Origin of the sequence: Sphingomonas sp. UNC305MFCol5.2, from assembly GCF_000712135.1 — a bacterium.
GTDB lineage: Bacteria > Pseudomonadota > Alphaproteobacteria > Sphingomonadales > Sphingomonadaceae > Sphingomonas.
The window spans coordinates 1239799-1470484 of the sequence record NZ_JOOE01000001.1 but is presented as its reverse complement, the minus strand read 5'-3'; the positions used below and the strand labels follow the sequence as shown (position 1 = coordinate 1470484).

Annotated in this window: 199 protein-coding genes and 1 riboswitch (2 of these 200 running past the window's edge); of the genes, 86 read left to right on the top strand and 113 right to left on the bottom strand. The window is 66.1% G+C overall.

The window, feature by feature from the left end; genetic code table 11:
* Positions 1 to 40: the 5' portion of an A24 family peptidase gene (locus BR78_RS22370; RefSeq protein WP_443027668.1), read on the bottom strand. 626 nt of this gene lie to the left of the window's left edge; the window shows 40 of its 666 coding nt (coding positions 1-40); its start codon is at positions 38 to 40; its stop codon lies off the left edge, out of view.
* A 58-nt stretch (positions 41 to 98) separates the two neighbouring features.
* On the opposite strand from BR78_RS22370, the gene BR78_RS0106965 reads away from it, so the two are divergent.
* From BR78_RS0106965 to BR78_RS0106950, 4 genes are all read left to right on the top strand, one after another.
* Positions 99 to 1046, top strand: a complete 948-nt coding sequence (locus tag BR78_RS0106965; RefSeq protein ID WP_029728579.1) for an alpha/beta fold hydrolase — start codon at positions 99 to 101, stop codon at positions 1044 to 1046.
* A complete protein-coding gene (locus BR78_RS0106960) occupies positions 1043 to 2125 on the top strand; it encodes an NAD(P)/FAD-dependent oxidoreductase (protein ID WP_029728580.1) in 1083 nt (360 codons plus the stop codon). Before BR78_RS0106965 ends, BR78_RS0106960 begins: the two co-directional genes overlap by 4 nt.
* 41 nt (positions 2126 to 2166) lie before the next feature.
* A complete protein-coding gene (locus tag BR78_RS21295; protein WP_081855629.1) occupies positions 2167 to 2340 on the top strand; it encodes a YegP family protein in 174 nt (57 codons plus the stop codon).
* A 122-nt stretch (positions 2341 to 2462) separates the two neighbouring features.
* Positions 2463 to 2870 carry an acyl-CoA thioesterase gene (locus BR78_RS0106950; RefSeq protein ID WP_029728581.1) on the top strand — a complete coding sequence of 136 codons (408 nt, stop codon included), beginning with the start codon at positions 2463 to 2465 and terminating at the stop codon, positions 2868 to 2870.
* 198 nt (positions 2871 to 3068) lie between these two features.
* Here the strand turns inward: BR78_RS0106950 and BR78_RS0106945 are convergent, their stop codons facing one another.
* Both BR78_RS0106945 and BR78_RS0106940 read right to left on the bottom strand, forming a co-directional pair.
* Positions 3069 to 4247, bottom strand: coding sequence for a glycoside hydrolase family 88 protein (locus BR78_RS0106945; RefSeq protein ID WP_029935794.1), 1179 nt, complete (start codon positions 4245 to 4247; stop codon positions 3069 to 3071).
* Positions 4244 to 5602, bottom strand: coding sequence for an oligosaccharide MFS transporter (locus BR78_RS0106940; protein ID WP_197021289.1), 1359 nt, complete (start codon positions 5600 to 5602; stop codon positions 4244 to 4246). Before BR78_RS0106940 ends, BR78_RS0106945 begins: the two co-directional genes overlap by 4 nt.
* A gap of 99 nt (positions 5603 to 5701) precedes the next feature.
* Here BR78_RS0106940 and BR78_RS0106935 point away from each other — a divergent pair, with 99 nt between their 5' ends.
* Positions 5702 to 6769, top strand: coding sequence for a LacI family DNA-binding transcriptional regulator (locus tag BR78_RS0106935; RefSeq protein WP_029728584.1), 1068 nt, complete (start codon positions 5702 to 5704; stop codon positions 6767 to 6769).
* Between the two features lie 190 nt (positions 6770 to 6959).
* Here the strand turns inward: BR78_RS0106935 and BR78_RS20415 are convergent, their stop codons facing one another.
* Entirely contained in the window at positions 6960 to 8906 is a 1947-nt protein-coding gene (locus BR78_RS20415; RefSeq protein ID WP_051683212.1) for a glycoside hydrolase family 97 protein, read from the bottom strand.
* A 139-nt stretch (positions 8907 to 9045) separates the two neighbouring features.
* Between BR78_RS20415 and BR78_RS0106925 the strand changes: the two genes are divergently transcribed.
* The 3 genes from BR78_RS0106925 to BR78_RS0106915 all read left to right on the top strand — a co-directional run bounded on the left by BR78_RS0106925 (position 9046) and on the right by BR78_RS0106915 (position 15353).
* Entirely contained in the window at positions 9046 to 10785 is a 1740-nt protein-coding gene (locus BR78_RS0106925) for a glycoside hydrolase family 43 protein (protein ID WP_051683211.1), read from the top strand.
* Positions 10782 to 12191, top strand: a complete 1410-nt coding sequence (locus BR78_RS0106920; RefSeq protein ID WP_025560467.1) for a glycosyl hydrolase family 28 protein — start codon at positions 10782 to 10784, stop codon at positions 12189 to 12191. Before BR78_RS0106925 ends, BR78_RS0106920 begins: the two co-directional genes overlap by 4 nt.
* 237 nt (positions 12192 to 12428) lie before the next feature.
* On the top strand, positions 12429 to 15353 hold the full coding sequence (locus BR78_RS0106915) for a TonB-dependent receptor (protein WP_029935787.1): 2925 nt from the start codon (positions 12429 to 12431) through the stop codon (positions 15351 to 15353).
* 114 nt (positions 15354 to 15467) lie between these two features.
* Here BR78_RS0106915 and BR78_RS0106910 read toward each other — a convergent pair whose 3' ends face one another.
* Genes BR78_RS0106910 through BR78_RS0106900 form a run of 3 tightly spaced genes read right to left on the bottom strand, consistent with a single transcriptional unit; the run spans position 15468 to position 20888 of the window.
* Entirely contained in the window at positions 15468 to 16721 is a 1254-nt protein-coding gene (locus BR78_RS0106910; protein ID WP_025560469.1) for a DUF2264 domain-containing protein, read from the bottom strand.
* 28 nt (positions 16722 to 16749) lie between these two features.
* The gene (locus BR78_RS0106905; RefSeq protein WP_029935785.1) at positions 16750 to 17661 is read right to left on the bottom strand and encodes a DUF4861 family protein; all 912 of its coding nucleotides are present in this window, start codon (positions 17659 to 17661) and stop codon (positions 16750 to 16752) included.
* Positions 17658 to 20888 (bottom strand): glycoside hydrolase family 2 TIM barrel-domain containing protein, encoded by a 3231-nt coding sequence (locus tag BR78_RS0106900; protein WP_025560471.1) that lies wholly within the window; start codon positions 20886 to 20888, stop codon positions 17658 to 17660. The genes BR78_RS0106905 and BR78_RS0106900 overlap by 4 nt, the downstream gene beginning before the upstream one ends.
* Positions 20889 to 20971: 83 nt before the next feature.
* Between BR78_RS0106900 and BR78_RS0106895 the strand changes: the two genes are divergently transcribed.
* The 4 genes from BR78_RS0106895 (at position 20972) to kduI (ending at position 27094) form a co-directional block, all read left to right on the top strand.
* Positions 20972 to 21772 carry a FadR/GntR family transcriptional regulator gene (locus tag BR78_RS0106895; protein ID WP_025560472.1) on the top strand — a complete coding sequence of 267 codons (801 nt, stop codon included), beginning with the start codon at positions 20972 to 20974 and terminating at the stop codon, positions 21770 to 21772.
* Positions 21773 to 22048: 276 nt separating this feature from the next.
* A complete protein-coding gene (locus BR78_RS0106890; protein ID WP_025560473.1) occupies positions 22049 to 25003 on the top strand; it encodes a TonB-dependent receptor in 2955 nt (984 codons plus the stop codon).
* Between the two features lie 85 nt (positions 25004 to 25088).
* Complete coding sequence (locus tag BR78_RS0106885) at positions 25089 to 26240, top strand: glycoside hydrolase family 88/105 protein (protein ID WP_025560474.1); 1152 nt, start codon at positions 25089 to 25091, stop codon at positions 26238 to 26240.
* 17 nt (positions 26241 to 26257) lie between these two features.
* Positions 26258 to 27094, top strand: a complete 837-nt coding sequence (gene kduI, locus BR78_RS0106880; protein ID WP_025560475.1) for a 5-dehydro-4-deoxy-D-glucuronate isomerase — start codon at positions 26258 to 26260, stop codon at positions 27092 to 27094.
* 53 nt (positions 27095 to 27147) lie between these two features.
* Here kduI and rnhA read toward each other — a convergent pair whose 3' ends face one another.
* The 3 genes from rnhA to ispH are packed head-to-tail and all read right to left on the bottom strand — an operon-like array spanning position 27148 to position 29497.
* Entirely contained in the window at positions 27148 to 27591 is a 444-nt protein-coding gene (rnhA, locus tag BR78_RS0106875) for a ribonuclease HI (RefSeq protein ID WP_025560476.1), read from the bottom strand.
* Positions 27588 to 28544: a homoserine kinase gene (gene thrB, locus BR78_RS0106870; protein ID WP_025560477.1), complete on the bottom strand. Its 957-nt coding sequence runs from the start codon at positions 28542 to 28544 to the stop codon at positions 27588 to 27590. Before thrB ends, rnhA begins: the two co-directional genes overlap by 4 nt.
* The gene (gene ispH, locus BR78_RS0106865; protein ID WP_025560478.1) at positions 28544 to 29497 is read right to left on the bottom strand and encodes a 4-hydroxy-3-methylbut-2-enyl diphosphate reductase; all 954 of its coding nucleotides are present in this window, start codon (positions 29495 to 29497) and stop codon (positions 28544 to 28546) included. The genes thrB and ispH overlap by 1 nt, the downstream gene beginning before the upstream one ends.
* A gap of 116 nt (positions 29498 to 29613) precedes the next feature.
* On the opposite strand from ispH, the gene BR78_RS0106860 reads away from it, so the two are divergent.
* The 8 genes from BR78_RS0106860 (at position 29614) to BR78_RS0106825 (ending at position 36903) form a co-directional block, all read left to right on the top strand.
* Positions 29614 to 30252, top strand: coding sequence for a hypothetical protein (locus tag BR78_RS0106860; RefSeq protein ID WP_025560479.1), 639 nt, complete (start codon positions 29614 to 29616; stop codon positions 30250 to 30252).
* Between the two features lie 116 nt (positions 30253 to 30368).
* Positions 30369 to 30464, top strand: a riboswitch (glycine riboswitch).
* A 168-nt stretch (positions 30465 to 30632) separates the two neighbouring features.
* Positions 30633 to 31784 carry a glycine cleavage system aminomethyltransferase GcvT gene (gcvT, locus tag BR78_RS0106855; RefSeq protein ID WP_025560480.1) on the top strand — a complete coding sequence of 384 codons (1152 nt, stop codon included), beginning with the start codon at positions 30633 to 30635 and terminating at the stop codon, positions 31782 to 31784.
* Positions 31785 to 31787: 3 nt separating this feature from the next.
* Positions 31788 to 32156, top strand: coding sequence for a glycine cleavage system protein GcvH (gene gcvH / locus BR78_RS0106850; protein ID WP_025560481.1), 369 nt, complete (start codon positions 31788 to 31790; stop codon positions 32154 to 32156).
* A 122-nt stretch (positions 32157 to 32278) separates the two neighbouring features.
* Positions 32279 to 33637 (top strand): aminomethyl-transferring glycine dehydrogenase subunit GcvPA, encoded by a 1359-nt coding sequence (gene gcvPA / locus BR78_RS0106845; RefSeq protein ID WP_025560482.1) that lies wholly within the window; start codon positions 32279 to 32281, stop codon positions 33635 to 33637.
* Positions 33634 to 35202, top strand: coding sequence for an aminomethyl-transferring glycine dehydrogenase subunit GcvPB (gene gcvPB / locus BR78_RS0106840; protein WP_025560483.1), 1569 nt, complete (start codon positions 33634 to 33636; stop codon positions 35200 to 35202). The genes gcvPA and gcvPB overlap by 4 nt, the downstream gene beginning before the upstream one ends.
* Positions 35203 to 35225: 23 nt before the next feature.
* On the top strand, positions 35226 to 35618 hold the full coding sequence (locus BR78_RS0106835; protein ID WP_025560484.1) for a DUF6481 family protein: 393 nt from the start codon (positions 35226 to 35228) through the stop codon (positions 35616 to 35618).
* A 185-nt stretch (positions 35619 to 35803) separates the two neighbouring features.
* A complete protein-coding gene (locus BR78_RS0106830) occupies positions 35804 to 36310 on the top strand; it encodes a CcdC protein domain-containing protein (RefSeq protein ID WP_025560485.1) in 507 nt (168 codons plus the stop codon).
* Positions 36307 to 36903 carry a DUF938 domain-containing protein gene (locus BR78_RS0106825; protein WP_029935781.1) on the top strand — a complete coding sequence of 199 codons (597 nt, stop codon included), beginning with the start codon at positions 36307 to 36309 and terminating at the stop codon, positions 36901 to 36903. Before BR78_RS0106830 ends, BR78_RS0106825 begins: the two co-directional genes overlap by 4 nt.
* On the opposite strand, the gene BR78_RS0106820 is transcribed toward BR78_RS0106825, so the two are convergent.
* Positions 36898 to 37812: a DMT family transporter gene (locus BR78_RS0106820; RefSeq protein WP_025560487.1), complete on the bottom strand. Its 915-nt coding sequence runs from the start codon at positions 37810 to 37812 to the stop codon at positions 36898 to 36900. The two genes, BR78_RS0106825 and BR78_RS0106820, sit on opposite strands and share 6 nt — an antisense overlap.
* 199 nt (positions 37813 to 38011) lie before the next feature.
* Here BR78_RS0106820 and cas5c point away from each other — a divergent pair, with 199 nt between their 5' ends.
* The 6 genes from cas5c (at position 38012) to BR78_RS0106790 (ending at position 42940) form a co-directional block, all read left to right on the top strand.
* Positions 38012 to 38812 carry a type I-C CRISPR-associated protein Cas5c gene (gene cas5c / locus BR78_RS21290; RefSeq protein WP_081855627.1) on the top strand — a complete coding sequence of 267 codons (801 nt, stop codon included), beginning with the start codon at positions 38012 to 38014 and terminating at the stop codon, positions 38810 to 38812.
* A 69-nt stretch (positions 38813 to 38881) separates the two neighbouring features.
* Positions 38882 to 40408, top strand: coding sequence for a proline--tRNA ligase (gene proS / locus BR78_RS0106810; protein ID WP_029935777.1), 1527 nt, complete (start codon positions 38882 to 38884; stop codon positions 40406 to 40408).
* Positions 40409 to 40412: 4 nt separating this feature from the next.
* Positions 40413 to 41018, top strand: a complete 606-nt coding sequence (locus BR78_RS0106805; RefSeq protein ID WP_025560490.1) for a TIGR02466 family protein — start codon at positions 40413 to 40415, stop codon at positions 41016 to 41018.
* Positions 41019 to 41029: 11 nt separating this feature from the next.
* Positions 41030 to 42052, top strand: a complete 1023-nt coding sequence (locus tag BR78_RS0106800; RefSeq protein ID WP_025560491.1) for a pectinesterase family protein — start codon at positions 41030 to 41032, stop codon at positions 42050 to 42052.
* Positions 42053 to 42100: 48 nt separating this feature from the next.
* Entirely contained in the window at positions 42101 to 42451 is a 351-nt protein-coding gene (locus BR78_RS0106795) for a DUF6152 family protein (RefSeq protein ID WP_025560492.1), read from the top strand.
* A gap of 3 nt (positions 42452 to 42454) precedes the next feature.
* On the top strand, positions 42455 to 42940 hold the full coding sequence (locus BR78_RS0106790; protein WP_029725286.1) for a DUF6644 family protein: 486 nt from the start codon (positions 42455 to 42457) through the stop codon (positions 42938 to 42940).
* Positions 42941 to 42947: 7 nt separating this feature from the next.
* Here BR78_RS0106790 and BR78_RS0106785 read toward each other — a convergent pair whose 3' ends face one another.
* The gene (locus BR78_RS0106785; RefSeq protein WP_025560494.1) at positions 42948 to 43280 is read right to left on the bottom strand and encodes a PilZ domain-containing protein; all 333 of its coding nucleotides are present in this window, start codon (positions 43278 to 43280) and stop codon (positions 42948 to 42950) included.
* 49 nt (positions 43281 to 43329) lie between these two features.
* Positions 43330 to 44787, bottom strand: a complete 1458-nt coding sequence (glpD, locus tag BR78_RS0106780) for a glycerol-3-phosphate dehydrogenase (protein WP_029725288.1) — start codon at positions 44785 to 44787, stop codon at positions 43330 to 43332.
* A 53-nt stretch (positions 44788 to 44840) separates the two neighbouring features.
* Between glpD and rnr the strand changes: the two genes are divergently transcribed.
* Entirely contained in the window at positions 44841 to 47075 is a 2235-nt protein-coding gene (gene rnr / locus BR78_RS0106775) for a ribonuclease R (protein ID WP_025560497.1), read from the top strand.
* Positions 47076 to 47134: 59 nt separating this feature from the next.
* Positions 47135 to 47458, top strand: a complete 324-nt coding sequence (locus BR78_RS0106770; RefSeq protein ID WP_025560498.1) for a hypothetical protein — start codon at positions 47135 to 47137, stop codon at positions 47456 to 47458.
* A gap of 252 nt (positions 47459 to 47710) precedes the next feature.
* On the opposite strand, the gene BR78_RS0106765 is transcribed toward BR78_RS0106770, so the two are convergent.
* Entirely contained in the window at positions 47711 to 48874 is a 1164-nt protein-coding gene (locus BR78_RS0106765; RefSeq protein WP_025560499.1) for a saccharopine dehydrogenase family protein, read from the bottom strand.
* A 196-nt stretch (positions 48875 to 49070) separates the two neighbouring features.
* The gene (locus tag BR78_RS0106760; protein ID WP_025560500.1) at positions 49071 to 50855 is read right to left on the bottom strand and encodes an ABC transporter transmembrane domain-containing protein; all 1785 of its coding nucleotides are present in this window, start codon (positions 50853 to 50855) and stop codon (positions 49071 to 49073) included.
* 192 nt (positions 50856 to 51047) lie between these two features.
* Here BR78_RS0106760 and BR78_RS0106755 point away from each other — a divergent pair, with 192 nt between their 5' ends.
* Positions 51048 to 52277 (top strand): polyhydroxyalkanoate depolymerase, encoded by a 1230-nt coding sequence (locus BR78_RS0106755; RefSeq protein ID WP_025560501.1) that lies wholly within the window; start codon positions 51048 to 51050, stop codon positions 52275 to 52277.
* 198 nt (positions 52278 to 52475) lie between these two features.
* Here BR78_RS0106755 and BR78_RS0106750 read toward each other — a convergent pair whose 3' ends face one another.
* The 6 genes from BR78_RS0106750 to BR78_RS0106725 all read right to left on the bottom strand — a co-directional run bounded on the left by BR78_RS0106750 (position 52476) and on the right by BR78_RS0106725 (position 56868).
* Positions 52476 to 52811 carry a hypothetical protein gene (locus tag BR78_RS0106750; RefSeq protein ID WP_037566008.1) on the bottom strand — a complete coding sequence of 112 codons (336 nt, stop codon included), beginning with the start codon at positions 52809 to 52811 and terminating at the stop codon, positions 52476 to 52478.
* Positions 52812 to 52886: 75 nt separating this feature from the next.
* Positions 52887 to 53255 carry a YkvA family protein gene (locus BR78_RS0106745; protein WP_029935770.1) on the bottom strand — a complete coding sequence of 123 codons (369 nt, stop codon included), beginning with the start codon at positions 53253 to 53255 and terminating at the stop codon, positions 52887 to 52889.
* Between the two features lie 165 nt (positions 53256 to 53420).
* On the bottom strand, positions 53421 to 53900 hold the full coding sequence (locus tag BR78_RS0106740; protein WP_029935768.1) for a pyridoxamine 5'-phosphate oxidase family protein: 480 nt from the start codon (positions 53898 to 53900) through the stop codon (positions 53421 to 53423).
* A gap of 45 nt (positions 53901 to 53945) precedes the next feature.
* Complete coding sequence (locus BR78_RS0106735) at positions 53946 to 54896, bottom strand: glucokinase (protein ID WP_029725437.1); 951 nt, start codon at positions 54894 to 54896, stop codon at positions 53946 to 53948.
* A 208-nt stretch (positions 54897 to 55104) separates the two neighbouring features.
* Positions 55105 to 56283 (bottom strand): acetyl-CoA C-acyltransferase, encoded by a 1179-nt coding sequence (locus BR78_RS0106730; protein WP_025560821.1) that lies wholly within the window; start codon positions 56281 to 56283, stop codon positions 55105 to 55107.
* 153 nt (positions 56284 to 56436) lie between these two features.
* Positions 56437 to 56868 (bottom strand): MaoC family dehydratase, encoded by a 432-nt coding sequence (locus BR78_RS0106725; protein WP_029725435.1) that lies wholly within the window; start codon positions 56866 to 56868, stop codon positions 56437 to 56439.
* A 322-nt stretch (positions 56869 to 57190) separates the two neighbouring features.
* Here BR78_RS0106725 and BR78_RS0106720 point away from each other — a divergent pair, with 322 nt between their 5' ends.
* A complete protein-coding gene (locus BR78_RS0106720) occupies positions 57191 to 58117 on the top strand; it encodes a DUF2167 domain-containing protein (RefSeq protein ID WP_025560819.1) in 927 nt (308 codons plus the stop codon).
* A gap of 125 nt (positions 58118 to 58242) precedes the next feature.
* Entirely contained in the window at positions 58243 to 58311 is a 69-nt protein-coding gene (locus BR78_RS22365; protein ID WP_156022260.1) for a PEP-CTERM sorting domain-containing protein, read from the top strand.
* On the opposite strand, the gene BR78_RS0106715 is transcribed toward BR78_RS22365, so the two are convergent.
* The 7 genes from BR78_RS0106715 to BR78_RS0106685 form a co-directional block, all read right to left on the bottom strand.
* Entirely contained in the window at positions 58295 to 58672 is a 378-nt protein-coding gene (locus BR78_RS0106715; protein ID WP_025560818.1) for a VOC family protein, read from the bottom strand. The two genes, BR78_RS22365 and BR78_RS0106715, sit on opposite strands and share 17 nt — an antisense overlap.
* 2 nt (positions 58673 to 58674) lie before the next feature.
* Positions 58675 to 59799, bottom strand: coding sequence for a mechanosensitive ion channel family protein (locus tag BR78_RS0106710; RefSeq protein ID WP_025560817.1), 1125 nt, complete (start codon positions 59797 to 59799; stop codon positions 58675 to 58677).
* Positions 59800 to 59806: 7 nt separating this feature from the next.
* Positions 59807 to 60823, bottom strand: coding sequence for a DNA topoisomerase IB (locus tag BR78_RS0106705; RefSeq protein ID WP_025560816.1), 1017 nt, complete (start codon positions 60821 to 60823; stop codon positions 59807 to 59809).
* A gap of 92 nt (positions 60824 to 60915) precedes the next feature.
* Positions 60916 to 62013: an acyltransferase family protein gene (locus BR78_RS0106700; protein ID WP_029725432.1), complete on the bottom strand. Its 1098-nt coding sequence runs from the start codon at positions 62011 to 62013 to the stop codon at positions 60916 to 60918.
* Positions 62010 to 63359 carry a putative O-glycosylation ligase, exosortase A system-associated gene (locus BR78_RS0106695; RefSeq protein ID WP_025560814.1) on the bottom strand — a complete coding sequence of 450 codons (1350 nt, stop codon included), beginning with the start codon at positions 63357 to 63359 and terminating at the stop codon, positions 62010 to 62012. The genes BR78_RS0106700 and BR78_RS0106695 overlap by 4 nt, the downstream gene beginning before the upstream one ends.
* The gene (locus BR78_RS21945; RefSeq protein ID WP_197021287.1) at positions 63352 to 63504 is read right to left on the bottom strand and encodes a hypothetical protein; all 153 of its coding nucleotides are present in this window, start codon (positions 63502 to 63504) and stop codon (positions 63352 to 63354) included. The genes BR78_RS0106695 and BR78_RS21945 overlap by 8 nt, the downstream gene beginning before the upstream one ends.
* Positions 63505 to 64190: 686 nt before the next feature.
* A complete protein-coding gene (locus tag BR78_RS0106685) occupies positions 64191 to 65927 on the bottom strand; it encodes a calcium-binding protein (protein ID WP_025560813.1) in 1737 nt (578 codons plus the stop codon).
* Between the two features lie 513 nt (positions 65928 to 66440).
* Here BR78_RS0106685 and BR78_RS0106680 point away from each other — a divergent pair.
* Both BR78_RS0106680 and BR78_RS0106675 read left to right on the top strand, forming a co-directional pair.
* Positions 66441 to 67682: a TIGR04063 family PEP-CTERM/XrtA system glycosyltransferase gene (locus BR78_RS0106680; RefSeq protein ID WP_025560812.1), complete on the top strand. Its 1242-nt coding sequence runs from the start codon at positions 66441 to 66443 to the stop codon at positions 67680 to 67682.
* On the top strand, positions 67679 to 68554 hold the full coding sequence (locus BR78_RS0106675; RefSeq protein WP_025560810.1) for a hypothetical protein: 876 nt from the start codon (positions 67679 to 67681) through the stop codon (positions 68552 to 68554). The genes BR78_RS0106680 and BR78_RS0106675 overlap by 4 nt, the downstream gene beginning before the upstream one ends.
* 181 nt (positions 68555 to 68735) lie before the next feature.
* Here the strand turns inward: BR78_RS0106675 and BR78_RS0106670 are convergent, their stop codons facing one another.
* Together BR78_RS0106670 and BR78_RS0106665 are read right to left on the bottom strand one after the other, a co-directional pair.
* On the bottom strand, positions 68736 to 69050 hold the full coding sequence (locus tag BR78_RS0106670; RefSeq protein WP_025560809.1) for a hypothetical protein: 315 nt from the start codon (positions 69048 to 69050) through the stop codon (positions 68736 to 68738).
* A complete protein-coding gene (locus BR78_RS0106665; RefSeq protein WP_025560807.1) occupies positions 69047 to 69229 on the bottom strand; it encodes a hypothetical protein in 183 nt (60 codons plus the stop codon). Before BR78_RS0106665 ends, BR78_RS0106670 begins: the two co-directional genes overlap by 4 nt.
* Before the next feature lie 84 nt (positions 69230 to 69313).
* Here BR78_RS0106665 and BR78_RS0106660 point away from each other — a divergent pair, with 84 nt between their 5' ends.
* From BR78_RS0106660 to BR78_RS0106650, 3 genes are read left to right on the top strand one after another with little or no spacing between them, the layout of a single operon-like run.
* Positions 69314 to 69949 (top strand): S24 family peptidase, encoded by a 636-nt coding sequence (locus tag BR78_RS0106660; protein WP_231478177.1) that lies wholly within the window; start codon positions 69314 to 69316, stop codon positions 69947 to 69949.
* 50 nt (positions 69950 to 69999) lie between these two features.
* Entirely contained in the window at positions 70000 to 70368 is a 369-nt protein-coding gene (locus BR78_RS0106655) for a reverse transcriptase-like protein (RefSeq protein WP_025560805.1), read from the top strand.
* Positions 70365 to 70898 carry a pseudouridine synthase gene (locus BR78_RS0106650; protein ID WP_025560804.1) on the top strand — a complete coding sequence of 178 codons (534 nt, stop codon included), beginning with the start codon at positions 70365 to 70367 and terminating at the stop codon, positions 70896 to 70898. The genes BR78_RS0106655 and BR78_RS0106650 overlap by 4 nt, the downstream gene beginning before the upstream one ends.
* Before the next feature lie 30 nt (positions 70899 to 70928).
* Here the strand turns inward: BR78_RS0106650 and BR78_RS21625 are convergent, their stop codons facing one another.
* A complete protein-coding gene (locus BR78_RS21625) occupies positions 70929 to 71111 on the bottom strand; it encodes a hypothetical protein (protein WP_025560803.1) in 183 nt (60 codons plus the stop codon).
* Between the two features lie 146 nt (positions 71112 to 71257).
* On the opposite strand from BR78_RS21625, the gene BR78_RS0106640 reads away from it, so the two are divergent.
* From BR78_RS0106640 to BR78_RS20410, 5 genes are all read left to right on the top strand, one after another.
* Positions 71258 to 71470, top strand: a complete 213-nt coding sequence (locus tag BR78_RS0106640; RefSeq protein ID WP_025560802.1) for a hypothetical protein — start codon at positions 71258 to 71260, stop codon at positions 71468 to 71470.
* A gap of 57 nt (positions 71471 to 71527) precedes the next feature.
* On the top strand, positions 71528 to 73297 hold the full coding sequence (locus tag BR78_RS0106635) for an SLC13 family permease (RefSeq protein WP_025587107.1): 1770 nt from the start codon (positions 71528 to 71530) through the stop codon (positions 73295 to 73297).
* A 57-nt stretch (positions 73298 to 73354) separates the two neighbouring features.
* On the top strand, positions 73355 to 73918 hold the full coding sequence (locus BR78_RS0106630) for a hypothetical protein (protein WP_156022236.1): 564 nt from the start codon (positions 73355 to 73357) through the stop codon (positions 73916 to 73918).
* A 104-nt stretch (positions 73919 to 74022) separates the two neighbouring features.
* Entirely contained in the window at positions 74023 to 74997 is a 975-nt protein-coding gene (locus BR78_RS0106625; protein WP_025560004.1) for a quinone oxidoreductase family protein, read from the top strand.
* Positions 74998 to 75374: 377 nt separating this feature from the next.
* Positions 75375 to 92000: a hypothetical protein gene (locus BR78_RS20410; protein WP_025560005.1), complete on the top strand. Its 16626-nt coding sequence runs from the start codon at positions 75375 to 75377 to the stop codon at positions 91998 to 92000.
* Between the two features lie 92 nt (positions 92001 to 92092).
* On the opposite strand, the gene BR78_RS20875 is transcribed toward BR78_RS20410, so the two are convergent.
* On the bottom strand, positions 92093 to 92701 hold the full coding sequence (locus BR78_RS20875; protein WP_025587110.1) for an invasion associated locus B family protein: 609 nt from the start codon (positions 92699 to 92701) through the stop codon (positions 92093 to 92095).
* 130 nt (positions 92702 to 92831) lie between these two features.
* On the opposite strand from BR78_RS20875, the gene BR78_RS22305 reads away from it, so the two are divergent.
* Together BR78_RS22305 and BR78_RS0106605 are read left to right on the top strand one after the other, a co-directional pair.
* Positions 92832 to 92957, top strand: coding sequence for a hypothetical protein (locus BR78_RS22305; protein WP_269320201.1), 126 nt, complete (start codon positions 92832 to 92834; stop codon positions 92955 to 92957).
* An 85-nt stretch (positions 92958 to 93042) separates the two neighbouring features.
* A complete protein-coding gene (locus BR78_RS0106605) occupies positions 93043 to 93831 on the top strand; it encodes a FadR/GntR family transcriptional regulator (RefSeq protein WP_025560007.1) in 789 nt (262 codons plus the stop codon).
* 97 nt (positions 93832 to 93928) lie between these two features.
* Here the strand turns inward: BR78_RS0106605 and BR78_RS0106600 are convergent, their stop codons facing one another.
* Both BR78_RS0106600 and BR78_RS0106595 read right to left on the bottom strand, forming a co-directional pair.
* The gene (locus tag BR78_RS0106600; protein WP_025560008.1) at positions 93929 to 95239 is read right to left on the bottom strand and encodes a sugar MFS transporter; all 1311 of its coding nucleotides are present in this window, start codon (positions 95237 to 95239) and stop codon (positions 93929 to 93931) included.
* Positions 95240 to 95270: 31 nt separating this feature from the next.
* The gene (locus BR78_RS0106595) at positions 95271 to 96155 is read right to left on the bottom strand and encodes an arabinan endo-1,5-alpha-L-arabinosidase (RefSeq protein WP_269320204.1); all 885 of its coding nucleotides are present in this window, start codon (positions 96153 to 96155) and stop codon (positions 95271 to 95273) included.
* Between the two features lie 489 nt (positions 96156 to 96644).
* On the opposite strand from BR78_RS0106595, the gene araD1 reads away from it, so the two are divergent.
* From araD1 to BR78_RS0106575, 4 genes are all read left to right on the top strand, one after another.
* A complete protein-coding gene (gene araD1, locus BR78_RS0106590; protein ID WP_025560010.1) occupies positions 96645 to 97634 on the top strand; it encodes an AraD1 family protein in 990 nt (329 codons plus the stop codon).
* Between the two features lie 70 nt (positions 97635 to 97704).
* Positions 97705 to 99243, top strand: a complete 1539-nt coding sequence (locus tag BR78_RS0106585; RefSeq protein ID WP_025560011.1) for an alpha-N-arabinofuranosidase — start codon at positions 97705 to 97707, stop codon at positions 99241 to 99243.
* Positions 99243 to 101576 carry a glycoside hydrolase family 127 protein gene (locus BR78_RS0106580; RefSeq protein ID WP_029725050.1) on the top strand — a complete coding sequence of 778 codons (2334 nt, stop codon included), beginning with the start codon at positions 99243 to 99245 and terminating at the stop codon, positions 101574 to 101576. Before BR78_RS0106585 ends, BR78_RS0106580 begins: the two co-directional genes overlap by 1 nt.
* Complete coding sequence (locus BR78_RS0106575; RefSeq protein WP_025560013.1) at positions 101573 to 102907, top strand: glycoside hydrolase family 27 protein; 1335 nt, start codon at positions 101573 to 101575, stop codon at positions 102905 to 102907. Before BR78_RS0106580 ends, BR78_RS0106575 begins: the two co-directional genes overlap by 4 nt.
* A gap of 129 nt (positions 102908 to 103036) precedes the next feature.
* Here BR78_RS0106575 and BR78_RS0106570 read toward each other — a convergent pair whose 3' ends face one another.
* The 15 genes from BR78_RS0106570 to BR78_RS0106500 all read right to left on the bottom strand — a co-directional run bounded on the left by BR78_RS0106570 (position 103037) and on the right by BR78_RS0106500 (position 123408).
* A complete protein-coding gene (locus BR78_RS0106570; protein ID WP_197021286.1) occupies positions 103037 to 104824 on the bottom strand; it encodes an IlvD/Edd family dehydratase in 1788 nt (595 codons plus the stop codon).
* A gap of 116 nt (positions 104825 to 104940) precedes the next feature.
* The gene (locus BR78_RS20870; protein WP_156022235.1) at positions 104941 to 108759 is read right to left on the bottom strand and encodes a contractile injection system tape measure protein; all 3819 of its coding nucleotides are present in this window, start codon (positions 108757 to 108759) and stop codon (positions 104941 to 104943) included.
* Positions 108760 to 108770: 11 nt separating this feature from the next.
* The gene (locus tag BR78_RS0106560; RefSeq protein ID WP_025560016.1) at positions 108771 to 110108 is read right to left on the bottom strand and encodes an ATP-binding protein; all 1338 of its coding nucleotides are present in this window, start codon (positions 110106 to 110108) and stop codon (positions 108771 to 108773) included.
* A complete protein-coding gene (locus tag BR78_RS0106555) occupies positions 110105 to 112003 on the bottom strand; it encodes a hypothetical protein (RefSeq protein WP_025560017.1) in 1899 nt (632 codons plus the stop codon). Before BR78_RS0106555 ends, BR78_RS0106560 begins: the two co-directional genes overlap by 4 nt.
* Positions 111997 to 115401, bottom strand: coding sequence for a baseplate J/gp47 family protein (locus tag BR78_RS0106550; RefSeq protein WP_025560018.1), 3405 nt, complete (start codon positions 115399 to 115401; stop codon positions 111997 to 111999). The genes BR78_RS0106555 and BR78_RS0106550 overlap by 7 nt, the downstream gene beginning before the upstream one ends.
* Complete coding sequence (locus tag BR78_RS0106545) at positions 115398 to 115820, bottom strand: GPW/gp25 family protein (protein WP_025560019.1); 423 nt, start codon at positions 115818 to 115820, stop codon at positions 115398 to 115400. The genes BR78_RS0106550 and BR78_RS0106545 overlap by 4 nt, the downstream gene beginning before the upstream one ends.
* 3 nt (positions 115821 to 115823) lie before the next feature.
* Positions 115824 to 116123 (bottom strand): PAAR domain-containing protein, encoded by a 300-nt coding sequence (locus BR78_RS0106540; RefSeq protein ID WP_025560020.1) that lies wholly within the window; start codon positions 116121 to 116123, stop codon positions 115824 to 115826.
* Entirely contained in the window at positions 116123 to 117922 is a 1800-nt protein-coding gene (locus tag BR78_RS0106535) for a phage baseplate assembly protein V (protein ID WP_025560021.1), read from the bottom strand. Before BR78_RS0106535 ends, BR78_RS0106540 begins: the two co-directional genes overlap by 1 nt.
* Complete coding sequence (locus BR78_RS0106530) at positions 117919 to 118611, bottom strand: CIS tube protein (RefSeq protein ID WP_025560022.1); 693 nt, start codon at positions 118609 to 118611, stop codon at positions 117919 to 117921. The genes BR78_RS0106535 and BR78_RS0106530 overlap by 4 nt, the downstream gene beginning before the upstream one ends.
* Before the next feature lies 1 nt (position 118612).
* Positions 118613 to 118819, bottom strand: coding sequence for a DUF5908 family protein (locus BR78_RS0106525; protein WP_025560023.1), 207 nt, complete (start codon positions 118817 to 118819; stop codon positions 118613 to 118615).
* Positions 118819 to 119349 (bottom strand): phage tail protein, encoded by a 531-nt coding sequence (locus BR78_RS0106520; RefSeq protein ID WP_049811453.1) that lies wholly within the window; start codon positions 119347 to 119349, stop codon positions 118819 to 118821. Before BR78_RS0106520 ends, BR78_RS0106525 begins: the two co-directional genes overlap by 1 nt.
* The gene (locus BR78_RS0106515; RefSeq protein WP_025560025.1) at positions 119349 to 119804 is read right to left on the bottom strand and encodes a phage tail protein; all 456 of its coding nucleotides are present in this window, start codon (positions 119802 to 119804) and stop codon (positions 119349 to 119351) included. The genes BR78_RS0106520 and BR78_RS0106515 overlap by 1 nt, the downstream gene beginning before the upstream one ends.
* 39 nt (positions 119805 to 119843) lie before the next feature.
* Entirely contained in the window at positions 119844 to 121574 is a 1731-nt protein-coding gene (locus tag BR78_RS20400; protein WP_025560026.1) for a phage tail sheath family protein, read from the bottom strand.
* Between the two features lie 24 nt (positions 121575 to 121598).
* Positions 121599 to 122816, bottom strand: coding sequence for a hypothetical protein (locus tag BR78_RS0106505; protein ID WP_025560027.1), 1218 nt, complete (start codon positions 122814 to 122816; stop codon positions 121599 to 121601).
* A 7-nt stretch (positions 122817 to 122823) separates the two neighbouring features.
* Positions 122824 to 123408 carry a Pvc16 family protein gene (locus BR78_RS0106500; RefSeq protein ID WP_197021285.1) on the bottom strand — a complete coding sequence of 195 codons (585 nt, stop codon included), beginning with the start codon at positions 123406 to 123408 and terminating at the stop codon, positions 122824 to 122826.
* A gap of 630 nt (positions 123409 to 124038) precedes the next feature.
* Here BR78_RS0106500 and BR78_RS0106490 point away from each other — a divergent pair.
* From BR78_RS0106490 to BR78_RS0106475, 4 genes are all read left to right on the top strand, one after another.
* Positions 124039 to 126954, top strand: a complete 2916-nt coding sequence (locus BR78_RS0106490; protein WP_029935758.1) for a TonB-dependent receptor — start codon at positions 124039 to 124041, stop codon at positions 126952 to 126954.
* A 274-nt stretch (positions 126955 to 127228) separates the two neighbouring features.
* Entirely contained in the window at positions 127229 to 128260 is a 1032-nt protein-coding gene (locus tag BR78_RS0106485; protein WP_025560031.1) for a substrate-binding domain-containing protein, read from the top strand.
* Between the two features lie 43 nt (positions 128261 to 128303).
* Complete coding sequence (locus BR78_RS0106480; RefSeq protein ID WP_025560032.1) at positions 128304 to 129035, top strand: copper homeostasis protein CutC; 732 nt, start codon at positions 128304 to 128306, stop codon at positions 129033 to 129035.
* Positions 129032 to 130039, top strand: a complete 1008-nt coding sequence (locus BR78_RS0106475; protein WP_029725056.1) for a N(4)-(beta-N-acetylglucosaminyl)-L-asparaginase — start codon at positions 129032 to 129034, stop codon at positions 130037 to 130039. The genes BR78_RS0106480 and BR78_RS0106475 overlap by 4 nt, the downstream gene beginning before the upstream one ends.
* Positions 130040 to 130050: 11 nt before the next feature.
* Here the strand turns inward: BR78_RS0106475 and BR78_RS0106470 are convergent, their stop codons facing one another.
* Positions 130051 to 130470, bottom strand: coding sequence for a helix-turn-helix domain-containing protein (locus tag BR78_RS0106470; RefSeq protein ID WP_025560034.1), 420 nt, complete (start codon positions 130468 to 130470; stop codon positions 130051 to 130053).
* A gap of 74 nt (positions 130471 to 130544) precedes the next feature.
* On the opposite strand from BR78_RS0106470, the gene BR78_RS0106465 reads away from it, so the two are divergent.
* Complete coding sequence (locus BR78_RS0106465; RefSeq protein ID WP_025560036.1) at positions 130545 to 131384, top strand: class I SAM-dependent methyltransferase; 840 nt, start codon at positions 130545 to 130547, stop codon at positions 131382 to 131384.
* A 5-nt stretch (positions 131385 to 131389) separates the two neighbouring features.
* On the opposite strand, the gene BR78_RS0106460 is transcribed toward BR78_RS0106465, so the two are convergent.
* Positions 131390 to 132829: a glucoamylase family protein gene (locus tag BR78_RS0106460; RefSeq protein ID WP_025560037.1), complete on the bottom strand. Its 1440-nt coding sequence runs from the start codon at positions 132827 to 132829 to the stop codon at positions 131390 to 131392.
* A 141-nt stretch (positions 132830 to 132970) separates the two neighbouring features.
* The gene (locus tag BR78_RS0106455; protein WP_029935755.1) at positions 132971 to 133978 is read right to left on the bottom strand and encodes a LacI family DNA-binding transcriptional regulator; all 1008 of its coding nucleotides are present in this window, start codon (positions 133976 to 133978) and stop codon (positions 132971 to 132973) included.
* A gap of 186 nt (positions 133979 to 134164) precedes the next feature.
* Between BR78_RS0106455 and BR78_RS0106450 the strand changes: the two genes are divergently transcribed.
* Positions 134165 to 136456, top strand: a complete 2292-nt coding sequence (locus BR78_RS0106450; RefSeq protein WP_029935753.1) for a glycoside hydrolase family 3 N-terminal domain-containing protein — start codon at positions 134165 to 134167, stop codon at positions 136454 to 136456.
* Positions 136457 to 136483: 27 nt separating this feature from the next.
* Here BR78_RS0106450 and BR78_RS0106445 read toward each other — a convergent pair whose 3' ends face one another.
* Positions 136484 to 137809 carry an MFS transporter gene (locus BR78_RS0106445; protein ID WP_025560040.1) on the bottom strand — a complete coding sequence of 442 codons (1326 nt, stop codon included), beginning with the start codon at positions 137807 to 137809 and terminating at the stop codon, positions 136484 to 136486.
* 101 nt (positions 137810 to 137910) lie between these two features.
* On the opposite strand from BR78_RS0106445, the gene BR78_RS0106440 reads away from it, so the two are divergent.
* Positions 137911 to 139296 (top strand): RNB domain-containing ribonuclease, encoded by a 1386-nt coding sequence (locus BR78_RS0106440; RefSeq protein ID WP_025560041.1) that lies wholly within the window; start codon positions 137911 to 137913, stop codon positions 139294 to 139296.
* A gap of 62 nt (positions 139297 to 139358) precedes the next feature.
* On the top strand, positions 139359 to 140570 hold the full coding sequence (locus BR78_RS0106435) for an MFS transporter (protein ID WP_025560042.1): 1212 nt from the start codon (positions 139359 to 139361) through the stop codon (positions 140568 to 140570).
* Here BR78_RS0106435 and BR78_RS0106430 read toward each other — a convergent pair.
* Positions 140554 to 141144, bottom strand: coding sequence for an alpha-ketoglutarate-dependent dioxygenase AlkB (locus BR78_RS0106430; protein WP_025560043.1), 591 nt, complete (start codon positions 141142 to 141144; stop codon positions 140554 to 140556). The genes BR78_RS0106435 and BR78_RS0106430 overlap by 17 nt on opposite strands.
* 198 nt (positions 141145 to 141342) lie before the next feature.
* On the opposite strand from BR78_RS0106430, the gene BR78_RS0106425 reads away from it, so the two are divergent.
* Positions 141343 to 141645, top strand: coding sequence for an ArsR/SmtB family transcription factor (locus tag BR78_RS0106425; protein WP_025560044.1), 303 nt, complete (start codon positions 141343 to 141345; stop codon positions 141643 to 141645).
* On the opposite strand, the gene BR78_RS0106420 is transcribed toward BR78_RS0106425, so the two are convergent.
* Both BR78_RS0106420 and BR78_RS0106415 read right to left on the bottom strand, forming a co-directional pair.
* Complete coding sequence (locus BR78_RS0106420) at positions 141600 to 142553, bottom strand: 1-phosphofructokinase family hexose kinase (RefSeq protein ID WP_025560045.1); 954 nt, start codon at positions 142551 to 142553, stop codon at positions 141600 to 141602. The two genes, BR78_RS0106425 and BR78_RS0106420, sit on opposite strands and share 46 nt — an antisense overlap.
* Before the next feature lie 3 nt (positions 142554 to 142556).
* A complete protein-coding gene (locus BR78_RS0106415) occupies positions 142557 to 143564 on the bottom strand; it encodes an AAA family ATPase (protein ID WP_025560046.1) in 1008 nt (335 codons plus the stop codon).
* Positions 143565 to 143859: 295 nt separating this feature from the next.
* Here BR78_RS0106415 and BR78_RS0106410 point away from each other — a divergent pair, with 295 nt between their 5' ends.
* Positions 143860 to 146010, top strand: a complete 2151-nt coding sequence (locus BR78_RS0106410; RefSeq protein ID WP_029935746.1) for an alpha-glucuronidase family glycosyl hydrolase — start codon at positions 143860 to 143862, stop codon at positions 146008 to 146010.
* An 8-nt stretch (positions 146011 to 146018) separates the two neighbouring features.
* On the opposite strand, the gene BR78_RS0106405 is transcribed toward BR78_RS0106410, so the two are convergent.
* Both BR78_RS0106405 and BR78_RS0106400 read right to left on the bottom strand, forming a co-directional pair.
* Complete coding sequence (locus BR78_RS0106405) at positions 146019 to 147023, bottom strand: cupin-like domain-containing protein (RefSeq protein ID WP_037565997.1); 1005 nt, start codon at positions 147021 to 147023, stop codon at positions 146019 to 146021.
* Between the two features lie 121 nt (positions 147024 to 147144).
* Positions 147145 to 150468 carry a TonB-dependent receptor gene (locus BR78_RS0106400; protein WP_051683210.1) on the bottom strand — a complete coding sequence of 1108 codons (3324 nt, stop codon included), beginning with the start codon at positions 150466 to 150468 and terminating at the stop codon, positions 147145 to 147147.
* 315 nt (positions 150469 to 150783) lie between these two features.
* Here BR78_RS0106400 and BR78_RS0106395 point away from each other — a divergent pair, with 315 nt between their 5' ends.
* The 4 genes from BR78_RS0106395 to BR78_RS0106380 are packed head-to-tail and all read left to right on the top strand — an operon-like array spanning position 150784 to position 157314.
* On the top strand, positions 150784 to 152292 hold the full coding sequence (locus tag BR78_RS0106395; RefSeq protein WP_029935739.1) for a tryptophan halogenase family protein: 1509 nt from the start codon (positions 150784 to 150786) through the stop codon (positions 152290 to 152292).
* Positions 152289 to 153791, top strand: coding sequence for a tryptophan halogenase family protein (locus BR78_RS0106390; protein ID WP_029935737.1), 1503 nt, complete (start codon positions 152289 to 152291; stop codon positions 153789 to 153791). Before BR78_RS0106395 ends, BR78_RS0106390 begins: the two co-directional genes overlap by 4 nt.
* Complete coding sequence (locus BR78_RS0106385) at positions 153788 to 155491, top strand: glycoside hydrolase family 43 protein (protein ID WP_029935735.1); 1704 nt, start codon at positions 153788 to 153790, stop codon at positions 155489 to 155491. The genes BR78_RS0106390 and BR78_RS0106385 overlap by 4 nt, the downstream gene beginning before the upstream one ends.
* Positions 155492 to 155496: 5 nt before the next feature.
* Positions 155497 to 157314, top strand: a complete 1818-nt coding sequence (locus tag BR78_RS0106380) for a glycoside hydrolase family 9 protein (protein WP_029935733.1) — start codon at positions 155497 to 155499, stop codon at positions 157312 to 157314.
* Positions 157315 to 157349: 35 nt separating this feature from the next.
* On the opposite strand, the gene BR78_RS0106375 is transcribed toward BR78_RS0106380, so the two are convergent.
* A complete protein-coding gene (locus BR78_RS0106375; protein WP_029935731.1) occupies positions 157350 to 159770 on the bottom strand; it encodes a glycoside hydrolase family 3 N-terminal domain-containing protein in 2421 nt (806 codons plus the stop codon).
* 159 nt (positions 159771 to 159929) lie between these two features.
* Between BR78_RS0106375 and BR78_RS0106370 the strand changes: the two genes are divergently transcribed.
* The 4 genes from BR78_RS0106370 to BR78_RS0106355 all read left to right on the top strand — a co-directional run bounded on the left by BR78_RS0106370 (position 159930) and on the right by BR78_RS0106355 (position 165309).
* On the top strand, positions 159930 to 161060 hold the full coding sequence (locus tag BR78_RS0106370; protein ID WP_051683209.1) for a LacI family DNA-binding transcriptional regulator: 1131 nt from the start codon (positions 159930 to 159932) through the stop codon (positions 161058 to 161060).
* A gap of 90 nt (positions 161061 to 161150) precedes the next feature.
* On the top strand, positions 161151 to 162566 hold the full coding sequence (locus BR78_RS0106365; protein WP_029935727.1) for a sugar porter family MFS transporter: 1416 nt from the start codon (positions 161151 to 161153) through the stop codon (positions 162564 to 162566).
* Positions 162567 to 162641: 75 nt separating this feature from the next.
* On the top strand, positions 162642 to 164417 hold the full coding sequence (locus BR78_RS0106360; protein ID WP_029935725.1) for an IlvD/Edd family dehydratase: 1776 nt from the start codon (positions 162642 to 162644) through the stop codon (positions 164415 to 164417).
* Positions 164418 to 164634: 217 nt separating this feature from the next.
* Positions 164635 to 165309, top strand: a complete 675-nt coding sequence (locus BR78_RS0106355; RefSeq protein ID WP_029935723.1) for a GNAT family N-acetyltransferase — start codon at positions 164635 to 164637, stop codon at positions 165307 to 165309.
* Positions 165310 to 165486: 177 nt separating this feature from the next.
* On the opposite strand, the gene BR78_RS0106350 is transcribed toward BR78_RS0106355, so the two are convergent.
* On the bottom strand, positions 165487 to 165744 hold the full coding sequence (locus BR78_RS0106350) for a hypothetical protein (RefSeq protein ID WP_029935721.1): 258 nt from the start codon (positions 165742 to 165744) through the stop codon (positions 165487 to 165489).
* A 50-nt stretch (positions 165745 to 165794) separates the two neighbouring features.
* Between BR78_RS0106350 and BR78_RS21620 the strand changes: the two genes are divergently transcribed.
* On the top strand, positions 165795 to 165938 hold the full coding sequence (locus BR78_RS21620) for a hypothetical protein (protein WP_156022234.1): 144 nt from the start codon (positions 165795 to 165797) through the stop codon (positions 165936 to 165938).
* A gap of 270 nt (positions 165939 to 166208) precedes the next feature.
* On the top strand, positions 166209 to 166667 hold the full coding sequence (locus tag BR78_RS0106340) for a MarR family winged helix-turn-helix transcriptional regulator (protein ID WP_197021283.1): 459 nt from the start codon (positions 166209 to 166211) through the stop codon (positions 166665 to 166667).
* 59 nt (positions 166668 to 166726) lie between these two features.
* Here BR78_RS0106340 and BR78_RS0106335 read toward each other — a convergent pair whose 3' ends face one another.
* From BR78_RS0106335 to BR78_RS0106280, 12 genes are all read right to left on the bottom strand, one after another.
* The gene (locus BR78_RS0106335; RefSeq protein ID WP_029935718.1) at positions 166727 to 167617 is read right to left on the bottom strand and encodes an SMP-30/gluconolactonase/LRE family protein; all 891 of its coding nucleotides are present in this window, start codon (positions 167615 to 167617) and stop codon (positions 166727 to 166729) included.
* A 1-nt stretch (position 167618) separates the two neighbouring features.
* Positions 167619 to 168416 (bottom strand): SDR family NAD(P)-dependent oxidoreductase, encoded by a 798-nt coding sequence (locus tag BR78_RS0106330; RefSeq protein ID WP_081855622.1) that lies wholly within the window; start codon positions 168414 to 168416, stop codon positions 167619 to 167621.
* An 87-nt stretch (positions 168417 to 168503) separates the two neighbouring features.
* A complete protein-coding gene (locus BR78_RS0106325; protein WP_029935714.1) occupies positions 168504 to 169634 on the bottom strand; it encodes a fumarylacetoacetate hydrolase family protein in 1131 nt (376 codons plus the stop codon).
* A gap of 261 nt (positions 169635 to 169895) precedes the next feature.
* Positions 169896 to 170549: a dTMP kinase gene (tmk, locus tag BR78_RS0106320; protein ID WP_029935712.1), complete on the bottom strand. Its 654-nt coding sequence runs from the start codon at positions 170547 to 170549 to the stop codon at positions 169896 to 169898.
* 48 nt (positions 170550 to 170597) lie between these two features.
* Complete coding sequence (locus tag BR78_RS0106315) at positions 170598 to 171716, bottom strand: helix-turn-helix domain-containing protein (protein WP_051683208.1); 1119 nt, start codon at positions 171714 to 171716, stop codon at positions 170598 to 170600.
* A gap of 122 nt (positions 171717 to 171838) precedes the next feature.
* A complete protein-coding gene (locus BR78_RS0106310; protein ID WP_231478176.1) occupies positions 171839 to 172351 on the bottom strand; it encodes a hypothetical protein in 513 nt (170 codons plus the stop codon).
* A gap of 64 nt (positions 172352 to 172415) precedes the next feature.
* Complete coding sequence (locus BR78_RS0106305) at positions 172416 to 173468, bottom strand: sigma factor-like helix-turn-helix DNA-binding protein (protein ID WP_029935704.1); 1053 nt, start codon at positions 173466 to 173468, stop codon at positions 172416 to 172418.
* Positions 173469 to 173696: 228 nt separating this feature from the next.
* Complete coding sequence (locus BR78_RS0106300; protein ID WP_029935702.1) at positions 173697 to 174743, bottom strand: hypothetical protein; 1047 nt, start codon at positions 174741 to 174743, stop codon at positions 173697 to 173699.
* Complete coding sequence (locus BR78_RS0106295) at positions 174740 to 175168, bottom strand: hypothetical protein (protein WP_029935700.1); 429 nt, start codon at positions 175166 to 175168, stop codon at positions 174740 to 174742. Before BR78_RS0106295 ends, BR78_RS0106300 begins: the two co-directional genes overlap by 4 nt.
* Positions 175165 to 176520: a flagellar protein export ATPase FliI gene (gene fliI / locus BR78_RS0106290; RefSeq protein WP_029935698.1), complete on the bottom strand. Its 1356-nt coding sequence runs from the start codon at positions 176518 to 176520 to the stop codon at positions 175165 to 175167. The genes BR78_RS0106295 and fliI overlap by 4 nt, the downstream gene beginning before the upstream one ends.
* Positions 176521 to 176532: 12 nt before the next feature.
* A complete protein-coding gene (locus tag BR78_RS0106285) occupies positions 176533 to 176925 on the bottom strand; it encodes a flagellar biosynthesis repressor FlbT (RefSeq protein WP_029935696.1) in 393 nt (130 codons plus the stop codon).
* A 100-nt stretch (positions 176926 to 177025) separates the two neighbouring features.
* Entirely contained in the window at positions 177026 to 177667 is a 642-nt protein-coding gene (locus tag BR78_RS0106280) for a TetR family transcriptional regulator (RefSeq protein ID WP_029935693.1), read from the bottom strand.
* Between the two features lie 96 nt (positions 177668 to 177763).
* On the opposite strand from BR78_RS0106280, the gene BR78_RS0106275 reads away from it, so the two are divergent.
* From BR78_RS0106275 to BR78_RS0106260, 4 genes are all read left to right on the top strand, one after another.
* Positions 177764 to 178429, top strand: a complete 666-nt coding sequence (locus BR78_RS0106275) for an O-methyltransferase (RefSeq protein ID WP_025561143.1) — start codon at positions 177764 to 177766, stop codon at positions 178427 to 178429.
* A 196-nt stretch (positions 178430 to 178625) separates the two neighbouring features.
* Complete coding sequence (locus BR78_RS0106270; RefSeq protein ID WP_269320199.1) at positions 178626 to 179927, top strand: flagellar hook protein FlgE; 1302 nt, start codon at positions 178626 to 178628, stop codon at positions 179925 to 179927.
* Between the two features lie 27 nt (positions 179928 to 179954).
* The gene (locus BR78_RS0106265) at positions 179955 to 182051 is read left to right on the top strand and encodes a flagellar hook-associated protein FlgK (RefSeq protein WP_025561141.1); all 2097 of its coding nucleotides are present in this window, start codon (positions 179955 to 179957) and stop codon (positions 182049 to 182051) included.
* 12 nt (positions 182052 to 182063) lie between these two features.
* Positions 182064 to 182972: a flagellin gene (locus BR78_RS0106260; protein ID WP_025561140.1), complete on the top strand. Its 909-nt coding sequence runs from the start codon at positions 182064 to 182066 to the stop codon at positions 182970 to 182972.
* A gap of 71 nt (positions 182973 to 183043) precedes the next feature.
* On the opposite strand, the gene BR78_RS0106255 is transcribed toward BR78_RS0106260, so the two are convergent.
* Positions 183044 to 184816 carry a hypothetical protein gene (locus BR78_RS0106255; protein WP_029935691.1) on the bottom strand — a complete coding sequence of 591 codons (1773 nt, stop codon included), beginning with the start codon at positions 184814 to 184816 and terminating at the stop codon, positions 183044 to 183046.
* Positions 184816 to 185091 carry a hypothetical protein gene (locus BR78_RS0106250; protein WP_156022233.1) on the bottom strand — a complete coding sequence of 92 codons (276 nt, stop codon included), beginning with the start codon at positions 185089 to 185091 and terminating at the stop codon, positions 184816 to 184818. Before BR78_RS0106250 ends, BR78_RS0106255 begins: the two co-directional genes overlap by 1 nt.
* Positions 185092 to 185169: 78 nt before the next feature.
* On the opposite strand from BR78_RS0106250, the gene BR78_RS0106245 reads away from it, so the two are divergent.
* A complete protein-coding gene (locus tag BR78_RS0106245; RefSeq protein ID WP_231478175.1) occupies positions 185170 to 185583 on the top strand; it encodes a hypothetical protein in 414 nt (137 codons plus the stop codon).
* Positions 185584 to 185838: 255 nt separating this feature from the next.
* On the opposite strand, the gene BR78_RS0106240 is transcribed toward BR78_RS0106245, so the two are convergent.
* The 5 genes from BR78_RS0106240 to BR78_RS0106215 form a co-directional block, all read right to left on the bottom strand.
* Positions 185839 to 186672 (bottom strand): DUF6454 family protein, encoded by an 834-nt coding sequence (locus tag BR78_RS0106240; protein WP_025561015.1) that lies wholly within the window; start codon positions 186670 to 186672, stop codon positions 185839 to 185841.
* 542 nt (positions 186673 to 187214) lie between these two features.
* Positions 187215 to 187778, bottom strand: coding sequence for a MotE family protein (locus tag BR78_RS0106230; RefSeq protein ID WP_037565994.1), 564 nt, complete (start codon positions 187776 to 187778; stop codon positions 187215 to 187217).
* Positions 187778 to 188161 carry a DUF6468 domain-containing protein gene (locus BR78_RS0106225; protein WP_025561019.1) on the bottom strand — a complete coding sequence of 128 codons (384 nt, stop codon included), beginning with the start codon at positions 188159 to 188161 and terminating at the stop codon, positions 187778 to 187780. The genes BR78_RS0106230 and BR78_RS0106225 overlap by 1 nt, the downstream gene beginning before the upstream one ends.
* The gene (gene fliM / locus BR78_RS0106220; RefSeq protein WP_025561020.1) at positions 188158 to 189183 is read right to left on the bottom strand and encodes a flagellar motor switch protein FliM; all 1026 of its coding nucleotides are present in this window, start codon (positions 189181 to 189183) and stop codon (positions 188158 to 188160) included. The genes BR78_RS0106225 and fliM overlap by 4 nt, the downstream gene beginning before the upstream one ends.
* The gene (locus BR78_RS0106215) at positions 189180 to 189725 is read right to left on the bottom strand and encodes a flagellar basal body-associated FliL family protein (protein WP_025561022.1); all 546 of its coding nucleotides are present in this window, start codon (positions 189723 to 189725) and stop codon (positions 189180 to 189182) included. Before BR78_RS0106215 ends, fliM begins: the two co-directional genes overlap by 4 nt.
* Positions 189726 to 189842: 117 nt before the next feature.
* Here BR78_RS0106215 and BR78_RS0106210 point away from each other — a divergent pair, with 117 nt between their 5' ends.
* The 7 genes from BR78_RS0106210 (at position 189843) to BR78_RS0106180 (ending at position 194766) form a co-directional block, all read left to right on the top strand.
* Positions 189843 to 190583, top strand: a complete 741-nt coding sequence (locus BR78_RS0106210; RefSeq protein ID WP_025561023.1) for a flagellar hook-basal body complex protein — start codon at positions 189843 to 189845, stop codon at positions 190581 to 190583.
* Between the two features lie 24 nt (positions 190584 to 190607).
* Positions 190608 to 191390, top strand: coding sequence for a flagellar basal-body rod protein FlgG (gene flgG / locus BR78_RS0106205; RefSeq protein ID WP_025561024.1), 783 nt, complete (start codon positions 190608 to 190610; stop codon positions 191388 to 191390).
* Positions 191390 to 191818: a flagellar basal body P-ring formation chaperone FlgA gene (flgA, locus tag BR78_RS0106200; protein WP_025561025.1), complete on the top strand. Its 429-nt coding sequence runs from the start codon at positions 191390 to 191392 to the stop codon at positions 191816 to 191818. The genes flgG and flgA overlap by 1 nt, the downstream gene beginning before the upstream one ends.
* Before the next feature lie 18 nt (positions 191819 to 191836).
* Complete coding sequence (flgH, locus tag BR78_RS0106195) at positions 191837 to 192595, top strand: flagellar basal body L-ring protein FlgH (RefSeq protein ID WP_025561026.1); 759 nt, start codon at positions 191837 to 191839, stop codon at positions 192593 to 192595.
* A gap of 275 nt (positions 192596 to 192870) precedes the next feature.
* Positions 192871 to 193716, top strand: coding sequence for a flagellin (locus BR78_RS0106190; protein WP_025561027.1), 846 nt, complete (start codon positions 192871 to 192873; stop codon positions 193714 to 193716).
* A gap of 168 nt (positions 193717 to 193884) precedes the next feature.
* A complete protein-coding gene (locus tag BR78_RS0106185; protein WP_029935686.1) occupies positions 193885 to 194286 on the top strand; it encodes a hypothetical protein in 402 nt (133 codons plus the stop codon).
* A gap of 129 nt (positions 194287 to 194415) precedes the next feature.
* Positions 194416 to 194766: a hypothetical protein gene (locus BR78_RS0106180; RefSeq protein WP_025560614.1), complete on the top strand. Its 351-nt coding sequence runs from the start codon at positions 194416 to 194418 to the stop codon at positions 194764 to 194766.
* Positions 194767 to 195140: 374 nt separating this feature from the next.
* On the opposite strand, the gene BR78_RS0106175 is transcribed toward BR78_RS0106180, so the two are convergent.
* The 8 genes from BR78_RS0106175 to BR78_RS0106140 all read right to left on the bottom strand — a co-directional run bounded on the left by BR78_RS0106175 (position 195141) and on the right by BR78_RS0106140 (position 204796).
* Positions 195141 to 195797: a flagellar hook assembly protein FlgD gene (locus BR78_RS0106175; RefSeq protein ID WP_025560615.1), complete on the bottom strand. Its 657-nt coding sequence runs from the start codon at positions 195795 to 195797 to the stop codon at positions 195141 to 195143.
* 9 nt (positions 195798 to 195806) lie between these two features.
* Positions 195807 to 197192, bottom strand: coding sequence for a flagellar hook-length control protein FliK (locus BR78_RS20395; RefSeq protein ID WP_025560616.1), 1386 nt, complete (start codon positions 197190 to 197192; stop codon positions 195807 to 195809).
* Positions 197193 to 197260: 68 nt separating this feature from the next.
* Complete coding sequence (flhA, locus tag BR78_RS0106165; RefSeq protein ID WP_029935684.1) at positions 197261 to 199342, bottom strand: flagellar biosynthesis protein FlhA; 2082 nt, start codon at positions 199340 to 199342, stop codon at positions 197261 to 197263.
* 154 nt (positions 199343 to 199496) lie between these two features.
* On the bottom strand, positions 199497 to 200831 hold the full coding sequence (locus BR78_RS0106160; protein WP_029935682.1) for a sigma-54-dependent transcriptional regulator: 1335 nt from the start codon (positions 200829 to 200831) through the stop codon (positions 199497 to 199499).
* Positions 200831 to 201181 (bottom strand): flagellar motor switch protein FliN, encoded by a 351-nt coding sequence (fliN, locus tag BR78_RS0106155; protein WP_029728548.1) that lies wholly within the window; start codon positions 201179 to 201181, stop codon positions 200831 to 200833. The genes BR78_RS0106160 and fliN overlap by 1 nt, the downstream gene beginning before the upstream one ends.
* A gap of 10 nt (positions 201182 to 201191) precedes the next feature.
* Positions 201192 to 202817, bottom strand: a complete 1626-nt coding sequence (gene fliF, locus BR78_RS0106150) for a flagellar basal-body MS-ring/collar protein FliF (protein ID WP_029728549.1) — start codon at positions 202815 to 202817, stop codon at positions 201192 to 201194.
* Positions 202818 to 203085: 268 nt separating this feature from the next.
* Positions 203086 to 203754 (bottom strand): FliH/SctL family protein, encoded by a 669-nt coding sequence (locus BR78_RS0106145; protein ID WP_037566240.1) that lies wholly within the window; start codon positions 203752 to 203754, stop codon positions 203086 to 203088.
* 7 nt (positions 203755 to 203761) lie between these two features.
* Positions 203762 to 204796: a flagellar motor switch protein FliG gene (locus BR78_RS0106140; protein WP_025560651.1), complete on the bottom strand. Its 1035-nt coding sequence runs from the start codon at positions 204794 to 204796 to the stop codon at positions 203762 to 203764.
* A gap of 122 nt (positions 204797 to 204918) precedes the next feature.
* Between BR78_RS0106140 and BR78_RS0106135 the strand changes: the two genes are divergently transcribed.
* Together BR78_RS0106135 and BR78_RS0106130 are read left to right on the top strand one after the other, a co-directional pair.
* Positions 204919 to 207660, top strand: a complete 2742-nt coding sequence (locus BR78_RS0106135) for a hypothetical protein (protein WP_331280230.1) — start codon at positions 204919 to 204921, stop codon at positions 207658 to 207660.
* Positions 207661 to 207665: 5 nt separating this feature from the next.
* Complete coding sequence (locus BR78_RS0106130) at positions 207666 to 208070, top strand: flagellar basal body protein (protein WP_025560649.1); 405 nt, start codon at positions 207666 to 207668, stop codon at positions 208068 to 208070.
* A 123-nt stretch (positions 208071 to 208193) separates the two neighbouring features.
* Here BR78_RS0106130 and BR78_RS0106125 read toward each other — a convergent pair whose 3' ends face one another.
* The 5 genes from BR78_RS0106125 to BR78_RS0106110 form a co-directional block, all read right to left on the bottom strand.
* Positions 208194 to 209069 carry a bifunctional helix-turn-helix transcriptional regulator/GNAT family N-acetyltransferase gene (locus tag BR78_RS0106125; RefSeq protein ID WP_025560648.1) on the bottom strand — a complete coding sequence of 292 codons (876 nt, stop codon included), beginning with the start codon at positions 209067 to 209069 and terminating at the stop codon, positions 208194 to 208196.
* Positions 209070 to 209177: 108 nt separating this feature from the next.
* A complete protein-coding gene (locus tag BR78_RS21615; protein ID WP_156022232.1) occupies positions 209178 to 209354 on the bottom strand; it encodes a hypothetical protein in 177 nt (58 codons plus the stop codon).
* 138 nt (positions 209355 to 209492) lie between these two features.
* The gene (locus BR78_RS0106120) at positions 209493 to 209918 is read right to left on the bottom strand and encodes a hypothetical protein (protein ID WP_025560647.1); all 426 of its coding nucleotides are present in this window, start codon (positions 209916 to 209918) and stop codon (positions 209493 to 209495) included.
* Positions 209918 to 210205 carry a rod-binding protein gene (locus tag BR78_RS0106115; protein WP_025560646.1) on the bottom strand — a complete coding sequence of 96 codons (288 nt, stop codon included), beginning with the start codon at positions 210203 to 210205 and terminating at the stop codon, positions 209918 to 209920. The genes BR78_RS0106120 and BR78_RS0106115 overlap by 1 nt, the downstream gene beginning before the upstream one ends.
* Positions 210205 to 211278: a flagellar basal body P-ring protein FlgI gene (locus BR78_RS0106110; protein WP_231478174.1), complete on the bottom strand. Its 1074-nt coding sequence runs from the start codon at positions 211276 to 211278 to the stop codon at positions 210205 to 210207. Before BR78_RS0106110 ends, BR78_RS0106115 begins: the two co-directional genes overlap by 1 nt.
* A 113-nt stretch (positions 211279 to 211391) precedes the next feature.
* On the opposite strand from BR78_RS0106110, the gene BR78_RS0106105 reads away from it, so the two are divergent.
* Positions 211392 to 211808 carry a flagellar assembly protein FliX gene (locus BR78_RS0106105; protein WP_025560643.1) on the top strand — a complete coding sequence of 139 codons (417 nt, stop codon included), beginning with the start codon at positions 211392 to 211394 and terminating at the stop codon, positions 211806 to 211808.
* Between the two features lie 45 nt (positions 211809 to 211853).
* Here BR78_RS0106105 and katG read toward each other — a convergent pair whose 3' ends face one another.
* From katG to flgC, 6 genes are all read right to left on the bottom strand, one after another.
* Positions 211854 to 214061 (bottom strand): catalase/peroxidase HPI, encoded by a 2208-nt coding sequence (gene katG, locus BR78_RS0106100; RefSeq protein WP_025560642.1) that lies wholly within the window; start codon positions 214059 to 214061, stop codon positions 211854 to 211856.
* Positions 214062 to 214343: 282 nt separating this feature from the next.
* The gene (gene flhB, locus BR78_RS0106095; RefSeq protein ID WP_025560641.1) at positions 214344 to 215414 is read right to left on the bottom strand and encodes a flagellar biosynthesis protein FlhB; all 1071 of its coding nucleotides are present in this window, start codon (positions 215412 to 215414) and stop codon (positions 214344 to 214346) included.
* A complete protein-coding gene (fliR, locus tag BR78_RS0106090) occupies positions 215414 to 216172 on the bottom strand; it encodes a flagellar biosynthetic protein FliR (RefSeq protein WP_025560640.1) in 759 nt (252 codons plus the stop codon). The genes flhB and fliR overlap by 1 nt, the downstream gene beginning before the upstream one ends.
* A complete protein-coding gene (locus tag BR78_RS0106085; protein ID WP_025560639.1) occupies positions 216169 to 216432 on the bottom strand; it encodes a flagellar biosynthetic protein FliQ in 264 nt (87 codons plus the stop codon). The genes fliR and BR78_RS0106085 overlap by 4 nt, the downstream gene beginning before the upstream one ends.
* 3 nt (positions 216433 to 216435) lie before the next feature.
* A complete protein-coding gene (locus tag BR78_RS0106080; protein WP_025560638.1) occupies positions 216436 to 216750 on the bottom strand; it encodes a flagellar hook-basal body complex protein FliE in 315 nt (104 codons plus the stop codon).
* 12 nt (positions 216751 to 216762) lie between these two features.
* Positions 216763 to 217170 (bottom strand): flagellar basal body rod protein FlgC, encoded by a 408-nt coding sequence (flgC, locus tag BR78_RS0106075; protein ID WP_025560637.1) that lies wholly within the window; start codon positions 217168 to 217170, stop codon positions 216763 to 216765.
* 405 nt (positions 217171 to 217575) lie between these two features.
* Here flgC and BR78_RS0106070 point away from each other — a divergent pair, with 405 nt between their 5' ends.
* The 3 genes from BR78_RS0106070 to fliP are packed head-to-tail and all read left to right on the top strand — an operon-like array spanning position 217576 to position 219117.
* On the top strand, positions 217576 to 217812 hold the full coding sequence (locus BR78_RS0106070; protein ID WP_025560636.1) for a FliM/FliN family flagellar motor switch protein: 237 nt from the start codon (positions 217576 to 217578) through the stop codon (positions 217810 to 217812).
* Positions 217812 to 218378, top strand: a complete 567-nt coding sequence (locus tag BR78_RS21285) for a FliO/MopB family protein (RefSeq protein ID WP_025560635.1) — start codon at positions 217812 to 217814, stop codon at positions 218376 to 218378. The genes BR78_RS0106070 and BR78_RS21285 overlap by 1 nt, the downstream gene beginning before the upstream one ends.
* On the top strand, positions 218371 to 219117 hold the full coding sequence (gene fliP / locus BR78_RS0106060; RefSeq protein WP_025560634.1) for a flagellar type III secretion system pore protein FliP: 747 nt from the start codon (positions 218371 to 218373) through the stop codon (positions 219115 to 219117). The genes BR78_RS21285 and fliP overlap by 8 nt, the downstream gene beginning before the upstream one ends.
* Before the next feature lie 23 nt (positions 219118 to 219140).
* Here fliP and BR78_RS20390 read toward each other — a convergent pair whose 3' ends face one another.
* The 14 genes from BR78_RS20390 to motA all read right to left on the bottom strand — a co-directional run bounded on the left by BR78_RS20390 (position 219141) and on the right by motA (position 229017).
* Positions 219141 to 219536, bottom strand: a complete 396-nt coding sequence (locus BR78_RS20390) for an endonuclease domain-containing protein (RefSeq protein ID WP_025560633.1) — start codon at positions 219534 to 219536, stop codon at positions 219141 to 219143.
* A gap of 77 nt (positions 219537 to 219613) precedes the next feature.
* Positions 219614 to 220237, bottom strand: coding sequence for a PilZ domain-containing protein (locus BR78_RS0106050; RefSeq protein ID WP_025560632.1), 624 nt, complete (start codon positions 220235 to 220237; stop codon positions 219614 to 219616).
* A gap of 91 nt (positions 220238 to 220328) precedes the next feature.
* On the bottom strand, positions 220329 to 220769 hold the full coding sequence (locus BR78_RS0106045; protein WP_025560631.1) for a hypothetical protein: 441 nt from the start codon (positions 220767 to 220769) through the stop codon (positions 220329 to 220331).
* 10 nt (positions 220770 to 220779) lie between these two features.
* The gene (locus tag BR78_RS0106040) at positions 220780 to 221631 is read right to left on the bottom strand and encodes a flagellar motor protein MotB (RefSeq protein WP_025560630.1); all 852 of its coding nucleotides are present in this window, start codon (positions 221629 to 221631) and stop codon (positions 220780 to 220782) included.
* Between the two features lies 1 nt (position 221632).
* Positions 221633 to 221968, bottom strand: a complete 336-nt coding sequence (locus BR78_RS0106035; protein ID WP_025560628.1) for a hypothetical protein — start codon at positions 221966 to 221968, stop codon at positions 221633 to 221635.
* The gene (locus BR78_RS0106030; RefSeq protein WP_025560627.1) at positions 221968 to 222492 is read right to left on the bottom strand and encodes a chemotaxis protein CheD; all 525 of its coding nucleotides are present in this window, start codon (positions 222490 to 222492) and stop codon (positions 221968 to 221970) included. Before BR78_RS0106030 ends, BR78_RS0106035 begins: the two co-directional genes overlap by 1 nt.
* On the bottom strand, positions 222492 to 222881 hold the full coding sequence (locus BR78_RS0106025; protein WP_025560625.1) for a response regulator: 390 nt from the start codon (positions 222879 to 222881) through the stop codon (positions 222492 to 222494). Before BR78_RS0106025 ends, BR78_RS0106030 begins: the two co-directional genes overlap by 1 nt.
* On the bottom strand, positions 222881 to 223915 hold the full coding sequence (locus tag BR78_RS0106020; protein WP_025560624.1) for a protein-glutamate methylesterase/protein-glutamine glutaminase: 1035 nt from the start codon (positions 223913 to 223915) through the stop codon (positions 222881 to 222883). The genes BR78_RS0106025 and BR78_RS0106020 overlap by 1 nt, the downstream gene beginning before the upstream one ends.
* On the bottom strand, positions 223912 to 224790 hold the full coding sequence (locus BR78_RS0106015) for a CheR family methyltransferase (protein WP_025560623.1): 879 nt from the start codon (positions 224788 to 224790) through the stop codon (positions 223912 to 223914). Before BR78_RS0106015 ends, BR78_RS0106020 begins: the two co-directional genes overlap by 4 nt.
* Positions 224787 to 225281 carry a chemotaxis protein CheW gene (locus BR78_RS0106010; RefSeq protein WP_025560622.1) on the bottom strand — a complete coding sequence of 165 codons (495 nt, stop codon included), beginning with the start codon at positions 225279 to 225281 and terminating at the stop codon, positions 224787 to 224789. Before BR78_RS0106010 ends, BR78_RS0106015 begins: the two co-directional genes overlap by 4 nt.
* Entirely contained in the window at positions 225278 to 227482 is a 2205-nt protein-coding gene (locus BR78_RS0106005; RefSeq protein WP_025560621.1) for a chemotaxis protein CheA, read from the bottom strand. Before BR78_RS0106005 ends, BR78_RS0106010 begins: the two co-directional genes overlap by 4 nt.
* Positions 227479 to 227844: a response regulator gene (locus BR78_RS0106000; protein ID WP_025560620.1), complete on the bottom strand. Its 366-nt coding sequence runs from the start codon at positions 227842 to 227844 to the stop codon at positions 227479 to 227481. The genes BR78_RS0106005 and BR78_RS0106000 overlap by 4 nt, the downstream gene beginning before the upstream one ends.
* Positions 227841 to 228158: an STAS domain-containing protein gene (locus tag BR78_RS0105995; protein ID WP_025560619.1), complete on the bottom strand. Its 318-nt coding sequence runs from the start codon at positions 228156 to 228158 to the stop codon at positions 227841 to 227843. Before BR78_RS0105995 ends, BR78_RS0106000 begins: the two co-directional genes overlap by 4 nt.
* Positions 228133 to 229017 carry a flagellar motor stator protein MotA gene (motA, locus tag BR78_RS0105990; RefSeq protein WP_025560618.1) on the bottom strand — a complete coding sequence of 295 codons (885 nt, stop codon included), beginning with the start codon at positions 229015 to 229017 and terminating at the stop codon, positions 228133 to 228135. Before motA ends, BR78_RS0105995 begins: the two co-directional genes overlap by 26 nt.
* Positions 229018 to 229299: 282 nt before the next feature.
* On the opposite strand from motA, the gene flaF reads away from it, so the two are divergent.
* Positions 229300 to 229659, top strand: coding sequence for a flagellar biosynthesis regulator FlaF (flaF, locus tag BR78_RS0105985; RefSeq protein ID WP_029728721.1), 360 nt, complete (start codon positions 229300 to 229302; stop codon positions 229657 to 229659).
* A gap of 258 nt (positions 229660 to 229917) precedes the next feature.
* On the opposite strand, the gene BR78_RS0105980 is transcribed toward flaF, so the two are convergent.
* Positions 229918 to 230686, bottom strand: the end of a protein-coding gene (locus BR78_RS0105980) for a methyl-accepting chemotaxis protein (RefSeq protein ID WP_029935678.1). The gene runs 1121 nt beyond the window's last position; only the last 769 of its 1890 coding nucleotides appear in the window; its start codon lies off the right edge, out of view; it ends in the stop codon at positions 229918 to 229920.

The window sequence follows — 230686 nt, the reverse complement described above, 5'->3', positions numbered from 1 at the left end:
GAAGCAGGCCGAGCGCGCTCAGCAGCAAGGTTAGAAACACGTCCCCCATCCCGCCTAGGGCCTAGACGACATGGCTTATCAAAACGTAACCAGCCTACATGGCAACTTCCCTTAAGGACCGCCGCGCCCTTCCTGCCGGCGCCCGCATCGATCATTGGGCCGCGCCGGACGGGTGGGAACACCGGGTGTTTGACTGGCGGGCGGAGAGGCCGACACCGCGCGGATCGATCCTGTTCCAGGGCGGCCGCGGGGATATTTTCGAGAAATATCTAGAGACCTTCGCGCACTGGCACGCGGAGGGGTGGCATGTCACTTCGTTCGACTGGCGGGGGCAGGGCGGTTCGGGCCGCCTGACGCCGGCGAAGAACTGCGGCCATATCGAGGATTATTCCGATTATGTCCGCGACCTTCGGGATTTCTGGGCGGGGTGGGCGCCGGCCAACCCTGGTCCGCAGGTGGCGATGGGGCATTCGATGGGCGGCCATCTGGTGCTGCGCGCGCTGGTGGAAGACGTGATCCGGCCCGACGCCGCGGTGCTCGTAGCGCCGATGCTCGGCTTCAAGCCCGGCATCTTCGGCCCGTTCGCCGAACGCGCCGCGCGCTTTCTGGGCGGTCTCGGCGATACTGCGCGGCCCGCCTGGAAGGGGAACGAGAAGCCCTACACCACCGAGACCCGCGCCTCGCTGCTCACGCACGACCCCGATCGCTATGCCGACGAGATCTGGTGGCAGACCGAGCATCCGGAGATCCTCACCGGTCCGCCGAGCTGGCGGTGGGTGATCGAGGGCTTCCGCTCGATACGCGAACTCGCCGCCGATCCGCGGATCGAAGCGATGCGCGTGCCGACGCTCATGCTCGTCGCGGAGAAAGACGGGCTGATCGACGGCAAGGCCGCGATCGCGCTGGCGCCGCGCCTGCCCGACATTCGCCTGGTCACGTTCGGCAAGGAGAGCGCGCACGAGATACTGCGCGAAACCGATGCGGTGCGCGATCGTGCGATCGATGAGATCGACGCCTTTCTCGCCGCGAGGGCGGCCCCGCGGTGAGCCGCTACGACATTGCCATCGTCGGCGCGGGGATCGCTGGCGCGAGTCTCGCCGCCGAGGTCGCGCAGCATGCCCGCGTGCTGTTGCTCGAAGCCGAGGATCGGCCCGGCTATCACGCCACCGGACGTTCGGCCGCATTCTGGTCCGAGACCTATGGCGGTCCGGACATCCAGCCGCTTACTACTGCCTCGGGCCCATTGCTGGCAGGGGGCGGATTTCTCGAACCCTTGGGCTCGCTGCATATCGGCCGCATCGATGAGCGCGCGGCGATCGACGCCTTCCTCGCCGAATTCGAAGGCTCAGGCGTCGAACTCCGCGCAGTCGACCCGCGCGATACGCTGCCGGGCCTGCGTTCCGAATGGACGTTCGGTGTGTACGAGCCGAGCTGCGAGTATATTGACGTCGGGGCGCTGCATGGAGCGTACCTCGCCGCCGTCCGTCGCGCGGGGGGCGAGATCATCGTGTCGGCCGCGGTCGAGAGCGCGCGCCGCGAGAATGGCTGCTGGCTGCTCGATACGCGCGCGGGCCGATTCGAGGCGGACGTCCTCGTCGACGCCGCCGGCGCCTGGGCGGACGCAGTGGCGGTGATCGCCGGTGCCCGTCCTCTCGGCATCCAGCCTTATCGCCGCACGATGCTCCAGCTCCGTACCGATCCCGCGCCGCCCAAGCATTGCCCGCATGTCGCGCATATTGGCGGCAGCTTCTACTTCAAGCCCGAGGCGGGCGGGAGGCTATGGCTCAGTCCGCACGACGAGATCGCCACCGATCCGTGCGACGCCGCGCCGGAGGAACTCGACGTGGCGATCGCGATCGATCGGTTCGAGCACGTCGTCGACTGGCGCGTCGCGGCGCTCGAGCACAAATGGGCGGGCCTCAGGAGCTTCGCGCCCGATCGGCTCCCGGTGTACGGCTTCGATCCGGCCGTCGAGGGCTTTTTCTGGTGCGCCGGGCAGGGCGGCTTCGGCATCCAGACGGCGCCCGCCGCGGCGAAGCTGGCCGCGGCGCTGCTGCTCGGCAAACCGCTGGGCGCAGAAGTCGCTCATCTGGACGCAGGGCGATACGCGCCAGGGCGGTTTTGATCCATGGTTGCGGCTCCGCAACGAAAGGTCGGAGTGACCCCATGGCGCATAAATTCGTGATCGAGCAGAACAAGGCGGGCGAGTACGTCGCCAAGTTCAAATACAATGCCGAGACGATCTTCTGGACCGAGGGTTATACGTCCAAAGCCTCAGCGAAGAATGCGATCGAGTCGATCCTCAAGAACGGCCCCGACGCGCCTGTCGAAGAGGGATGACGCGCGACACGCAGCGTGATTGCCGTTACGGAAACGGGCAGTTGATCGGAAGCTGAGGATTTCTGCGGGTTTCCGGTGAATTTCGCTCGCTGCCGATCGCGTCTGATGGTACTTTCCGGGCCATGCAAGGTACTGCGCGCCCATATCAATTTCCGATCGATGTCTCCCGCGAGGACATCGACTTCATGGGTCATGTCAACAATGCCAGCTATCTGAAATGGGTGCAGGAGGCGGTGATCAGTCACTGGCAGGGCCTCGCGCCGCCGGAAGCGGTCGCCCGGCATCTCTGGGTCGCGCTGAAGCATGAGATCACGTATCGCCGCCCGGCCTTTCTCGACGACGATGTCGTCGCGACGGTGCTGCTGGAAAAGGTCCAGGGCGCGCGCGCATTCTACGAGACGGTGATCAAGCGCGGGTCGGAAGTGCTCGCTGAGGTCAAATCGAGCTGGTGCTGCCTCGATGCCGAGACGCTGCGCCCCGCGCGGGTGGCGCAGAACGTGATCGAGCGGTTCTTCACCAGGCCGGACTGAGATACCCAAGGTTCCAAGGTAGTTGAAGCCGGCAACGGCGCGCCTTTGGCCTCGGGAAATCGCGGAATAGCGATTGTCCGGCCCGCTGGACTGCCGGCATGGGAACCGGGCGCGGAATCGCCGCTAGGTTGAGAACCTATACAAGTCGTTGATAAATTTCAGTCATCCCGGTGACGAAGAAAGATATGAGTCTTCAACCTAGCTCCAATAGGGCATCCACACGCTTCTCAGACGCATCAGCGCCTCGAGGTAGAAATAGTCGCCCCAGATGCATGCCTCGTCGACTCCGGCGCCATTCGGCATGTGATATACCGCGTGCTGCAGCAGCGCGTTCGATCCTTCGATCGGCGCCAGATATCCCTGGCCAAGGGATTGGACGATCCGCCACGCCCAGGCGGCATATGTGTCACGACGTACGTCCGAAATCGGCAGCGCCTTCACCAGTTCGAGCAGTCCGCACGCTGCGATGGCGGCCGCGGAGCTGTCACGGGATGTCTTGGTGTCGTCGGTGAAGACGAGGTCCCAGCAGCAGATCCCATCCGCGGGAAGGCGGTTCAGGAAATAGTTCGCAAGCCGCGCGGCGAGTTCGACATAGGTTCCGTCGCCGGTGTGCAATCCGCCCAGTGCGAAGCCGTAGATGCCCCAGGCCTGGCCGCGGGCCCAGCAGCTGTCGTCCGAAAACCCCTGATGCGTGCTTCCGAAGCGCGGCTGGCCGGAGGCGGTGTCGATGTAGAAGGTGTGGAAGGTCGATGCGTCCGGCCGCACCAGGTAACGCGCGGCCTGGCGGAGGTGTCGGGTGGCCGCATCTCTGAAGCTCGGATCGCCGGTCTCCCTGCCTGCCCAGAAGAGCAGCGGCAGGTTGAGGTTGCAGTCGATGATCATGCGGCCGCGCTGGGCCGGATCGCGCATGTCGCCCCACGCCTGGATGACGTTCGCGACACCGTCGAATCGCCCGAGCAACAGCTTCGCCGCCTCCAGCCCTGCGGCACGCCCGCCCTCGCTTCCGGTGAGCTGATGGGCGGCGCAGGCCGACAGGGTATAGAGGAAGCCGAGGTCGTGATGATCGACATTGATCCGCCGTTTCACCCGATCGAGGAACGAAGCAACATTCTCGTCGGCGGCCGCGCGATAGGCGGCGCGGCCGGTCATCTGCCAGGCCAGCCAGAGCATCCCGGTCCAGAAGCCGTTCGTCCATTCGACATTGTCGATCGGCGCATAGGTACCACTCTCGCTGGAAGGCGCGGGGAAATGATCCTTGAACTGCGGCATCGTCCGGTCGAGCCGGGCCAGCGCGTCCGCGATCAGCGCGTCCAGTTCGGCGGGCGCGGGGTGGCGCAGCTCCAGCATCGCGAGCGGCTCGTCTGCGATCTCGTTCATCGGCCGACCGATCCCAACGGGTGCACGTCGGCGCCACCTGGCGGATCGAGAGGTGCTACTATTGGAGGCTCAATGGACGGCGCCGCCAGGCCGGTCTCCCGTGGCGTCGGTGACAAAGCGAACCAGGATGCGATCCAGAAGACCAGCGCCAGCGCCGCAATGAGGAAATAGGTGTTCTGGAACCCGAGCAGGTCATAACCGACCCCCGCCAGCGGCGACAGGATCGCGAGCCCGAGGGAATGCCCGAAGCTGACGCCCACCATGTACACCGTCGCAGCGTGCCGCGATTCGAAGTGATGGGCGATGTATCGGAAGAGCGAGACGGCGAGGATCGGCAATTCGATCGCGTGCATCATCTTGCATGCTGAAATAGTGGCCGGGCCGATTGCCAGTCCCGACGCTGCGATGCGCAGGATCATGATCGCCGTGGCGAGCATCAGCCCTCTGGTGGCACCGATGCGCCGAACCAGGAAGGGCGCGAGGAACATGCCGCCGGCCTCGACGAATATCTGCGCGGAATTGAGGTAGCCGAACATCGCGTTCCCCTCCTCCGGGGTCGGGAACAGCGACGAGAAGTAGAAAGGAAACTGCTGATCATAGACCAAATACAGGTTGGTCACCCCGAGGACGAGCACCATGAAGCTCCAGAACTTCGGTTGCGTGAAGAGAGCCGCTGAACCCCGCGGCGTCAGACGATCCGCGAGCAATTGTTCGCCGGAGCCCGCCTCCACGCGCGCAGCTGCCAGGATCGGCAGCAATATCAGGCCGGCGGCGCTGGCCAGGAGGAAGTTGATGCCCGGATCCACATTATACAGCCGGCCGGAGAACATGGCCGCGCTCGCGAAACCGAGCGAACCCCACAGGCGCACCCGGCTATATTCGAACCCGTATTTGCGGCCCACGCGATCGACATAGCTTTCGAGCGCATAGCTCCCCGCGATGAAGGTGACGCCGAGGTAGATCCCGCCGATCGCCGCGCCGGCCACGAGGTTCCACCGCAAGAGTGGCGCGTACACGAAACTGAAGAACAGGCCCGAGAGCACGACCAGAAAGGCGATGGCGGCAGGCACAACCCTGCGAAGGCCCATGCGATCCGAGAGATAGCCATAGAGGGGTTGCGCGCACATCGCCCCAATGAAATTCGCCGAGAAAACCGTTCCCGCCTCTACACCGTTCAGCCCGAGCCCGCGCGTCAGCCAGATGGACAGCAGGGACATGGTCATCGCCTGCGCGAAGAAGAAGCAGAACAGGAATGCGCTCAGCACCGCGTAATTGCGCCTCGTGTCACTCATTTCGCGGCTTCCTCTCTTTCTGTTATCGATATCATATATGCCGCCAGCCGCGGCCCAGGGCAAGCGCGAAGCGATTGACCTCGGAGCAGTTTCTGTTATCGATATCAGATAATCGTGCGATATGGCACGTTCCGACAATAGCAGAAGGCTTGGTGCTGACCAATGGCGAAAAGGGACGAGCCGGATAACGGGAGCGGCTCGAAGCGGAGCACCGTCACTATCCACGACGTCGCTCGCCATGCCGGCGTTTCGTCGATGACTGTCTCTCGCGTGATGAATGGCGGCAAGTACGTCAGCAAAGAGATGCAGCGAAAGGTCAACGCATCGATCGAGGCGTTGAGCTATTCGCCGAACCTGACCGCGCGCAGTCTGAAGAGCGACGTCCGCATCGGCGCGCTCTACACCAATCCGAGCTCATCGAATCTGGGCGCCTTCCTGATGGGCGCATTTCGTCAGAGTGGCTCCAGCGGATGCCAGTTCATAATCGAGCCGGGCGTCACCGAGGAGGAAGCGCTGGAGGGGCTCGAACGATTGATCGAAGCCGGCATTGGCGGGATCATCCTTCCACCGCCGCTGTGCGACTCCGCTGAGATGCTCGCGAGAGTAGCCGCTGCCGGCGTGCTTCCCTTATCCTTCGCCACCGCGATCCCCCGCGAAAACATCTCCGCGATCGTCGTCGATGACTATAAAGGCGCGTTCGACATGACCCGCCATCTGATCGCCGCCGGCCATCGGGCGATAGGCTTCATTCAGGGCGACCCTCACCATTCGCCGTCCCAGAGACGGGAACAGGGCTTTCGGGCAGCGCTCGCGGGAGCGGGAATCCGCATCACGCCCGAGTGGATCGCTCCGGGCCTTTTCACCTACAAGTCCGGTCTCGACGCGGCCCAGCAGTTGCTGGGTATCTCGCCCCGTCCGACTGCGATCTTTGCGAGCAATGACGACATGGCTGCCGCCGTATCCGCCGTGGCCCAGGGAATGGGCCTGTCGGTGCCGCGGGACCTGAGCATCGCGGGTTTCGACGATGCGCCCGTCGCCTCGACCGTCTGGCCCGAGTTGACGACGATCAGGCAGCCGATTGCCGACATGGCCGCCACCGCCGTGGCGATGCTCGCCGAGCAGGTGCGACAGGCTCGCAGCGGGGGCGAGGCGAAAGCCAGCCATGTGCGGGAGATGTTGACGCTGGTGGAACGCAACTCCACCGGACCCGCGCCCGAAACCCACCGCTGAGCGCCGGGTACGGCATCGGCGATATAGCGGCATCGACGCGACCCGCCGTTTCCCGCTCATCGCCAAGCGCGCCCGGTCCCACGGCCAGGGCGCCAGGACCAATCGACATTTAGCTTCCGTCCTCTCAGTCGCGCTGTGCGCGCCACCTCCCCTGGCGGGGAGAATCAAGAAGGCTGAACGTCGATACGTCTTAAAGCGGTTCGAAGAGGATCGCCTGACCGCCGCTCGCCGCGAGGTCGAGCTTCAGCCGGTCCGAGGGGCGGACATCGCGGCTGGAGATCGCGACCGGCGTCTCCCGCGGCTGCGCCGCCCGCGCGCCGTCCGAGAACATCGTAGCACGCCATCGGCCCCGTCCGAGGAAATCGAGCGGCAGCTCGATGGTCCGTGCCGCTTCGTTGGTCATGGCTCCGAAGAACCAGCGCTTGCCATGCCGCCGCGCGACGGCGACATGCTCGCCGATCGCGCCCCCAAGCGCGACGGTCTCGTCCCAGCTCGTCGGGCATTCGTCGAACCAGCGCAGTTCGGGCCAGGCGGCGTCCGACGCATATTTGTCCGGCTCGTCATACCAATAGAGGAAGGTGAGCGGGTTGTAATAGACGACCGCCATCGCGAGTTGGTGCGCGTTGGTCGTCTGGTTCCGCTCGTGGGCGTAGCAGATCGTATAGTCGATCGGACCCGCGAGCGCGCGCGTGAAGGGCAGGGTGACGTTGTGCCGGGCGGTCGGGAACTGCTCGTTGCCACGCACCCCTTCGAGCGCGATATAGTTGGGCAGCGTGCGCTCGAGACCCGCCGGTCTCAGATTGTCATGGAGGTTCACCATCAGCCGGTGACGTCCGCAACGCTCGACCAGATCGTAGATGAAATCCACGTCTTCCTGGCGACCTTCCCAGACGAACCCGAACTTGATGCCCGCCACGCCCCAGTCGCGATAGGTGCGGACGATCGCATCGAGCTGCCGCATTGCGGGCACCCGGTCGACGTAGAGGATCATCCCGATCCCGCTGGCTTTCGCCGCAGCGATGATCCGCGCCATGTCGAGCCCCGCTATCGGCACCGTGGCGTCGCTCGGGTCGGTGCCGTCGCCATACCAGTGCGCGTCGAACTCGACGAACTCGAGCCGGCGTTTCGCCGCGAACTCGACGCAGGCGAGCGCGCGCTCGGTGGTGTAGGGCTTGCGGATGCGGAACGCGCGGCCCGGGCGCACCCAGGAAACATCCCCGAGCCGGTTGGGCGTTGCGAGCGACTGGATGAGGCCCGCCTGCTCGAGCAGCTTCACGGGGCTGCGCGACACCAGCAGCACGCGCCACGGTGTCTTGAACGACGCGTCCACGGCAAAGACCGGCGCGGCGTGCGTCTCGCCGGGGCCGGAATAGCCGGTCGCGCGCCCCGGGAAGCGCATGAGATGCGTGACGACCGTGTCCGTCCCGGCACCGCGGAACATGGTTCGCGGATAATGGAGCCGGTCCGCCTCGCACACGCTGACGGCAACGCCATCGGGCGTCGCGACATAGAGTGGCAGATCGGCCAGCGGGCCCTGATCCGTGCTCGCGGTGAGATCGGGATGCGGCACGGGAGCAATCGCCTCTGGCGCCGACACGGCATATTCGCCCTCGTCGCGGCTGCTCCATACCCGGGAACCGTTCGGGAAACGCAAATGGGTGGCTTCTCCACCCAGGCGAACGCGCTGCGCCCCGAGGAGGACGTAACGCACCGCGACGCCATGATCATGCGCGGCGAGGCGGATGGCGAATTGCATGCCCCGGCCCGGATCTTCGAACGCCACTTCCAGCTCGTTCCGCATGCCGTCGTAGATTTCGGCGATCCCGAAAGGCGGCCGCCAGTGCTCTACCTCCGCCCGCATGCGGTGATGCAGGTATCGCGCGCCGGGCCCGAGCGATTTTCCGTCATGGAGGATCAGGGCCAGCCGCGATGTTTCCAGGACCGGCATGCCGTCCAGACTGGCTGACCAGCAGGGGAAGGGCTCCCCCAGGCGCGGCAGGATGAGCGCGACGCGGATCCTTCCGTTCGGGGAGCGGATCTCCAGTGATTCCACCGGATTTGCCGCTGCCGGCGCGCCGTCCCCCGTCGCCGCAACGGCGATCGCGCCTGCAATCAGCTCCCTCCGGTCGATCAGCATTCCCGCTTCCTCTCCCGCCCGTCATTCCGGCGGCTATGAATATCGATTATCTCTTGCGTCCGCATGCCTCGCGCGGCATTCTGATATCGATAACAGATGTGCTTGCCACGACAAGACGCAAAGTAGGGAGAGTTGGAAAATGGCGGCTGGCCGGCCCGGAACGCAGAGCAGGCGGCTGTGGTGTGTTTCCCTGTCCGCCACGCTTCTCGCGACGCTGAGCCCTGCGCATGCGCAGACCGCCGACGGGCGCTGGTTCCCCGATCGCGGCGACGGTACCTATGCCAACCCCGTCCTCGCCGGCGACTATTCCGATCCAGACGTCGTGCGCGTCGGCGAGGATTTCTATCTGACCGCGTCTTCGTTCGCCAACGCCCCCGGCCTGCCGATCCTGCATTCGCGCGACCTGGTGAACTGGACGCTGATCGGTCATGCCCTGCCGGCGGTCCCGCCCATAGCGCATTTCCGCACGCCGCGGCGGGGCGGCGGGGTCTGGGCGCCGGCGATCCGCCACCACGACGGCCGCTTCCTGATCTATTATCCGGACCCGGATTTCGGGATCTTCGTGGTGACCGCCACCGATCCTCGCGGCCCCTGGTCCGCGCCTGAGCTCGTCGACGCGACCCGGGGAGCGATCGACCCCGCTCCCTTCTGGGACGATGACGGCACCGGCTGGCTTGTCCACGCCTTCGCGGGCAGCCGTGCGGGCAAGTCCAATCTGATCGTCCTGAAGCGGCTCGACGCGGGCGGCACGAGGGCGGTGGGAGAGGGGCGCACGATCATCGACGGCGCCGCGCTGCCGCCCGTCAAGACGAGTCTCGGCCTCCGCCCCTGGCAGACCACCGAAGGGCCGAAGCTCTATAAGCGCGACGGCTGGTATTATGTGTTCGCTCCCAGCGGCAGCGTGAAGGGGGGATGGCAGGGCGTGTTCCGCAGCCGCCGCATCCAGGGGCCGTATGAGGGGCGCAATGTCCTCGATCAGGGAGCGACTGCGATCAACGGGCCACACCAGGGCGCGTGGGTCACGACGCCGTCGGGCGAAGACTGGTTCCTGCATTTCCAGGACCGCGACAGTTATGGCCGCGTCGTCCATCTCCAGCCGATGCGCTGGCGTGGGGGATGGCCGGTCATCGGCGCCGATCCCGACCGGGACGGACGGGGCGAACCCGTGCTTCAACACCGGAAGCCGAATGTAAGCCCGCAGCCGCGAAGCGCGCCGGTGGCTGACGACGCGTTCGACGGGCCGCTGTCACTCGCCTGGCAGTGGAACAGCAACCCGGGCGAGGACTGGCTGTCGCCGGCGGACGGCAATCTGCGCCTGAAGTCGATCAGCGGCTCGGCCAATCTCTATGAAGCCGGCAATCTGCTGTCCCAGAAGCTGCCGGGTCCGGCGTTCACCGCGACGACGCTGGTCCGGTTCCGGCCGCTCTGCGCGGGAGAGCGTGCGGGCCTGGCGGTCCTGGGGCAGCATTACGCGTGGGTCGGTCTGGAGCGCAGCGGCGACGCGGTTCGGCTCGTCCAGGGCTGGCGCGACGGTGTCGAGCCCGCCAAGGCCGAGCAGCGCAGCTTCGGACCGACCGTCGCTGGCGGAGCGCCGATATGGCTAAGGTTGCATGCGGAACCGGTGACGGTGCAGGTCGATCCGCCCGGCTTCGCTCCCTATTGGCCGTCGATGCTGCGCGAAACGCATGCGCGCGTGCGGTTCAGCTACAGCCTCGACGGCAAGGCGTTCGTGCCGCTCGGCGCGGAGTTCGAAACCCGGCCCGGCCGGTGGGTCGGCGCGCAGATCGGCCTCTTCGCCCAGGCGCAGGACGGAACGCCCGCCAGCGTCGCGACATCGGTCGGGTTCGCCGACTTCGACTGGTTCAGGATCACGCGATGACCATTGCCCACACCTTCGCGGCGCTTCTCTGTGCCCCGCTTTCGCTGGCGTCCATTCCCGCGGCGGCGCAGACGGCCGACGTCGGACTGCGCATCCACGAACCGCCCGCGGGCAAGGCCTTCTGGTCGTACCTCAACGACGATTTCACCGTCCGTGTGCGCCGCCCCGGCGGTGAATGGCGCGACCTGTACGAATATAATGCGAAGGTCGATCTCGATCGGCCGCAGGACGCTTCGATGGTGTTCTTCGACATCGCTGGTCCGGTGGAGGTCGCGGTCAAGAAGAACAACGGCGACGTGCACCGAGTCGAGGTCCGCCCAGACTCGGCCGGCGTGCGCGCGAAGCTGGTGGGCAACACCGCCTATTTTCGTCTTGAGAAGCCCGCGAATATCTCGGTCGAGTTCGACGGCGACCGGCTGCACAATCTGCATCTCTTCGCCAATGCGCCGGAGCAGGCGCTGCCTTCGCCCGGGCCTGGCGTCGTCTATTTCGGTCCCGGTACCCATCCGCTCCCCGAAGGGCAGAAGAGCTTCCGCATCCCTTCCAACACCATCGTCGTGCTTGCCGGCGGCGCGCTCGTGCAAGGCAATATCGAAATCCGCGACGCGGAGAATGTCCGCATCGTCGGGCACGGCATCATCGATCGCCCGCAAGAGGGCATCACCATCGCCAATTCGCGCAATGTCACGGTGGACGGGCCGATCGTGCTCAATCCGAACCATTATTCGGTGTTCTGCGGCCAGTCGGTGGGCGTCACCATCCGGAACCTCAAATCGCTCAGCGCGTCGAGCTGGAGCGACGGACTGGATTTCATGAGCTGCTCCGACGTGCGCGTCGACGGCGTGTTCATGCGCAATTCGGACGACACGATCGCGATCTACGGCGGCCGCTGGGAGTATAAGGGTGACGCGCGCAATTACCGGATCGCCAATTCGACTCTCTGGGCCGACGTCGCCCATCCGATCAACATCGGCCTGCACGGCACTCCGCACGCAGCGGAAACGCTCGAGGATATCGAGTTCCGCAATATCGACATCCTCGGCCATGACGAGGACGACCGCGACTATCAGGGCGCGATGGCGATCACCGACGGCGACAACAATCTGGTGCGCGACGTCCGCTTCGAGGACATCCGGATCGATGACATCCAGGAAGGAATGCTGTTCAACTTCCGGGCGGTATTCAACGCAAAGTACAGCAACGCCCCGGGGCGCGGGATCGAAAACATCATCATCCGCAACGTCCACTTCAAAGGCGGGGACATTAATCGTCCCGTCATTGCCGGCCATTCGGCGGACCGCCGCGTTCGCGGGATCAGGATCGACAACGTCACTGTCGGCGGCAAGCGAATCAAGCGCTCCGACATCGACATAGGGCCCTTCGTGGACGATCTCGTTGTCCGGTAGCGGTTCCTGGCCGGGCTCAGGCAGGCCCAACCTCCCCGTCGACTCAAAAACGCGGTGCACCGGTCAATTCGCAAAGAACCCTGTTGACATATTCTGTTATCGATATCAGAACTTCTGCTACCGATAACAGACCGGCAGCCCAACGGCCAGCCAGGCGAGTGGGGAGAGCGGATTCTGCGGAGGCAACGACCCTCCTCTCCCGACCGGTCAGCTGAACAGGGAGATTAGGAGAGGATCATGAGAACGCTTTCTAAATTGGCCGCCGCGCTTCTGTGCACTTCGGCTGCCGTGCCTGCCTGGGCGCAGGATGTTCCACAGCCTGCGGAAACGACGTCGAGCCAGCAAACCGCAGCGGAAACCGACGCGATCGTCGTCACCGGCATCCGCGAGAGCCTCCAGTCGTCGGCCCAGCGCAAGAAGAACACCAACGAGATACTGGATACGATCAGCGCCGAGGACATCGGCAAGCTGCCCGACAACAATGTGGCGGCGACGCTCTCGCGTGTCCCGGGCGTGCAAGCCTACCGGTTCGGCGGCGAGTCGGCCTCGCCGGTCGGGCAGGGAAGCGGCCTCACGATCCGGGGCCTGTCGGGTCAGACTTCGTCGCAAGTCGACGGGCGCGCCTTCATCACGGCGGGCGGGCGCGAATTCAACGTCGAAGGCGCGAGCCCCGGCCTCGTCGCCGGCATCGACGTGTACAAGAATCCCTCCGCCGAACATATCGAGGGCGGCATCGGTGGCCTCATCAACATCCGCACGCGCCGGCCGCTCGATTTCACGGGCACGGTCGTGTCGGGCTCGGTTGGCGGCCGGTACAATGAGCTCGGCAAGAAGGTGCAGCCCGAGCTGTTCCTGCTCGGCTCGACCAGGTGGAACGTCGGCGACGGCGAGATGGGCCTGCTTCTCGCCGGTTCCTGGTCTCGCAGCTTCAATCGTGGCGACAACAATCCGGCGGGTGGCGGCACTTCGATCCGCCGGCCGATCCGCGGCGACAGCGCCGAATACGCCGCCAATGTGGGCACCGGCCTCAACCTCAACTCCGCCTATGCGGGCAGGTCGGACGTCGTCTATCTCGCGGACGTCGCCAATCCCCTGGCGCTCTCGGCCGCCGATCGCGCCAATCTCGTCTCGACCGTGACAGAGGGACACAATGTCTTCCAGGAAGACTATCTGCGCACCCGCAAAGGGCTGGCCGGATCCTTCCAGTACAAGCCGACGCCTCGCCTCGAATTCTACCTCGACGGCAACTACACTTATTACCAATACCATCAGAACTACCGGTTCCTGAACATCGCCAACTCGCGTTATGTCCAGGGTCTGACGACAATTCCGTTCACGATCGACGAGGAGCTGGCGAATCGGAACAGCAACGGCGGCACCAACGAGCTGCTGTCGGGAACGCGCCTGGCCTCGGGCACCTTCCTCGGGTCAACGGCTGCCTCGATCGGCGGCGACGAGCGGAGCAACTACATTTCCTATCTGCTCGCCGGCGGCGCGAAGTGGCAGGTGAGCGACGAGTTCGACATTCATTTCGATTATTCGTACGTCAAGGCTGACCGCTCGACCGACAATCGCTCGGTCACGGCCGCCGGGCGCGCGGGCCTCGGCTGGGATGTCACGCGCGATCTCACGACGAAGCCGGCCCAATTCACCATTTCGGGGCCGGATCTCGCCAATCCCGCCAATTGGGTCTTCAACAACTATGCCAACGGCACCAACCAGGCCTGGGACGACAATTCCGGCGCGGCCGCGCTGGATCTGCGCTACCGGCCCCGCGACTCCTTCATCAAGGCCCTGAAGGCCGGTGCCCGCTATTCGGTGCTCGAGAGCCGGTATCGCAACTATTCGTTCAGCCGTAACCTGACCACCGACGGCGCGGCGCTCGCGGCGAATCAGTCGAACGCCATCCCGATCCTCAGCTACGCCGACATGTTCGAAACCTCGCCAACCAACTTCATGAACGGCGAGATGGGCTATCGCGGCGGCTATCTGACATTCTCGCCCGACGCGCTGCTGGGTGACAATGTCCGCGCGCGCTTCCCCAATGCGGGCATCCTGCCCGAGGATAATCTCGCGGAGAACCTGCTGAATCGCCGCTATATCCGCGAGCGGACCTACGCGGTCTATGGCGCGGCGGACTTCGCGTTCCTCGACGATCGGATCCAGGGCAATATCGGCGTCCGCGCCGTCCGCGCGGAAGGCTTCGCGCGCGCCATGGTCAATTCGCAGGCGACTCCGACGTCGCCCATCGTCATCATACCCAATGAGACGAATACCTCACGCTGGGATGTGCTGCCGAGTGCGAACCTTTCGTGGCGCATAACGCCGGACACGATCCTGCGCCTTGGTTACGGCAAGGGAATCACCCGCGCGGGCACCGACGCCCTGAACCCCACGATTCTGGTAAACACCGCCACGGGCACCGGCAGCAAGGGCAACCCCGATCTCGGGCCGCAAAAGGCGGATAATTACGATATCTCGATCGAGCACTATTTCTCGCCGGTCAATTATGTCGCGCTTGCCCTGTTCTACAAGGACGTGAAGGGCTTCTTCAGCGGCATTTCGCAGTGCGAAACGGTGACGACGTATCCGGCCTATGCCGGGACCGCCGCCAATAACTGTACCGGCGGACAATATTACATCACGCAGACCGTGAATGCGCAGAGCGGATGGGCCAAGGGTTTCGAGATATCCGGCCAGACATTCTTCGATTATGATTTCGTTCCCAAGTTCCTGCGCAGTTTCGGCGTGTCGGGGTCGTTCACTTATGTGGACACCAAAAACCCGCTGATCCTGAATGGGGTGCTCGTCGATACGCCGCAGCCTTTCACTTCCAAGTATAACTGGACGGCCTCGGGCTTCTACGAAGACGATTTGGTCACTGCGCGCCTGGCCTACACCTATCGATCGGAATCGATCCTGTTCGGCGCGGCGGCAAACCCGATCGACGGACGCTATATTCGTCCGTTCGGGCTCCTCGACGCTTCGGTAAGCTTCAAGCTCCTGCCGGAGCTGACGCTATCGCTGAACGCCGAAAATCTCACCAATGCCGCGGCGGATCGCTTCGTTGGCGAGCCCGGCATGACGACGGGGATCGAGCGCCAGCACTTCTACAATGGCCGGAATTTCAGCGCGGCGGTGCGGTTCCGCTTCGGCAACTGATTCGATTGTCCCCCCGAGGTATGCGGAGCTGGTCTCTGCGGCCTCGGGTACTAAGCGGGCTGCGGTCGTCGATCGCAGCCCGTTTCTTTGGGACAGAATCGCATGCCGTGGGATCTAGTAATCGACGTAGTAGTCCTTGGGGAACGCCTCGCCGCTGAAGGCTTTCCTGGTGGTCCATGGCAGGCCGGGCGCGGTCCAATAGCCGTCCTTAGCGGATAGACCCAGCGCAATGAGGCTCTCTGCCGCGATGTACATGCTGCCGGCGTTCGAATAGATGTCGCCGAGCGTCGGCTGATGTCCGGCGAAGCCGATCGTGAGATAGCCCTTTCCGTCGAAGTTCGAAGGATTGCGGAAGATCGCGCGTTGCGCGGCGAGAGTCGCCGAACGGACCTGGCCTTCGGGCAACGATTTGGGGAGCCTCTTGCGCCAGGCGAGCAGTCCCAGCGGCTGAAAGACCGCCGTGCGATAGGTGAGCGACCGCCCGATCGGCGCATAGCTGCCGTCCGGCCCGATCAGCCGCTCGAGATGCTCGCCGAACCGCTGCATCCGTTTATACGCCTGCTCGAGCAGCTCCGGCGCGTTGAGTTTGTTGAACCTGGCCCCGGTCGCGACGAGCACCTCTAGGATCTCGACGAGCATGGGTTGGATTACATACGAGTTATAGTGATCGAAGTGGAAGCGCGGCCCATCCGCATACCAGCCGTCGCCCACATACCATTCGTTGATCTTGCGAACCGCGAGGTCGATCCGGATCGGGTCCCACTGCTCGCCGATCGAGAGCAGGAACGCCTCGTTCATCGCCGCGAACAGCAGCCAGTTGGTATAGGGAGGCGGCACGCGGCGCAGGCCCTGGATCTCCCGCACCACCCGTTGCTTGGTGGCAGCGTCGAGCGGATCCCAGAGCTGCTTCGGCGCGCGCAGAAAGGCATTGGTGAAATAGGCCGAATCGACGAGTGGCTGGCCCTCGGCTTTCCATAGCAGATAGTCGGGGCTCGCCGGATCGACCGAGTGCGCGTAGCTGGCGAGTGCCTGCCGGCGCAGTTTCGCGCGCAGATGCCCCTCGGGCGTCTCATCGTCGGGAAGGGCAAGCCAGGGTGCGATTCCGGATATCAGCCGCCCGAAACATTCGAGATATGCCACCTTGGGATTACGCCCATCCCAGGTCGGGCTGAGCTCCGGCTCGAACGCCGCGTGTAGTCGACCTTCGGACATCGGGCCCAATACCGGTTCCGCCATGCGGGCGAGGATTTCGAGCATGTAGCTCCGGTCGCCCGCCGCGGGCTTGCGCTGTGCGGCGGCGACGCCCGGAGCCGTCGCGGCAAGGGTTCCGGTGACCAAGGCAGAGGCGAGGAAGCGGCGGCGTTCCATTGGGCGTGTATCCTTGCTGGAGGCGCGGTCAGCGCGGCAACCGGAAATCGAGCCGCTCCGCGGCGGCGTAGCGGTCCCACGCTTCACGGCTGTGGAAGCCGCCCTCGCCCAGGCTCCAGGCCGAGCCGGAATAATAGACGAACGGTTTGCCCGGTGTGACTTTGAGCAGCACGAGATGATTGTCTGCGTCCTGCCGTATCTCGGCGATCATCGCCGGATCGACCCGCAGCGCGATCGCCATGCGCCCGTGATGCGGATCCCCGGGGCCCCACCAGGAGAGCAGGCCGCGCGTGCGATCGACGGTCAACTCGCCGCCGTCGCCGGTGGTGCGCTTGCCGATGCCGATCCCCACGAGTAGCGGCCTCGGCTTGTCCGACCGGATCGTCGATACCATCCGCGTAAAATGCGTGCCGAGCGGAAGGGTGAACCGCCGTTTCTCCCACACTCTCCGCGCCACATCGACGGGCCAGGGAGCATAATCGACTTCGAAATCGGCTGTGTCGGGCCCGTTCTTCAGGATCCGGTAGCTGCGATAGTTGCGCGAGGTCCACAGCTTGTTGTCGAGCCAGATGCCCAGGCCGCCGGCGCCGCGTCCGGTCCCGACATTGTAGAAGTCGAGACCCTCGCCGTGATAGGCGTGCTGGTCGCCGGTGCGCAGCTGCCGGTCCATGAACGGCCAGGCCACGTTCTTGCCCCAGCTGTCGATTCCTGACCCCGAGGGCGGCTCTGCCGCCTCCAGCGCGTGGCCGTAGATGCGATGCGCGGTGCGATCATTTTCCCAGAGAAGATCGTCGTACCGGTAGTCGGCGAGCGCCACCGCTGCGCGGGGTGACTGATCCGGCGCGGGCGGCAGGGGGCTTACGACCGGCGGCATGTCCTGGGCGAGACTTGAACCGGCGAGCAGCACGGCAGCCGCCGCGGCGCAAAGCCGGCGGTTCATTGCAGGTCCTTGGCCGTTGCGGGCTTGGCCCGATCGGGCGTGGTGCCGTCGCCCGCGAAGGGCGTCAGCGTGAAGCTGTAGCGCGTCTGCTTCAGCGGGACCCGGTATTGGGGCAATGGCCGTCCGCCGGCATCCCAGGCATTGTCTCCGCCGACGCCGGATTGAATCGCGTCGACCATCAGCGAAACCTCGCCATGCGGCACGATGTCGGTGCTCCGCCGCGTGCCGGGAGGGCGACGGGTGAGATCGTCATAGGGAAACGCAAGTGCGTTCATCGACAACGGCGCATCGCCACGGACACGCAATCCGCCAACGCCCGGCTGGAGCAATTCCATCCAGCGGACGTCCACTTTGTTGCCGGTCTCCTGGGGGCGCATGTAATCGTGATTCTGGTCGGCGATCTTGCCCCGCCAGAGGCCCAGCGGCGCGCCGGTCTTGCGGTCCTGGTAGCTTTCGTGCGGGCCCCGGCCATACCATGAAACCGTGTCGATGCGCGTAGGCATCGAGAAGAACAGCCCCACGCGTAGCGGATCGGGCAGGTCCGGCTTGAGCGGCGTGAAATCGCCTTCGACCCGGACCGATCCGTCGCCGGCCATGCGATAGCGGGAGACGAACGCCGCGGCACCGCCGCCGACCGAATAGCGGATCGTCACTTCGGCCGCGCTGTTGCCGAGCCGGCGCGCTTCAATGCTCTGGACGACACGCTCCGCCGACGCGTTCTTCCAGATTCCGTGTGATTTCTCGAGCCCCGTGCCGATATCGTTATCGGTCAGCGCCCGATAGAAATTGGGTGCGCCGCCATGGAGAAGGGGTTGTCCATTGACCGCGTAGCGCTCGATGAGGCCGGTCTTGCGGTCGAGGACCAATTCGGCGTCCCGGGCTGCGAGGCGGATTTGCCCCTGGCTGTCCGTGAGGGCGACATTGCCCGAGAGCGGTGGCGTGCTCGCCGGGGCGCGCCCAAGCACGAACTGTTCCCATCCGATTACCGCCGCCGCGTCCACGGCGGGGATTGCTCCGGCCTTGGCGCGGGCGCTTACCGTCAGGACATATTCGGCACCGGGCCTGCGGGTGAAGGCAGGCAGCGCGATCGCAACCGTCTCGTGACCGCGCGCCGGAACATGTAGCGCCGGAAGCTGTCCCGTCGCCACGGACACACCATCCTCCAGCACCTCGAAACCGAAATCGTAGTTCGACAGGTCGACGAAGTCATGGCGGTTGGTGACCGTCAGCGTCCCGGCCGTGGCGTCGAAGTTCGAGAACTGAATCGGCGAATAAACCTTCCGGATCTCGAACAGGTGCGGATTGGGCGTGCGGTCGGGCTGGTTCAGCCCGTCGCCGAATTCGATGTCGCCGCCGGGGTTGGGCCCGTATTCGCCGCCCGTGCCCCAATATCGGCGGCCATCGGCGGTGTACCGATACATCGATTGATCGACCCAGTCCCAGACGAACCCGCCCTGGAGCTTGTCGGAATGCGCGTAGATCGCGTCCCAATATTCCTTGAGGTTGCCGCCCGAATTGCCCTGCATATGCGCATATTCGCACTGGATCATCGGCTGCCGGAATGCCCAGTTTTCCGCATAGTCGATCATCTTCTCGACGCTGTCGTACATCGGCGCGTAGATGTCGGCATAGTCGTTGGGCCGGTGATCGGACACGCCGGCCCAGGTGCCCCAGCCGAGATAGCTGACGAGACGCGCCGGATCGCGCGCCTTGACCGCCGCGGCGGCCTTGTTGAAGTTCGGCCCGATCCCCGCCTCGTTGCCCAGCGACCAGAAGATGATGGACGGGTGGTTCTTGTCGCGCTCGACCATGTTGGTCACGCGGCTGACATGTGCGCCCTCCCATGCGGGATCGAAACCGATCTGGTAGCGCCCGCGCACCTCGGGGTGCTTGTTCGCCCAGTCCATGTAGCCATGGCTCTCGATATTCGCCTCATCCATCACATAGAGCCCGTATTTGTCGGCGAGCTCGTACAGGCGTGGATCGTTCGGATAGTGCGAGGTGCGCAGCGCATTGATATTCGCGCGCTTCATCAACTGGATGTCCCGTTCCATGGATTCGTACGAGATCACGTGGAAGGTCTCGGGATCGTGCTCGTGGCGGTTGACCCCGCGAATCGTGATGGGTCTCCCGTTCACGCTGACCAGGCCGTTCCTGATCTCCACCGTGCGAAAGCCGATGCGACTGTAGGTCGACTGGATGATCTGGCCCTTGGCATCGTACAACTCGACCAGCAGCATGTAGAGGTTCGGCGTCTCTGCGGTCCACGGCTTCACGTCGGCGATCGATGCGGCGAGCGTCACCGTCCGCTCGCCCGAGCCGGCGGGCACGGCTTTCGAGATTTCGGCAACGCGCCGGTCGCCGTCGAGAAGGACAGCCTTTGCGGTAGTCGCCTCACGGCCGGGCGTCACTGCCACGTCGACTGCCAGCTTCCCGTTTCGGTACTGCTCATCCAGCCCGGCATGAACGAAGAAATCGCGGACGCGGGTTTTGGGAGCGGCCATCAGGAAGACCTCGCGCTCGATCCCGGAGACGCGCCAGAAGTCCTGATCCTCGAGATAGGATCCGTCCGACCAGCGGAAGATCTGGATCGCCACCGTGTTCCTGCCGGGGCGCACGAAGCGAGTCACGTCGAACTCGGATGGAAGCTTCGAATCCTCGGAATAGCCGACCTTCTCGCCATTGACCCAGACGTAATAAGCCGAGCCGGCCGCGCCGATGTGCAGGATGACGTCCGAACCGTTCCAGTCGGCGGGCATTTCGACATCGCGGCGGTAGGAGCCGACCGGGTTGGTGGCGTGCGGGATGAGCGGTCGATTAGCGGGGAAGGGGTAAGTGATGTTGTTGTAGCGCGGCTGGTCGTATCCCTCGGTCTGCCAGTCCGCCGGGACCTTGATCTCCTTCCATCCCGAAACGTCGAAGGAAGGCTGTTCGAAGCCCTTCGGCAGCCGATCGGCATCCGGAGAAAACGAGAATTTCCACTGCCCGTTCAACGGCAGGAATCGTTCGGATTTCGTGCGGTGACCCGCCATCGCCTTCTCGCGAGTCTCAAACGGAAAGCCGGTCGCGCGCGCAGGCTGCTTGTTGGTGGCGTATACTGCCGGATTCTCCCAATCGGGCCGATCGGGGGACACCTGGGGTTGAACGGGAGATGCGGGATCCTGGGCCGGTAGCGCGAAAGGGATTCCCGCGAGGAAGAGTGCCGTAAGTGCGCGGATTGATCGCATAAAATCCTCTTCCCCGCCGGTCTGAAGCCGGATCGACTAGCATCTTCATTGATGATACGGACGCGTAGCTTCCGGAGATTAGTATGACAAGCCAAGTTGAGGGCGCGCACAAGATAGCTGGCGGCTCGACTGGGGAGGGTGGCAAGACCGGCTCGCTGACCGACGAGTTGTTTGCAAAACTCGAGACTCGCATCCGTTCGGGCGAGTTGAAGGCCGGCTCGCGGCTACCGTCGCAAAAGGAGATCGCGCTTTCGGAGAATGTGAGCCGCACCGTGGTAAGGGAAGCCGTGGCCCGGCTTTCCGCCCATGGCCTGACGGTTTCGCGCCAGGGAGCGGGGGTCTTCGTCGCGGAATCGGCGGAGTATCGCGCGTTCCAGATCACGCGCGACGAACTCCACGAGCTCGCGGACGTGATCAAGCTGCTCGAGATGCGCCTGGCGGTCGAGACGGAGATGGCGGGCCTTGCTGCCGCTCGTCGTACAACTGCCGATATCGGGGCGATCCGGGAAGCGCTGGAACGTATGATCGAAGTGGGCGACGACCCGCGCGCCTCGGCAGAAGCGGACAGCGCATTCCACCTGGCTATCGCGCATGCAACGCAGAACGAATATTATGTCCGCTTCGTTGAGTTCCTCGGTCTGCGGCTGGTGCCTTCGCGGACCCTGTACCTGGGCGACAAGCCCGACGAAGTCCACCAATCCTATGCGGCCAAAGTCTTGGCCGAGCACGAAGCGATCGTGGACGCCATCGTGAGAATGGATTCGGCCAGGGCCCGCGAGGCCGCGCGCCAGCACATGCACGAGAGCTTGACCCGGCACTCCACGTTGAGCGCGACGCTGCGAATGAAGGGACCTTTGCACGGCGACGCGATCCAGCCGGACTGAGCGACTGTCAGCGGGGCGGCCGATGCATTCGGTGTTTGCCATATCGCGAACGTGTCGGCGGCGGCGCCTTCGGGTTGTTATCATATCATTCTTGCGGTCGCGTAGTCGCGGAATCCGTCCGGTTCGTCGCCGAAATGCTCAGATTCCCTAGGGAATGGTCATCTGTCGCGCATGTGTGATGGCGGCGTAATTGCCTGCTGATTGACGCGCTTCCGACAACTTGTCATATAACTTCCAGCACGCACGGCTGACCGTGAACGTGGCGGGAGAGGTAAAATGGGGAAGAACGTTCTTACGTGCGCCGTCTCGGCTGGCGCTCTCATCGTGATGCTCGCCGGCGCGCCAGCCTTTGCTCAGGCTGCGGATCCGGCCCCCGCGACGCCGCAGGACGCCCCCGCGGCGGCGGCGCAGGAAGAGGGCGCCGCCGACGAGATCGTCGTCACCGGGTTCCGGGGCAGTCTCAACAAAGCGATCGAGCTCAAGCGCGAATCGATCGGCTTCCGCGATTCGATCGTCGCCGAAGATATCGGCAAGTTTCCCGAAGCGAACGTCGCCGACTCGCTGCAGCGCATTCCGGGCGTCATCCTGTCGCGCGACGGTGCGTCCAACGAAGGTCAGCGGATCAGCATTCGCGGTCTCGGCTCCGAGTTCACCGTCACGACGATCAACGGCGCGCCCGTCCGCACGACTTCGGCAATGAATGTCGGCGGCTCGAGCCGCGACTTCAATTACGACGTCTTCCCGTCCGAGCTGTTCGGCCGGGTCGACGTGTACAAGACGCCACAGGCCAATCTCGAGGAGGGCGGCATCGGCGGCAATGTCGATCTGCAAACCCCGCGTCCGTTCGACAGCGCGGGCCGGGTGATCCGCTACACGGCGCAGGCAAATTACAACACGCAGTCAAAGGAGTGGCGGCCGCGCGGCTCGCTGCTGCTCAGCGATACCTGGGGCAATTTCGGCGCGCTGTTCGGCGTGGCCTATGCGCAGAACGTGAACGAGCGTTCGGGCTTCCAGTCGACTGGGGGCGGCACCAGCGGCTACAATTCGTCGGCGCTCGGCCGTCGTCCCTATTATGCGACGCCGGCAAACCCGGTGCCCGCGAACACGAGCGGCCCTTTCAATTTCGAGCTCAATCTCGACAGTCCGCTCGCCAATCTGGGCGGCCTGACCCGCTCGCAGGTGGAAAATGCCTATCTGCCGCGCTTTTACCGCGTCTTCGCGTCCAACAACGAGCGCGAACGCCTCGGCTTCGTCGGATCGCTCCAGTACAAGAGCGACCGTTTCGAGGCGAGCATCGACGGTATCTATGCCGACCTGACCGATCAGACCGACGAGTTCACCTTCGGCGTTCCCGTGCGCAACTCGCGTACCGTGGCGGGCAGCACCTCGGCGCCCGGCACGGGGACCAACTCGGGCCTGATCCCGCTCGACGTGCATATCGACCAATACAACAATTTGTACGGCACGTTCGGGAATTCGAGCATCCTGACGGAGAGCTTCTACCGCGACTCCCACACCAAATTTAAATACGGCATCGTCCGGGCGGCCTATGACATCACCGACACGATGAAGCTCTCTGCGCAGGGCAACATCAGCGAGAGCACGGCCGTCTATTCCGAGAACCGCATCGTCTCGAACATCTACGGCATCACGACGACCTTCGATCCCTCGGGTAACATCACCTATCCGACGATCAGCTCGCCCGTCGACTTCACCAACACGGCGAATTACCGGGCGCCGTCCCTCGGCTTCGCGATCAACGACGAGTTCGACAAGGAGAAGACCGCCCGGGCGGTGCTCGACTGGAAACCCGTCGACAGCGAAGACCAGATGCTGTCGCTCAAGTTGGGCGGCAGCTATGTGTCGACCACCAAGCGGGTTCAGCGGCAGGACGGCAGCAGCATCGCCGCGACCCGGGCGCTTCCGCAGGGCGGCACCTTCGCCACGAACCCCACCGGCGTGTTCGCGAACATGGATCCGTTCGTCCAGTTCGGCGCATTGGCGAACGGCGGAAACTCGGGATACCCCTCGCAATTCGCGACCTTCTCACGCGAATTCGTCATGGATGTGCTGGACGCCAATAGCGCGAACCGCGCGGCCACTCCCGCTCTCAACCAGGCCTTCACTGCCGAGGAAGTCGTCAAATCGGCCTTTTTCGAGACCAGCTTCAAGATCCCGATCGCAGGCCATGCGCTGCGCGGCAACTTCGGCATCCGTTATTCGGACACCAAGACTCTCATCAACAACTATCAGTCTGCCCCTGGTGGCGGTTTCACCCCGGCAACGCGCGAGGGCGGCTACCAGAACCTGCTTCCGTCAGCGAGCCTTGCCTTCGACATCACGCCGAAGCTCGTGCTGCGGGGATCGGCGGGCCAGACGATCACGCGCGGTTCGCTGGCAACCATCGCGGCCGGCACCCGGGTGCCGAACATCTTCAATCCCGCGGTCACCGTCGGCAATCCGGACCTCCGTCCCCAGCTCGCCACGACGTTCGACGCCGCGCTCGAATGGTATTTCGCGCCCGGCGGCCTGCTGAGTGGGGGCGTGTTCCAGAAGAACATCGTCGATCGCCCGTTCCCGGTAATTGAGCGTGTCCCGTTCGGCACCCTGGGCCTGCCTTCGAACCTGTTCAACTGCGCCTCGCTGGGCGCCGGGGCCTGTCCGCCTCAGCTCGGCGGCAGCACGATCGATCCGAACTTCCTGTTCGACCGTACGATCACGGTGAACCAGAACGAGCTGAAGCTGAAGGGCCTGGAGCTGGCCTATCAGCAGAACTTCACGTTCCTGCCCAAGCCCTTCGACGGGCTGGGCATCACCAGCAGCTTCACGATCATCGATCAGGAGGGCGATGATTTCGTGCTGCGGAACGGAGACCGCATCTCGATGCAGGGCGTGCCGGACTATACCTACAGCGTCACCGCCTTCTACGAAAAGGGTCCGTTCTCGATCCGCGGTTCCTATAACTACCGCGCCAAGACGGGCCAGAACTCGACCAACACGGGCAACGACCAGGTGCCGTATCTGGCGCCGCAGGGGTTCCTCGATGGCACGGTCAGCTACAAGATCAACGATCTCTTCGAGCTCCGGATCGACGCGCTGAACATCACCAACGAGAACGTCTTCTTCTATTACGAGAACCCGACCCAGCCCGACGGCAACGGTCTGAGCCGCCGCGACAATTCGTTCTTCAATGGAACGACGATCTCCTTCGGCATTCGCGGCAGGTTCTGACATCTCCCCCTGGGGGCGCTTGAATCGGCAGGCGTCCTCATTTTTAGAAGAACCGATCTGCATTCGCGCGATCTGGAGGCGGCACATGAAGCATCTCGCACTGGCGCTGGCCCTGTCGGCCGCGATCCCCTCGGCGAGTCTGGCGCAAGGTCCGGTGGCGGTAAGGCCGGCGGCGTCGCCGCTCGCGGCTGCGGTGCGGCTCGCCGACTGGCAGCTCGGCCAGATGCACGGTGGCACCGTGTCGCGTGCTACGGGCGAGACGCGGAACCCGCGCGCATGGGAGCAGGCGGTATTCTGGGTGGGCATGACCGCGCTCGCCGACGCGGGCGCGCCGCCGCGCGTTCGCCAGGCGATTCTCGACATGGGTGCCGCCAATCGGTGGTTGCCGGGCGAAAAGCCCTATTTCGCCGACGATCACGCCATCACCCAAGCCTATCTCTGGGCCGCCCGCAACGGCGCGGGCGAAACGGCGCGGGCGCCGGCGCGGCGCGCCTTCGATCGCGTGATGAACGAGCCCGCGATCACTTCGCTCGCTTTCTACATCCCGCCCGAGGGCTATGGTGCGGCCGAATGCCTGAAGCGCTGGTGCTGGTGCGATGCTCTATTCATGGCGCCGCCGGCCTTTCTCGATATGTCGCTCCAGACCGGCGATGCGCGCTACCGTGATTTCGCGATGCGCGAATTCTGGGCGACCACGGATTTCCTCTACGATCCGGCCGAGCGCCTTTATTATCGCGACAGCCGCTTCTTCGAGCGGCGCGACGCGAAGGGCCGCAAGGAGTTCTGGAGCCGCGGCAATGGCTGGGTGTTCGCGGGCATGGCGCGCGCCATCCCATTGCTCGACAGGGGCACAGCCGACCGGCATCGGATGGAGGGGCTGTTCCTCCAGATGGCCGCGCGGCTCAAGGCGCTGCAGAAACCGGACGGCTATTGGGCGCCGTCGCTGCTCGCGCCTGAAGGCTCGCCGCCCGAGACGAGCGGCACTGCGTTCTACACCTACGGCCTCGCATGGGGGATCAACACCGGGCTGCTGCCGCGCGCCGAATATGAGCCCGCAGCGCGCCGGGGTTGGGCAGCGCTTCAACGCGCGATCCAGCCGGATGGGCGGCTCGGCTACGTGCAGCAGGTGAGCGACCGTCCCGAGAAGGTCGAGCCCGCCGATACCCAATATTACGGAGTCGGAGGCTTCCTCCTCGCCGCCACGCAAGTGGCCGCTCTCGACAAGCGCGGCCTGTGACGGCCGGGGAAGCGACATTGTTCAAGAAGATTTATCACGCGGCCCATCCGGACATGATGGTGGGTGCCTCGAATGAGGTCCTGCGCGACCGTCACCTCGTCACCGATCTCTTTCGACAAGGCGAGATCGTGCTGACCTATTCGCACGGCGAACGATTCGTGATCGGGGGCGCCGTTCCCGGCGGGGATATGCTCCGGCTCCCGGATCATACCGAACCCGAGAGCGCCGCCGGGCACCCGTTTCTGGAACGTCGCGAACTCGGGATCGTGAACATCGGCCGCGGTGACGGCATCGTCTGCATAGACGGCGAGTCCATGCAGCTTGCGAAATACGAGGCGCTGTACGTCCCAATGGGTTCGCGTGAGGTCACCTTCTCGGGGGATGGCGCCCGCTTTTACTTGCTGTCGGTGCCGGCGCACGCGGCCCTTCCGCTCCGCAAGATCACTGCGGCCGATGTCCAGCCCCTACAGCGCGGCAGCCTCGAGGCCTCGAATGCGAGAACCATCTATCAGTTGCTTTTGCCGCACACCTGTCAGAGCGCATCACTTTGCATGGGCCTCACGCGCCTCGAGCCGGGCAGCGTCTGGAACACGATGCCGCCCCACGTCCATGAGAGGCGATCGGAGATATACCTCTATTTCGACCTCGACGACGACAGCCGCATCTTCCACTATATGGGCCACCCCGACGCCCTCCGGCACATCGTAATGGGGAATGAAGAAGCCGTCATTTCGCCGCCCTGGTCCGTCCATATGGGCGCGGGAACAAGCAACTACGCCTTCATCTGGGCCATGGCGGGCGAGAATCTCGACTACAATGACATGGACGTCGTCGACATCTGCCAGTTGCAATGACGGCACCCAATCGCTGTTGACGACATGGCCGCGTTCCGCCGCCCGGTTTTCAGTCAATGCTGAGACAAAGCGGCGTCGCTGGCGAGTTTGTCGGCGCGCTCGTTGTCGGGATGGCCGGCATGGCCCTTTACCCACACCCATTCGACACGATGCGGCTTCGACGCCGCGAGCAGTTCCTGCCACAAGTCGGCATTCTTGACCGGCTTTTTGTCCGAGGTCCGCCAGCCGTTCTTGAGCCAGCCGTGGATCCATTTCGTGAGGCCGTCCATCACGTAGCGACTGTCGGTCGAGAGCGTGACGCGGCATGGGCGTTTGAGCGCCTTGAGCCCCTGGATCGCCGCCATCAGCTCCATGCGGTTGTTGGTGGTATGGGGCTCGCCGCCCGACATTTCCTTCTCGACGCCGCCCATCCGCAGCACCACGCCCCAGCCGCCGCGCCCCGGATTGCCCTTGCACGCGCCATCGGTGGCGATCTCGACGTGCTGAAGCTCGGTCACGCGAAGATCGCCGCTCCGTGTTCGGCATAGAAATCGAGCCGGCGCAGATAAGCGAGCGGATCCTTGCGCGTGACCAACGCATCGGCAGGCGTATTGAGCCAGTCCCACATGCGGGTCAGGAAGAAGCGGATCGCCGCGCCTTCGGCGAGCACGGGCAGCGCGACGCGCTCATCAGGCAGCAGTTCGAAATTTGCAGCGTAGCCTTCGACCAATGCCTGGCCGACCCCGGCGTCATATTGCGCCCCGGCGGCGTCGAACGCCCAGGCGCCGTGCATTACGGCGAGGTCGTACGCCCGCACTTCGGTGCAGGCGAAATAGAAATCGATCAGGCCGGTGATGCGATCGCCGAGCATCAGCACATTGTCGGGAAACAGATCGGCGTGGATCGCGGCGCGCGGCAGGTCGCGCGGCCAGCTTGCCAACAATCTGTCCAGAGCCTTGTCCACATGATCGTAAAGGCCGGGCCGGATCGCATCCATATCGCGACCGCACCGCTCGAACAGCGGGCGCCAATCGTCAGGGCCGAGCGAATTGGGGCGCTCGAGCGTGAAGTCGCGCAGCGCCTCGTGCATCCGGCCCATGGCGGCACCGGCGGCGCGGGCCTGTTTCGGCGTGGGGTGCGAGACCGAAACGCCGGACAGGAACTGGATCAGGCAGGCCGGGCGGCCCTCGATCTCGTGGATCGTGCGGCCCGTGCGGTCGGGCACGGCCGGCGGGACCGGCAGGCCGCGATCGGCGAGATGATCGAGCAAGGCGAGGAAGAAGGGCAGGTCGTCGGCCGAGACACGCTTCTCGTACAGCGTCAGGATGAACCGGCTTTTGGTCGTGTCGACCAGATAGTTCGAATTCTCGACGCCTTCGGCGATGCCCTTGGCCGAAACGAGTTCGCCCATGTCGAAGCGCGCGAGAAAATCCGCCAGTGCCTCGGCGGAGACTTGCGTATAGACGGCCATCAGGCGGCTTCGAGGCCGCGGGGCAGCTTGAAGGCGATGTTCTCTGCGACGGTTTCGACTTCGCGCTCGGTCACGTCGAATCGCGTTGCGATCTGTTCGACGACTTCGCGCACCAGCAATTCCGGCGCTGAAGCGCCGGCGGTGATCCCGACCTTGCGCACGCCCTCGAACCAGGCGAAGTCGATATCGTCGGCGCGCTGGATCAGCGTCGAGCGGGTGCCGTTGCGCACTGCCACTTCGACGAGCCGCATCGAATTGGACGATTGGGGCGATCCGATCACCAGCACCATATCGACCTGTTCGGCGAGCGCCTTGACCGCGCTCTGACGGTTCGAAGTCGCGTAGCAGATGTCATCGGCGCCGGGCGCGAGGATCGCGGGGAAACGCCGTTTCAACACCGCGAGCACTGCCGCCGTGTCGTCAACCGAGAGCGTCGTCTGGGTCAGGAAGGCGAGGTTCTCGGGATCGCCGACGACGACCGCTTCGGCATCCGCAACGGTCTCGACCAGGGTCATCGTGCCCGCAGGCACCTGGCCGAAGGTGCCGATCACCTCCGGATGCCCGGCATGGCCGATGAACAATATGTGCCGTCCCGCCGCGACCAGCCGCTCGGCCTGGCGATGGACTTTGGAAACCAGCGGGCAGGTGGCGTCGAGATAAGAGAGGCCGCGCTCGGCCGCCTTGGCGGGAACCGCCTTGGGCACGCCGTGCGCGGAGAATACCACCGGCACGCCGTCGGGCACCTGATCGAGTTCCTCGACGAAGATCGCGCCCTTCGCCTTGAGGCTGTCGACGACGTATTTGTTGTGGACGATCTCGTGGCGCACATAGACCGGCGCACCGTATTTCTCGATCGCCAGCTCGACGATGCGGATCGCGCGGTCGACGCCCGCGCAGAAGCCGCGCGGGGCGGCGATGAGCAGATCGAGCGGCGGTTTCCGGGTCGCGTCCATGGCGAAGCGGGCTCTACGCGATTGCTTGCGCGGGCGAAAGGCGGTTCCTATGGTGCCGGCGTTTCCGGGCCTCGCTTGCGCGCGGCCCGTTGTTCCGTCTGAAAGGTGTACCGCCCGTGTCGCTCGCCAAGCTCGCCGTTCCCATTATGATCCTGCTGGCCGCCGGCGGCTGCTCTCGCACCGGCGAGATTACCGAGGGCGGCATCTCCGCGGTGCGCTCGGCCTGCCCGCATGTCGGTGTGCCCGCCGGCACCGGTGACGTCACCTTGTTCAACCCGGCGACCAGCCGCGAGGCGAGCGCGATCGACGTGGTCGCGGTGCTCACCAACCTCCAGTCGACTTGCGACGAGGCTGGCCCGCAGATCCAGGCCAATTTGACCTTCGACGTGCTTGCGCGGCGCAACCAGCCGGGCCCGGCGCGCGACGTGACTTTGCCCTATTTCATCACTGTGGTGCGCGGTGGGACGTCGGTTACCGCCAAGCGGATCGGCCAGGTGACGGTGCGTTTCGCCGAGGGGCAGATCCGCGCGCAAACCACCGGACAGGCTACTGCCAGCATCGACCGTGCGGCGGCGACGCTGCCCGAGGAGGTGCGGAAGCGGCTGACGGAGAAACGCAAAGCGGGCGATCAGGCCGCGGCGATGGACCCGCTCGCCGATCCGGCGATCCGCTCGGCGGTGCTCTCCTCCACTTTCGAGGCGCTGGTCGGCTTCCAGCTCACCGAGGATCAGCTGAAGTACAACGTCACGCGCTGACCTGTTTCCTCTACCTTGCAGGGAAGGGAGTCAGAGAAGGGAAGGCGAGCGTTTCGCGATTGACTCGAATCACCCCCCCGGCCAAGGCTGCACGCGTCGATGGCGGGCAACCGGCATAGGCACGCGCGGGAGAGTGGCGGCCCTTTGAGGGCCGCCCGCCGAAGGAGCAACCGCCCCGGAATCTCTCAGGCACCAGGGACCGCGCGCGCTGTGACACTCTGGAAAGCGTCGCCGAAGAGGCGGCCACCGAAGGGGTAAGCGGATGCTCTCTCAAGAGAGTGGCGCGAAAGCTCTCAGGTTCCGTGACAGAGGGGGCGAGGGACTCTGCCGCGCATGTGCGTGGTTCAGTACCTCGTTCAGCCTCGCGCGGAGTATCCGGAATGAGCCACGATCCCATCGAAGACGGCGAAGAAGCGCTGGAGCTCCTGCAGTTGCCGCTCGATAGCTGGCACCGTGCGCGGGGCGGGCGGATGGTCCCGTTCGCCGGCTACGAAATGCCCGTCCAGTATGAAGGCATCATGGCCGAGCACCTTTGGACGCGCGAGCATGCCGGGCTGTTCGACGTCAGTCACATGGGCCAGCTCGTGCTTGATGGGCCTGGCCTGGACGATGCTCTGGAGGCGCTGATCCCGGCGGATATCAAGGGCCTGAAAGAGAATGCACAGTCCTATTCGCTGCTGCTGGCGGAGAATGGCGGCATTCTCGACGATCTGATGGTCACCCGCTGGGCACAGGGGTTGTACATGGTGGTCAATGGTGCCGTGAAGTATGACGACATCGCCCATCTGCGCGAGCATCTGCCTGACGAGATCACCATCAATCATCTTGATGAGCATGCCTTGCTCGCTTTGCAGGGTCCGAAAGCCGCCGAAGCGCTGGGGCGCCTGGTGCCGGGCGTGTCTAGCTTGGTCTTCATGACAGGAGCGGGTTTCGATTGGCGCTCGGACGCCGGGGAGCACGTGCCGCTCTGGATCAGCCGCTCTGGCTATACGGGTGAGGACGGCTTCGAAATTTCGCTGCCGGGAAGGGGTGTGGAGGCTTTCGCCGATGCGCTGACCGCGCAGCCCGAAGTCAAGCCGATCGGACTGGGCGCGCGCGATTCGCTGCGGCTCGAGGCCGATCTGCCGCTCTACGGTCACGATCTCGATACCGAGACCACGCCGGTTTCCGCCGCTCTCGGTTTCGCCCTCAAGAAGCGCCGGCGCGAGGAGGGCGGCTTCCCGGGCCATGCGCGCATCATGCTCGAGCGCGAGCAGGGGCCGATCGTCAAACGGGTCGGGCTGATCGTCGAGGGCCGCCAGCCGGTGCGCGAAGGGGCTGCAGTGGTCGATGCCGAGGGTAGCGAAGTCGGCAAGGTGACTTCGGGCGGGTTCGCGCCGAGCGTCCAGAAGCCGATCGCCATGGCCTATGTGCCGACTGCGCTCGCCGTGCCCGGCACACGCATCACGCTTGCCCAGCGCGGCAAAGTCCACCACGCGGAGGTCGTCCAGATGCCCTTCGTCCCCCATCGTTACGTCAGGAAGGGAAGCTGACTCATGCGTTATTTCACTGAAGATCATGAGTGGATCCAGGTCGATGGCGATGTCGCCACGGTCGGCATCACCGATTACGCGCAGGGCCAGCTGGGCGACATCGTGTTCGTCGAGACCCCCGAAGAGGGCAAGACGGTCAGCAAGGGCGACGACGCCGCGGTGGTCGAAAGCGTCAAGGCAGCGTCGGACGTTTACGCGCCGGTCGCCGGCACGGTGATCGAAGGCAATGCCGCGCTCGCCGACAATCCCGCGCTGGTGAACGAAGATCCCGAAGGCGAAGGCTGGTTCTTCAAGCTGACGCTGGCCGATGCGGGCGAGCTCGACAGCCTGATGGACGAGGCCGCCTACCAGGATTTCGTGAGCAAGCTTTAAGTCCCAGCTCCCCCTCCCTTCCAAGGGAGGGGGCCGGGGGGCGGGTGCCCTCCGCGAGCGATACGCCTGGGGCGCTCACCCACCCCCAACCCCTCCCTTGGAAGGGAGGGGGGAGATATTGAATGCGCTATCTGCCCCTTACCCAGACCGACCGTGAGGCGATGCTCGCCACGATCGGTGCCAAGTCGGTCGACGATCTGTTCGTTGACGTGCCCGCCGCGGGCCGGCTCGATGGACCGATCCACGGCCTGCCGCTCCACGCCAGCGAACTCGCGGTCGAGCGCCACATGTCGGCTCTGGCGAAGAAGAATCTCGCCGCGGGCGACGTTCCCTTCTTCCTCGGGGCAGGGGCATATCGCCATCACGTGCCGGCATCGGTCGATCACCTGATCCAGCGCGGCGAGTTTCTCACGGCATACACGCCCTACCAGCCCGAGATCGCGCAGGGCACGCTGCAGGTGATGTTCGAATTCCAGACCCAGGTCGCGCGGCTGCTCGGCTGCGACGTGGCGAACGCGTCGATGTACGACGGCTCGACGGCGTGCTGGGAAGCGATCACGATGGCGCGGCGGGTGACGAAGCGCGGCAAGGCGATCCTTTCGGGCGGACTGCACCCGCACTACGTCTCGGTCGCGAAGACGATGGCGAAGTTCACCGGCGATCAGCTCGTGACTTCGCTGCCGACGCTGTCGCCCGAGCCCGACACGCTCGACCTGATCAATGCGATCGACGACGGCACCAGCTGCGTCGTGGTCCAATACCCCGACATTCTCGGCCGGATCGAGGACATGAGCGCGCTCGCCGAAGCGTGCCATGCGAAGAAAGCGCTGCTCGTCGCGGTGGTGACCGAACCGGTGGCGCTGGGGGCGATTCGTTCGCCGGGCGAGATGGGTGCCGACATCGTCGTCGGCGAGGGCCAGTCGATCGGCGTCGGGCTGCAGTTCGGCGGGCCCTATGTCGGGCTGTTCGCCTGCTCGGAGAAGCTGGTCCGCCAGATGCCGGGGCGGCTTTGCGGCGAGACCGTCGATGCGGAAGGCAAGCGCGGCTTCGTGCTGACGCTCAGCACCCGCGAGCAGCATATCCGCCGCGAGAAGGCGACCTCGAACATCTGCACCAGCTCGGTGCTCTGCGCGCTGGCGATGTCGGCACATATGACCTTGCTGGGTGAGGCCGGGCTACGCCGTTTGGCCGAGATCAACCATGTCGCCGCCAGCGCCGCCGCCGATCGGCTGGCCGAAGTCGATGGCGTCGAACTGGTCACCGACCGCTTCTTCAACGAGTTCACGCTGAAGCTTTCGAAGGAAGCGCGTCCCGTGGTCCGCGCGCTGGCGGACAAGGGCATCCTGGCCGGCGTGTCGCTCGGCCGGCTCTATCCCGACGCCGCCGAACTGCAGAACGGGCTCGTCGTCGCGGTCACCGAAACCACCACCGAGGAGGACGTCGAGACGCTTGCCTCCGCGCTCGAGGAGGCGCTGGCATGACGATCAACCAGAGCGGCTGGCGCCCCACGACCCCGCAGGCCGGCGAGAGCGGCGGCCAGACCTTCACCGGCAACCGCGCGCTGATGCTGGAAGAGCCTTTGATCTTCGAGATCGGCTCGACCGAGACCACCGGTGTCGATTTCGCCGAGGCGCCCTCGGGCAAGTCGCGGCTGGGCGGACTGGAGCGCTCGAAGGCGATCGGCCTTCCCGGCCTGTCCGAGCCCGAGGCGGTGCGCCATTACACCCGCCTCAGCCGGCAGAATTATGCGATCGACCTGGGGCTGTTCCCGCTCGGCTCGTGCACGATGAAGCACAATCCGCGATTGAACGAGCGGATGGCACGGCTGCCCGGCTTTGCCGATCTGCACCCGTTGACGCCGGTCGATGCCTGCCAGGGCGCGTTCGAAGTGATCCATCAGCTCGCGCATTGGCTGGTGACGCTGACCGGCATGCATTCGGTGGCGATGAGCCCCAAGGCCGGCGCCCATGGCGAGCTTTGCGGCGTGCTGGCGATTCGCGCGGCACTCGACGCCAAGGGTGAGCAGGCCCGGAAAGTGCTGCTGGTGCCCGAGAGTGCGCACGGCACAAATCCCGCCACCGCGGCGTTCGCCGGCTTCTCGGTCGAGGACATTCCCGCGACCGAGGCCGGCCGCGTCAACCTCGAAGCGCTCAAGGCGCGGCTGGGGCCGGACGTGGCCGGCGTGATGATCACCAACCCCAACACCTGCGGGTTGTTCGAGCCCGACATGAAGGCGATCTCCGACGCGGTGCACGCGGCGGGCGGCTTCGTCTATTGCGACGGTGCGAACTTCAACGCGATCGTCGGCCGGGTGCGTCCGGGCGACCTCGGCATCGATGCGATGCACATCAACCTCCACAAGACCTTCTCGACTCCGCATGGCGGCGGCGGGCCGGGCTCGGGGCCGGTGGTGTTCTCCGAAGCGCTGACGCCCTACGCGCCTTTGCCCTTCGTCGAGAAGCAGGGCGATCATTTCGTTCTGGTCGAGGAAGAGACTGCGGGCGAGCATCACGCGTCGAGCTTCGGCCGGATGGTCGCGTTCCACGGCCAGATGGGGATGTTCACTCGGGCGCTGACCTATATCCTCAGTCACGGCGCGGACGGGCTGCGGCAGGTTGCCGAGGATTCGGTGCTCAATGCCAATTACATCCTGCGATCGATGGAGGATGTGCTCGACGCGCCCTTCGCCAAATCGGGTCCGTGTATGCATGAGGCGATCTTCAGCGATAAGGGACTGCCCGAAGGATTCTCGACGATCGACGTGGCCAAGGGGCTGATCGACGAGGGTTTCCACCCGATGACGGTCTATTTCCCGCTGGTCGTCCACGGGGCGATGCTGGTCGAGCCGACCGAGACTGAAAGCAAGGCTACGCTCGATCAATTCATCGGTGCCTTCCGTTCTGTGGCCGAACGGGCTAAGGGCGGCGATCTCGCGATCAAGACCGCGCCGCATTTCGCACCGCGCCGGCGACTCGACGAGACGCTCGCCGCGCGCAGGCCGGTGCTGGTATATAAGGAGCCCCAACGGGCGGAGGCGGCGGAATAGCCGCGCAGGAGTTTGAATACCGAATGACGTATAACGATACTTTCCGTGACCGCGCCGGCCGCTCGGCCGACGCCAAGAAGGCGCTGCTCGAGAAGCTCAAGGCCGCTCCCAAGCTGAGCGAGGCCGAGCTGGCCGAGCGCAAGGCGGCACGCCTTGCCCGTGAAGCCGCGGTGGAAGCGGAGCGCGCAGCGAAGCAGGCCGCGATCGACGCGCAGAAGGCTGCGATCGAACAGGCCAAGGCGGATGCCGAGGCGGCGCGCCTCGCCGAAATACGTGCGGCCGAAGAGCGGGCTGCCGCCAAGCTGGCCGAGAAGGCCGCTGCGGCCGAGGCGGCCAAGGCCAAGATGGCCGCTGCACTAACGCTTCCTCCGCGCGGCAGCGACAGCCGCTATCCGGCGCGCAAGGGCGGCAAGTAAACGACCTTCGGGCAGAGCGCCTTCCCCGGTTGCAGCGCTCCGGCGAAGGCCGGAGCCTTGGCCGAACCTGCTGCGCTTGCATCCAACACTCCGGCCTCGGCCGGAGCACGGCGTCCCTTTCTGGTCCGGCGGCGCTCGCAATGGGGCGCTTGCCAAGCGCGGCGCGCTCGCCACAACATGGCGCCATGAACGCCGCGAATCCGCAGTCCGACTGGCTCCGCCTCGCGATCCCTGTCGTCATTCTGGCCATCGTCATGGCTTTCCGGTTGCGGCGGATAGGCCGCGAGCGGCCGCTCAAGATCGAGCGGCTGTGGATCGTGCCCGCGATCTATATCGTGGTGGCGGCGGTCGCCTATTGGGCGCACCCGCCAGTGGGACTTGCCTGGCTCTGGTGCCTGATCGCGCTCGCGGTGGGTGTGGCGCTGGGCTGGCAGCGCGGCCGGATGATGCGGATCAGCGTCGATCCCGAAACGCATGAAATGTCGCAGCGCGCATCTCCCGCGGCGATGCTGCTGATCCTCGTGCTGATTCTGGTCCGAACCGGTGCGCGTGAGATTGCGCCCGGAATGGCGCTCGACGTGATGACGCTGACCGACGTGCTGGTCGCCCTCGCATTGGGGCTTTTGGCGACGCAACGGCTCGAGATGTGGCTGCGCGCGCGCAAGCTGCTCGCCGCGGCGCGTGGGGCATGAGCGCGCGGCGTCACGCGCCCGCGACCGAGCGCAACCGCGAGCCGATCGCGGCGGTGCTGGGCGAGGAATTGCCCGATCGCGGGCTGGTGCTCGAAGTGGCGAGCGGAAGCGGCGAGCATGCCGCCTTCTTCGCCGAACGCTTCCCCGATCTGACGTGGCAGCCGAGCGATCCCGATGATGACGCGCTGGCGTCGATCGCCGAATGGTGCGCGGGGATGGCCAATGTGCTGCCGCCGATCGCACTGGATGCGGCAGAGGCGGATTGGCCGGTGGCGGCGGCCGATGCGATCCTCTGCGTAAACATGGTACATATCAGCCCCTGGAAAGCGACTCTCGGGCTGATGGCAGGGGCGGGGCAGTTGCTCGCGCCGGGCGCGCCGCTGATCCTTTACGGGCCGTATCGCCAGCGCGGCGTGCCGACCGCCGAATCGAACGAGGCGTTCGATGTTTCGCTCAACACCCGCAACCCGGCCTGGGGGCTGCGCCACGTCGAGGAGGTCTCGGCTGCGGCGGCGGCACGCGGGTTGCTGCTCGACCGGATCGTGACGATGCCGGCGAACAATCTCAGTCTTGTTTTCCGCCGCGAATCATGAGGCGGCCGCGTCGCTCGCGCCCTCGGTGTTGCGGACATGGAGCACGCGCTCGCGCCAGACGATGTAGAGCCCGCTGGCGATGATGATCGGCGCGCCGAGCCACGTCCACGGCGTCGGCCAGGCGCTGAAGATCAGCCAGCCGTAGAAGGTCCCCCAGATCAGGCTCGAATAGTCCATCGGGATGACGGTCGAAACCGGTGCGAAGCGGACCGACGCAGTCAGCGCCAGCTGGGCGACGCCGCCGATGAGGCCGATCGCGATCAGATTCGCCCAGGTCAGCCAGTCGTGCGCCTGGAGCTGGAAGAGATACGCCAGGCCGAGGGGGGGTAGCGACAGGACGGAGAACCAGAAGACCGTGGTGCCGGCACTTTCGGTCCTGCCGATCTGGCGCAGCGTGATCGCGACGATCGCGACGAACAAGGCCGCCATCAGTCCGACAAAAGCGCCGAACAACGGGAATTGGCCGCTGCCCGGCTGGGCGACGACGAGCACGCCGACGAAACCGATCACCACTGCGCCCCAGCGATGCCAGCCGGTCTTTTCGCGCAGCACCAGCGCCCCGAGCAGGGTGGCGAAGATGGGGACGGTGAACTGGAGCGTGGTCGCCTCGGCGAGCGGCAGCAGCAGCACTGCCCCGAAGGTGAAGACCATGCCGGTGAGCCCGATCGCGGTGCGGGTGACGTGCGCGCCGAAACGTTTCGTGCGAATCGAGCCGAGCCCGGGGCCCATCACGATCCACGCCGTGACCATCGGAACCGCCCAGAGCTGGCGGTGGAACATCGTCTCGACGAGAGTCGCACCGCGCGTCTCGGCGAGCTTGATCAGCGCCGACATGGTCGACAGGCACAGGATTGCGAAAAGACGCAGCGCAAGGCCCTTGAAGATACTGTCGGTTCTCGCGTGCGCCACGGAGTTCGGTTAGGGGGCAGTACTGCGCCGCACAACCCTGCGCTTCACTTATCCGTGCGGGCAACTGCAACCATGCCTGGCTCGAGTGCCGCATGACCGCGGGGTTGCGACAACAGTTTCGACGAGACGCGACGGGACCGTCAACGCCAACACCAGCCTACCCACGCGGACCGTGCAGCGGACATCGGATTCTCGGGACATGAAACGCTTCCTTCGATCAGAGACCCGCACGAGCGGGCAGCGAGCATATCTTAAGCCATCCGATGGGTTGCTCTTTGGACAACTGACTCCAGAACGGAGAAAGTTCAGCGTGGATCGAACGAAGGGCGTGCTAGGAACAACACGAAGACAAAGAGGAAACGAGTTAGGAACGCGCTTGCCTTTTCGGTTGCATGTGTCTGGGCAGATGGCCTGTTTTCCTAGGCCAGAGTTCGCGAGCGATCGAGTGAGCTACGACGTGATAACGCCTATTGCCGCCCGACGAATCTTCGAGGCCGTCTATTGGCGTCGGGAGATACGATGGCAGATAGACGTCATCCGCGTGGTCGCGCCGATCCGCTTTGGATATGTCTCAGATGATGGTGTGCGATCGCTGGAACCCGTCAGCGACTTGAACCTTGCCCCCCAGTTTCAACGGGGAGACGCACAGCGGATCGTGCTTCTCGAACCGGCCTATGTGATCGATGCTCGTTTTAAAATGATGTCCGCGACGGGAAACCCGGCGCAGCATACGAAGATGTTCGGGCGCGCTCTTCGCCATGGCCGATACTTCCGCGAGCCTTATCTGGGGCTGCCGGAATATCCCGCCAAACTGACGTTGATCGAAGGCGAATCTTCGCTGGTTCCGCCGGTTTGCCGAGGCGATCTTCAGGACAAGGACTTGGGGTGGATGGTTCATGATCTCTGTCCCACGGATGGCAGATTGCGTTTTTTCCGACCGCATATGGTTCGCGGAGAGATCAGGGTACCTTTGCCCGGAAGCGCCCAGCTGCCACGCTAGCCGGCACATCAAGGGCGCTGACTCTCACCGCACCATTGACCCGGCATCGTGGGCCGCTAATCCGCAGCCATGATCAAGCATGCTCTCAACGTCACTCGCGAAGCCGATTTCGCCGCCTGGTACCAAGCCGTCATCTCGGAAGCCGATCTGGCCGAGGAGAGCGGGGTGCGCGGATGCATGGTCATCCGGCCGTGGGGATACGGTATCTGGGAGCGCATCCAGCGCCTGCTCGACGATCGCATCAAGGCGACCGGGCACGAGAATTGCTATTTTCCGCTCTTCATTCCGCTCTCCTATTTCGAGAAGGAAGCCGAGCATGTCGACGGCTTCGCCAAGGAGATGGCCGTCGTCACGCACCACCGGCTCGTCCAGAAGGATGGGAAGCTGGTTCCCGACCCCGAGGCCAAATTGGAGGAGCCGCTAGTCGTGCGGCCGACTTCGGAGACAGTGATCGGCGCAGCCTTCTCCCGTTGGGTCCAGTCGTGGCGCGATCTGCCGGTGCTGATCAACCAATGGGCCAATGTGGTGCGCTGGGAGATGCGCACGCGGATGTTCCTGCGGACCTCGGAATTCCTCTGGCAGGAAGGGCATACCGCGCACGCGAGCGAAGCCGAGGCGCGCGAGGAAACGCTCAAGATGCTCGAAGTGTACCGGTCGTTCGCCGAGGATTGCCTCGCGATGCCGGTGGTCGCGGGTGAGAAACCCGAGAATGAACGCTTCCCGGGCGCGGTATCGACCTACAGCATCGAAGCGATGATGCAGGATGGCAAGGCGCTTCAGGCAGGCACCAGCCATTTCCTAGGCACCACCTTCTCGAGCGCGCAGAATATCAAGTTCCAGAATGCCGAAGGGCAGCAGGAACTGGCGCAGACCACGAGCTGGGGCGTGTCGACCCGCATGATCGGCGGCGTGATCATGGTGCATGGCGATGATGACGGGCTGCGCGTCCCGCCGCGGATCGCGCCTTGGCAGATCGTGATCGTGCCGATGCTGCGGGATCAGCCCGAAGACGCCGAGATCGTCGATTATTGCAAGACGCTGCAGCAGGAAATGGCGGTGTTCAGCGTGTTCGGCGAGCCGGTGCGTGCGTTGCTCGATCTGCGCCCTGCCAAGGCCGCCGCCAAGCGCTGGGGCTGGGTGAAGAAGGGCGCGCCGATCGTGATCGAGGTTGGCGGGCGCGACGTCGCCGGCGGCAATGTCTCGGTAATCCGCCGCGACCGGCTCTATCGCGAGGACGGCAAGCTCGACAGCTTTGTGGTCGCGCGCGGGCAGCTGGTCGACGAGGCGACGCAGATGCTGGAGAGCATCCAGCAGGCGCTGCACGCCCAGGCGCGTGAGCGGATGGATAGCAACATCCGCCGCGACGTGAGCGACTTTGCCGCGCTGGAAAAGGCGTTCGAGGGCGCGAAGCCCGGCTGGGTCGAAGTCAATTGGTCGAAGCCGAGCGGCGCCGAGCTCGACAAGGTGGTCGAGCGGCTGAAGGCGCTGAAGCTCACCTTCCGCAATGTGCCGGGCGACGCTGCGGCGGCGGAAGGCGCGTGCATCTTCACCGGCGCGCCCGCGGTCGAGCGGATCCTGGTCGCGCGGGCCTATTGAACCCGTGGCGGTCCGGTCCCTCTTCGCCTCCCAACTCTACCAGGAGGCATTGGGCGACGATGCGCTGATCGGGGAGCTCGAAACCTCGTGCCTCCAGCTCGCCGAGGATGACAAGGCAGGGCGCGGCTGGGCGAAGGAGCATGGCTATCAAGGCTATACCTCTTATGCCTCGCTGAACGACCTGCCGATCCGCGACCCGGTCTTCGCCGATCTCAAGCGCCTGCTCGACAGGCATGTCGCGAAGTTTGCCGACGTCTGCGGGTTCGAGCTGGGCGGCAAGAAGCTCAAGCTCGACAGCCTGTGGGTAAACGTCCTGAACGGCGGGGGCGGGCATAGCGGGCACGTGCATCCGCACAGCGTGATCTCGGGCACGGTCTATGTCGCGTTGCCGGCGGGCGCGCGGGGGCTGCGGCTCGAGGATCCGCGGCTGCCGATGATGATGGCGGCGCCGCCGCGGCGGCCCGACGTGGCCGAGGCGCTGCGCAGCTTCGTCGAGGTCGTGCCCGAGCCGGGGACCGTGCTGTTGTGGGAAAGCTGGCTGCGGCACGAGGTCCCGGCCGGATCGGGCAAGGGCAAGAGGATCAGCGTGAGCTTCAACTATCGCTGGTAGCGGGGAATGACATGGTCGATCGACGGACGGTGCTTGTTGGCGCGCTGACGCTGCCCGTGGCGGCGCAAGCGCAGGAAAGCTGGGACGCTACCGTCGATCCGCGCACCGGCACGCTCGGCAAGGCGCTGGAGCGGGCCGCTGCCGCGGGTGGGCGGCCGTTCCGGATCCTCGTGCGCGAAGGCGTGCTGGTCGAGAAGCTGACGATCAGCGTGCCGAACGTCACGATCGTCGGCAGCGGGCAGGGGACGGTACTGAGCTTCGGCGCCTTTGCCGGGCTCAAGCACCCCGACGGCAACAACTGGGGCACAGGGCGCACCGGCACGTTGACCGTCTCTGCGCCGGGGACGACCTTGCGCAACCTGACCATCCGCAACAGCTTCGACTATATCGGCGCCAAACGCGACAATGCCGGCAATGGCGCGCAGGCGGTCGCGCTGGTGATCGGGCGCGAGGCGGACCGGACGCTGGTCGAGCACTGCTGGCTCGAAGGCTATCAGGACACGCTTTACGTGCAGGGGCGCTCGCGGATCGCCGATTGCCGGATCGTGGGCGGTGTCGACTTCATCTTCGGCGGCGCGGCGGCGTGGTTCGAAGGCTGCGAGATCGTTACGCGCTATGTGCCGGGAGTGACCGAGTTCGGCTTCCTCACCGCGCCGAGCACGCCGCTGGATCAGCCTTTCGGGCTGGTGCTCTCGCAATGTCGGCTGACGCATGAGCGCGGCGTGCCGCCGCGTTCGGTGTGGCTGGGGCGGCCGTGGCGCGCCGGCGGCAACATGGCCCTGACCGGCCAGTCGGTGTTCCTGAACTGCTGGATGGATACGCATATCCGCCGCGAAGGCTGGACCTGGATGGGGTATAAGGGGCCGGACGGCGAGCAGCGCAGGCTCACCCCGCAGGAAGCGCGGCTGTTCGAATATCGCAGCCGCGGCCCCGGCGCCGGCCCGGCCTCGCCGACGCGGCGGATGCTGAGCGCCGCCGATGCGGCGAAATTCACCCGCGCGAACGTGCTCGGCGACTGGGACGGGAGTGCATGAAGGCGCGCTTTGCGTTAGCTTCCGCGGCGGGGGCGATTGGAGGAAGCGATGTCTCGCATCACCTTGTTCGCCGCGGCGCTGGCGGTATCCGTCCCGGCCGCTGCATTCGCGCATCATGGCTGGAGCTCGTATGACGAGACCAAGCCGATCACCGTCACCGGCAAGCTGCAAGGCGTCGCCTGGACCAATCCGCACGGCAGCGCGACGATGCGCTGGCTGGGCAAGCAGTGGCACGTGGTGCTTGCGCCTGTCGCCCGGATGGAAGCGCGCGGGCTTACTTCGGCGATGATCGACAAGGGGCAGACGGTGACGCTGACCGGCTATGCCCGCAAGGACGGGACGGCCGAGATGCGGATCGAGCGCATCCAGGCGGGCGGCAAGACGATCGAGTTGCGCTGAGGGGTGGAAGCGACGCTGCTCGCCTTCGCCCAGTGGCTCGACGCAGTGGGCGTGGGGCCATGGGCGCGCGGCGGCGCCTGGGCCTATCCGTTCGTGAACAGCGTACATTTGCTGGGGCTGGTGATGCTCGTCGGCGGGATCGGTGTGGTCGATCTGCGGCTTGCGGGATTGTGGCGCGACGTGCCCGCCGCGGCGCTGTCCCGCGCGCTGACGCCGGTGGCGCTGGGCGGACTGGCGTTGCTGGTGCTGAGTGGAACCGTCCTGTTCGCTTCGGACGGTATGGCGCTGGCGCGCTCGGTGACTTTTCACCGCAAGCTGATGCTGATCGCGCTGGCGCTCGCCAATGCCGTGGTGTTCAGGCTGGTGTGGCAGCGGCGCGTGGAGGCGGGTGGCGCGGTACCGCCGATGATCGGGCGGACGAGCGCGCTGGTGTCGTTGCTAATGTGGCTGGGTGTCGGGACGTTGGGGCGACTGATCGCCTATAGCTGAGCCGGACTCAGCAGATCACGAGGGTGAGCGAGCGCATCAGGCTGCGATCGATCGGCGCGTCGAAGCGGCAGCCGATATGATTACCGTCGTTCCAGATCACGGTGGCGGGGACTGGCACGCTATCCTGAAGGCGCAGCCAGACGCGTTCGCCTTCGGGGTGTTCGCTGGTGCAGGCGAGACGGCAGCCATAGACGGAGAGATCGCGCAATATCGCGTCGATCGATGGGTTGCCCTGCTTGCGTACGGTGGCGCGGGTGACGGTGATGCGATGCCGCGGCTCGCTACGCTGTTCGACCAGCGCAGGTCCCACTGTCCGGAATTGCGATAGCCGCGTCGCCATAACCCTCCTGCCCCGGCAGAGTGCTAGGGGTGGAGTTATCAACAAATGATTAAGCGAATATTTCGGTCCACCATTTGGCGAAGGCGTCGCGTTCGCCGGCGGTCATGTGGAGGCCGAGCTTGGAGCGGCGGTACAGAACGTCTTCGGGCGTGCGTGCCCATTCGCAGTCGTGCATCCAGCGCGCCTCCACTTCGGTGAGGCCGGCACCGAGGGGGGCGCCCATGCCGGCTTCGTCGTGAACGTCGTGGAGCATCTCGCCGAGCTGGCTTCCATAAGCGTGCGCCATGCGCCGCGCGCGATCCTCGCCGAGGAACGGCCAGCGTGCGCGGACATGGGCCAAATGGAGATCAAATCCGGCGATCCCGCCGCCGGGGAAGACGCGGGCGCGTGTTCGGCAGCGCGGTTCGATGCCGAGCAAGGGCCCGATCTTCTCCATTGCCTCCTCGGCGAGTGCGCGGGCGGTGGTGATCTTGCCGCCGAAGACCGAGAGCAGGGGCGCACCGCTGTCGTCGAGCTCGAGGACATAATCGCGCGTGACGGCTTGCGCCTTTGCCGCTCCGTCATCGTGGAGCGGGCGGACGCCGGACCAGTTCCAGACCATATCGGCGGGGGATGTCTGGCGTGTGAAATAGCGGTTCACGGCGTCGCAGAGATACTGGACTTCCTCGGTAGAGCAGACCGCGTCTTCGGGGCGCTCGACCGGCATGTCGGTGGTGCCGATCTCGGTGAAGCCGCCTTCATAGGGAATTGCGAAGACGATGCGGCGATCGGGCTGCTGGAGGATATAGGCATGATCGCCCTCGAACAGGCGGGGGACGACGATGTGGCTGCCCTTGACCAGCCGGACCTGCGAACGAGTCTCGACGGCAAGGCTATCGAGGAGCGTTCGCACCCATGGGCCGGCGGCGTTGACGAGGGCGCGCGCTTCGACGGTGCGGTCATCGGAGAGCCGGGCCTTCCAAACGCCTCCGTCGCGGCTTGCCGAGATCAGTTCGGTCCGGGTGGCGATCTCGGTGCCGTGCGCGGCGGCGTCGCGGGCATTGGCGAGGGTGAGGCGGGCATCGTCGACCCAGGCGTCCGAATAGACGAAGCCGCTATGATCGCCGGCGAGCGGATCGGTGAAGGCAGTGTCGGCCCGGTGAAGGCTCCTGGAACGGGGCAGGGAGGATTGGCCGGCCAGTAGATCGTAGAGGTAGAGCCCGGCGCGGACCATCCACCAGGGGCGGACCGCATGGGCATGCGGCAGGACGAAGGTCATCGGCCGGATCAAATGCGGCGCGGCTTCGAGTAGGCGCTCGCGCTCGTGGAGTCCCTCGCGCACCAGCCGGAACTGCCAGTTCTCGAGATAGCGCAGCCCGCCATGGATCAGCTTGGTCGAGGCAGAACTCGTGTGGCCGGCAAGGTCGTCCTTCTCGACGAGCAAGATCGACAGGCCGGCGAGAGATGCCTCGCGGGCGATCGCGCAGCCGTTGATCCCGCCGCCAACGATGAGGAGGTCGTAGGGCACATTACCAGTTACCCGGTTGGACAAGTCGCCGCGAGTCCCTATCTTCAGGGCCAATGACAAAACAGAACAAACGAACGGGTCTGCCCACAAGGGAGCAGATCCTCGATTTCATTTCCACATCGCAGACCCCTGCTGGCAAGCGCGAGATTGCCAAGGCGTTCGGGCTGCACGCGCAGGACAAGATCGCGCTCAAATCCTTGCTCAAGGACATGGCGGACGAGGGACTGATCGACAGCGCCCCCGGCCGCGCCTTCCACAAGATGGGCGGGGTCCCCAAGGTGACCGTGCTGCGGATCACCGACGCCGATGGCGACACGGTCTGGGCAGTGCCCGAGCGCTGGGAGGCCGAGGGCGTTCCCGTGCCGCGGCTCCGGGTGCGCGAGCGCGGCAAGCGCGGCGCGCTGGGACCGGGCGACCGGATCCTCGCGCGGACCGAAGAGGCCGGCAACGGCTGGATCGCGCATCCGATGAAGAAGCTCGCGCGCAGCGAGGAGCAAGTGCTCGGCGTCGTCCACGAGGAGGGCGGACGGCTCTACCTCCAGGGCGTCGAGAAGAAGGATCGCCACAGCTATCCGATCTCCGAGCGCAACGGCGCCGAGCCCGGCGACCTCGTGCTCGCCAACAAGGCGGGCAAGCCGCCGCGCATCTTCGCGCACGTCACCGAACGGCTGGGCGATCCTTTCGCGCCGCGCAGCTTCTCGCTGATCGCGATCCACCGCCACGGCATCCCCAATGTCTTCTCCGACGAGTTGCTGGCGGAGGCCGAGCGCGTCTCGAAGCAGCCGCTCGGCGAGCGCGAGGATCTGCGCGACTTGCCGATCGTCGCGATCGATCCGGCCGATGCGCGCGACCATGACGACGCGGTATGGGCGACGCCCGACGACGATCCGAAGAACGAGGGCGGCTGGAAGGCCGTGGTCGCGATCGCCGACGTCAGCTTCTATGTCCGGCCGGGCTCCGAGCTCGACCGCGAGGCGAGAAAGCGCGGCAATTCGGTCTATTTCCCCGATCGCGTCGTGCCGATGTTGCCCGAGATCCTCTCGGCCGAAGTGTGTTCGCTCAAGGAAGGCGAAGACCGCGCGGCGCTGGCGTGTCACCTCCAGGTGGGCAAGCATGGCGAGCTCAAGAGCTGGCGCTTCACCCGCGCAGTGGTGAGCATCGCCGCGAACATCGCCTATGAGGACGCGCAGGCGGCGATCGACGGCACGATCGAGCACCCGCTGACCGAGACTGCGTTGCGTCCGCTCTGGGCTTGCTGGCGGGCGCTGTACAAGGCGCGCGAGAAGCGCGAGCCGCTCGACCTGGATCTGCCCGAGCGGCGGATCGTGCTCGACGAGATGGGCCGGATCCTTTCGGTCGCGCCGCGCGAGCGGCTCGACGCGCACAAGCTGATCGAGGAATATATGATCGCGGCCAATGTCGCCGCGGCCAAGGCGCTCGAGGCGAAGAAGGCGCCGGTGATGTACCGCATCCACGAGCCGCCGGCGCGCGAGAAGCTCGTCGCGCTCAAGGAATATCTCAAGACCTTCGACATGGAATTCGCGCTGGGCCAGGTGATCAAGCCTGCCACGTTCAACCGTATCCTCGAGCAGGTGGGCGAGGCGGATTTCCGCGACGAAGTGATGCAGCAGGTGCTGCGCAGCCAGACCCAGGCCTATTACGGCCCGCAGAATGCGGGGCATTTCGGGCTTTCGCTGGGAAGCTATGCGCACTTCACGTCGCCGATCCGGCGTTATGCCGACCTGATCGTCCATCGCTCGCTGGTCGATGCCTACAAGCTCGGGCCGGGCGGGCTCACGCCCGAGGAAGCCGCGTCGATGGAGCGGATCGGCGAGAGCATCTCGACGCTCGAGCGCCGCGCGATGGAGGCCGAGCGCGAGACGGTGGACCGCTATGTCGCCGCCTATCTCTCGGCGCATGTCGGCGAGGTGCTGGAGGCGCGGATCACCGGGGTGCAGAATTTCGGCTTCTTCGCGACGATCGAGGGCATCGGCGGCGACGGGATCGTGCCGGTCCGCGACCTCGGCACCGAATATTTCCGCTACGACGAGGCGAGCCAGCGCCTGATCGGCGACGATACCGGCACCAGCTTCGCGCTGGGCCAGCGGCTGCAGCTGCGGCTGGCCGAGGCGAACCCGATCTCGGGCGCGCTGCGCTTCGAACTGCCCGACGGCAAGGGTTCGGCGTCGAGCAATGGCGGGCGCGAGGAGCGGGGCAGGGCCCCCAAGCGCGTGATCAAGCATCGCGGCCGCCCGGCGAACATCCGGCATCAGGGGCGCAAGCGGTAGGCTGTTGAGTGTCAGCCGCGAACCTGCCAGCCTGTCTCGACAACGGGTGGAGGAGCAGCATGAGCGCGGCCAACACTATTCTGCCGGCCCTCTCGGTAGCCATTGCGCAGGCGCGCAAGCGCATCGTTGCGTACTTCCTGGCGCAGCACGCGATCAGCCCCGAAGACGCGGTCCCGTTCGTACCGGCAGCGGGGGTAGAGCACGGCCAGTTCCAGCGGATGCTCGACAAAGGCGTGGTGCACGAAGCCACGCCCGGCAGCTATTGGCTCGATCGCGCGGCCTACAGGGCCGATGACGACGCCCGACGGCGCGTTCTCGAGCCGCTGGTGATCGTGCTCAGCGTCGTCGCGGCAGGGCTGATCCTGCTCGGCTATCGGGGCTGACGCAGCGAAAGGTGAGCGCATAACCCTGCCTCCTGCTGGAGTGATTCGGTCACGGCCTGAAAGAGGCATGAAGTACGCATCAAAGCGAGTTTGACGGGCCTTAACTTGACTCAGTTGGCGGAAACGCGATTCATTTTGTAACATTCTTGCGCGCAATTCTCGCGCAATCCAATTCTCCACCAGATTGAAAGAGCGGCGGCAACAAGCCGACCGCCCGATCCCAGCACTCGAAATCTTACATTGCAAGCGCGGTCATTCGATCGCGAAAGTCAGCCCCGCCTTCGCCTCGAGCCGCTTCCTGAGCGGCTCGGCCATCAGTGCGCCGGGGGTCCAGATGCCGCCTTCGCCCTGGACGTCCCGGATCAGGCACAAGGCGCTTTCGGCGATCATCTTGCTCGTCGATCCGTAGCCGGGATCGCGATCGCCCTTCACGCTGGCGGTGAGGCGCTCGCCCGAGGGCATCTCGGCGATGAAGGCGATGTCGTAATAGCCGGTTTCGCGCTCTTCCTTGCCCGGGCCTTCGCCGGGGGCGGGGCCCTTTTCCGAGTTCATCGGGTTCATCTTGGCGATTGCCTCGGCCGCGGCCTTGCCGATGTCGCCGATGCCGGGGGCGACCATCATCTCGTCATATTGGAAGTCCTCGCCATAAGGATGGCCGGCGAGGAAGTTGGTGCGGTGGACGTTCTTGGTGTTGATCACCGCCATCATGAACGGCGCGACCCAGCCGCCGACGGCCTCGTCATATTCGGGGAGCACGCCCTTGGGCTGGCTCGGCCCCTCGAAACCGGGCGTGAGCGCGAAGGGATCGATCAGCGCCTTGAACACCGCGGGATCCTTGGCGGCGGCCATCGCAGTCGCCTTGCCGCTGGCGAAAGTGCCGCCCGAGAAGGTGCCCTTCATCGCGCGGACGCGGCCCTTCACGCGCGGCGCGGGCTTGCCGAACTTCGCGATCACGGCCTGCTCGACGGTCCATACGCCGAGATCGAAGGGGATCGAATCGAAGCCGCACGAGAAGACGATCCGCGCGCCGCTGGCCTTTGCGGCGTCCTGATACTTACCGATCATATCGTGCATGAAATTGGGTTCGCCGCACAGATCGACATAAGCGGTGCCGGTCTCGACGCACGCCGCGAGGAGCGGTTCGCCATAGAGCTGATAGGGGCCGACCGTCGTGATCACGACCTGCGCGCGCGCCGTCATCGCCTTCAGGGCGGCGGGATCGTCGGCATTGGCAGTGAGCAGGGGCGTATCCGCGGGGGCGCCGATCTCGTCGCGGACCTCCTGCAGCTTGGTCAGCGAGCGGCCTGCCATCGCCCATTTCACCTGGCGGTAGTTCGCTGCGAGATATTCGGCGACGAGGCGGCCGGTGAAGCCGGTGGCGCCATAGACGATGATCTCGAACTCGCGATCGGCCATTTCTCTCTCCTCTTTGAAAGCGCCGTACCCATTTTTCTAAACCGAAGAAATAGGGGTGGTGCCATTCGTCACGACCGCGCATCTGAGTGCCAAGGTCGGATTCAGCTCGTTTGAAGCACTTGTGTTCCCCGGCCTTCGCCGGGGAACACAAGTGCTTCAACGCAGTGGATCAATCTCTAGCGATGGCGGTGACCAGTCATGCCGCGTCGTTGAACTGCAGCGCCGCCAGCCGCGCATAGAGGCCGCTCGCGCCGACGAGTTCGGCATGGGTGCCGGTCTCGACGATGCGGCCTTCGTCCATCACGATGATCCGGTCGGCGGCGCGCACGGTGGCGAGCCGGTGTGCGATGACCAGCGTGGTGCGGTTCTCCATCAGCCGCTCGAGCGCGTCCTGGACGAGGCGCTCGCTCTCGGCGTCGAGCGCCGAAGTGGCCTCGTCGAGCAACAGGATCGGGGCGTCGCGAAGCAAGGCGCGGGCGATCGCGATACGCTGGCGCTGCCCGCCCGAGAGGCGCGCACCGCCTTCGCCGAGGAAGGTATCGAGGCCTTGCGGCAGCTCACGCAGGAAATCACCGGCGTTGGCGGCTTCGGCGGCCGCCCAGACCGCCTCGTCGCTGGCGTCCCATGCGCCATAGCGCAGGTTGTCGCGTGCCGAGGCGGCGAAGATCACCGTTTCCTGCGGCACCATCGCCATGCGGGCGCGAACCTCGGCCGGATCGGCCTGGCGGATATCGACGCCGTCGACGCGAACCGCGCCGCTCTCGGGATCGTAGAAACGCTGGAGCAACTGGAACAGCGTCGACTTGCCCGCGCCCGACGGACCGACGACCGCGACCGTCTCGCCGGGGCGGATGTCGAGCGCGTAGTCGGTCAGGACCGCGACTTCGGGGCGCGTCGGATAGCGGAAAGTGACGTGCTCGAAGGCGACCGCGCCCTGCGGCGGCTGCGGAAGCGGCACGGGCTGGGCCGGGGCGGCGATGTCGGGCTGCTCGCGCAGCAATTCGGCGAGGCGGCTGGCGGCGCCCGAGCCGCGGAGCAGCTCGCCATAGACTTCGGTCAATGCACCGAACGAGCCGGTGACGAGGCCCGCGGTGATCACGAAGGCCGTGATCGATCCGCCCGATATGCGGCCCTCGGCGACGCCGTACACCGCGTCCCACATGATCAGCGTGATCGCTGTGAAGAGCAGGCCGATCACCATCGCGGTCATCACCGCGCGGAGCGCGAAGCGGCGCTTGGCGGCGGCGAAGCTGCGTCCGACGGCGCCTTCGAAGCGCTCGGCCTCGCGCTTTTCCTGTCCGAAGGCCTGGACGATGCGCATCGCGCCCAGCGTTTCGGAGGCGATCGAGCCGATATCGGCGACGCGGTCCTGGCTCGAGCGGGAAAGAGCGCGGACCCGGCCGCCGAGCCAGACGATCGGCAACACGATCAGCGGGATGCCGACGATCAGAAAGGCGGCGATCTTGGGGGCGAGCGTGAACAGGTAGATGATGCCGCCGATGCCGGTGAGCAGGTTGCGTAGCGCCGTCGAGACGGTGTTGCCGACGACCATTTCGACGATCGCGGTGTCCGAAGTGAGGCGCGAAGCGATCTCCGACGGGCGGTTTTCCTCGAACCATTTGGGAGGCAGGCGCAGCAGGTTGCGATGAACCGCCATCCGCATGTCGGCGACGGTGCGCTCGCCGACCCACGACACGAAGAAGAAACGCACCGCGGTGGCGATCGCGAGCGTGAGGACCACGAGCAGCAGGCCCTGGAAATAGACGCCGATGGTGCTCGTATCTGCGCCCTTGGCGAAGCCGTTGTCGACGATCTGCTTGAAGGTGCGCGGGATCCACAGAGTCGCGACCGACGAGGTGATCAGCGCCAGCGTCGCCACCGCGAGCTGGAGCGGATAGCGGCGCGTGAAGCTCCAGACAACGAGCAGGTTGCTGAGCTTGCGCCGGGATTGGGGAGCGGGCGCAGGTACGGGTTCGGCCATGCGCCGCGACGTAGCGCGATTGGCAGGGGAGGGGAACTGTCTCTTGCTCCCGCTCCCACAAGGGGAGAGGGAGATGGCAACTCATCCCATATTTGGGAGATTTGGTACGACGGCGTTGCGCCGCAACAGGGCGGAGCCTATTAGTAAGATAAGTCGCGCCGTTTCCGAACGGGGGACGGTGGAAGGAATTGAATGCTCTACGACGCTTACGAGATTCAACGCTCGCTCCTCGCCGGCGCCAGCGCATGGGCCAATTTCTCCGCGGGGCTGCTCAACAATCCGGCCAATCCTTTTGCCTATTTCGGCGGTGGGCCGGTGCTCGCCTCGGCGCTCGAAGTGTTCGCACACGCATCCGCACCGCGCGGGAAGCCGGATTTCGGGCTCGATTTCACCACCATCGATGGCAAGCAGATCGAAGTGCACGAGGAAATCGTGCTGCGGATGCCGTTCGGGCAATTGAAGCGCTTCGTCCGCAAGGGCGTGGAAGGCGGACCAAAGCTGCTGATCGTGGCGCCGATGTCCGGCCATTACGCCACGTTGCTGCGCGGCACGGTCGAGCGGATGCTCCCCACGGCCGACGTCTACATCACCGACTGGCGCGACGCGAAATTGGTGCCGCTGGCCGAGGGGCGCTTCGACCTCGATGACTATGTCGACTATCTGATCGCCTTCCTCGCGCATATCGGAGCCCAAGGCGATCCGCGGCCGCATATGCTGGCAGTGTGCCAGCCCTCGGTCCCGGCCTTTGCCGCCGCGGCGCTGATGAGCGCGGACAAGCATCCGAACCGCCCGAAGACGCTCACCATGATGGGTGGCCCGATCGACACGCGCGAGGCGCCGACCGCGGTCAACACGCTCGCCACCGAGCGGCCGCACACCTGGTTCGAGCAGAACGTGATCGCGACGATCCCGGCGACCTATGCCGGCGCGGGGCGGCGGGTCTATCCCGGCTTCCTGCAGCTTGCGGGGTTCATGACGATGAACCTCGGCAGCCACATGGTCAGCCATTGGGAGATGTTCAAACATCTCGTCCAGGGCGACGGCGAAGGCGCCGATTCGACGATGAAGTTCTACGAGGAATATCGCTCGGTCTGCGACATGACCGCCGAATTCTACCTCCAGACGATCGACGTGGTGTTCCAGAGCCACGCGCTGCCCAAGGGCGAGATGCTGCATCGCGGGCGGAAGGTCGATCCGTCGGCGATCACCGATGTCGCGATCCTCGCGATCGAAGGCGAGCGCGACGATATTTCGGGGCTGGGGCAGACCAAGGCGGCGCTGACGATTGCCGACAAGCTGCCGGCGAAGATGAAGAAGTACCACATGGCGCCCGAAGTCGGCCACTACGGCATCTTCAACGGCTCGAAGTGGCGGACGAAGATCGCGCCGGTGCTCGAGCAGTGGATCGCCGCGAACGACTGAGCGCCGTCGGGGCGTCGACTTCACCTGTCCCCCTCCCTGCAAGGGAGGGGTTAGGGGTGGGTAAGGAAGGGCCGGGCTCGATGCCCGGCCCTTCCTTCTTTCCCGAGCAGCTCGATGGGCTCGCTACGCTCGCACCCACCCCCGGCCCCTCCCTTGCAGGGAGGGGAGTTCACGGTTGAATGTCGATAGGGCCTAAACCTAGCCGTTTTGGTAGCCGAGCTCGGCGAAGGTGCTCTTCAGCCAGAAGAACGATCCGGCGGCGCAGATCGCGATTATGGCGAAAAGCACCCAGCCAATGGGCGTGAGCGTCTGCCGTGCGGCATCGCGATAGGGCAATTTGTCGCCGGCGATGAACAGAAACAGGCCAAAGACGAGCGTGAGCGGCACGAGGGCGAATATCTCGAGATGGTAGCGCACTTCGGGCATTTGCGCGCGGGCCGCTTGCAGCGGCAACCAGATGCCCCACCAGCCCAATGCCACACCGACCGCAGAGAACAGAAGCCCGGCCAACCGGTTCCGAAGATCAGGATTCATCGTTCTCACCCCTCTGGAACGCCGTTCGTAAAGTCGAAGCATGACAGGTTGAAGCGTGCTGGAACCAGACCGGACTCAATCATAGGCAGTGACCAGCGCGCTCCAGGCGAGGATCGCGACCAGACCCCAGATCATCAGCACGATCAGCACGCCGCCCCAGCTAACCGGGCGTCGCGTCGCGATCTCGGCCTGGGCACGGTGTTCGGCGAACTGGTCGCGCGGGATCATCTTCTCGAACAGCCAAACGCCGATCGGGATCAGGATCACGTCGTCGAGCAGGCCGAGCACGGGGATGAAATCGGGAATCAGATCGATCGGCGACAGCGCATAAGCGGCGATCAGCAGACCGAACAGCTTGGCGTAGAAAGGCGTCCGCGGATCGCGCGCGGCGAGCCAGACGGCGTGCGCTTCGGTGCGGATGCGGTGCGCAAGCGACGGGCCCATGGTGATGGAATCGCGCGGAAAAGGGACGCTGGTCAATCCACAATCGTCATCCCCGCGAAACCGGGGACCCATCTCCCGGACGCGCCGCAGATACGACAGCTGTTGCAGCTTGCCGCTTCTGCACGAGATGGGCCCCCGCTTTCGCGGGGGTGACGGTGTGGGGGATCAACTTTCGGCAGTGGTGTCGACCACCGCGTGACTGCCTTCCTCGCTGCCCTTGATCTTGCCGCCGAACAGCATCTTGAGCGCGCCGGAGACCGACATGTCCGTCTCCCACAATTCGGCGCTGTCGATGTCGAAGCGGAGCAAGGCGAGGTTGGGGTCATCCTTGCCACCGGGGAACCACGCCTCGACATAGCGGCTCCAGAGCTTGTCGATCATCGCGAAATCATTGTCGATCCGCGCGGTGCCGGCGAGGCAGGCGAAATAATCGTGCCCCTTCGACACGAATTGCGCCATCGCCGGGCCGCCCTTGGCGAGGCGATTGTCCTTGCCGACGAAGAAGAACAACGTGTCGACTTGATCCTTGTCGAGCTGGGCGGTGAGCGGGATGCTGTGCCCGCCGTCCGCCAGCCCGATCATCACGAACGGGCTGTCGTCCAGCTTCTTCCAGAGATCCTTTTTGAGTTCGGCGACGTCGGCCATGCTGCGCTCCCGGATTGCGTTCGGGAGAGTTAACGACGCGGCGGTTCAGGCGTTCCCCAGAGCGGCGGCGGCGCCGAGCAGCTCGAGGTCGGTGCGGTTGACCAGCGAGACGGGCACTTCGGAGAGCTGGCGCCGGAACGTGGCCTTGCCTTCCATGCGGCGGCGGAAGCCGGGGTCCATCAATTGCGGATGGAGCGCCCGGGCGATCGCGCCGGTGAGGAACACGCCGTCCCACGCGCCATAAGCCAGCGCGAGATCCCCCGCGAAGCTCCCGAGATGCTCGACGAACATCCGGACGACCGCGGTGCTCACCGGATCGCGCCCGATGTTGCGCGTCACCTCCTCGGGCTTTCCGATCTTGGTGCCGCCGGAAAGCGCCTCATAAGCGAGCAGCAGGCCGGGGGCGCTGAGCAACGTCTCGATGTCGAAGATGATGCCCTTCGACGTACAATAATCGGCGAATTTGCGTTCGTCGGCGGTGACCGGGGCAAACGACATATGGCCAGCTTCGGTCTGGACCGGCGAAAGCCGGCCATGCGCGGTGATCAGCGCCGCGACGCCGAGCCCGGTGCCGGTGCCGATCACGACATAATTACCGCCCGGCTCGACCAGCTTGGGGGCCGGCCCCTGCAGCGGTGTGAAGGCGGAGATCGGGAGCATGGTCAACGCGAGCGCATTGGCGGCGCATTCGTTGAGCGCGCGCGGGCGGACGCGGAGGACCGCCTCGACGCCCGAGAGCGAGATGTACCAGCGGCTGCCCGTCAGGTTGATCAGGTCGCCGCGCACTGCGCCCGCCACTGCGAGCACGCTCGGCAGGCGCGCTTCCTGCAGCCCGACGCCGCCCAGATAGGCGACCAATGCGCTGGTGAAGGTGGGATGCTCGACGGTCATGTACTTGCGCACATCGCGCGGCATCAGACCCGCGTCTCCGCCGGTCAGGCCAAATCGAACCGATTGGCGGCCGATATCGGCCACCAGCGCCAAGTCTCCAGCCACGTGCGGGCCCCTCCTGTAAGTGCCCCTTTTTGCAGGGTTCGACACTGGTATCGCTAACACTTATTGCTGAAACAACAAGATATTGAATGGCAGCGTTGTCAGGAGATTATGGCGTCAGTCGCTCTTGAAGCAAGCGGAACTTGTTACATCGGCTTGGCGTCCCGGACATCGCGGCAATGCACTGCCGCGATGCCCGGGCAGGCGCGAGTCACAGGACCTCGAACAGCCCCGCCGCGCCCATGCCGCCGCCGATGCACATCGTCACCACGACGTACTTCGCACCGCGGCGCTTGCCTTCGATCAGCGCATGGCCGGTCATGCGCGCGCCCGACATGCCGTAAGGATGGCCGATCGAAATCGCGCCGCCGTTGACGTTGAGCAATTCGCCCGGGATGCCGAGCTTGTCCTGGCAATAGAGCACCTGGACCGCGAAAGCCTCGTTGAGCTCCCACAGGCCGATATCGTCCATCTTGAGGTTGAAGCGCTCGAGCAGCTTGGGGATCGCATAGACCGGGCCGATGCCCATCTCGTCGGGCTTGGTGCCCGCGACGGCCATGCCGACATAGCGGCCCAGCGGGGTCAGGCCGCGCTTCGAGGCGAGCGATTCCTCCATCAGCACGCTGGCCGAGCTGCCGTCCGAGAGCTGGCTGGCGTTGCCGGCAGTGACGGTGCCGTTGGGGAGAACGGGGTTGAGGCTCTTGAGGCCTTCGAGCGTGGTGTCGGCGCGGTTGCCTTCGTCCTTCGAAAGCGTGACTTCCTTCTGGGTGACCTCCTTGGTCTCCTTGTTGGTCACGTTCATCGTCGCGGTGACGGGAACGATCTCGTCGTCGAACTTGCCCGCGGCCTGCGCGGCGGCGGTGCGCTGCTGCGACTGGAGGGCGTATTCGTCGCAGCGATCGCGGCCGATGCCGTAGCGCGCGGCGACGACTTCGGCGGTCTGGAGCATCGGCATGTAGATGTCGCCGTGCATCGCGAGCAGCTCGCGATCGGGTTCGACGCGCATCGCGGGGGTCTGGACGAGCGAGATGGATTCGACGCCGCCGCCGATCGCGATGTCCATATTGTCGACCATGATCTCCTTGGCGGCGGTGGCGATCGCCATCAGCCCCGAGGCGCATTGCCGATCGACCGACATGCCGGCGACGCTTACCGGGAGGCCCGCGCGGAGCAGCGCCGTGCGGGCGATGTTGGCGGCCTGGCTGCCCTGCTGGAGCGCGGCGCCGAACACCACGTCCTGCACCTCGGCGGGATCGATCCCGGCGCGCTCGACCGCGGCGCGAATCGAATGCGCGCCGAGCGTCGGGGCGGGAAGCGCGTTGAACGCGCCGCGATAGGCGCGGCCGATCGGCGTGCGGGCGGTGGAGACGATGACTGCGGAGCGGGACATGGGTTCTTCTCTCTTCTGCTCCCCTCCCTGCAAGGGAGGGGCTGGGGGTGGGTGCCGACGCGGCAGCGTCGGCCTCTTCTTCAGCGGAGGGAGGCTCGCCTTCGGCTCGCACCCACCCCCGACCCCTCCCTTGCAGGGAGGGGAGATTCTGCGTCACACGTAAACCAGCGCGATCCATTCGGCGATCAGCGCGGGCTTTTCCTCGCCTTCGATCTCGAGAATATATTCCTGAACCTGTTCCCAGACACCGGGCTTGCGCTCAGTGAATTTGAGCAGCTTAAAGCGGCCGCGGACGCGCTTGCCGGAACGGACGGGCGTGAGGAAGCGGACTTTGTTGCCGCCGTAATTGACGCCCATCTTCACGCCCTGGATCTTCGGCGCGCCGGTTTTCGCGGCGAGCATCGGCATCAGCGAGAGCGACAGAAAGCCATGCGCGATCGTGCCGCCGAACGGCGTCTTCGCCGCCATTTCGGGGTTCACATGGATGAACTGGTGATCGCCGGTAGCCTCGGCGAACTGGTCGATCATCGCCTGCGTGACCTCGACCCAGTCGGACACGCGTTCGGTGCCGATGCTTTCGGCCATCTGCTGGACGCTGATCGTATCCACCGAGACTGCTCTCCCGCGCAAATCCCGCATTGCGCAGCCCCATCTAGTGAACCCGATGGGTTTATCGCAAGCCTCAACCGACCGGAAATTTGAAAACTACGCCTGACGTAGCGTCCATACCTCGCGCAATCGGCGTCGATTTGCGCCGTATTACCGAACCCGATGTTCTAAAGTGGTCGCTCGTGCGTCCCCGGCGAGCTTCGGGGCCGGCGAGGCGACACGGCTTTCGCTTGACGAGAGGGGCATCTGAAGTTCCAATTCCGGGTGGCCGGCTTCGCGGCCGATAGGGGGAATGGGCATGCGAAACTGGGGGAGCAGCGCGGCGGCGCTGGCGGTGATGTTGTGCATGGCGGTGCCGGCAGGGGCGAAGGATCCGCCCAAGGCGGAAGGCCGGGCGCTTCCGCCCGCGATGGCCTCGCTGGAGAAGAGCCTGCACCCGCAGACCGGCGACGTGCGAATCCCCGAAGCCAAGGCAGTGATGCATCTGGGCGACCGCTATTATTTCCTGCCGGCGGCGGACGCGAAGCGCGTGCTCGTCGAGGGCTGGCACAATCCGCCCGAGACCGCCGAGGGCGTGCTGGGCATGGTGCTGGCGAAGGACACGACGATCTTCAACAATGTCTGGGGGGCGGTGATCACTTATGAGGACACCGGGCACGTCGCCGACACCGACGCGCAGAGCCAGGATTACGGCACGGTGCTCAAGGGCATGCAGGAAGGCGCCGAATCGCAGAATGCCGAGCGCAAGCAGGCCGGCTATCCGGCGATGCACCTTGTCGGATGGGCGCAGCCGCCGGCTTATGATGCCGGCAACCACGCGCTGATCTGGGCCCGCGAACTCGCGCTCGAAGGCGATCCGGTCAACGGGCTCAACTATGACGTGCGAATGCTCGGACGGACCGGGGTGCTGAGCCTCAACATGCTCGCCTCGATGAAGGATCTGGGCGATGTCCGCACCGCGGCGCAGAGCTTCGGCAAATCGGTAAGCTTCGAGCCCGGTGCGGCCTATACCGACTTCGATGCTTCGACCGACAAGGCGGCCGAATACGGGCTGGCCGGGCTGGTTGCGGGCGGCGTTGCGCTGGGCGTGGCCAAGAAGGTCGGGCTGCTGGCGATCATCCTCAAGTTCGGCAAGGTGATCCTGATCGGCCTCGCCGCGTTCGGCGCGGCTGCGCTGGGCTTTTTCCGGAAGTTCTTCGGGCGCAAGGACGAAGGCACGATCTAGGGCGGGTCGACCTTCGGTGGGGAATGCGGTTGGCCCAATCCGCAACCGTCACCCCGGCCGAAGTGCCGGGGTCCACCGGGAGGCGAGGGCCAGATAAGAGGTTCGAGCGCTGCCAGTGAGGCTGAGTGGACCCCGGCACTTTGGCCGGGGTGACGGGGGGAACCGTTGGAGCGGGTCTCAGGCGACGCCGTTGACGTGGAGGATGTTGCCGTCGGGATCCGTGAACCAGATTGCGCGGAAATCGCCCTTCACGTGGACGCCCTGGCGGACTTCGTCGAAACCTTCGGGATATTCGTCGAGTGTGACGCCCTTTGCGCGCAGATCGGCGGCGATCGCCTCGACTTCGCTGCCGGCGTCCCAGACCACGGCGTTGGCCTTGTTGGTGCCGGCATAGTCGCTCTTGTAGACATTGAGCCTGGTGCCGCCGGTGCGGACCGCGAACACCGCGCCATGATCCTCGGCGAGCGGCAGGCCCAATGTCCCGGTGTAGAAGCGTTTGGCGGCCGCGACGTCGCGGCACGGCACGATGGCGGAGCTGTTCCTGTCTGCGAGCATCGTCATTCCTCCTTGCCTTGCAACGGCGGAAACGGGCGTTCGGGTGCAATCAGATTGAGCTGGGTCGGATAGGCGAAGGTGATCTTGTGATCGCGAAAGCGCGCGAGGATCGCCGCGGCGACCTTGTCGCGGGCTTCGGGCGGGAAATCGATTCCCTGCGATTCGAACTCGACATCGTAATCGAGCCCGGTGGCGCTGAAGCCGGTGATCCCGCCATGGTTGATCTTGTAGCCCGAGCTCTCGACGGCGTCGCGGAGCAGCTCGGGGAGCGCATCCACCACTTCGGGCGGGGTATCGTAGCCGAGGTTGAAGATGAACTTGAAGCGATTGCGGATGCGATCGCTGGTGTTGAGGATCTCGTTGTCGAGCAGCTTGCGGTTCGAGACGATGCGCAGTTCCCCCGCGGCGCCGCGCAGCCGGGTCGACTTGAGCCCGATCTGCTCGACCACGCCTTCGCTGGCGCCGAACTTGATGTTGTCGCCCAGGCGGAAGGGCCGATCGAAGATGATCGACAATGCCGCGATGAGGTCCCCGAAAATGCCCTGCGCGGCGAGGCCGATGGCGATGCCGCCGATGCCGAGGCCAGCGACGAGGCCGGTGACGTTCACGCCCAGATTGCTGAGCACCATCACCAGCGCGATCGCGAACAGCACGATCGTGACGAGCAGACGAATGATGCCGAGCGCACTGGCGAGGCCGGTTCCGGCATCGTTGCCATAAGTGCGGTGCTCGATCAGCCCGAAGATGACCTCCCGTACCCAGATCGCGGCCTGGAACACCGCGGCTATGGTGAAGAGGAACTGGATGGTGGCTTCGACCATCGGCGGCGCACCGGCATATTTCGACACCAGCCGCAGAGCGATCATGACGATGAAGAAGGTTCCGGTCTTCGCGACGGCGCGCCCGAAGATCGAATACCAATTCGCCACGCCTTCGCCGCGCCTGCACAGCCGCACGCCCCAGCCGCGCGCCGCATAGAGCGCGACGACGATGGCAGTGGCGATGGCGGCTGCGATCAGGATGTTGAGCCAATGCGACTGGACCCAGATCGATGAATCGCGAACCAGCACTTCGGTCTGGGTCTGGAGGTCGACGTCGGGTAGGATCGGGGCTTTGTTGGTGGTCATGCGCTACTCAGGCTGCCTTGGCTCGGGGAGCGGCGATGTCATCCTCGAGGAAGGCAATCAGACCGCGTTCGTAACGGTTGAGGTAGCGGGTGGCGCGCGGCAGGTGCAAGCGTTCGCGAAATTCGGCCTGCGCGTCCCTGTCCTTTGCCAGCTCGATCAACCGGGGATGGACATAGGATTTGCGCGCGATCGAGGGCGTGTTGCCCAGCGCCTCGGTCACCGGTTCGAGCATCGATTTGATTCCGACATAGTCGTCGGCTGTGGCGAGCGCCGCGAATGCGATGACGCTCGCCCCCCAGGTGCGGAAATGCTTGGCAGTGAAATCGTCCGCCATCGCCTCGCGGATATAGGCATTGACGTCGGTCGAAGTGACCGGGTGCGTCTCGCCTGCCTCATCGAGCCAGCGGAACAGGTTTTGCCCGGGCAGGTCCTGACACCGTTTTACGAAAGCGGAGAGCGTGCGATCGGTGATCGTCATTACGCGCAGCTTGCCCGACTTGGCGCGGAACTGGAGCTTGAGCGTCTGGCCCTTCACCTTGACGTGGCGCTTCCGGAGCGTAGTGGCGCCGAAGCTCTTATTCTCCTGCGCATATGCCTCGTTGCCGACGCGGATCGTGCCCAGATCGAGGAGGCGGACGACCGCGGCGACTGCCTTCTCCTTGCACAGCCCGCGTAGTTTCAGATCGGACTCGACGCGCTCGCGCAGCTTGGGGAGACTATGGCCGAAGCCGGCGCAGCGATCGTATTTCGCCGCCTCCTGCGCCTCGCGGAAGCCGGTGTGGTAGCGATATTGCTTGCGGCCCCGATCGTCCCAGCCGACCGCCTGGATGTGGCCGTTGGGATCGGGGCAGAACCATGCGTCGGAATAAGCGGGGGGCAGGCCGATCCGGTTCAACCGGTCGATCTCGTCGCGATCGGTGATCCGCTTGCCGTCCGGGTCCCAATAGCCCCAGCCGTGGCGCACCTTGCGCCGTGTGATTCCGGGTTCCCGATCATCGACATAGACGATGGCGTCGAGCGTCATCGGGCCTCCTCGCTTGACCCGTTGAATGCGCGGAGCATCGCTTCGTTCCGGAACCTGCGCGAATTACGAGGTGGCAGCGAACACCTCCGCGTTCAGCCGTGCGGGGATCCGCTCCCTGCGGGCTGCGCTTGCCGCGATCGCCTGTACGACAGGCCGTTCACCCGGCGTTGCGCGGGCCGCTCCACCCAATGGTAGAGCGCCGCGGAGCTGGCGAGCACCAGTACGAGATAAAGCGCGATCAGCGGCGCGCCGACCGCGTGCGCGTCGCTGACGAGCACGAGCTTGAAGGCGAACCAGAGCAGGAAATGGCCGAGATAGGTCGCGTAGCTGATGTCACCGAGATAATGGAGCGCGCGGCCTTCGAGTGGGTTGCCAGGCTTGCCGGCGGTGAGGGCGAGCGCGAGGAGCAGGGCGGCGAAGGCTGCGGGGACGGCGAGGGTTTCGGGTAGCAGCCTGGCGAGCCAGCTCCCGAGCAGGACCAGCGCCATGGCCGCGCAGGCGAGGGCGGGCCGACGCCATTGCTCGCGCCAGCGCAGCCATAGTGCCCCGATCGCCGTGCCGCAGGCGAACTCCAGCACGCAGCGGATCAGCCCGAGACGGGGGATTTCCTGCCCCAATGCCGTGGCTCCCCGCAGCGCGAAGACGCTGTGCAGCAGCACGAGCAAAGCGACGATGGCGGCGAGGATTGCCGGAGCGGGCACGCGGCGCCAATCGATCGCGAGGACAAGCAGCGGGAACAGCAGATAGGCGCCGAGCTCGCACGAGATCGACCAGGCGGGGTCGTTCCAAGCGAGCGCGGAAGTGAAGCCCCAGTTCTGGAGGAGCGCGACGTGGAGCGGCAACTCCGCGAACGGGAAGTGCGGCGCCTCGCGCCCAGTCGCCGCCAGCGCGAGCGCCAGCAGCGCGCCGAAGCCGAGCATGAACAGATGGAGCGGCCAGATGCGGGCGATCCGGCGCTTGAGGAATTCGGGAACCGCCGCGGGCCCGCCGGCGCGCAGCCTTTCCGACCAGCTCATCCAGATGACGAATCCAGACAGCAGGAAGAAGAAGTCGACCGCCAGATAGCCCTTGGCGAGCACTGCCGCGGCGGGCGCGGGCAGCCCGGCGATCGACAGGCGGATGTGGAAGAGCACGACGAACCACGCGGCGATCCCGCGGATCGAAGTCAACGCCCGAAGCTCGGTCTTCACGCGATCGCGGCCCGGGCCTTGCGCAGCGGGCGCCACGCGCTCTCGGCGCGCTTGCGGCCGCAATAGGTGTCGAGGCCGATCTGCGCGCCGATCAGCATGTAGACGAAGGGCTGGAACGCGATCGCGATGAACACCGCGCCGAGCAGGTAGATGATGTGCGCGCTCTGCAGGGCGCTGGCCAGCGGCGCGATCCATTCCTGTCCGGGCTCGGGCTTGCGATAGCGGCGGCGGAGCACTTCCATGCGGAACAGGCCGGCCACATTGATCAGCAGCCAGATGGCGAGGCCGGGATAACCCTGCTCGCCGAGCATCTCGAAATAGGCGCTGTGATAGGCGCGCGCCTTGTCGACCTCGAGGCTGCGATCGACCTTGGCCTGGCCGCCATCCTCCTGAATCGCGACCTTCTCGTAGCGGATCTGGTTCTGACGATAGGCCTCGAAGCCGCCGCCCAGCGGGCGCGTCTTCACATAGTCCATCGTCCACTTCCACACCGCGATCCGAGTCGAGGCCGAGGCATCGGCCTGGTAGGTCTTGATCGTCTCCATCCGCTCGGTGAAGGCGGAGGGGAGGAAGGGCACGGCGGCGAGGCCGAGGCCGCCGAGTGCCGCGAGATAGACGAACTTGCGCCTGGTATCGCGGATCATCAGCAAGGCGAGCAGGCCGATGCAGAGCAGACCGGTGCGCGTCGAGGTGCCGATCGGGATCAGCAGGCAGGCGAAGATGAGGGCGTAACTGAAGGCCTTTACCCGCCAGTCGGGTGCGAAGATCGTGCCGTGGCGGGTGAACCAGACGATCAGCGGAATGATCGCGATCGCCACCGTGGAGATGGTCGAGCCTTCGTAGAGGCCCGAATTGTTGGTCACCATCAGGTTCAATTCGCCATAGCCGCCGCCCGAGCCGAGCGTCTTGATCCCGCCGACGATGATGATCGAGGCGGCGGAGAGCACCATGAACAGCAACAGCGATTCGATGCGCAGCCGGGTCCGTAGCGTGAGCGGAAGGAAGGCGGCGAAGGCGAGCGCCTTCCACACCCATTCCCATTTGTCCTTCGCCTCGATCGGGAAATCGGCGTGGAGCGTGGTGTAGAGGCAATAGCCGAGCAGCAGCACGATCAGGAATTGGCGCGGGGCGACGCGGACATCCTTCTTGTCGTCGAACGCCAGCCAGCCGGCCACGGCGAGCGCGACCGCGAGCATCGAGATCGGGACCGAATTGAGCAGCAGATAGGTCAGCCGCTGCGGCGAGACGATGTCGATATAGGCGTAAGCGAGCACGAACAGGAACGGGCGGCGAAAGCCCGTCGCCAGCAATGCCGCGAGGAATGCGATGAAGGCGAGATCACGCACCGGGCTTGCCCCAGCGGCTTTTCTTCGGGCTGGCGGGTGGATCGCCCGGGCCCGGCTCGTGATCGAGGTCGGGGCGGCGCAGCAGCAGGAAGGCCGCAAGCAGCATCAGCCCATGCGAGAGCCCGAGCGATAGATTGTCGATCATGTCCGCCCGCGCGCTCCTTCCGGGCGGGGTGTAGTGCGGTTGGGTTGACGCGGCGTAAACTAGGGTGCGGGTTTGGTGACGTGCGTGGCTTTCCGCCGACGACTCGGATTGTAGGATTTGGCGGGCTTAACTTCACACTTTTCCCGCGAATCGTGAACTTTCGTTGCGCGATTGCGTAACATCGTTGCGCGATGCGTGGGCTGGTCTCGACGATATCAAAGAGCGCGGCGTGGAGGATGGCACACGAAATCCTACATTCCCAGTGGCGCGCGTTCGATGATGCGCGGTGCGCAGGCGCTGTTGACGTAGAGGCTGAATATGTCTGCTATCGGGTGGGATGCAGTCGTTCAAACTCGCGCACATTGGGAACTGTATTAACTTCTGTCGATTGCAACTTCATCGCCTACAATTTGCCAGCAGGCATCGGCGGCAGAGAGACACAGGTGCCCCCGCTTGCAAGTCGGGCCGCCCTCATGATCCAGCATGCCCCACGCGCGCAACCCCGCGCACTCTAATCTCGAACCCTTCCTTGCGCGCCTCAATAGCCGGTCGATCCTGCCCGACCGAGAGCAGCAGCGCATTGGAGATCTTCCCGTGCGCGCTCGCGCATCGCGCACCTGCTGTGCGAAATGGCGCGCCGTTACCATGCTCCTCATCGGAACAGCCAGGATCTACTTGTGCTCCTGTCAGTAAAACACGAAGTCTGACGAATGCAGCGAGTCGAGCGTCGCCCCGATGAGCGTCACCGTGTTCGCGGCGTCGAACTGGATCACGACGTTGGTATGGGTCGGATCGAGCCTGACCTGGGTCGAGTGCGCCTTCATGTCGTCGAAGCCGGTGAAGATCCCGGCCCCGAAGGAGATCCGGTCGCCCGAGGCCGCGCCGTTGCCGACGAAGTCGGTGATCGTGTCCTTGCCGAAGCCGCTGACGAACGTGAACAGGTCCTCGCCGCCGCCGCCGGTGAGCGTGTTCGCACCGGCGTCGCCTTCGAGATAGTCGTTGTACGAGGTGCCGATCACGTTCTCGACGTTGGCGTACCTGTCGCCCTCGGCGTAGTTCCAGTTTCCTACGCCAGCCCTGAGTGAGACGGCCACGGCGCCGAAGTTGCCCGAAAAGTCGATCAAATCGGTGCCGGCGCCCCCGTCGATCCCGTCCGCGCCCAGCCCACCGATGAGCGTGTCGGAGCCGCCGCCACCGCCGATGTCATCGTTGCCGTCGTTGCCGTAGATCACGTTGTCGCCGTCGCTGCCGTAGAGCAGGTCGTTGCCGAGCGAACCGCGTAGGTTTTCAATAGTGATGAGGGTGTCGCCTTCCGCATCGTTCCAGAAGCCCTGGCCGGTGCCCAAATGCACCCACACCGCGGCGGAACTGTCGGCGTAGTCCGCCATGTCGGAGAGGCCCGCGCCTTCCAACCGGTCGGCACCCGCGCCGCCATGGAATGCGGTGCCGACGCTCGACGCCGTGCTGACGAGCGTGTCGTTTCCTTTGCCCCCGTAGAGTTCGTCACTGTTGCCACCGGTGCCGAACAGGTGGTCGTTGCCATCACCGCCATAAAGCCAGTCGCCCGTGCTCGAGCCGGTCCCGTATATCCAATCGTCGAAGGCGCTGCCGACGACATTCTCGATCGAGCTCAGCACATCTCCCTCGGCCCAGTTCCAATGTCCGGCGCCGTTCCCGTTGTTGACCGACAGTTCGACCCACACCTCGCCAGTCGACTGCGAGTAATCCGCGGTGTCCCGCCCGCCCGAGGGGACGGGGAAGCCGATAGACGGACCGCCGATCAGCACATCGGCGCCGTCGCCCCCGTCAAGCCAATCGTTGCCGCCGCCGCCCTCAAGCCGGTTGACACCGGCCCCGGCAGTCAGTCGGTCGTCGTAGGCGCTGCCGACGATGTTCTCGATGCTGACATAGCTATCGCCTGCCGCACTCCCGGCGGTGCCGATGCCGAGGCGGAGGTCGACGCCCACGCCGCCGCTGTCGCCGGCGAAATCGAGCGTGTCCACGCCTGCCCCGCCGTCGAGGATGTCGGCGCCGTCCCCGCCCCACAGCGCATCGTCGCCGCCATTCCCGAAGAGGTGATTGGCCGCCGAATTGCCGAAGATCCGATCACCCGATTCGCCGCCGATGACGTTCTCGACGTCGATGAACTGGGTGCCCTGGGCAGCATTAAAACTTCCGGTGCCGGCTGCCAGGTCGATCGTCATCATGCCGACCTTGCCGGTATAGTCGGCGGTGTCGATGCCGGCCCCACCATTCAATATGGCGCCGTAAGCTCCGATCAGCCTGTCGTCGCCGTCCCCACCGTTGAGCGTGTCGCCTGCGCCCGCCGTCAGCTTGTCGTCGCCGCCCAGGCCGTTAATTACGTCCGCGGCATTGGTTCCGACCAGGTCGTCGTCTCCGTCGGTGCCGTTGATGATCGCCATAATCCTGTCCTTGCTCTCTCGACGGAACGCCTCCGGGGCGATCCATGCTTTTGCGTTTGCGAAACGTCTTGCGGCGCTTTCGGCCGAGCGCGTCCGTGTATCTCCCGTATCAAGCGGGGCTCGGCGGCTGCGTCGTGATCATGCTTGTCTGTCCAAATACGGCCTCCAGAACAAGGCTCTGCCTGAATCCGATAAGCCAAGCGCTGAAGCAAGATCGATTTTCGCGGCGACGGCCTGGGAAAGCGATGCGGATCGAACTGTCGCTGCGCTGACCTCATGGCGTGCACACACGGCCGCAAACGGCAATGTCCGGAATGGCTGGTTTGCAGACCGGCCGCGTCAGAAGGGGCAAGCGGACGGTCGGCTTAAGGGCTTCCGCCTAGCCGCAATGCCTGAGCGACAGACAATGACCGCAAGTGGGGCGGAAGCTGCCGGTTCGCTTTTGGCTCCGGCACCTCGTCGGGGGAGACCCGGTTGACGCGCCGTTAAGTGCTCTCGTGGCAGAGCGGGCGCATGCGGATTCTTCATGTCCTCGATCACGGCCTGCCACTCCAGAGCGGCTATACCTTCCGCACCCGGGCGATCCTGAAAGCGCAGATCGCGCGCGGGTGGGACGTGGCGGCGGTGACCGGGCCGCGGCACGGCAAGTTCGACGCCGACGAAGAGACGATCGACGGGATTCGTTTCCATCGCACTCCGCAAGTCGATCCGGGGCCGCCGGTGATCGGCGAGCTGCGCGAAGTCGCGGCGTTCGCGCGGCGGATCGAGGCGGTGGCGCGCGCGTGGCGGCCGAACGTGCTCCATGCCCATTCGCCGGTGCTGGATGCGATGGCGGCGCAGCGCGTCGCCGATCGGCTCGGCCTGCCTTTGGTCTACGAGATCCGCGCCTTCTGGGAGGATGCCGCGGTCGGCAACGGCACCGGACGCGAGGGCAGCCTGAAATATCGCGCCACCCGCGCGCTCGAGACGCGGGCGGTGCGCAAGGCCGATGCAGTGGCGGTGATCTGCGAGGGATTGAAGGGCGACCTCGTCGCGCGCGGGATCGATCCGGGCAAGATCCTCGTCTCGCCCAATGGCGTCGACCTCAATTTGTTCGGCGAGCCGCTGCTCTATGACAAAGCGCTGGCGGAACAGCTGGGCGTGGCCGGGGCCGAGACGATCGGATTCATCGGCAGCTTTTACGATTATGAAGGGCTCGACGTGCTGATCGACGCGATGCCGGCTTTGGTGGCGGTGCGGCCGTCTATGCATCTCGTGCTGGTCGGCGGCGGGCCGATGGAGGCGGCGCTGCGCGCGCAGGCCGAGACTTCGCCGGTGGCCGAGCGCATCCGCTTCGTCGGGCGCGTGCCGCACCAGGAAGTCGAGCGTTACTACAGCCTGGTCGATATCCTGGTTTATCCTCGAAAGGCCATGCGGCTGACCGAGCTGGTGACGCCGCTCAAGCCGCTGGAGGCGATGGCGCAGCGGCGGCTGGTGGCCGCGTCGGACGTGGGCGGGCACCGCGAACTGATCCGCGACGGCGATACCGGCACATTGTTCAAACCCGACGATCCGGCGGCGATCGCGACTGCCTTGTCACGGCTTTTCGCCGATCGCGATCAGTGGGACGCGCGGCGTGCGCGGGGGCGGGCGTTCGTCGAGGAGGAGCGTAACTGGGCTGTCAATGTCGCCCGGTATCAATCTGTTTACCAAAATCTTGCAGAGTCGAATCCCATGAAGGACTCGCGGTCGCACGCATCAACGGTGAACGCATGAATCTGCCGATCGCCCCCGTGATCGCCGGCCTGCTCGGCGGTGCCGTGGCGCTCGGTACCCTTGTGGTGCCGATGCCCGTGCTCGAGGCGCTGGTGATGGATAGCGGGTTGCCCGCCGTCATCGCCGCCACCGAGCCGCCGCTCGGATTCACCGCGCGCTTCATCATGGCGCTCGGCGCGGGCGGGGCCGTTGCATTGTCCAGCTGGTTCGCTCTGTTCGTTCTGCTCGGTTCGCGCACCGTGGCGATCGGCGACGGCGAAGAGATCGATCCCGATACGGTGCCGACGCCCGTGCTTCGCCGCGCCGACGCGCATCCGGATGCGCCGCCGCGGCCGCCGTTGCTCGCGACCCGCGACCTGGGACGGCCGTTCGACGCGTTCCGCACGCCGGCCGACATCGTGAAAGTCGAAGAGATCGAAGAGATCGAAGAAATAACGGTCGAAGTCGCGGAACCGCTCGCGATCGCGCCGATCGAGCAGCCGCTGCCGATCGACCTCGATCAGCCGCTCGCGGCCTTCGATCCCGAGGCGATGCCCGAAGTGCCGCTGGCCGCGCCGGTCGCGCTGCCGCCGCTCAGCCGCGGTCCCACGCCGCCGGTGTTCGACGAGACCGAGCGCTTCGAAGTGTTCGAATTGCCGACTCCGGTCCGCCCCGAGCCTCGGCCGATCTCCCTGGTGTCGCGCGAGGATGCGATCACCCGGCCGGAAACCGAGGCTTCGGTGCACGCGCTGCTCGAACGGCTCGAGCGCGGGGTGGTCCGCAAGAACATCGCCACCGCGGCCGCACCCTCGCCGCGCGTCGAGCGCCGCGCAAGGGAACGCGGGCTCGAAGACGCGCTGGTCACGCTACGCAACATGGCCCGCCGCGCCTAAGCAGATCGACATTCGGCCGCGCAACTCCCCTCCCTGCAAGGGAGGGGCGGGGGTGGGTGCGAGCGTAGCGAGCCCATCGAGCTGTTTGGAAAAGAAGGAAAGGCCGGGCATCGAGCCCGGCTTTCCTTACCCACCCCTAACCCCTCCCTAAAAGGGAGGGGAATCTGGAAGTTGCTACCGCTTAACGTTCCTCCACGGTCAGCGCCTCGATCACGACCGTCACCAGATCCCCGTCGCGGCACATGCGCGTGACCACCAGGTCCGCCACCAGATAGTTGCGCAGTGCGAACTCGGCTTCGCTCAGGCCGACCAGCCACTGGTCCAGCCTCGGGCTTGGCTGCGCGGTGAGCGTGAGGCTGTGCCGTGCGCCGGTGAAGGTCGCGCTCGCCCAGCGCGTCCAGTCGCTCGTGACGAGGATCGCCGGGCAACCTGCGGCATCGGCGGCTGCGAGCAGCGCCCGCTCGAGCGAAGTCGCTGCGTCGGGACCGCGGCTCATCGCCCCGCTCCCTGCATGGCGAGGAACGCCTCGACTCGCGCTTCCGTGCGCGGACGCAGTTCGCGGCCGTTGCGCAGATCGCGCACCAGCCCAGGATCGCCGATCGCCAGCCGGCCGAACTTGGTGGCGGGCATGTCGGTCCGCCGAAGGAATTTCTCGATTTCACGATGCACCGACATCGGGCCCTTCTCCTACGCGAGTCGCTGAACTATGATCATGTTTTGTTCTTCAAATCCTACTTGTCTAGGAAAATTCCTACGGCTATGAAAACGAGTATGGAACCGGGTGCGCAACGCGCGGCGCTGGAGGCGCTGATGGCGGAGCAGGGCGTCAGCTTTGCCGAGCTGTCGCGCGTGATCGGGCGCAACGCCGCCTATCTGCAGCAATATGTCCGCCGTGGCAGTCCGCGCGAGCTGGCCGAGCGCGACCGGGCCCTGCTCGCGCGCTTCTTCGGCGTGCCCGAGACGCGGCTGGGCGGGCGCGAGGCGGAGGGACTGACGGAGATCGCGCGGCTCGACATCGGCGCTTCGGCGGGTCCGGGACGGCTGGCCGAGGACGAAGCGGCGCGGCGCCCGGGTGCGCTGTCGCAGGCCCTGCTGCGGCAATTGGGCGTGCGCGCCGCCGCGGCGTCCATGATCCGGGTCGAGGGCGATTCGATGGAGCCGACTCTGTCCGACGGCGACGAGATACTGGTCGACCGCGACCATCGCGAAGTGCGCGGCAAGGGTGGAATCTTCGTGATCCGCCTCGACGGGGTACTGATGGTCAAGCGGCTGCGCACCGCGGTGGGCGGGATCGAGGTGGTCAGCGACAATCCGGCCTGGCCCGTGCGGATTTGCCCGGGAAGCGACGTGGAGATTGTCGGGCGGGTGGCGTGGCTGGGGAGGGCGTTGGTCTAGGTGTCGAGGTGATTGGCGCGAGTGATCGCCGCGCGCTACAGCCGACGGACATGAAGATATTCTTCGACGGGGGATGCCGTCCCAATCCGGGCGCAATGGAAGTCGCGGTCGTTGCCGGCGGACGGACGACGGTCCTGCGCGACCTGGGCGAGGGTACCAGCGCGGATGCCGAGTGGCTGGCGCTGATCCATGCGCTGACGATCGCCCAATCGCTCGCCGTGCCGGATTTCGTCCTGCTCGGCGACGCTGCGGACGTCGTCGCCAAGGCCAATGGCGCAGTGAAGTGTCGCGGCGCCGCGCTTGCCCATCTCGAACGATTCCGCGCGCTGGTATCGGCTGGGCGGCCGCCGCGCGTGCGCTATATCAAACGCGCCCAGAACCTCGCGGGGATCGCACTCGCAAGGCTGCACGGCCGATGACGCTGATCCTGTTCAACAAACCCTATGATGTGCTGTGCCAGTTCACCGATGAAGGTTCGGGCCGGCCGACCCTGGCGGATTTCATCAAGGTACCCGGCGTCTATCCGGCAGGACGGCTCGACCGCGACAGCGAGGGCCTGCTCCTGCTCACCGACGACGGGCGGCTGCAGGCGCGGATCGCCGATCCCAAATTCAAGCTGCCCAAATCCTATCTCGTGCAGGTCGAAGGCGATGTGACCGAAGCCGGTCTCGCGTCGCTGCGGCAGGGCGTCCGCTTGAAGGACGGCATGACTCGCCCCGCCGAGGCCGAGCGCATCGCGGCGCCTGCGCTCTGGCCCCGCGACCCGCCGGTGCGATTCCGCAAGACCGTGCCCGATTGCTGGATCAGGCTGACGATCCGCGAGGGGCGGAACCGGCAGGTGCGCAGGATGACCGCCGCGATCGGCCATCCGACCCTGCGGCTGGTGCGCTGGAGTGTCGGCGACTGGACGCTGGACGGTATGGCGCCGGGGGAATGGCGGGAGGCCTGAAGCCGGCCGCCCGCGATGGGGCGTGGCGGTCTAGCGCGTCCGCATCCAATCGATCAGCCAGACGACGAGCAGCAGGACCAGCCCGACGCCGAGTCCCGCGACGAAGCCCATCGAAGCCTCGCCCTGGCCGGCGCCGATGATGGTGCCGGCGAGCAGGCTGACCGCGAGCAGGAAGCCGCCGGCCATCGGCGTGCGGGAGGGAGGATTTGCCATGGCCGCGCCTTAGCCGGTCCGCTCGCGCGGCGCCACTGCCGCGGAAATGGTTAGCGGCGCTTCACCTTGCTGAGCCGCGAAAGCTTTAGAATCGGTGGAGTAAGGGAGGCGCATCGAGTCCGCGGAAGCGCGCAGCCGGAGTGTCCATGGAATATCTGCCCTATCTCGGGGACGCGCGCGAAGTCGCCGACGCCACCGACCTGATCCGCGCGTTCGGTGAGGACGCGGGCTCCGAAGCCGCCGCGCGCGCCGACCGCAGCCGCGATCTCGGCAACCACATCCATTTCTGCCGCTGGCGCCAGATCGAGCGCCTCGTGCTGCTGATGTCGATTCCGCGCGCAGTGGGGACCGTCCACTAGGGAGCCGATACGCGGCTCGGGGGTTGAGGTTGTCCCTCAAGGACGCCCGGCCACCGAATGACGCTTCCCCAAATTCTGTCGGTTTCGGTTCTCGTCGGCATGATGCTGCTCTTCATCTGGGGCCGATTCCGCTACGACCTGGTCGCGATCATGGCGCTTTTGGCGGCGCTCGCGCTGGGGATCGTCAAACCCAAACACGCCTTTAGCGGCTTCTCCGACGACATCGTCATCATCGTCGGATCGGCGCTGGTGCTGTCGGGCGCGGTGCAGCGATCGGGGGCGATCGAGAGCGCGATGCTGCTGCTCCAGCGGCGCGTGCGGCGGATCCGTTCGCAATTGCTGCTGCTCTGCGCAAGCGTCGGATTCGCCTCGGCGCTGGTCAAGAATATCGGGGCACTGGCGATGATGATGCCGGTTGCGTTCCAGATGGCCAAGCGCTCGAACACGAGCCCCGCGGTGTTCCTGATGCCGATGTCGTTCGCGTCCTTGCTCGGCGGGCTGATCACGCTGATCGGCACCTCGCCCAACATCATCGTCAGCCGGGTGCGCGAGGAAATGACCGGCGAGCCCTTCAGGATGTTCGACTATGCGCCGGTAGGACTCGGGCTCACCGTGGTCGGGCTGGTCTTCCTGCGCTTCGCCTATCGGCTGCTGCCGCGCGGGCGCCGGGCGGCGCCAACGCTCGGCGAGGCGATGGACATCCAGGATTATGTGACCGAGGCGGAGATTCCCGCCGGCTCGCCCGCAATCGACGAGACCGTGTCGGCGTTTCGCGAACGCCACGAAAATGAAGTGCACGTCACGGCGATCCTGCGCTCGGGGATACGCAGTTCGCCCTTTCCGGACACCACGCTCAAGCCCGAGGATGTTCTCATCCTCGCCGGCGCGCCCGATAGCCTCGAGCGGGTGATCGCCGCCGATGGGCTGGAGCTGGAGGGGCAGCATCGCGACAAGCCCGAGGGATCGGGTAGTGTGGGGGTGCTCGAGGCAGTGATCGGCACGGACAGTCCCCTGATCGGGCGCACCGCCGGCCGGCTGGGGCTGCACGAGCGTTTCGGCGTCAACCTGATCGCGGTGTCGCGGCAGGACGAGAGGCTGGCAACGCGGCTCGGCGAGATCGAGCTGCGAGCAGGCGATGTGATCGTGCTGCAAGGGCCGCTCGATTTGCTGTTCGAGCGGCTGGGCGAACTGGGTTGCCTGCCGCTCGCGGAGCGGACGCTGCGGCTGGGCAGCGCGCGCAAGGGGCTGTTGCCGCTGGCGATCCTGGCAGTGGCGATGCTCGCGACGGCGACGGGCTATGTGCCGGTGGCAGTGGCGTTCTTCGCGGCGGCGGGGCTGACGGTGATCAGCGGCGCGCTGCCGGTGCGCGAAGCGTACGACCATATCGAATGGCCGATCCTGGTCATGCTCGGCGCGCTGATCCCGGTGAGCGACACGCTGCGCACCACCGGCACGACCGACCTGATCGGCGACTGGCTGAGCCATTTCGCGGCGACCTTGCCACCCTGGGGGGCCGTGGCGCTGATCCTCGCCGCGGCGATGGCGGTGACGCCGTTCCTCAACAACGCCGCGACGGTGCTGGTGATGGCGCCGATCGCCGCGACCTTCGCGACCGGGCTCGGCTATCGGCCCGAGGCGTTCCTGATGGCGACCGCGATAGGCGCGGGGTGCGATTTCCTCACCCCGATCGGTCACCAGTGCAACACGCTGGTGATGGGGCCGGGCGGGTACAAGTTCGGCGACTATGCCCGGCTCGGCGCGCCGCTGTCGCTGCTGGTGCTGGCAGTGGGCACGCCGCTGATCCTGTGGGCCTGGCCGGTGCACTGACCCGCAATGGCGCCGGAGTATGATTCGGCGTACAGGTCGGGCCGGGGGAGACCGATCATGCGTGGAATGTTTTTGCTCGCGGGACTCTCGATCGCGGCGCCTGTGCTTGCCGTGCCTACCAGCGTCACGCCTTTCGAGATTGCGCTCCCCGGCACCAGCGCCGCCGCCGAGCCGGGGCTGGCGGGAACCGTCGTCAACGACACGCTCGTGCCTTTTTCGGTAGTGAGCGCAACCATGCCGGCCAGTGGAACGGTGCAGGTCAGGACCGTGCGCGGCGCCGATGGCAAGCTCAGCTTCTACTGGAAGATCAACAACGCCGCTGCATCCAAGGCGCAGGTGACCGCGCTCTATATTTCCGGCTTCCCGAAAGCGGTCTATGACGCCAACTGGCGCAAGGACGGGCTGGGCAGCGTCGCGCCGACCAAGGTTCAGGGCGGGTTCGCGTTCGACTTCAAATCCTGGCTGTACGGCTTCACTTTCGGCAACGCGATCAAACCGGGCGAGAGTTCACGCTTCTTTTTCCTGCGCAGCGATGCAGTGACGGCGGTGCCGTCCACCGCCCGCATCAGCACCGGCGGGGGCGTAAGCGCCGACTTCGCGGTGCTGGCGCCCGCCGGTTGAACGTGCGCCTCGGCTGACGGCCAGCCGAACGCATCCGCCTTTGCCGATGCTGGCGGCGAGTAGGGCGCGACCCTATGTGGCCGATGCACTGAGCGGAGGCGAGCATGGCACGGGTTGCGAGAATCGAAATGACGGGCGGACCCGAGGTGATCGGCTGGGCGGATGTCGACCTGCCGCCGCCGGGGCCGGGCGAAGTGCGGATGCGCAACACCGCGGTGGGCCTCAATTTCATCGACATCTATTTCCGCTCGGGGCTGTATCCGGTGCCGCTGCCGAGCGGGCTCGGCCAGGAAGCGGCCGGCGTGGTCGAGGCGCTGGGCGAGGGCGTCACCGGATTCGCGCCGGGCGATCGCGTGGCGACCTTCGGACCGCCGATCGGCGCTTATGCGACCGAGCGCAACCTGCCGGCATCGTCCTTGTTCAAGCTGCCCGACACGATCGATGACGAGACTGCGGCAGCGATGTTGCTCAAGGGGTGCACCGCCGAGTTCCTCGTCGAGCGCTGCGCCCGGGTGCAGCCGGGCTGGCCGGTGCTCGTCCACGCCGCGGCGGGCGGAGTGGGCCAGATCCTCGTCCAATGGCTCAAGGCGGTCGGGGCGGAGGTGATCGGGACGGTCGGGACCGAGGCCAAGGTCGCGGTGGCGCGCGCCGCGGGGGCGGATCATGTCTTGCTGTCGCGCTCCGACGATATCGGCGCCCGGGTGCGCGAGATCACCGGCGGCGCGGGCGTTGCCGTGGTGTTCGACGGCGTCGGCAAGGCGACTTGGGAAGCGTCGCTGTTGGCGACGCGGCGGCGCGGCCTGATCGTCAGCTATGGCAATGCCAGCGGCCCGGTCGAGGGGGTGCGCCTGGGGGCGCTCGCCAGCCATGGCTCGCTGTTCGTCAGCAGGCCGACATCGTTCGACTATTATAAGACTCCCGAGGAACGCGCGGCGGGCGCGGGGCGGCTGTTCGCGATGCTGGAAAGCGGAGCGGTGCGCGCCGTGATCGGCCAGCGTTTCGCACTGGCGGACGTCGCCGCCGCGCATGCGGCGCTGGAGGCGGGCAAAACGACCGGATCGACGGTGCTGCTCCCCTGACCAGCCCCATGGTAACAATGTCGACCAATCATCCAAGCTATTGTTTTGGCGGCAATATGCAGGGGCGGTCGGGCGACTGAGACATTTATATAGGAGTAAGCGTGCCAGTCCGATTACAAGCGATATCCTATATTTTACTTCAGATTCGCAAGTGTTCCCCAATAATATGTACCGGAAAGGGACCGACAATAGCCGATTCTTCCCCGCCTCGCAGTCATCGCTGACACCTCTTGCTTGTTGCAGGTTTTTCCCTGTGCTAATTCGCGACGCAGGTGTCGCCGGGGGTTCGACAACGTCCGCTCCAGACGGACGTGCGAACGCGCACGTTTAATGGGAGCGCCCGCTACTGATCGCAGCGGGTGGACGGGGGAACATCGATGCGTAAATCCAGCAAGGCACGGCTATTTTCGACGTGCCTGACCGGAGCTATCCTCGCGGCGGCGTCGCCCGCCTGGGGACAAACCAGCGACGCCCCGACCTGGAAACCGCGCGCGGAGGTCGATGCCCAAGTCGGCAAGGACATCGGCGTCTCGACTTCGCTGTTCGCGCCGATCGCGCAGAACGATTCGAGCCTCGTCTATGTCGACGGCCGCATCGGTTACGACCAGCGTTTCGACCGTAACGGCTCCGCCACCGTCGGCGCGCGCTTCCGCGTCGGCGAGGATGCCGCGATCGGCGTCAATGCCGGTGCCGACTTCTACCGTTCGGACATCGGCTCGCGCGATCAGGCGGCGGTGTCGATGGGGCTCGAGGGCTTCACTTCGGTGTTCGACGCCCGCGTCAACTACCGGTTGCCGCTCAGCAAGACCCGGACGATCGGCTATATCGATCCCGCGGCCTCGGGCTCGGCCGCCCTGGTGCTCGAGAACAACCGGCTGATCGAGCGACATAGCGGGTTCCGGCTCGAGGCGGTTCCGCTCCAGGGGTTCAATGGCGAGGCGGGCGTGCGCCTGCCGGTGGGCGGCAATGCGAGCATCCGCGGCTCGGTGGGCGGCTTCGACTATTGGGACAAGGACGCCGACCAGAATTACCGCGGCATCCGCGGCGGGCTCGAGATGGATATCGAGGACCGCGACAGCGGCGCGCGCTTCACCTTCGGCGGGACGGTCGAGCACGACAACCGCTTCGGCACCGATGCGCGCGCGACGGTGCGGCTTTCGGTTCCGTTCGGCGGCCGTTCGGGCGACCGCGGCGCCGCGCCGACCGGTCTCGACCGGCAGATGGGCGATCGCGTACGCCGCGATTACGTCGCGCGTTCGGGCAGCCGCTACCGGGACCTGACGACCAGCCGCTTCGCTGTCGATGCGCGCACGGGCAACGAGTTCGGCGGCTTCTATTATGCGAGCGGGACGGGCGTCGCGGGCGCGGCGGGAACGCTGGCCACGCCGACGACGATCAACGATGCCGTGACTCGCGCGGGCGCCAATGGCGTCGTAGTGGCGCTCGGCAGCGGCGGCAACATCACCACGGCCGGCGTGACGCTGGCCACCAATCAATATCTGCTCGGCGGCGCGGGCGCAGTCGATGTGCGCCTGCTCAACGGCAGCACCACTCAGTTCGCGCTGGGCGGCACCAACGGCGTGATCGTCGGCAGCAATGCCGCGAGCGCCGCGGTGACGCTCGGCCAGGGATCGGTGGTGCGCGACGTCACCGTGCGCGGTGCCGGCGTGGGCATCGCCGCGAACGGCGTCGGCGGCTTCGCGCTCGATCGGGTGATCGTCGAGAATACCGGCGGCGCGGGCATTTCGCTGACCAACACGTTGGGTGCGGTGGCGCTCACCGGGCTGACCGTGCGCGGCGGCGCGGGCGCGGGCGTGCTCGTCAATGGCGGCAGCAGCGTCAGCCTCGCCAACTCGACGATCTCGGGCGGCGCGGGCGCGGTCGACATCAACGATGGCGGCGCCAACCTTGCGGTCGCGCTTTCGGGGCTGACGCTCTCGGCGACCGGCGGCAACGTGCTCGACATCGACGGATCGGGCCCGGGCACGGTCACGGTGACGGGACTTTCGGGGATCACGATCCGCGGCGGCACCGGCGAGACCGGGGGCCTCAGCGTCCGCTCGGCGACCTTCGACGCCAATACCACCACGGCGGGAATCCAGACGGTCAATGCGGGCCGGATGGAAGTCGGCACCACCGCCGCGCGCGTGAACGGGCAGGGCGTCTTCCTCACCGACGTCACCGGCAGTCTGAGCTTCAGCGATCTCGATATCGCCAACAGCGGCGCCACGGGCCTTCGCGTCGTCAATTCCAAGGTCAACAGCTTCACCCTGGCGACGCTGGACGGCACGATCGACACCGTCGGCGGTACGGCGGCGGACCTCGATCCGCTGGTGATCGACCTCAATTTCGCCAGCATCAGCTCGGTCGGGGCGACCGGCCCGGGCGTGATCCTCAACACCGTCCAGGGCGGCGGGACCGGCGGCAACGCGCTCACCATCGGCACGCTCACGATCTCGAACAGCGGCGGCGACGGGCTAGTCATCCTCAACTCGACCGGTCTGGTGCGCGTCAACGGCGGCGCGATCACCAACAGCGGCGGCAGCTCGGTCCGGATCGGCACGCAGGGCGTCGCCGGGAGCGGCGGCACCGCCAATCTGGTGTTCGGCGCGTCGATCACCGATGCGGCGGGCACCGCGCCGATCGTGGCGATCTTCAGCACCGGCGGCACGATCAGCTTCACCGGACCGATCAGCGGCAGCGGCGGCATCCGGGTCCAGGACACGCTGGCCGGTTCGCCGATCACGTTCGGCGCGATCACGCTCACCGGCACCGTGGGTGACGCGATCACGCTCGACAACCTTGCCGGCTCGATCAACTTCGCCGGACTGGTGACGATCGCCAATCCGGGCGCGCGGGGCATCGTCATCGGCAACGTGCCGGGCGGCGTCACGTTCGGCAATGTCGACATCACCGGGCTGGGCAATTTCACCGGCCTCGACGTGACCGGCGCGCACGGCAACGTGCTGTTCAACACGCTCGACATCACCGGGACCGGCGGGGGCAAGGGCATCGACGTCACCGGATCGACCAACGCCGGCAACGTGATCGTCCTCAACGGCAGCATCATCCAGGGCGTGAACATCGGCGTCGATCTGACCCAGGCCAACATGACCGGTCAGTTCCGCTATGGCGACGGCGATGCGACGGTGCTGGGCAGCACGATCTCCGCCACCACGCCGCTGGTCATCGCGCTGATGAACGCTTCCAACGGAAGCTATAATTTCGCCGACGTCAGACTGGTGGGCGACACTTCGAACCTCACCGGCGCGGGCTTCACTGCCTATTACGCCAAGGTCGGCGCGACCGGCGCGGGCACGCGCAGCGATCCAGGCAGCCTTGCCGGCGCCGACGCCTCCACCGCGCAATATATCGTGCTGCTCAACGATCCGGCGGGCGGGCAGGACGTGTTCGACGCGGCGAGCGCGGGCGGGTCGTTCGACCTCGCCGCCGGCCAGTCGCTGGTCAGCTTCCTGAACGGTGATTTCTTCGCGGTCAGCGGCGCGAGCCTGCCGGCGAATCTGACGGTCTCGGGCATCGGCCCCGCCGGGATCACCAATGTCTATGCGGGCTCGGGCGCCGCGATATTGACGACCAGCGCCGCCGGGTCGGCAACGGTCAACCTCGCCAGTAACAGCACGATCGACGGACTCGTCATTCGCAATGCCGGCGGCGACGTCGGCGTCGAGGGCAGCGGCGTCAGCAACGCCCGGATCCTCAATTCGAACATCTCGGGCGCGACCGGCGCGATCGCGATCAGCGACGGCGGTGCGACCAGCTCGGTGCAGCTGCTCCATCTCGATCTCGCTTCGGCGACGGGCACGACGCTTGCGCTCAGCGGCGCTGGCGCGGGCACGCTGACGGTTTCGGGCGCCGACGTGGACATTGCCGCGACGGGGACCAGCGCGGCGCTGTCGCTCACCCAGGTGACGTCGGGCGGGCTCGGCTTCGGCACGATCGCCAGCGACATTTCAGCGACCGGCGCGGTGACGCTCCAGAACGTCACCGGCGGCAACGTGGTGGTCGGCAGCATTGTAGTGGGCGGCACTGCGGCGGGCGCGGGCGTCTCGATCAGCGACAGCAGCAGCGCCGTCGTCATCCAGTCGATCGGCGTGAATGGCAGCGCGGGCGATTCAGTCCAGCTTGCCAACAACAGCGGCGCGATCACCATCGGTGCGATCACCGCGAGCGGCGGCGGCGGCGATGGCGTCGCGCTGACGGACAATGGCGCAGTCACGATCGGGTCGCTCCTGGTGGGCGGCGTCGCCGGCACCGGCCTCGACATCGTCCAGAACAGCCTGGGCACCGTCACCATCGGCGGCGGCGTGATAACGGGCGTTCCCACCGGCGTTTCGATCGATGGCGTCGCCACCGGCGCCGCGGTGTCGATCGGTAGCCTGAACGTCAATGGCACCTCCGGCAGCGGCATCACGCTCGCCAATATCGACGGAAGCGTCACCTTCACCGGGATCACCAACATTTCCGGCGCGGGCACCTCCGGCATCGTGTTCGGCGCGGGCAGTGCCGGATCGATTGCGTTCGGCGATGTGAACATCACGGGCTTCGGCGCCGGCCGGCGCGGAGTCGATGCGCGTGCCGCCTCCGGCACGATCAGCTTCAACACGCTCGACATCACGGGCAGCTCGACCACGGGCACGCGCGGCATCGATCTGACCGGTGCGACGTTCGGAACCAGCTTCACCACCACCGAGAGCAGCAGCATCACCGGCGTCGGCATCGGCGTCGACCTGACCAACGCCGCGATCACCGGCAGCTTCCGCTATGGCGACGGCTCGAACACCGACGCCGATGGCGCGGCTTCGACGATCAATGCCGTCACGCCGATCGTCATCACGGGCATCAATGCCGGGACGGGCAGCTACAATTTCCTCGACGTCGCGCTCACTGGCGACACCAGTACGTTGACGACCTCCGCTACGCTTTATTTCGTCAAGGCGGGCGCCAGCGGCGTCGGCACGATCGCCGATCCGGGCAGCCTGGCCGGGGCCGAGGCATCGGCGGCGAACACCGTCATCCTGCTCAACGACCCCACGGGCGGGCAGGACATTCTCGACGCGGCCGGTGCGGGCGGTTCGTTCGACCTTGCGGCCGGGCGCACCTTGCTGAGCTTCCTGGCGGGCAACACGCTGACCTTGCCAGGTGGCGCACCATCCAACGTGCTGCTGTTCGGCATCCCGCAGGGCCAGATCAGCAATCCCTTTGCAGGATCGGGCGCACCGATCCTGACCACCACCACCGCCGGCGCGAGCACGGTGACGCTGGGGGGGAACAACCTTCTCGACGGGCTGCTCATCGGCAGCGGCGTCGGCGGCATCGGCGTCTCGGGCAGCGGCGTCGCCAACATCACGCTGCGCAACAGCACTATTTCCGGTCCGGCGGGCGCGATCGCGCTCGACGACGGCGGCCTGAACGCGACCGTCGCGCTGAGCAACCTGACGCTGTCGTCCAGCGGCGGAACCGTAGTGAATCTGGATGGCACCGGCGGCGGCGTGCTGGCGGTGACCTCGCTGAACAACATCATCGTCCAGGGCGGCAATGGCGAGACGGACGGCTTCTATGCCGAGGGCGTGCTGTTCGATGCCGATCTCGCCACCGCCGGAGTGCAGACGGTGACCGGTTCGCTGAGCATCGGCACCGCGGGCGCGCGCGTGAACGGCGGCGGCTTCGTCGTCGATGCGAGCGACGGCAGCCTCGACCTGACAAGTCTCACCGTGTTCAACGCCAACGATGTCGGCGTCGTGCTGAGCAGCAATCTCGCGCTGACCGCAAGGGTCCGCACGGGCTCGATCGACACGTTCGGCGGCGGTGCGCTGATTGCGGTCAACGCGGCGGTGACGCTCGACTTCGCCAGCATCACCGCCGTCGACGGCGGCATCGCCACGGCCAACACCTCCGCCGCCGATCCGACGCGACCGGTGCTCCATGTCGGCACGCTGAATCTCACCGACGGCGGACTGATCCTCGGCGGCAGCGGCGATTATGTGATCGACCATGGCTCGATCACCGACAACGTCTTTGTCGCGACGCTCCTCACCGGTGCGGTCAATCTCGATTACGCCGGCGACATTACCACGGGCATCGGGGCGGCGGCTACCATCGCCACCTTCTCGCACACCGGCACCGCGAGCTTCCACGACGGCACGATCGACGTGACGGGCGGCGACGGTTTCCAGTTTTTCGACGCCGACGGCACCTATTCGTTCACCGGCACCACCACGCTCCACGGCGGCGATGCCGGGATCAACGTCGCGAATGGCTCCTCCGGCACATTCTTCTTCGGCGCGGGCACCAGCGTCACGGACGGCGCGGTCGCGAACTTCGTGCTGCAGAATTCGGACGCCGACGTCACCTATCTCGGCAGCCTCAGCCAGAGCCTCAACACCGACAATTTCGTTGTGGCCGGCCAGACCGGCGGCGTGCTCGATTTCTCGCAGGCGACGGTCAGCGCGAGCGCAGGCACGGGGCTGCTCTTCGAGGATGCCGACGGCACGAGCATATTGGGCGATGTGCAGCTTTCGGGCGGAACCGGCATAGCGATCATCACCGACTCGGCGGGCACGATCAACTTCGGCAATGTCGACATCACCGGAATCGGCGCCAACCAGACCGGGGCCGATCTTACCGGCGCGCTGGGCAATGTGACGTTCCAGACGCTCGATATCACCGGCGTTTCGGCCGTGGGCAGCAAGGGCATCGACCTCACCGGCTCGACCTCCGCGGCGAATATCATCATCAACGAGAGCAGCACGATCACCGGCGTAGGGATCGGCGTCGACCTCACCAACGCCGCGATCACCGGCAATTTCCGGTTCGGCGACGGATCGAACACCGATGCCGACGGTGCGGCCTCGACGATCAGCGCCACCGTGCCGATCGAGATCGCGGGCCTCAACGGCGGCGTGGGCACCTATGACTTCGCCGATGTCGTGCTGACCGGCGACACCAGCGGGCTTACTACCAACAAGACGGTCTTCTGGGTGCAGGCGGGCGCGACGGGCGCGGGCACGCGCAGCGATCCGGGCAGCCTTGCGGCGGCCGAGGCCTCGGGCGCGGATGTCATCGTCCTGCTCGATACCCAGATCGCCGGGCAGGACCTGATCGACGGTGCGTCCGCCGGCGGCGGACTGGACCTTGCGGCCAATCAGAGCCTGCTGAGCTTCCTCAACGGCGACACGCTCGCCGTCGGCGGCGGCGCACCGGCCAATCTGCTGCTGTTCGGGATCTCTGGCGGCTCGGTCACCAATCCCTATGCGGGATCAGGCGCGCCCTTGCTCACCACCACCCAGGCCGGCGCGACCACGGTCAACCTGGCTTCGGGGTCGCTGATCGACGGCGTCGTCATCGGCAATCTCGACTGGAAGGGTGTGTTCGGCGCCGGCGTCACCGGTGTCACGATCCGCAACAGCGTGATCTTTGGCGGGGTCAACGCGATCCAGATCATCGACAGTGGCGCCGCCGCGGACATCGCGCTCAGCAATCTCGATCTTTCAAGCAGCACCGGCCATGTACTTTCGCTGATCGGCAGCGGCGGCGGGCAGCTGTCCGTCACCGCGCTGAACGACATCACCATTCGCGGCGGCAACATGGGCAGCGGCCTCTACAGCGAGGACGTGGTGTTCGATGCCGATCTGGTGACGGCCGGTGCCCAGGCGGTGGTCGGCACGCTCGATATCGGCAGCGCATCGAGCCGAGTGGGCGCCTCGGGACTGGTGCTCGACGGCGCCGGCGGCTTGCTCAGTCTCACCACGACCGTCTTCAACACCAATGGCGACGGCATTTTCGCTGAGGGCGGGGCCGGGGGCTTCACGCTGACCATCACCGGCGGGACCGTGGATACCGGTCTGGTGGCAGCGGCGGGATCGGCGCTCAACCTGTCCGACCTTTCGGCCGACATCCAGCTCGCCGATATCACCTATTCCGGCACCGATTCCGGCGTGTGGGCCAACAATGTGACCGGCGTCGGAACTGGCGGCCGAGCACTCGACGTCACCCAGCTCAGCGTCGCGGCAGGGGCCGATACGGGCGTCTCGCTCCTCGGCACGACGAGCGGGATCTTCAGCTTCGGCAGCGCCTCGTCGATCGTCGGCACTACGGTCGCCGGCGTCGAGCTCGCCAATACCGGTGCCGGCGCGTTTAACTATGCGGGCGGGATCACCGGCATCACCGCCGGGACATTGGTCTCGGTGAGCAACGGCGACATCGACAACGCCGTATTCACCGGCACGCTAGGCGCGACCGGCGGCAACGGGCTGCGGTTCGACAATGCCGATGGCAGCTACACATTCCTGGGATCGGTGACGCTCAACGGCGGCGATGCCGGAATCGACATCGTCAACGGTTCGGGCGGGGACTTCACCTTCGGTGCGGGCACCTCGATTACCAGCCCGACCGGCACTGGATTGAATGTCCAGAATTCGACTGCGGACATCACCTATTCCGGCAACCTGACCTATGCGACGGCGGGCCAGCTCGCGATCCAGGTCGTCAACCACGCGGGCGGCACGATCACCTTCCAGGCGGGCACGATCAGCGCGACCAATGGCACAGGGGTCCGCCTCAACAATGCCGACGGGACCTATGATTTTGCAGGCGCCATGTCGTTGGGCGGCAGCTCCGGAGGCATCACGATCGAGGCCGGCTCGGCTGGCACCTTCAGCTTCGGCGCCGGCACCAACGTCAACTCGATGCTGGGTGGCCTGACCGTCATTGGTTCGCAGGCCAACATCACTTATTCGGGCACTCTCACGTCCAATGCACCTGCGACCCCCGAAGTCGTCCGCGCGGCGTCCGACCAGAGCACGATCAACCTGACTGCGGCCACCCTCAATGTCACCAATGGTTTCGGCATTAGTTTCGACGATGCCGACGGAACCTATCTGTTCGGAGCGGTGGGGCTTTCCGGTGGTGCGCGGATCGCGATCATCAACGATTCGGATGGCGCCTTCACCTTCAGCGATGTCGACATTACCGGCCTCGGCGCCAACCAAACCGCCGTCAACCTCATCGGCGCGACCGGCAACGTTACCTTCAACACGCTCGACATCACCGGTGCTTCTACGGTCGGCAGCAAGGGCATCGACCTTACCGGCAACACCGGCACCGGCGACATCGTCGTCACCAACAGCAGCACGATCACCGGCGTCGGCATAGGCGTCGATCTGACCAACGCGTCGCGCCCCGGCCTCTTCCAATATGGCGACGGCGAGAGCGCGATCGACGTGGCGTCGACGATCACGGCCACCACGCCGCTCGTCATCACCGGCCTGAACGGCGGAACGGGGACCTACAATTTCGCCGACGTGAATCTCGTCGGTGACACCAGCGGCCTCGCGACCACTGCGACGGTCTACTACGTGCTCGCCGGCGCGAGCGGCAGCGGTACGCTCGGCGATCCGGGCAGCCTTGCCGGCGCCGAAGCGGCCGCGGCCGACATCATCATCCTGCTGAATGACCCGACGGGCGGGCAGGACGTGCTCGATGCGCTCGGCTCCAACGGCAACGACACGCTTCAACTCGACGCCAACCAGGCGCTGCGCAGCTTCCTCAATGGCGATACGATCACGCTGCCCGGCGGCGCGCCAGCCAACGTGATCCTCACCGGCGTCGTGACCGGACAGGTCACCAATCCTTATGCCGGATCGGGCGCACCGATCCTCACCACCACCGGTGCCGCCAACACAGTAACGCTGGCCAACAACAGCCTGATCGACGGCGTGGTGATCCAGAGTGCGAGCGGCTTTGCCGGCGTATATGGCAGCGGACTCGCCACCGTCACGCTTTCCAATGCCACGCTCTCGGGTACCGGCACGGCGCTCCGGCTTCTCGACGGCGGAGCGGCTGCGACGGCCACGCTCACCAATCTCAGCCTCTCGGCGTCCGGCGGCAACGCCGCAGTGGAATTCAGCGGCGCGGGCGCCGGCAGCCTGACCGTGACCGGTTCGGGACTCAATGTGTCGCACAGCGGTTCGGGTTCGCTGCTCACGATCGCCGACATCCTCGTCGGCGGCGGCAATCTGAGCTTCGGTACCGTTGCGTCGACCGCTTCGGGTGCCGGTGTCGACCTCGGCTCGGTGGCCGGCCTCGGCACGCTCAGCTTCGGCAGCATCACCGTTGCGGGCGCTTCCGGTTCGGGAGTCGCGCTCCACAATTCGAGCGCCACGGTGAACCTTGGCAACGTGACCGTATCGGGGGCTGCGGGCGCGGGCATCCAGCTGACTTCGAACAGTGGCGCCACCACGATCGGCGCCATCGACATCAGTTCGAGCGCAACGGGCATCGCGGCGAGCGGTCTCACGAGCACATTGACCGTGGGCGACGGCACGATCGACGGCGCGACCACGGCGGGTATCCTGCTCGGGGCCGGTAACACGGTTCTGCTCAGCTTCGGTAATATCGACATTACTGCACTGCAGACCGGCGCGCGCGGTGTCGATGCGCGCCTGACCGGAGGATCCAACGTCTATTTCGAGACGCTCGACATCAGCGGCGCCTCGGCCACCGGAACGCGCGGCATCGATCTCACCGGCAATACCGGGCTCGGCAATTTCACTGTCAACGAGAGCAGCACGATCACCGGGGTCGGCATCGGCGTCGACCTCACCAATGCGTCGCGCACCGGTGGTTTCCGCTACGGCGATGGCTCGAACGTGGATGCTGACCTCGCCGCTTCGACGATCAACGCCACCACGCCGATCGTCATCGCAGGGCTCAACGGCGCCGCGGGGACCTACGACTTCCGCGACGCGACGCTGGTGGGCGACACCAGCCCGCTCGAGGTCAGCGCCTTCTTCGTCCGTGCCGGCGCCACCGGCGTGGGCAGCAGGTCGGATCCGGGCAGCCTCGCCGCCGCGGACGCGTCGACCGCAAGCTTCATCGTCCTGCTCGACACGCAGGCAGGGGCCGGCAGCTTCGACACGATCTCGGGCACGCTGACGCTGGCGAACAACCAATCTTTGCTCAGCTTCCGCGACACCGACACCTTCAATGTCGGTGGCGGCGCGCCGGCGAACGTGTTCGTGTTCAACGTCACCACCGGCACGATCACCAACCCCAACAGCGGCTCGGGGGCTCCGTTGCTCACCTCCACCGATGCCACCGGCACAGTGCAGCTCGCCGGCACCAGCGTGATCGACGGCGTCGCGGTCTCGAACACCGGCACCGGTGCGGGCATCTATGCCAACGGCACCGCGGGCATCGCGACGATCCGCAACAGCACGATCTCGGGCGGCGGCGCGGCGGTGGACATCCGCTCGGGCGCACTGGTGCGGACGGTCAATCTCCAAAACCTGACGCTCGCCAATGCCGGCAACCAGGCGGGCGCGCTGCTCAACCTCAACGGCACCGGCGGCACGCTGACGGTCACCGGTATGTCGAACCTGTCGATCAATACCGCCGGCGGCGAGACTGCGGGTCTGGTGTTCAACACCGTGACCTTCGACAGCGATCTCGCGACCGGCGGCATCCAGGCAGTCAATGCCGGCGCGCTGACCATCGGCACCACCGGCGCGCGCGCGCAGGGCGACGGCCTCAGCCTGACCAATGTGTCGGGCGCGCTGACCTTCACCGATCTCGATATCGCCAACACTGGCGGCACCGGCCTGCTCGTCGCCAATTCGAAGGCGAACAGCTTCCTGCTGACCACGCTGGACGGCTCGGTCGACACCACCAGCGGCACCGCGGTCAATCTCGACCCGCTGACCGTGAGCATGACGCTGTCGAGCGTCACCGCGACCAACGGCGCTTATGGCATCCAGCTGGATCAGGTCGAGGGCTTCTTCACCGTCACCGGCGCAGTCAACGTCACCAACGCCACGATCGCGGGCATCGCGGTCGAGAACAACACCGGCCAGATCGACGCGCTCGACGCGACCTTCAACGGCGCGGTCACGATCAACAACACGGTCGGCGCCGGCCTGTCGCTCACCAACAATGCCGGTGCCACGATCATCTTCGGGGGCGGCGGCACCGGCGTGGATGTGGTGACCACCGGCGGCGCGGCCCTCACTGCTTCGGGCGGCACGCTCAGCATCGCTGGTTCGGGCAATTCGCTGACCAGCGCCACCGGCACGACGCTGGCGCTGAACGGCATTACGATCGGTGCGCCCGGCATCAACTTTGGCAGCGTGAGCGCGAACGGCGCGGCCTCGGCGGTGGTGCTCACCGGCGTGACCGCCACGGGCGGCGGCGCGATCAATCTCGGCACCGTCAATCTTCAGGGAATCACCAGCCGCGGGATCGACATCAACACCGCGCTTAGCGCGGCGCTGTCGATCACCGATCTCGATATCGGCCTCAACAACACGACTGCCATCGCATTCGACCTGAACGGCGCCACGCTGTCGGCGGCGATCACCGCGGGCGATTTCGACGTGACCAATTCGGCGGCGGCGGGCACCAGCATCGCGGTCGATTTGCGCGGCACGACGGGCGGGCAGGTCGTCCGGCTCGGCGACGCCGCGGTGGGCGGAGCATCGTCGTCGATCTCCGGTGTCAACACCGGCGTCTGGCTCGATGCCGCGACCAACGTGGCCTTCACCTATGGCGACGGCGAATCCGCGACGGACGGCAGTTCGACTATCTCGGCGGGGACCGGGATCAACGCAGCGTCCGCACCCACGCTAGGGAGCTACAATTTCACCGACGTGACCTTCGGCGCGAGCCCTGGCCTCGGCTTCGGGGTCGGCCGCACCTGGTTCGTCGATTCAGACGGTGCGACCGGCGGCGGCAACGGATCGGGCGCGGACGGCGCCAATCCGATGACGCTGGCGGCAGCCGAACTCGCGCTCGCCACCACCGACGTGATCGTGCTCGTCAACAACGGCATCGCGATCAGCGCCGCTGGATCGAACGGCAACGATACGCTCGCACTGCTTGCCGACACTCAGGTCCGCGGCTTCGGCCAAGGACCGCTCGCGCTCACGTTGACCGTACCCTCGACGATCCTGCTTTCGAGCAACACGATCAACATCGCCGATCCCACCGGCAATGGTGCGGCGACGCTGACCTCGGCGGCGGGCACCAACGTGATCACGCTGGGCGCCAGCGGCAATCGGATCTCGGGCTTCATCCTCGACGGAGCACCCGGCGGCGCGCTGCGCGGGATCATCGACAATGGCGGCGCCACCGGAACGGTCGTCAATTTCATGACGATCCGGAATTTCGCCGCGGTGGGCGGCTATGGCGTGGAGATCACGCCGTCGACCAACACCGTGATCGACAACGTCACCTTCACCGGCAACACCAACGACATATTGCTCAACGCCGCCGGCAGCACGATCAGCAACGTTGCCGCGATCGGGGCGACCGGCACCTCGATCACGCTCGACAACGCCACGGGCACCACCGCACTGACCAACGTCAACATCAGCGGCGCGGCGACCGGCCTGTCGTTCACCAATGGCGCGGGCACGATCAACGCGACCAATGTCGACATCGGCGGCGCGGCGACCTCGGCACTGGTCGTGAGCGGCGGCACTGCCAGCTTCAATTTCGACGCGGCAAGCTCGATCGTCCAGGCGGCGGGCGGGCTGACGCTGAACTTCACCGGCAATCACACCATCGGCACCTTCGCCTTCGCCGGACTGATCAACGCTACCAGCGGCAACGGCATGCAGTTCAGCAATGCCGACGGCACCTACAATTTCACCGGCACTACGACGCTCAACGGCGGCAATGCCGGGATCGACATCTATAACGGCGCGACCGGCACCTTCGCCTTCGGCTCGGGAACGACACTGACGCACAACGGGGCAGGCAACGCGTTCGTGCTGCTCAGCGGCGCCAACCTGACCTTCGACGGCACGATCACCGACAATGACGGTGTCGCTGTCGAGATCGACGGGCATGATGCCGGCACCGCGACCTTCAACGGCGCGATCAGCAGCAGCATCGCCAATGCCAGCAACGTGATCTCGGTGGTCAACAGCAATGGCGGCGCGATCAACTTCAATGGCCAGATGGCGATCGCCAGCACCGGCACCGCAATCAGCCTGTCGGGCAATCAGGGCGCGACGATCACCTTCAACGCCGGCGGCACCGGGCTCGACATCACCGGCACTACCAACACCGCGATGATCGTCACCGGCGGCGGCACGGTGAACGTCCAGGGCAGCGGCAATTCGATCACCACGACCAGCGGCACCTTGCTCAGCATCACCGATACCGGCGGCACGGCGACGGCGGTCGATCTGTCCTTCGCCTCGGCGAGCAACACCAGCGGCGCCAACGGCGTGTTCGTCCAGCGCACCGGTGCCGGCACGATCACCGGCACGGTCAATATCGGCGGAGGCGCGATCACCGCCACCACCCGCGGCGTCTCGCTCGCCGGCGACGCGCTCAACTTCACCTATGGCGGTACGATCACTACGAGCGGCGCTGCGTCGCGCTCGTTCGAAGCGACCAACCGCACCGGCGGCACCGCGACGCTATCGGGCAATCTCACCGATACGAGCCTCGGCATCAGCATCGCCAACAACACCGGAGGCACCGTCAGCTTCACTGGCCAGACGATCAGCCTCAACACGGGCGCGAACAATGCCGTGACGCTGAGCAACAATGCTGGCGCGACGGTCAACTTCGCACCCTTGGTCGGCGGCAACGGCCTCGATATCGTCACCACCAGCGGCGCGGGCTTCAGCGCGACCGGCGGCGGGACGGTGACCGTCACCGGTACCGGGAACACCATCCAGACCACGACCGGCCAGGTCATCAATCTCACTGGAGTGAGCGCCGGCGCCGGCGGCATCAACTTCGCGTCGCTGCAGAACACCGGCACGGTCGCCGGCATCGCGATCAACCTCAACAATCTCGACAGCGTCGGCGGCGGCGGGTTCAGCGGCGGCACCACCAGCGTCGCCGCGACCAGCGGCGGCAATGACGGCATCTTCATCGGCAACGGCTCGGCCGCCAATGTCAGCTTCGGCGCGACCACGATCGGCACCGGCACGGTCTCCGGCGACGGCATCGAGATCAACGGGGCGGGCAACGGGACCGTGACCTTCACCAGCGTCACGATCAACAACACCACGGCCCACGGCGTCTCGGTCGTCGGCGCGGCGGGCGCGACCGGCGCGATCGCGATCAACGGCGGCACGATCGGCGCCGGGGTCGGCGGCGACGGAGTCAATGTCACTGGCGGCAGCGGCAACGTCACCGTCGCCGCATCGATCACCAAGACCAGCGCCGGCAATGTCGTCGAGGTCAGCAGCCATACCGGCGGTGCCGTGGCCTTCTCCGGAAACATCTCCGCGACCGGTGGCGCCGCCAACGGCATCCTCCTCAACAACAACACCGGCGGCACCATCGCCTTCTCGGGCGCCACCAAGACGCTCAGCACCGGCACCACCAACGCGATCCAGTTCGACAACACCGCCGGAACCGGCGCCGCGGTGTCGTTCACCGGCGGCAATCTCGATATCGACACCACCAGCGGGCGCGGGATCACCGGCACCTCGACCACGGCAGGCGCGGGCTCGCTGACAATCACCGGCGCCAACAACACGATCACGTCGGTTGGCGGGATCGCGCTGAACCTCGTCAACACCAACATCGGGGCGGGCGGGCTCAACTTCCTGTCGATCGCGGCGAACGGCGGCACGCGAGGCATCGTGCTCAATACTACCGGCGGCGCAGGCGGGCTCACGATCACCGGCACCGGCACCACTGATGGATCGGGCGGTACGATCCAGAACATCACCCAGCGCGGGATCGAATTGCTCAACACCGCTCTGGTCAACATCAGCAATCTGAATCTGACCAGCGCCAGCACCACCAATGGCGCCGCAGGCGATGACTTCGATCACACCGGCGCCAATGCCGCGATCTTCATGAACGGTGTCGCCACCGCGGTGTTCGAGAACATCAACATCACCGGCACCATCGCCGACAACGGCATCGTCGGCATCAACGTCAGCAACTTCCAGCTCAACAACAGCCTGATCACGGGCGCAGGCAACGGCGCGCACGAGAGCGGCATCGAGTTCACCAACCTCTCGGGCACGTCGTCGCTCACCAACACCGAGATCGCGCTGTCGGAAACCAACAGCCTCGACATCGTCAATACCGACGTGAACCTCAACCTGACCCTGAACAACGTGATCTTCCGCGATACTCAGAGCAGCGCCATCGGCGAAGGTGGCCTGCAGTTCCGGAGCTTCAGCGTTGCCGCCGGCACGCCGACGACAAACATCGACGTCATCGACAGCGATTTCCTGCGTCTGTTGACTCAGGGCATCCAGATAGTCGGCGAGGACGATTCGATCGTGAATGTAGACATCGTCAACAATGTGATCGACAGCCAGGCCGGTTTGGGCGCGGGCATCGACATCAACGGCAACGATACCGCGACGGTGAACTTCAACGTCAACGGCAACACGATCCAGTCGCGTGAAGGGCACGGGATCAACATCACGTCGTTCCTCGATTCGAACGTGATGGGCCGCGCCAACGGCAATACGATCACGGCCAACGTCATCGGCGCAGGCCTCCGCTTCATCGCGCAGGAAACCTCGAACATGATTGTCGAGGCCCGCAACAACAATGTCACCCTGGCTGCCGGCAGTACGGCCAACTACGCGGTAGAGGCGCAGGCGCGCTTCAACACGGCGCGGCTCGATATCACGCTCGACAACAACAACATCCAGTCCACTGCCGCGCAGGTCGCGGACATCGGCATCACGTCGGGCTCGTCCACAGCCGGCGAATCCAACCAGGTCTATGCCGACATCCGCAATAACGATATCCTGGCCGGAGGGCCGACCACCCAGTTGCGGCTGCGCGTGTCCGACCTTTCGAACACCAACCGGCTGTTCTTGACGGGCTTCGTCGAAGGCGGCGCCGGCCTCGACGACGACGCGATCGCGACCTGGAACGCCAAGGGCAACACCCCGACCGCCACCACGGCGAACATCAACGTGAGCCTGACCGGTACTGCGGTGGCGCCATCGGCGGGGACGGCATTGACGCCGACCAACCCGGTGCCCTGAGCACATTTTGGCGCCGGCCGCGTGCCGGAGGGACAGGGAAGCGCAGCCGAGAGGCCGCGCTTCCTGCGTTCAGCAGCTGAAAGGCCTGGAGATCAGCGCGGCGCGGGCGGGGGTGCCGCAGGCCGTGCAGGCGCGGGGGCCGGCGGCAATGGGCTCTTGTCGAGCGCCGTGAGCCCAGCCGGAAAGTCCCTGAGGGTCACCGGCACGATGATCCGCTGGCCATTGCCGGCGGTGAATCCGATCTTGAGCGTCTTGCCGTCGCGCATCGCCGCCAGCGTCGCCGCATCGATGGGTGTCCCGGTGTAAGCGCCGTTCTGGTCGCTGGTCTGCACCACCAGCGGCTTCTCCGCCGCTTCGTCGACCTGAACGCTGACGCCGCGCGGGAACAAAACGCCGTGCGGAAGCGCGATCGTCATATTGTGTCCGGCCTGCGGGGTGCGCTGCAGGATCACCGTCAGCAGCCTTTGCTTCTGTTCGCCGGCCAGCAGATTCTGGACGAGGCTGCACGGCTGATTGGCGGCTGGAGCCGGGGCGGGAGTGGGGCTCGCCGCCGGCGCCGGGCTGCATACCAGCTGCCATGCGGGGCCCGCAGCCTGAGGTGCCGCCGGAGCGGCGGCGGGGGCGGGGGCGGGCGACGTCTGGGCCTGCGCTCCGAACGCCATCCAGCTTGCGCTTGCCGCCAGCACTGCCACGATCGTCATCGCCATTCCTCCCGAAGTTTTGCGCAGCCTAGTGGAGATGCGGGAAGGGTCAACGAAGATGTCCGCGCCACGGCGTTGACAGGCCGGCGCTTTCCTCTCATTCATCAGACAATTGACAAGGGGAGGATGCTTGCCGGGCGTTCAGCTGCACCATGGCGATCTCAAGGGGATCAACAGCGCCAATGTTCGTGCCGAAGCGGCGTTCGCGGGCATCCCCGCGCCGCTTTCGGGGGACGCATGCGGAAAGCTGTCCTGAAACAGCTCTCGTGGAATGTATTCATCACCCGGCCCGAATGATCGACAGGTTGTACCCCGCCCCTTCGGAGCGCTAGGATCGAGCCATGGTTGCAAAGGTCAAGACCGCCAAGCCGCTCAACGTCCGGGCCCGGCGCAAGTCGCTGCGCCTGCACGGCACGATCGCACGCGATCTCGGCATCCTGATCGTCTCGGGACGTTACAAGCCCGGCGAGATCCTCAACAACGAAGTCGCGGCAAGCGACCGGCTCCACGTCTCGCGCACCGCGTACCGCGAGGCGCTACGTATTCTCGCCGCCAAGGGACTGGTCGAAAGCCGCCCGCGCACCGGCACGCGCGTCAGCGATCGCGAGAAATGGCATTTGCTCGATCCCGACGTGCTGTCGTGGATCTTCGAGTTCGAGCCCGACGACGAATTGCTCTACAGCCTGTTCGAGTTGCGGAAGATCTTCGAGCCCGAGGCCGCTGCGCTGGCGGCCGAACGCCGCACCGATGCCCAGCTGACGCGCATGGCTGCGGCGCTCGAGGCGATGGAGAAGCACACGCTGGCGGTGGAGGAAGGCCGGATCGCCGACCAGGACTTCCACGCGGCGCTGCTGGAGGCCTCGGCCAATCCCTTCATCACCTCGCTCACTACCAGCGTCAGTGCCGCGGTGGCGTGGACGACGATCTTCAAGCAGCGCAACAGCCCGCTGCGCCGCGATCCCGTGCCCGATCACCAGCGTGTGTTCGATGCGATCGCGGCAGGGGATCCCGAAGGCGCGCACGCTGCGATGGCGCACCTCGTCGACATGGCGTTCCTCGACACGACGCGCAGCAAGGGGCCCAAGCTCCGCCAGGCCAAGAGCCTGCGCCGCGAGGTCGCGGCGGGCTAGTTCCCTGCGCTTTGCGGATTGGGGGTAAGAAAAAGGCCGGGCTAGATGCCCGGCCTTCTCCATTTCCCGCACTTCCCTCTAGCGCGGGGAGCCGGATTTATTCGACGGCGGTGGCCGGCTCGTCGGCGACCGGGTTGGTCACCTTGCAGCCCCACAGCGCGTAGAACAGGACGTAGAGCGCACAGGCCGTAGTCACCAGGAAGCCCCAGTGCAGCCCGTACGCGTCACCGATCTTGCCCTGGAACGCGGCGAGCGCGCCGCCCGCGATCGACATGATCAGCAGGCCCGATCCTTCCTCGGTCAGCGGTCCCAGTCCGCGAATCGCCAGTGCGAAGATGGCGGGGAACATGATCGAGAGGCCGAGCCCGACCACGATCAGGCCGTACATCGCGACCGGTCCGGTCGCGAAAACCGCAGTCAGCGAGCCCGCGATCGCGATCAGCGCGAAAATCGCCAGCACTCGCTCGGGCGCGATCCTCTGCATCAGCGCCGCGCCGGCGAACCGGCCGACCATCATCCCGCCCCAGAAGAGCGTGAGGTAGGTCGCGGCGTGCTCCTGCGTCAAATTGGCGACGTCCGGCTGCGAGGCGAAGTTGATGAAATAGCTGCCCACGCCGATCTCGGCGAGCACGCACAGCGCAATGCCGACGCAGCCGAGGATCAGGTTGCGGTGGTTGAACAAGGAGAGCCCGCGGCGCGCCTCGGCCGAAACGCGGGAGGTCGCCGATCCCAGTGCGGGAAGCTTGGCGCGAGCGATCATGACAGCGAGCGCCGCCAGCACGATCGCGACGATGAGATAGGGCAGCTGGGTCGCCTGCGCGTCGGCGAGGCGCTGCTCGGGGGTGAGCACCGTGCCGTGCGCGGTCGTGCCGGCGGTGGTGCGTGCGAGGATCAGATACTTGCCGAACAGGATCGCCAGCACGTCGCCGGTGGTGTTGAACGCCTGCACGAGGGTGAGGCGCCGCTCGGCGCTCTCGGGCGGGCCGATCACCGCGACATAGGGGTTCGCCGCGACCTGCAGCAGCGCGATGCCGCACGAGACCACGAATAGCGACGCGACGGTCACTTCGTAAGAGACGAGATATGCGGCGAGGATCATGCCGAGCGACCCGAGGGTCATGACTGACAGGCCGACGGTCAGCGCGCGCTGATAGCCGATCCGCTCGATCAGCTTCGCCGCGGGAATCGACGCGAGGAGATAGCCGATGAACCAGACGGATTCGATCAGTCCGGTCTCGAAATAACTGAGTTCGAACACGCTGCGCAGGTGCGGCAGCAGCGTGCCGTTGATGACGCTGATGAAGCCCCACATGAAGAAGAGCGTGGCCAGCATCGAGAGTGCGGCGCGATAGGGTACGCCTGCGACCGACGGGGCGCCGGCCTGGGGTTGAATGGGAACGGCTGGCATGGGCTTGCTCTTCTCCTGGGGTTGGCTTTTCTCAGAGTGCGACCGGCCAGCCGTCGTCCGTCCAGCCGAGCGGCTGGATGCGGAGCGTCGGCACGCCGCGCGCTTGCGTATCATAAGCGTGGTAGACGATGTAATCCTGCTTCGGCTCGCGCAGGATCGCGACGTGTCCCGGGCCGACGAAGCGCTTGCCCCGGTCGAGGTCGGCGTGAAGGACGAGCAGACCGCCGCCGTCCATCATCTTCTTTCCCTCACGGTCGCGATACGGACCTGTCGAGTTCTTCGAACGCCCGACCACGGTGTAATAGGTGCTGGCCGCGCCCCGGCAGCAGAAATCGAACGATGCGAACAGATAGTAGAAATCGCGGCGGTGGATCACGAACGGCGCTTCGATCGCGCCGGGCCCTCCGCGCCGGGCGAGCGCGTAGACCCGGGCGTCCTGTGTCGTGCGCAGCCCGGTCCCGGGATCGAGCCGGATCATCTTGAGCCCCGACCAGAAGCTGCCGAACGCCAGCCATTGGCGTCCCTCCGCGTCTTCGAACAGGTTCGGATCGATCGCATTGAAATCGTCGCTCGGGTTGGACCGAAACACGAGACCCTTGTCGGTCCACACCGGCTTCTCGAGCGAAGGAGAGGTCACCAGTCCGATCGCCGAGCGGTTCTTCCCGAAGGTCGAGACCGAATAATAGACGCGATACTCGCCGTGCGAAAAGCTCACGTCCGGCGCCCAGATCCCGCGCGCGTCGGGGACTGTGTCCTTCACCCAGCCCGGCATTTCCGTGAATACGGAAGGAGCGCGTGCCCAATTTGTGAGGTCTTTCGACGTGCGGATATGGATCAGGCCCTTGCCGTCGCGCTGCTGGCTGGTCGTGAACAGATAGAAGCTGCCGCCCTCGCGGATGATCGCGGGATCGTGCAGCGGTGCGATGTCGCCGGCAATGCGCGCATTGAACCGCGCCGGCGCAGGCGGGTTCGCCTGTGCCGAAGCCTGCTCTCCCGCTATCCCGGCAAGGAGCGCCGGGAGCAGAAAGCGAAGGCAAGAGATGCGGATAATGCCTCTGCCTCCCGTGTCAGTCGAACGAGACCGACGCGGCGAGAGTCGTCGAACAGGGAATGCTGCGTTCTAGAGCCACGTTCTCTTTCCTCTCCCCCTCTTCGCACTCCGATGGGCGGGCCCATTCTGACAAGCACGGTTTGATTAGTCAGACAAAAATACGAGCACCGCGGATTCTCGCAAGCGCTTTATTGCAGGCTGGCCCGGTTTCGACCAAGCCGCGCAGAATCGTAGCTTTTCCCCTGCCTTTGGCGCAATCTGCTACTGGCACGGCGCACAGATCGACTGGACTGATCCGCCGTTCGCCGCATATAAGTCTGACTATTACCCGAATCGGAAGAGGATCCAGAGGTTATGGCGTTCAGGCTCGTGCAGTTTCGCGACTCGGCCGGTGGACGGGGCGTCGCCGCGTTCCTCGAAGACGAGGCTGCAGTGCGGCTGAACGGCGTCGCCACGACGTATGAGCTGGCGCTGGCGGCAATCCGCGACGGGGTTTCGCTCGCAGATGCGGCACGCGCGCGGGCAGGGGAGGCGATCGATCTCACGGCCGCCGAAGCCGAGGGCCGCCTGCTCGCGCCGATCGACCATCCCGACCCCGCGCATTGCTACGTCACCGGCACTGGCCTTACGCATCTCGGCTCGGCCGAGGGTCGCGACCAGATGCACAAGGCCGCGGCGGGCGGCACGCTCACCGATTCGATGCGCATGTTCAACATGGGGCTCGAGGGCGGCAAGCCCACCGACGGCAAGCCCGGCGTCCAGCCTGAATGGTTCTACAAGGGGGACGGGTCGTCGCTGATCGGTCCGGGCCAGCCGCTGCCTTCGCCCGATTTCGCGCTCGACGGGAGCGAGGAGCCCGAGATCGCCGGCATCTACGTGATCGACGATGAGGGGCGTCCGCGCCGCCTCGGCTTCGCGCTCGGCAACGAGTTCTCCGACCACATTACCGAGCGCGGCAATTATCTCTGGCTCGCCCATTCCAAGCTGCGCCATGCATCGCTCGGGGCCGAGTTGCTCGTCGGTGAGCTTCCTGCCGATGTTCGGGGCACCAGCAAGATCGTCCGCAATGGCGAGACCTTGTGGGAAAAGCCCTTCCTCTCGGGCGAGGCGAACATGTCGCACGCGATCGCCAATCTCGAGCACCATCATTTCAAATATGGACTTTTCCGTCGCCCCGGCGACGTTCACGTCCATTTCTTCGGCACCGCGACCTTGTCCTTCGCCGATGGCGTGAGGACCGAGGAAGGCGATGTCTTCGAAGTGTCAGCAGCGCCGTTCACATTGCCGCTGCGCAATCCGCTGCAGACTGTTCTCGGTGGCGAGGCGAGCGTTGTTCCGCTTTGAATCCGGCGGACATAATCAGCTTTAACTAGACAAAATCCCGGCGTCGCGCGGGAACAAGAGGGAGAGTGAGATGAAGCTTTTGAAGTACGGCCTGCTGCCGATCGCGGCGACGCTGATGGCGATGCCCGCATTGGCGCAGGCACCGGCGAGCGTCACCGTGACCGTGGACACGGGCAAGCCCGGCGCGAAGATCGAGCCCGCAGTCTATGGCCAGTTCGCCGAGCATCTCGGGCGCGGCATCTACGAGGGCATTTGGGTCGGAACCGATTCTAAGATCCCCAACACCAACGGCTATCGCAACGACGTTCTCGCCGCACTCAAGCACATCAAGGTGCCCGTGGTCCGCTGGCCCGGCGGCTGTTTCGCCGACGAATATGACTGGCGCGACGGCATTGGGCCGAGTGCGAAGCGGCCCGTGCGCATCAACCGCCACTGGGGCGGGGTGACCGAGGACAATGCCTTCGGCACGCACGAATTCATGAACTATTCCGAGATGCTCGGCACCGACGCCTATGTCGCAGGCAACATGGGTTCGATGAGCCCGCGCGACATGAGCCAGTGGATGGAGTACATGACCGCCGAGAAGGGCAGCCTCGCCGAGGAGCGCAAGAAGAACGGCCGCGAAAAGCCGTGGGCGGTCAAATATTTCGGCGTGGGCAACGAAACCTGGGGCTGCGGCGGCAGCATGCGCGCGGAATATTCGGCGGACCTCCACCGCCGCTATCAGGAATTCGTCAATCCTCCCGCGGGCAAGAAGCTCATCAAGGTCGCGAGCGGCTCCAATGGCAGCGACTATAATTTCACCGACGTGATGATGCGCGAAGCCGGCAACAAGATGAACGCGCTCAGCGTCCATTACTACACGCTGCCGACGGGCAACTGGGACAAGAAGGGCGCTGCCACGGGCTTCTCCGAGGATGAATGGGCCTCCACGCTCAGCCGCGCGACCTTCATGGACGAACTGATCACCAAGCACGAAGCCATGATGGACAAGCATGACCCCGAGAAGAAGGTCGCATTGTACGTCGACGAATGGGGCACCTGGTACGATCAGGAATCGGGCTCGACCCCGGGTTTCCTCTACCAGCAGAGCAGCCTGCGCGACGCGGAAGTGGCGGCGCTGACGCTCAACATCTTCCACCGGCATACCGATCGCGTGAAGATGGCCAACATCGCGCAGATGATCAACGTGCTCCAGGCGATGATCCTGACCGACAAGGGCCGGATGATCCTGACCCCGACCTACCACGTCTTCGATATGTACGTGCCGTTCCAGGGCGCCACGCCGTATGCGGCGGACGTGAAGGGGCCGACTTATGAGAAGGCCGGGTTCAAGTTGCCGATGGTCGACGTTTCGGCCGCGCGCGGCACCGACGGCAAGCTCTATCTCTCGCTGACCAACACCGATCCCAACAAGGCGGCGCGAGTGACGACTAACCTCAGCGGCAATGCCCGTGGGCGCATCCTCACCGGGCCGGCGATCGATACGCACAACACGTTCGACCAGCCGAACACGATCCAGCCTGCGGTCTATTCGGCGCGCAGCTCGGGCGGCAAGCTGACCTTCGACCTGCCGGCCAAGTCGATTGTCGTGGTCGCCGTCGAGTGATGCTGACGCGGCGGTTGTTTCTCGGTTCGGCGAGCGTGCTTGCGCTCGCCGGACCGGCCTTCGCCCGCATCACGGTCGAGGAAAAGCCGATCAAGGTGAGGCCGCTGCCGCTGCCGGCGGTGCGGCTCAAGCCTTCGGTTTTCCTCGACGCAGTCGAGACCAACCGCCGCTATTTGCTGTCGCTTGTCCCCGAGCGGCTGCTCCACAATTTCTACGCCGGCGCCGGGCTGCCGACCAAAGGCGAGACCTATGGCGGCTGGGAAGCGCGCGGAATCGCCGGGCATTCGCTCGGCCATTATCTGTCGGCGCTTTCACTGCTTTACGCCCAGACCGGCGACGCGGTGATCCGCGATCGCCTGCGCCACATCGTCGCCGAGATGGCACGTATCCAGGCCGCGCAGGGCGACGGCTATGTCGGCGGCACCACTGTCGACCGCGACGGCAAGACAGTCGACGGCAAGATCGTCTTCGAGGAGATCCGCAAGGGCGACATCCACAGCAGCGGCTTCGACATCAACGGCGGCTGGGTGCCGCTTTACACCTGGCACAAGGTCCATGCGGGACTGATCGATACGGTGCGCTTCGGCGATGTGGCCGAGGCGATGCCGGTGATGCTGGCGATGGCCGGCTATCTCGGCACGATCCTCGAGGGGCTCGACGACGCGCAGATACAGAAATTGCTCGCCGCCGAGCATGGTGGCCTCAACGACAGCTATGCAGAGACCTATGCGCTGACCGGCGATCCCCGTTGGCGGCGGATATCGCAGCGCATCTACCATCAGAAGGTTCTCGCTCCGCTCGCGGCGGGCAAGGACGACCTTCCCGGCCTCCACGCCAATACCCAGATCCCCAAGCTTATCGGCCTCGCCCGGCTCTACGAGCTTACCGGCGAGCAACGCCATGCCGACGCCGCGCGCTTCTTCCACCGGACCGTCGCCGGGCATCACAGCTACATCATCGGCGGCAATAGCGAACGCGAGCATTTCGGGCCGCCGGATCTGATCTCGACCCGGATCACCGAGCGTACCTGCGAGGCATGCAACAGCTACAATATGCTGAAGCTGACGCGGCACCTCTATGGCTGGCAGCCCGATGCTTCGCTGTTCGACTATTACGAGCGGGTCCACCTCAACCATTTGCTCGCACATCAGCATCCAGAAACAGGGATGTTCGTCTATTTCATGCCGCTCAGCGCCGGCGCGCGGCGGACCTACTCCACCCCCGAGGACAGCTTCTGGTGTTGCGTGGGCTCCGGGATGGAGACGCACGCCAAGCATGGCGAGAGCATCTACTGGCACGACGATGCCGCGCTGTTCGTCAATTTGTTCATCCCGTCCACGGCTGAGTGGAAGGAGCGGGGGCTCGGGGTAGAGCTCGAGACCGCTTATCCGTTCAGCGAGCAAGTAACGCTCCGTGTGACCAGGGCACCGCGCAGTGCGACGACGATCGCGCTTCGCCTGCCGGGATGGTGCGATGCACCGGCGCTTGCACTCAACGGCAAGCCCCAGCCGATCGATCGTGCCACCGGCTATGCCCGGCTCGACCGCCGCTGGCAGGCGGGGGACAGGATCGAACTCACTTTGCCGATGCGCGTCCGCGCCGAACCGACACCCGACGATCCGCGCATGCTCGCTTATATGAGCGGCCCGCTCGTCCTTGCCGCCGATCTGGGACCTGCCACCGAGGCTTTCGAGGGTCAGCCGCCTGCGCTGGTCACCGAGGACGCCGCCGCGGCTCTGGTCCCCGTCGCCGCCGCGGGACACCGCTTCCGCCTCGCCGACGCGCGGCCCGAAGCGCTGACCATGGTGCCCTTCTTTCGGCAATATGATCGCCGCACCGCAGTCTATTTCCCGCGCTTCACCGAAGCGCAGTGGAAGGATGAGGAGGCTGCTTTCCGCACCGAGGCTGCGGCGCGGGCGGCGCTCGAGGCTCGCACCGTCGACGTGATCCAGCTCGGCGAAATGCAGCCCGAACGCGACCACGACTATCGCTCGAACCACAGCGACCTGTTCTCGTGGGGCGGCCGCAGTGGGCGCCAGATTCCCTGGGGCATGGGCAATTACATGGAATTCACTCTCGCGGTGCGTCCCGGTCCGATGCTGCTCAGCGCGCTTTATTGGGGCGAGGAAGTGAACAAGAATTTCGACATCTCGGTCGAAGGCACGCGCATCGCCAACGAGCGCCGCGCCGCCCAGCCGGTGAAACGCTTCGTCAGCGTCGACTATCCGATTCCCGAAGCACTCACGCGCGGCAAGAACAAGGTGACGGTGCGCTTCGAAACCAGGGGCTCCGACGCCCTCGTCTATGAAACTCGCATATTGGAGGCACAATGATCCATCTGAATCGTCGTCATGCGTTGGGTCTGCTCGCCGCGGCGCCGGTCGCCGCGCAGGCGCAGGGGCAGGGGCAGCGCAACGTCCGCGCGCTCGCTCCGACGCCGCCGATGGGGTGGAACAGCTGGAACAGCTTCGCGACGACGATCAACGAGGAACAGGCGCTCGAGACCGCGCGGATCATGGCCGAGAAGCTGCTGCCCTTCGGATACGACATCTTCACCGTCGACATTCAGTGGTACGAGCCGGAGGCCAGCAGCTACACTTATAACTCCAATCCCGAACCGGTGATGGACGGCTATGGCCGGCTACTACCCGCGCCCAACCGCTTCCCCTCGAGCGCCGGTGGCAAGGGCTTCGCGCCGCTCGCGGCGGAGGTGCACAGGCTCGGCCTCAAGTTCGGCATCCATCTGATGCGCGGCATCCCCCGGCTGGCGGTGAAGCAGAACCTGCCGATCTTCGGCACGCGCTACCGGGCGCAGGATATCGCCGACACGAGCAGCATCTGCCCGTGGAACCCGGACATGTACGGCGTCGACATGCGCAAACCCGGCGCCCAGGCCTATTACGACAGTGTCTTCGCCCTCTACGCCTCCTGGGGTGTCGACTTCGTCAAGATGGACGATATGAGCCGCCCGTACGACGCCCACGCACCGGAGATAGAAGCGGCGCACAAGGCGATCGTCGCGACCCGCCGTCCCATCATCCTCAGCCTTTCGCCGGGCGAGACTCCCGTGCCGCGCGCCGACCACGTTCGTCGCTATGCGCAGATGTGGCGGATCAGCGACGATTTCTGGGACGAATGGCCCCTGCTCGAGGCGCAGTTCACGCGGCTCGAAAATTGGAACCCGCACCGTCGATCCGGCGGCTGGCCCGACGCCGACATGCTCCCGCTCGGCCGCCTTGCGCTCGGCAAGCGGGACACCAAGTTCACCCCGGCCGAGCAGCGCACCCTCATGACCTTGTGGTCGATCGCGCGCTCGCCTTTGATCATGGGCGGTGACCTGCGTCACCTGGACGCACCGACATTGGCGCTTCTCACCAATCCGGAAGTGATCGCGGTCAATCAGGCCAGCACGGACAACCAGCCGCATTTCGTCGCGGACGGGATGCGCGTGTGGACGGCGCGACACGCGAATGGTGCCGATCGCTACCTCGCTCTGTTCAATATGACAGACAAGAAACAGGAGATCGGCGTCGACTTCCGCTGGCTTGGCATCACGACCGTTCGAGTGCGCGATCTGTGGGAGCGCAAGGATCTGGGCAAGGCGACCACACGCTTCGCCGCTACGCTGCCGCCGCACGGTTCGGGGCTGTATCGCCTCACTTGATCGTCATCATCGCCGGCCTTGTGCCGGGATGCACCGTTCCGCGCCGGAAGGGCTGGAGGCGCATGGTTGTCGCCAGCCGCACAGTGGACCCCGGCACTTCGGCCGGGGTGACGTGTGTGGGGCTACGCCTCAGTGGTTGTGCCGCGGCACTCCGAAGGTCTGCGCCAGCCGTTGATACTTCACCGCCGGCTCGAGCACCGCGCCGGTCTCCGCCTGGCCGTTGATCGCGCGCTGGATCTCCTGCCAGGGCGTCTGGCTCGCGGGGAACTTGAACCCGCCGGCGGCCTCCAGTGCTGCGCGGCGCTGCGCTAGCTCGGTGTCGGACACCAGCATATTCGCCGTGCCCTTGCGAAGATCGATCCGCACCCGGTCACCGGTCTGCAGCAAGGCGAGCCCGCCGCCCGCCGCCGCCTCGGGTGAGGCGTTGAGGATCGAGGGGCTGCCGCTCGTCCCCGACTGGCGGCCGTCGCCGATGCAGGGGAGGGCATGGATGCCCTTCTGGATGAGCTGGACGGGCGGGCGCATGTTGACCACTTCGGCGGCGCCCGGATAGCCGATCGGTCCCGCGCCGCGCATGATCAGCAGGGTGCGCTCGTCGATCCCGAGCGCGGGGTCGTCGATGCGGGCGTGGTAATCCTCGGGACCGTCGAACACTACGACCGGGCCTTCGAAGGCGTCGGGATCGACGGGATCGGAGAGATAGCGTTCGCGGAATTCGGGCGAGATCACCGAGAGTTTCATGATCGCGCTGTCGAACAGATTACCGCGCAACACCGAGAAGCCGGCAGCCTCCTTGAGCGGCGCATCGAAGCGCCGGATCACTGCCTCGTCCTCGATCACCGCGTCGCGGCAATTGTCGCCGATGGTGCGGCCGTTGACGGTCAGTGCCTCCTCGATGATCAGCCCCTGACGTATCAGCTCGGCGACCACTGCGGGCACGCCGCCGGCGCGGTAATAATCCTCGCCCAGATATTCGCCCGCCGGCTGCAGGTTCACCAGCAAAGGCACGTCGCGGCCATGTTCCTGCCAGTCGTCGAGGCTGAGCTCGACGCCGATATGGCGGGCGATCGCGTTCAAGTGGATCGGCGCGTTGGTCGATCCGCCGATCGCCGAATTGACCCGGATCGCATTGAGGAACGCTTCGCGCGTCAGCACGTCCGAAGGCTTGCGGTCGGCCGCGACCATCTCGACGATCTGGAGGCCGGTGCGGTACGCCGATTCCTGCCGGTCGCGGTACGGGGCGGGGATCGCGGCCGAGCCGGGCAGCGACATGCCGAGCGCCTCCGCCAGCGAGTTCATCGTCGAGGCGGTGCCCATGGTGTTGCAGAAGCCGGTCGACGGCGCCGAGGTCGCGACCAGCTTGATGAAGCCCTGATAATCGATCTCGCCCGCGGCGAGCAGCTCGCGCGCCTTCCACACGATCGTCCCCGATCCGGTGCGCTGTCCCTTGTGCCAGCCATTGAGCATCGGCCCCACCGACAGCGAGATCGCCGGGATGTTCACCGTTGCCGCCGCCATCAGGCAGGCGGGCGTGGTCTTGTCGCAACCGGTGGTCAGCACCACGCCGTCGATCGGATAGCCGTAGAGCGTCTCGACCAGCCCCAGATAGGCAAGGTTGCGGTCGAGCCCCGCGGTCGGGCGCTTGCCGGTCTCCTGGATCGGATGGACGGGGAATTCGATCGCGATACCGCCCGCGTCGCGAATGCCTTCGCGGATGCGCTCGGCGAGAACGAGATGGTGACGATTGCAGGGCGAGAGGTCGCTGCCGGTCTGGGCGATGCCGATGATCGGCCTGCCCGACTGGAGCTCGTCGAGGCTGATCCCGAAGTTCATGTAGCGCTCGAGATAGAGCGCCGTCATGTCGGCGTTCGAGGGATCGTCGAACCATGCGCGGGAACGAAGTTTGCGCGGTGTCATGCTGGAATCATGCGTCATTTTGGTGATGTGAGCCCCTTGGGCGTGTGCCCGTATTAGTCAGACTATTGTCAAGAAATCGCCTCGCGGACAAGGAAAAATGCGCGATTTGCAGCCGACTATCGCCACCGGACGGTCAGCGGAGCGGGCATCCAGGGATGGAGGATCGTCGAAAATCCCCAGGGAAGCTGGTCGAGCAGGACGTCGAGCACCAGAGTCTCTACATCGAGGCTCCAGCCCTGCTCGCTCTTGGCCAACCGCCCTTCGCGCTGGAAGAAGGTCTGGCGCAGCGCTTCGACTCCGCTCTCGGCGAGCGGGGGCCAACTCGCGAGGATCGTTGTGAGCAGCGTGCCGCCCATCTGAAGCTCGCGTTCCTCAAGCAGTATTTCTGCCGGGACGGGTTCGGTGACCGGCATGCCGCACAATATCTTGTTGAGCGCGAGCAGGGGCTCGGGCGCGTCGGTGCGTGTGTCGACGAGCCATTGCAGCAGATGAACGGCGCGTCCCTGGCATTCGCCGTTGCGCCAGCGCCATCCGCCGTCCTCCGCCGGCGCGACATAATCGAGCGACTGAAAGAGATGGGGCAGGAAGACCGAGGCGAGGACCAGCCCGGCATTGGCGATGTGGATCGTCACGGGCGCGTCCTCCGAATTCTCCGGCCGCGCCTCTGCGGCGCGATCCTGGCGGTGGCGCTCGCGCAAGTCGAGGGCGATCCTGAGCGGCGCATCGCGCATGCCTTCGAGGCTCGCCGAAAGCAATGCCTCGATCCGCGCGCGCGTCGCGATGGGCGGGGGAGGAACGCCCTCCGCGCCGTCGAGCAACAGCCGGGTCAGGTGCGGAATCGGATGCCTGTCGCTGCTGGCGGCAAGGATCGCTTCCCATTGCGCGGCGCGTGCGAGAGGCGCGCCTCCCGCCCGCCGAGCCGCGGCGAGACGCTCGGCGGCGTGCAGCAGGCCGGCCCCGGCCGTCGGCGCGAGCAGCAGGAGCAGCTGGACCAGTTCGGCCTCGCCGAGCTCGCGCGCCGATCGTGACCGACGGCGCGGATCCTCGAGTGCGCGCCGGAGCGCGCTCAGCGAGGCATTGGGCCGAAGCATCAGCAGCGCACGCACCTTGCCAGCGATATCCCGGCGAGGCTTTTCGGTCGGTTTCGCCGCTTTTGGCGCGTCGATCCACTCTTCCGCCGGAATGCGATCGAGTACGTGGCGCAGCGCCGCTTGCTCGGCGAGGCTCGCCAGGGCGAACAATTGCCGCAACCATTCCGCCGCGAAACCGCGCCCGCCGTCGCGCCTCCAATCCTGCGCCGCAGCGGCCAGTGCCAGCGCCTTGGCCAGCTTTGTCGGCGCCACAGCTCGCCGACCCGCCCAACCGGTCAGCAGTCGCGCGAGCGCTTCGGAGCGGGCGCGTTCGGCAGGCGCCATCGACGCAAACAGCAAGGGCAGGGTTTGCGCATCGGCCAGCAGCGATGCCAGATGCAAGGGCGCGTCCTTGGTTTCCGCAACCAGCCGCAGCGCCGCGAAGGGACGAGCGCGGATCAGCGCCGCCAGCCGCAGGCCAGTATCGGGCGTGCGACGCCGTTGGCTTCGATCCGGATCCCTGCCGATCGCCGCTTCCTGTGTCAGTATCGACACCAGCGCCCGAGCCTCCGCTTCGACATCCAGCGCGCCCGCGAGGCGCCGTCGAACCCATGCGGCCGCCTGCGTGCCGCGGGGCGCGAGTGTCGTCAATAACCGCGGCAATTCGCGCCGCGAAAGCTGTGCCGTGGCGGGGTTGCCCTGCGCCGGCCTGTTTTCGTCGTTCACGAGAGAGGGGAGACTTCCCTCGTCGAGGAGCGTCGCCACGGTGAAAGGCAGCGTCTCCGGAAGCATTCCGCGCAATTCGGCCTTGGTCGCGGAGAGAAGCAGTGCCAGCCGCAACAATGCGGATCCGGGCAGCAGACGGAGCCGGCGAAGCAGCGTCGCGTTGTCGCGATGCGGATTTCCATCGGACAAGCGTGCGCGCAGCATGCCGGGCGTCAGGCCTGAAAGGTGCGGCAGCAGCCGGGCCAGTATCGCGGCGGATTCGCCGGGCGCCATGCCGTTCCTGCCGGACCAGAAGAAGGCGAATTGCTCGAGCGCCGCATGGTGTGAAGCGAGCCGGCGCGTGGAACGGTCGGACGTCACCCACAGCGGCGCCAGTGCCTCCCTTTCGGAAACTCCCATGCCGAGTGCTTCCGCCGACAGCCGGGTGCGGAGCATGGTCGGGGGTATTCGTCGGGCTCGGGCCAGCGCAGTCAATGCCGCCGCGAGCAGGGTCTCGGGCAAGTCGCCGTCGGCTGCTCCGGCTGCAATGGGGAGCAGCACCCGCCATTCCGCCGGCGAGCAATGCGCCGCACGTGCCAGGGCGGCGAGAGCGGCATGCAGATGCGGCGCGAGCAATTGGCCGATCACCACTTCCGGTGCGTCGGGCTCGCCGAGCAGCAGGCACAATCGCTGCGGGTCCGACGCAGCGAAGTTACGCAGCATTTGCCGCGCCGCCAGCGAATCCGTCGCCATCGCGGCCGCCAGCATTTTGCGGACGCGGGCAAGGTCGGACGGAGACGGATCCTTCGCCGCTTCCGCCAATGCCGCCAGCAATCGCGCCATCGCTCCCGATCGGTGGCGGCGCTGCGCCGCCAGCTTCTCCACAGCGGGAAGACGGATACTGCCGGCTGCCGCGTTGCGCATCCGTGCGATCAAGGTCGTCGCCAGACGGGCCGCGATTTCGGACCGACCGGCCGATCGGGCGGCGAGCGCGAGCAGCGCGGCGCGCTCTGCACGGCTTTCCGCCAGTGCCTCGATGGCCATGGGCAGGCCGCCCCTCTCGATGCTCCAGATCGCGGCGAGCGCATAATCGAGCGGCAGCACCCCCTCGATCGCCGAAGCGAGCCCCGCCGGATCCTCGCCGGCGAGCCGTCGAAGCAGCCAGCGCAGTTGCCGCGGATCCGCGATCTCGGCCAGCCGCGCCGCCTCGCGCCGCTCGCGTGCGGAGAGCGCGCGCCTGCCGAGCAATGCCGCCAGTTCCGAAATGCCGAATGCACCCGCCAGCAGGCCCGGCTCGTCGGCGATCAACTCGCCCAGCACCGCCACCAGCGATCCCGGCGCCCGCCTTCGTGCCAGCATCCGCGGCAGTCCCCGGCGCAACTGGGCGATCAGCGCTGAGAGAGTCGTACCTCCGCTCCGCGCCAATTGCCGGAGCAGGCGTAGCAGGAACGCCTTGCGATTGGCCTGTAGTCCGGTCTCCTGCAGCGCGTCGCGCAGCACGATCGTCCAGAGCATTTCGGCGAGTTGCGTGGGGCTCGCCGGGATCAACCGATCCGCTGCGTGACGCTCGCGAACCTCACCCAGATAGGCGAGGACATAGGCCGCGTGCACCGGCTCCAGCCGGTGCAGCAAAGCGGCGAGCAGCGTTTCGGGCATCTGCCGGACCAGCCGCCTGAGCAGCGCGTCGCGCGCGCCCCGCCGCCGCAGCATCGCGACGAGCGCCAGCGGATCCTCGGCGATCAGTTGCGCGAGCAGGTCGGCCGGCGACGTCTCCAGCGCGATCGCGCTTGCGATCGGCCAGGCGCCGTGGAGGAGATAATGTTCGAAGGCAGTGACGAGGGCACGGCCCTCGCGTTCCCGGAGCATTGTGCCGTCCGCCCCTTCCCGCAGCGCGACCGCCAATGCCGCGCGCAGCTTTTCGCGCAGGCTTGCTTCGGCGCGGTGGAGATCGTCCGGTGCGAAGCGGCCCAGCGCGATATGCACCGCGGCGATGCGGACGCGCTCGCCGGGCGTATCGAATTCGTCGAGAACCTGCGCGATCACCGGGACGAAGCGATGCCGGTTGATATCCCCGATGCGATTCAGCAGCGCGGGCTGCGCCAGGCCGCGCGCGACATCGATAGTCAGCACTTGCTCTTCGACCAGATGATCGAGCCGCACGCGCCGCATCTTTAGCCAGCTACGCGCCCGCTGCTGGCGAGCTCGCGCGCGATCGCTTCGGCTATCCGCGTCTCGGGAACATAGCCGGTGTCGTCGATCAGCGCGTGCACGCTCAGCCGGCGCAGAATGTTGATCATCTCGCCGCCGCTCAGCTCGTAGCGCCGTGCGAGCCCCTCCAGCGATACGCCCGCGGCGAGCTTTCGGCGCGGCTCGGCGAACACCATCTGCCAAAGCGTCAGCCGCGCGGCAGCGTCGGGCATGGGGAAATAGACCATCGCCTGAAAGCGCCGGGCAAAGGCGGCGTCGATATTCGCCTTGAGGTTGCTCGCCAGAATCACGACGCCGGGGCAATCCTCGATGCGCTGGAGCAGATAGGCGATCTGCTGGTTGGCGTGACGATCGTTCGCGCTCTGCGTGTCGCCGCGCTTGCCGAACAGCGCGTCGGCCTCGTCGAAGAAGAGCAGCATGTCGCCGTCCGCCGCCTGATCGAACAGCGCGCCGAGGTTCTTCTCGGTCTCGCCCACCCATTTGCTGACCACGCGCGAGAGATCGACGCGATAGACCGGCAGCCCCAATTCCTTGCCCAATGCTGCGGCGGCCATCGTCTTGCCGGTGCCGGGAGGACCGTGGAACAGCGCGCGATATCCAGGCTTGAGATGCTTCCGTAGCCCCCAACCCTCCATCAGCAGCTTCTCGTTGCGGACCCAGGTCAGCAGGTCGTCGAGTTCCTCGCGCACGACCTGCCCGACGACGACCTCCTTCAGCACATAGGGCGTTTCGAGCAATTGCGCCGGAAATAGCGGGGCGAAGCGCGGAGCGGCGGTGGTGCCCGTGGTCAGCCGGGCGATCCAGCGCTGGCTGACGGTCAGCGGCGCCCAGGGGCCGGTTTCGCCCGGTTCCTCTGCAGCCTCGAGGATCCGCCGCGCCTGGAGCGGCGCCTGGGGTGCGAACAGCTGCAATGCGGCGAGCCGCCGGTCCATATTCTCGCCCCCCAGCAAGAACAGAGCGGTTTCGCGTGTCGGGCGAAAGCCCCCATGCGTGCCGCCCTCGGCTCCGCCGAATTCGGTGAAGCGGCGCTTGCTCGCGTCGTTCTGGATCAGGAACACGTCGAGCGCCTGCGGGCGGAGATGCGGCAGCAGCGCGAGCATCAGCACGAGCCGCTCGGCAGGCGTGAGACCGGCTTCGCGTACCCCTTCGGCATAGGGTACGGACAGAGCGCCCGGATCGGGGGCCGGCACGCGCGCGAGCACATCGCCATCGGCCTCGCGGGCATGCAGATCGAGCCGCAGGTTCAACACTTCGCGGAACCAGCCGATCTCGGCCTCGATCACGGCGCCGTTGCCCGTCATTCGCGTCCGCGTTCGCGATGCGACCAGCGTTCGAGCACATCGCGCAGTTCGGCGGCGAGTTGATCGGCGGCGTGCCGCTCGCCGAGCGCCAGCGCGGCATGCCATAGGCGATTGAGATCATGCAGCCGTCGCCACCGCGCGAGATCGAGGAAGTGGACGTGAAGCGCGACATGCGCGGGCAGCGCCTCGCGGATCGCCGCTGCAATCTCCGCGCGATAGCGAGGGTCGTGACGCTCCTCGTCGCGCATCGCGATCCCCGCACTGACCGCCATGGCGTAATTGAAGCGGCCTCCTTCGAGCTCGCGGCGCGCCCGGGTGCGCGGGCGAAGCATCATATGCTCGACCAGGCAGACGCGCCCGTGGCGGCCGCGGCCGCTTCCGAGAAGGAGATTGGCCTGAAGTGCTGCGCCGGCGACACCGCGGGTCCGGCTGCGCGCATCGGGATCGAAACCGCGGCCCCGGCGCTTCGCAAGCGTTGCGCGCTGGTCGAGCAGGGCTTGCTTGATCGTGACGCGATGGACCGCTGCCGCCGTGCGGCAACCGGCGAGATGCGGCGGTATCGGAATGCCATCGGCGGGAATGCCGTAGAGCGCGAGCAACAAGTCCAGCAGGTCCTCGCGATGGCGCGCGGAGAGGTCCGCGGGAATCTTGCCGCCGAGCAGCGCCGCGACTTCATCCAGCCGGATGCACATGCCGCGCATCACTGTTTCGAAGATGGCGAGGAATCCCTGAAGCTGCGCCGCCGCCGGAGTCTCGGGCTTGCCGGTGCCGGCAAGGCCGTAGACGCGGGGCAGTTGCGGCCCCAGCGGCGCAAACTGGTCGAGCGCGCGGGCGCGTCCCTCGGGCAGTATGAAGGCCTCCCGCCAGGCGGCCTTGATCGGGTGGTCCGCGCGGTGGGCGTCCCAGCGCCGCAGCAATCGCCGCAGCACTTCGCCGCGATCGATCGCGCAGCTGCGCCCGCCGACGTTGAACGCGAGCGGCAGCGTCTCGTGTTCGATCCCGGCGTCGAGGCTGCAATAGCTGTCGGCGTCGATCCGATACGCGCCTTCGCACAGTTCGTGGCCCTCGATCCAAAGGCCGAGATCCGAGACCCGCAACACGCCGGGCACGTCGCGCAGGATCTCGGCGAGCGTCTCGGGATCGATGTTCGCCGGCTTGTCGGTCAGTTCGCCCGCCGCGATCAGGCCCTTGTTCAGCAGCGGTCCGTCGAGAGCCGAGGGAGCGGCCCCGGCGCCGAGCCCGGTACGCCGCGGCTCGGGCGCGAGTGTTAGCGCAAGCCGGAACAGCGCCTCGGCCATTGCCGTCTCGGGGCGCACATCGTGATCGAGCGCAACATCCGCACGCACGACCGTCCGGATCGGCCGAAGTACGCGGATCGAACCGATATCCTCGCACAGTGGCCGGTTCCGCGAGAAGACGCGCTGTGCCCGGGCGATCAGGTCGCGGTAGCGCGGGTAGGATTCCGGATGCACGCCGGGGAGCGGCAGCCTGGCGTGGAGACGGATGCCGTAGAGGCCGTCGGCATCGGCATCGTCGCGTTGCGGGGTCAACCAGACATTGGCGAGCCCCTCGACACGGTCGAGGAGCAGGCGCCGGAAATCGGGAATCGTGACGGGCGGCGAGGGAAGCGCGCGCCAGGGGGGATAGACTCCGCCCCGCGCCTCCAGCTTCGCACCGGCGAGCAGATCCGCGATCGGCAGCGTCGCGCGATAGCCGAGATCGGTCAGCGCATAGCTGAGCAACTCGACCAAGGTCACACCGGGATCGTGCGCGTTATAATCGGTCCAATGTGCGCATAATTGCTGCAGCAGGCCGATCGCCTCGCTTTTGAGCGCATCGAAATCCTGGGCGGGCGGCACCACCGGATCACGGGCGATGACCGCGGGCGCTACCATGATGCCGATGCCGTCGCGGCTATGCCGACGACCTCGATCGTGCCGGGGATTGGCACGTGCCAGCCGGGTGGCGCGTCGCCCTGCACCACCGTGAGACGATCGATCGCGCACACTTGCGGCAGGCGCAGCAGGAATTCGGCGATCCGGGCCCGGAGGCGATCGATGCCGGCGTGGTCCACAAGATCGAGACCGGGGTCGACGCCGGGCGAGAGAAAGGCCGCCAGTTCCGCCTCGATCGCGGCGAAGTCGGCATCGGCCAGAATCAGGCGGGCGGTGACATGGATGGGAACATGGATCGGATCGATCACTGCGATCCGTGCGAAGGGACTGGAGATTTGCGCGAGCCGATCGGCGACGGCTTCCCGCAATTGCGGGGGTATTTTGACCGCACCGCTTCCTACGGGCATGGCGACTATCGTCACATTGGCGGCCGTCATTTGCCGGGCGGGGTCGCCTTCGGGGAATACCCGCACCAGCTCGATGCCGGGGAATTCGGAAAGCACCAGCCGCTCGATGTCCCAGGCCGAGAGCGCGCGGCCACGATGCCGGACGCGTTCGGCCGTGCGGGCGCGGAGCGTCGCGGGCGCCTCGCGCGGCTGGCCGCCGCTGGTGTCGAGCGGCTGCACCACATGAGCCATGCCGGGCAGCCTGGTGACGGTACCAGCGGGTACCGGCGGCATCGCTTGTCCGGTGTCCTGGATGAGCCGGGTGGCCGAGACCGCGTCGGGCAGTATCGCGGTGATCGCAGGGGGCGCCGTCGCGGTGGCGAAGGTCAGCCGTAGCACGAAGGGCTGCGCCGCGTCCGCCGGCACCGCGATCCGCAGAATGCCGGTGGTGGTGAGGTTGCTCGTCTCATCGGCCAGCAGCGCGGCGGACGGGAGCGGCTTCCAATTGCCTGCGGTCCGATAGCTGTAGCCGGGGCTGGTATCCTCGGCGTCGCTCGCCGCCAGTTGAACGAGCATCGCCAGCACCTCGCTTGTTCGCGCGCCCTCGAAATACAGGTCAAGCGTCACTTCCCCGGGGCCGGCGGGGAAGAGGGGTGCCCCGACGATCGGCACGGGGATGGGACTGTCGAGCGTCGCCGCATGGTGCAGAGTCAGCGCGCCGGTCTCGACCATGCGCGCATAATCGAGGCCGATACCCGAGAGCAGCGGCTGGAAGGGCGGGTTGGGCAGCAGGACGACTACTGGCTCGGGCGCGGCCTCGGGTTCGGTCTCGATGCCCTCGATCTTCTTGAGGAGCTTCGCGGGCAGGGTGAGGATCGCGCGGAGCATCCGCCGAAGAAGACCAGGGCGGGCAGGGAGGGGCGCATCGCCCCGCGCCATCGCCTCGGTGGCATATTGGACGTTCGCCGCGTGGAGCGAATGGCCGAAACCCTGTGCCGGCCCGGCGAGGGTCACGCAAATATGATCGGGAAGCGGTTCGCCGCTGTCGCTGGCGGTGACGGCGAACCACGAGACGGGCGCGAGCGGACCCTGCTCGGGCATCAGCGGTGGCGCCGGCTCGAATTCGGCAGTGAAGACGTTGGGCGGCGGCACCGCCGGCACCGGCGGCCTGACGTCGATGCTCGCGGGCGCGAACAGCGGAAGACGCTGCGCGACGTCCCAGCCATGCACCGGCGCCGCGAGCGTCACCGAAAAGGCGGCATTGTCGAAGGGAGGAGAGTCGAACATCCGCCCCTGTCCGTCGACGACGTAACCGCGATAATGATCGGCAAACCCGCCATCGCCCGGCGGGAGCCCGGCCCAGTCGAAGCGCAGCACCAGCCGATCGAGCGGCGGCCCTGCCAGCACGGGGTGGTCGACGCGCAGCCAGCCTCCGGGCCAAGGCGGCGCACCGAACGGGGCTGCGGCCGATGCGCTAGCTGGCCCCGCGGGCGTCCGTATTTGAAGTCCGGGCAGGTCCTTCACCGCGATGTTCAGCCGGGCGTCGGCGATGTGCGCGTCCGCCAGCGCTCCGGCGGCGAGCGTGAGACGCAATGCGGGCTGAGCAACCCTGTCGACGGCCTCCGACGGGCACGGCGCCAGGGGCGGAAAATCGGGACGCAGCGTGAAGCTCACGGCCAATGTGCCGGCGTCGAACGAACAGTCGGGCGAAGGCACGGACAGCCATCCCTGCGCCGTCGAGACGCAGAGCCGCAGTTCCGCACCTGCCACATCGACTGTGGCGCCGAGATCGAGTTCGAGCGCCACGCGCCGCGTGCCGCCGGCCAGGTCGAGCAGCGGAGTCGAGAAGATCGCTTTGGCCTCGAACGGCTCTCCCGGAAGCGGTGCCGCCACGCCCATTGCCGCGTCGCCGAGCTGCCCCTCCGGGCCCGGCGTCAGGGGATGCAGCGTGGTGTCGCCGCTCCCGGGTCGCCACAGCCGCGCCTCACGCAGCACCGCGCCGGTCACGGCCAAAGATGCGTCGGTCGCGAAGGCGATGCCGCGCCCATCGGCATCCTTGCCGGCAGGAAGCAGGGTGCCCTTGGCCAAAGTCGGCCGCGTCCCGGGCTTCGGCACCACCGCCACCAGCATGCGATCGGGCTGGCCCGGCGCGGGCGCGGCGCGGAGCAGCGTCTGCTGGTAGAAATCGATCAGTTGCTGCGGCACCTGGTTCAACAAGTCGCAGGCATGCCCGAACAAGTGCGCGAAGGCGATCACCAGCGCCGGGTGCGGATTGTGATCGCCCGAGCGCAAACTCGCCTCGAACGCGGAAGCGGCACGGGCGCCGAGTTCACGCATTTCCTCGACGAACTTCTCCACGGCATCGGCCAGTGCTTCGAGCATCCGGCTCGCCCAGGCGCGTTCGACCGCTTCGGCGACACCACGCACTTCGCCTTCGATCATCGCGCGGCGCCATGGCCGCTGCGGCGCGTCCCAATGGCGGTGGTCCTGGCGGAGCCGCCCGCTCGGCTCGGCCTCCTCGACCGCCACCACCTCGTCGAACAGGAGCTGGAGCTGCGGGCCGAGGACATTCTCGATGACCTCTTCGGCGAGGCGCCGGATCGATTGCCCCTGCCTCGAGCCGTCGGCCGGGCCCAGCCAGTCGTCGAGATCGTCGGCGAAGCGCAACAACGCCTCGACAAGCTCGGTCAGCCGCCGTTCGTTCCCGGATGGACTGGTCGCGCCGCGGGCCTGTTCGAGCAGCGCCGTCAGCGGCTCGGCGCGCGTGTCGATATCGGCGGTGACGAGTAGAGCCAGCGCGAAACTCGGGTCGGCGAGCAGTATCTTGCGCCAGTCGCCCTCCACTGCGCCGGCATCCTTGTGGAACGGGATATCCGCCGCCAGCCGGGCGATATCGGCGAGCAATTCGGGCAGCCCGCGCGGATCGAGCCGCGCAAGTTCGGGCGCGAAGGCGCTTGGCTCGCGGCCCGCCTGTGTCGCCCAGCGCGTGATCAGCGGGGATGGGGATGTCACGGCCCCTCCACCAGCGTGCCTTCGTTCTTGTAGAACGGGAAGACCAGATTGTTGCGCGTGTTGGTCACGCGTACGCGATAGTCGATCCCGATCAGTACCAGCGCGGGATCGTCGTCGTCGAGTGCTGCCGTCACTTCGATCAAGTCGATGCGCGGCTCCCAGCGGAGTATCGCGGTGTTCACCATCTCGCGCATCTCGCTGAGCAGGCTGGCCGTCAGGTCGGCGAAGACGAAGCGCTGAAGATCGCAGCCATAAGTGGGGACCATCACGCGCTCCCCCTGCGGCGTGGAGAGCAACACGAACAGGCTCTGGCGGATATCGGAATCGCCTTCCTCCATCTCCGTGCCGAGCGTCACGGTCGACACGCGCGGCGGAAAACTCCAGCCGCGGCCCAGGAAGGAGACGGGGCGAGGGGCCATCGCCTAGCCCCCGATCAGCACGGTCGGCAGGCCGAGCACGATGCTGCCGCCATGCGCGCAATTGTCGCCGATCCGGGCGGCGGGCATGCCGGCGATCAGCACGGTCGCGGAGCCCTTCACGATGCTGTCGGGCGGGCCGACGCACACCGCCATGTCGCCGACGCGAGCGGCGGGGAGGCTGCCGATCAGCACGGTCGGGGCGCCGGGTCCGCTGATCGGGCCGCCGACATGCGGGATCGGCGGAAGTCCGGGAGTGACCATCGGGCAGACATGCATGTCGGTGAGGCGCGCGGCGGGGGGCATCAATTGATCTTCACCAGCGCGCCGTTGACTTCGAGGATCGCGGCGGCCTTGAGCGAGCCCATGCCGTTGCTCGCCAGTGCGAGCTGGCCGGATGCGGTGGCGTTGATCTGCACCGCGCTCATGTCGCATTTGGCGACAGCCTTGACGGTGAGGTTGGCACCGCAATCGATCGTCATGTCGGTGGCCGATTTGATCGTCATCTTGGCGGCGCTGATCAGGTCGACCGTATCGCTTTTCATCACAAGCTTGTTGGCGTTCGGATCGGTGACCGTGACCGTGCCCGTCTTGTCGTCCAGCTCGACATAGCGTCCTCCCGGAGTGCTGATCTTGAGGATCACGTCCTTGTCGTTGAAGTTCACCTCCATCTTCGATCGGGTGACCAAAGCCTTGATGTCATTGGACTTGTCGGGGGAATGGGTCGGTGCGCGCTGGTTCGAATAAACGCTGGCAAGGATCACGGCGCTGGCCGGGTCCTCGTTCATGAAGCCGAGCACGACTTCGTCGCCGACTTCGGGGAAGAAGGACCAGCCGAACCCGCTCGAAGCATAAGGCTGGGCCAGTCGCGCCCAGATCGCATTCTCCGCATCGATGAGCGGCAGCGTCACCTGCACGCGAAAGTCGCCGTTCGGGTCCTCCGCGACGGCCTTCACTTGCCCGACATGCAGCCCCTTGAGCGGCGGCGCCAATCCGGCCGCGGGCGGATCGGCGATCCTGGTGTTGCGGCTGGCGAAGCGTTCGGCGGGCATGCCGAGATCGGCGGTGGTGTGCCAGTCGCCGCCGCGGATCAAATGGTGGACCCCGCTGATGAACGCGTCGCCGTTGAAGCGCTCGCCCAGCCCGGCGAGCGTGACCTGCTTGCCCGGTCGCGCCAGCGCACTGCCCTGGAACTTCACGGTGCCGGTGAATTGCGAAAGCTTGGCGCGCATCAGCGCCGCGGCCGACCATTTTCCGAGTTCGTCCTCCGATCGCGCCGCGGCGGTCTGCTGGACAAAAGCGGGGATGCCCAGAACGTCGGCGAGCGCCGCGGCCTCGAGGTTGCCGGGAAGCGTGACGTCGGTGCTGCCGGCGGGCGTCGCCTCGGTAACGGCCTGGTCCGCATAGCTCCACGCCCGGCTGTTCACGACACCGTCGCCGAGCCGGGGCACGGCGTCGATCTGCGCGTCGAAGCTAAGGATCGACTCACCATATTCGAGCGTGAGAACCGGGCTGGTCGGAGCGGTGGGCGTGATCACGGCGACTTCATTGTCCTCGACCACCACCACGCAGCCGCTCGCTTCGGCGCGGAGCAGCATCAGGTCCCAGTCCGATGCATGCGCCTGCACCATCGCCTCGACTTGCGTGGTGCCTGCGGCGTTGCTGCCGACGCTGCCGCCATTGGCCGATACCAGAGCCGAGATCAGCGCCGCGTCGGTCGCTTTCTCGGTAACCGCGCTATGCCGCGCGAGCGTCATCTTGAGCAGCGGATCGCTGGTGTCCACGACGAGCTGGGCCGAAGCGCCGGGGACGATGCGCAGCCCGTGGCGCACCACAATGCCCTGGTGGATCACCGCGAGCTTGGCGCCGTAGCCCGCCGAAAGCACGATCCGGGTCCCCGGCACGAAGGTCTCGGCATCGCTGAACGGGAAGCTCTCGCTGTCGGGCTGGCCGTCATAGATAACGATCCGCGCGCGGGGCACGCGATTGGCCTGCCACCAGATCTCGACCGAAGCGATCTGATCGGTATCGATCACCGTATCGTCGGCAGTGAGCGCCAGCTTGACCGGAAGGCCGGTCTTCGAACCGGGCGAGAGCGCGTTCATCGCCCGGCCTGCGCGATCGGCGGGAAGAGCAAGGCCTGGCCTGGCTCCAGCGTGCGGAAATCGTCGAGCCGATTATGGTCGGCGACAGCGAGATAATAGCGGCTGTCGCCATAGATGCGGTGGCAGAGCAGGGGCAGCGTGTCACCTGCGAGTACGGTGACGACATGCGTCATGTCGGGCGAGCTCAGTTTCTGTGCGGCGCGCCCGTCGGTATTGTCGTGATAGCCGAGAAAGGTGGCTTTGACCTTGGCGCGCAGCGCGGTGCCGTCGGGGGCGAACAGCGTATAATCGATCCCCATCGTCTTGAGCCGACCCTTGAACAACAGGCTGCCCCAGGCGAGCTGGACGTAATTGGGCGAATGGATCTCGCCGTTGATCTCGTAGATCAGCCGCTTGAGGTCGGCGAGCTGGTCGTCGACCGATTTGGTCGGCGCGCCGGGCACGGTGCCGGTGCCGTCGAATACGAGGGCAAGCTCCAGCGCTTCGCCCTTGTCGCGATTGAACACCACTTTCTTGCCGGTGCCGCCGGCGCCTTGCTGCTTCGTGTAGCAGACTCCCATCGCCTGCGAATATTGATCGGGGTTGATCATCGCCTTGATCGGATTGGGGCGAGTCTTGGCCGGGCTGTTGAAGCCCGGATCGGCGAAGCCGGTGATGGTCAGCTTGTCGAGCCCGCCCTTGCCGGCCATCTCACCACTCCGCGCGGCGTGCGAGTTCGGCGAGCACCGCCTCGACGCAGCGCTCGACCAGGGCCGATTCCTTCTCCTCTTCGTCGGTCTCGTCGCAGTCGCAATCGACTAGGTCGAGCACCGAGCGCGAGCGGTTCGGTTCGTCCTGCTCGCCTGGATCCTCGGCGACGCGCATCTGGATCGCGATCTGGCGGATTTCCAGCGGCATCAGGCGGCCTGCGGGAAATTCTGGCGCTGGAAGAACTGGTAGCTGAGCTCAACGGTCTCGATCAGCACGTCGTTGCCCATCGCATTGAGCGGGGTGTGTTCCCAGCGCAGCGGATAGGCGCCGAACACGTTCCACGCGATCAGCGGCTGCTTCTTCTCGTTGATCAGCTTGATGCCGATCGTCTTCGCGCCGCCACCCTGCCGCACCAGCCCCGCCGAGAGTGCGCGCGACACCCAGCCGCCGAACGCCGATCCTTGCGTCACCACACCGCGCTTGAGCAGCAAATTGGAGTATTTGGTCCGTACCGGAAGCTTGTGGACGAAGCGGTTCTGCCCGCCTTCGACAACATCTTCGGTCTCGAACTGCACCTCGAGCCCCGATACCTCCTGAAAGCTGGTGTCGCTTTCCGCGCCGTCGATATCGACGCGGAAAGCGAATACCGGCGGCGGCACATAGATGCCGTCGGTGCGCAGCGGACGCTCGCGAGGGTCGACGGCAGCCTTGGCGGCAGGGGCGCCGGCCGGCGGCATCAGGCAGCCTTCACCGCCAGCGTCTCATAGGCGATCTCGAGCGTCTCGATCGCCACTTCGCTGGCGTCGGACTTGAGATCGGTCGCCTGCATCTTGACCGGGAAGGCGTTGGTCAACGTCCATGTCATCATCGGTGACGCCTTCTCGTTGAGAAGGTTGATGATCACCGTCCGGCGCTTGATGATGTTGAGTTGGGTCTCGTTGAACCACGTCCAAAAGATCGAATCCTTGGTGAACACGCCCTTCTTGAGCGTGACGTTGCCGACGCTCCTGAGGCCCGGCATCTTGATCGGCGCGAACACCGCGCTGTCGCCATGGCGATATTCGATCGCCTTGGTCTCGCTCTCGAGCCCGCTGATCTCGGAGAAACCCTGCGTCTTGCCGTCGCCGAGATCGATGTTGAAATAGAATTTGGGAAGCGGCCAGACTTCGTCCTGTGCACTGCCGTCAGCCATGATCTGCTCCTGTCAGAAGAGGGATAGGGAAAGCGGGCCTCAGGCGCCGCCGAGCATCTGCTGCTTGAAGGTGAGTTCGATGAACTCGGCCGGGTGGACCATCTGCAGCGTCACCTGCACGCGCATCACGCCGTTGAGCACGTCGTCGGGCGTCATCGTGCTGCCGAGCCCGGCGACGACATTGTACGCCTGCGCCGGGCTGTTCCCCATCAGCCCACCCGAGGCCCAGAGGCCGTGGAGGAAGCTCTCGATCATCGAGACCACCGTGACCCAGGTCTGCGCCGTGTTGGGGCGGAAGACCATCGCGTCCAATGCCTGCTTCACCGATTGCTCGACATAGATCATCGTCCGCCGCACCTGGATGTAGCGCCAGTCGTTCGACAGGCTGTCGAGCGTGCGTGCGCCCCAGATCAGGCTGCCGCGGCCCTGGAAGGTGCGGATCGCGTTGACCGCGAGGCCCTGGGTGGGGACGTTGAGATCGTCCTGGTCGTCGCCGGCGATCGGCAGCTTGGGCATCACCATCGTCGCGATGCCGACATTGGCGGGCGCGTTCCACACGCCGCGCGAAGCGTCGTTGGTCGCCCAGACGCCGGCGATCGCACCGCTGGTCGGCAGGACGCCCTGTGTCGCTGCCACCGCGGCGAGCAGGTTCTGGAAACCGGGCACGGTAGCGGTCAGCGCCGAAGTGAGCTGCTTGTGCGTGATCCCCGCCGCGACCGAATTGGCGTCGGCGGGCTTGGGCAGCACCGCCAGCGAAGTACCGATCTTGTCGACATAGCTGGTATAGATCGTCTGGCCCTTGGCGTTCAGCGCGGCGAGCGCCGGGGGAGTCGGCGTGGGCGTGGGGGTCGGCGCCGGAGTCGGGGCGGGGCTCGGCGCAGGTGCCGGGGGCGGGGGCGGGGCCGGATAGGCCGCGCTCAGCACGCCGAGCAACGCGGCCTGTAGGGTGGCCTTGTTGGTGTCGTCGGTCGCGAAGTTCGAGATGTCGATCTCGCTCGGCGACACAACCGACGTCACCAGCGGCGGGAAATAGGCCACGCCGAAACGCCACATCTCGGGCGGTACCTGCGAGGCCACGCCGCTGCGGAAATCGGTGATCGCCGGCTTCCAGTCCTCACGCGGCTGGAGCGTGTTCGCGCCCCATATGTCGAGTAGAGCCATGCGATCGCCGGTCTTGGCACAGCTGCGCAGCATGCGGGCGGTCACATTGGCGAACTGGTTCTTGTCGGCGAGCTGGATCGCGTCGGGGATCGCGACCATGGTCGGCCCGACAAAGCTTTCGCACACGCCCAGCGCTTCCTCGAAATCGTCGGCGGAGATCGGTGTGGGATTGCCGTTGGTCTCGAACGCCCCGCACGAGATCACATAGCAGGGACCGCCGCCATTCGCGTAGAACAGCCGCATGCTGTTGTAGAGATTGAACACCGTCTTGCCGACCTGCATCAGCGCATAGGACGTGTTGCCGTCGAGCGAGACATTGCCCCAGTTCATGTCGGGGGAAGTCGTCGCCGCGTCGTCGTTCGCCGGGGCCTCGGCATCGGCTGCCGCGAGATAATATTTCTGCGAATAGCCGCGCCCGTACAGCTGGACGAACTCGGCCATGGATTCGATGCGCTTGGGAATCAGCGTCAGCACGCGCTTGTCGGTATCGGTCGCCCGTTCGGTATAGCCGATGAAGCAGGGGACCGCGGTATCCACGCCGACGATCGAGGGCGGGAAGCTGTCGGGTTCCTGGATGTAGACGCCCGGTGTCTTGTATTGGCTGGCCATCGCGTATCTCCCTTCTGGAGGCTTTCAGACGAACACGTAGATGTCGGACCAGGCCGGCGGCGGCTGGCCGCCGCGCGGCGGCATGGCCGGGATGACGCTGTCGGTCGCGGGACCGGGAAGCCGGTCGACCAGGATGCGGGGATAGCTGCGTCCGCCCAGCGGCTTCCCGGCCAAAGCGAGCTGCGCCTCGGGGCTGGCGAGGATCGCGCGCGGAGCATCGCCGGTCAGGCACGCGGCGGGTCGCCCGTCGGGGAGGAGATGGGGTGTCTCGTCGAGGCGGAAGCCGGCATCGCTGCCGTCGGGCGTGACGACGCTGAGGCTGGCACCGTCGAGCGTGCCGCTGCGCGCCGCGACGAAATAACGCCACCGCGTCTGCCGCGCGGCGAACTGGATCGTGTAGGTCACTGGGCGAAAGAAATCGGGCTTGCCCGATCGCGGTTTCTTCGGCGCCCGGTCGACCGGCATGCCGTCCCAGCCCTCGAACGGCTCGGGATCGGCGCGGGTGAAGTGCAGGTCGAGCAGCGCCAGCGCCTGCGATCGATGCTCGACCTGCATGCGCTCCTGCGCGGCCGGGCCCTGTTTGGTGGGGTCGGGGGGAGGTTCCTTTTCGTCCTCCTCTTTCTCCTCGTCCTTTTTGGGCGGGGGCACGCTGGTGCCGACGCCTTCCATGCCGCGCGTGTCGACGATGCTCGGCCGGGCGAGCCGGGTGCTCCAGTCGATCGTCAGCGCCGCCGTGCCCATCTCGCCGGGCACGTTGGCGCGGCTCGACAGGCGCAAGGGCGGATCGCCGATCCGGTGGTCGGTCGGCATGTCGGTGAACACTGCGAAGCGCGGATTGTCGACGTGCAGCATGAATAGCAGAGGCGGTTCGTAGAGCCGCGCCCAGACATCCTGCGGCACTTGCCCGAAACGCCGCTGCAGCTTGGCGAAGATCTCGTTCGCCTGCGCCTTGACCGCGGTATCCCAGAACAGGTCGATGCCGTCGGCGCGGCGCCGCACGACATAGCCGTACAATGCCAGCCGCTCGAGCGTGCGCCGTGTCGGCTCGACGGCGATATCGGTGCAGACCCCTGCGCTGCGATTGTAGAATTGATGCCGGATGTCGATCGAGATGCAACGATCATAGCGCCCGGCGAGCGCGGCGCGCGGCGGCAGCGGCGTCTGCGGGGGAGGCGGCTGCAGCGCGGTGAGCCGCAGGCTGCGCAGCGCCTGATCGAGGAAGGAATCGAAGATCGTCGTCATCCCCGGCTCAGTCCCTCGGCTGGAGCAGGGGCGGGGGCACCTCGCGCACCGCCGGCGCCACCGACGTGATCGCCGCGCCGGCAAAGGGCAGGCGGCGCAGGCGATAGAGTACGAAGGGCTGCCCCTTCAGCCCGGTATAAGTGGCGAGATGGCTGACCTGCCCCAGATCGAGGCTGACCAATTCGATCGCCAGATTGCCCATCCGGCTGCCGATGTCGGGGGAACTCGCGGCATCGAATACCGGATATTCCTGGAGATATTCGATCACGCGCGAGAGGATCGCGAGCCCCGCCACATAGCTCGCCTCGACGAAGCACGACGTGAACAGGACATAGGCATCGATGAATTGCGGCGCGCTGGAGATCGCATAGCTGTCGCCCCCGCTCGCGCGGACCGGCGGGAACGAGCCGAGGCTGGTATCGTGCTGGAGCGCCGCGAGCGACATCACGATCCGTCCGGCGATGTCGGGCTGCACCGCGCCGTCCAACCCGGTCAGATTGGTCAGCCGGATCCATTCCTCGTCGCGCGCCTGCGTCGCCTGCAGCGCGGATTCGATCCGGTTGCGGACGGACAACAGAACATCGTTGATCATGACCATGGGCCAAGATCTTCCCCCTCGAGGTGTCACGCGGAACGGATGACGCCGCCGCGCCTGCTCGGGCACGGCTGGACTCGGTGCGACTTGTTCCTGAGCCTATCGGGACCGGGCGCGCTGGCAACAGACGACGCATCCGAAATGCTCGTCCGATACGGAGGCATGCGCGGCGGATGCATGTTGCCGTTCCAGGAAGCCGGGTCATGGCCTGCATCAGTTCCATAAGGGAGCAGAACTGTTGCCGTTCGGCCACGCTGTTACGGTCACTTGCTTATGAGAAGGTTCTTAATGCCGCGATGGGATTGACAGCGTAGCAAAGCTCCTTGACATCGCTGTCGGACGATCTGTTCGTTCCACAAGATATGTAACCGGTTACAAACCGGGTAGGGAGAGAGCGAAAGCATGAACCCGGCGGCAATCGGGCGACCCGGCGTCGGACCTCGCGAGGGGGCGCGCGAGAAAATTTCGGCGGACCGGGCGCCGCCGCGATCAGCCTGCCCCGTCGATCCGAATATCTCCCAGATATCGATGTTCGCGCATCGCGAGCCGCGACGCGTTTCGCTGCGGACCAACCCCAACCGGCTGTAACGGCCTGAAGAATATTAGAATTGCGAGAAGGAAAAAATGATGATCAAGGGCAGGATGTTCAGGGCGCATTTGGCAGCTGCGACGATGCTGGCGGGGGGCGCGGCGGTGCTGCCCGCGCCGGCTGCGGCGCAGGTCACCACGGGCTCGATCCGCGGACAGGTTCGCGCAGGCGACGGCAGCGCGGCCGCAGGGGCGCAGGTTACCGCGCGCAATACCGGGACCAACCAGACCTATCGCGCCACAAGCGCCGCCGATGGCCGCTATACACTGAGCGGGCTCCGGCCCGGCTCGTACGAAGTCACTGCAACCGCGGGTGAGCAGACCGCCAGCCAGACCGTCACGCTCGGCGTCGGCCAGGCGGCGTCGCTGGACCTGGCGGTAGGAGCGGAAGTCGCGGGCGGCGTCAACGATACCGGAAACGAGATAGTCGTCACCGGCTCGCGGCTGACCGAGACCCGCACCAGCGAGGTCGCGACCAACGTCAGCCAGGAGCAGATCCGCACGCTGCCGCAGACCGACCGCAACTTCCTGTCCTTCGTCGCGCTCGCCCCGGGCGTGCGCTACAACGACAGCGAGACCGACAAGAGTTTCACTTCGGGCGCATCGACGGCAAGCCAAGTCAACGTCTTCATCGACGGTGTCAGCCTGAAAAACAAGCTGCGCGAGGGCGGCGTTGCCGGCCAGCAGAACAGCCGCGGCAATCCGTTCGGCCAGCTCGCCGTGCAGGAATTCCGCGTGCTGACGCAGAACTACAAGGCCGAGTACGAACAGGCCGGCGCCGCGATCGTCACAGCGGTGACCAAGTCGGGTACCAACGAGTTCCACGGCGAGATATTCGGCCAATATACCGACAAGGGCCTGAGCGAGAAGGCGTATCTCGACAAGCGCAACAACCGCCCCGAGCCCGCTTTCGAGCGCAAGCAATATGGCATCTCGCTCGGCGGCCCGATCATCAAGGACAAATTGTTCTTCTTCGGCGCCTATGAAGGCAACGATCAGGATCGCGCGTTCAATGTCGGCAATCCCAACGCCACGCCCGCCGCGGTCGCCGAGTTCGAGCAATTTTCGGGCAAGAGGCTCAGCGACTATACCGGCGCCTTTGTCAGCCCGTTCCGCGGCGATTTCTATTTCGGCAAGCTGACCTTCACTCCCGATGACCGGCAGACCTTCGATCTGTCGTACAGCCGGCGCGAGGAAAGCGACATCCAGGGCTTCGGCAACACCGTCTCGTACGAGGGCGCCGAGAACAAGCTCAACACGGTCGAGACCTACCTGTTCAAATACACGATGGCGGGCACCGACTTCACCAACGAGTTCAGCGCCAATTATCTGAACTACGTCTTCAACCCGACCTCGTTGAACCCCGATCTGCCCTCGTTCGAATATGCGGACGTGATCATCATCGGCGGCAAGGACTCGACTCGCCGCGAAGTCCAGCAGGGTTATACGATCCGCGATGACGTCACTTATACCGGCATCGACGGCCACGTGTTCAAGGCCGGTGTCCGCGTGGAAGTGACCGACATCGAGTTCGACAACCGAGCCTATCTCCAGCCGCGCTACACCTATCGCCGCGAGCCGGGGAACAACCTCAATTTCTCCTTCCCTGCCGAAGCGCGTCTGGGGCTCGGCAATTCGCTGATCCAGGACTCGAATACGCAGGTCGGCGTCTATCTCCAGGACGACTGGAGCATCACCGACCGGCTCGAGCTCAATCTCGGCCTGCGCTGGGATTACGAGACCAACGGCTTCGCCAACGAATATGTGACGCCCGCCAGCGCGGCCGCGGCGCTGCGCTCGTTGCCGAGCACCTTCTATTTCAATCCCGAGAACTACATCACCGACGGGACAGATCGTAAGCCGTTCACCGGCGCGTTCGCGCCGCGCTTCGGCTTCTCGTACGATCTCAAGGGCGATCGCAGTACGGTGATCTTCGGCGGTGCCGGCCGCTATTATGATCGTAACAACTTCAACAACACCGTCGACGAACTATCGCGCCGGGTGAATCCGGTCGGCGTGTTCCGCTTCTCGGCCGACGGCTCGCCGCGTTCGGGCCTTCCCACGGTGGCGTGGAACCCTGCTTATCTGACTCGCGAGGGCCTGATCCAATTGCGCGCCACCGCGACCACCGGCCTGCCCGAACTGTTCGCCGTCAAGAACGACGCCAAGCCGCCGGTCAACGACCAGTTCAGCCTCGGCGTCCGTCAGCGCATCGGCCCGTTCGAAGCGTCGCTCACTGGTTCGTACCAGCGCGGCCGAAACGGCTACACGCATCTGTTCGCCACGCGCCAGAACAACGGGCTCGGCGGCTGCTGCAACACCTCGACGGTGGTGCCGTTCGGCTATGCCAACGTGCTGATCGGCTATGATGGGCTCGATACGCGCTACAAGGCGCTCTATTTCACGCTCGACAAGAACTATACCCGGTCCTCGGGCTGGGGCCTGAACATCGCCTATACCCTCAGCAAATCCGAGCAGAATGGCGGCGACCTGTTCAGCCTCGATGCCCTCACGCCCGATGGCTATGGCTGGCGTCCGCGCGCCGGCGACGAGCGCCACCGGCTCGTGATCTCGGGCATCGTCGATTTGCCGCTCGGCTTCAAGTTCGCCACGATCACCCAGCTGGGCAGCGGTGCCGCCTATCAGGTGACCGACGGCACGCGCGGTTCGGACAGCGGCGCTTCGCTGCTGACCGCCTCCTATCCCGAGAAGAACTGCATCGAGGGACTGTTCGCCTTCTGCGAAGTGAACCTGACGCTGTCGAAGAACTTCAAGATCCTGGGCGGCGACAATCTCGAGGCCGCGGTCGATCTCCTGAATGCATTCAACAACAAGAATTTCAAGGATTTCGATACCTACTTCTCGGCCACCGATCCGCTCGTCCCCGGCAATATAGGTGCCAACACGATCACCCTGCCGCGGCGCGTCCAGTTCCGTCTGGGCTACCGTTTCTGAGGGATCCCTTGGCGGGGCGCCTTCCCTGTGCGCCCCGTCATCCCTTCTGTGAATTGACATCCGTGTGTTCGGCTCGGCCGCCGGCAAGCCTCCCGCGGTTCCGGCCGGCGTAACCGCGAGGCGTGACGCCGACCAGCGCAACGCGCATGTCGCGTGGAAGCCGGTAAAGGGCGCGGCTGTCATACGGAAGTAACCCGCCGGCCGGACAATGGCGCCCGGACGGACGCCTGTGCTCTGCGCCCCCAAAACAATTGGCTGAAGGGGAGGAACGGCGATGTTTGGCCGACTTGCTGCTCTGGCATGTGCGACGCTCGCGCTCGCTTCGTGCGACGTCGGTTCTTCTCGCCAGATCCGGGCAACCGGATCGTCGACGGTCTATCCGTTCACCAAGGCTGTCGCGAACGCCTTTGTCAGGGCCGGGAAGGGCCGCCTGGAACCCACGATCGAATCGACCGGCACCACCGCCGGCATCCGGCGGTTCTGCGAAGGTGCCGGATATGATTATCCCGACATCGCCAATGCCTCGCGAAGGATGCGCCGCACCGAGTTCGACAAGTGTCAGGCCAATGGTGTCGGAGATCTCCTGGAGATTCCGATCGGACTCGACGGCATCGCGCTGGTCGAATCCAATGCGGGGCCCAAGCTCCGGCTAAGCCGCAAGGACATCTATCTCGCTCTCGCGGCGAACCCGATGGACAAGCCCACCGCCGCGAAGACGTGGAAGGACGTCAATCCCGGCCTTCCCTCCATTCCGATCCTCGTGATGGGCCCGCCCGCGACCAGCGGTACGCGCGACGCGTTCGTCGAATTGATTCTCGAGCCTGGGTGCCTCGAGGCGATGCCCCAGGCGAAGGACTTGAAAGCCGCGACCGATCCCGCGCTGTTCGACAATGCCTGCCGCCGCATCCGGACCGACGGCGCCTTTATCGAAAAGGGAGAGGACGACACGCAGATCGTCGAGGCGCTGGCGCAGAACCCCAATGCGGTCGGCGTACTCGGCTATTCGTACCTCGAAGAGAATATCGGCCGATTGCACGGTATTCCGATCGACGGCGTGGTACCCGCCTACGATGCCATCGCCAGCGCCAAATATCCGGGCGTGCGCACGCTCTATCTCTACATCAAGAAACGGCATCTGAAGGCCGTGCCGGGGCTGGAGGATTTCCTGAACCTCTACGCGACGATGTGGGTGCCGGGCGGTCCGCTGGCGAAGCACGGCCTGATCGCCTTGCCGAAAAAGGTCCGGGATCGCTCGCTCGAGGCGATCCAGCTCGCGCTGCCGCTGGACGCTTCCGCGCTGCCCTGACGCCCCCCTTCAATCCTGCGGCCGAATTACCTACAAGCGGCCGGTGCCGGCCCTCCTCGAAATCTGCGTCGACGATTCCACTGGACTTCGGGCAGCCGTTGCGGGCGGCGCGGACCGGATCGAATTATGCTCCGCGCTCGAGCTGGGCGGCCTCACGCCCTCGGCCGCTCTGCTGGAGCAGGCGCTGCAGACCGAGTGCCCGACGCACATGATGATTCGCCCCCGCGCGGGAAGCTTCGTGCTGGCCGAAGGCGAGGCGGCGTTGATGGTCGAGGAGATCCGCCTCGCGGTCGCGCGTGGAGTCGCCGGCGTGGTGGTCGGCGCACTGCGGCCCGATGGCGGGCTCGACCTCGATACGCTGGCGCGCTTCCGCGATGCCGCGCGGGACGCCACTATCGTGCTGCACCGCGCGATCGACCTCGTTCCCGATCCGGTCGCGGCGGTGGGCGAGGTCGCTGCGCTCGGCTATGACAAGATCCTCAGCTCGGGCGGCGCGCCCTCTGCGGTCGAAGGCATGAAGACCCTCGCCGCGATGGTGGTCGAGGCCGGAGAGCGGTTGTCGATCATCGCCGGGGCAGGGATCAATCCCGACAATGTCGCGCGCCTCGTCGCGGAGACCGGCGTGCGCGAAGTGCACGGATCCGCGAGCGCCCCCGGCGCCGAGCTCGATGCGGCCGTGCTGCGGCTCGGCTTCGCCACCGGCCCGCGCCGCCAGACAGACAGGACGATCGTCGCGCAATTGCGTGCGGCGCTCTCGAAACAGGAGACAGCATGAACGAAGCGATCTCACGGCGCGGCGCGCTCGGCCTTGGCGCAGCGGCTACGCTGGCCGCGAGCGCGGCCAGGGCGAGCGTTGCCGCCGATCCCGTCGCGATCGTCTCCACCTGGGATTTCGGCAAGGCTGCGAACGAAGCGGCCCTCGCGCGCCTGAAGGCCGGCGGCACCGTACTCGACGCCGTGGAGGCCGGGGCCAAGGTACCAGAGGCCGATCCGACCAATCATTCGGTGGGCTATGGCGGCTATCCCGACCGCGACGGTCATGTGACGCTCGACGCGATCATCATGGACGAGGACGGCCGCGTGGGGGCGGTCGCCGCGCTCGAGGACGTGGTCCACGCGATCTCGGTCGCGCGGCTGGTGATGGAGAAGACTCCGCACACCTTGCTCGTCGGCGAAGGCGCCACCCGCTTCGCGCTCGATCAGGGCATGAAGCGGACCAAATTGTTGACGCCCGAGGCCGAACAGGCGTGGCGCGAGTGGCTGAAGACTGCGCACTACCAGCCCGTCGCCAATATCGAGAACCAGCTGCCGGGGCCGCCCGGCTCGAGTCTCAATCACGACACGATCGGGATCCTCGCCCGCGGGCTCGACGGGCATCTGGCGGCGGCCTGCACCACTTCCGGAATGGCCTTCAAGATGCGCGGTCGCGTCGGCGATTCGCCGCAGGCCGGCGCCGGCCTGTTTCTGGAGAAAGGCGTCGGTGCGGCCGCTTCGACCGGCGTCGGCGAAGAAGTCACCCGCATCGCCGGCACCGCCCGCGTCGTCGCCTCGATGCGCGCCGGTCTCTCGCCCCAGGCGGCGTGCGAGGAGGCGGTCAAGCACATCGCCCGGCTGCGCGGCGCGGCGATCAAGGGATTGCAGGTCGGCTTCCTCGCGCTCGGCCATGACGGCAGCGTCGGCGCCTATGCGCTGCTGCCCGGCTTCACCTATGCGGTGACGCGCCATTCGGGCGCCGCGGAGGTGCTGCCCTCGGCAAGCCTCTTCGCTCAGCCGGGCTAGGCCGTATCGACTTAGGCCTTGCCGAACCGCGAGGATCCGGCGCGGCCGCGAACTGCCCCGCGCAGGATGCGCTGGAAGGTCGGGCATTCCATGTGGCTGGGGGCCGGGCAGGCGGCGGCGTGGCGCAGTCCCTCGCGGATCGCGCCGAGCTTGCGGATCGTGGCATCGAGCTCGTCGGCTTTGGCGGCGAGCATCTGCCGATCGATCTGCGGCCCGCCCGGCCCGAACATGCCGGCGATCTCGTCGAGCGAGAAGCCGGCGGTGCGGCCCAGCGCGATCAGCGCCAGCCGTTCGAGCACTTCAGCATCATATAGCCGCCGCAGGCCGCGCCTGCCGATCGAGGCGATCAGCCCCTTTTCCTCATAATGTCGCAGCGCAGAGGCGCGCACGCCCGAGCGCCGCGCCACTTCCGATATATCCAGGTCACGCACGCCCTTGACCTCAAGTCGACTTGAAGTGGCACAATGCAGCTTCGAACCGCGAATCGCAAGCAGGAGGCAGGAAAATGCAGGCAGAGGCACCGGAGGATCAGGCAGCATTGTGGAACGGCACCGCCGGCCATGCATGGGTCGACGGACAGGATCTGCTCGACCGGTTGTTCGCGCCGTTCGAGCGATTGCTCGTCGAAGGCGCCACTGCGCAGGCCGCGCGCGAAGTGCTCGATATCGGCTGCGGCACCGGCAGCACGACCGTCGCGATCGCGCGGTCGCTGGGACCTGCGTCACGCTGCACCGGGGTCGACATCTCCGCCCCGATGATCGAGGCCGCCCGCGCCCGCGCCGGCTGGGAGGGCGCGACGGCCGATTTCCTTCTCGCCGACGCGGAAACGCACCGCTTCGAGCAAGACCGCTTCGACCGGATCGTGTCGCGTTTCGGCGTGATGTTCTTCGGCGGTCCGATTGCGGCCTTCGCCAATCTACGCCGCAGTGCACGGCGCGGCGCGGCGCTCGACCTGATCGCGTGGCGAAGCGCAGAGGACAATCCTTTCATGACCGCCGCCGAGCGTGCCGCGGCGCCGTTGCTGCCTTGCCTCCCGACGCGCAAGCCCGACGCGCCCGGCCAGTTCGGCTTCGCCGATCCGGAGCGCGTCCGGCTTATCCTCGAACAAGGCGGATGGAGCGGCATCGCGCTACGCCCGCTCGATATCCCCTGCGCGATGCCGGAAGCCGAACTGGAGCGCTATTTCACGAGGCTCGGACCGCTCGGCAGGGTGATCGGCCAGGTCGAACCGCCGGTGCGCGACCGCCTCATCGAGGCGGTGCGCGCCGCTTTCGATCGCTATCTCCACCAAAAGGAGGTGCGTTTCACGGCAGCATGCTGGCGCATTGCCGGGTTTGCAGGCTGACCGGCTCAGCCGCCCAGCCAGCCGCCCTTGAACCCGGCCAGTGTGAGCCCGCGGCGGATCGCCGGTTCCTCGCGCATGTGCCGCCAGACGAAGTCGTCGCGGTAATTGGCGGCCTGGAGCAGGATCGGTCCCTGGTCGATGCCCAGATGGTCCTTGGCATACCATCCGTGCACGGGATCGAAGCTGCCGGTGTCCTGACGCACATCGGTGAACCGGAAACTCGGGTTGAACGAGTCGAGGAACCCGTATTTGCCGTAGAGCCGATCGCCATGATCGCGGCGCAGCGCTTTGGTGCAGGGGATGACGATTTCGGGCGCGAAGGGTAGGCTGCCCAGAGCCGCGGTCGGCGCCAGCGTGCCGTCGTCGCGCTCGTCGGGCTGGCCCAGCGGCCCCCGCGCGGCATAGCCGAAGAACTGCCGGCTCTCGCCCTTGAACTCCCGTTGGTAATCGCCCGGTCCGTCGCAGGCAGTGAGTCCCCAGACATCGCTGGACCAGCCGTCCCAGCGCTTCGGATTGGCGGTGCAATAGGCGCGGTTGGCATAGGTCGCGCGGCGGCTGTTCTCGAAATAATCGAGCCCCTCCTCGCGCATCACCCGATCCCGGATACCGCGGAAGTCGATCCAGATATGGCTGTACTGGTGACCGAACAAAGGCGCGAAGGCGAGGTGGCGAGTCGCGCCTTCGCCGCGCCAGCAACGCGCGTAGTTCGCGGTCCAGGCCTCCCAGCTGTCCGCCGGCAGCGGATGCTCGGGCGCGCCGAGCCCCAGCACATAGACGAACATGCCCTCGTTATACCCGACCCAGCTTGCCGGGATCAGCCCGCGCTCGGGATGCCAGCCCATCGAGACCGGCTTGCGCCCGTCCGAGCGGAAGAAGTTCCAGTCGGCGCGGGCGTAGATCGCCTGGGCCAGCTTGCGGATCTCCGCCTCGGCGGGGTGGTCGCGATCGTAATAGCGCCCCGCGAACAGCACGCCCATCAGCAGAAGCGTGGTATCGACGCTGGAGAGCTCGACATCGCGGAACCGCGCGCCGGTCTCCATGTCGATGAAATGATAGAAGAAACCCTTGTACCCGGCCTTGCCGGTCGGCTCGGGTCCCTGCGGCGCGTTCCAGAAGAACCTCAGCGTGGTGAGGGTCAGATCGCGCGCCTCGGCGCGGGTGCACCAGCCGCGCTCGACGCCGATCGGATAGGCGGTCAACCCGAAGCCGACCGACGCGATCGAGCAGAAGCTGGGGGTCGGCCAGCGATCGGGCACCAGCCCGTTCTTGCGGTTCACCGTATCCCAGAACCAGCGAAAGGTGCGCTCCTCGATATCCTCGTAAAATGCCGGGAGGCTATTGCCGGCCGGCGCGCCGCCGGGCCTGGCCATGGGTGTGCAGGCGGGTAGGGCGCCCGCCGCCGCGAGCAGCGAGGAACGGGTCAGTAGCGCGCGTCTGTCGATCATGTTCGTCCTTATGCCCCAAAAAGACGGGAGGCGACGCACGCGGCGCCGCCTCCCAGGAGGGGTGTTGTGGAACCGGTTACACGATGCGCACGCGAAAGGCGTGCCGCCTCCCGCGTCGTCCGTGCAAAAAGGGGCGGCCGCTCAACCATGCACGGGGGCACGGGCGGCAGTGGTTGCGCGCGCGATCAGTTCGGGCTCGTGCAGTTCGATCGGTGCGCCCGGGCCCTTGCCCTCGAGCATGTCGATCAGCCGCGAGACCGCGCGCGCGCCGATCTCGGCGATGCGCACCTGCATCGTGGTGAGCGCGAGATAGCGCGCCAGCGGCACGTCGTCGAAGCCCGCCACTGCGATATCCTCTGGCACATTCTTGCCCGCCTGGCGCAGCGTATGGAGGCAGCCGATCGCCATCATGTCGTTGGCGGCGAACACCGCGTCGCACGGTTCGCCACTCGCCACGATCTGCCGCGCCGCCGCTTCGCCGGTTTCCTCGTTGAAGTCGCCCGCGATGATCCGCACCGGCATGTCGGGTGCCAGCGCGGCAAGCGCATCGCGAAAGCCCTGCAGCCGCTCCCGCGCGTCGACATTGCCTTCGGGGCCCGCGATGTGGACGATGTGGCGATAGCCGTTCGCCAACAGGTGCCGCACCATCGCCTCCGCTCCGGCACGATTGTCGAGCCGCAATGACGGCCGCGAGACAATTTCGTCCGGCGCATTGATCAGCACCACGGGCAAGGCCGCCGGCAGCGCGCGCTCCAGTGACTCGGGCGGAATGTGCGGCGCCATCACCAGCAACCCGTCGACTCGCCCGCGCATCGCCCGCAGCGCCACTGCGGCCTGCTCGCTGTCGTCATGCATGTTGGAAAGCAGCAGCAGATAGCCCCGCCGGCTCGCCTCGCGGTCCATTCCGCGCACGCATTCGGAGAAGAATTCGCCGTGCAGGTCGGGGAGCACCACGCCGATCGCCTGCGCCCGCGCCAGGCTCAGGCTGCGCGCGCCGGCATGCGGCACATAGCCCAACTCCGTGGCGGCGGCCAGGATCCGCTCGCGCGTCTCGCCGCGGACATTGTTGAGGCCGTTGAGCGCGCGCGACACCGATGCGACCGAAACCTCGGCGCGGCGTGCGACATCGCGGATGGTGGCCTCGCCCATTTTGCTCCTGTTCCCGTTCTCACGCATGTTTCCTACGTTTCAGACCCGAAGGGCGATTGCAATCCTCGCCTGTCAAAGGTTATGTAACCGGTTACGGTCGGCCGCAACAAGCACAAAAGTTGCGTGCGCGGAGCCCGCTGATTTGCCGCGCCGGTTGGGGCGCCCCCTTCAGGGAGAGGAATTGAAATGTTCGACACCAAGATTTCGCGACGCGCGGCGCTGCTGGGTGCAGGCGCGGTTGCGGCTTGGGTCTCCAGCCCGGCACGCGCGCTGCTCGAGGCGGCGGCGCAATTGCCGGTGCCCGCCTTCGTCGATGGCCTGATGGCGAAGATGACGCTCGCCGAAAAGGCCGGCCAGCTCACGCTGATGCCCAGCGCCTGGGGCGGGGGCGTCGCGACGCAGCTCAATCCGCCCACCAGCGGCCCGGGCTTCGAGCAGCAGCTCGAGGAAGTGCGCGAGATGCAGCTCACCGGCGTGTTCAACGGCAACGGCGCCGAGATGGCGCGCCGGATGCAGACCGTCGCGATGAAGGAATCGCGGCTCAAGATCCCGTTGCTCTTCGCCGCCGACGTGATCCACGGCCATCGCACGATCTTCCCGGTGCCGGTGGGCGAGGCGGCCAGCTTCGAGCCGGATCTCGCCGAGCGCACCGCGCGCATGGCCTCGTACGAAGGCGCCGCCTCGGGCATCGACTGGACCTTCGCACCGATGGTCGACATCGCGCGAGACCAGCGCTGGGGCCGCACGATGGAGGGCGCCGGCGAGGACGTCCATCTCGGCGTCCTGATGGCCGAGGCGCGCGTCCGCGGCTTCCAGCGGCCCGATCTCAAGGCGATCGATTCGATGATGGCCTGCGCCAAGCATTTCGCGGCCTATGGCGCTGCCGAGGCGGGGCTCGACTACAACACCGTCGACGTCTCCGAGCGCACGCTGCGCGAGATCTACTTCCCGCCGTTCCGCGCGGCGGTGAATGCCGGGGTGATGTCGTTCATGGCCTCGTTCAACGAGATTTCGGGCGTTCCCTCCACGGGCAACGAATGGCTGATGCGCGATATCCTGCGCGGCGAATGGGGTTTCGAGGGCTTCGTCGTTTCCGATTACACCGGCGACATGGAGATGATCGACCACGGCTTCGCGAAGGACTCGCGCGAGGCCGCGAAGCTGGCGTTCCTCGCCGGGGTCGACATGAGCATGACCAGTGGCTTCTATCGCAAGCACTTGCCCGAGCTGGTCGAGGCGGGCGAGGTGCCGCAGGCGCGGCTCGACGATTCGGTGCGGAAAGTCCTCGCGATCAAGGCCGCGCTCGGGCTGTTCGACGATCCCTTCCGCCGCATCGATCTCAAGCGCGAAAAGGCGCGCTCGCGCACGAAGCCGGCGATCGCGTTGTCGCGGGAAGCGGGGCGCAAGTCGATCGTGATGCTCAAGAACGAAGGCGATCTGCTGCCGCTGCCCAAATCGGGCAAGAAGATCGCGATCATCGGCCCGTTCGCCTCGGGCAAGCACGACCTCAACGGGCCCTGGGTGGTCTATGGCAGCAACGATTATGCCGTCGATCTCGCGGAGGGCGTACGGGCTGCGGTCGCCGACAGGAACAGCGTCACCGTCACTGCAGGCTCGGGCGTCGAGGAGGCGCTCCCCGGCGGGATCGATGCCGCAATAGCCGCCGCGCGCGCGGCCGACGTGGTCCTGCTCGCGATCGGCGAAAGCGAGAACATGTCGGGCGAGGCGCAGTCGCGTCCCGAGATCGTCGTCCCCGCGCCGCAACAGGCACTCGCCGAGGCTGTCGCTGCGGTCGGCAAGCCGGTAGTCGTGGTCCTCAAAAACGGCCGCGCATTGGCACTGCAGGGCGCTGTCGCCAGCGCGCCCGCGATCCTCGTCACCTGGTTCCTCGGCACCGAGAGCGGCAACGCCACTGCCGATGTGCTGTTCGGCGACTACGGCCCCTCGGGCCGCCTGCCGAGCAGCTTTCCGCGCTCGCCCGGCCAGCAGCCTTATTATTACGCGCACAAGCCTACCGGCCGGCCCAACCCGTCGGACGACAAGCTCGAGCCGTACAAGGCGCATTACCGCGGGATCCCGAACAAGGCGCTGTATCCGTTCGGCCACGGCCTGACCTACGGTAAGATCGAATATTCGGGCCTCCAGGTCGCGCCGACTTTGGCATGGGCCGGCGACCTTACCGTCACCGCCACGATCACCAACCGCGGCACCCGCGCTGCGGAAGAGGTGGTCCAGCTCTACATCCACGACCGTGCCGCGAGTATCACTCGTCCGGTCCGCGAGTTGAAGGCGTTCCGCAAAGTGAAGCTTGCCCCCGGCGCGTCGGAGACGGTGACCTTCAAGCTCAGCCGTTCGCTGCTGCTTTTCTACGGCCGCGACAACAAGCCGACGGTCGAGCCCGGCACGTTCGACGTCTGGATCGCCCCCTCCGCCGAGGCGGAAGGCGTTCACGGCACGTTCGAGTTGGTGAAGGGCTGAAATCCTCTCCCACTGCTCGGAGGATTTTCACCGCTCCAACCCCTTCACGATCCGCGCATGTGCGCCCTTGCCCAGCGGGTTCAGCAACATCAGCCCGCACGAAACCGCGAGCGCCGTCAGCGGCACCAATGCGATCGTCCACCGCATCGCCGCCAGTGTCGCCGCGCTTTGCTGCACGTTTGCGACATAGCCTGCGCTGTCGAAGCCGAACCCGAGGATCGTCGTCGCGAGCCCGATCGCCACGCGCTGGAGCAACGCCGCTGCCCCGAACACCGCGCCTTCGACCCGCAGCCCGGTCGCCTGCTCGCCATATTCGATCGTGTTGGGCAGCATTGCCCAGAAGGCGAAATGCAGCCCGACGATCAGCGCCTGCATGCCGACGAGGAACAGCTGCATCGCCACAGGACGGTCGATATGCACGGCGGCGAACAGCGTCAGCCCCACCATGCACGCGAGCGCCGCGACGAACCACAAGGCCCGCGTCCCCAGCACCCGCTGAAGCAGCATCCACACCGGCACTGCCACTGCGCTCACCACGCCCATCCAGGCCAGCGCGCTCTGCCCGGCATCGTTGCTGCCGAGAAAGTATTTGAAATAATAGAGCACCGATTTGTTGAGTACGGTCACCGCGACGATCATCGCCATCATCGCCAGGTTGAGCGTCACGAACGCCCGGTTGGCGATCAGGCTCGCCACGCTGGCCCGCACCGATGGCGGGGCAGGGGCAGCGGGCACCGCATCCTCGCGGTAGGTCGCTCCCACGAGCATCAGGATCGTCGTCCCCAACACCGCGAACAGCACCGCCGCCCACAAATACCCCTGTGCCGCCACTGCGCCGCCGCCGAGCCATGCCCCGATCGGCACCGTTCCGCGCGCCACCACCACCCAGGCAAGCGTTCCGAACAGCATCCGCGCGCCCGCGACGAACGCCCGGTCGTGGCTGTCGACGCTGATCCGCGCGCCCATCGCCAGATAGGGCACGTTAAGCGCGGCATAAGCCGTGCGGAACAGCAGATGCCCGATCACCACCAGCGTCAGCCCGGCCGCGCCGGTCCCCAGCGGCGCATAGGTAAGGATGCAGGCGAGCCCGAGCGGCACGCTCCCCATGATCAGCACGCGCCCATAGCCGCGCTTCGGCGGCCGTCGATCGGTGATTTCGCCGGCGACGAAGCTCGCGATTCCGTCCCAGATCGACGCCGCGGTATAGATCGCCGCGGCGGTCGTCATCGCCAGCCCCAGCGCGTCGGTATAATAGAACAAGAGGAAGAGCATGATGCTCTGCCAATAGAGATTGAACGCGAAGTCCCCGAAGGCGAACAAGACGAGGCGCGCCTTCGTGGGGAGAGGCTTCAAAATCTTTCTCCGTCTGCCGCACGTCCGTCTGCCGCGATCGCGCATGGCGATCAAGCGCCGCGGGCTTTCCCAAAGCGGGCTCGCGCGTGTACCCCAAGGGCATGAAGACCATCGCCGATCCGGCCAACAGCCTGTCCCGCGGCCTCGCCGCGATCCGCACACGCTTTCAGGTCCCGGAGAGCTTCCCGTCCGCGGTGCTCGCCGCCGCCGAAGCCGCTGCCCGCCGTACCCCGACCGAGCATGCCGACCGCACCGGCCGGCATTTCGTCACGCTCGATCCGGCAAGCGCCACCGATCTCGATCAGGCCTTCGCGATCGAGCCCAGCGGCGGCGATCTGCTGCTCCATTATGCGATCGCCGATGTCGCCTGGTTCGTCACCGATGGCGATGCCCTCGATACGGAAGCCTGGCGCCGCGGTACTACGCTCTATCTTCCGGACGGCAAAGCGGGTCTCTATCCGTCGGCCCTGAGCGAAGGCGCCGCGAGCCTGCTGCCCGACGGTCCCCGGCCCGCAGTGATCTTCACTGTCCGTGTCGCGCCCGACGGCGCGGTCCATCTCGACGGCGCCGAGCGCGCCATCATCCGCAGCAATGCCAAGCTCGCTTATGACAGCGTCCGTGACGCAGATCTGCCGCCCGGTTTCGCCGAACTCACTTCGCGTCTCCAGCAAGCCGAGGCCGGCCGGGGCGCCGCCCGCGTCGATCCACCCGAGCAGGAAGTCGCCGCGCGCAAGGACGGCAACTTCGAACTGGTGTTCCGCCCGCGCCTCGTGTCGGAGGAGCGCAACGCGGCGCTGTCGCTCGCGGCGAACATGGCGATCGCGGATGTGCTCTCGGCCCACCAGACCGGCCTGTTCCGCGTGATGGCCGCGCCCGACGACGCGGCCATTGCGCGCCTCCGCCAGACCGCGATCGCCTTCGGGCTCGACTGGCCGCCGATGGCGCCGCTCGCCCAGTTCGAGGCGACGCTCGACGGGGCCGATCCCAAACAGGCGGCCTTCATGCTCGCTGTCCGCCGCGCGGGGCAGGGCGCTTCCTACCAGCCCTTCCAGCACGGAATCGTCCCCTGGCACGCGGCTGTTGCCGCGACCTACGCCCATGCCACCGCGCCGCTCCGCCGCCTCGCCGATCGCTATGTCATTCGCGCCACGCTCGCCGTCGCCAACGGGCAGCCGGTGCCGGCGGTGGTGACCGAGGCGTTCGAGAAGCTCCCCGCGGTGATGGCGCGCGCCGACGCGATCGGCGGACAGATCGATCGCGCAGTGATCGACCTCGCCGAGGCAGTGATGCTGCAGGGCAAAGAAGGGCAGGCATTCGCCGCTGTGGTCACCGACGCAGACGATCGCGGCGCGCGGATCCAGCTGCGCGATCTTCCCGTGGTTGCGCGGCTCGCAATGCCCGGTGCAGAGCCCGGCGACGTGATCACCGTGACGTTGACGGCGGCCGATCCTGAACGTCAGCGGATCACGTTCGAGCTGACCGCTTGATGGATGGGGCGCGAGGCTGCCGCGTAAACGGGGAACAAGTGCACGCCGAAGTTGACACTTCCATGCCCTCATCGTCCCCCGTCCGCGGTTTCATTGTCCTCTATGCGCTTGCTTATGCAGGGCTGTACGTCAGCTTCATTCCGTTCGTTTCCGTGCTGCTTCCGCTCAAGGTGACTGCGATCGCCGATCCCGAGCATCGCGTCGCGCTGCTGAGCGCCGCGGCCCTGGGCGGAGCGGCGGTGGCGAGCGTCGCCAATCTCGTCTTCGGCGCCCTCAGCGACCGCACCTATCGCCGCCGCCGCACGCGCCGCCCGTGGATCCTCGCCGGGCTCGGCCTGCTGATCCTCGCTTATGCCCTGTTCCACTGGAGCAGCGACGGCCCATCGATGCTGGCCGCAGTGACTTTGCTGCAAATCGCTATCAACATGATGTTCGCCCCCGTCGGAGCGATCATGGCCGACGAGATCCCCGACGCGCAAAAAGGCCTGGTCGCCGGACTGATGGGCGCCGCGCACCCCTTTTCCTCGCTCGTCGCAGTCGGCGTGACTCTCCGCGGCCTCGGCCCGGAAGGCATGCGTTACGCTTTGCTCTGCGCAGTCATCGCGATACTCGTTTTGCCGCTATTGCTATTCATTAGCGAGCGTCGCGATCCGCTTCCCGAACAACCACCCGCGCTTCGCGTCCGCCGCCGTGCCGATTTCGCGCGCATCTGGATCGCGCGCGTCCTCGTCCAGATCGCCGGCAACGGGCTCTCCACTTATGGCCTGTTCTACTTCCTCGCCGTGCTGGGCGAGAAGATCCCCGACAGAAGCAGGGCCGAGGCGGCGAGCGAGGGCGTCGCGGCGATCTTCGCCGGCGTCACTATCGTGGCATTGTTGCTCACGATCGCCGCGGGCCGCCTCTCGGACCGGACGATGCGCCGGAAACCTTTCCTCGCCTTATCGTCGGTGACGATGGCGGCGGGATTGGCGATCATGGCCGCGGCGTCGAACTGGCCGGCAGCGACGCTGGGCTTCGGCATCGCGATCGCGGGCATGTCGGTATTCCTCGCGATACAGTCCGCGCTGGCGATGCAATTGCTGCCGTCGCCGGGGCACCGCGGCCGCGATCTCGGCATCCTCAACCTCACCAACACACTGCCGGCGATGGTCGCCCCCTTGCTCGCGCTGGCGCTCAGCCCCGATCAGGCGGGCTATGCGCCGTGGCTGCTCGTCCTCGCGACGGGCGTGCTGGCGGGCGGCGCGGCAGCGATGACGGTCAGGACGCAGAACTGAGCGCACGGCCCTTTTCGGACAGGCTCCGGAAAGTGATCGACCAGCGCGGCACCTCCATCGGCGCGATGCTGTGCTCCCAATCGTGCCTTGCCTCGCCAGAGAGGTGGTAGACCGAGCGCGGGCTGACCGGCGCGGCGAAGCGGTCGAATCCGCCCGGCCGCCGCCGCCGGAACCGCATCACCGCCGGATTGCCCAGCGACACGCCGACGACATGCTCGAACACCGGCCGGTCCTTGTGCCAGCCGATCCCCGCACCCGGATCGTAGCGGATCACCAATGCATGCGCGAACGCTTCGGCACGGACCCCGGCAAAGCCCGCCGCCTTCTCGCGCAACGGTAGCAGCCATTCGGGCAGCGGCGTGCCCATGGTGAAAGCTCCGTCGTCGAAATCGTAGCGCCAGCCGAAGCTGGCCGTCAGCCTTTTGCCCAGCCAGCCCTGGAACCGGAACGGGCTCAATCCCGCGGCATCCACCGCGGCGATCAGCCGCGCTTCCTCGTCCGGCGTGACGAGGTCTTCCGCGTAAGCGAAACCGGGAAAAGGAGGGCCGAACAGATCGGCTGCGGGGAGGGGCATTATAATTTCCGTCTCAGGCCCGGATCGGCCCGGTCGAAGTCGGCCAGGTGATGCTTCAGGTGAGGCTTCAAAACAAAACAGAGTTTCCGATTGCAGTTAATGCAACGACGTTTGTTGTCGAAATCCGTTCCGAATCCGATCGATAGCGGTTGCAACAAACATCTTCCGGGCTTAGCGGTGCGCGCCGTGAAAGACCAAATGATTGCTGAGATTGACCGCGCGTCCCTGTTTCTCAAGGCGCTGTCGGGTCGGAGTCGCCTGTTGCTGTTGTGCCATTTGTGGGACGGCGAGAAGTCCGTCGGCGAGCTCGCAAGGCTCACCGGCGCGCGCGATACTGCCGTCTCGCAGCAGCTCGCTCTGCTTCGTCGCGAGGGCATGGTCAACGCGCGCCGCGCCGGCCAGATGATCTTCTATTCGCTGGCGAGCGCAGAGGCGAAGCGCATGCTCGAATCGCTTCACGACCTGTTCTGCGTCGAGCCCTTGGCCAAGGCGGCCGAGTAGAGCCGCTCGACATCTTCTCGCCGTGCGAGCTCCGAACCCGGCGTGATCAGCGCCGCAGCGCCCGCCGCCACGCCATAGCGTAAAGCCTCCTCGAGCGACTTGCCCGAGGCGAGGGCGAAAGTGATGCCCGCGACCATCGAATCGCCCGCGCCTACGGCGCTTCCGGTCGGCACTTCGATCGCGGGCATGCGCAATTCGGTATTCTCGGCGACCAGCAACGCGCCGCGCTCGCCGAGCGAGACCACGATCACGTCGGCGAAGCCGCGCTCGAGCAGCTCGCGCGCGGCCTCGCACTCCATGGCCTCGTCGGCCAGTTCGCGCCCGACCAGCTCCTGCACTTCGCGCAGGCTGGGCTTGATCAAAAAGGCGCAGCTGCCCTCCACCGCGGCCAGCGCATCCCCCGAAGTGTCGATCACCAGCCTGGCGCCGATCTTGCCACACAAGGCGCATAGCCGGCGGAAGATCGCGGGATCGCAATCGGGCGGCAGGCTGCCGCTCGCGATCACATAAGCAGACGGGCCGTCGATCCCGCCCACGGCATCGAGGATCCGTTCCAGTTCGTCGCCGCTCAGCGACGGCCCCGGCAGCACGAAGCGATATTGCTCGCCGCTTTTTTCCTCGTCGACAGTGAAGCTCTCGCGCGTCGTCCCGGCGATCGGCACCGGCGCGATCGGCACGCCGGCTTCGCGGAGCAGCTTCTCGAACATTGCCCCCGGCGATCCACCGCAGGGGAACACCGCCGTCACTTCGCCGCCCAGCGCGTGCACCACGCGGGCCACGTTGATTCCGCCGCCGCCCGGCTCGAAACGCGGCGCCGTGCAGCGCAGCTTGTGCGTCGGCCGCACGCTCTCGGTACCGGTGAAAACGTCGAGTGCCGGATTGAGCGTCAGCGTTACGATCGCCGCCATGCGTCAGCGCCGGTCCAGCACTGCACGCGCGGCGGGGATGATCAGGTCGAGAGGCCGGTTGACGCGCATCCGGTGCCAGCCTGCAAGCTCACCCACCGAACGCCGCGATTGCTCGCGCACCACGTCGGCGGTCGCATCCGAGGCGTCTCTGCTGCGCGCGCTCACCCGGGCGATGCGATCGCGTTCGGGCGCCTCCAGCCAGATGCCGGTAAACGGCACCCGCCGGCGCAGCGCGATCGCCTCGGCCACGTCGCGCTCGCTGCGGCTCATGAACACGGCGTCGAGGATCACCGAATTCCCGCAGGCGATGTGATCGTCGGCGGATTCGAACAACGCCTCATAAGTCGCCTCGTCGCTATGCCGCGTATAATGCGCTGGCGGGAGCCGCATCTCGGGCGCCAGCCCCGCCAGACGTTTGCGGAACACATCGGATCGCAGGACGCGTGCGCCCGGCGTTCTGCCCAATCGCGCGCCGAGCAGCCGGGAAAGAGTGGACTTGCCCGTACCCGAAAGCCCGCCGATCGCGACAATGCGTGGCGGGAAGGGTGCGAGAACGGCTTCCGCCAGTGCCGCATCACCCGCTTCCATGACGCGCAACGACAGCAAAAGCGGCAGCGTGGCCCAGCCGGTAGCGCCCTGCGGCTCCACATCGAGATAACGATTGGCGAGGATATTAGCCTCCGTAGCGAGGCCGCGGCGCACCAGCTCGAGCAAATGGCCGGCAAGATCGAACAGGATATCCTCAGGAACCGGGCCGTGCAGTTGCCGCACGCGCCTGGCCGCGCTCCGGCGACGAAGCAGCGGGAGCTGGCGGGTGAGTTCGCGGCGCTGCGTGTCCGATCTTGCGAGCCGCTCGAACCGCGCCAGCGACGCGGCGCCATCGCCCACCGTCGCGCGCGCATGGGCTGCCGCCAGTCGGTCGGCGAACGCATGCAGGGCCGATGCGTCGAGCCCCTCCTGCCCGAGCAGGATTTCGAACGGAACACTCCCTGTCGAAGCCACTGCGGCCATTGCCTCCTTTGCGTATCCTTAGTCGCGCTTCGCCGGCCTGGCATTGCTTTTCTGAACGAAAGCTGGAGCGTTCAGCCGGCCGTACCGCCGCCGCGGCGAAACGTCTGGAGAAGACGTCGCGAAGTTGCGTTCGGGCAGGGACGGTCACGCGCGCGGAAAGGATCTCGGCGCGTTGCGCACCCATCTCACTCTCCTATGATGCGCGCCGTATGTGCCCGCTGGTAGCGCTACCATGAGTGAGCTGCTACGGACAAGTCAACGCGCGGCGTCAGACCGGACCGGTGAGAGGATGAAAATGCGACGTTTCCTTGCTTTTCTATTGCTCTTGCTGAGCGTGGCGCTGCCGTCGGCGGTCCGCGCCGAGACCGGCTACGACCTGTGGTTGCGCTATCAACCGCTCGAGCAGCAATGGAAGGATCGATACGCAAGGCAGGTGACGCACTTCACGGCTGCGAGCCGGCCGACGATCATCGCGGCGGCCAACGAGCTGCGCCGCGGATTCGAGGGCATGCTCGGCTATGACCTTGTCTGGCGCGAAACGGTGATGGGCGACGGCGCCGTCGTCCTCGGTACCGGAAAATCGCCGCTGATCGCGCCGCTCGGTCTCCCGCTCGCCCAGCTTGGTCCCGAGGGCTATCTCATCCGCAGCGCGACGATTGACGGCAAGCGCGTCACCGTGATCGCCGCCAATCAGGACGTGGGCGTGCTCTACGGCGTGTTCCGCTTCCTCAAGCTGATGCAGACACGCCAGCCGCTCGACAATCTCGACATTTCGGATGCGCCGAAGCTCAAGGTTCGCGTGCTCAATCACTGGGACAATCTCGATCGCTATGTCGAGCGGGGCTATGCGGGCCAGTCGATCTGGGACTGGCAGAAGCTGCCGGGCTACAAGGACCCGCGCTACACCGATTATGCCCGCGCCAATGCCTCGATCGGGATCAACGGGACCGTCCTCACCAACGTGAACGCCAATGCCGACGTGCTCCGGCCCGAATGGCTGGAGAAGGTCAAGGCGCTCGCGGACACATTCCGGCCCTATGGCATCAAGGTTTATCTGACCGCCCGCTTCTCGGCGCCGATCGAACTGGGCGGGCTCAGGACCGCCGATCCGCTCGACCCGCAGGTCGCTGCCTGGTGGAAGGCCAAGGTCGACGAGATTTACCGCGTCATTCCCGATTTCGGCGGCTTCCTCGTCAAGGCCAATTCGGAGGGCCAGCCCGGCCCTGCCGACTACAAGCGCAGCCATGCCGAGGGGGCCAACATGTTCGCCGACGCGCTGGCCCCGCACGGCGGCGTGCTGATGTGGCGCGCCTTCGTCTACGCCGCCGAGAATCCCGACGACCGCCACAAGCAGGCCTATGCCGAGTTCCAGCCGCTGGACGGCAAGTTCCGCGACAACGTCCTCGTCCAGGTCAAGAACGGCGCGATCGATTTCCAGCCGCGCGAGCCTTTTCATCCGCTGTTCGGGTCGATGCCGCGCACCCCGCTGATGATGGAATTCCAGATCACCAAGGAATATCTCGGTTTCGCGACGCACCTCGCCTATCTCGGCACGATGTGGGAGGAGGCGCTGCAGGCCGATACCTTCCGGCCAGCCAAGGGCTCAACTGTGGCGAAACTGCTCGCCACGCCGGTCGAGCCAGGCGCCGCGACCGGCATGGCCGGGGTCGCCAATATCGGCAGCGACATCAACTGGTCGGGCTCGCAATTCGATCAGGCGAACTGGTACGCCTTCGGCCGTCTCGCCTGGGATCCCGACGCCCGCGCCGAGCCGATCGCGCGCGACTGGGCGACGCTGACCTGGGGCAACGACCCCGCCGTCACCGGCCCGATCGTGCAGATGATGATGGGCTCACGCGAGGCGGTGGTCGACTACATGACGCCGCTGGGTCTCGGCCATCTGATGGCGACCGGCCACCATTATGGCCCTGGCCCGTGGATTTCGGATCTCGCTCGCCCCGAATGGAACCCGGTCTATTATCACAAGGCCGACGCGCGGGGCATCGGTTTCGACCGCACCGCCACGGGCACCAACGCCGTCGGCCAATATGCCCCGCAGGTGGCTGCGCAGTTCGGCGACCTCAAACGCGTGCCGGAGAAATTCCTGCTCTGGTTCCACCACGTCCCCTGGACCTACCGGACAGCCTCCGGCCGGGCTGTCTGGGACGAACTGATCATCCGCTACGATCGCGGCGTCGCCGCGGTGCAGGCGATGCAGGCCGATTGGGACGGCCTGAAGGGCAAGATCGACCCCCGCCGCTGGGCCGAGGTCCGCGATTTCCTCGCGATCCAGCGGGGGGAGGCGCAGTGGTGGCGCGACGCCTCGATCGCTTATTTCCAATCGGTCTCGAAGCGCCCGCTCCCCGCAGGCCACGCCGCTCCGGCGCACGATCTGGAATATTACAAGGCGATCAAGACGCCGTACGCGCCGGGGAATGGGAAATAGTCCACAATTCAAGGCCGCTGCAGGCCGCGGGCGAGATAGGCCTTGATATATTGGCGAAGCTGCGGCGTGGGTTCGCCCAGCACGCTGCGATGCTCGGGGGCGAGATGCGCAACGGGATCGCCATGATGGCGGAACACGAAGGTGTCGAACATCGCCCCCCAGGCGGCGCGGCGCTCGGCCGGTAGATGCCCGATCGCCATCGCCGCATGCACCATCGCGTCGAACCGGGCGGCCGCGTCGGGTGAATCGTTCCACCAGTAATTGACGAGGCAATTGAACGGTGCCAGCGCCTCGACCTGGTGCCACCAGAGCGCGGGAATGTAGATCGCGTCGCCGGGCTCGATCTCGGCGGTCCGCGCCGCCGCCAGCGCCTCGCGGAAGCGCGGGAAGCGCTCGAAATCGGGGGCGTTCAATTCGACCATGCTCGTCGGCTGCCCCGCCACGGTGCGGTCGAGCGGCCCGACATAGAGATTGTGGATCTGATCGGGCGGAAACAGCGTGAAGCGCCGCTTCCCCGCGGCCACGCAAGCGACATTGTCCGAGACGTCGAAATGGGTGGAGATGATCGAGCGATTGCCCAGCCATATCCGCGGCGGTGCGTCGAGGCCTGCGAGCAGGGGCAGGGGATTGGCCTCGGCGAAGCCGGGGAGCATCTCCGCGGTCTCCAGCGCCCCGGCATAGACCGCGGGCGCGCCGTCCTTGCCGACCACGCTTTGCAGATAGCGCAGCAATTCGGCGAAGGCGCCGCGCCGCCGTTCGAAGTTGAAGCCCTTCATGTCGGGGGAATAAAAGAAGCGCCCCCCGATCTCGGATGAACCTATGAATGCCTCCGCCGCCGCCCCGCGATCGAAGCCGAGCAGATGTGCCGCCACTGCCTCGGTCGACTCATTCCCCGCGCGGACTATTGGCCAATCGCGCACCAGTCCGCGGATCACCACCGGCGCATAGCTGCTGATTACATCGCGGAATGCGGCAGCGTCGGGGATCTCACCGATGGGGGAAGGGCCAATCATCGGCGTTTCCTAGCGCATTTTTCCGTCTCGTGCTCCGGCCTCCACCGGAGCACAAGAGTGGCACAAAAAAATGGCGCCGCGAGGGATGCTCGCGACGCCAGGGCAGGGTGTTGTCGTGAAATCAGAAGCTGAAGCGCATGATGCCCGAGATCCGGCGATCGTTCATGTACCAGCCGCGCGGCACTTCGACATTCTCGCCGTCGAGCCCGGTGACTACCGCCTTGGTCTTCACCACTTCGTTGAGCAGGTTGGACCCCTGAAGGCCGATTTTCACATTGTCGGACAGAGAATAGAAGATCGATGCGTCGAGCTGTCCAGTCGCCTTGTTGATGATCGGATCGTTGGGCACGATCACGTCGCGGATGGTCAGCAGGAAGTCCGACCGCCATGAATAGGTGGCACGGAGCGAGAGCGGCCCGACGTCGAAGAAGGGCGTGATATTGAAGTTGTGCTTCGAAAGTCCCTGCAGCGGCAGGCTGGCGAGGTCCACCGTGGTCACGCGGCCTGCGCCGACGTTCGGATCGGTCTCCGAAAGCGTGCTCTGGGGCACGCCGCTCGAGTCGATGTAAGTGTAGTTGGCCTGTAGACCGAGGCCCTTGAGCACGCCCGGCAGGAAGTCGAACGTCTGCTGGTAAGCGACTTCGACGCCCTTGATCTTGCCCGTGTCAGGAGAATTGATCGGCGTGCTCACGACTGCAGGGAAGGTCGCACCGTTATTGGTGAATTCGAAGATGGCGGTGCTGTTGGTCAGCACGCCGTGCAGTTCCTTGTAGAAAGCCGACACGGTAAGCTGGCCGACGCTGGAGAAATACCATTCCGCGGTCAGATCGAAATTGTCGGCGGTAACGGGCTTCAGATACGGATTGCCCGCTTCGAACGACCCTTGCATCGTAAAGCTGTTCGGGATCGCGTTGCCGTTCGCGTCCACATTCTGGACGGGCGCGAGGTTCACGTTGAAGTAGTTGCGCGTCAGGCCGGTGGCGGGCGGCGCGACGCCCTTGAAATAGGCCGCGCGGAACTGAAGGCCGCCGCCCACTTCGAACTTCACGTTCGCGCTCGGCAGCCAATATTCGTAGCTGGTCTTCACGTTGCTGGGAGTGAGCGCCCCATTGAGGAAGCCGCGGGCCGCATTCCGCGTCGCGACGGGGAAGGTGCAGAATGCCGGCGGGTTCTGGCCGACGGGGACGTTCGCACAGTCGGTCTCGCTCGGGAAGGGACTCCCCGGCTGCGGGAAGGCCATGAAGCCGCCCGCGGTACGGTCCGTCTTGGTGTAGCGGACGCCCACGTTGCCACTCAGGCGCAGCCCGTTGCCGAATTCGCTGTCGAAACGCGCCATGGCATAGGCGGCCTTGTTCGTCTCCCGGATCGGATTGATCTCGCCGGGAAGGAACGGCGTGCCGGCCACTACGCCGCAGCGCTGGGCGAGCGGATTCCAGCCGTCGTTGCGGACCACGCCGTCTCCACACGCCGTGGTCGGCGCGCGCCATTCGCGGTTAACCGCGGTGGCATAGGCGGCATATTGGGCGTAGTTCTTGATGATGTTCGAGCCATAGAATAGCCGTCCCTGGCCCGCGAGGGGGTTGGGTGCCTGGCCCTGGAAGAAATTATCGAAATAATAAGGCACGTTGGCGCCGACACCGATCGGCGTGCCGCCCGTTCCACCAGGGACGCCGTCAACTGGCTCGTCGAGCCACACCGGTCCGCCGCTACCCCATTGCTCGGTTATCACGCCCCAATTGTAGGTCGAGAAGCGCGCGGTCTGATCGCGATCGGCATAGCGAACACCCGCCTTGATCGACTTGAGGAAGCCGCCCTCGGGGAAGGAATATTCCAGATCGAGCCGCGCCGCGTCCGAATTGCCGTCGCTGTCCTCGATATGGTCCATCGCGGCGCGCGGGAAGCTGTTATAGGGATCGGTGAAGCTGGTATGGCCGGCGCCAAAATAGGTCGGCGCCCAACGCTGTCCCGGAAGAGTGCTTTCCGCTGCCCGACTTCCGAACCCCGCACAATCAAAGCCGTTGTCGTGATCGTTGTCCGGCGCGTTCTGCGAATTGGCCGCCGGCCCGTTGCAGACCTGCGGCGGCAGGAACTGGACGATCGGATAGTTGCTGCCGCGCAGTTGGATCGACGCGTTCTGATAGGTCGAGTTCCACAGCGTATGGTCCTGGATATAGGTGCTCGAATCGACGTGCTGATAGTCGAGCGACACGCCCAGCCGATCGCTGACGCTCCACTTGAAATTGAAGCCGTAATCGTCCGTGACGAGCCTCTCTGTGTGGTAGCGCGCGATGTTGTTGCTCTGCAGGCCCATCATGGGCGTGCGGGCAGCACCGCTGAACTGGTCATCGCGCCAGCCGGTCGGACCGGTGATCGTGCCGCTGGCGAACAGGCCGTCGTCGTCGAACGCCAGCGTGGTGCCGGGCACGCGACGAGAGTCGCCGTTGTTGGTAACGTTGTCGGTCGCGATCTCGACCGTATGCTCACTCCACGCCTGACGCGCGTCGGACCGGAGGAACTGGAATATGGCCTCCATCGAGCCGTCGTTGCTGCGCCACTGCGCCGCGGCCGAATAGCCGTAGCGGGTGCGGTCGAACTCCTGGCTGCCGAGCACGGCGCCCCGTGGGAAGAGTACGCGACCGACTTGGGTCGCGCCGGGATTCTGGACGACGTCGCCGTCCGAATAGAGATTGCGGATTCGGAAGCTCGAAATCTGCAGGCGGTCGGCCCGGCTCTTCAGGTTCGAATAGGAAGCACTGGCGAGGAAGCCGATCTCGCCGATCCCGGTCTGCCAGCGATTGCTGACGAGGACATTGAGGTTGGCGCTCGGATCCTTCTGGAAGTCGCCATAGTTCATCTCGGCCGAGGCGGCGAGGGCCAGGCCCTTGGAGTCGAAGGGCGTGCGCGTGCGCAGATTGACCACGCCGGCGATACCGCCTTCGATGCGGTCCGCCGTAGGTGATTTGAACACGTCGACGCCGCCAAGCAGCTCGGAGGGCACGTCGGCGAAGCTCAGTGAGCGACCGTTATTGGCGCTGAACGCCTCGCGGCCATTGAACTCGGAGCGGACATAAGTGAGGCCGCGGACGACGACTCCCGAGCCTTCGACCGAGAAGTGGTCGGGATCGACGCCGGCGGCGAAGCGGTTGATCGCGACGCCCGGGATGCGCTGCAGCGTCTCGGTGACCGAACGGTCGGGAAGCGCGCCGATATCCTCGGCAGTGACCGAATCGACGATGACGTCGGAGTTGCGCTTGATCTGCTGCGCGCTCTGCAGCGACTGGCGATAGCCCTGGACAATGATCTCGTCCCCGGCCGGTGCATCCTGTGCCGCAGTTTCGTCCTGCGCGGCAGGGGTAGTCTGCGCCGACGCACCGTCGGTCTGTGCCCAGGCCGTGCCGGCCCCGAATAGGCACAGTGCCGCAGCGGATACGCCCGCGCGGAGCATCCCCGACTTCAGTTTTGCCGCATTTTCAGATGCATGAATAGCGTGCTGCTTGCGCATCAAGCGTCCCCCTCCAGTGTTAACGCTACCATTAGCCGGTGCGAATTATTGCTATTATGTTGCATGGGTAGAAGTAATTCGCGGCAAAGATCAAGAGAGATAGTGACAACGCTGTACGTATGTGCTGATTTTGCAATGGTTTTGCTGCGATGCAACGAAGGAGCTCCCCGCGTCCGCCGCGGCGGTTTTGGAAAGTGGGAGCGCTAACATCGCGCAAGGGGAGGGAAATTTGTCCGCGTTCACAATTCGCGTTCCAGCGTGACCCGGCCAACGATCCGGAGCGTCGTCATCGTCGGCGGCGGCACTGCGGGCTGGATGACGGCTGCGGCGCTGGCGCGCCTGGGCCGGGCGGGAGTGACGATCACGCTCGTCGAATCGGACGCGATAGGGACGGTGGGAGTGGGGGAGGCGACGATCCCGCCGATCCAGACCTTCAATGCGATGCTCGGCATCGACGAAAGGGATTTCCTGGCGAAGACGCAGGGTTCGATGAAGCTCGGCATCGAGTTCGTCGACTGGAATGCGTCCGGACACCGATACCTGCACCCGTTCGGCGAATATGGCTTCGATATCGACGGGGTGAAGTTCCACCAGATCTGGCAACGGCTCCACGCAATGGGCCAGGCGAGCGCGCTCGACGACTATAGCCTGTGCGCCGTCGCCTGCCAGCTCGATCGCTACGACGCGCCCGCGCGCGACCCCGGCTCGCCGCTGTCCCGGCTGGTCCAGGCCTATCATTTCGATGCATCGCTCTACGCCCGCTACCTGCGCGACTATGCCGGGCACCGCGGCGTCGTCCGCCGCGAGGGCAAGATCATCGACGTGTCCCTGCGCGGCGAGGACGGCTTCATCGACGCCGTAACGCTGGAGGACGGCACCAGGCTCGCGGCCGATCTGTTCATCGATTGCTCGGGCTTTCGCGGGCTGCTGATCGAGGAAGCGCTCCATACCGGCTATGAGGACTGGACCCACTGGCTGCCGTGCGACCGCGCGCTTGCGGTGCCCACCGCCAATGCCGGGCCGCTGGCGCCCTATACCCGCGCCACCGCGCGGGCCTCGGGCTGGCAATGGCGGATCCCGCTCCAGCACCGGACCGGCAACGGCTATGTCTATTCGAGCGCGCATGTGTCCGACGACGAGGCGGCGGCGACTTTGCTCGCCAATCTGGAAGGCGAGCCGCTCGCCGATCCGCGGCCGCTCCGCTTCACCACCGGCCGGCGAAAACTGGCGTGGAACCGCAATTGCGTCGCGATCGGCCTGTCGGGCGGCTTCCTCGAACCATTGGAATCGACCAGCATCCATTTGATCCAGGCGGGCATTTCGCGTCTGCTGGCGTTCTTCCCGGATGCCGGCTGGGGCGATGCCGAGCGCGACACCTATAACGATTTCACGCGCACCCAATACGAACAGGTGCGCGACTTCGTGATCCTCCATTACAAGGCGAACGGGCGCGACGAGCCGCTATGGCATCACGCCCGCGAGATGGCGGTGCCCGAGAGCCTCACGCGCCGCATCGAGCTGTTCCGCAATCGTGGCCGGGTCTTCCGGCGCGAGGACGAATTGTTCGGCGAGACGAGCTGGATCGCCGTTATGCTGGGGCAGGGGATCACGCCGCAGGGTTGGGACCCGCTCGCCGACGCGCTCGATCCCGGGCAATTGCGCCAGATGCTGGATCGCATCCGCGTCACTTTCCGCCGCACGGCCGAGGCGATGCCCGCGCACGCCGACTGGCTCGCGCGGCACTGCCCCTCCAGAGGAACCGCATGACCGACAACCGCATCCGCAAGATCGTCATCGTCGGCGGGGGCACCGCCGGCTGGATGGCGGCCGCCACCTTCGCGCGTATCCTCGGGCCCGAATATGCCGGCGTCACGCTGATCGAATCCGACGAGATCGGCATCGTCGGCGTCGGCGAGGCGACGATCCCGCAGATGGCGACGTTCAATCGCATGCTCGGCGTCGACGAGAACGCATTCATGCGCGCCACCCAGGGCAGCTTCAAGCTGGGCATCCAGTTCGTGAATTGGGGACGGCAGGGCCACACCTATTTCCACCCCTTCGGCAAATATGGCGTCGACATGCAGGGCGTGTCGTTCCACGCCTATTTCCTGCGACTGCATCAGCTTGGCGAGGCGCCCGACTTGGACGAATGGTCGCTCCAGGCCAAAGCCGGGCAGCAGGGCAAGTTCATGCGCGCGATCGATGCCGGCCGCTCCCCGCTCTCCGACATCGCCTACGCCTTCCACTTCGACGCCGGACTCTACGCCCGTTTCCTGCGTGGCTATTCCGAAGAGCGCGGGGTGATCCGCCGCGAAGGCAGGATCGTCGACGTCAAGCTCCGCGGCGAGGACGGGTTCGTCCAGTCGGTGGTGATGGAAGACGGCACCGAAGTGGAAGGCGACCTGTTCGTCGATTGCTCGGGCTTTCGCGGCCTGATCATCGAGCAGGCGCTGAAGGCCGGCTTCACCGACTGGTCGCACTGGCTGCCTTGTGACCGCGCGATCGCGGTACCGTGCGAGAGCGTCGAGGAGTGGACGCCCTATACCCGCTCGACTGCGCACAAGGCCGGCTGGCAATGGCGTATCCCGCTCCAGCACCGCACCGGCAACGGCCATGTCTTCTGCTCGCAATACATGTCCGACGACGAGGCGACCGGGATTCTGCTCGCCAATCTCGACGGCAAACTGCTGGCGGACCCGCGTACCGTCCCGTTCCGAACCGGCCATCGCAACAAGCTCTGGATCAAGAACTGCGTGGCGATGGGGCTGGCGGGCGGCTTCATCGAACCGCTGGAATCGACTGCGATCTGGCTGATCCAGAGCGGAATCTCGCGCTTCCTGACGATGTTCCCGGACAAGCATTTCAACCAGGCCGACGTGGATCGCTACAACCGCATCATGACGACCGATTACGAGGAAATCCGCGACTTCATCATCCTCCATTACCACGCCACCGAGCGCGACGATTCGCCCTTCTGGGACTATTGCCGGAACATGGAGATTCCCGAGCGGCTGGCCGAGAAAATGCGCGTCTTCCGAAGCCACGGCCGCGCCTTCCGCGAGAATGAGGAATTGTTCAACGACACCAGCTGGTTCGCAGTGATGCACGGCCAGCTGATGGGCGCGCGGAGCTTCGATCCGGTCGCCGAAGTGATGAGCCTCGACGAAACCCGTTCACGCCTCGCGCATATCCGCGAGGCGATCGCCAATTCGGCCGACTACATGCCGAAGCATCGTGACTATATCCGGGAGAATTGCGCCGCATGAAACGTCTGGCACTCTACGCGCTGCTGTCGCTCGCGACGCCCGCCGCCGCCCAGCCCGTCGCCAGCTTCGACTGGTTCGAATATCGCGGCGGCGATGCCGTGGACCGCGCCAACCAGCCGACGCCCGATCAATATCGCAATCCCATCCTGCAGGGCTTCTATCCCGATCCGAGCGTCACGCGCGTCGGCAAGGATTTCTACCTGGTCACTTCCACCTTCAGCTATTTCCCCGGCATTCCGGTGTTCCGCAGCCGCGATCTCGTCAGCTGGGCCCAGATCGGCAATGCGATCGATCGCCCTGGCCAGCTCGACTTCAAGCAGCTCGGCCTCTCGCGCGGCGTGTTCGCGCCGACGATCCAGGCGAAGGCGGGGACCTTCTATATCCTCAACACCTGCGTCGATTGCGGCGGCAATTTCGTGATCACCGCGAAGAACCCGGCTGGGCCGTGGTCCGACCCGGTGTGGCTGCCCGATCTGGAAGGCGGGATCGATCCGTCGCTGTTCTTCGACGATGACGGCAAGACCTGGATCCTCAATAACGGTCCGCCCGAAGGCGAGCCGCAATATCAGGGCCACCGCGCGATCTGGATCCAGCAGTTCGACCTAAAGGCGCTGAAGACGATCGGCCCTCGAAAATTGCTCGTCAACGGCGGCGTCGATTTCTCGAAGAAGCCGATCTGGATCGAGGGGCCGCATATCTTCAGGAAGGACGGCTATTATTATCTGAGCTGCGCCGAGGGCGGCACCGCCGAGGGCCACAGCCAGGTCATCCTGCGCTCGAAAAGCGTCACCGGGCCGTACGAACCCAATCCTGCCAATCCGATCCTTACCCAGCGCGGTCTTCCAGGCGACCGCGAGAATCCGATCACGTCCGCGGGACATGCCCAGCTGGTCACCACGCCCGACGGCAAATGGTGGGCAACCTTTCTCGCTGTCCGCCCATACAAGGGGGACTTCTATTCGACTGGGCGCGAGACTTTCCTGATGCCGGTGCGCTGGGAGAATGGCTGGCCGCGCATCACCGATCCCGGGCAGGTGGTCCCCTGGATGGCTACGCGGCCCGCGCTGCCGGTGCAGCCCGCGCCGCCGGTGCCGATCAACGGCGCGTTCGCCGTGCGCGACGAGTTCGACGGGACGAAGCTGCCGCCTTACTGGATGATGCTGCGCAACCCGCGCACCGACTGGTTCCGTCTCGAAGGCGGCGCGCTCAAGCTGCAGGCGCGTGATGTGGGGCTCGGCGACAATGCCAACCCCTCGTTCCTCACGCGCCGCCAGCAGCACCAGAACGCCACCGCCGAAACCGTGGTCCGTTTCACCCCGGCAAAGGACGGCGACCGCGCCGGGCTCGCGGTGTTCCAGAACGATGATTACTGGATCTTCGTCGGGCTGAAGCGCGTGGATGGCAAGCTGGCCGTCGTCGTCGATCAGCGCGAGGGGCCGACGGCGTCCGCCCAAGGCAAGACGATCGCCGGGGTCGATGCCGACACTTTCGGCATCGCCGAAGGGCAGCCGCTGGCTTTGCGCATCGAGGTCCGCGGCAATGCCTATGCCTTTTCCTATGCGCGGCTGCTCGGCAATCCCGATGCGCCGATGCTGGCTTGGCGCCCTTTGACGCAACTCACCACCGATGCGCTGACGACCAAAACCGCGGGCGGCTTCGTCGGCTCCACCTTCGGGCTGTTCGCCGGACGTGCGAAATAGGAGATATGATGCGACCGATCCTGACGGCGGCTGCCACACTTTTGCTGGCCGGTGCCACTCCCCCGCCGCCGTTGCCGGTCCATCTCAACCAGATCGGCTTCGAGCCCGGCGATGCCAAGATCGCGATCGTCGGCGGAGGATCGGCGCCGCTGGCCTGGACGCTGTACGACGCCGCCGGTCGCGCCGTCCGGCAGGGCAAGGCGCAGCCTTTCGGGCAGGATGCGGCATCGGGCGGGGCAGTCCAGCGGATCGACTTCAGCGATTTCCGCACGCCGGGCGAAGGCTATCGCCTGGTCGTCGAAGGTTCGCCGAGCAATGCCTTCGCGATCCGGGAAGGCATGTATGCGCCGCTCGCCCGAGACGCGGCCGCATTTTTCTATCACCAGCGCGCGGGCGTGCCGATCGAGGCGCGGCTGGTCGGTGCAGCATGGGCGCGGCCGGCGGGGCATCCGAAGGAAGTCGCCAAATGCTTCGCGGGACGCGACGAGCGCGGGATCGAATGGCCGGGATGCGGCTATGCGCTCGACGTCACCGGCGGCTGGTACGACGCCGGCGATCACGGCAAATACGTGGTCAATGGCGGTATCTCCTTGTGGACCCTGCTCAATGCCTATGAGCGACGGCCCGCCGCATTCGGGGATGGCAGCCTGAAGATCCCCGAAGCCGGAAACCATGTCAGCGATTTGCTTGACGAAGCGCGTTTCGAGATGGAGTTTCTGCTCCGGATGCAGATTGCCGACGGCGTGCGGACGCGCGTTCCCGCCGGCGCGCCCAAGCCAGCCAAAGCGGGCAGGCCGGCCTGGGAGACCGAGCCTGCCGATTTCGCCGAGATCGACGCCGGGGGAATGGCGCACCAGAAGGTCGCCGACCGCAACTGGACCAAATTGCCCATGCCGCCGCAGGACGATCCCGAGGAACGGCTGCTCTATCCGCCGACCACCGCGGCGACGCTCAATCTTGCCGCCACCGCGGCGCAGTGCGCGCGGCTATGGCGCGGGGTGGACGATGCCTTCGCCGCGCGCTGCCGTGCCGCAGCCGAGCGCGCGTGGAAGGCGGCGAAACGCAATCCGCAGGTCTATGCCACCAGCAGCTTCACCGGCAGCGGCGGCTATGGCGATGGCGACGTCTCGGATGAATTCTACTGGGCGGCGGCGGAATTGTTCGCCACCACCGGCGGAGCGGAATATCGCGATGCAGTGACAGGCTCGCGGCATTTCCGTGCCGATGTAAAAGAATTCGGCTGGCCGAGCACTGCAACGTTAGGGACGATCACGCTGGCGACGACGCGCAATGCGCTCCCCAAAAGCGAGATCGACCGGCTTCGCGGTGGGATCGTCCCCGCGGCGGACCGCTTCCTCGCCGACGGGAAGGGCAATGGCTATGGCATTCCCTATGTCGCGAGCGGCTATCCCTGGGGATCGAACTCGAGCCTGCTAAATCGGGCGATGTTGCTCGGGCTGGCGCATGACTTCACCGGCGAGGCGAAGTACCGCGCCGGCGTGGTCGCGACGATGGATTATGTCCTCGGCCGCAACCCGCTCGGCCAGTCCTATGTCAGCGGCTATGGCGTGCGACCGCTGATGAACCCGCACCACCGCTTCTGGGCACATTCGCTCGATCCGAAGCTGCCCGGCCCGCCGCCGGGCGTGCTTTCGGGCGGGCCGAACTCGACGGCGATGAGCGACGAGGTTGCCCGGGCGATGCGCGGCAAATGCGCGCCCCAGCGCTGCTGGGTCGACGATATCCAGGCTTTCTCGATGAACGAAGTCGCGATCAACTGGAACGCGCCCCTGTTCTGGGTCGCGGCGTGGCTGGATAGCTGACTTTATTCCCCTCCCTTGCAGGGAGGGGAGTTCCATCACTTGACCGTCAGCGTGGCGCTCTTGAGCTTCACCGAGTCCGGGCCGGACGAGATCGTGAACGTCCCCGGCTCGACGACGCGCTTCATGTCGACATTCCATAGCGACAGGTCGCGCGGCGTGAGCTCGAAAGTGACGGTCTTCTTCTCGCCGGGCTTCAGGCTGACGCGCTCGAAGCGCTTCAGCTCCTTCACCGGCCGGGTGACGCTAGCCAGATCGTCGCGGACATAGAGCTGGACGACTTCGTCGCCGGCCCGCGCACCCGTGTTGGTCACATCCACGCTGACCTTGACGTTGTTGTACCGCCCGATCGTCGGCGTCGCGAGCACCGGCGCGGCGATGTCGAACGTCGTGTAGGAAAGCCCGTAGCCGAACGGATAGAGCGGGCTGGTCTCGGCGAAGAGATAGCCGCGCCGCGCGCTCGGCTTGTGGTTGTAGAACATCGGCAGCTGGCCGACGTCGCGCGCGATCGTCACGGGCAGCTTGCCGCCCGGATTGGCACGCCCGAATACCACGTCGGCGACGGCGTTGCCGGTCTCCTGTCCCAGATACCAGCCCTCGATCAGCGCCGGGGCATTCTCCGCCAGATACTTCACCGACAGCGGCCGGCCGTTGAGCAGCAACACCACCACCGGCTTGCCGAGTGCGAAGATCTCCTTCGCCAGCTGGTTCTGCGGCCCGATCAGCTCGAGGCTGTTGCGGTCGCCGAGATGGTTGTCGGCCCACGCCTCGCGGCTGAGCTGCTCGTTGTCGCCGAGCACGAGGAAAACGACGTCGGCATTCTTCGCGGTCTCGATCGCCTCGGCGCGGAGCCGGTCGTTGGTGGCGTCGTCGACCAGCTCGACGGCGTCCGCGGCCCAGGCGCGGCTCTTGGTGAGTTTCACGCCCTCGGCGAAATCGACTTCGAACTTGCCCTTGCCTTCGGCCTTCAGTCCCTCGAGCACGCTGACGACGTGGCGCGGAACGTCGCTATAGCCGCCGATCGGCGTGTCGCTGGCATGGGTGCCGATCACGGCCATCCGTTTGATCCTGCTCGAGTCGAGCGGCAGCAGGCCCTTGTCGTTCTTGAGCAGCACGATCGCTTCGCGCGCCGCCTCGCGGGCCAGGGCGATCGCATCGGGCGTCTCGGTCTTCGCCGCGGCCGCCTTGGCGTCGACATAGGGGTTTTCGAACAGCCCGGCGTTGAACTTGAGCCTGAGGATGCGGCGGACGGACTCGTCGATTTGCGCCTCGCTCACTTTGCCATCGCGGACGAGCTGGGGCAGCAGCGCATAGGCCTCCCCGTCGGGGGTCTCGAAGTCGACGGTCGCGTCGAGCGCGCGGACCGCGGCATCGCCGAGATTGTCGTACAGCTTGTGGCGCGTCATCAGCTCGCGGATCGCGAAATAGTCGCTCAGCACGACGCCCCTGAAGCCCCATTCCTGGCGGAGCACGTCGTGGAGCAGCCAGCGATTGGCATGGCTCGGGATGCCGTCGATCTCGTTGTACGAGGGCATCACCGACATCACCGGCAGCTCGGTGACGGCGCGCTCGAAGGGCGGGAAGAAGACTTCGCGCAACGTGCGTTCGGAGACGGTGGCGGGGCCGATATTCGTGCCGCTCTCGGGCTGGCCGTGCCCGGTCATGTGCTTGAGCGTCACATAGACCTTGTCCTTGGCGAGCGGCAGCGTGGTGCCCTGGAAGCCGCGGATGGCGGCGAGGCCCATCTCGCCGACCAGATAGGGGTCCTCGCCATAGGTCTCCTCGATCCGGCCCCAACGCGGATCGCGCGCGACGTCGACCACGGGCGCGAGCGCGAGATTGGCGCCGCGGGCGCGCATCTCGCGCGCCGCCACCGAGAAGACCTGCTCTTGCAGCTTCGGGTTCCACGTGCTGGCGAGCGCGATCGCCTGCGGGAAGCTGGTCGCGCCGGGGGCGACATAGCCGTGCAGCGCCTCTTCGTGCATGATCAGCGGGATGCCGAGACGGGTCTTCTCGACTGCCCATTTCTGCGCGGCGTTGATGTAGCGCGCGGTATCCTCGGCGCTGCGGTTGACGGTGCCGGCAGCGGCACCCGCCGCCGGGCCCTGGGTGATCGCGCGGCGGTCATAAGGGCGCGAGATCTGGCCGAGGCCGTTGGGGAAGTTCTTGCTCGCCTTCTGCGCGTCGAATTCGCCATCGGGCGTCTGGATCTTGTCCTTCTGGAGCCAGATCGCGACCATTTGCTGGACCTTCTCCTCCAGCGTCATCCGCTTGAGCAGGTCCTCGACCCGCGCGTCGATCGGCTGCGACGCATCCTTGTACAGCGGCTTGTCGGCGCGTGCGTTCTGGGCGTGCGCGACGGATGCGGGCGCCGGAGTCAGCGCAGTTGCGGCCAGCATGGCGATCGCGGCGAGGGGAAACCGGCGGGCGGACTTGCCCGGCAGGCGGGTAACGATCATCAGGCTCTCCCGGTCGCGGCGCCGCTGCGCCGTCTTGTGGATTTTTGGTAGCGCTATCAGCTATCTCCGAGTCCAGGCGGGGTCAACCGCGGCGCAACCGGTTCCATGCCGATTGCATTCCGCGAAACCGCACCTTATGCCTCGGCACAAAGGACGGGGATGAGCAAACCTAGCCGAAGAAGCCGCGGGTCAGTCACGGTGCAGGACGTCGCACGCGCCGCCGGCGTGTCCGCGATGACGGTGTCGCGCGTGGTCAACGGGGGCACCAATGTGCGCGAGACGACGCGCGCCGCGGTGCTCGCGGCGATCGCGCAGCTCAATTATTCGCCGAACAGTGCCGCGCGCAGCCTCGCCGCGGGCGACGCGACGCAGATCGGGCTGCTCTATTCGAATCCGTCCGCCGCTTATCTGTCGCAATTCCTCATCGGCGCGCTCGCCGCAGCGCGCCGCGCCGGCTGCCACCTGGTCCTTGAGGCGTGCGAGAGCGAGAGGCCGGACGAGCAGGCGGAAGCAACCCGCAGCTTCGCTTCGACCAGCGTCGAGGGGGTGATCCTGCCACCGCCGCTCTCCGAGGCCGCGCCGGTGCGCGCCGAGCTGGAGGCTGCCGGCATTCCGTGGGTGTCGGTCGCGATGGGCCTGCCGCCGGCGCGCAGCCTAAACGTCCGCATCGACGATTTCGAAGGCGCCGCGGCGATGACCCGGCATCTGCTCGATCTCGGGCACCGGAAGATCGGCTTCATCCGCGGCAACCCCAACCAGACCTCCAGCGCCGAGCGCTATCGAGGCTTTGCCGCCGCGCTCGAGGAAGCGGGGATCGACATCAAGTCGGCGGCGGTGGAGCAGGGCTATTTCACGTTCCGCTCGGGGATCGTCGCGGCCGAGCGCCTGCTCGACCGGCCCGAGCCGCCAACCGCGATCTTCGCGAGCAACGACGACATGGCCGCGGCCGCGGTGGGCGTGGCGCATCGCCGTGGGCTGCACGTGCCGCAGGATCTGAGCGTCGTCGGGTTCGACGATACCTCGCTCGCCACCACCGTCTGGCCCGAACTCACCACCGTGCGTCAGCCGATCTCCACCATGGCCGAGGAAGCGCTAACTTTGCTGCTCGCCCGGATCCGCGCGCATCGCTCGGCCGAAACCGACAGGCTGGAGGAGCAGGTGCTCGATCACGAGCTGATCGTGCGGGAGTCCTCCGCGCCGCCCAAGGGCGCGCAAACCACGCCTTCGGGCCGCGCCAGCGTTTCCGGCCGCCGTGGCGGCGCCACTACATCCAATCCAGGCCTGCGCTAGAGGCGCTTGCAATTCCTGAGCGTCCGGGCCACCGTTACCGCTAACACGCCGTGCCGGGTCGCGCACGGGTGACCAGGAGAGGAAGTGGGGATGAACCAGACCGCGGAGAGGGCCAATATCGGCCTGATCAGCGCCATCGTCGCAGTCGCGACGATCGGCGGATTACTTTTCGGATATGATAGCGGCGCCGTGAACGGCACCCAGCCAGGCCTCAAGGCGGCGTTCGCGCTCGACGATGCCGGGCTTGGCTTCACCGTCGGATCGCTGCTGATCGGCTGTTTCATCGGCGCGTTCTTCGCCGGCACCCTCGCGGACCGGATGGGCCGCCGCAATGTGATGCGGCTCGCCGCGCTTCTCTTCCTCGTCGGCGCACTGATCCAGGGCCTGTCGCACGACCACAACATCTTCGTCATCGCTCGAATCCTGGGCGGCATGGCGGTCGGCGCCGCTTCGGTGCTGTCGCCCGCCTATATCTCCGAAGTCGCCCCCGCGAACATCCGCGGCCGGATGACGACGGTGCAGCAGATCATGATCATCTCCGGCCTCACCGCCGCCTTCGTGGTCAACTACTACCTCGCCGCTGCGGCGGGCGCGTCGACCAACCTCTTCTGGGGCGGGATCGAGGCTTGGCGCTGGATGTACCTGATGCAGGCGCTGCCGGCCGCAGTGTTTCTGATCGCCTTGTTCTTCATCCCGGAGAGCCCGCGCTATCTCGTCTCCAAGGGCCGCAATCCCGAAGCGCTCGCCGTCCTGACTTCGCTGTTCGGCACGACGGAGGGGGCGCTCAAGCTCGCCGAGATTCAGGCGAGCTTCTCCACCGACCATCGTCCGCAGCTCAAGGACGTTCTGACGCCGGCAGGTGGCCGCGGCTTCCTCGGCATCCGCGCGATCGTCTGGGCGGGCCTGCTGCTCGCAGTGTTCCAGCAGCTCGTCGGCATCAACGTGATCTTCTATTACGGCTCGACGCTGTGGCAGGCTGCAGGCTTCAGCGAGAATGATTCGCTGCTGATCAACATCGTCTCGGGCTTCGTCTCGATAGCGGCCTGCTTCGTCACGATCGCAGTGATCGACAGGATCGGGCGCAAGCCGCTGCTGCTGATCGGCTCGGCAGGCATGGCGATCACGCTGTTCGTGATGGTCTTCGCCTTTCGCGAAGGCGCGCTGGTCGACGGCAAGCTGGTCATGTCGGCGCAGGTCGGCACGGTCGCGGTGATCGCCGCCAACCTCTATGTGATCTTCTTCAACGTCAGCTGGGGCCCGGTGATGTGGGTGATGCTCGGCGAGATGTTCCCGAACCAGATCCGCGGTTCTGCGTTGGCAGTGTGCGGTTTCGCGCAGTGGTTCGCCAATTATCTTATCGCGCAGGCGTTCCCGATCATGCTGGCTGGCATTGGCCTCGCGGCCAGCTATTCGTTCTACGGAATCTGCGCAGTGATCAGCTTCTTCCTCGTCCAGCGTTTCATTCAGGAGACCAAGGGCAAGGAACTGGAGGCGATGGAAGGCTGATCGCCTTCCCGCGCCAACAAATTGGGGGGGCGTGGGCCGCGAGGCTCGCGCCCCTCTGCACGACAAGAGGACGATATGACCCGTACGCCTGCCCGCCCGTTCCGCTCGCGCGAATGGTTCGCCGCGCCTGGCCGCAGCGACATGGCGGCGCTCTATCTCGAGCGCTTCATGAACTATGGCATCACCCCGGACGAGCTGCGGTCGGGCAAGCCGATCATCGGCATCGCGCAATCGGGCAGCGACATCGCGCCGTGCAACCGCATCCATCTGGAGACGGTGAAGCGCGCGCGCGAAGGCATTCTGGCGGCGGGCGGCGTGCCGATGGAATTCCCGCTCCATCCGATCTTCGAGAATTGTCGGCGGCCGACCGCGGCGCTGGATCGCAACCTCGCTTATCTGGGGCTGGTCGAGATCCTCAACGGCTATCCGATCGACGCCGTGATCCTCACCACCGGTTGCGACAAGACCACGCCGAGCTCGCTGATGGCGGCCTCGACGGTCGACATTCCGGCGATCGTGCTGTCGGGCGGGCCGATGCTCGACGGGTGGCACGAAGGCGAGCTGGTCGGATCGGGAACGGTGATCTGGCGCAGCCGGCGCAAGATGGCGGCGGGCGAGATCGACGAGGAGGAATTCCTCCAGCGCGCGATGGAGAGCGCGCCGTCCTCGGGCCATTGCAACACGATGGGCACCGCATCGACGATGAACTCGATCGCCGAGGGGCTGGGGATGAGCCTGCCCGGCTGCGCGATGATCCCGGCGCCCTATCGCGAGCGCGGGCAGATTGCGTACGAGACAGGGCGGCGCATCGTCGAGATGGCCTATGAGGATCTGCGTCCTTCGAAGATCCTGAGCAAAGCGAGCTTCCTCAATGCGATCAAGCTGCTGACCGCGATCGGCGGATCGACCAACGCCCAGCCGCACCTCGTCGCGATGGCGCGGCACGCGGGGATCGAGATCACGCCGGACGACTGGCGCTCCGGCTATGACCTGCCATTGATCGTCAACATGCAACCGGCGGGCAAATATCTCTCCGAGCGCTTCCACCGCGCCGGGGGGATCCCCGCGGTGATATCCGAGATGCTGGCCGCCGGCGCACTCGACGGCGACGTCATGACCTGCACCGGCAGGACGCTGGCCGAGAATGTCGCGGGCGCGCCTACGAAGGATCGCGACGTGATCCTGCCCTGGAATGCGCCGTTGATGGAAAAGGCCGGCTTCCTCGTGCTCACCGGCAATCTGTTCGACATGGCGATCATGAAGACCAGCGTGATCTCGGACGATTTCCGGGCGCGCTATCTCTCGCGGCCGGGCGCGGAAGGCGTGTTCGAGGGGCGGGCGATCGTGTTCGACGGATCGGATGACTATCACCACCGGATCAACGATCCCGCGCTGAACATCGACGCGAATTGCATCCTGGTGATCCGCGGCGCGGGCGTGCTCGGCTGGCCGGGGTCGGCCGAAGTGGTCAACATGCAGCCGCCCGATCATATCATCCAGCAGGGCATCATGAGCCTGCCGACGCTCGGCGACGGGCGGCAATCGGGGACGTCGGACAGCCCGTCGATCCTCAATGCATCACCCGAGAGCGCCGCGGGGGGCGGGCTCTCGTGGCTGCGGACCGGGGACATCATCCGCGTCGATCTCAATGCGGGCACCGCCGACGCGCTGGTCGAGCCGGAGGAGATTGCGCGCCGGAAAACCGAGCCGGCTCCGCCGATCCCCGAGAGCAACACGCCATGGGAGGAATTGTACCGCGAAAAGGTAGGGCAATTGGGCGAGGGCGGGGTGCTGGACTTCGCGCTCAAATATCGTCGGACCAGCGAGAAGGTGCCGCGGCACAACCACTGAGTCGCGGGTGCTTTGTTGGATTTGGAGCGCTTAACTTCGCACTTTTCTCGCGAATCGTGAAATTTCGTTTCCGGGCGGCGCAAGATTGTTGCGTCGGCGGCAGTCGGATTCTTCTCGACGGATTCAAAGAGCGGCGACGAGCCTTGCACGCGAAATCCTACATTGGAAGCAGGATCCGGAATGTGCCCGTGCGCCGGAAACGGCTAGACAGGATGCCATGACGCATCCGCTCGACCGGCCGGCATGGACCGCATTGCGAACCCGACAGCAGGCGCTGGCACAGGGTGAGGGACGCGCGCTCCGTTATGATGGCGACTATGCGATCTTCGCCGCAACCGGAGACCACGCGCCGCCCTCGCTGGCTGCGCTCGGGGCGCTGATCGGCGCGACCGGTCCGGCGATCGTGCTGCAGAAGGATCCGCTGCCGCCGGTTCCGGGAACGCGGGTCGGCAAGCATCGGATGGGCGTGCAGATGGCGGCGGAAACGCTGTCCGGCGCTGCCGACATGGATTTCCTCGAGCTCGGCGATGCCGACGCGGCCGAGATGCTCGCGCTGGCGACGTTGACCGAGCCCGGGCCCTTCTTCGCGCAAACCCACCGGCTGGGCGACTTTATCGGCATCCGGCACGAGGGGCGGCTGGTGGCGATGGCGGGCGAGCGGATGAAGCCCGACGGGTTCACCGAAGTCAGCGGGGTCTGCACGCACCCCGGCTGGCGCGGCCGGGGCTATGCCGGCGGGCTGATGCGAGTGGTCGCGGAGCGCATCCTCGCGCGGGGCGAGACGCCGTTCCTCCACGCCTATGCCGATAACCGCGGCGCGATCGCATTGTACGAGAGCCTGGGATTTCGCCTGCGATGCGACATGAACGTGACGGTGCTCGAGCCCGATTGAGGCGCATCCCGACGCCAAGCGCCAGGTTGAGGACTCATATCTTCTTCGTTACCCCGGCCTTGAGCCGGGGTGCCGCTGCCTTCAGGCTGGGCAGAACAAGCGGGATCCCGGCTCAAGGCCGGGATGACTGAAATTTATCAACAGCTTGTATAAGTTCTCTACCTGGGCCCGTGCTGATCAGCCCCCATCGCCGGCCATCAAATCCATGAAGTTGCGCGCCGCTTCGCGATCGGCCTCGTCCTTGAACGCCACGTCGAGATCGGGCGCGCTGCCGAGGATGTGGAGCAGCGCCCAGAGCGCGAAGCGGCGGTTGCGATCGCGCTCGAGGCCGAGATCGACGCGGATGCGCTCGGTGCCTTCGGCAAGTGCGTCAGGGTTGAGCGTGGCAGGGTCGGCGGTGCCGAAATAGCGGCGGAGCTGATCGTCGAAGTCCATGCGCCTTGCCTATGCGAAAGCGCCCCGGACGCAAGCATCCAGGTGCCAATTTGCGTGAAGCAGCACGCGGTGCGCCCGGAAGTCCGGTCGACCGCCGCATGGATGCCGCGCTTGCCGCCGGCCTGGGCATCCTGACCGTGACAAGCATGTCGGTCAACGCGGCCGAAGGCAGATTTACGATGCTGAGCGCGTGACGTTTTTCGTGCATAAAAGGCTTGCAAATAGCTGGAAAGAAACGCCTTATAGTCAAACATAGCGCGCGCGCTTCCCAGCGCCTTCCGCCTGAGCCGCGCGAAGCCGGCTCGACTTGAAGATAAGCTTCTTGACTTCAAGGTAAATATCTTATCTTCGAGGTATGTATCTTGGTGCCGAATTTCTCGGTATCGAGACAAGTGTCTTGACGGCGAGATAACATGATCAAAACGGATACCGTCGAAGAACTGATCACCTTGTGGTCGGCGGCTATGCCCGATGTCGACACGCGCGGGCTCTCGGTGCTCGGGCGGGCGCGCCGCGTGACCCGGCGGGCGCGGCTCGCGGTCGAGCCGTTGCTCGCGAAGCACGGCATCGACGGCGGCGGGTATGACGTGCTGGCGGCGCTGCGTGCCGCGCCGCCGCCGCATCGGCTCCGGCCGACCGAGCTGTATCGCGCGCTTGCGATTTCCTCCGGCGGCCTGACCTCGCGGCTCAACAAGCTCGAGGCGGCGCGTCTGATTCATCGTCCCGCCGCAAGTGACGATAAAAGAAGCGTTTTTGTGGAACTTTCGGCGAAAGGCAAGGGGCTGGTCGAGCAGGCATTTCGCGAGGAGATGGCGCTCCAGGCACAGCTGCTGGCGGGGCTTGCCGACAAGGAGCAATGGGTGCTTTCCACCCTGCTCAAGAAGCTGGAATCGACGATGGAACCGGACCGGACCGCGACCTGAACATCGCGTTATCGCAAATCATTCGCAGTTTTATTGCGAATCTTGCGCAATAAGCGGTGTCAAACGCCTTCGCGGATCAGCGTGCCGCGCTGGCCGGGGACAGTGACCTCGAAGCGGAACAAGTCGCCGGCATGCGGTTCCTTCGCCAGATCGCCGGGAGCGATGTGCTTGTTGGCGGTGGTGGCGAAGACGGTCTTGAGATCGGGACCGCCGAACGCGATCTTGGTGATCGCGCCGACCGGGAACCTGACGGTCTCGAGCAACTCGCCGGCAGGCGAATAGCGTCGGACGCCCCAGCCCATATAGAGGCCGACCCATATACAGCCTTCGCTGTCGACTGTCGGGCCGTCGGGGAAGCCTTCCGAATTGGGGATACGGGCGAATTCGCGGCGGTTCGCCAACATGCCGGAATCGTCGACGTCGCAGGCGTAGATCACCCCGCCGAGCGTATCGACATGGTAGAGCGTCTTGCCATCGGGCGAGAGCGCGGGCCCGTTGGTGATCGCGACGTGCGGACTGACCGCCACGCAGCTGCCGTCGCTGCCCAGGCGGTAGATCGCGCCGGTGATGTCGGACTCGCCATCGTCCATGCTGCCGAACCACAAGCGGCCCTGCGGATCGACGGTGGCGTCGTTGAGGCGATTGGTCGGCGTCTCCGGCTCGGGCGCGCAGATATGCGTGAAGCTGCCGTCCCGCTCGTCGAACTTGCTGAGGCCCGTCTGGAGGCCGGCGACGAAGCCGCCGCTCTCCACCGGCAGGATGAAGCCGACCTGACCGGGCGCGTCCCAGCTGCGGGTGGCGCCGTTCGCCGGATCGTAGCGGTGAATCTTGTGGCCTTTGATGTCGACGAACCAGAGTGCCTGGTCGCGCTCGACCCAGACCGGGCCCTCGCCGAGCGGCGCCCCGAGCTGCCAGATGCTGACCGGCTCGGAAATCGCCACTTTGCTCATCTTATCGCCACCCTGCGTCCACGAAATATTCGTGGCCCGTTACCAGCCGAGCGTCGTCCGAAGCAAGGAACAACGCCATCGCGGCGATATCGTCGGGAACGAGACGGCCCTTGAGGCACTGCGCGGCGACGATCTCGGCCTCGCCCTCAGGGGTGTACCATTGCATCTGGCGCACCGTCTTGACGTTGCCCGGGACGATGCAGACCGAGCGGATATTGTCGGGCCCGAGCTCGCGGGCGAAGCTGCGGGTGAGACCTTCGATGCCGGCCTTGCAGGTCTGGTAGAGCGTGAGCTGCTCGAGCGCGAGATGCCATGAGATCGAGCCGAGATTGACGATCACGCCGCCGCCCTTGGCCTTCATGCCCGGGATCACCGACTGGGCGACGAAGAAGAGGTGGCGGAGATTCACCGCGATGCGGTTGTCCCAATATTCGGGGGTGACCTGCTCGATCGTGTGGCGATCGTCGTTGGCGGCGTTGTTGATGAGGATGTCGAATGCGCCATGCTCGTCGATCAACGCGGCGATCATGGACTGGACGGCGGCGATGTCGGTCAGGTCGCAACGCTTGAAGACGGGGGCGACGTCGGCACCCGCGAGGCTCTCGACCAGCGTGACCGAATCTTGCTCGGCGATGTCGAAGAAGGTGACTTGCGCGCCCTGGCGCACAAAGCCCTCGACCATGCCCGCGCCGATGCCCGAGCCGCCGCCGGTTATCAGCACGCGCTTGCCCTTGAGGCTGGGATAGAGGGCCCGTTGATCGCGCGCGAGCGGCATGGGCTTGGGATCAGCTTCGGACATGGACGGTGCGGGTTCCTGTGAGCGCACGGGGCGCGTGCGGATGCGTGTAGTAAGGATAAGAGACAAATTCGCTAATGAAAGCGATTTTCACGCGAGCAGGCCGCGCGCAGCGAGATTGCGCATCAGATCGCGGATACCGAATTCCCAGGGCGCGGCGGCCTTCGACGTAGTGACGCGATTGACGAGCGCGCCGAGCTTCGGCGTGGCGATGCGGACCACGTCGCCTTCCTTGTGGGTGAAGCCGCGACCGGGATGGTCGCGGTCCTGCACCGGCGCGAACAAGGTGCCGAGGAACAAGGCGAAGCCATCCGGATATTGGTGCTCGCTGAGCGCCTGGCGGACGAGGTCGGTCGGATCGCGGCTGATCTCGCTCATCTTGTTGGTGCCGCTGAGCGTATAGCCCTCGGGACCGGTGATCTGAAGATCGACCACCGCCGAGCGGACATCGTCCATCGTGAAATGATCGTCGAAGATGCGGATGAAGGGGCCGAGCGCGGTCGAGGCGTTATTGTCCTTGGCCTTGCCGAGAAGCAGGGCGCTGCGCCCTTCGAAGTCGCGCAGATTGACGTCGTTGCCGAGCGTCGCGCCGCGGGGCGTGCCCTTGCTGTCGACGATCAGGACGACCTCGGGCTCGGGATTGTTCCAGTCGCTGTCCGAGCGGATGCCGATATCGTCACCCCAGCCGACTGCCGAGAGCACGGGGGCCTTGGTGAACACCTCGGCATCGGGGCCGATCGCCACTTCGAGATATTGCGACCACATGCCGGCATCGATCAACGCCGCCTTGAGGCTGGCGGCCTCGGCGCTGCCGGGGACCACCGAGCGGATGCCCGAACCCACCTTCGCCTCGAGATCGCCGCGGATTTCCGAGGCCTTGTCGGCATCGCCGCGCGCGCGCTCCTCGATCACGCGCTCGATCGCCGAGAGCGCGAAAGTGACGCCGCACGCCTTGATGCATTGAAGGTCGACCGGAGCGAGCAGGCGCGGGCCGCTTGCGGTGCCGATCGCCTCGACGCCGCAGAGTCGCGGGCCGGTGACGGTGGCCAGATCGTCGCGTTCGAGCAGGTCGGCGACGGTCGCGGCAGTGCCGGAGACGTCGTGGACGGCGCCGTCGCGAATCAGCACGGGCGTCGGGCCTGCATCGAGCAGGACGCGTCCGATCAGGATAGCCTGCGCATGATCGGCGGGCAGCAATTCAACCGTAGACGCTTCCAACATCCCTCGCCTTAGAATATTTGGATTTTGATAGCGCTACCATTGAGTGGCCGAGGCGGCGCTGTCAAGTCGGGCTGAGCCCGGTGGAAGGCAGAAAATCGGATAAATCGCATATTGTCGTTGATGATGGATCCCTCGATCATGCAAGCAGGGGCGGCGCGGCCTCGGCCGCAGAGCGCTCCTCAAACTTCCACGATCACCCCGCCAGGGTGAGGGTTGCGGAGATGCCCACCCGCATTCCCGTGCGCCGAATGTCGATGCACGTTAGCGCGCCTGGCGCGTCCGCCAGAGCGTGATCGCCTCGATCACGCGCGCGCGAACCTCCTCGGGCGTGCCGAGCGCGTCGATCACGACGTGGCGATCCGGATCGCGCGTGGCTTGATCGAGATAGGATCGGCGGATGCGGTGGTGGAAATCGAGATCCAGCGTCTCGAAGCGTCCCTCGTCGATCGCGTCGGCGCTGAGGCGCTTCTTGCTCCGCGCGAGACCGATCGCCGGGTCGAGATCGAGGACGATGACGAGATCGGGCCAGACATCGCCGACGGCTTCCTTGTGGAGGAAGCGGATATAGTCCTCCGACATGCCTCGGCCGGCGCCCTGATAGGCGATGGTCGATCCCACATAGCGGTCCGACACTATCGAGATACCGCGTTCGAGCGTGGGGAGGACGACCCGCCGGACATGCTCGACCCGCGCGGCCGTCATCAGCAGCAGTTCGGATTGCTGGTCCCAGGCGTCGTCGGTCCCGGAGAGGAGGAGGGACCGGAGCTTTTCGCCCTGCGGCGTGCCGCCGGGCTCGCGCGTTGCGATCGCGGGATATCCGCCGTCGTTCAGATGCGCGACGATATGGCCGACCATTCCGGATTTGCCGCAGCCGTCGACCCCCTCGACCGCGTAGAACGAAGCAGCTTTGCCCATGCGCCACGCCTTAGCATGGCGGCGCGCGATGTCACGGGCGGGGCGCGCTTAAGGGAAGATCGCGCCGACCAGGGCGGCGAGCCGATCGGGCGGGCAATCGTCGAGCACGATCTCCATCTCGGGGTTGCTGCTATAGCCCATCATCCGTCCATCGCGGTCCGACCCGACAGACAGCAATCGCCAGCCGCCATCTTCGCGCAGCGCGGCGAGGCCGCCGGGAGAGGGGAGGCGATCGGGATCGACGATCACCACCGCCTGGCCGGGAAGCCCGCTTCCCAGGGTGGCGCGACAGACCTTGAGGCCGAAGGCGTTCGGGCCGGCGGCGTGTGGCGCCTCGGCCTTTTCGGGAGTGGTGACATCGGCGACGAGGCCATGCGGCAGCGGCGCACCGAAGACCGGGATGAGGCGGACCGACATGGTGCCGCCCGCGATCGAGGCCGGCGCGACGCTGGGCACCGGGACTGCGTCCGGTGCCTCGAGCGCGGCGGCGATGTCGGCGATCCGCGCCCGGCTCCGTTCGTGCCGGACAGCGGCGTTGGGGATGGCGCCGATCGGACCGTCGAGCGTACCGGCCGCGTGCAACGCGGCGATGTGCGCGCGCAATTCGGTTTCGTCGGCCACGTCGAAGAGCCGGAACAATACATTGCGTGTGGCGGGATTCCAGCGATCGAAGGTCTTCTGCGCATTCTCGATGCGCGACAGATTGACCGGGGGCAGGCCGTAATCGCGCTCGATCGCCGCGATGGTGAGCGCGGGATCGCCGGCGCGCCGCGCGCGCAGCCCCGCGCCGAGCAGGACGGCGAAACGTTCTTCTTCCAGATCGGCCGGCGGGCCGTCGATGAAGGGCTGCGCCCAAGTGGCGATGTCGTAATCCGGGGCATCGACATCGAGCAGCAGATCGGCGGGCCCGATCTGAAGCGCCGTGGCGATGCGACGGAGTTCGTCGGCACGCGGCACGACTTCGCCGCGCTCAATCTTCGACAGACGAATATACGGTATTTCGGGAATCCGGGTTGCGAGGCGAAGCAGCTTTGCATGACCGGCGGCACGGCGCTGCTCGCGGATGCGATTGGGGAAGACGAAGCAGCGATAAAGGTCCACGGGCACTTCACGGACCGACGTATCGACGCCTCCGCTCTGCTTTCCGTTGCCTTTAACCGCCGTCATGTGATCCCCCCACGGGACGTTTTTACTTTGGGGCGCACTCTGAAGCGTATTTAGGATAATGCAAGGTTAACACCTCATCCCGAATAGAATGTGCGTCCTTATACTTGCATATATGTATCGCTTTAATGGAGCGAGCGCTCCGGGCGCCGTGCCAGAAGCGTGCAGGGGCCCATGGGATCGAGCGCGACGATCGCCAGCAGCGGCGCTTCCGCGGTCGCCTGGCGAAGCAGCCAGCCCGAGGCCGAGGGAGCCGGATGATCGGGGGCGAATGCGACGCCGACGCCGTCGGTGATCACGCCATAGCCGGAGGGCGGGGCGGGCCAGCGACCGGCGAGATATTCGAGCAGTTCGGCGGCGGCTTCCTGCAGCGCGCCTTCCTCGGTATCCTCGGGACAGAAGGCCTCGGGCGTGGCATTGATCTGGGCGACCACGCCGAAATCCTCCGACCGCCACCAAATCAGCCGAAGCGCGCCGGCGGCGTCGATCTCGAGGCCCATGAACAGGCCGGCGCCTTCAGGAAGCAGCGGCAGCGCGCGGCGCGCCACTTCGCGGGCAAGCGCGGTCAGGCGGCGATTGGGACGGGGCATCATCGCCCAGCCCTGGACGCCTTCGCTGGTTTCGATCTCGCCGTACATCGGGCCCCTCCTGTTTCTACCTGCATTATAGGAAGATTGCGGATGCGTGGGTTGCCAGATGCAATTAGTGCAGCAGTGCGTTCGCCGGGATCGCAGCGAGCGCGAGGGCGATCGCTTCGACGCGCTCCAGGCTCTCGGCCGGAGCGGCGAGGGCGACGCCGAGCTCGGCCGGCTGGATGGCGCGAACGCTGGAGAGGCGGTTGTGCGGCTGCTGCGCATCGGGAAGCAGCGTCGCGGCGGCCTGTGCAGGCTGGCGACGCCGGGTCGGCGCCGCGCGGCCATATTCGGCCATCACTGCGAAGCGTGGATCGGCGGAAGCGATCTCGGCGATCGTCTTGGCGGCGCGCTTGGTGATCTGACGGACGCGCTCCTTGGTGACGCCGGTCTCGAGCGACAGATCGTCGAGAGTCGAGGCCTGGAACACGCGACGCTCGACGATCTCGCGATCGCGGGCCAGCTTGGCTTCGAGCTTCTCGAGTTCGGCGGGATCGATACCGTGGGTGGCGGTACGGAAGCGCGGACCTTCGCGGCGCAGCGCAGCCTCTTCCCGCTTCGGGCGGGGACGGCGGCGGAGCGCTTCGATGCCGACTTTCCGCAGATGATCGACATAGGCGTCGACCAGCGAAGCGATCGCACCTTCAGACAGATAGTCCGAAGCGGCGGCTTCGGTGCGGGCGAGGGCGTCCTCGTCCTCGATCAGCGTCTCGGGCGACATTTCCTCGCCATCGGCGCCGGTGGCGAGTGCGTTGAGCGAAACCGTGGTCGCCTCGACCTTCTTCGCCGAAGGGCGCTGGTCGGTCATCAGGCGGAAGCGCAGGCTCTGGAGCTCGCCGCGGATCTGCCAGTTCACGAAGGTGGTGAACTGCGCCTTGGCGGGGTCATAGGCCTCGATCGCGCGGTGCACGGCGATGGCGCAGCACTGCTCGGCATCGTCCCAATGGGCGACCAGGCCGTACTGGCGGATGAAGTGACGGATGCGCGGGGCGATCAGCTTGAGGATCTGGGCGAAGGCACGATCGACATAAACGCGCTGACGGCTGGTGCGGTTGCCGTCGGCGGGCGTGTTTTCGATGACGGTGGCGACGGCGGCTTCGAGCGCGATCGTGATTTTCGACATTTGCAATCCCCTGTTTCGTGAGCCGCCGTGAGGCCGCCTTTCGACAGGGACAGAAATGGCGACAATCCTTTAACGGATGGAAACCAGTCCTATATGTATAAATACGCAGTTGAGGTCTTCCGGAGGCTCGAAAAAAAACCTCGGAAATCCGCGCCTCGCAGTGGTTTACGGCTAATTTACCACCACGCGCCGGGGCGGCCAGTCTGTCAAATATTTATAGGATGGTTTTTACGAAGCGAAGGCTTCGGGGCGAATTCTGCGGTCGATGAACCCCAGCAGCCACTGGCGGTGCGCCTGCGTGGCGTCGCCCGTACTGGCGATGCGCTGCTCGGCGGCCGAGGCGCCGATCTGGGCCGAGAGCAACATCCGCGCGCGCGCGGAATCGATGCCGCCGCTCAGGAACCTCCTGGCATCGCCGAGGCCGAGATGGTGGCCGAGATAGGCGGCCTTGGCGAGCGTCTCGGCATCGGTGCGGACGCGGACGCCGCCCTTTTCGAGCCGGTCGAGGTTGCATTTGGCGAGATCGGCGACGCCGAGGATCGACGCCTGCGGATCGTAGCGGAGCGCGAGCAACTCGGCGCGATTGCCGGTCTGCAGGCGGCCGCGACCGTCGAGCCAGCCGCGTTCGGCGGCATATTTGTTGAGCCAGGTGCCTTCGGTCTGCGCCAGTTCCTGCCACGTGCCGCTGAGGAACTGACCGAGGCCCGCGGCGCTCGAGCGCGGGTTGCGCGAATGGGTGTTCCAGCTGCCGTCGCTGGTCTTGGCGGCCTCGGCGTCGACGATCGCGGCGAGCGCCGACGCCGGAATGCCGGTCCGCGCCTCGGCATGGGCGAAGGTGGCGGCATAGCGCGCATTGGCCCCGAGCTTGAGATCGCCGCTCGTGCTGGCGCCGGCGGAGCCCGACGCGGGGTTTACGGGAGCGTAGCTGCGCGGTTCATCGGGATCGATCGTGCCCGCGCCGGTAGTGCCGATGCGCGGAGCGGCCTTCGCGTCGTTCGCGCTGCCGGCGGCCTGCTGGTGGCAACTGCACGCGCAATGGCAGGCGCACTGCCCCTGCGCGCCGGCCACATCTTCGCGGCCGCCAAGCAGGCCCAGCAGCGAATCCATCTTCATGTTGTTGGGCGAGAAGGGCGAGGTGTCGCGATTGTCCTTGCTGTCGCCGTCGCCGAGTGCGGCGCGCCACAAACGTGACGAGAGCTGCGACTGCGCTTCGGCATAGATCACCTGTGCGCGCTTGGCGGGGGTGAGATTGGCGAGTTCGGCGCGCGCGATCATGCGGAGCGTCGCCTGGTGATGGCGCGGGCGCGCAGGAAGCGCGCGGCGGAGATATCGTCGCTGGCGGCCTGCTCGGCGAGCGCGACCGTGCGCTCGGCATCGTCCTCATAGCGCTCCGCGGCGCCTTCGATCGCGCGCATCGTGCCATAGGCCTCGACGGCCTGCGCGCGCAGGCGTTCGAGCCGGGCCTGGGCGAGATAGGCGGCCTCGTCGAGCAGGGCGCGCTCGGCCTTCATCCGTGCAGTCCAGGCGTCGCTGGCGATCGGGAGCGAATTCGCAAGCGCGCGCTCCTGAAGCATCCGCGCATCGTGCGTGCGCGTCTGGGTCTCGAGCGTGGTGATGCGCTCGACTTCGACGCTGATCGACACCTTGACGGCATCGACTTCGCGGCGCTGGACGCGGAGCGCAGTGTCGAACGGAGTCATGCGGCGACTCCGAGGGGTTCGGCGGCAGCGGCGTCGGCGCCGACGATCTCGGCGAGCACGGCGAAATCGCCGTCGGAATTGCCCCGGTCGTGCTTGCCCTGGTTGATGAGCGCCTCGATCAGCGGCGCGAGCGCCACTGCACGGTCGACTTCTTCGGACGATCCGGCCTTGTACGCGCCGAGCCGGACCATTTCTTCCATGTCGGCATAGGTCGACAGCAATTTCCGGGCGGCGAGGCGCGTCGCATTCTGTTCGTCGTTCATACAATGCGGCAGGGTGCGTGACACCGACTTGAGCACGTCGATCGCGGGATAGCGGCCGCGCTCGGCGATCGCCCGGCGCATCACGATATGGCCGTCTAGGATACCGCGGACGGCGTCTGCGACAGGCTCGTTATGGTCGTCGCCGTCGACGAGGACAGTGAACAGCCCGGTGATCATGCCCTTGCCGGGTTCGCCGGGGCCGGCGCGCTCGAGCAGGCGAGGGAGCTCGGCGAAAACCGTGGGAGTATAGCCCTTGGTCGCGGGCGGCTCGCCCGAGGCGAGGCCGATCTCGCGCTGCGCCATCGCGAACCGCGTGACCGAATCCATCAGGCACAGCACGTTGAGGCCTTGATCGCGGAAGTGCTCGGCCACGGCGAGCGTGGTCCATGCGGCTTGGCGGCGCATGAGGGCGGGCTCGTCCGAAGTGGCGACGACGACGACCGAGCGGGCCATGCCTTCGGGCCCCAGATCGTCTTCGATGAATTCCTGAACCTCGCGACCGCGCTCGCCGATCAGCCCGATCACTGCGACGTCGCACTGCGTCCAGCGCGCGAGCATCGAGAGAAGGACGGACTTGCCGACGCCCGAGCCGGCGAACAGGCCGAGCCGCTGGCCGACGCAGAGTGGCGCGAACAGGTCGAGCGTGCGCACGCCGGTCTCGATCCGGTGGCCTACGCGCGCGCGATTAGCGGCGGCGGGAGGTGCGGATTTGATCGGCTGGGGATCGGCGCCGTTTGGAAGCGCACCGAGGCCGTCGACCGGGCGGCCGAGGCCGTCGATCATGCGGCCGAGCCATGCGGATGAGGGACGGATGCTGAATTGGCCGGCGGCGAGCTCGGCGCGTGAGCCGAGGCCTACGCCCTGCGGATCGACGAAGGGAAGACAGAGCGCGACGTTGCGGTCGAGCGCAGTGACTTCGGCTTCGACCTTGCCGTTCGCGCCCTGGATCTCGACGCGGCTGCCGATCTGCGCGACGCCAGCGAGCCCTTCCACTTCGATCAGCGCGCCACGGACCGCGACGACGCTGCCGAAGCGGCGATCGGGGACCATATTGCGGATCGCGCGGGCTGCGCTGGCCAGAGTTTGCACCGGTCGCGGTCCTTACGCGGCCTGGGCTTCGGTGGCGACGGCCTCGAAGCCGATCAGTTCGCGCGCGGCGGTGAGGGCCTTGTAATAATCGCCGGTCGCCATGTCGTGCGCGAAGGAGAGACAGGCGGCGCGCGCCTCGGGAGAAGGCAGCGTGGCGACGAGGCCGCCGATCAGGGCGACGACAGTGTCCTGGTGCTGGGCGCGGTTGGCCGGATCGATATAAGCGAGCATCGCCGCGAAATAGAGCTGGCGCGCTGGCGTGGTGGCTTCTTCGGGCTGCATGACTTCGCGGCCGCGCAGGATCGACACCTGGTTCTCGACTGCGATCTGGGTGCGGCCGACCGCGCGGAGCACGGCGCCGTTGACGATCGCCTTCTCGCCGTCGCGAAGCGTGATGCGGAGCATGGAACAAACCTTTCGAGTGCGTTTGTTCTTCTTATAGGACGGATGCGCCGGGTAAGCGGTGCGACCCGGCAAATTTTGCCCAGTCGGCGGCGACACGTCCTCAGGACGCCGCCGGGGCGGCCAGCCTCTCGAGATACGCGCAGAGCATGTCGGCCAATGCCTTGGACCAGTCTGCGATCTCCGCGTCGGTGCGCGGAATCTCCGAGAAACGGCTGCCGACTTCGCTGAGCGTCGTCTTGACCAGCTCCCCGGCGAGCTCTCGCGGGGCATCGGGTACGCCGGGTAGCGCCTCGCGCAAGAATGTCCGGAAGATCTGCGCATTTTCCGCTTTGGCTTCGATCGCCTCGGGCGCGTCGCGATACAGCGGCGCCGCATCGCTCAGCGCGATGCGGATCGCCGCTTCCTCGCATTCGGACCGGATAAAGGCGTGAACGAGACGGCGTACCCGGGCGAGGGGTGGCGTGGCCCGATCCTCCAGAATGTTCCGCAGCAAGGTACCGGTGCGCTGCCACTCGTCGCTCTGCAGGCGGAACAGGATCGCCGCCTTGTTGGGAAAATATTGGTAAAGCGAACCCACGCTAACGCCGGCGCGCTCGGCGACTCGCGCAGTGGTGAAACGCTGTGCGCCTTCCCGCATCAGAACCTGAACAGCGGCGTCGAGCACGGCCTCGACCAGCTGGTTCGAGCGGGCCTGCTTCGGGGTTTTCCGCGAGGCGATACGCGTGCCGCTCGATGTGGTCATCAAAGCCTCCTGGCAATGCGAATAGCGAAAGCTGACGAACTAGTCGTATTTTGACGGCCGGCAAGCATCTTCTCGCTCGCCACTGGAGAAATCTGCATGACCACGCTTTCGAGTGCCCCCGTGGCGCCCCTGCTCGCGCGCCTGTTCGCCGAGGCAGACGCCAACCCGCCCGCAGCCAGCCCGGCTTTTGCGGGCATAACCGGCGAAGATCATCGCCGGCTGATGCGCAGCAAGACCGAGTATCGCGACTTCTATGCCGCGCTCGCCGATTTCGCGCTGCCGGTTTCGCGCGAAGTGGGAGGCCTGCTCTACATGCTCTCGCGGGCGATCCGCGCGACGTCGATCGTTGAATTCGGCACGTCCTTCGGTCTATCGACGCTACATCTTGCCGCGGCATTGCGCGACAATGGCGGCGGCCGGCTGATCACCAGCGAATTCGAACCGGCCAAGCTGCTTCGCGCGAGGGACAACCTCACCCGGGCCGGACTGGCGGACCTTGTCGAATTCCGTGAAGGCGATGCGCTGGAAACGTTGGCAACCGATCTTCCCGAGACGATCGACCTCGTCCTCCTCGACGGCGCCAAGGCACTCTATTCGGACATCCTCGACCGATTGGAAGACCGCCTGCGGCCCGGCACCATATTGATCGCCGACAATGCCGATCATTGCCCCGAATATCTGGAGCGCGTCGGCAACATCGCCAACGGCTATATGTCGATGCCATTCAGCGACGAGGTCGAGCTGTCGATCCGGCTGGGCTGATCCACTGTGGTGAATAGGGCGGTTCCTTCTCCCTTTTCGACGGGAGGGGGAGAAGGAACCGCGCAATCGGACAGGGATGGTCTTTCGTGTCGGTGGTGCAATTTCTCCCGCCCGGAAGCCGACCCCCGAGAATTCCTTCCTACAAAGCACCTGTGGCCTGCGCGATCGATCCGTGGGCGTCGTCAGGAGTGATACATTGAGCCTCTATTCCGCTCTCTATGCCGGCGTGTCCGGCCTCAGCGCTCAAGCGAGCGCAATGGCGACCGTCGCCGACAACATCACCAACATCAACACCGTCGGTTACAAGGGCGTCGAAGCCCAGTTCCGCACCATGGTCACCGACGGCCGCGCCAAGAGCAACTATTCGGCGGGCGGCGTCGCCGCGGCGCCGGTATCGATGGTTTCCAAGCAGGGCCTGCTCCAGGCTTCGGGCAGCAGCACCGATCTTGCGATCGACGGCGGCGGCTTCTTCGTGACCCGCGCCACCTCGGATGCGAGCAGCGATATCGCCTATACCCGGGCCGGCGCGTTCCGCCCCGACGAGGAAGGCTATCTCCGCAACCCGGCCGGCCTCTATCTCTATGGCTGGCGCCTCGACGCCACGGGCGACTACACCAACACCGGCAGCGTTGAGGCGCTCGAGCCGGTGCGCGTGAGCGACCTGGTCGGCACCGCTTCGCCGACCACGCGCATCCAGGCGCGCATGAACCTGCAGTCGACCACCGCGAACTATGCCGGCGCCTATACCGCCGGTGACATGGCCTCGGGCACCGTCACGCCGCAATTCTCCCGCTCGTTCGACGTGTCGGACGCGCAGGGCGGCACGCACCGCGTGACGATGGGCTTCATCAAGACCGGCCCGAACACTTGGCAGAGCGAAGTCTATTCGAACCCGGCCAGCGATGTGACCGCACCGGGCGGCGTGCTCGCCAGCGGCACGATCAAGTTCAACGGCGACGGCAGCCTCGATCGCACGGGTTCGACCGCGGCACTGTTCAACCCGCTCAACGTCACCTGGACCAACAATGCCGGTTCGGTTCCGATCACGCTCGCGATCGGCAGCGACGACGGCATCGACGGGATCACCCAGTCCGGCGGCGAGAGCTCGCTGATCTCGTCCAACGTCGACGGCGGCATGCTCGGCAATCTCTCCTCGGTCGAGATCGACAAGAAGGGCATCGTCAACGCGATCTTCTCGGACGGTTCGACCCGCTCGGTGTTCCAGCTGCCGATCGCGACTTTCCAGAATCCGGACGGCCTCACGCGCGTGTCGGGTAACGCCTATACGATCAGCCGCGCCTCGGGCGGCATGACGCTCAATGCACCGGGCGAGCTCGGGGCAGGCGCGATCGCTTCCAACTCGCTGGAAGCCTCGACCGTCGATCTGGCGGGCGAGTTCACCAACATGATCCGTTTCCAGCGGGCATATAGCGCGTCGTCGAAGATCATCACCACGGTCGACGACATGCTGCGCGAAGTGAGCGACCTGAAGCGTTAATCCTCCAATATCCGAGAACAACAGGCGATGTCGCTCAATCACATCCTCGGATCCGCGGTTTCCGGCCTGGCAGCAGCCCAGGCCGGACTCCGCTCGGTTTCGAACAACATCGCCAATGTCGGCGTGTCGGGTTACGCGCGCGAGCGCGTCAACCTCACCACCGGCGTGGTCTCGGGTCAGGTCAGCGGCGTCACGGTGGGCGAGCCCAGCCGCGTCGCCGACCGCTTCCTCGAAGCCAATGTCTATCGCCGCGCGGGCGATTATGGTCGGGCGGACGTCGCTGCGGGCTATCTCGATCGGCTCCAGTCGCTGCTCGGCCAGCCGGGCGCGCCTTCGGGCCTGCCGGCGCGGCTCGACGCAGTCACTGCTTCGGCGGTGGCAATGACGGGCTCGCAATCTTCGGCCCAGACCGTCGCGGTCTTCACGTCCGACGTGCAGGACGCGATCGATTCGATGCAGCAGCTCCAGACCGATGTGGATGGATTGCGCGGCGACGTGGAATCCGAAGTCGGCTATTCGGTCGACAAAATCAACAGCCTGCTCAAGCGCATCCACGAGCTCAACGGCACGGTCGCGTCGGCGACCGGGCTCGGCAAGAATATCGGCGGTGCCGCCGACCAGCGGATGAGCGCCATCGAGGAGCTCAGCGGCCTGATCTCGGTCAATGTGCGTGATCAGCCTGACGGCCGGGTCACGATCGAGACCGCGAACGGGGCGGTGCTGCTCGACAAAAAGCTGCGCCAGCTTTCCTATGCCAATGGCGGAGCCAGCGCTTCGCAGCCCACTTATCCCAACATCGAGATCCGCTTCGCCGAGGATAGTGGCGCGATGGGCGCGGCGACGGGCGAGAAGCTCGATTCCGCGGCGGTCGGCGGCAAGCTCGGCGGACTCCTCGATCTGCGTGATCGCGCGCTTCCGGCCTTTTCCGAACAGATGGGTGTGCTCTTCTCGGGGCTTTCCGAGGCGCTCAACGCGGTTTCCAACGCCGGCAGCACCGTGCCGCCGCCCGCGAGCCTCGACGGCCGCCAGACCGGCCTGGTCGGCAGCGACCGGCTGGGCTTCACCGGCGCCGCGACCTTCGCAGTGACCAAGGCCGACGGCACTCTGGTCGCCAAGACCAGCATCGACTTTAGCGCGATGCCCGCCAACGCGACGATCGACGACATGGTCACTGCGATCAACGCCGGCCTCGGCGGCGGCGCCACTGCCAGCTTCACCGACGGCAAATTGAGCATCAAGGCGAACGGTGCCGGCAACGGCGTCGTCGTCGCGCAGAACGAAGCCAATCCGAGCGCACGCGCCGGTGTCGGCGTATCGCAATATTTCGGGCTCAACGACATGGTTCGCAGCGATTCGAGTTCGCTGGTGCCTTCGGGGCTCGCGGCGGGCGACGCGCATGGCTTCGCCACGGGCGAGACTGCCCAGATCGTGCTTCGTGACGCCACCGGCCGCGCGCTGACCAGCTATACGCTGAGCCCGGCTACCGGCGGGCCCGTCGGCGATCTTGTGAGCGAGCTCAATGCGAGCCCGCTGGGTGATTTTGGCGACTTCAGCCTCGACGATCGCGGGCGTATGCGCTTCGAGCCCACCGGCGCGCTGTCGGGGGCGACGCTCTCGATCCCCTCGGATTCGACCGATCGCTTCGGCACCGGGCGCGGCTTTACCGCGATGCTCGGCCTGACCGGCGCGTCCAGCGGCCTCGAAAATGCGCAGGTGCGTCCCGAAGTGCTCGCCAGCCCGGGCAAGCTGCCGCTTGCGCGCTTTCAGGAAAATGCGGTGGTCGGCGCCAAGGCGCTCGGCGCTGGCGACACCCGCGGCGCGACGGCGTTCGTGGACAAGCTCGCCAGCACGCTCGACCTCGGCAAGGACGGCAAGACCACGATCGAGCGCTTCTCGAGCCTCTTGCTCGGCCGCGCCGGCCTCGAGGCGAGCCAGGCCAACGACAATCTGCTCGACGCGGCCGCGCGGCGCGACGACGCCGTCAACCGCCGCGACAGCTTCTCTGGCGTCAACATCGACGAGGAGCTGGCGCAGATGGTGATATTGCAGAACAGCTATTCCGCCGCCGCCCGCGTGATCTCCACTGCGTCGGAGATGTACGACACCCTGCTCAACATGGTCTGATCGGAGCCCCTTATGACTCGCGTAGCCACCATCCCGCTCCAGCGCACCATGTCGAGCGCGATCCAGCGTTCGCAGGAAGCGCTGGCGACCACCCAGCAACGCCTCTCGACCGGCAAGAAGGCGGCGGACTTCGCCGATCTCGGCACCGAGACCGTGCGCAATCTCTCGGCGCACAGCCTGCTCGCGCGCCAGGATGCCCAATCGACGGTGTCGAAGCGCGTCGGCACGACGCTGTCGATCTATCAGGGGCACCTCGAAAGCATGGAGAAGGCCGTAGGCGATCTCAAGACCGACATCCTCAACGCGATCGGCACCGGCGACGCCGCCGGCCTGCAGGAGGCGATCGAGACCGCGTTCAGCCAGTATCGCACCTCGCTGAACGGTAGCGAGGGCGGCGCGCCGCTGTTCGCCGGATCGCAGACCGAGGGCAAGCCGTTCACGCCCGACACGCTTGCCGATGTGGCAACGACCAGCGCGGCCGATGCCTTCAAGGACGATGGTGTCCGCTCCAGCGCGCGCGTCGCCGACGGAGTCGACGTGACCTATGGCATCACCGCCAGCGCAGTGGGCAAGGATCTGTATACGGCATTCCAGACGCTCGCCCAGGCGGGGACGATCGGCGCCAAGCCGACCACCGCGCAGCTCGCCGCACTCAAGCAGGCGGTGAACGAGCTCGGCACCGGGATCGACAGCCTGCGGGTGGTCAACGCGGACAATGGCCGCAAGCAGAACCAGGTCGAGACGCTCGCCACGCGCGGCGATGAGCGCTCGCTGCTGCTCCAGGGCGTGATCGAGACCAACGAGGACGCGGATCTGGGCCAGGTGGCGATGGACCTCGCGCAGCAGAAGACGATGTTGCAGGCGAGCTATTCGGTATTCTCGCAGCTCTCCGACCTCAGCCTGGTCAGCTATATCCGCTGAGCCGGCGCGGTTCCGGCAAAAGAAAAGGGCCAGCTGCTCGCGCAGCTGGCCCTTTTCTTGTCCGACCTGCTTCACGACGTCGCGTCGAGCAGGTCGCCGATGGTACCGGCGGGGCTCGCCTGCGGGATCGCGGTCATCGCCGCGCCGATCGCGGCGGGATCGATGCTGCCGACTTTCCGGGTCAGCACGTCAAACGCCTGGCCGGCGGACAGGGTCTTGAACGCCGCGGCATAGCGCGCGCGGAGTGCCTCGAGCTGGTCCTCGCGGCCGAGCATTGCCAGCGCGACGGCCTGACGGAGCACTGCGGCCTGGGCGGGCTCGCTCAGGCCCTTGGGAGCGGGAAGGGCGTTCTCGCCGACGAAGCTGTTCCAGTCCTTTGCCTGCCAGCGTATTTCGGCGCGGATCGCGCGTGCGTCGGGCAGGCCATCGAGCGCGGCCATCGCCGCGTCGATCTTGCCGAGACGGTGGAGCGCGACGGCCTCGACACGCTTGCGATCGTACCGCATCGCGTCCGAATAGCTGGCCTGCTCGGTGGTGCGGATCGCATCGAGGGCGCGGTCGGGCCGACCGGCGAGGATGTGGAGCGTTGCGACCTTCACCGAGAGCGGACCCTGCGCCACGTCCTGCGCACGCTGGGTGAGCTGATATTGGAGCAACTCCGCGGCACGGGCATAGAGGCCAGCGTCCTGCAGGCGGCCGGCGAGGCGAAGAACGAGCGCATCGCCCTCGCCGCCCGCGGGGGCGAGCTCGCGGAAATCCCAATAGAGGCCGGCGGCCTCGGCCAGCGACACGCTGCTGTCCGGCGCGAGCGCCGCACCCAGTGCCGCCTGAAGCTCGGCGAGCATCGGCGCGGCTTTCTTGCCGAGCCTGAAATAGCGGATCAGCGCGGCACCGGAGCGGAGCTGGCCGCGCAGGTCGTGCGCCTCGGTGGCGAGACGGAGCTCGATCTCGAGCGCGCGCTGCTCGACGGCGCCGCCGCGCCAGCCGAAGCGCAGCGCCTCGAGCTGATTCATCGCGGTGGCGGGGGCGAGGCTGTGCGTGGCGAGCCCCGCCTCGATCATGCCGAGCTTCGCCTGGGCGCGGATCGCGGCGTCGCCGTTGCGTGCGGCGCGTTCGAGGCGGAGACGACCGCCCTGCGGATCCCCGGTAGCGACGAGGGCGCGGCCGCGCAGGACATTGGCATCGGGATTCCGATCGCCGAACAGCTTGAGCCAAGCGAGCGCAGGCCTGGGCTGGCCGGCATTGATCGCGGCGCCGGCGGCGGCGAGTACGAAGGGCGCGCGCGCTTCGGGGCTGCGGCCGTTGATCGCGGGCAGCGCGCAATTGACCTGGCGGATCGCATCCTCGGCGGCGCCGGCATGCGCGAAGGCGCGCAGCCGCCAGGCACAGGCCTCGGGATTGCCCGCGAGCTCTTCGGCGGAGAGTGCGGAAATCGCCTCCTCGTCACGCTCGACCAAGGTCAATGCGACCCCGCGGGCGAGGAGATAGGGCGCGACGAGACCGAGATCGCGGTCGCCCGCCTGCATCACGTCGAGCACGCCGAGCGCCTCGGCGCCGCGGCCTTCACCGATCAGGCCGAGCGCATAGGTCCAGCGGCGCATCTGGCGGTTTTCGGGGCGCGAGGCGGCGAGCGATGCCCAGCCGGCTTCGCCGGTCTCGCCGTGCCAGCCCGAAGCGCCGGTGATCATCGGCGCCTGCGCGAGCTCGGCGGCGAAGGGCGGCAATATCCAGGTCGCGGCGCCGGTTCCCGGGCGTGACGCCGCGGCGGTCGCGGCATCGGTACCGGCCGCGTGCGGGGTGACGGTGGTGGCGCCGGCGAGCAAGGCGATGAGCGCAGTGCGCATCAGCCGAGCCCGAGCGGTCGGACGACGCCGACGAGCACGCCGCCGGCCAGGCAGGCGAGCAGGAACAGCCCGGCCGGAAGCAGCGGAAGTCCATCTTTCCGAACGACCGTGGCGTCGATCGCGGCATTCGCGGCACTCGCCGCGACGCCGGCACCCCCGACGACTTCGAAGGAATCAGGATCGGCCTCGATCGTCGTCGCATCGCCGCGGCGGCGTTGGACTCCGGCCGGATCCTGGACGACGCGCATCCTTCCCGGGCGTTGATCGTGGCTCACTGTGACACCTTCTTGCTCATTTCATTCTATTATAGAGGCGTGGGCGCGCACCCGGCCGTCCGACCGAGGAGTTTTGACGTGCGTAGATCCGTGGCCGCGCTTGCGCTGACGACGGCGCTGGTGCCCTTTCCGGGCGGCGGGGCCCAGGCGTCCGGCAATAGCGTCGGCACCGTCGCCGGCGGGGTCAACCTCCTGCCGATGGAGGAAGTGGTCGTGCCGATCATCGAGGCCGATCGCATCGCCGGCAACATGCGCCTAAAACTCGTCATCGAGGCGTCCAGTGTCGAGGCGCTGTCCCGGGCGGTCGCCGGGATGCCCAAATTGCGCGAGGCGACCGTCGCCGCCGCGCTCGAATTCGCCCGGCTCAACGCTTCGGGGATGCGCGCAGTCGATGCGGGGCGCCTCGATCATGATCTGAACGCCGCGCTCAGGGCCGTCGAACCCGGCGTCTCGCGCGCGCTGATCGTCGAGATCGCCGCCAGCCGGAGCTGACCGCCTCTCGGGATAGCCAACCCTTCGGTTGGCAAACATGACGGCATGACTGAAATCCAACCTTCCGGTTGGGTTGAGGAATGGCGGATTTGCGCCGATTTCCGGCATTTCCGGCGATTTGTCGGTTGACGAAGTTGACGGATCCCTTCGCGCGAGGCGCAGGCTGTCAACTTCGCGTGACGACAGTGGGTAGAGATATTTCTGTCCGGGCATGCTTCGAACGGAAGCAGAACAAATCCTACATTGCCAGCGGGTTCATGCCGGCCGGCCTTCGCCCCGATCATCGAGCCTGAAATGAAACAGGCGGCTGGGGCCGTCTTCCGGGACGACGTACAATTCGCGGCCCTCGATCGCCATTCCCTCGCCGGTATAGGGCCCGCCGCGGCCCAAGGGCCTGACGGGCCCGATCGCCCCGGCCCGCAAGGTCCGCTTGAGCTTCATCGAGGGCCAGTCGATCCAGTCGACGGCACCGCTCCACAAGGTCAGGGATCCGCCCCCCACAAGCTGCCCGTCGACGAACTTCATGTCCTGATAGTGGGTGGGGGAGGGGTTCGGCACGACCCGCACGCGGGCAGTGTCGGCCAGATCGAATATATAGAGCAACTGGCTGTCCCAATTGCCCGCCACGAGATTGCGGCCCGACGCCGCCACACATCCGAGGTGGTCCGCGACGTGAATTTTCCGGCGTACCTGCAGGCTGTCCGCGTCGATTTCGACAAGCACCGAGCTGCTCTTCGGCTTCAGTTCCGCAACCGGGACCCAGATCGAACCGCCGGAAATCGATATCCCGCCGGGATGATATTTCGCCCCGTCCGTCAGCTCCAGGCGCCGCAGGAGCTTGCCGGTGCGCCGATCGAACTCGTGGATATAGCCCTTGCGGTTCTTCTGATCGACCGAGGTCACCCAGATCCGCCGGCCATCGAGTTCGAGACCCTGGACATGGAACATTTCGCCCTCGAGTTGGACGGCGCCCACGAGGCGTGCGTGTTCGATCGCACCATCGAACCGGTCCGGAGCAGCGGCCACCGACAGGCACGACAACAACAGGACAAGCGCGGTCAAACCGGATCGCATGGTCTTGCGGATCATGTGACTTGCCCCTGGATCTTGCGTGTCCGGGCCCCATCGCAGACTTGTGTGTCAGAAAAGCTGCGCTCCCGGAGGGAGAGGCTGAAGGGCTATATTCTTCGCTTTCGCGAGGAGCCGTCCGTCATCAAGCGGCGGAAAAGCAGCGATCGGCGATAGCTGTCTCTCCGAAAAGCGGTGGTTAGCTGCCGTACGTGCGCTCCAGCTTCCAAAGCACAATCGAGTGCTGAACGACTACAGCGCCGACGAAAAGCGCTGCGCAAATCCAACTTGCGACCGGGTAGTTGTCCGCCATTGTGAAAGAGAGCATGCCGCTTGGAAGAGCGATGATTGCGGCTACCGTGAGAGTAGCCCATCCTTGCCAGCGGATCGGGACGTACCCGAACACCATCCACTTTCGAAACCAAGCCTCGGCCATAGTTGTATGATATCGCTTTGCGCAGTGTCCGCAACGGGGCGGTAGCGAGCATTCGCTTCCGCATCGTTGCCAGACGCGAAAAGGCCGGGGATCGCTCCCCGGCCGCTCCGTTCTCATAGGATGACGGTTACTTCCGCGCGCGCTGTCCGCCCTGCGGGGGCGGGGCCGCCGCCGCCATGCGGGCCGATTTGCGGGCCAGTGCCATGCTGAGCGCGGCGGCGCCCTTGGGCGTCATCGCGGCCATGACCAATGCGGTCGAGCGTTCGCGCATGCGCTGCGCGACCTTCATCTGCACCTCCATGTCGAGCTGCTCGAAGACCACCGCGGCGGCCCTGGGCTTCATCGCCTGATAGATGCGGGCGAGCTCGTCGAACTGCGCCTCTGCGGGTTCGGCGACACCGTTGGCTGTGGCGCCCGGCGTGGCCGCGACTTCGGTTTCCTTCTGGCGCGCTTCGAGATCGGCCTGGAGACGCGCCTGCGCCGCCTTGGTCGCCTGTTCGCGCAGGTCCAGCCCGCGCTTGCGACGCGCGGCATCGGCGTCGCGCTGGGCCAGGTCCTGCTCGATCGAGTTGCCGAGCCGGGTCTTGGGTGCGTTGCTCTGGGTCGCGGTCGACGCGATCGTCGAGGCGTTGGCGACCACCGCGAGCGCCGAGGCGACCGCGGTCATCAGCAAGAGGGACGGGCGGGCCATCAGGCGAGCTCGGCTTCGGGCTTGGTTTCGGCGTCTTCGTCATCGGCCGCATCGGCCGAACGCACCGCATTGGCCAGGCCGACCGCATTCACGACGCGCTCGCATGCGGCATCGGCGATGCCGATCATGTCCGAAAGCTCGTCGCGAAGGTCACGCGCCTGTTCGACGAGGCGGGCATGCTGCGCGCAATCGGTGCCCAGCGTCGACTTCATCTCGGAAAGCACCGAGCGGGCGCCGGCAGTGGCCTTTTCGAGCGCAGTGACGACTTCGGTGAGCGCGCCGTCCTTCACGGTGCGCAGGCTCCGCATCATCCGGACGCTCTGCACGAGGACGGCCATGCACAGGATCATCGTCAGCGCATTGGCGAGAATGGCGAGGCTCATGAATTCATCTTTCCATGGGAGGAGACGTCGTTGACGAGGCGCACGGCGACCTTGCCGCGGCGCTGGCCGATCTGGGCCTGGGCGAGAGTGACGCCGCCGCAGGCGATATCGAGCGCGTCGTCGGGGCTCTTGTGCAGCGCAATGGTCTGGCCGACCTCGAGCGCCTTCAATTCGGCGATCGGCATGGCCTTCTCGCCGAGCACGACATTGACGCTGACATTGGTCTTGCGGATCTCGGAAGCCATGTGCGCTTCCCAGATGCTGTCGCGGCCGCTCTTCTCGCCCATGAAGCGCTGGAGGAGTTTGTGGCGGACCGGTTCGAGCGTCGCATAGGGGAACACCATCGTGAACTCGCCACCGCGGCCGAGCATGTCGACGCGGAAGGTGGCGATCGCGCAGATGTTCGACGTGCCGGCGATCGCGGCGAAGCGCGGATTGCTCTCGATACGCTCGAGATTGATGTTGATCGGCTCGATCGGCTCGAACGCCGTGGCGAAATCCTTGAGCGCGAATTCGAGCATACGCGAGACGAGGCCGGTCTCGATCGTGGTGAAGGCGCGGCCGTCGATCAGCGTCGGCGCACCGCCGCCGCGTCCGCCGAGCAGCGCGTCGACCACGGCATAGATCAGGCTGGATTCGACCGTGACGAGGCCGAAGCTCTCCCATTCCTCGACCTTGAACACGCCGACCATCGCCGGGAGCATCACGCGGTTCATGAACTCGCCGAAGCGGATCGACGTGACGTTCTCGAGGCTGACGTCGATCGCGTCCGAAGTGAGGCTGCGCATCGAGCTGGCGAACGAGCGGACCATGCGATCGCAGACCACTTCGAGCATCGGCAGACGCTCGTGGCTGATGACTGCGGATTCGATGACCGCGCGGAGACCCTTCTTCTTCGCGACGGGACCGCCGAGATCGCCGAACAGCGCGTCGATGTCGGACTGGTCGAAGCGAACGTCGCCGTCGCCGCCCAGCGCTGCGACGGGCGGTTCGGGAAGGTCGAAATCGTCGAGATCGATCATTGCTGGACCAGGTCCTGAATGAGGATGTCCTTGACCACGCCCGGGCCGGCCACGTCGGTGGCACGGACCAGCATCTCTTCCTTGATGCGGAAGACCGCGGCCGAGCCGGCGAGATCCTCCGGACGCAGTTCGCGCAGGAAGGGCTGATACGCGTCGAGGATCAGCGGGAGCTTCTCCTTGATGCCGTCCGAAGTGCCCTTGGCGCCCGGCACGATCATGAAATGGAGCTTGAGGAAGCGCGAGGCGCCGTCGGGCGAACGCAGGTTCACCACCATCGCCGGCACGTCGACAAAGGCTTCGCCGGCGCCCTCGCCGCCATGGCCGCTCTCGCCTTCGGCGGCGTTCGAGACTTCTCCATGGCCGCCCTCGGCCGCGATCTCGGCCTTGGCCGAACCGCCGGACAGCATCATTGCCGCACCACCGCCGCCGCCGAGCAGCAGCACGCCCGCGGCCGCGCCGATGATGATGAGCTTCTTCTTCGACTTCGGCGCCGCAGGCTTCGCGGCCTCCGCACCTTCCTCGACGATCTCGGGTGACGACATTTCCCTGGCACCTTTCGAAATCAGTGCTCCGGCAACCACACCGGCTGATTTGCCTCTATTATAGGATGGTCACCCGGCAATTTCTGCCTAGCGACAAATTTCTGAAGGGACCGTCCGGTGGACATCTCGTCTTATGTATTGCTGAGCCAGGAACAGGCGCTGCGGCGCCGGCTCGACGTGGCGGCGAACAATCTCGCCAACATGAACACGGTGGGCTTCAAGCGCGAAAAGCCGGTGTTCCGCGAATATGTCGAGCAGGGCGAGACGACGGTCACGCCCGACGCGAAGAAGACGTCGTACGTGCTCGATTACGGCGCCGTGCACGATGCCGCTTCGGGCGGCTTCCAGCTGACCGACAATCCGCTCGACGTCTTCATCGACGGTCCGGGCTATCTGAGCGTCGAGGCGCCGGGCGGCGGCACTGCCTATACGCGCGCGGGCTATATCAAGGTGCTCGAGAGCGGCGAACTGGCGACTGCGGGCGGGCAGAAGATCCTCGGCGAAGGCGGCAAGCCGATCACGGTTCCGCCCGAGACTGCCGGACGCCTGAGCATCGCCCCCGACGGTAGCGTGATGGGACCCGACGGGCCGCTCGGCCGGATCACCGTGACTGCGTTCGACGAGGCCAACATGGATCCGCGCGGCGACGGCATGTTCAACGGCAACAAGGGGCGCGAGCTCACCGCCGCCGAGACCAAACTCAAATCGGGCGGCGTCGAGGGATCGAACGTCAACGCGATCGTCGAGACCACCGATATGGTCGAGATCCTGCGCGCCTACCAGACCGCCACGAACCTCAACGAAAGCATGTCCGACCTTCGCAAGAAGGCGATCGACCGGCTCGGCCGCGTCGGCTGACACCCCTTTTAGAAAGGCACCATAATGCGTTCGCTCTCCATCGCTTCGACCGGCATGCTCGCGCAGCAGACCAATGTCGACGTCATCTCGAACAACATCGCCAACATGAACACCACGGGCTTCAAGCGCCAGCGCGCGGAGTTCCAGGACCTGCTCTACGAGCAGATCGAGCGCCCCGGCAGCGCGACCGGCCCCGAGACCAGATCGCCCTCGGGCATCCAGATCGGTGCGGGCGTGAAGACCGGCGGCGTCTATCGCATCCAGCAGCAGGGCGCGCTGCAGGCGACCGAGAACCGCTATGACGTGGCGATCACCGGGCGCGGCTATTTCCAGATCACGCTTCCTTCGGGCGACACCGCCTATACCCGCGACGGCTCGTTCGGCGTGTCGGATCAGGGCGAACTGGTGACGCAGGACGGCTATCCGGTACAGCCCGGCATCACCATCCCGCAGGCCGCGGTCGACGTGACGATCTCCAAGACCGGCGAAGTCCAGGTGATCGTGGCGGGCGATCCGCAGCCGCAGACCGTAGGTCAGCTCGAGCTCGCCACGTTCATGAACGATGCGGGGCTGGAGGCGAAGGGTGAAAACCTGTTCCTCGAGACTTCGGCTTCGGGCCAACCGACCGTGGCAGCCCCGGGCGAACCCGGCCTCGGCACGCTGAGCCAGGGCTTTATCGAGAGCTCGAACGTCAATGCGGTCGCCGAAATCACGGCGCTGATCAGTGCGCAGCGCGCCTATGAGATGAACAGCCGCGTGGTGAAGACTGCCGACGAGATGCTGGCGACTACCAGCCAGCTGCGCTGATGGCTATGCTGCTCGCCTTGGCGCTGCTCGGCACCGACCCGGTCGAGGACGTGCAGGTCGCCGTTCTCGCCCATCCGATCGAGAAGGGCACGCGGCTCGACCGCAGCGACTTCGAGAGCGAGGCGCGCGCGCCGGCAGCTGCCCGAGGGGCGCTTTCGGCCGACGATGCATCGGGCATGGAAGCCGCGCGCAACCTGACCGCCGGCAACATCGTGCGGCGCTCGGACCTGATGAAGCCGCAGCTCGTGCGGCGCGGCGAACCGGTGACGATCCGCATCGTCAGCGGTGCCTTGGTGATCACGGCCTCGGGCCGCGCGCTGAACGGCGGCGGGCAGGGCGAAATGGTGCGGGTGGTGACCAACACCACCAATCGCACGCTCGATGGAACGATCGAAGGCTCCGGCACCGTCCGGATCGCCGCACCGTAATCGATAGAGGAAATCAACATGCGTAAGGTCATTCTTCTCGTGGCGCTCGGCGCCACAGTGTCGGGGTGCGGCGCGGTCGGCCGCCTCCAGCAGGTCGGCAAGGCGCCCAAGCTTTCCGGGATCGATCCGGTGGCGGCGCCCGAGATGGAGGCATCGCTGGCGATGCCGTCGGACCGCACCGGTACCGGCCGTCCGACCCAAATGGCGGCGCAGCAGCCCGCGGCGCCGACCGCATCGCTGTTTCGCACCGGCGCCGGCGCGTTCTTCCGCGATCAGCGCGCAGCCAAGCTCGGCGACATCCTGACGATCAAGATCAACATTCAGGACAAGGCCGATATCGGCAACAACACTTCGCGGACGCGCGGCGGATCCGAGAATGGCGGCCTGGGCGGCCTGCTTGGCATCGCGCCGGTCGCCAAGCTGCTCGGCAACAATGCCGCGGCGGCGCTGGAGACCAATTCGGGCTCCAAATATGCCGGCGGCGGCACGACCAACCGCTCCGAGACGATCAACATGACGATGGCGGCGATCGTCACCCAGGTGCTGCCCAACGGCAATCTGATGATCCGCGGCAAGCAGGAGGTGCGCGTCAATTTCGAGATGCGCGAGCTGATCGTCACCGGCATCATCCGCCCCGAGGACATCGCCCGCGACAATTCGATCCAGCACTCGCAGATCGCCGAGGCGCGCGTGATCTATGGCGGCAAGGGCCAGCTCACCGACGCGCAGCAGGCGCGCTGGGGCCAGCAGATCTACGACGCCTTGTTCCCGTTCTAAACCCGGCAGAAACCGCTTTCCGGAACCTGGGTGAGGCCGGAGCCGATGTGGAAGTCCTTCCGCGTCGGCTCCGGCCTTTCTCGTTGTCGGCGCAATGACTTAGCGCAGCAAAGCAGGCTTTAACCTTTCGCTAACCATCTAAATTCGCGGGATAATTTTGGTCCTCCTATAAATCTTCCCATGATGAATTTGCAGGGCGCGCATGCGCCAGGTCGAGGGTCGGCGCTTCCGACCCGGGTCGCAGAAGCGGCTCTCAGTCCGAGAAGGAATTTAACATGGGTTTCTCTGTCAACACCAACATCGGCGCGATGGCGGCTCTCCAGAGCCTCAACGAGACGAACAAGGGTCTGGCCACGACCCAGAGCCGCATCAACACCGGCCTGGACGTGAACTCGACCAAGGACGACTCGGCTCGCTATACGATTGCCCAGAAGCTTCGCGGCGACGTGGGTGGTCTGAAGGCGGTCAATTCGTCGCTCAGCCGCGCGAAGAGCACGGTTGACGTGGCGGTTGCCGGCGCCGAGCAGGTCTCCGACCTCATGAACCAGATGAAGTCGAAGGTCACGGAAGCAACGGACGGCGGTCTCGATGCAGACAGCCGCACCGCGATCACTGCCGATCTGAATGCGCTTCGCAAGCAGGTCAATTCGATCATCGGCTCTTCGGAGTTCAATGGTTCGAACCTGCTGAAGACCGACGCTACCGCAACCGGCAAGGTTTCGGCGCTGATGTCTTCGTCGGGCACGACGACCCTCGATGTCGCGAACGTCGACCTCGAGGCAACCTTCGACACCGCCGTCGGCGGCGATGCGTCGGTTGACATCGTTCTGGCCGACGCCGCTGCGGCGACCACGCTCAAGGGCACCCTTGAGACTGGTTTCAAGGCGGTTTCGCAGAAGCTCAGCACCCTCGGTTCGGCTTCGCGCCAGATCGATGGTCAGATCGGCTTCGTGAGCAAGCTGTCGGATTCGATCGAGGGTGGCATCGGCAACCTCGTCGACGCCGACCTCGCCAAGGAATCGGCGAAGCTGCAGGCCCTCCAGGTCAAGCAGCAGCTCGGTGTGCAGGCTCTGTCGATCGCCAACCAGGCGCCGCAGAGCATCACGTCGCTGTTCCGTTAAGGCTAGCTTTTTTCCCTGGAAGCTACCTGACGACAGAGAGAGGCCGGGACGGCGACGTCCCGGCCTCTTTTTTCGCGTGCGCGCCATTCGTCCGGGGCGCAACGAAATCCGCGCATCTTCGCCGCCCGAATGGCCGGCCATCTATAATGATGGCAAGGAGATAGTCGCTTGTTCCCACGCATCCGAGAAATTACCGACGCATTTGGCGGCAAGCTGCGCGTGAGCGTGGAGGAGCATCCTTCGGGCGCGCTCGTCGTGCTCGAACGCCCCGACATGAAGGATCGGCCGCGGATCCTGCTCGACGGCTACGGAACCGACATTCTGGCGGGCTATATCATGTCGGCACGCCTCGCCGTGCCGCACGGCCTTCCCGACGAGCATGTCGACGGTACTTTCGGCACGCGCTTCGAACTGGGACTGGAACCCCGCGCCGCGCTGGAGCTTAGCCAGGAAGGCGAGAGCAAGCTCGAGATACCGGCGCCCTTCTGGGACCGTCTCTACGCCGAATTGTGTCTCGTTGCGGCACATGCGCGCGAACTCGCGCGTCGCGCCGAGGCGCGCGTTCACTAAAAGTCATGCTGGTGTCATTGGTACCGGTAACTTTACGTATCGGGGCATCCCGGAGTGTGGTGGCGGGCGCCGCTGAGGCATTGGGCGGATAATCGCTCGGGCAAAAAAGAAGAGAAAAGGGAAATTCGCATGAATCTTCGCGACTTCAGCCATGATGCTGCGGACACCGGCCAGAGCTTCACGGTGACGCTGACGCTGAACGTGGAGGATGTGCGGGCATTGTGGAGCGCGGCGGCCGAAAAGGCGCTGCAGGCCCCTGGCATGACGCTTTCGGACGTGCTCGACACGCTCGGCCCGCGCGAAGATCCCTCGATCGCCGATTGCATCGCGATGCTCACCGCGCCGGCCGCGATCGCCGGCTGCGCGCTCGACGATTTCAGCATCCGCACCGCGCCTGCCGCCGTGACGGTGCCCGGCGAATTGATCCAGCTACCGGTCGATGCCCGTCCACTCGTGCTGATGCCCGCTGCCAACGGCTGAGACACGCGCCGTCGATCCAATCTTTTCGAGCGGGGGCTCGAGCACGAAAGCCAGGCTGGTTTCCACCAGCCTGGCTTTTGTCGTTTTGGATCACGGGGGATTGCGATCCTCGAAAAGGGGAGAAGAGACGAGCACACCGCAGAGGGGATCAGAACGGCCCGCTCGTCTCTCTGCTTTCATTATAGACGGGACGCGCGCGCGGATGTGCCGAATGCCCCGGGGGAATGCCCGCTAGGTGATCGTACGGAATTCATCTTCCAGATGACCCGAGCCGGAATCGGGGACAGGCAAAATCATCAGGCCATAGGCGGAAAGAAGGCGCCGGAGCGGAAATTCCCGCTCCGGCGCCCGGTATCCAATGCCTATGGGTGGGATCAGGTGCCGATGCGGACCAGATTGGCGGTGTCGCTCTTGTGGCCATTGACGGTGACTTGGATGGTGCCGTTCTCGAGCGCGACATCGGTCACGATTCCGACCGAATGCGCGACGATCTTGACGTCGTTGCCCGAGGCGTCCTTGCCGGTGAGGGCCAAGGTGTAATCGCCGGCGCCGAGCTTCTTGCCGGCGCTGGTGGTGCCGTCCCACGACATGTTGCCCGCGGCGGCGCCGCCTTCGACGGTACGCGTGTCGACGACCTTGCCCTTCGCATCGGTGATCGTCGCGGTCATCGTGCCGACTTCGCGCGGCGCGGACCACAGCCACTGCGCCGGCTTTTCGGCGCTGAGGCCCGCAGTGCCCGAATTGGTCTCGACCATATGGCCGATCATCGCCGAGGCTTGCGTCAGATTCTGCGTGCCGAGGCTCGACAGGATCGACTTGAGCGTCGTGGTCTGCGCCATCGACTGCTCGACCTGCGAATATTGGACCAGCTGCTGGGTATATTGCGCCGTGTCCATCGGATCGAGCGGATCCTGATTCTGCATCTGCGTGGTCAGCAGCTTGAGGAACATGGTGAAATCGGCATTGAGCTTGGACCCGCCGGTGGTGTCGGTCGTGGGCGTGTTGCTCGTGGCGGAATTGACGGTGGTCATGCGCGTTCCTCAGGCGAGAAGATCGACCTGCCCGTCGCTGCGGATCGGGCGGTAGATGGGTTCGGCGACGGCCGCATCGTCGTCGGACGACGCGAACTGGCCGCGATTCTGGTTGTGCTGCTGCTGGGCCTGCTGGCCGCCACTGTCGCCGCCGCGATTTTCGAAGCGGAAGCTCTGCGCGTCGGTGCGGACGCCGGCCTGATCGAGCGTGCGGGCGAGATCGGGCGCGTCCTGGCGGAGCAGGTCCATCGCCTGCGCGCTCTCGGTGCGGACGGTCGCCTGCAGGCTGCCCTTGTCGTCGAAGGCGAGGGTGACTTCGATGCGGCCGAGCTCGATCGGATTGAGGCGGATGCGCAGCGTATCCTCGCCGAGCTCGACTTTCCGCGCGATCTCGACGCCCAGCGAATGGCCGAGATGGCCGGGGCGGGCTTCGATCACCGGTTCCGCTGTATGGGCGGCGACGGGGGCTGCGCTGGTAGAGGTCGTGGCCTGTGCGTGCTGCGGCAGGATCGGCGCGGCGGCGTCGGTTTTCGGAGTGGCTGCGAGTGTGATTTCGGGCTGGGGCTGGCCGTCCCCCTTTGCTTCCGAACCGGTGGAGTCACCTTTCGCTGCGATTGCGCGGGCGAAATCGACGGTACCGGTTGCGGGTGCAGCTTGCGTCGTGTCGGGAGCAAGCGCGGCTTGCGCGGCGACCTTGCCGGGCTTGGATACAGCGGCGCCACCCTGTGCGTTCGCGGACGGTTCGCGCGGCGCGGATTGGGGCGGAGCGACTGGCTGCGGCACGGCGTTGACGGCGAGCATCGCGGCCGGGACTACGGATTTCGCGGCGTCGGACGGGGCGGGATCCGCATCGGCCGTCACGGCACGGCCGCGTGCTCCCTTTTGCGGTTTTGCCGGTGTGGTCTCCGCGGGCGGGGCGAATGCCGGCGCATCCGGCAGAGCCTCATCAGGCTGCAGCGCGGCCTGGTTCTGCAACGGTATCGCCGGGGTGAGAACTGCCGGATCCGCGGCGGGAGCGGGGATTTCGGGCACGGCTGCGCTCGGATCCGCTTCGGCCTCGACTGGGGCGGCTACCGGTACCTGCTCCGCGCCGGGCAATTTGGCCGCGGTGGCCATCAATTCGGACAGGGAGGTCGGCTGCTGAAGTCCGGGCAGCGCGGCGGCCGCTGGAAGCGGCTGGGCCTGTGCGTCGAGTTGCGCCTGGGCGAGCAGCCGCGCCAGTTTCGGGTCGAAATTCTTCGGTGGCGGGGCCGAGGCGACCAGGCCGGTCAGCTGCGGGGCAACGCCGCCTTCGGTGGCAAGGCCGAGCGCATCGGCAAAGCCGAGGCCGGCGCCATTCATCGCCGGCGCGGGCATCCCCGCGCCAAGCGGAAAGCCGAAGGGGTTGATCTGCATCCGGTCGCCTCTTGCTCGACCCGCAAGGGGCCGCTTTTCATTATAGGATGATTGTTGCGCGAACGGTTTCAACCGATCGTGCCGAGCGCCCGAATGCGTGCCCGCGCATGGATCTCGTTCTGCGACAGCACCACCGTGGCAGGGCGGACGCGCTCGATGATCGAGCGGACGAACGGACGGATCGCCGGGCTGGTGAGCAGGCACGGGATCTCGCCGTCCTGCGCCAGCCGATCATAGGTTTCGCGGACCGACTGGATGAACTTCTGAAGCGCGGAGGGCGCCATTGCGAGCTGGCGATCATCGCCCTGGCCGAGAATCGATTCGGCGAACGCCTGGTCCCATTCGGACGAGAGCGTCACCACCGGGATCGCTTCGCCGCGAACCTGCGACGCGCTGATCTGGCGGGCGAGACGGCCGCGGACATGCTCGGTCATCTGGGTCAGATTGGCGGTCAGCGGTGCGGCCTCGGCCACGCCTTCGAGGATCGTCGGGATGTCGCGGATCGAAATGCCTTCCGATAGCAGGTTCTGCAGGATGCGCTGGACGCTCGAGATCGAGACCTTGGAGGGGACGATGTCGGCGACGAGCTTCTCGGCGTCCTTGTGGACGTCGGTCAGCAACTTCTGCGTCTCGGTGTAGGAGAGCAGATCGGCGATGTTGTCCTTGACCAGTTCGGTCAGATGCGTGGTGATGATCGTGCCGCAATCGACCACGGTCAGCCCGCGGAAGCCGGCTTCGTCGCGCAGCTCGCGATCGATCCACAAAGCGGGGAGGCCGAACACCGGCTCCTTGGTCGCTTCGCCGGGCATGCCCACCGGGCCGCCGCCCGGATTGATCAGCAGCAGCTTCTCGAGACGGATCTCGCCGCGCGCGGCCTCGGTCTCCTTGATCGTGATGACATATTCGTTGGGCTTGAGGCCCATATTGTCGATGATGCGGACCGAGGGGAGGACGAAGCCGAAATCGGTCGCCATCTGGCGGCGGAGCGCGCGAACCTGATCGTCGAGGCGCGGCTCGCGCTGCTCGTCGTTGATCATCGGCAGCAAGGCATAGCCGATCTCGATGCGCACTGCGTCGAGCGCGAGCGTCTGCGAGATGGGCTGTTCGACGATGGCCTCGCGGGCCTGTTCCTGCGCAGCGGCGGCGAGTTCGAGAGCGACCTTGGCCTGGGCGTTCTTGCTCATCTTCCAGGCGGCATAGCCGGCGGCGGCGGCGAAACAGGCGAAGGGCAGGAAGGGCAGGCCGGGCATCAGCGCCAGCGCGGCCATCAGGAACGCGACCATGCCGAACGCCTTGGGATAGCGGCCGAGCTGGTCACCCAGCGTCGCGCCGGTCTTGCCCTTGATGCCGCCCTTCGAGACGAGCAGGCCCGCCGCGATCGAGATGATCAGCGCCGGGATCTGGCTGACCAGCCCCTCGCCCACAGTGAGCACGGTATAGGTATGGAATGCCTCGCCGATCGGCACGCCGTGCGAGACGACGCCGACGGTGAGGCCGACGAGGATGTTGACCGCAGTGATGAGCAGGGCGGCGATCGCGTCGCCCTTCACGAACTTCGAGGCACCGTCCATCGAGCCGTAGAAGCCGCTCTCGGCCTCGATCTCGGCGCGGCGCTCGCGGGCCTGCTCCTCGCTGATCATGCCGGCTGAGAGATCGGCGTCGATCGCCATCTGCTTGCCGGGCATCGCGTCGAGGCTGAAGCGGGCCGCGACTTCGGCGATGCGGCCCGCGCCCTTGGTGATCACGACGAAGTTGATGACGATCAGGATCATGAAGATGGTGAGGCCGATGATGACCTCGCCACCCATCAGGAACTCGCCGAACGCCCCGATCACGCCGCCGGCGGCGCCATGGCCCTCATGGCCGTGGGTGAGGATGAGGCGAGTCGAGGCGAGATTGAGGCCCAGCCGGAACATCGTCGCGATCAGCAGGATCGTCGGGAAGGCGCTCAATTCCAGCGGCTTCTCGATGAAGAGCGCCGTCATCAAGATCATCACTGCGATGGTGATCGACAGCGCGAGGCCGAGATCGAGCAGCCAGCCCGGCATCGGCAGGATCAGCATCGCGATGATCGCGATGACCGAGCCGGCGAGCGCGAGATCGCGGCTCAGGCCGATGCGGTTGAGGATGTTGGCGATGGCGGGGGGCATCAGGACTGCTCGTCGATTAGCCCTCTCCCGCTTGCGGGAGAGGGTTGGGTGAGGGTGAGGCCGGTTCGGCGTGCTGCTTCGCTGAAGGGGAGGGAGTGACCCTCACCCCAGCCCTCTCCCGCAAGCGTGAGAGGGAGAAGAGCGGCGCACCCGATCACGGCGCCGGGGCGACGGCGATGCCGGCCTCGATGAACGTGCGCAATTTGTTGCGCATCGTCCGGACCGAAATGCCGAGGATGCCCGAGGCCGAGGTACGGTTGCCATGGCAGCGCGTCAGCGTCTGGAGGATCAGCTCGCGTTCGACTTCCTCGACGGTGCGGCCGACCAGACTCTCGATCTGCAGATCGCCGGGCTCGGCGAGCTCGAGATCGAGCAGGCGCGTGCCGTCCGAACGGACAAGATCGTCCGGCTCGATGGCCGGGCCCTGCGCGAGCAGAACGGCGCGATGGATGCAATCTTCGAGCTCGCGGACATTGCCCGGCCACCCATAGCGGGAGAGCAGCACAAGGGCCGCGTCGCTGAAGGAGCGCGAAGGCATGCCGTCGGCTTCGGCGAGACGCGTGGCGAAATGCTGGGCGAGCTGGGCGACGTCGCCGCCACGCTCGCGAAGCGGCGGAACCTCGACCCGGACGAGGCCGAGGCGAACCAGCAGATCGGCGCGGAAGCTGCCGGCCTGCACCGCCGCCTCGAGATCCATGCTGGTCGAGGCGATCAGCCGCGCATGGAACGGAACCACCTCGTCACCGCCGATCCGGCGGAAGCGCTGTTCCTGCATCGCCGTGAACAGCCGCGCCTGAGTGGCGGGGGCGAGGCGGCCGACTTCGCGGAGGAAGATCGTGCCGTGACCCGCCTTTTCGAGCCGGCCGATGCGGCGCGCGATGGCGCCCGGAAAGGCGTCGGCCTCGTGGCCGAACAGTTCGGATTCGAGCACGTCGGCAGCAACGCCGGCGCATTCGACGGTGTAGAGCGGATTGGTACGGCCCGAGCTTTCGTGGATCGCGCGGGCCATGACTTCCTTGCCGCAGCCCTTCTCGCCGGTGACGAGCACGGGAGCGCCGGTTTGGGCCACCGCGGTAGCGAGCGCCACGGCGCGGGCGAGAGCGGGGTGGTCGCCGATGCGGACCGGTGCCTTACGCTCGATCACCGAAGCGATTGCGGCGGCGATCAGCTCGCGCTGCGGCGGCAGGGGAACGTAATCGCGCGCGCCGGCGCGGATTGCCGCAACCGCGCGCTCGGCCGAAGCCTGGATGCCGCAGGCGAGCACGGGGAGCGTGAAACGCTCGGCGCGCAAGCTGGCCATGAAGCCGGCAATGTCGGTCTCGACATCGATCATCACCATGTCGCCGCCGCCTTCGCGGAGCAGATCGAGCGCCTGGACGGGCGTATCGGCCATCGCCACGGCGGCGCCTGCGTCACGAGCCAGCTCGGCCGCGCGGCGGAACTCGCCACCGGGCGCGCCGACCAATATCATGCGGATGGATCCGGGCATCAACGGTCCTGACGAACGATTTCGGTGAGCGTGACGCCGAGCGCATTGTCGATCAGCACGACTTCGCCGCGCGCGATCAGACGATCGTTGACGAAGATGTCGACCGGCTCGCCGACGCGGCGGTCGAGTTCGACCACGGTGCCCGAAGTGAGGTGGAGCAACTCTCCGACGGGCATGCGCGCCCGGCCGAGAACGGCCTGCACCTTGACCGGTACGTCGTGGACGGCCTCGAGGCCTTCGGCACCTACGGGCGCGTTGTCTCCAGCGGGCAGCGGATCGAAATCTTCGAACACGGGGCCGCTGGCTTCGCTGGAATCAGCGGGGATGATGTCGTGGGGTTCGGTATCCATCGTCAAATCCTTACGAGTTCATCCATTGGCGGATCACCGAGGCCGCTTCGGGCGGGCTCGCGTGGATCGCATCGCCAATGCGCTTGAGGGCGGAGAGCTTGATGCGGCCGTCGACCTGGGCGAGCGCGATTTCCTGATCGAGCAGCGGCTGGTCGCCGTTGTTCATGGTCTCGAGCTGCCGCATCGCGTCGTCGTCGCCATCGGCGGCGCGTTCGGCGAGTGCGAGCATCTCGGGAGACTGGGCGGAGAGCGCAGTCTCGCCTTCGGGTGCCTCGAGTGCGGGGATCGATGCCTGCGACATGAGCTTCGGCTTGAGCATCCTGAGCGCGAGGAGGCCGACCACGCCGATCACGATGATCTGCAGCAGGCCCCAGATCCGGTCCATCGGCAGGCTCGAGAAGAAGCCCGATTCCTTGTCGGCGAGGCTGTCGTCATTGGCGAAGCGCATGCTCTCGACCACGACGCTGTCGCCACGCTCGGCATCCATGCCGACGGCGTTCTCGACGAGGCGCTGGAGACGCTGCATCTGCGGCTGGGGCAGGCCTTTCTCGCCGCCATCGACCATCACTGCGACGGTGAGGCGCGTGACCTTGCCCGGGCCGCGCAGCGTGACGGTCTTGGTCGAGCTGTTGTCGTAGGTCGTGTCTTCGGAAGTCTGGTTGCTGCGCGACTGGCGGCCGTTGCCCGTACCGGCGCTTGGCGCCTGGCCCTGAGCCTCGGGGAGTTGGTTGCCGACGCTGGCGGTTTGCGCGCCGGCATCCTGTTCGCTGTTCTGCTCGCCATTCTCGACGCTGACCTGGCGCGAGATGACCTGCTTGTCGGGATCGAACAGGTTCGATTCCTCACGGGTCTGGTCGCGGTCGATCTGGGCGGAAACCTCGGCGCGGACCTTGCCCTGGCCGACGATCGGCTCGAGCAGGGCCTCGACTTCCTCGCGGAGCTTGGCCTCTACGGCCTGCTGGCGTTCGTCGGCATCGGCGCCGCCGGCCGAACCGGCTTCGCCGGCGCGGGCGAGCAAGGCACCGGTCTGGTCGACGACGGAGACGGCTTCGGGCGAGAGCTCGGGAACCGAGGAGGAGACGAGATAGCGGATCGAGGCGATCTGCTCGGAAGAGAGACGTCCCTTGGTCTTGACGGTCACCGCGGCGGTCGCCTTGCGGCTCTCGGCGGCGAACATCGCGCGCTCGGGCATGACGATATGGACGCGCGCGGCGCTGACATTCTGAATGGTCTGGATCGACTTGGAGAGCTCGCCTTCGACGGCGCGCGTCTCGTTCATCTTGGCTCGGCTGGCGGAGACGCCGAAGGGCTGCTCCTCGTCGAGCACTTCATAGCCGATCTTGCCGCCCAGTTTCTCGCCGGCGAGGCTCATGCGCAGCTCGGCGAGCTTGTCCTGCGGCGCCATCACCGAAGTGCCGTCGGCCGAGAGCTGATACTCGACATTCTGCGCCTTGAGCTTCTCGGTGATCGTCGCGGCGGCGGACGGATCGAGATCGGTATAGAGATAGCCCATCTGCGGATCCGAGCCGCGCGTCGCGACGAAGGCGAGCGCGGCGAGCAGCGCGAACGCCACGCCGCCCATCAGCATCAGCCGCTTCGGGCCAAGCTGCCCGACGAGATTCTTGATCGCTTCCAAAGCCGCCCCGTGATGTGGCCAGGGGCAGGAGCGCCCCTCTCCCTTGTTTTATAGGAGGGTGGCGGGCGGCAGTTTGTGCCGGGTGGGAATTTTTTGCCTAGTGATCAGCGCGGACGCGCATGGAAGGCTTGCGAAACGCAATTCCCCTCCCGCTTGCGGGAGGGGTTAGGGGAGGGTGCGACGGGGAGGATCGCGCGACTCACGCACGTCAGTCCCTCCCCCGGCCCCTCCCGCAAGCGGGAGGGGAGCGCAGGAGGCGAGGACGGATCTAGTTCGCGCCGGCGGGGCTCGGCAGCAGCGTCTCGAGCTCGTCGAGCACTGCCTGGCGGCGGGCGATGGCGTCGAGGACGAGGCCGCCTTGTTCCCAGCCGATCATCGCGTCGCCCACCGTGATGGTGACGTCGCCGACGACAGTGAGGTTGAGTTTCCGCCGATCCTTGGACTGGCGATCGGCGATGCGCGCCTCGATCGCTTCGATCAGATCGGGATGAACGCGGATCTCGAGCTCGGTGCCGCGGGCGACCTGGCTGAGTGCGCGGCCGATGGCGGCGTCGATCGTCTCGACAGGGGCGGCATGGATCGCGCGACCGGCAATCATGTCGGCGGCGGCGAGGGCGATCTCGGCGGCCTCGCCGGTGACGCGGCGCGAGACATCCTCGAAGCGCTCGTCCAGAGATTCGATTCCCGCATGGAGCGCATCGACTGCGCTCAGCAGCGCGACGTCGCGCTCGGCGCGCGCCTGGGCCAGACCGGCCTCGAAACCCTGCGCGCGGGCGAGCGCGAGCTGCGCCTCCACGTCCGAGCGGAGCAAGGCGAGCTCGGCGCGCAACGCCGAAATCTCGAGCGGCATGTCGCCGCTGGCGACAGTCGCGCTCTCGCTCGCCGGCGTGGAGAAGATGCGGTCGAAGGCGAAGCGCTCGACGTTCTGGAAGCCCATGCCCATCTCAGATGATCATCGCGTCGTCGGACTTGGGATCGACGAGCAGGATCTCGCCGCGATCGGCGAGGCTCTTGGCGAGGCGGACGAGCGAAGATTGCGCTTCCTCGCAATCGCGCGCGCGGACCGGGCCCATCGCCGCCATGTCCTCGCGCATCAGCTTTGCCGCGCGCTCGGTCATCGCGCCGAAGAACATCTGCTTGAGCTTGTCGGGAGCGCCCTTGAGCGCCATCGCCATCTCGCGCTTGTCGGCGTTGCGGACGATGATCGAGATCGCCGCCGGCAACAGGTTCGACAGATCCTCGAACGTGAACATGAGCGCGCGGATGCGCTCGGCGCTGTCAGGGGCGCGATTGTCGAGCGCGGTCAGCATCGCCTCTTCGGTCGAGCGATCGAGCGAGTTGAACAACTCGGCCATCGCCTCGTGCGGATCGCGCTTCTGCGAGCGCGAGAGGTTGGTCATGAACTCGCTCTTCAGAGTCTGTTCGACCTGATTGATCACGTCCTTCTGGACGGTTTCCATACGCAGCATGCGCATCACCACGTCGACCGAGAAATCGCGCGGCAGCTCGGCGATGACGCGCGCGGCGTGATCGGGGCGCAGCTTCGACAGGATCACCGCGACGGTCTGCGGATATTCATGCTTGAGCGCGCCGGCGAGCACGGTCTCGCTGACGTTGGAGAGCTTGTCCCACATCGTGCGGCCGGAGGGGCCGCGAATGTCTTCCATGATCTCCTTGACCTTCTCGCCCGGCAGGATCCCGCCGAGCAGGCGCTCGGTGGTCTCGTAGCTGCCGTGGAGCGACGCCATCGAAGCGACTTCGCCGGTGAACTGGATGAGCAGATGCTCGACGACCTGCGACGGGATACGGCCGAGGCCGGCGATCGTCGAGGAGAGCTCCTTGATCTCGTCGGTGGTCAGCTGCTCCCAGATCGGCGCGCCATGCTGCTTGCCCAGCGCCAGCATCAGCGCAGCCGCGCGCTGCGGACCGCTGTACTTCTTCAGCTCGACCGGCTCGGCAATCGGCGCCATCAGGCTCATTCTGGACCCCTCGCAGAAAAATCACATGTGCACGCAAGGAAGCGTTCACTCATCCTATTATAGGAGTGTGGGGGAAGGGTCGGTTTTCCATGACGGTTAATTTTTCCGGTAGTCTGACGGGGTTGAGCCTGCTGACGGGAGACTCCTCGGTCTTCTCGACGGCCTTCGCTGCGATCCCCTTCGACAGCAAGGCGGTTCGCGTCGCGAAAGCGCAGTTCACGCTCGCCGAGACCACGCCGCCATGGAAGGAAGCGACCAGCACCAAATCGGCGTCGAGCCAGCTCGTGGCGATCCTTGCCTCGAAGACGGTCGTCGACAAGATGAGCAGCAGCACGGCGCTCCTGCCCGACGACATCAAGACGAGCTTCACGGCCTACAAGGCGCTGGAAAAGCTGCGCGTCCTCGCCGAGGCGGCCACGGTGAAGACGGCGACCAGCGCCCAGCGCGCGCAATATGAGAAGGCCTTCGCCAAGGGGCTCACGGACCTCCAAGGCTATCTGGCTACCGCGCCCTCGGACAAGGTCAACCTTGCCTTCGGCGCGGCTAGCTCGTCCGCGCAATCGAGCAAGCTCGCCGCCACCAATGCCTATGAGACCAAGGGCAAGGGCCTGGTGACCCGGCTGACGGATGCCGTCCCGGGTCTGACCGGGCAGGAGCAGTTCAGCGTCAAGATCAGCCGCGGGACGGTCAGCGAGACCGTCACCGTGGACCTGTCCGCGGGCACCCAGCCGCCGACGCTGGAATCGGTTGTGTCGCAGCTCAACAGCGCGATCAGCGCGACGCCCGCGCTCAAGGCCGACGGCACGCCGCTGACCGACGCCAGCGGCAATGTGGTCTCGCGCTGGGGCGCGCGCTTCAAGGCAAGCTATGCCGACGGCAAATGGGGCATGAAGCTCGATACCCCGGACGGGGTGGAGAAAGTGTCGCTCGAGCAAGTCGGCGCGAAGGACTCGCTGGTCGTCGCGACCGGCCGGACCGCGCTCGACGCGCCGACGGCGACGCAGGTGTTCCGCCTCAACGATCCCGCGGGCGCCAACACGCGCGTGGCGATGGGAACGATCCAGGCGCTCGACGCCGAGAAGACCGCGCAGAACACCTTGGCCGGCAAGACGACGACGATCACCACCACGTCCACCGACGCGGATGGGAAGGTGAAGACGACGACGACCAAGACGAGCAACGCCTACGCCAGCACCGACGCCGCGGCGGTCGCCACCGACGCCCAGGGCTATAGCTATATCGTCGGCACCACCGCGGGCGATCTCGGCGCCAATCGTTCGGACGGCGACAACAACCTGTTCCTCACCAAGATGGACGGGGCGGGCAATGTCGTGTGGCAGCGCAGCCTCGGCGCCGGCGGCAGCTCGACCGGCGCCGCGGTGTCGATCGGCGCCGACGGCAGCATCGTCGTCGCGGGCTCGGTGACCGGCAGCTTCAACGGCGCCAACGCGGACGGCGACATGGTCGTCGCCAAATATGCCGCCAATGGCGACGAGAAATTCTCGACCGTGGTGCGTTCGGGTGGCGTCGACGTGGCCAAGGCAGTGGCGGTCGGCGCCGATGGCTCGGTCTATGTCGGCGGCCGCACCGCCACCGGCAATGGCGATGCCTTCGTCGCGCGGATCAATGCCGCCGGCAAGCTCGCCGAGCGGCGCACGATCGATAGCGGCGGCGTCGATCAGATCAACGCGCTGGCGATTGACGGCGACGGCAATCTGCTCGCGGTGATGAGCCAGGGCGGCAACGCCTCGGTGCGCAAGCTCGACGGCAGCGCACTCGCCACCGATCTCGGCAGCATCAATCTGGGCATTGCGGACGTTCGCGCGATCGCCGTGGGCGCGGACGGCACGATCGCGGTGGGCGGCGCGACCAGCGCGGCGCTGAGCGGCAGCCAGGTCAACGCGAAGAGCGCCGCCCGCGACGGCTTCGTTGCACGGATCGATTCCGGTCTGTCGGGCGCGAGCGTGACCTATCTCGGCTCGGCGGCCGACGATCAGGTCGACAGCGTCGCGTTCCTCGGTGGCGAACTCTATGCCGGCGGCCGCACCACCGGCGACCTGGCCGCGACGCGGCAGGGACCGACCGACGGCTTCGTCGCGCGGATCGGCGCCGCGACCGGCGCGATCGAGAACACCACCCAGTTCGGCCAGGCGCTGTTGCGCACCGAGCCCGTCCGCATCGCGGGCGATGCCGGGGGTGCCAATGCGATCTCCGCGCTGGGTTTCGGCCGCGGTACGATCAACGCGGCGGTTTCCGATAAGGTGACCACGCAGACTACGCTCCGCCCCGGCGACTTCTTCTCGATCAAGGCCGATGGCGGTGCGGTACGCAAAGTGACGATCGAAGCCGGCGACACGCTGAAGACGATCGCGACGCGCATGCAGGGCATGCTCGGCGCCTCCAAGGCCACCGTCACCGCTACCATCGTCGACGGGGTCCAGAAATTGAGCATCAGGATGAAGCCGGGCCATGAGCTCGAACTCATTCCCGGCAGCACCGACACCGATGCGCTCGCCAAGCTCGGCATCGAGCCGCAGCGGATCGCGACGCAAGCGACGCTGTCGAGCAGCGCGCCCAAGGTCCGTCCCGGCGGCAATTTCGGCATGGATCTGAGCGAGGCGCTGAGCCTGTCCACGCTCGACGACGCCAAGGTGGCGATGAAGAAGATCGAGGAAGCGATCTCGATGACGCAGACCGCCTATCGCTCGCTTTATTGGGACGACGGCAAGGCGCAGATGGTCGACGGCGTCAAGAACACCGCGACCGGCACCCAATCCACCGCGCGCGAGAGTGCGCAGCTCGCAAATTATCAGGCGGCGCTCAACCGGCTCAATGCGGGCGCCTCCTCAACCCTGGGATTCTGATCGTCATGAACACGCCCCCGATCCTCGCCGGCATTCGCGAGCGGATGCAGAACCTGTCCGAGCGGCAGCGCGTCGTCGCGACCAACATCGCGAACAGCGAGACGCCAGGCTACAAGGCCCGCGACGTCTCCGAGCCCAATTTCGCCGCCTTGGTCGGCGGCAGCGGCATGATCGCGGCCCCGCGCGTGCAGTTGACCGATCGCATGAAGAGCCTCGGCGCGATCCAGCCGGCAGGAAGCGGGATCGTCCTCGACAAGGACATCACCGAGACCAAGCCCGACGGCAACAACGTGACGCTGGAAGACCAATTGCTCAAGATGGGCGAGGTCCAGGCCGACTTCCAGGCGATGACCGGCCTGTACCGCAAGCAGATGTCGATGCTGAAGACCGCATTGGGCGGCCGCGGCTGATCGGAAAGCTGAAAACGCACCCTTCCGTTCGTTTCGAGCGAAGTCGAGAAACCTGGTTCGCGCTCAAGACCTGTTTCTCGACTACGCTCGAAACGAACGGGGAAAAGGTAAAGTCATCAGGCTCTAGGCAAGCACCTTCTCGAAAAAGAAGTCGGCATAGGGATCGTCGTTGAACCGCTCGATCTCGGTCCACCCCAGCCGCCGATAGAGATGCAGCGCGCCCGCGAGCGCGCGGTTCGTGTCGAGGCGAAGCGTCGTGATCGAGAGCTTGCTTGCCGTCGTCTCGACTTCGTCCATGAGGCGATAGGCTAGGCCAAGGCCGCGCGCTGCAGGGGAGACCCAGAGGCGCTTGATCTCCGCCTCGCCTTTTCCATTTCCCTTGAGCCCCACGCATCCGACCGGCAGGTCATCGGACATCGCAACGAGGAACGCGCCCCGCGGCGGCACCATCTGCCCGGGGTCTGGATTGCGGGAGAGCGTCACGTCGAACCCGCCCTCGAAGCTTCCCGCCAGTTCCTCATAATATTGCCCGAGACAGTAAATCGACACCTCCGCGCGAGGATCCTCGACACGAAACACGATCTGATCGCTCGCCAGAGCGGACGCGATCAGATCGAGCGCATAGAGCAGGGTTTCGCGATGCCCGTGCTTGTCGAGCAGGGCTCCGGCGCGTTCGTTGGAAAGGCTCTCATATGCGCGGAACTCGCGCGTGCCGACAGCTGTGAGCGACACCGTTCGACGCCGCGCATCGTCGGGGGACGGCATGGTGACGATCAGCCCTTCCTCCTCCAGCCCTCGCAAGAGTCGGCTCATCAGGCCGCTGTCGAGGCGCAGGAAAGCACGAATTTCCGCCACGTCTGATCGCCCCTGGCCGATCGCGTTCAGCACCCGCGCCGCACCAAGCGGCCGGCCGCGGCCTAAAAAAGAGCTGTCGAGGGCACCGATTTCGGAGGTGACCGCACGCGCGAAGCGGCGGAAACGGGCAATGGGGTCGAGCATTATCTGACTTTAGTCAGATAATTCCGCTGTGGCAAGATTGGCGCGAGCGAGGGAGCGAAGGGGCCATTTAACGAGGCGCGCGGGACATCCTTCGCCTTGTTCGCGAAGCTATTCGCTCGTGGTCTGCGCTTCGGCTGAATCGAGATGCCAACCATGGCCGTCCTTGACCATCGGCTTGCCACAGCCGGTGCAATGGCTGCGCACAACCGGACCGTCGTACCAAGCCTTGCGCCGGTCCCGTTGATGCGCTCCGAATAAACACCATGGTAAGTGCAGGATGTTCATCGCCGATCTCCCCAACCGGCTAGTTGTAGGTGGCAGCATACACTTCCCGCGCCACTTTTCTATAGCGGCGCGATATTGTTCTTGTGTGGATTGGGATGACTGCGTCCCGACCTGTTTCAGGGTCGGCAATCTACCCCTTTACAGCTTGGCGTTGATCGAGATCGGCGCCGGCGCGTCCATGCCACCCAGTCCGCCGCACGCGCCATAAGTGGTGCTACGGGTGCCGGTGAGCCGCTGTGCCTCGGCGGCGATCGCGCCCATCATCTCGACCGAAAGCTCGATCTGGCGCGACAGGATCTGCTGGTTGACGGCCGAAGCGTCACGCAGGTTGCGGCTGGCTTCGGACAGTCCGGCGCGCAGCTCAGGCTCGATCGCTTCGGCCCAATTGTCGGGTCGTTCGCGCTTGAGGCGGGCGACATCGGCCTCGATGCGGCCGGTGAGGCGGAGCTTGGCCGCGGCGATCTCGCCCAGTGCGGGCAGATACGCCTTGCGCGCGAGCTGCTCGCTCTCCTCTTCCATAAGGGCTGTGAGCGATACCATCGCGTCGATGAGCTGAGCGGTCATTATCGTCCCTGCTGGAGCTTGAGGATCTGATCGAGCACGACGGGCGCGAGGCCGACGCCGCCGCGGTTCGCGATTTCGGTGCCGAGCTTCTCGGCGAGCACGCCGCGGAACATGTCCTCGCCGGCACCGCCGTTGAATTCACCCTTGTCGACGCTTTCGAGCATCATCTGGGTCATCTGGCCGAGGAAGACGGCCTCGAAGCTCTTCGCCGTCTCGGCGTTCTTCGGATCGACCTTCCGCATCGGCGTGGCGGCGGAGGTCGCCGAAAGCGCGTTGAGTTCGTTCATCACTGGACCTCGATCTCGGCCTGGAGCGCGCCGGCGCTTTTCACGGCCTGCAGGATGGTGATCAGGTCACGGGGCGACACGCCGAGCGTGTTCAATCCGCTGACCAGAGACTGAAGCGATGCGCCGCTGACCACCGCGAGATGCGCGCCATTGCCGTCGTCGACCTGCACCTGGGTGCGCGGGACGACCGTGGTCTGGCCCTGCGAGAACGGCTCGGGCTGCGAGACCTGCGGACGCTCGGAGACAGTGATGGTCAGGCCGCCCTGGGCGATCGCAACCGGGGTGATGCGCACGTCGTTGTTCATGACGACGGTGCCCGAGGCTTCGTTGATCACGACGCGCGCCGGCTGATCTACCCTGATCTCAAGGTCGCCGATGCGCGTGACGAGATCGATGACGTTGCCGACGAAATTGGTGGCAGGCTGGACCTGCACCGTGCCCGGATCGAGCACGGTAGCGCTGCCAGGGAAGCGGCCGTTGATCGCGCCGGCGATACGGTCGGCGGTGGCGAAATCGGGGTTCTTGAGCGCGAGCTTGAGGCTGGTCGCGGACTGGAGCGAATAGGGGACCTCGCGCTCGACGATCGCGCCGCCGGCGATCCGCGCCGAAGTGGTGACGCCGCGGCTGACGCTCGCGGCCGCGCCCTGGCCCTTGAAGCCGGAGACGGCGACATTGCCCTGCGCGACGGCATAGATCTCGCCGTCGAGCGCGCGGAGTGACGAGGCGATCAGCGTGCCGCCCTGCAGGCTCGACGCATCGCCGAGCGCGGCGACCTGGACGTCGATGCGTGAACCGGCGCGCGAGAAGGGGGGCATGGTCGCAGTGATCGAGACCGCCGCGACGTTCTGGGTGCGCATATTGGTGCCGCGGATGTTGACGCCCATGCGCTCGAGCATCGCCTGCATCGATTCCTCGGTGAAGGGCGCGTTGCGCATGCGATCGCCGGTGCCGGCGAGACCGACGACGAGACCGTAGCCGACGAGCTGGTTCTCGCGGACATTCTCGACATCGACGATGTCCTTGATCCGCGTCTGCGCCAGAGCGCCCGGACTAGCGATCAGTGCCAGGAGCATGAGCAGGAGCGGAGCGGCGAACCGGTGCATAAACCCTCGGGGAAAGTGGAAAAACCGCGGTAACTCTCTTATAGAGGAAAGGTGGCCAATGCGGGCCGAGAGGACCTGATTTCGTGCGCATCGACAACCTGACGCCGCTGATGGCGCGTAGCCTGTTGGCCGCGCTGCCGAAGGCCGCGCCCGGCTTTCCGATGGCCGGGGAGGAGATCGCCGCGCGGCCGATGCCGATGCAGGGGGCCGGGACCGCGCATCCGATCCCCACGGTGGCGATGTTGGTGACGCTCGCCGCGGCCGATCCGGCGATCGAGCGCCGGCGCAAGCAGGCGATCGACGCCGAACGCGGCGTCGATGCGCTCGACAGGCTCCACAAGGAACTGGCGACCGGAACGCCCAGCGTCGAGCGGCTCCGCGAGATCGTCGAATGGTCGGAGAATTTCGAAGCTTCGGACGATCCGGTGCTCGCTGGGATCCTGTCGGATATCGAGCTGCGCGTCCGCGTCGAGCTCGCCAAGCTCGACATCCAGGCCTGATTCTACCTTATCCCCTCCCTGCAGGCAGGGAGGGGAGTTCAGGTATCAGCGCGCCAGATCGAAGCGGTCGGCGTCCATTATTTTGGTCCACGCCCCGACGAAGTCCTTTACGAACTTCCCGCCCGCATCGTCCGAGGCATAGACTTCGGCGATCGCGCGGAGCTGCGAGTTGGAGCCGAACACCAGATCGGTGCGCGATGCGGTCCATTTATGCGCACCCGAGGCACGATCGGTGCCGACGAACTCCTCGTCGCTCGCCTCGGAGATCTGCTTCCAGGCAGTGCCCATGTCGAGGATGTTGACGAAGAAGTCGTTGGTGAGCTGGCCCAGCCGATCGGTGAACTGGCCGTGCTTGCCCGCCTTGGCATGGTTGGCGCCCAGCACGCGAAGTCCGCCGACCAGCACGGTCATCTCCGGCGCCGAGAGATTGAGCAGTTGCGCGCGATCGATCAGCAATTCCTCGGTCGGCACATTGAATTTGACCGAGAGATAGTTGCGGAAGCCGTCCGCCCGCGGCTCCAGCGGCGCGAAACTGTCGACGTCGGTCCATTCCTGGGTGGCGTCGCCGCGGCCGGAGGTGAAGGGCACGGTGACGTCGTGGCCCGCCGCTTTCGCGGCCTGTTCGATGCCGAGATTGCCGCCGAGCACGATCAGGTCGGCGATGCTGACACTGCCGAACCCTGCCTTGATATCCTCATAGACGGCGAGGACCTTCGCTAGCTCGGCCGGCTCATTGGCTCCCCAATCCTTTTGCGGCGCCAGACGAATGCGCGCGCCATTGGCACCGCCGCGCTTGTCCGAGTTGCGGAAGGTGGAGGCTGAGGCCCAGGCGGTCTTGACCAGTTGCTGGACGGTGAGGCCCGATGCGGCGATCTTGCCCTTGAGCGTGGCGACGTCCGCGTCGCTCAGCTTCGTGCCGGCGGGGATCGGATCCTGCCAGATCAAATCCTCCTGCGGCGCCTCCGGGCCGAGATAGCGCGTCTTCGGACCCATGTCGCGGTGAGTGAGCTTGAACCAGGCGCGGGCGAAGGCATCGGCGAAATAGGCGGGGTCGGCGCGGAATTTCTCGAGGATCGCGCGATAGTCGCCATCGTCCTTGAACGCCTTGTCGGCGGTGGTCATCATGGTCGGGACCTTCTTGCCCGGCGTGTGCGCAGCGGGGGCGAGGGTCTCTGTGGGATTGCCGACTGGTTGCCATTGCTTGGCGCCGGCGGGGCTCTTCACCAGCTCGTATTCGTGGTCGAGCAGCATGTCGAAATAGCTCATGTCCCATTTGGTCGGCGTCGGCGTCCACGGCCCTTCGATGCCCGAGGTGATCGTGTGGTCGCCCATGCCGCTCTCGTGCGTCGAGGCCCAGCCGAGGCCCATCTGCGCGATGTCTGCACCCTCGGGTTCGCGCCCGACCTTGGACGCGTCGCCCGCACCGTGCGCCTTGCCGAAGGTGTGGCCGCCGGCGGTGAGCGCCGCGGTCTCCTCGTCGTTCATTGCCATGTTGGCGAAGGTCCGGCGAAGATCACGCGCCGAGCCCTTGGTGTCGGGTTTGCCGCCGGGGCCCTCGGGATTGACGTAGATCAGGCCCATTTGGATCGCGGCGAGCGGCTCCTCGAGCGCCATTCCCGCCTCGTCGTCGATACGGGTCTTGTTGTCGGGGTGGCCGACCCATTGCTCCTCGGTGCCCCAATAGATGTCGCGTTCGGGCTCGAAAATGTCCTCGCGGCCGCCGGAGAAGCCGAAGGTCGGCCCGCCCATCGATTCGATCGCGACATTGCCGGTCAGGATGAACAGGTCGGCCCAACTGATTGCGGCGCCGTATTTCTTCTTGATCGGCCACAGCAGGCGGCGCGCCTTGTCGAGATTGCCATTGTCCGGCCACGAATTGAGCGGCGCGAAACGCTGCGACCCTGAGGACGAGCCGCCGCGGCCATCGCCGGTGCGGTAGGTGCCGGCCGAGTGCCAGGCCATGCGGATGAAGAACGGGCCGTAATGCCCGTAATCGGCCGGCCACCAGGGCTGGCTATCGGTCATCAGTGCCGTCAGGTCCTGCTTGAGCGCCTGGTAATCGATCTTCGCGAACGCCTCGCGATAGTTGAAGTCCGGATCATGCGGATCGGGCGAGACGCCGCCCTGGGTCAGGATCTCGAGGCTCAGCGCCTCGGGCCACCAGTCGCGATTGGTGCGGCCGAGCAATCTGCGGAGCGCGGCGGGCTCCTTGCTGGGGTCGCTGAGCGGGCTGCCGGTCGTCGGTGCGTCCATGGCTCGAATCCTTCCTGCGGTGGAGATTTGCACGCAGGGTAGGCCGGGACGCTCAGTGGCGGTAACGATTAAAACCGCTCAGCACGAACGCCAAAATAAATGACGCGGTGCAGCAGAGGGTGGGTTTTCGATGTGTCAGTGGGGCGGCGCAAGCGCTCCCGCCGTCACCCCGGACTTGTTCCGGGGTCCACTGCGCGGCAGGCGATGGCAAAAGCCTCTATCATACCGGTGGATGCCTGGTGGACCCCGGAACAAGTCCGGGGTGACGATAGGCTGCAAGGCCTAGCGCTTCGCCTTGGCGATTTTGAGCACGTAGCTGATCACTTCGGCGACGGCGGCGTAATGCTCGACGGGGATCGGATAATCGATCTCGGCCGAGGCATAGAGCGCGCGGGCGAGGGGGCGGTTCTCGACCAGCGGGATATTGTGCTCGCCGGCGATCTCGCGGATCTTGAGCGCGACATTGTCGACGCCCTTGGCGACCACCACCGGCGCGTTCATCGCGCCGTGATCATATTGGAGCGCGACGGCATAGTGTGTCGGGTTGGTGATGATCACGCTGGCTTTGGGGACGTTTTGCATCATCCGCCCCTTGGCGCGCTGCATCTGGAGCTGGCGGATCTTGCCCTTGATCTTCGGGTCGCCCTCGGACTGCTTGTACTCGTCCTTGATCTCCTGCTTGGTCATCCGCATCTTTTTGAAGAAGGCGAAGCGCTGCCAGGCGAAGTCGAACAGTGCGAGCGCGCCGACCAGCATCGCGATCGGCACCAGCATCGCCCAGATGATGTCGTGCGTGGCCATGCCCATCGCGACCATGTCGGCGCCGACGAGCCGGTCGATCGTCGCGGCATGCGGCCACGCGATCCACGCGCCGATACCGATGACGAGGCAGAGCTTGGCGAGCGTCTTGAAGAACTCGACCAGAGATTGCTTGCTGAAGGTCCGCATGAATCCGGTCACCGGATTGAGCTTCGACCATTTGGGCTTGATCCGGCTCGCCGAGAGCATCGGGCGACCCTGCAGGAAACCGCCGAGCAAGGCGAAGCCGAACAGGGCGGCGAGGATCGGGGTGAGGGTAGTGAAGATCGCCCCGAAAATGCCGGTCGCGAAGTCCTGCGCGCCGGCTGGCTCCATCCGGAAATCGTCGGCGCTGCCCCATAGCCGCACGAACAGCGATCCCATCATCTGCATGGTATACGTGCCGAGCCCACCCATCACGACGAGCGCCGCGACGAACATCGCGGCGTGCTTCATCTCGGGCGCCATCGGCACCTCGCCGCGTTGGCGGGCGTCGTCTAGTTTCTTGTCTGTGGGGGATTCAGTTTTGTCTTCCTGATCCGTATCGCCCGACATCACCAGCCTCCCTGCATCGCGTCACCCATCGAAGTGGCGAAGACGGTGAGCATGGTGCCGACGGTGGCGGCGAACAGGCTGAGCCCGAGCAGCAGGTTGAGCGGCTGGGCGATGAAGAAGACCTGGATCGCCGGCGCGATGCGCGCGGACAGGCCGAGCGCGACGTTGAAAACGATGCCATAGACGATCAGCGGCGCGGCGAGGCTGATGCCGAGCGTCATCGAGCGGCCGACCGCGGCGATGGCGAGCTGGGCGAAATCCTGCATCGGAGGCAGGCCGCCGATCGGGAAGCTCTGATAGGAATGGATGATCGCCCCGAGCCAGAGGTGATGGACCTGCATCCCCATGCACACGAGCGCAGCGGCGATGCCGACGAACTTGGAGAGCATCGGCGCCTGGCCCGATTGCGCGGGATCGAAGATCACCGCCGAGGACAGGCCAACCTGCATGCTGACGATCGAACCGGCGATCGAGATCGCGAAGAACAGGATCTTGACGATCATGCCCATTGCGAGCCCGGTCATCAGCTCGGTGACGATCACCGCGGGAAGCACCGCGCCGCCCTGCAGCGCGACCCGCGCGGGCTCGCCGAGCGCGCCGTAGAGTGCGGCCGACATGGCGAAGGCGATCATCAGCCGGATGCGGCCGGGGATCGAATCCTCGCCGAACACCGGCAACAGCATCAGCACCGCGCCGACGCGCGCGAACACGATGAAGAAGGCGGAGACCTGGAATTCGAGGTCGGCGGGCAGGATCATCCGGTGATGATCAGATCGCTGATCTTGGCCATGAAGCCGGACAGCGCCTGTCCCATGGTGGGCAGCATCAGCAGGAAGACGAGACCCATCGCGAGCAATTTGGGTACGAAGGTGAGCGTGGTCTCCTGAATCTGCGTCAGCGCCTGGAGCAGGCCGATGACGGTGCCGACGATCAGCGACGTCAGCAGCAGCGGGCCCACCACGGTGAGCACGAGCAGCAACGCCGCCTCGGCAAGCTGGATGACCTCGCTCGGCGACATGCTTCAGATCTGCATCCGCATGATGTCGGTATAGGCGCTGACCACGCGGTCGCGGACGGCGACCATCGTGTCGAGCGCGGTCTCGGCGGCACCGATCGCGGTTACGACGTCGATCAGATCGCCCTTGCCGGCGACTTGCATTGCCGAGGCGTGTTCGGCGACCCGCATCTGCTGCGCGGTGCCGGTGACGAGATCCTCGACCATCGAGCCGAAGCCGCCCGCGCCGTCGGTCTTGCCGACCGAGGGCTTGCCGAGGGCGCTGCCGATCCCTGCGACCTTGCCATAGGCAGAGGCCGCATCAAGTGCTCCGATTGACATGAGATTTTTCCCTTACTTGAGAAGATCGATGGTGCGCATCGTCAGGCTCTTGGCGGCCTCGATGGCATTGAGATTGGCTTCGTAGCTGCGCTGCGCGGCCTTCATGTCGGCGCTCTCGACGAGGCCGTTGACGTTGGGCTTGAGCACATAGCCTTCCTTGTCCGCCGCCGGGTGGCCGGGCTGGTAGACGCGGGTGAAGTCGGACTTGTCGGTCTCGATTCCGTTGACCTTGACGCCGGTGGCGCCGGTGGCGCGATCGACCTCGGCCTTGAAGCTCGCGACGCGGCGGCGATAGGGATCGCCGCCCGGGGTCTGCGCCACCGAATCCTGGTTGGCCAGGTTTTCCGCGATCACGCGCATCCGGAGCGACTGGGCGCGAAGCCCCGATTCCGAGACGCCGAGCGATGCTTTCAAGTCCATGTGAGTCGAGCTCCAGAGCGGCCGAGCGGCCATTTCCCTCATTGTAGGCAATTCTTGCCGGGCGAGGGTTCGAGAGGCGGAAATAAACGCCGGCCCTTCTCTTCCCTCTCCCCTTTGGGGGAGAGGGTTGCGTAGACTTGGGCCGCGCTCCTTCAGCGCGGTCTCAGTCGGAGCTGGGTGAGGGGGTGTGGCCGCAAAGCGGGCACCCGGCGTTGCGCGCCGACCTACCCCTCACCCAACCTCCGCTAGGCGCTACAGCGCCAAGCTGCGGTAACCCTCTCCCCTATCAAGGGGAGAGGGAAAGGAGGGCGACACGTGAATGTTGATCCGCCTAGGCAAAATTTGCCGGGTCGCGCGCCGGGGGCCGGACAAAGCTTCCTATAAGTCACTCAGAAAGGGGCGCGCATGTCCGTACTCGACGATATTATGATCGACCTGTCGATCGTGCTCGGCTCGGCCGAGGTGCCGATCCGGCAGATGCTCAAGATGAGCCGCGGGGCGATGATCCCGCTCGATTGCGGCCAGGACGATCCGAGCCTGGTCTATGTCAACGGCGAGCTGGTGGCCAAGGGCCGCATCCTCGTCGACGGCGACCAGATGTCGCTCGAAATCTCAGAGCTCGTGAAGAAGCAGCGCCACTGATGGATATTCTGTCGATGATCCGCACCGTGGGTGCGCTCGGCGTCGTGCTCGGCATGCTCGCCGGGGCGCTCTGGGTAGTCCGCCGGTACGACATCAAGCTGCCGGGCCGTGTCTCGGGCTCGGCACGCAAGCGCGTCGAATTGGTCGAGCGGCTGGCGGTCGATGCCAAGCGCTCGGTGGCATTGATCCGCCGCGATGGTTGCGAACACCTCATCCTGATCGGCCCCGAGGGCCATGTGACGCTCGAGACCGGCATCGTCGCGCCCGAACCCGTGGCCGCGAAGGCGCCTGAGCAGGCGATGCCCGCCGCCGATTTCCAGGCCGATCTCGCTGCCTTCGCCGGGAGCTTCGGCAAGCTCGTCGATCTCTCGCGCGCGAAGATCGCCGCGGTGCGCGGCGCCAATGACGACGAGGTCGAGGACAGCGACGACGAGCCGACCGATCCGTCGTCCGTCGACGCGACGATCGTCGAATTGCCCGCTTCCGCGCCCCGCAAGCGCACCCGCCGTCCGCGCGACACCAAGCGCTGGAACCGCGCCGCGGTGCGCGAGGCGCTCAATGCGTAAATTCCTGATCGCGGCCGTCGCCGCGCTCGTGCTGCTGCCGGTGGCGGCGCACGCGCAGGCGGCCGGCGGCACGACCATCAATCTCGGGGGAGGCGGGGCGGGCGAGGGCCAGCTCTCGGCCAAGGCGATCCAGCTCGTATTGATGCTGACCGTGCTCAGCCTCGCGCCGGGGCTGCTGATGACGGTCACCAGCTTTACCCGCATGGTGGTGGCGCTGTCGCTGCTGCGCACCGGCATCGGCGCGCCGGGCGTGCCGCCCAACCCGGTGATCATCAGCCTCGCGCTGTTCCTGTCCTTCTTCGTGATGGCGCCGACCTTCGAGAAGGCGTGGAACGAAGGCGTCGATCCCTATACCAAGGGCAAGATCACCGAGCAGGTCGCGTTCGAGAAGACCGCCGAGCCGTTCCGCAAGTTCATGCTCGGCCAGGTGCGCGACAGCGATCTGAAGCTGTTCGCCGATCTGGCGAACAAGCCGATCGCTACTCGCGCCGACACGCCGCTGACGACTTTGGCGCCCGCGTTCATGATCTCCGAGCTGCGCCGCGCGTTCGAGATCGGGTTCCTGCTGCTGCTGCCGTTCCTCGTGATCGACCTTGCGGTCTCGGCGGTGCTGATGGCGATGGGCATGATGATGCTGCCGCCGCCGACGATATCGTTGCCGATGAAGATCATCTTCTTCGTGCTGGTCGACGGCTGGGCCCTGGTGGCGGGATCGCTGGTGAAGAGTTTCGCGACGTAGCGAGGGCGACCGGGGCCCTTTGTTTAGCCCTCTCCCGCTTGCGGGAGAGGGTTGGGTGAGGGTGAGAGGTGTAGGTCGGGCATTGCGGCCAGTTGATCGCTTATCGCTTGCAGCACGCCATCGAGATTCTCGACCACATCGTTGTTCCAGAAGCGCAGGAGGACATAGCTTCGATCCTCAAGAAAGCTGGAGCGACGTCTATCTGCCTCGGGACCGTGCTGTCCGCCATCGAGTTCGACGATCAGCCGTTTCTCCGCGCAAAGAAAGTCGACCACATAGGGCCCGATGGTGGCTTGGAAGCGAAACTTGTAGCCGGCGAGCTGGCGATTGCGCACCATCGACCAGAGCTTGCGCTCAACATCCGTCGCCTCACGTCGAAGGCGCTTTGCGTGTGGATTGGTGGAGCGAATTCGCGGCACCTGTATTCCGTAACGCCTGACACACCCTCACCCAACCCTCTCCCGCAGGCGGGAGAGGGCTTTTGATCCGCTATGGATCAGCTATCCAGGTTGCAATGCTCGAGCCAGGGGGCGAGGTCGTTGTACGAGATCGGTTCGAGGAAGATCAGGCCGGCCTTGTCCTCGCTCGACCAGCGCGTCGTACAGCGGCGCGAGGGGAGGCCGGGGACCGAGAGGATGATCTCGATATCCTCGCGCGGCGGCCTGGGCATCGCGATCCGGGCGCCGCTCTGCGAGATGTTCTCGAGCGTGACGTCGATAGGGCGGCCGAAACAAGTGATCCGCGCGGCGCACGTCACGTCGAAGCGCGGCGCGCGGGGCGCCGGGCCACAGAAACGTTCGAGCCCGGCCTTGGCCTGGGCAAGGATGTGATCGACGTCGATGGGCTCGGCGAATTCGACGCCGGCGCGGCCTTCGCTGCTCCAGACGACGCTGCCCCGCAGCTGGTCGCCGCTGCGCAATTCGACCGTCACCCAATTGCCGTAGCCGAGCGTGTAGTGCGTCTCGATCATCATGCCCGTCACCGAGACGTTGCGGACGCGGCAGAGATGCTCGATCATGCCGCTGCACCGGAGCTTGCCGACCAGCAGCGTCGTTACGGTGCGCGGTGCGCGATCGCGCGCGAGGCCCGCTTCCGCGGACTGGGCCTTCGTCAAGTGCATGGCTGTCCTCCGTGGTCGAAGCGACTCCCTCGTCCCACAGCATAGGCACGAAAAAGGGGGCGCTGTAATCTCAGTAAAGTTGCGCTCCGGGTCATGCCGGGTTCGCCTGGGTAACGGCGACTTTCCGCAGAACGCCGGCGCCGAACGCTTCGGGGGCGGCGGCCATGACGACTTTCCGAAAGGTCTCGAGATCGGGGATCAGTCCGTCCGGACCCGCGGCCATCGGGGTGCGATAGGTGCGCATATTGATCGCATGGAGCAATAGCGGCAGCCGCGCGGTCACGAATTCGGCCTGGTCGGCGGGCACTTCGAGCTGAACCTGAAACTGGACATATCCCGAAAGGCGACCGTCGGCGAAGACGAGCGGCGCGAGGATCTTGCCGGCATCGACGAAGCTCGGCTCGACGTCGTCATGCGCGCTCGCGGCCGCCGGAGCCTTGGGGCCGAGCAGCATCACGGTGGCGTATGCGGCACCCCCGCCCAGGCCGAGGCCGGCGAGGAGTATAAAGAGCAGAAACAGGATCTTCTTCATTGTCTCTGCCTCAGAACTTGAAGCTGGAATCGCTGGGGAGCGCCGAGGCTTCGGCCTTGAGCACGATCGTGATGCGGCGGTTCTCGGCGCGATCGGGCTGGTCCGGATAGACCGGCCGGGTGGCGCCCATCGCGACGATCTCGGCGAAACGGTCCGTGGTCATGCCGGAGGCGATCAGCGCCGAGCGGGCGGCAAGCGCGCGCTCGCCCGACAGGCGCCAATTGGCGTCGCTCTGGCCGCCGGTGCCGTCGGTATGGCCCTCGATCGCGATCTGCGCGCCGGAGGTGGCGAGCTTGGCCGCAACCTTTGTCAGCATCCCGCGGGCATAGGGGTTGAGCTGGGCGGTGTTGGCGCGGAACATCGATTGCTGGTCGGTATCCATCAGCGTGATGCGCAGGCCGTCGCGGCTCGGGTCGATCTTGACGTTGCGTTTCGCCTGGGGGTCCGGCGATGCGGGATCCAGCGCGACCTGCAGCTCGGAGGCGAGCACGCGCATCGAGGCATCGGGGACATTCGCCGTGCCGCCGCTCGCGGCGCCCGCGACGGCGGCGTCGCTGGTGGGCGTGCCCTGCGCCTTGCTGCTGTCGGTCGAGTTCTTGCGCGAACGCCCGCCCGCGCCCTCCGACGTACCTTGAAGCGGTGTCGTCGGCGAGGCTTCGCCCACGGTCGGCGTGAAATATTGGGCGAGACCCTTCAGCCGCTCCTTGTCGGGATTCGAGATCAGCCACAGCAGCATGAAGAACGCCATCATCGCGGTCACGAAATCGGCATAGGCGACCTTCCAGGCGCCGCCGTGATGCTTGCCGGCGACCTTCTTGACCCGCTTGATGACGATCGGCCGTTCGTTGGGAATGCTGGCCATGTCAGCAGCCCCGCAGCGCGGTTCGGAGGCGATCCTGCACCACGCCCAGGCGGACATGGCCGATCGCGGTCAGCGAATCCTCGCCGCCGGCGATGCGTTCGAGCAGGTTCACGCATTCGTCGGCATGCTGGACCAGATAGTCGAACGACTGGAGCTGTTCGAGATAGGAGGCGCCGAAGTGCTCGTCGGCGACGAGCACTTCGGCAAGCCGCTCGAGCATGTCGCGCATCTCGCGCAGCTCGCCGGCGATCACCAGATGGAGCGCGCCCGAATAGGGGTCGTACGCCTGGAGCGGCTGCATTGACGAGGGCTGGGCGGGCGCGGACATACACGACATCAGAACAGCTCCAGATCGCCGCCGGCGACCGGCAGGGGCAAGGGGTTGAGGGGACGTTCGGGGACGCGATCCGCGACTTTGGTGCAGCGGCTGCGGCCCTCATGCGGGAGGAACTCGATCTTGCGTGCCGAGGACCCGCCGAGGTCGCTATGCGCGACCTCGATGCCTTCGGTCTTCATGAAGCGATGCGCGAACGCCGCGTTCGAGGATCCGATCGACCCGAGGCCCGAGACGATGTTGGCGCCACCATAAAGATGTGCCCGCAGACGATTGCGCATCGCACCCTTCGCCATCATGCCGTTGATCAGCAATTCCATCGCGTGGACGCCGTAACGCTGCATGTCCCCGGCCGAGACGCGGTGGTCGGAGCTCGGTTCGCCCAGCAGGAAGTGGTTCATCCCGCCGACCTTGGCGACCGGATCGTAGAGGCACGCGGCGACACAGCTTCCCAGCAGCGTCGACACGACGACGTCGGGCTCGACCACGATGGCATTCTCACCTTGCACGATCGAGACCCGACGCATCAGGTGAGCTCGCCGAAGACGCGTTCGATCTTCTCCTTGAGCGCCGCGGGAGCGAAGGGCTTGACGACGTAGTTGTTGACGCCGAGCGCGGCCGCCTTCTGCACGATCTCCTTGTCGGCGGAGCCGGTCAGCATGATGAACACGGTCTTGCCGATGACGGGATCGGTGCGCACGGCTTCCAGGAACTGGAGACCGTCCATCTCGGGCATGTTGAAATCCGAGATGACGAGGTGGACGCGATCGCTCTTGATCGCCGACAGCGCCTCGGGCGCACTCGCTTTGTCGCGCACGTCCTTGAAACCCAGATCCTGCAAGGCGCGACGGATCATCGCGCGCATGCTGGTCTGATCGTCCACGACCATAACCTTGATTGCTGCAGCAGCAGGCATCAGACGCTCCCAACCTTCTCGCGGCATGCCTTGAGGATCGCCTCAGGCATGCCAGACAAACCAACTTCCTTCTCGACCGCGCCGAGTTCCTGCGCGGCGCGGGGCATGCCCCAGACGACGCAGGTCTCGCGGCTCTGGCCGAGCGTACGGGCGCCCGCACGGCGCATCGCCAGCAGGCCTTCCGCGCCGTCCTGACCCATCCCGGTCAGGATCGCCCCGACCGCCGCGGCGCCGAGCGGCGCCACCGAGCGGAACAGCACGTCGACCGAGGGGCGATGGCCGGCGACCAGGTCTCCGGGACGCAGCCTGATGCGCCCGGCAACGCCGCCGGACAGCTCCATGTGCGTCTCGCCCCCAGGTGCAATATAGACGGTTCCCGGCTGGATCGTTGCACCTTCGGTCGCTTCGACGACGCGGACGCTACATTCGGCGTCGAGCCGCTGCGCGAAGCTGCGGGTGAAGCTGGCCGGCATGTGCTGGACGATCAGCACCGGCGGACAATCCGCGGGCAAGGCAGGCAACAGCGAGAACAGTGCCTCGACGCCGCCGGTCGACGATCCGATCGCGATCAGCTTGCCCGCGGCGCCGCCGGCGATGCTGGGCTGCTGGGGCAGGCGGGCCGGCCCGGCACGCGCCGCCGAACGGGCGGCGGTCTTGACCTTCTCGCAGAGCAACGTCGCGTCGCGCTCGATGTCCTCCGGCGTGCCGCTCGGCTTGGTGACATAGTCGATCGCGCCGAGGCGCAGCGCCTCGATCGTGACTTCGGCGCCGCGCGCGGTGAGCGTCGAGCACATCACCACCGGCATCGGCCGCAGGCGCATGATCCGCTCGAGGAACGACAGGCCGTCCATCCCCGGCATTTCGACGTCGAGCGTCAGCACGTCGGGGTTGAGTGTCTTGATCATGTCGCGCGCCGCGAAAGGCTCGGGCGCCATGCCCACGACTTCGATCTCGGGATCGGCCGAAAGCATGCGCTTCAGCGTCGCCCGCATCGACGCACTGTCGTCGACGATAAGGGTACGTACGGGTCTCATCCCCGGATCTCCGGCCTGGCGTAAATGGTATGGCCGCACGATTTCATCCTGCTGGCCGCGGGCCCGATCAGACGTTCGGAATGGCCGATATAGAGGTGACCGCCAGGCGCGAGCTGGTCGACGAAACGCCCCTCCAGCTCCTCCTTCGCGGGATCGCCGAAGTAGATCATCACGTTGCGGCAGAAGATTACGTCATACCGGGCTTTTAGCGGCCATTTCTCGAACAGGTTCAGAACCCGTGCGGTGACCAGCTGGCGCGCTTCCTCGGCCATCACGAAGCCCCCCGGCGCTGGCCGCATCCAGGTGCTGCGATAGGGCTCGGGAACGCCGGCCGCGACATTCTCCGCATAGAAGCCGCGCGCGACGGACTCGACCACGTGCGGCGCGATGTCGGTGGCGAGCAGGCGGACGTCGGCACTGCGCAGCCAGGTCGCGGACGTGCGGTCCGGACCGAGCAGGCACATCGCGATCGTATAGACCTCCTCGCCCGACGAGCAGCCCGCCGACCAGATTCGGATCGGGCCCTGCTTGCGCTTGAGCACCGGCAGGACGTGCTCGCGGAAATGATCGAAGTGATGCGGCTCGCGGAAGAAATGCGTGTGATTGGTGGTCAGCGCCACCACCATCGCATGGCGCTCCTGCGCATCGGACTGGACCAAGGCGACATATTCCGAGAAGCGGCCGAGGCCATATTCGCGCAGCCGCCGCGCGAGGCGGGACTGGACCAGAGTGGTCTTGGCCGCGCTCAGTTCGATGCGCGCATCGCTGTGCATGATCGCGGCGATCGCGGCGAAGTCGCGGGGCGACAGTTCCGCATTCGCCGCCGCCATCGCGCTGCCGCCGGCGAGCGCCGCGGCGCCCCCGGCCGGGCTCACGCCGCGAGATCCAGATGCCTGGTCAGGCTCAGCGCCTCGAGATCGAGCAGCAGCACCATCGTGCCGTTCTCGTCCCGCGTGCCGTCCTTTGCGCGGGTGGTGATGCGCACCAGCCCGTCGATCACGCTGGCTTCGATCGTCTCGACCTCGGGGGCCGGCTGGATCTCGCTGCGATTGATCGCCACGATGTCGTTGACTTCGTCGACGAGGAAGCCCGCCTGCTTGCCGGCGATGCTGACAACCAGCACGCACGAGCGCGCGTGGATTGCGCTCGGCTCCCAGCCCAGCCGCTCGGCGAGGCCGACCACGGGGATGACGTTGCCGCGCAGATTGGTCACGCCCTTGATGAAGGTCGGAACGTTGGGCAGCGGCGTCGGCTCGTCCCATTCGCGGATCTCGATGAGCGCACCCATGTCGATCCCGAAGGTCTGCTTGCCGAGCGTGAAGGTGACGATCTTGCAGTCGCTCGCGGTTTCAGTGGTGGTGGTCATGCGGCCAGTCCTTTGGGGGTGTAGCGGGAAGTGGAAGCGACGAGTGCCTCGATATCGAGGATGAGCGCGATCGAGCCGTCACCGAGGATGGTGGCGCCGCCCAGCCCGCGGATCGGGTGGAGGTTCTGGTCGAGGCTCTTGATCACCACTTCGCGGCGGTCGTCGATGGTATCGACGACGAGGCCGACCTTGCCGTGCTCGCTCTCGACGATGACGACCAGCGAGTCCTCGACGAGACGATCGTCGTTGAGCCCGAAGATCTCGGTCGCCCGCTTCACCGGGACATATTCGCCGCGCATGTCGATCACTTCGGTGTCGGGCGACGTGCGCTTGACCTGGCCCGGCTCGGGCTGGACGGTCTCGAGCACATGCGCGAGCGGAAGGACGAAGCGCTGGCTGGCGAGCCGGACGATCATGCCGTCGAGGATCGCGAGCGTCAGCGGCAGGATCATCGTGAAGGTCGTGCCTTCGCCGGGAACCGAATGAATCTCGACGCGGCCGCCGAGCGCCTCGACGTTCGAGCGGACCACGTCCATGCCGACGCCGCGGCCCGAGATGTTCGAGATCGTCTCGGCAGTCGAGAAGCCCGGCGCGCAGATCAGCTGATCGATCTCTTCGTTCGACAGGACCGCGTCGGGCGAGATGATGCCCTTTTCGATCGCCTTGGCCTTGACCCGCTCGCGGTTGATGCCGCGGCCATTGTCCTGGACGCGAACGAAGATGCGCGCACCCTTCTGCTCGGCCGACAGCTTGATCGTCCCGACCGGCGACTTGCCGGCGGCGAGGCGCTCTTCGGTGCTTTCGAGGCCATGGTCCGCGGCGTTGCGGATCATGTGAGTCAGCGGATCGCCGATCTTCTCGATCACGCCCTTGTCGACTTCGGTGGTCTCGCCGACGGTCTCGAGCTCGATCTGCTTGCCGGTCTCGGCCGAGAGGTCGCGCAGCATGCGCGGCACCCGGCTGAAGGCCTGCTTGATCGGCTGCGCGCGCAGCGACATGACATTGTCCTGGATCTGGCGCGTGAGGCGCGCCAGCTCGGGCAGCTCGACGCGCTGGCGGTCGGCGGGCGACAGCCGGTCGGCGAGGATCGAATTGCGGATCACCAGCTCGCCGACGAGGTTGAGCAGCAGATCGAGCTTGGCGAGATCGACGCGGATCGTCTGCGAGGCTTCGCTCGCCGGCTTCGGCGCCGCGCTCTCGACCGGGGCCGGAGCGGGAGTCGGTGTCATCGGCGTGGCGGCGAGATCCGCCACCACCTGCTGGACCTGCGCGGTGAGATCCTCGATCGTGGCCATCACCGGCACGAACGGGATCAGATCCTCCAGCGCTGCTTCGGGAGCCGTGGCTTCGATGACGGGCACGGGGATGAACGCCGGGGCGGGGGCCTCGACTTCGTTGCGCGTAATTTCGATCAGCGAATCCGGTGCGACGAAATCGAAGCAATCGTCGATGTCGTTCCGCGGCACGTCGCCCGGCATGCTGAGCACCCAGGTGAAATAGGCGTCCTCGGGATCGAGGTCGCGCAGCGGCGGCACGTCGGACACGTCGACCGACTCGATCGTCGCGCCGAGCGTCTCGAGCTCGCGGATGAGCAGCATCGGCTCGCTGGCATTGGCGAGCGCGGCGCGCGACGGCTTGAAGCGGATCGTCCAGCTCGCGGCATCGGCCGCCGGCGCGGCGGGCGCGTCGAAATCGTCGAGCGAGAAGGCGACCGGCGTGAAGCCGAATTCGTCCTCGGCCACGGCCGGCGCGGGTGCCGCTTCGATCACGGGGGCGGGAGCGGGGGCAGGCGCCGCACCGCTTTCGTCCGCTGCGCCCTTGTCGGCGAGCACCTTCTCGAGCGCGGCGAGCGCTGCGGCGTCGTTGGGACGCGGCGCGAGGCCCTTGGCGGTCTCGACGTGATCCGAGAGCACGTCGAACGAGCTCAGCATCACTTTCACGACGCCGGGGGTGGGCGCGATCTTGCCCGCGCGAACCTCGTCGAGCACATTCTCGAACTTGTGTGCGAACGCCGTCAGGTCGGCGTGGCCGAACGCGCCGGCGCCGCCCTTGATCGAGTGGACCGCACGGAACACGCCGGCGATCGTCTCGGCAGAGACGTCGCCGGCCTGCATGGCCGAAAGGCCCTGCTCGGCGGTCGTGAGACCCTCAGTGCATTCTTCGAAGAAGATTGCCTGGATTTCGTCGAGCTCGTCGCTCACGGGCAGACGCGGCGGATCGCCGCCCCCAGCTTGGTGGCTTCGAAGGGCTTGGTGATCCAGCCGGTCGCGCCGGCCGAGCGGGCGCGGGCCTTCTTCTCGTCCGAGAATTCGGTCGAGAGGACGAGGATCGGCGTGCCGCGGAACTCATGTCGGGCCCGGACCGCCTCGATCAGTTCGAACCCGTCCATCTTCGGCATGTTGATGTCGGTGATCAGCAGGTCGGGCTTGACCTCATCCATGCGCTCGAGCCCGTGCTGGCCGTCATTGGCGCTTTCGATGCGATAGCCCTGCGCGGTCAGCGACGTCTTGAGCAGCATGCGCATGCTCGCCGAATCATCGACGGTAAGGATCAACTTGCTCACTGGACGTCTCCGGTTTCGAGTCCGATCGCGGCGGCCAGACGGCAGCTGTTCACGCGATTGACAAAGGCTTGGCTGGGATTGGCGATGCGGAAACCCTGGCCGTTCGCCGCCGCCTCGTTGCGCGCGGCGACGAGGAGCTGGAGCACGGCCTGGCCGACGCTCTCGACCTGCGACGCGTCGACTTCGATCGTGTCGTCGAGATCGGCGGCGAGGACGAAGCGGACGCGCAGGTCTTCCGCAGTGACGGTGGTGCCGTGCGCGGGCAGGCGCAGCGCGCGGTCATCCGCCTCAGGCAGTTGCAGGGTTGAGTCCATTTTTCGCCTCGTCGAGAGCAGTTTCGAGTTGCTGGAAGGTCGGCGCGAAGGCCGACGGCGTCATGCGGCGCGCGATCTCGATCGCGACCTGAACCGGCTGGTTCTGGGCATAGGCGACCACTGCGGTCTTCACGATGAAGAACGGCTTGGCGTCCTCCTCGATCGTCTCCATCAGCTTCGCGGCGAGCGGGCCGACGACGCAATAAGCGAGGAGCACGCCGAGGAAGGTGCCGACCAGCGCGCCGCCGATCATGGCGCCTAGGATCTCGGTCGGTTGATCGATCGATCCCATCGTCTTGATGACGCCGAGCACCGCGGCGACGATGCCGAGCGCGGGCAGGCCGTCGGCCATGATCTGGAGTGCGTGCTGCGGGCCCGCTTCCTCGTGGTGATGCCTCTCGATATCGGCTTCCATCGCCGCCTCGATCTGATGCGGATCCTCGAAGCTGACCGTCATCATGCGCAGGTAGTCGCAGATGAATTCGATGAGGTGATGGTCCTTGAGCAGCCGCGGATAGGGGCTGAAGATCGAACTTTCCTCGGGCTTGTCGAGATGCGGCTCGATCGCGGTGGCGCCGCCTTTCTTGAAGGTCGACAGCACGCCGAACATCAGCGTCAGCAGGTCCTTATAGTCCTGCGCTTTCCAGCGGCCGCCCTTGAAGGCGCGCATGACGCCGCCACCGGCCTTCTTCACCGTCGCCATCGAGTTGGAGACGATGAAGGCGCCGATCGCCGCGCCGGCGATGGCCATCATTTCATGCGGCAACGCGTGCGCGATGATCTCGAACTTGCCGCCCGAGATCACGAAGCTGCCGAAGACGCAGCCCAGGATGATGAGGAAACCTACGCCGTTCAGCATGACGGTGCCGCTATTCTTTCTTTGGTGTTTCCAGAATTATAGGACGGATTTGGCGGGCCGCGTTGCGACGTGGCCCGTTTTTGCTCAGGTTGTCTGCCGGTCCTGCCGTCGCGGCCATGGGGCGCAGGGCGGCGCAAGCAAATGCGTGCGGGAAATTGGGTCGGCCAATGCGGTTTCCAAGGAAAATGCGCCCCGCTTCGGCGGACGCGTGATTCTTATAGGAAGCGCGCAGGCCAGCTCCGCAAAATCTTCCTAGAATGAAGGGTCTGCAAAGGAGCTCGCATGACTCTCACTGCCTACCAGACCGCCCGGAGCCGGGCGGAAACGCCGCGCTCGGCCGAATTCCGGCTGATGAGCGAAATCACCGGCGAGATGATGGACGCCGAAACCGCCGGATTGAAGGGCGCGATGCTGATGCAGTCGCTCCACCGCAACCGCGAGATGTGGTCGGCCTTCGCCACCGATTGCGGTGCGACGGGCAATGGCCTGCCGCGCGAACTCCGCGCGCAGATCATTTCCCTCGGCCTGTGGGTCGAGCGTTTCACCAGCGACGTGGTCGCCGGGCGTGAGCCGATCGGCGAGCTGATCTCGCTCAACCGCACGATCATGGAAGGCTTGCGCGGCCAGCGCCTCGCAGCCTGAGCCACTTCCTCATGGATCCTGAAAGGGCGTCGCGGCTGACCGCGGCGCCCTTTTTGTTTGGCGGAGCGGCGATGTGGCAATCCATTCTCGCACTCATGCGAAGCATGACGGAGGGGGAGGAAGCGTCAACGTCCCGGCGTGCTTCCTCCCCCTCCGACGCCTTCGGCGCCACCTCCCCTTGGCGGGGGAGGATCGGGAAACGAAAAGGGGCGCCGCGGCCGATGCCGCAACGCCCCGTTTTCTTCCACGCGATAGCCCCTAGAACGAAGCCCAATCGTCCGAGCCGCCGTTGCCGTTGGCCATCGCCGCAACCGGGAGCGCCTTGACCGGCGAGACATAGCCGTTCGACTTCGCCGCTGGCCGCGCGGGCCTGGCCGGCGCCGACGCGCGCACGGTGGCGACATAGGTGTCGGTGCCGACGTTGAACTTCGACGCCTGCTCGCTGAGCGCGGCGACCTCGCCCGACAGGTTACGCGCGGCTGCGGACGTCTCCTCGACCATCGCGGCATTCTGCTGGGTCGACTGGTCCATCGTCCCGATCGCGACGCTGATCTGGGCGATGGCGGTCGACTGGGCCTGGTTGTCGGTCGCGATCTGGCCGAGCAGCGAATGAACCTCGCCCACGTCGCCCGAGATGTCGGCCAGTGCATGATCGACCTTCTGGACCATCTCCACCGCCGCGACGATGTCGGTCTGGGTAGCGGTCAGCTGGTCGCGGGCACGCCCGGCCTCCTCTTCGGCGCGCATCGCGAGCGCACTGACGAGGTCGGCGACGACCGCGAAGCCGCGGCCTGCTTCACCCGCGCGGCCGGCCTCGACCGCGGCGTTCATCGCGAGAACCCGCGTCTGGAACGCGATCTTGTCGAGGCCCTCGATCACGCTGTCGATGCCCTTGGCCGAATCCGCCACGCGGGTCATCGCGTGGACTGCCTCGTCGGCGATCTCGCGGCCGCCGGTGACGGTGGCGATGGCGCCGTCGGCGCGTTCTACCGTGCGGTCGGCGGACGCGGCGGTCGCCTTGAGACGG

What these genes read in the sequence shown, in the direction of transcription:
- BR78_RS0106825 (WP_029935781.1), top strand. Translation starts at nt 36,307, where the DNA reads ATGAGCGCGCGGCGTCACGCGCCCGCGACCGAGCGCAACCGCGAGCCG.
- BR78_RS0106230 (WP_037565994.1), bottom strand. Translation starts at nt 187,778, where the DNA reads ATGGCCCGCCCGTCCCTCTTGCTGATGACCGCGGTCGCCTCGGCGCTC.
- BR78_RS0106945 (WP_029935794.1), bottom strand. Translation starts at nt 4,247, where the DNA reads ATGAACGAGATCGCAGACGAGCCGCTCGCGATGCTGGAGCTGCGCCAC.
- BR78_RS0106125 (WP_025560648.1), bottom strand. Translation starts at nt 209,069, where the DNA reads ATGCTCGACCCCATTGCCCGTTTCCGCCGCTTCGCGCGTGCGGTCACC.
- BR78_RS0106625 (WP_025560004.1), top strand. Translation starts at nt 74,023, where the DNA reads ATGGCACGGGTTGCGAGAATCGAAATGACGGGCGGACCCGAGGTGATC.
- BR78_RS0106915 (WP_029935787.1), top strand. Translation starts at nt 12,429, where the DNA reads ATGAGAACGCTTTCTAAATTGGCCGCCGCGCTTCTGTGCACTTCGGCT.
- BR78_RS0106285 (WP_029935696.1), bottom strand. Translation starts at nt 176,925, where the DNA reads ATGCTCCGCATCACGCTTCGCGACGGCGAGAAGGCGATCGTCAACGGC.
- BR78_RS0106630 (WP_156022236.1), top strand. Translation starts at nt 73,355, where the DNA reads ATGCGTGGAATGTTTTTGCTCGCGGGACTCTCGATCGCGGCGCCTGTG.
- fliR (WP_025560640.1), bottom strand. Translation starts at nt 216,172, where the DNA reads ATGATCCTGCCCGCCGACCTCGAATTCCAGGTCTCCGCCTTCTTCATC.
- araD1 (WP_025560010.1), top strand. Translation starts at nt 96,645, where the DNA reads ATGGCGTTCAGGCTCGTGCAGTTTCGCGACTCGGCCGGTGGACGGGGC.
- cas5c (WP_081855627.1), top strand. Translation starts at nt 38,012, where the DNA reads ATGAAACGCTTCCTTCGATCAGAGACCCGCACGAGCGGGCAGCGAGCA.
- BR78_RS0106605 (WP_025560007.1), top strand. Translation starts at nt 93,043, where the DNA reads ATGGTTGCAAAGGTCAAGACCGCCAAGCCGCTCAACGTCCGGGCCCGG.
- BR78_RS21625 (WP_025560803.1), bottom strand. Translation starts at nt 71,111, where the DNA reads ATGGCAAATCCTCCCTCCCGCACGCCGATGGCCGGCGGCTTCCTGCTC.
- flgA (WP_025561025.1), top strand. Translation starts at nt 191,390, where the DNA reads ATGGCTATGCTGCTCGCCTTGGCGCTGCTCGGCACCGACCCGGTCGAG.
- BR78_RS0106275 (WP_025561143.1), top strand. Translation starts at nt 177,764, where the DNA reads ATGACCACGCTTTCGAGTGCCCCCGTGGCGCCCCTGCTCGCGCGCCTG.
- BR78_RS0106305 (WP_029935704.1), bottom strand. Translation starts at nt 173,468, where the DNA reads ATGTCGAAAATCACGATCGCGCTCGAAGCCGCCGTCGCCACCGTCATC.
- BR78_RS0106740 (WP_029935768.1), bottom strand. Translation starts at nt 53,900, where the DNA reads ATGGCCGACGTCGCCGAACTCAAAAAGGATCTCTGGAAGAAGCTGGAC.
- BR78_RS0106240 (WP_025561015.1), bottom strand. Translation starts at nt 186,672, where the DNA reads ATGATCCGCAAGACCATGCGATCCGGTTTGACCGCGCTTGTCCTGTTG.
- BR78_RS20400 (WP_025560026.1), bottom strand. Translation starts at nt 121,574, where the DNA reads ATGGCCAGCCAATACAAGACACCGGGCGTCTACATCCAGGAACCCGAC.
- BR78_RS0106330 (WP_081855622.1), bottom strand. Translation starts at nt 168,416, where the DNA reads ATGTCCGAAGCTGATCCCAAGCCCATGCCGCTCGCGCGCGATCAACGG.
- BR78_RS0106380 (WP_029935733.1), top strand. Translation starts at nt 155,497, where the DNA reads ATGATGCGACCGATCCTGACGGCGGCTGCCACACTTTTGCTGGCCGGT.
- BR78_RS0106675 (WP_025560810.1), top strand. Translation starts at nt 67,679, where the DNA reads ATGAATCTGCCGATCGCCCCCGTGATCGCCGGCCTGCTCGGCGGTGCC.
- BR78_RS0106025 (WP_025560625.1), bottom strand. Translation starts at nt 222,881, where the DNA reads ATGCCTGCTGCTGCAGCAATCAAGGTTATGGTCGTGGACGATCAGACC.
- BR78_RS0106130 (WP_025560649.1), top strand. Translation starts at nt 207,666, where the DNA reads ATGAACACGCCCCCGATCCTCGCCGGCATTCGCGAGCGGATGCAGAAC.
- BR78_RS0106295 (WP_029935700.1), bottom strand. Translation starts at nt 175,168, where the DNA reads ATGACTCCGTTCGACACTGCGCTCCGCGTCCAGCGCCGCGAAGTCGAT.
- BR78_RS0106020 (WP_025560624.1), bottom strand. Translation starts at nt 223,915, where the DNA reads ATGAGACCCGTACGTACCCTTATCGTCGACGACAGTGCGTCGATGCGG.
- BR78_RS0106370 (WP_051683209.1), top strand. Translation starts at nt 159,930, where the DNA reads ATGAGCAAACCTAGCCGAAGAAGCCGCGGGTCAGTCACGGTGCAGGAC.
- BR78_RS0106885 (WP_025560474.1), top strand. Translation starts at nt 25,089, where the DNA reads ATGAAGCATCTCGCACTGGCGCTGGCCCTGTCGGCCGCGATCCCCTCG.
- flaF (WP_029728721.1), top strand. Translation starts at nt 229,300, where the DNA reads ATGACTCTCACTGCCTACCAGACCGCCCGGAGCCGGGCGGAAACGCCG.
- BR78_RS0106405 (WP_037565997.1), bottom strand. Translation starts at nt 147,023, where the DNA reads ATGATTGGCCCTTCCCCCATCGGTGAGATCCCCGACGCTGCCGCATTC.
- BR78_RS0106535 (WP_025560021.1), bottom strand. Translation starts at nt 117,922, where the DNA reads ATGAACGCGCTCTCGCCCGGTTCGAAGACCGGCCTTCCGGTCAAGCTG.
- BR78_RS0106050 (WP_025560632.1), bottom strand. Translation starts at nt 220,237, where the DNA reads ATGCACTTGACGAAGGCCCAGTCCGCGGAAGCGGGCCTCGCGCGCGAT.
- BR78_RS0106635 (WP_025587107.1), top strand. Translation starts at nt 71,528, where the DNA reads ATGACGCTTCCCCAAATTCTGTCGGTTTCGGTTCTCGTCGGCATGATG.
- BR78_RS0106660 (WP_231478177.1), top strand. Translation starts at nt 69,314, where the DNA reads ATGAAAACGAGTATGGAACCGGGTGCGCAACGCGCGGCGCTGGAGGCG.
- gcvH (WP_025560481.1), top strand. Translation starts at nt 31,788, where the DNA reads ATGCGTTATTTCACTGAAGATCATGAGTGGATCCAGGTCGATGGCGAT.
- BR78_RS0106340 (WP_197021283.1), top strand. Translation starts at nt 166,209, where the DNA reads ATGCCCGATGTCGACACGCGCGGGCTCTCGGTGCTCGGGCGGGCGCGC.
- BR78_RS0106570 (WP_197021286.1), bottom strand. Translation starts at nt 104,824, where the DNA reads ATGACACCGCGCAAACTTCGTTCCCGCGCATGGTTCGACGATCCCTCG.
- BR78_RS0106180 (WP_025560614.1), top strand. Translation starts at nt 194,416, where the DNA reads ATGAATCTTCGCGACTTCAGCCATGATGCTGCGGACACCGGCCAGAGC.
- BR78_RS0106580 (WP_029725050.1), top strand. Translation starts at nt 99,243, where the DNA reads ATGCTGACGCGGCGGTTGTTTCTCGGTTCGGCGAGCGTGCTTGCGCTC.
- katG (WP_025560642.1), bottom strand. Translation starts at nt 214,061, where the DNA reads ATGGACGCACCGACGACCGGCAGCCCGCTCAGCGACCCCAGCAAGGAG.
- tmk (WP_029935712.1), bottom strand. Translation starts at nt 170,549, where the DNA reads ATGGGCAAAGCTGCTTCGTTCTACGCGGTCGAGGGGGTCGACGGCTGC.
- BR78_RS0106640 (WP_025560802.1), top strand. Translation starts at nt 71,258, where the DNA reads ATGGAATATCTGCCCTATCTCGGGGACGCGCGCGAAGTCGCCGACGCC.
- BR78_RS0106335 (WP_029935718.1), bottom strand. Translation starts at nt 167,617, where the DNA reads ATGAGCAAAGTGGCGATTTCCGAGCCGGTCAGCATCTGGCAGCTCGGG.
- BR78_RS0106300 (WP_029935702.1), bottom strand. Translation starts at nt 174,743, where the DNA reads ATGATCGCGCGCGCCGAACTCGCCAATCTCACCCCCGCCAAGCGCGCA.
- BR78_RS21285 (WP_025560635.1), top strand. Translation starts at nt 217,812, where the DNA reads ATGGATATTCTGTCGATGATCCGCACCGTGGGTGCGCTCGGCGTCGTG.
- BR78_RS0106070 (WP_025560636.1), top strand. Translation starts at nt 217,576, where the DNA reads ATGTCCGTACTCGACGATATTATGATCGACCTGTCGATCGTGCTCGGC.
- BR78_RS0106745 (WP_029935770.1), bottom strand. Translation starts at nt 53,255, where the DNA reads ATGGGCCCGTCGCTTGCGCACCGCATCCGCACCGAAGCGCACGCCGTC.
- BR78_RS0106365 (WP_029935727.1), top strand. Translation starts at nt 161,151, where the DNA reads ATGAACCAGACCGCGGAGAGGGCCAATATCGGCCTGATCAGCGCCATC.
- BR78_RS0106905 (WP_029935785.1), bottom strand. Translation starts at nt 17,661, where the DNA reads ATGAACCGCCGGCTTTGCGCCGCGGCGGCTGCCGTGCTGCTCGCCGGT.
- BR78_RS0106500 (WP_197021285.1), bottom strand. Translation starts at nt 123,408, where the DNA reads ATGATCAACGATGTTCTGTTGTCCGTCCGCAACCGGATCGAATCCGCG.
- BR78_RS0106650 (WP_025560804.1), top strand. Translation starts at nt 70,365, where the DNA reads ATGACGCTGATCCTGTTCAACAAACCCTATGATGTGCTGTGCCAGTTC.
- BR78_RS0106115 (WP_025560646.1), bottom strand. Translation starts at nt 210,205, where the DNA reads ATGAACGAACTCAACGCGCTTTCGGCGACCTCCGCCGCCACGCCGATG.
- rnr (WP_025560497.1), top strand. Translation starts at nt 44,841, where the DNA reads ATGACAAAACAGAACAAACGAACGGGTCTGCCCACAAGGGAGCAGATC.
- BR78_RS0106145 (WP_037566240.1), bottom strand. Translation starts at nt 203,754, where the DNA reads ATGGGCTTCCAGAACGTCGAGCGCTTCGCCTTCGACCGCATCTTCTCC.
- BR78_RS0106895 (WP_025560472.1), top strand. Translation starts at nt 20,972, where the DNA reads ATGACAAGCCAAGTTGAGGGCGCGCACAAGATAGCTGGCGGCTCGACT.
- gcvT (WP_025560480.1), top strand. Translation starts at nt 30,633, where the DNA reads ATGAGCCACGATCCCATCGAAGACGGCGAAGAAGCGCTGGAGCTCCTG.
- BR78_RS0106455 (WP_029935755.1), bottom strand. Translation starts at nt 133,978, where the DNA reads ATGGGCGAGGCCACCATCCGCGATGTCGCACGCCGCGCCGAGGTTTCG.
- BR78_RS0106260 (WP_025561140.1), top strand. Translation starts at nt 182,064, where the DNA reads ATGACTCGCGTAGCCACCATCCCGCTCCAGCGCACCATGTCGAGCGCG.
- BR78_RS20875 (WP_025587110.1), bottom strand. Translation starts at nt 92,701, where the DNA reads ATGACGATCGTGGCAGTGCTGGCGGCAAGCGCAAGCTGGATGGCGTTC.
- BR78_RS0106375 (WP_029935731.1), bottom strand. Translation starts at nt 159,770, where the DNA reads ATGATCGTTACCCGCCTGCCGGGCAAGTCCGCCCGCCGGTTTCCCCTC.
- BR78_RS0106140 (WP_025560651.1), bottom strand. Translation starts at nt 204,796, where the DNA reads ATGAGCCTGATGGCGCCGATTGCCGAGCCGGTCGAGCTGAAGAAGTAC.
- BR78_RS0106725 (WP_029725435.1), bottom strand. Translation starts at nt 56,868, where the DNA reads ATGGCCGAAAGCATCGGCACCGAACGCGTGTCCGACTGGGTCGAGGTC.
- BR78_RS0106360 (WP_029935725.1), top strand. Translation starts at nt 162,642, where the DNA reads ATGACCCGTACGCCTGCCCGCCCGTTCCGCTCGCGCGAATGGTTCGCC.
- BR78_RS0106430 (WP_025560043.1), bottom strand. Translation starts at nt 141,144, where the DNA reads ATGCCCCTCCCCGCAGCCGATCTGTTCGGCCCTCCTTTTCCCGGTTTC.
- BR78_RS0106925 (WP_051683211.1), top strand. Translation starts at nt 9,046, where the DNA reads ATGGCGGCTGGCCGGCCCGGAACGCAGAGCAGGCGGCTGTGGTGTGTT.
- BR78_RS20415 (WP_051683212.1), bottom strand. Translation starts at nt 8,906, where the DNA reads ATGCTGATCGACCGGAGGGAGCTGATTGCAGGCGCGATCGCCGTTGCG.
- BR78_RS0106310 (WP_231478176.1), bottom strand. Translation starts at nt 172,351, where the DNA reads ATGTACGGCGAGATCGAAACCAGCGAAGGCGTCCAGGGCTGGGCGATG.
- BR78_RS0106765 (WP_025560499.1), bottom strand. Translation starts at nt 48,874, where the DNA reads ATGGCCGATCGCGAGTTCGAGATCATCGTCTATGGCGCCACCGGCTTC.
- gcvPB (WP_025560483.1), top strand. Translation starts at nt 33,634, where the DNA reads ATGACGATCAACCAGAGCGGCTGGCGCCCCACGACCCCGCAGGCCGGC.
- BR78_RS0106545 (WP_025560019.1), bottom strand. Translation starts at nt 115,820, where the DNA reads ATGGCCCCTCGCCCCGTCTCCTTCCTGGGCCGCGGCTGGAGTTTTCCG.
- BR78_RS0106515 (WP_025560025.1), bottom strand. Translation starts at nt 119,804, where the DNA reads ATGGCTGACGGCAGTGCACAGGACGAAGTCTGGCCGCTTCCCAAATTC.
- BR78_RS21615 (WP_156022232.1), bottom strand. Translation starts at nt 209,354, where the DNA reads ATGAACATCCTGCACTTACCATGGTGTTTATTCGGAGCGCATCAACGG.
- BR78_RS0106440 (WP_025560041.1), top strand. Translation starts at nt 137,911, where the DNA reads ATGAAGACCATCGCCGATCCGGCCAACAGCCTGTCCCGCGGCCTCGCC.
- BR78_RS0106710 (WP_025560817.1), bottom strand. Translation starts at nt 59,799, where the DNA reads ATGACCACCAACAAAGCCCCGATCCTACCCGACGTCGACCTCCAGACC.
- BR78_RS0106030 (WP_025560627.1), bottom strand. Translation starts at nt 222,492, where the DNA reads ATGCGTCGGGTCTCGATCGTGCAAGGTGAGAATGCCATCGTGGTCGAG.
- BR78_RS0106505 (WP_025560027.1), bottom strand. Translation starts at nt 122,816, where the DNA reads ATGACGACGATCTTCGATTCCTTCCTCGATCAGGCGCTGCGCAGCCTG.
- BR78_RS0106435 (WP_025560042.1), top strand. Translation starts at nt 139,359, where the DNA reads ATGCCCTCATCGTCCCCCGTCCGCGGTTTCATTGTCCTCTATGCGCTT.
- BR78_RS0106600 (WP_025560008.1), bottom strand. Translation starts at nt 95,239, where the DNA reads ATGCCAGCCGTTCCCATTCAACCCCAGGCCGGCGCCCCGTCGGTCGCA.
- BR78_RS0106720 (WP_025560819.1), top strand. Translation starts at nt 57,191, where the DNA reads ATGCGAAACTGGGGGAGCAGCGCGGCGGCGCTGGCGGTGATGTTGTGC.
- gcvPA (WP_025560482.1), top strand. Translation starts at nt 32,279, where the DNA reads ATGCGCTATCTGCCCCTTACCCAGACCGACCGTGAGGCGATGCTCGCC.
- BR78_RS0106420 (WP_025560045.1), bottom strand. Translation starts at nt 142,553, where the DNA reads ATGGCGGCGATCGTAACGCTGACGCTCAATCCGGCACTCGACGTTTTC.
- BR78_RS0106540 (WP_025560020.1), bottom strand. Translation starts at nt 116,123, where the DNA reads ATGCCCCCCGCCGCGCGCCTCACCGACATGCATGTCTGCCCGATGGTC.
- BR78_RS0106215 (WP_025561022.1), bottom strand. Translation starts at nt 189,725, where the DNA reads ATGTCGTCACCCGAGATCGTCGAGGAAGGTGCGGAGGCCGCGAAGCCT.
- BR78_RS0106450 (WP_029935753.1), top strand. Translation starts at nt 134,165, where the DNA reads ATGTTCGACACCAAGATTTCGCGACGCGCGGCGCTGCTGGGTGCAGGC.
- BR78_RS0106575 (WP_025560013.1), top strand. Translation starts at nt 101,573, where the DNA reads ATGATCCATCTGAATCGTCGTCATGCGTTGGGTCTGCTCGCCGCGGCG.
- BR78_RS0106325 (WP_029935714.1), bottom strand. Translation starts at nt 169,634, where the DNA reads ATGTTGGAAGCGTCTACGGTTGAATTGCTGCCCGCCGATCATGCGCAG.
- BR78_RS0106415 (WP_025560046.1), bottom strand. Translation starts at nt 143,564, where the DNA reads ATGGCCGCAGTGGCTTCGACAGGGAGTGTTCCGTTCGAAATCCTGCTC.
- BR78_RS0106255 (WP_029935691.1), bottom strand. Translation starts at nt 184,816, where the DNA reads ATGCGCACTGCGCTCATCGCCTTGCTCGCCGGCGCCACCACCGTCACC.
- BR78_RS20410 (WP_025560005.1), top strand. Translation starts at nt 75,375, where the DNA reads ATGCGTAAATCCAGCAAGGCACGGCTATTTTCGACGTGCCTGACCGGA.
- BR78_RS0106265 (WP_025561141.1), top strand. Translation starts at nt 179,955, where the DNA reads ATGTCGCTCAATCACATCCTCGGATCCGCGGTTTCCGGCCTGGCAGCA.
- BR78_RS0106400 (WP_051683210.1), bottom strand. Translation starts at nt 150,468, where the DNA reads ATGCTCCGCGCGGGCGTATCCGCTGCGGCACTGTGCCTATTCGGGGCC.
- ispH (WP_025560478.1), bottom strand. Translation starts at nt 29,497, where the DNA reads ATGGACGCGACCCGGAAACCGCCGCTCGATCTGCTCATCGCCGCCCCG.
- BR78_RS0106755 (WP_025560501.1), top strand. Translation starts at nt 51,048, where the DNA reads ATGCTCTACGACGCTTACGAGATTCAACGCTCGCTCCTCGCCGGCGCC.
- BR78_RS0106160 (WP_029935682.1), bottom strand. Translation starts at nt 200,831, where the DNA reads ATGCCCGGATCCATCCGCATGATATTGGTCGGCGCGCCCGGTGGCGAG.
- BR78_RS0106555 (WP_025560017.1), bottom strand. Translation starts at nt 112,003, where the DNA reads ATGGTAGCGCCCGCGGTCATCGCCCGTGATCCGGTGGTGCCGCCCGCC.
- BR78_RS0106670 (WP_025560809.1), bottom strand. Translation starts at nt 69,050, where the DNA reads ATGAGCCGCGGTCCCGACGCAGCGACTTCGCTCGAGCGGGCGCTGCTC.
- BR78_RS0106385 (WP_029935735.1), top strand. Translation starts at nt 153,788, where the DNA reads ATGAAACGTCTGGCACTCTACGCGCTGCTGTCGCTCGCGACGCCCGCC.
- BR78_RS0106730 (WP_025560821.1), bottom strand. Translation starts at nt 56,283, where the DNA reads ATGTCCCGCTCCGCAGTCATCGTCTCCACCGCCCGCACGCCGATCGGC.
- BR78_RS0106965 (WP_029728579.1), top strand. Translation starts at nt 99, where the DNA reads ATGGCAACTTCCCTTAAGGACCGCCGCGCCCTTCCTGCCGGCGCCCGC.
- BR78_RS0106560 (WP_025560016.1), bottom strand. Translation starts at nt 110,108, where the DNA reads ATGACGGGCAACGGCGCCGTGATCGAGGCCGAGATCGGCTGGTTCCGC.
- BR78_RS0106920 (WP_025560467.1), top strand. Translation starts at nt 10,782, where the DNA reads ATGACCATTGCCCACACCTTCGCGGCGCTTCTCTGTGCCCCGCTTTCG.
- BR78_RS0106110 (WP_231478174.1), bottom strand. Translation starts at nt 211,278, where the DNA reads ATGCTCCTGGCACTGATCGCTAGTCCGGGCGCTCTGGCGCAGACGCGG.
- flgG (WP_025561024.1), top strand. Translation starts at nt 190,608, where the DNA reads ATGCGTTCGCTCTCCATCGCTTCGACCGGCATGCTCGCGCAGCAGACC.
- BR78_RS0106705 (WP_025560816.1), bottom strand. Translation starts at nt 60,823, where the DNA reads ATGACGCTCGACGCCATCGTCTATGTCGATGATCGGGAACCCGGAATC.
- BR78_RS0106485 (WP_025560031.1), top strand. Translation starts at nt 127,229, where the DNA reads ATGTTTGGCCGACTTGCTGCTCTGGCATGTGCGACGCTCGCGCTCGCT.
- fliP (WP_025560634.1), top strand. Translation starts at nt 218,371, where the DNA reads ATGCGTAAATTCCTGATCGCGGCCGTCGCCGCGCTCGTGCTGCTGCCG.
- BR78_RS0106460 (WP_025560037.1), bottom strand. Translation starts at nt 132,829, where the DNA reads ATGATCGACAGACGCGCGCTACTGACCCGTTCCTCGCTGCTCGCGGCG.
- fliM (WP_025561020.1), bottom strand. Translation starts at nt 189,183, where the DNA reads ATGATCGATCTCGACGATTTCGACCTTCCCGAACCGCCCGTCGCAGCG.
- BR78_RS0106785 (WP_025560494.1), bottom strand. Translation starts at nt 43,280, where the DNA reads ATGGCGACGCGGCTATCGCAATTCCGGACAGTGGGACCTGCGCTGGTC.
- BR78_RS0106425 (WP_025560044.1), top strand. Translation starts at nt 141,343, where the DNA reads ATGATTGCTGAGATTGACCGCGCGTCCCTGTTTCTCAAGGCGCTGTCG.
- motA (WP_025560618.1), bottom strand. Translation starts at nt 229,017, where the DNA reads ATGCTGAACGGCGTAGGTTTCCTCATCATCCTGGGCTGCGTCTTCGGC.
- BR78_RS0106770 (WP_025560498.1), top strand. Translation starts at nt 47,135, where the DNA reads ATGAGCGCGGCCAACACTATTCTGCCGGCCCTCTCGGTAGCCATTGCG.
- BR78_RS0106280 (WP_029935693.1), bottom strand. Translation starts at nt 177,667, where the DNA reads ATGACCACATCGAGCGGCACGCGTATCGCCTCGCGGAAAACCCCGAAG.
- BR78_RS0106680 (WP_025560812.1), top strand. Translation starts at nt 66,441, where the DNA reads ATGCGGATTCTTCATGTCCTCGATCACGGCCTGCCACTCCAGAGCGGC.
- BR78_RS0106530 (WP_025560022.1), bottom strand. Translation starts at nt 118,611, where the DNA reads ATGGCCGGCAAGGGCGGGCTCGACAAGCTGACCATCACCGGCTTCGCC.
- BR78_RS0106175 (WP_025560615.1), bottom strand. Translation starts at nt 195,797, where the DNA reads ATGACCACCGTCAATTCCGCCACGAGCAACACGCCCACGACCGACACC.
- BR78_RS0106525 (WP_025560023.1), bottom strand. Translation starts at nt 118,819, where the DNA reads ATGCCGCTGGAAATCCGCCAGATCGCGATCCAGATGCGCGTCGCCGAG.
- BR78_RS0106045 (WP_025560631.1), bottom strand. Translation starts at nt 220,769, where the DNA reads ATGAAGAAGATCCTGTTTCTGCTCTTTATACTCCTCGCCGGCCTCGGC.
- BR78_RS0105995 (WP_025560619.1), bottom strand. Translation starts at nt 228,158, where the DNA reads ATGGACTCAACCCTGCAACTGCCTGAGGCGGATGACCGCGCGCTGCGC.
- BR78_RS0106080 (WP_025560638.1), bottom strand. Translation starts at nt 216,750, where the DNA reads ATGTCAATCGGAGCACTTGATGCGGCCTCTGCCTATGGCAAGGTCGCA.
- flgH (WP_025561026.1), top strand. Translation starts at nt 191,837, where the DNA reads ATGCGTAAGGTCATTCTTCTCGTGGCGCTCGGCGCCACAGTGTCGGGG.
- BR78_RS0106120 (WP_025560647.1), bottom strand. Translation starts at nt 209,918, where the DNA reads ATGACCGCTCAGCTCATCGACGCGATGGTATCGCTCACAGCCCTTATG.
- BR78_RS0106835 (WP_025560484.1), top strand. Translation starts at nt 35,226, where the DNA reads ATGACGTATAACGATACTTTCCGTGACCGCGCCGGCCGCTCGGCCGAC.
- BR78_RS0106010 (WP_025560622.1), bottom strand. Translation starts at nt 225,281, where the DNA reads ATGACCACCACCACTGAAACCGCGAGCGACTGCAAGATCGTCACCTTC.
- BR78_RS0106350 (WP_029935721.1), bottom strand. Translation starts at nt 165,744, where the DNA reads ATGGACTTCGACGATCAGCTCCGCCGCTATTTCGGCACCGCCGACCCT.
- flgC (WP_025560637.1), bottom strand. Translation starts at nt 217,170, where the DNA reads ATGGACTTGAAAGCATCGCTCGGCGTCTCGGAATCGGGGCTTCGCGCC.
- BR78_RS0106225 (WP_025561019.1), bottom strand. Translation starts at nt 188,161, where the DNA reads ATGAGCCTCGCCATTCTCGCCAATGCGCTGACGATGATCCTGTGCATG.
- BR78_RS0106315 (WP_051683208.1), bottom strand. Translation starts at nt 171,716, where the DNA reads ATGACGGCGGTTAAAGGCAACGGAAAGCAGAGCGGAGGCGTCGATACG.
- BR78_RS0106520 (WP_049811453.1), bottom strand. Translation starts at nt 119,349, where the DNA reads ATGCCGCCGGCCGGCGCCCCTGCCGCCAAGGCTGCCGTCGACCCTCGC.
- BR78_RS21945 (WP_197021287.1), bottom strand. Translation starts at nt 63,504, where the DNA reads ATGATCGACAATCTATCGCTCGGGCTCTCGCATGGGCTGATGCTGCTT.
- BR78_RS0106040 (WP_025560630.1), bottom strand. Translation starts at nt 221,631, where the DNA reads ATGGCCAGCATTCCCAACGAACGGCCGATCGTCATCAAGCGGGTCAAG.
- BR78_RS0106795 (WP_025560492.1), top strand. Translation starts at nt 42,101, where the DNA reads ATGTCTCGCATCACCTTGTTCGCCGCGGCGCTGGCGGTATCCGTCCCG.
- BR78_RS0106750 (WP_037566008.1), bottom strand. Translation starts at nt 52,811, where the DNA reads ATGAATCCTGATCTTCGGAACCGGTTGGCCGGGCTTCTGTTCTCTGCG.
- BR78_RS0106910 (WP_025560469.1), bottom strand. Translation starts at nt 16,721, where the DNA reads ATGGAACGCCGCCGCTTCCTCGCCTCTGCCTTGGTCACCGGAACCCTT.
- BR78_RS0106935 (WP_029728584.1), top strand. Translation starts at nt 5,702, where the DNA reads ATGGCGAAAAGGGACGAGCCGGATAACGGGAGCGGCTCGAAGCGGAGC.
- BR78_RS0106490 (WP_029935758.1), top strand. Translation starts at nt 124,039, where the DNA reads ATGATCAAGGGCAGGATGTTCAGGGCGCATTTGGCAGCTGCGACGATG.
- flhB (WP_025560641.1), bottom strand. Translation starts at nt 215,414, where the DNA reads ATGTCGGGCGATACGGATCAGGAAGACAAAACTGAATCCCCCACAGAC.
- BR78_RS0106465 (WP_025560036.1), top strand. Translation starts at nt 130,545, where the DNA reads ATGCAGGCAGAGGCACCGGAGGATCAGGCAGCATTGTGGAACGGCACC.
- BR78_RS0106760 (WP_025560500.1), bottom strand. Translation starts at nt 50,855, where the DNA reads ATGGCCGAACCCGTACCTGCGCCCGCTCCCCAATCCCGGCGCAAGCTC.
- proS (WP_029935777.1), top strand. Translation starts at nt 38,882, where the DNA reads ATGATCAAGCATGCTCTCAACGTCACTCGCGAAGCCGATTTCGCCGCC.
- BR78_RS0106585 (WP_025560011.1), top strand. Translation starts at nt 97,705, where the DNA reads ATGAAGCTTTTGAAGTACGGCCTGCTGCCGATCGCGGCGACGCTGATG.
- thrB (WP_025560477.1), bottom strand. Translation starts at nt 28,544, where the DNA reads ATGGCCGTCTATACGCAAGTCTCCGCCGAGGCACTGGCGGATTTTCTC.
- BR78_RS0106890 (WP_025560473.1), top strand. Translation starts at nt 22,049, where the DNA reads ATGGGGAAGAACGTTCTTACGTGCGCCGTCTCGGCTGGCGCTCTCATC.
- BR78_RS0106950 (WP_029728581.1), top strand. Translation starts at nt 2,463, where the DNA reads ATGCAAGGTACTGCGCGCCCATATCAATTTCCGATCGATGTCTCCCGC.
- BR78_RS0106390 (WP_029935737.1), top strand. Translation starts at nt 152,289, where the DNA reads ATGACCGACAACCGCATCCGCAAGATCGTCATCGTCGGCGGGGGCACC.
- BR78_RS0106410 (WP_029935746.1), top strand. Translation starts at nt 143,860, where the DNA reads ATGCGACGTTTCCTTGCTTTTCTATTGCTCTTGCTGAGCGTGGCGCTG.
- fliN (WP_029728548.1), bottom strand. Translation starts at nt 201,181, where the DNA reads ATGGATACCGAACCCCACGACATCATCCCCGCTGATTCCAGCGAAGCC.
- BR78_RS0106665 (WP_025560807.1), bottom strand. Translation starts at nt 69,229, where the DNA reads ATGTCGGTGCATCGTGAAATCGAGAAATTCCTTCGGCGGACCGACATG.
- BR78_RS0106715 (WP_025560818.1), bottom strand. Translation starts at nt 58,672, where the DNA reads ATGCTCGCAGACAGGAACAGCTCCGCCATCGTGCCGTGCCGCGACGTC.
- BR78_RS0106190 (WP_025561027.1), top strand. Translation starts at nt 192,871, where the DNA reads ATGGGTTTCTCTGTCAACACCAACATCGGCGCGATGGCGGCTCTCCAG.
- BR78_RS0106830 (WP_025560485.1), top strand. Translation starts at nt 35,804, where the DNA reads ATGAACGCCGCGAATCCGCAGTCCGACTGGCTCCGCCTCGCGATCCCT.
- BR78_RS0106685 (WP_025560813.1), bottom strand. Translation starts at nt 65,927, where the DNA reads ATGGCGATCATCAACGGCACCGACGGAGACGACGACCTGGTCGGAACC.
- BR78_RS0106655 (WP_025560805.1), top strand. Translation starts at nt 70,000, where the DNA reads ATGAAGATATTCTTCGACGGGGGATGCCGTCCCAATCCGGGCGCAATG.
- BR78_RS0106355 (WP_029935723.1), top strand. Translation starts at nt 164,635, where the DNA reads ATGACGCATCCGCTCGACCGGCCGGCATGGACCGCATTGCGAACCCGA.
- BR78_RS0106085 (WP_025560639.1), bottom strand. Translation starts at nt 216,432, where the DNA reads ATGTCGCCGAGCGAGGTCATCCAGCTTGCCGAGGCGGCGTTGCTGCTC.
- BR78_RS0106800 (WP_025560491.1), top strand. Translation starts at nt 41,030, where the DNA reads ATGGTCGATCGACGGACGGTGCTTGTTGGCGCGCTGACGCTGCCCGTG.
- BR78_RS0106035 (WP_025560628.1), bottom strand. Translation starts at nt 221,968, where the DNA reads ATGTCGTGTATGTCCGCGCCCGCCCAGCCCTCGTCAATGCAGCCGCTC.
- BR78_RS20395 (WP_025560616.1), bottom strand. Translation starts at nt 197,192, where the DNA reads ATGCAGATCAACCCCTTCGGCTTTCCGCTTGGCGCGGGGATGCCCGCG.
- BR78_RS0106900 (WP_025560471.1), bottom strand. Translation starts at nt 20,888, where the DNA reads ATGCGATCAATCCGCGCACTTACGGCACTCTTCCTCGCGGGAATCCCT.
- BR78_RS0106475 (WP_029725056.1), top strand. Translation starts at nt 129,032, where the DNA reads ATGAACGAAGCGATCTCACGGCGCGGCGCGCTCGGCCTTGGCGCAGCG.
- BR78_RS21295 (WP_081855629.1), top strand. Translation starts at nt 2,167, where the DNA reads ATGGCGCATAAATTCGTGATCGAGCAGAACAAGGCGGGCGAGTACGTC.
- flhA (WP_029935684.1), bottom strand. Translation starts at nt 199,342, where the DNA reads ATGCCCCCCGCCATCGCCAACATCCTCAACCGCATCGGCCTGAGCCGC.